This is a genomic window from Serratia entomophila, assembly GCF_021462285.1.
Classification (GTDB): Bacteria; Pseudomonadota; Gammaproteobacteria; order Enterobacterales; family Enterobacteriaceae; genus Serratia; species Serratia entomophila.
The window spans coordinates 4,143,252-4,373,937 of sequence record NZ_CP082787.1; the positions used below are offsets into that span (position 1 = coordinate 4,143,252).

192 protein-coding genes, 2 tRNA genes, 1 other RNA gene, 2 pseudogenes and 1 riboswitch (2 of these 198 only partly in view) are annotated in these 230,686 nt (G+C 59.3%); of the genes and pseudogenes, 102 read left to right on the forward strand and 95 right to left on the reverse strand.

All coding sequences use genetic code 11. The features are described 5' to 3' along the window. Window positions 1-70, reverse strand: partial view of an ATP-dependent helicase HrpB gene (gene hrpB, locus KHA73_RS20005; protein ID WP_234586230.1) — the beginning only. The gene continues 2,393 nt to the left of window position 1, outside the view; only the first 70 of its 2,463 coding nucleotides appear in the window; the start codon lies at window positions 68-70; its stop codon lies beyond the left edge, outside the window. Window positions 71-126: 56 nt separating this feature from the next. Here hrpB and thpR point away from each other — a divergent pair, with 56 nt between their 5' ends. The 6 genes from thpR (at window position 127) to folK (ending at window position 5,211) form a co-directional block, all read left to right on the forward strand. Beyond that, window positions 127-669, forward strand: coding sequence for an RNA 2',3'-cyclic phosphodiesterase (gene thpR, locus KHA73_RS20010; protein WP_234586231.1), 543 nt, complete (start codon window positions 127-129; stop codon window positions 667-669). Next, window positions 666-1,373 (forward strand): DNA/RNA nuclease SfsA, encoded by a 708-nt coding sequence (gene sfsA / locus KHA73_RS20015; RefSeq protein ID WP_234586232.1) that lies wholly within the window; start codon window positions 666-668, stop codon window positions 1,371-1,373. The genes thpR and sfsA overlap by 4 nt, the downstream gene beginning before the upstream one ends. A gap of 172 nt (window positions 1,374-1,545) precedes the next feature. Next, window positions 1,546-2,001, forward strand: a complete 456-nt coding sequence (gene dksA, locus KHA73_RS20020; RefSeq protein WP_061798640.1) for an RNA polymerase-binding protein DksA — start codon at window positions 1,546-1,548, stop codon at window positions 1,999-2,001. 195 nt (window positions 2,002-2,196) lie between these two features. Further along, window positions 2,197-3,108, forward strand: a complete 912-nt coding sequence (gluQRS, locus tag KHA73_RS20025; protein WP_234586233.1) for a tRNA glutamyl-Q(34) synthetase GluQRS — start codon at window positions 2,197-2,199, stop codon at window positions 3,106-3,108. A gap of 61 nt (window positions 3,109-3,169) precedes the next feature. Continuing rightward, window positions 3,170-4,717 (forward strand): polynucleotide adenylyltransferase PcnB, encoded by a 1,548-nt coding sequence (gene pcnB / locus KHA73_RS20030; RefSeq protein WP_380740407.1) that lies wholly within the window; start codon window positions 3,170-3,172, stop codon window positions 4,715-4,717. Beyond that, window positions 4,717-5,211 carry a 2-amino-4-hydroxy-6-hydroxymethyldihydropteridine diphosphokinase gene (gene folK / locus KHA73_RS20035; protein WP_234586235.1) on the forward strand — a complete coding sequence of 165 codons (495 nt, stop codon included), beginning with the start codon at window positions 4,717-4,719 and terminating at the stop codon, window positions 5,209-5,211. The genes pcnB and folK overlap by 1 nt, the downstream gene beginning before the upstream one ends. A 3-nt stretch (window positions 5,212-5,214) precedes the next feature. Here the strand turns inward: folK and qseC are convergent, their stop codons facing one another. Beyond that, window positions 5,215-6,573: a quorum sensing histidine kinase QseC gene (gene qseC, locus KHA73_RS20040; protein ID WP_234586236.1), complete on the reverse strand. Its 1,359-nt coding sequence runs from the start codon at window positions 6,571-6,573 to the stop codon at window positions 5,215-5,217. Beyond that, a complete protein-coding gene (gene qseB, locus KHA73_RS20045; protein ID WP_234586237.1) occupies window positions 6,570-7,232 on the reverse strand; it encodes a quorum sensing response regulator transcription factor QseB in 663 nt (220 codons plus the stop codon). The genes qseC and qseB overlap by 4 nt, the downstream gene beginning before the upstream one ends. Before the next feature lie 169 nt (window positions 7,233-7,401). On the opposite strand from qseB, the gene panB reads away from it, so the two are divergent. From panB to panD, 3 genes are all read left to right on the forward strand, one after another. Further along, complete coding sequence (panB, locus tag KHA73_RS20050; RefSeq protein WP_234586238.1) at window positions 7,402-8,196, forward strand: 3-methyl-2-oxobutanoate hydroxymethyltransferase; 795 nt, start codon at window positions 7,402-7,404, stop codon at window positions 8,194-8,196. A gap of 23 nt (window positions 8,197-8,219) precedes the next feature. Beyond that, window positions 8,220-9,074, forward strand: a complete 855-nt coding sequence (panC, locus tag KHA73_RS20055; protein ID WP_234586239.1) for a pantoate--beta-alanine ligase — start codon at window positions 8,220-8,222, stop codon at window positions 9,072-9,074. A 255-nt stretch (window positions 9,075-9,329) separates the two neighbouring features. After that, window positions 9,330-9,710, forward strand: a complete 381-nt coding sequence (gene panD, locus KHA73_RS20060; protein ID WP_004937544.1) for an aspartate 1-decarboxylase — start codon at window positions 9,330-9,332, stop codon at window positions 9,708-9,710. Window positions 9,711-9,871: 161 nt separating this feature from the next. Here the strand turns inward: panD and KHA73_RS20065 are convergent, their stop codons facing one another. The 3 genes from KHA73_RS20065 to KHA73_RS20075 form a co-directional block, all read right to left on the reverse strand. Beyond that, entirely contained in the window at window positions 9,872-11,152 is a 1,281-nt protein-coding gene (locus KHA73_RS20065; protein ID WP_234586240.1) for a polysaccharide deacetylase family protein, read from the reverse strand. A gap of 153 nt (window positions 11,153-11,305) precedes the next feature. Next, window positions 11,306-12,076, reverse strand: a complete 771-nt coding sequence (locus KHA73_RS20070; protein WP_061798622.1) for an ABC transporter permease — start codon at window positions 12,074-12,076, stop codon at window positions 11,306-11,308. Further along, window positions 12,073-12,996 (reverse strand): ABC transporter ATP-binding protein, encoded by a 924-nt coding sequence (locus KHA73_RS20075; RefSeq protein ID WP_234586241.1) that lies wholly within the window; start codon window positions 12,994-12,996, stop codon window positions 12,073-12,075. Before KHA73_RS20075 ends, KHA73_RS20070 begins: the two co-directional genes overlap by 4 nt. A gap of 211 nt (window positions 12,997-13,207) precedes the next feature. Here KHA73_RS20075 and can point away from each other — a divergent pair, with 211 nt between their 5' ends. Next, window positions 13,208-13,864, forward strand: a complete 657-nt coding sequence (gene can, locus KHA73_RS20080; RefSeq protein WP_234586243.1) for a carbonate dehydratase — start codon at window positions 13,208-13,210, stop codon at window positions 13,862-13,864. A gap of 37 nt (window positions 13,865-13,901) precedes the next feature. Here the strand turns inward: can and hpt are convergent, their stop codons facing one another. Together hpt and cueO are read right to left on the reverse strand one after the other, a co-directional pair. Beyond that, a complete protein-coding gene (gene hpt, locus KHA73_RS20085; protein WP_234586244.1) occupies window positions 13,902-14,438 on the reverse strand; it encodes a hypoxanthine phosphoribosyltransferase in 537 nt (178 codons plus the stop codon). A gap of 99 nt (window positions 14,439-14,537) precedes the next feature. Next, window positions 14,538-16,169 (reverse strand): multicopper oxidase CueO, encoded by a 1,632-nt coding sequence (gene cueO, locus KHA73_RS20090; RefSeq protein WP_234586250.1) that lies wholly within the window; start codon window positions 16,167-16,169, stop codon window positions 14,538-14,540. Between the two features lie 171 nt (window positions 16,170-16,340). Here cueO and KHA73_RS20095 point away from each other — a divergent pair, with 171 nt between their 5' ends. From KHA73_RS20095 to speD, 3 genes are all read left to right on the forward strand, one after another. Continuing rightward, on the forward strand, window positions 16,341-16,688 hold the full coding sequence (locus KHA73_RS20095; protein ID WP_234591337.1) for a YacC family pilotin-like protein: 348 nt from the start codon (window positions 16,341-16,343) through the stop codon (window positions 16,686-16,688). A 125-nt stretch (window positions 16,689-16,813) separates the two neighbouring features. Further along, on the forward strand, window positions 16,814-17,674 hold the full coding sequence (speE, locus tag KHA73_RS20100; RefSeq protein ID WP_234586251.1) for a polyamine aminopropyltransferase: 861 nt from the start codon (window positions 16,814-16,816) through the stop codon (window positions 17,672-17,674). Between the two features lie 120 nt (window positions 17,675-17,794). Further along, a complete protein-coding gene (speD, locus tag KHA73_RS20105; protein ID WP_234586252.1) occupies window positions 17,795-18,589 on the forward strand; it encodes an adenosylmethionine decarboxylase in 795 nt (264 codons plus the stop codon). A 34-nt stretch (window positions 18,590-18,623) separates the two neighbouring features. Here speD and yacL read toward each other — a convergent pair whose 3' ends face one another. From yacL to pdhR, 6 genes are all read right to left on the reverse strand, one after another. Beyond that, entirely contained in the window at window positions 18,624-18,986 is a 363-nt protein-coding gene (gene yacL, locus KHA73_RS20110; protein WP_234586253.1) for a protein YacL, read from the reverse strand. Between the two features lie 206 nt (window positions 18,987-19,192). Continuing rightward, on the reverse strand, window positions 19,193-21,790 hold the full coding sequence (gene acnB / locus KHA73_RS20115) for a bifunctional aconitate hydratase 2/2-methylisocitrate dehydratase (protein WP_234586254.1): 2,598 nt from the start codon (window positions 21,788-21,790) through the stop codon (window positions 19,193-19,195). Between the two features lie 462 nt (window positions 21,791-22,252). Further along, on the reverse strand, window positions 22,253-23,677 hold the full coding sequence (lpdA, locus tag KHA73_RS20120; RefSeq protein ID WP_234586255.1) for a dihydrolipoyl dehydrogenase: 1,425 nt from the start codon (window positions 23,675-23,677) through the stop codon (window positions 22,253-22,255). A gap of 234 nt (window positions 23,678-23,911) precedes the next feature. Continuing rightward, window positions 23,912-25,777 carry a pyruvate dehydrogenase complex dihydrolipoyllysine-residue acetyltransferase gene (gene aceF / locus KHA73_RS20125; RefSeq protein WP_234586256.1) on the reverse strand — a complete coding sequence of 622 codons (1,866 nt, stop codon included), beginning with the start codon at window positions 25,775-25,777 and terminating at the stop codon, window positions 23,912-23,914. 13 nt (window positions 25,778-25,790) lie between these two features. Next, entirely contained in the window at window positions 25,791-28,454 is a 2,664-nt protein-coding gene (aceE, locus tag KHA73_RS20130; protein WP_234586258.1) for a pyruvate dehydrogenase (acetyl-transferring), homodimeric type, read from the reverse strand. A gap of 165 nt (window positions 28,455-28,619) precedes the next feature. Further along, complete coding sequence (pdhR, locus tag KHA73_RS20135) at window positions 28,620-29,384, reverse strand: pyruvate dehydrogenase complex transcriptional repressor PdhR (RefSeq protein ID WP_004937490.1); 765 nt, start codon at window positions 29,382-29,384, stop codon at window positions 28,620-28,622. A 631-nt stretch (window positions 29,385-30,015) separates the two neighbouring features. Between pdhR and KHA73_RS20140 the strand changes: the two genes are divergently transcribed. After that, window positions 30,016-31,392, forward strand: a complete 1,377-nt coding sequence (locus KHA73_RS20140; RefSeq protein WP_234586260.1) for an amino acid permease — start codon at window positions 30,016-30,018, stop codon at window positions 31,390-31,392. Between the two features lie 62 nt (window positions 31,393-31,454). Here the strand turns inward: KHA73_RS20140 and KHA73_RS20145 are convergent, their stop codons facing one another. From KHA73_RS20145 to KHA73_RS20155, 3 genes are read right to left on the reverse strand one after another with little or no spacing between them, the layout of a single operon-like run. After that, window positions 31,455-32,690 (reverse strand): cytochrome c, encoded by a 1,236-nt coding sequence (locus tag KHA73_RS20145; RefSeq protein WP_234586261.1) that lies wholly within the window; start codon window positions 32,688-32,690, stop codon window positions 31,455-31,457. Beyond that, window positions 32,687-33,238 (reverse strand): (2Fe-2S)-binding protein, encoded by a 552-nt coding sequence (locus KHA73_RS20150; RefSeq protein ID WP_234586263.1) that lies wholly within the window; start codon window positions 33,236-33,238, stop codon window positions 32,687-32,689. The genes KHA73_RS20145 and KHA73_RS20150 overlap by 4 nt, the downstream gene beginning before the upstream one ends. Beyond that, entirely contained in the window at window positions 33,235-36,024 is a 2,790-nt protein-coding gene (locus tag KHA73_RS20155; RefSeq protein WP_234586264.1) for a xanthine dehydrogenase family protein molybdopterin-binding subunit, read from the reverse strand. Before KHA73_RS20155 ends, KHA73_RS20150 begins: the two co-directional genes overlap by 4 nt. 205 nt (window positions 36,025-36,229) lie before the next feature. Between KHA73_RS20155 and KHA73_RS20160 the strand changes: the two genes are divergently transcribed. Both KHA73_RS20160 and KHA73_RS20165 read left to right on the forward strand, forming a co-directional pair. Then, window positions 36,230-36,814: a nucleotidyltransferase family protein gene (locus KHA73_RS20160; RefSeq protein ID WP_234586266.1), complete on the forward strand. Its 585-nt coding sequence runs from the start codon at window positions 36,230-36,232 to the stop codon at window positions 36,812-36,814. An 8-nt stretch (window positions 36,815-36,822) separates the two neighbouring features. Then, window positions 36,823-37,875 carry an XdhC family protein gene (locus KHA73_RS20165; protein WP_234586268.1) on the forward strand — a complete coding sequence of 351 codons (1,053 nt, stop codon included), beginning with the start codon at window positions 36,823-36,825 and terminating at the stop codon, window positions 37,873-37,875. On the opposite strand, the gene KHA73_RS20170 is transcribed toward KHA73_RS20165, so the two are convergent. After that, window positions 37,799-38,632 (reverse strand): helix-turn-helix domain-containing protein, encoded by an 834-nt coding sequence (locus KHA73_RS20170; RefSeq protein ID WP_234586270.1) that lies wholly within the window; start codon window positions 38,630-38,632, stop codon window positions 37,799-37,801. The two genes, KHA73_RS20165 and KHA73_RS20170, sit on opposite strands and share 77 nt — an antisense overlap. Before the next feature lie 191 nt (window positions 38,633-38,823). Then, window positions 38,824-40,470, reverse strand: a complete 1,647-nt coding sequence (fumA, locus tag KHA73_RS20175) for a class I fumarate hydratase FumA (protein WP_234586272.1) — start codon at window positions 40,468-40,470, stop codon at window positions 38,824-38,826. A 361-nt stretch (window positions 40,471-40,831) separates the two neighbouring features. Between fumA and KHA73_RS20180 the strand changes: the two genes are divergently transcribed. The 6 genes from KHA73_RS20180 to ruvX all read left to right on the forward strand — a co-directional run bounded on the left by KHA73_RS20180 (window position 40,832) and on the right by ruvX (window position 45,159). Beyond that, window positions 40,832-41,344, forward strand: a complete 513-nt coding sequence (locus tag KHA73_RS20180) for a SprT family zinc-dependent metalloprotease (protein ID WP_234586273.1) — start codon at window positions 40,832-40,834, stop codon at window positions 41,342-41,344. A gap of 101 nt (window positions 41,345-41,445) precedes the next feature. Further along, entirely contained in the window at window positions 41,446-42,141 is a 696-nt protein-coding gene (gene endA, locus KHA73_RS20185) for a deoxyribonuclease I (RefSeq protein ID WP_234586275.1), read from the forward strand. A 183-nt stretch (window positions 42,142-42,324) separates the two neighbouring features. After that, complete coding sequence (rsmE, locus tag KHA73_RS20190; RefSeq protein WP_234586277.1) at window positions 42,325-43,056, forward strand: 16S rRNA (uracil(1498)-N(3))-methyltransferase; 732 nt, start codon at window positions 42,325-42,327, stop codon at window positions 43,054-43,056. Between the two features lie 10 nt (window positions 43,057-43,066). Next, window positions 43,067-44,017, forward strand: a complete 951-nt coding sequence (gshB, locus tag KHA73_RS20195; RefSeq protein WP_234586278.1) for a glutathione synthase — start codon at window positions 43,067-43,069, stop codon at window positions 44,015-44,017. Between the two features lie 156 nt (window positions 44,018-44,173). Next, entirely contained in the window at window positions 44,174-44,737 is a 564-nt protein-coding gene (locus tag KHA73_RS20200; protein WP_234586280.1) for a YqgE/AlgH family protein, read from the forward strand. Next, window positions 44,737-45,159 (forward strand): Holliday junction resolvase RuvX, encoded by a 423-nt coding sequence (gene ruvX / locus KHA73_RS20205; protein ID WP_234586281.1) that lies wholly within the window; start codon window positions 44,737-44,739, stop codon window positions 45,157-45,159. Before KHA73_RS20200 ends, ruvX begins: the two co-directional genes overlap by 1 nt. Here the strand turns inward: ruvX and KHA73_RS20210 are convergent. Next, window positions 45,156-46,166 (reverse strand): type IV pilus twitching motility protein PilT, encoded by a 1,011-nt coding sequence (locus KHA73_RS20210; RefSeq protein WP_234586282.1) that lies wholly within the window; start codon window positions 46,164-46,166, stop codon window positions 45,156-45,158. The two genes, ruvX and KHA73_RS20210, sit on opposite strands and share 4 nt — an antisense overlap. 20 nt (window positions 46,167-46,186) lie before the next feature. On the opposite strand from KHA73_RS20210, the gene KHA73_RS20215 reads away from it, so the two are divergent. From KHA73_RS20215 to hemW, 6 genes are read left to right on the forward strand one after another with little or no spacing between them, the layout of a single operon-like run. Continuing rightward, window positions 46,187-46,894, forward strand: a complete 708-nt coding sequence (locus KHA73_RS20215) for a YggS family pyridoxal phosphate-dependent enzyme (RefSeq protein ID WP_234586283.1) — start codon at window positions 46,187-46,189, stop codon at window positions 46,892-46,894. A gap of 17 nt (window positions 46,895-46,911) precedes the next feature. Then, window positions 46,912-47,733, forward strand: coding sequence for a pyrroline-5-carboxylate reductase (gene proC, locus KHA73_RS20220; RefSeq protein WP_234586284.1), 822 nt, complete (start codon window positions 46,912-46,914; stop codon window positions 47,731-47,733). Window positions 47,734-47,764: 31 nt separating this feature from the next. Then, window positions 47,765-48,319 carry a YggT family protein gene (locus KHA73_RS20225; protein ID WP_047729850.1) on the forward strand — a complete coding sequence of 185 codons (555 nt, stop codon included), beginning with the start codon at window positions 47,765-47,767 and terminating at the stop codon, window positions 48,317-48,319. After that, window positions 48,316-48,606 carry a DUF167 family protein YggU gene (gene yggU, locus KHA73_RS20230; protein WP_061798572.1) on the forward strand — a complete coding sequence of 97 codons (291 nt, stop codon included), beginning with the start codon at window positions 48,316-48,318 and terminating at the stop codon, window positions 48,604-48,606. The genes KHA73_RS20225 and yggU overlap by 4 nt, the downstream gene beginning before the upstream one ends. Window positions 48,607-48,623: 17 nt before the next feature. Beyond that, complete coding sequence (locus KHA73_RS20235) at window positions 48,624-49,217, forward strand: XTP/dITP diphosphatase (protein WP_234586285.1); 594 nt, start codon at window positions 48,624-48,626, stop codon at window positions 49,215-49,217. Further along, window positions 49,210-50,349, forward strand: coding sequence for a radical SAM family heme chaperone HemW (gene hemW, locus KHA73_RS20240; RefSeq protein ID WP_234586286.1), 1,140 nt, complete (start codon window positions 49,210-49,212; stop codon window positions 50,347-50,349). Before KHA73_RS20235 ends, hemW begins: the two co-directional genes overlap by 8 nt. 36 nt (window positions 50,350-50,385) lie before the next feature. Here hemW and KHA73_RS20245 read toward each other — a convergent pair whose 3' ends face one another. From KHA73_RS20245 to trmB, 5 genes are all read right to left on the reverse strand, one after another. Next, window positions 50,386-50,820 carry a DUF29 domain-containing protein gene (locus tag KHA73_RS20245; RefSeq protein ID WP_234586287.1) on the reverse strand — a complete coding sequence of 145 codons (435 nt, stop codon included), beginning with the start codon at window positions 50,818-50,820 and terminating at the stop codon, window positions 50,386-50,388. Window positions 50,821-50,919: 99 nt separating this feature from the next. Next, entirely contained in the window at window positions 50,920-51,636 is a 717-nt protein-coding gene (locus KHA73_RS20250) for a YggN family protein (RefSeq protein ID WP_234586288.1), read from the reverse strand. A 30-nt stretch (window positions 51,637-51,666) separates the two neighbouring features. Beyond that, window positions 51,667-52,590 carry a glutaminase B gene (glsB, locus tag KHA73_RS20255; RefSeq protein ID WP_234591338.1) on the reverse strand — a complete coding sequence of 308 codons (924 nt, stop codon included), beginning with the start codon at window positions 52,588-52,590 and terminating at the stop codon, window positions 51,667-51,669. 219 nt (window positions 52,591-52,809) lie between these two features. Further along, a complete protein-coding gene (locus KHA73_RS20260; RefSeq protein ID WP_234586289.1) occupies window positions 52,810-53,136 on the reverse strand; it encodes a YggL family protein in 327 nt (108 codons plus the stop codon). Further along, window positions 53,136-53,855, reverse strand: coding sequence for a tRNA (guanosine(46)-N7)-methyltransferase TrmB (trmB, locus tag KHA73_RS20265; protein ID WP_234586291.1), 720 nt, complete (start codon window positions 53,853-53,855; stop codon window positions 53,136-53,138). Before trmB ends, KHA73_RS20260 begins: the two co-directional genes overlap by 1 nt. Window positions 53,856-53,986: 131 nt before the next feature. Between trmB and mutY the strand changes: the two genes are divergently transcribed. The 3 genes from mutY to mltC all read left to right on the forward strand — a co-directional run bounded on the left by mutY (window position 53,987) and on the right by mltC (window position 56,541). Further along, entirely contained in the window at window positions 53,987-55,129 is a 1,143-nt protein-coding gene (gene mutY, locus KHA73_RS20270) for an A/G-specific adenine glycosylase (RefSeq protein ID WP_234586292.1), read from the forward strand. Beyond that, window positions 55,126-55,398, forward strand: a complete 273-nt coding sequence (locus KHA73_RS20275) for an oxidative damage protection protein (RefSeq protein WP_234586293.1) — start codon at window positions 55,126-55,128, stop codon at window positions 55,396-55,398. Before mutY ends, KHA73_RS20275 begins: the two co-directional genes overlap by 4 nt. A gap of 66 nt (window positions 55,399-55,464) precedes the next feature. After that, window positions 55,465-56,541 (forward strand): membrane-bound lytic murein transglycosylase MltC, encoded by a 1,077-nt coding sequence (mltC, locus tag KHA73_RS20280; protein ID WP_234586294.1) that lies wholly within the window; start codon window positions 55,465-55,467, stop codon window positions 56,539-56,541. Window positions 56,542-56,618: 77 nt separating this feature from the next. On the opposite strand, the gene KHA73_RS20285 is transcribed toward mltC, so the two are convergent. From KHA73_RS20285 to prpB, 3 genes are read right to left on the reverse strand one after another with little or no spacing between them, the layout of a single operon-like run. Then, window positions 56,619-58,070 (reverse strand): bifunctional 2-methylcitrate dehydratase/aconitate hydratase, encoded by a 1,452-nt coding sequence (locus tag KHA73_RS20285; RefSeq protein ID WP_234586295.1) that lies wholly within the window; start codon window positions 58,068-58,070, stop codon window positions 56,619-56,621. A gap of 57 nt (window positions 58,071-58,127) precedes the next feature. Further along, a complete protein-coding gene (gene prpC, locus KHA73_RS20290) occupies window positions 58,128-59,294 on the reverse strand; it encodes a bifunctional 2-methylcitrate synthase/citrate synthase (protein ID WP_234586296.1) in 1,167 nt (388 codons plus the stop codon). Window positions 59,295-59,327: 33 nt separating this feature from the next. After that, a complete protein-coding gene (gene prpB, locus KHA73_RS20295; protein ID WP_234586297.1) occupies window positions 59,328-60,218 on the reverse strand; it encodes a methylisocitrate lyase in 891 nt (296 codons plus the stop codon). Window positions 60,219-60,478: 260 nt separating this feature from the next. Between prpB and prpR the strand changes: the two genes are divergently transcribed. Beyond that, window positions 60,479-62,083: a propionate catabolism operon regulatory protein PrpR gene (gene prpR / locus KHA73_RS20300; RefSeq protein ID WP_234591339.1), complete on the forward strand. Its 1,605-nt coding sequence runs from the start codon at window positions 60,479-60,481 to the stop codon at window positions 62,081-62,083. 26 nt (window positions 62,084-62,109) lie between these two features. On the opposite strand, the gene speF is transcribed toward prpR, so the two are convergent. Continuing rightward, the gene (gene speF / locus KHA73_RS20305; protein ID WP_234586298.1) at window positions 62,110-64,275 is read right to left on the reverse strand and encodes an ornithine decarboxylase SpeF; all 2,166 of its coding nucleotides are present in this window, start codon (window positions 64,273-64,275) and stop codon (window positions 62,110-62,112) included. A 701-nt stretch (window positions 64,276-64,976) separates the two neighbouring features. Between speF and KHA73_RS20310 the strand changes: the two genes are divergently transcribed. Then, a tRNA-Phe gene (locus KHA73_RS20310) sits at window positions 64,977-65,052 on the forward strand. Between the two features lie 319 nt (window positions 65,053-65,371). Here the strand turns inward: KHA73_RS20310 and KHA73_RS20315 are convergent. The 7 genes and pseudogenes from KHA73_RS20315 to KHA73_RS24675 all read right to left on the reverse strand — a co-directional run. Further along, entirely contained in the window at window positions 65,372-65,584 is a 213-nt protein-coding gene (locus tag KHA73_RS20315; RefSeq protein WP_234586299.1) for a hypothetical protein, read from the reverse strand. A gap of 61 nt (window positions 65,585-65,645) precedes the next feature. Beyond that, on the reverse strand, window positions 65,646-65,987 hold the full coding sequence (locus KHA73_RS20320; RefSeq protein ID WP_234586300.1) for a hypothetical protein: 342 nt from the start codon (window positions 65,985-65,987) through the stop codon (window positions 65,646-65,648). A gap of 575 nt (window positions 65,988-66,562) precedes the next feature. After that, window positions 66,563-67,132 (reverse strand): MepB family protein, encoded by a 570-nt coding sequence (locus KHA73_RS20325; protein ID WP_234586301.1) that lies wholly within the window; start codon window positions 67,130-67,132, stop codon window positions 66,563-66,565. A gap of 165 nt (window positions 67,133-67,297) precedes the next feature. Next, window positions 67,298-68,083, reverse strand: coding sequence for a metallophosphoesterase (locus KHA73_RS20330; RefSeq protein WP_234586302.1), 786 nt, complete (start codon window positions 68,081-68,083; stop codon window positions 67,298-67,300). 62 nt (window positions 68,084-68,145) lie between these two features. Beyond that, entirely contained in the window at window positions 68,146-71,985 is a 3,840-nt protein-coding gene (locus KHA73_RS20335; RefSeq protein WP_234586303.1) for an SDR family NAD(P)-dependent oxidoreductase, read from the reverse strand. 15 nt (window positions 71,986-72,000) lie between these two features. Then, entirely contained in the window at window positions 72,001-88,077 is a 16,077-nt protein-coding gene (locus KHA73_RS20340) for a polyketide synthase (protein WP_234586304.1), read from the reverse strand. A gap of 45 nt (window positions 88,078-88,122) precedes the next feature. Beyond that, window positions 88,123-89,637 (reverse strand): annotated as a pseudogene (locus tag KHA73_RS24675) (condensation domain-containing protein); the annotation flags it as partial. A 374-nt stretch (window positions 89,638-90,011) separates the two neighbouring features. Between KHA73_RS24675 and dinB the strand changes: the two are divergent. Further along, window positions 90,012-91,145 (forward strand): DNA polymerase IV, encoded by a 1,134-nt coding sequence (dinB, locus tag KHA73_RS20345; protein WP_234586305.1) that lies wholly within the window; start codon window positions 90,012-90,014, stop codon window positions 91,143-91,145. A 33-nt stretch (window positions 91,146-91,178) separates the two neighbouring features. Further along, a complete protein-coding gene (locus KHA73_RS20350) occupies window positions 91,179-92,033 on the forward strand; it encodes an alpha/beta fold hydrolase (protein WP_234586306.1) in 855 nt (284 codons plus the stop codon). A gap of 223 nt (window positions 92,034-92,256) precedes the next feature. On the opposite strand, the gene KHA73_RS20355 is transcribed toward KHA73_RS20350, so the two are convergent. Next, complete coding sequence (locus KHA73_RS20355; RefSeq protein WP_234586307.1) at window positions 92,257-92,880, reverse strand: TetR/AcrR family transcriptional regulator; 624 nt, start codon at window positions 92,878-92,880, stop codon at window positions 92,257-92,259. Between the two features lie 232 nt (window positions 92,881-93,112). On the opposite strand from KHA73_RS20355, the gene KHA73_RS20360 reads away from it, so the two are divergent. Continuing rightward, a complete protein-coding gene (locus KHA73_RS20360) occupies window positions 93,113-93,778 on the forward strand; it encodes a DUF3313 domain-containing protein (protein WP_234586308.1) in 666 nt (221 codons plus the stop codon). Window positions 93,779-94,177: 399 nt separating this feature from the next. Next, window positions 94,178-95,674 (forward strand): aldehyde dehydrogenase family protein, encoded by a 1,497-nt coding sequence (locus KHA73_RS20365; RefSeq protein ID WP_234586309.1) that lies wholly within the window; start codon window positions 94,178-94,180, stop codon window positions 95,672-95,674. A 97-nt stretch (window positions 95,675-95,771) separates the two neighbouring features. On the opposite strand, the pseudogene KHA73_RS20370 reads toward KHA73_RS20365, so the two are convergent. The 8 genes and pseudogenes from KHA73_RS20370 to KHA73_RS20405 form a co-directional block, all read right to left on the reverse strand. After that, window positions 95,772-95,961, reverse strand: a pseudogene (locus KHA73_RS20370) (IS3 family transposase); the annotation flags it as partial. 1 nt (window position 95,962) lies between these two features. Continuing rightward, entirely contained in the window at window positions 95,963-97,234 is a 1,272-nt protein-coding gene (locus KHA73_RS20375; protein ID WP_234586310.1) for a glycoside hydrolase family 10 protein, read from the reverse strand. An 80-nt stretch (window positions 97,235-97,314) separates the two neighbouring features. Continuing rightward, window positions 97,315-99,108, reverse strand: a complete 1,794-nt coding sequence (locus KHA73_RS20380; RefSeq protein WP_234586311.1) for a glycoside hydrolase family 3 protein — start codon at window positions 99,106-99,108, stop codon at window positions 97,315-97,317. Window positions 99,109-99,822: 714 nt separating this feature from the next. Further along, window positions 99,823-100,488, reverse strand: a complete 666-nt coding sequence (locus KHA73_RS20385) for a LuxR C-terminal-related transcriptional regulator (protein WP_234586313.1) — start codon at window positions 100,486-100,488, stop codon at window positions 99,823-99,825. Between the two features lie 74 nt (window positions 100,489-100,562). Then, on the reverse strand, window positions 100,563-101,942 hold the full coding sequence (locus KHA73_RS20390) for a TolC family outer membrane protein (RefSeq protein ID WP_234586314.1): 1,380 nt from the start codon (window positions 101,940-101,942) through the stop codon (window positions 100,563-100,565). A 2-nt stretch (window positions 101,943-101,944) separates the two neighbouring features. Further along, window positions 101,945-103,276, reverse strand: coding sequence for an HlyD family type I secretion periplasmic adaptor subunit (locus KHA73_RS20395; protein WP_234586315.1), 1,332 nt, complete (start codon window positions 103,274-103,276; stop codon window positions 101,945-101,947). A gap of 48 nt (window positions 103,277-103,324) precedes the next feature. Then, a complete protein-coding gene (locus KHA73_RS20400) occupies window positions 103,325-105,091 on the reverse strand; it encodes a type I secretion system permease/ATPase (RefSeq protein ID WP_390899983.1) in 1,767 nt (588 codons plus the stop codon). Window positions 105,092-105,211: 120 nt separating this feature from the next. After that, complete coding sequence (locus tag KHA73_RS20405; protein ID WP_314725583.1) at window positions 105,212-108,064, reverse strand: beta strand repeat-containing protein; 2,853 nt, start codon at window positions 108,062-108,064, stop codon at window positions 105,212-105,214. 2,060 nt (window positions 108,065-110,124) lie between these two features. Here KHA73_RS20405 and KHA73_RS20410 point away from each other — a divergent pair. The 8 genes from KHA73_RS20410 to KHA73_RS20445 all read left to right on the forward strand — a co-directional run bounded on the left by KHA73_RS20410 (window position 110,125) and on the right by KHA73_RS20445 (window position 118,961). Continuing rightward, the gene (locus KHA73_RS20410; protein WP_234586317.1) at window positions 110,125-110,535 is read left to right on the forward strand and encodes a GNAT family N-acetyltransferase; all 411 of its coding nucleotides are present in this window, start codon (window positions 110,125-110,127) and stop codon (window positions 110,533-110,535) included. A 27-nt stretch (window positions 110,536-110,562) separates the two neighbouring features. Next, window positions 110,563-111,252, forward strand: a complete 690-nt coding sequence (locus tag KHA73_RS20415) for a helix-turn-helix transcriptional regulator (RefSeq protein ID WP_234586318.1) — start codon at window positions 110,563-110,565, stop codon at window positions 111,250-111,252. A gap of 18 nt (window positions 111,253-111,270) precedes the next feature. Continuing rightward, on the forward strand, window positions 111,271-112,572 hold the full coding sequence (locus KHA73_RS20420; RefSeq protein ID WP_234586319.1) for a cytosine permease: 1,302 nt from the start codon (window positions 111,271-111,273) through the stop codon (window positions 112,570-112,572). Between the two features lie 495 nt (window positions 112,573-113,067). After that, complete coding sequence (locus tag KHA73_RS20425; protein WP_234586320.1) at window positions 113,068-113,682, forward strand: helix-turn-helix domain-containing protein; 615 nt, start codon at window positions 113,068-113,070, stop codon at window positions 113,680-113,682. Continuing rightward, complete coding sequence (locus KHA73_RS20430) at window positions 113,683-114,579, forward strand: queuosine precursor transporter (RefSeq protein WP_234586321.1); 897 nt, start codon at window positions 113,683-113,685, stop codon at window positions 114,577-114,579. Further along, on the forward strand, window positions 114,557-115,399 hold the full coding sequence (gene queF, locus KHA73_RS20435; RefSeq protein ID WP_234586322.1) for an NADPH-dependent 7-cyano-7-deazaguanine reductase QueF: 843 nt from the start codon (window positions 114,557-114,559) through the stop codon (window positions 115,397-115,399). Before KHA73_RS20430 ends, queF begins: the two co-directional genes overlap by 23 nt. A gap of 136 nt (window positions 115,400-115,535) precedes the next feature. Next, window positions 115,536-116,672 carry an ABC transporter substrate-binding protein gene (locus tag KHA73_RS20440; protein ID WP_234586323.1) on the forward strand — a complete coding sequence of 379 codons (1,137 nt, stop codon included), beginning with the start codon at window positions 115,536-115,538 and terminating at the stop codon, window positions 116,670-116,672. Between the two features lie 159 nt (window positions 116,673-116,831). Continuing rightward, on the forward strand, window positions 116,832-118,961 hold the full coding sequence (locus tag KHA73_RS20445; protein WP_234586324.1) for a TonB-dependent receptor family protein: 2,130 nt from the start codon (window positions 116,832-116,834) through the stop codon (window positions 118,959-118,961). 29 nt (window positions 118,962-118,990) lie between these two features. Here KHA73_RS20445 and KHA73_RS20450 read toward each other — a convergent pair whose 3' ends face one another. Then, window positions 118,991-119,887, reverse strand: coding sequence for a LysR family transcriptional regulator (locus tag KHA73_RS20450; RefSeq protein ID WP_234586326.1), 897 nt, complete (start codon window positions 119,885-119,887; stop codon window positions 118,991-118,993). Window positions 119,888-120,159: 272 nt separating this feature from the next. On the opposite strand from KHA73_RS20450, the gene KHA73_RS20455 reads away from it, so the two are divergent. The 8 genes from KHA73_RS20455 (at window position 120,160) to KHA73_RS20490 (ending at window position 131,146) form a co-directional block, all read left to right on the forward strand. After that, the gene (locus tag KHA73_RS20455) at window positions 120,160-121,476 is read left to right on the forward strand and encodes a M20 family metallo-hydrolase (protein WP_234586328.1); all 1,317 of its coding nucleotides are present in this window, start codon (window positions 120,160-120,162) and stop codon (window positions 121,474-121,476) included. After that, entirely contained in the window at window positions 121,473-122,924 is a 1,452-nt protein-coding gene (locus tag KHA73_RS20460; RefSeq protein ID WP_234586329.1) for a M20 family metallopeptidase, read from the forward strand. The genes KHA73_RS20455 and KHA73_RS20460 overlap by 4 nt, the downstream gene beginning before the upstream one ends. A 93-nt stretch (window positions 122,925-123,017) precedes the next feature. Beyond that, window positions 123,018-124,544 carry a p-aminobenzoyl-glutamate transporter gene (abgT, locus tag KHA73_RS20465; RefSeq protein WP_234586330.1) on the forward strand — a complete coding sequence of 509 codons (1,527 nt, stop codon included), beginning with the start codon at window positions 123,018-123,020 and terminating at the stop codon, window positions 124,542-124,544. A gap of 177 nt (window positions 124,545-124,721) precedes the next feature. Beyond that, window positions 124,722-125,648 carry an aminoimidazole riboside kinase gene (locus KHA73_RS20470; RefSeq protein ID WP_234586331.1) on the forward strand — a complete coding sequence of 309 codons (927 nt, stop codon included), beginning with the start codon at window positions 124,722-124,724 and terminating at the stop codon, window positions 125,646-125,648. Between the two features lie 180 nt (window positions 125,649-125,828). Continuing rightward, a complete protein-coding gene (locus tag KHA73_RS20475; RefSeq protein ID WP_234586332.1) occupies window positions 125,829-127,238 on the forward strand; it encodes a carbohydrate porin in 1,410 nt (469 codons plus the stop codon). A gap of 63 nt (window positions 127,239-127,301) precedes the next feature. Then, window positions 127,302-128,672 carry a sucrose-specific PTS transporter subunit IIBC gene (locus tag KHA73_RS20480; RefSeq protein ID WP_234586333.1) on the forward strand — a complete coding sequence of 457 codons (1,371 nt, stop codon included), beginning with the start codon at window positions 127,302-127,304 and terminating at the stop codon, window positions 128,670-128,672. Further along, window positions 128,672-130,081, forward strand: a complete 1,410-nt coding sequence (locus KHA73_RS20485) for a sucrose-6-phosphate hydrolase (protein WP_234586334.1) — start codon at window positions 128,672-128,674, stop codon at window positions 130,079-130,081. Before KHA73_RS20480 ends, KHA73_RS20485 begins: the two co-directional genes overlap by 1 nt. Window positions 130,082-130,102: 21 nt before the next feature. Continuing rightward, entirely contained in the window at window positions 130,103-131,146 is a 1,044-nt protein-coding gene (locus tag KHA73_RS20490; protein WP_234586335.1) for a substrate-binding domain-containing protein, read from the forward strand. 52 nt (window positions 131,147-131,198) lie between these two features. On the opposite strand, the gene exbD is transcribed toward KHA73_RS20490, so the two are convergent. Together exbD and exbB are read right to left on the reverse strand one after the other, a co-directional pair. After that, on the reverse strand, window positions 131,199-131,621 hold the full coding sequence (exbD, locus tag KHA73_RS20495; RefSeq protein ID WP_004937307.1) for a TonB system transport protein ExbD: 423 nt from the start codon (window positions 131,619-131,621) through the stop codon (window positions 131,199-131,201). Window positions 131,622-131,624: 3 nt separating this feature from the next. Next, window positions 131,625-132,596, reverse strand: a complete 972-nt coding sequence (gene exbB / locus KHA73_RS20500) for a tol-pal system-associated acyl-CoA thioesterase (RefSeq protein ID WP_234586336.1) — start codon at window positions 132,594-132,596, stop codon at window positions 131,625-131,627. 457 nt (window positions 132,597-133,053) lie between these two features. Between exbB and metC the strand changes: the two genes are divergently transcribed. Both metC and KHA73_RS20510 read left to right on the forward strand, forming a co-directional pair. Next, window positions 133,054-134,250, forward strand: a complete 1,197-nt coding sequence (gene metC, locus KHA73_RS20505; protein WP_234586337.1) for a cystathionine beta-lyase — start codon at window positions 133,054-133,056, stop codon at window positions 134,248-134,250. Between the two features lie 138 nt (window positions 134,251-134,388). After that, window positions 134,389-135,051 carry a DedA family protein gene (locus KHA73_RS20510; RefSeq protein ID WP_234586338.1) on the forward strand — a complete coding sequence of 221 codons (663 nt, stop codon included), beginning with the start codon at window positions 134,389-134,391 and terminating at the stop codon, window positions 135,049-135,051. Window positions 135,052-135,062: 11 nt separating this feature from the next. On the opposite strand, the gene KHA73_RS20515 is transcribed toward KHA73_RS20510, so the two are convergent. After that, window positions 135,063-135,983 carry a LysR family transcriptional regulator gene (locus tag KHA73_RS20515; protein WP_234586339.1) on the reverse strand — a complete coding sequence of 307 codons (921 nt, stop codon included), beginning with the start codon at window positions 135,981-135,983 and terminating at the stop codon, window positions 135,063-135,065. Between the two features lie 108 nt (window positions 135,984-136,091). Between KHA73_RS20515 and KHA73_RS20520 the strand changes: the two genes are divergently transcribed. Next, on the forward strand, window positions 136,092-137,120 hold the full coding sequence (locus tag KHA73_RS20520; protein ID WP_234586341.1) for a zinc-dependent alcohol dehydrogenase family protein: 1,029 nt from the start codon (window positions 136,092-136,094) through the stop codon (window positions 137,118-137,120). Between the two features lie 4 nt (window positions 137,121-137,124). Here the strand turns inward: KHA73_RS20520 and KHA73_RS20525 are convergent, their stop codons facing one another. Further along, window positions 137,125-137,997, reverse strand: coding sequence for an AraC family transcriptional regulator (locus KHA73_RS20525; protein WP_234591342.1), 873 nt, complete (start codon window positions 137,995-137,997; stop codon window positions 137,125-137,127). A gap of 240 nt (window positions 137,998-138,237) precedes the next feature. Between KHA73_RS20525 and yqhD the strand changes: the two genes are divergently transcribed. Further along, complete coding sequence (gene yqhD, locus KHA73_RS20530) at window positions 138,238-139,401, forward strand: alcohol dehydrogenase (protein WP_234586342.1); 1,164 nt, start codon at window positions 138,238-138,240, stop codon at window positions 139,399-139,401. 286 nt (window positions 139,402-139,687) lie between these two features. Then, the gene (gene dkgA / locus KHA73_RS20535) at window positions 139,688-140,512 is read left to right on the forward strand and encodes a 2,5-didehydrogluconate reductase DkgA (protein ID WP_234586344.1); all 825 of its coding nucleotides are present in this window, start codon (window positions 139,688-139,690) and stop codon (window positions 140,510-140,512) included. A gap of 45 nt (window positions 140,513-140,557) precedes the next feature. Here the strand turns inward: dkgA and KHA73_RS20540 are convergent, their stop codons facing one another. The 4 genes from KHA73_RS20540 to KHA73_RS20555 form a co-directional block, all read right to left on the reverse strand. Continuing rightward, window positions 140,558-141,961: a GH1 family beta-glucosidase gene (locus KHA73_RS20540; protein ID WP_234586345.1), complete on the reverse strand. Its 1,404-nt coding sequence runs from the start codon at window positions 141,959-141,961 to the stop codon at window positions 140,558-140,560. Continuing rightward, window positions 141,958-142,287, reverse strand: a complete 330-nt coding sequence (locus tag KHA73_RS20545; RefSeq protein ID WP_234586347.1) for a PTS lactose/cellobiose transporter subunit IIA — start codon at window positions 142,285-142,287, stop codon at window positions 141,958-141,960. Before KHA73_RS20545 ends, KHA73_RS20540 begins: the two co-directional genes overlap by 4 nt. After that, window positions 142,284-143,603 carry a PTS sugar transporter subunit IIC gene (locus KHA73_RS20550; protein WP_234586348.1) on the reverse strand — a complete coding sequence of 440 codons (1,320 nt, stop codon included), beginning with the start codon at window positions 143,601-143,603 and terminating at the stop codon, window positions 142,284-142,286. The genes KHA73_RS20545 and KHA73_RS20550 overlap by 4 nt, the downstream gene beginning before the upstream one ends. Before the next feature lie 85 nt (window positions 143,604-143,688). Beyond that, a complete protein-coding gene (locus tag KHA73_RS20555) occupies window positions 143,689-144,000 on the reverse strand; it encodes a PTS sugar transporter subunit IIB (protein ID WP_234586350.1) in 312 nt (103 codons plus the stop codon). Between the two features lie 279 nt (window positions 144,001-144,279). Between KHA73_RS20555 and KHA73_RS20560 the strand changes: the two genes are divergently transcribed. Then, a complete protein-coding gene (locus tag KHA73_RS20560) occupies window positions 144,280-144,885 on the forward strand; it encodes a transglycosylase SLT domain-containing protein (RefSeq protein ID WP_234586351.1) in 606 nt (201 codons plus the stop codon). Window positions 144,886-144,947: 62 nt separating this feature from the next. On the opposite strand, the gene KHA73_RS20565 is transcribed toward KHA73_RS20560, so the two are convergent. Both KHA73_RS20565 and KHA73_RS20570 read right to left on the reverse strand, forming a co-directional pair. Continuing rightward, window positions 144,948-147,113, reverse strand: coding sequence for a YgiQ family radical SAM protein (locus KHA73_RS20565; RefSeq protein ID WP_234586352.1), 2,166 nt, complete (start codon window positions 147,111-147,113; stop codon window positions 144,948-144,950). 80 nt (window positions 147,114-147,193) lie between these two features. Then, window positions 147,194-147,928, reverse strand: a complete 735-nt coding sequence (locus tag KHA73_RS20570) for a GntR family transcriptional regulator (RefSeq protein WP_234586353.1) — start codon at window positions 147,926-147,928, stop codon at window positions 147,194-147,196. A 264-nt stretch (window positions 147,929-148,192) separates the two neighbouring features. Here KHA73_RS20570 and KHA73_RS20575 point away from each other — a divergent pair, with 264 nt between their 5' ends. Beyond that, window positions 148,193-148,978 (forward strand): PfkB family carbohydrate kinase, encoded by a 786-nt coding sequence (locus KHA73_RS20575; protein WP_234586354.1) that lies wholly within the window; start codon window positions 148,193-148,195, stop codon window positions 148,976-148,978. On the opposite strand, the gene ftsP is transcribed toward KHA73_RS20575, so the two are convergent. The 3 genes from ftsP to parC form a co-directional block, all read right to left on the reverse strand. Continuing rightward, window positions 148,956-150,371, reverse strand: coding sequence for a cell division protein FtsP (gene ftsP / locus KHA73_RS20580; protein ID WP_234586355.1), 1,416 nt, complete (start codon window positions 150,369-150,371; stop codon window positions 148,956-148,958). The genes KHA73_RS20575 and ftsP overlap by 23 nt on opposite strands. Before the next feature lie 134 nt (window positions 150,372-150,505). Continuing rightward, window positions 150,506-151,240: a 1-acylglycerol-3-phosphate O-acyltransferase gene (locus KHA73_RS20585; protein ID WP_234586356.1), complete on the reverse strand. Its 735-nt coding sequence runs from the start codon at window positions 151,238-151,240 to the stop codon at window positions 150,506-150,508. A gap of 245 nt (window positions 151,241-151,485) precedes the next feature. Further along, on the reverse strand, window positions 151,486-153,762 hold the full coding sequence (gene parC, locus KHA73_RS20590; RefSeq protein WP_234586357.1) for a DNA topoisomerase IV subunit A: 2,277 nt from the start codon (window positions 153,760-153,762) through the stop codon (window positions 151,486-151,488). A 325-nt stretch (window positions 153,763-154,087) separates the two neighbouring features. Between parC and KHA73_RS20595 the strand changes: the two genes are divergently transcribed. Both KHA73_RS20595 and KHA73_RS20600 read left to right on the forward strand, forming a co-directional pair. Further along, window positions 154,088-154,669 (forward strand): NAD(P)H-dependent oxidoreductase, encoded by a 582-nt coding sequence (locus tag KHA73_RS20595; protein WP_234586358.1) that lies wholly within the window; start codon window positions 154,088-154,090, stop codon window positions 154,667-154,669. A 34-nt stretch (window positions 154,670-154,703) separates the two neighbouring features. Then, window positions 154,704-155,012 carry a putative quinol monooxygenase gene (locus KHA73_RS20600; RefSeq protein ID WP_234586359.1) on the forward strand — a complete coding sequence of 103 codons (309 nt, stop codon included), beginning with the start codon at window positions 154,704-154,706 and terminating at the stop codon, window positions 155,010-155,012. Between the two features lie 9 nt (window positions 155,013-155,021). Here the strand turns inward: KHA73_RS20600 and KHA73_RS20605 are convergent, their stop codons facing one another. The 6 genes from KHA73_RS20605 to nudF all read right to left on the reverse strand — a co-directional run bounded on the left by KHA73_RS20605 (window position 155,022) and on the right by nudF (window position 160,440). Then, window positions 155,022-155,918, reverse strand: a complete 897-nt coding sequence (locus KHA73_RS20605) for a LysR substrate-binding domain-containing protein (protein WP_234586360.1) — start codon at window positions 155,916-155,918, stop codon at window positions 155,022-155,024. 82 nt (window positions 155,919-156,000) lie between these two features. After that, window positions 156,001-157,896, reverse strand: coding sequence for a DNA topoisomerase IV subunit B (gene parE, locus KHA73_RS20610; protein ID WP_234586361.1), 1,896 nt, complete (start codon window positions 157,894-157,896; stop codon window positions 156,001-156,003). A 47-nt stretch (window positions 157,897-157,943) separates the two neighbouring features. Next, the gene (gene yqiA, locus KHA73_RS20615) at window positions 157,944-158,528 is read right to left on the reverse strand and encodes an esterase YqiA (protein WP_234586362.1); all 585 of its coding nucleotides are present in this window, start codon (window positions 158,526-158,528) and stop codon (window positions 157,944-157,946) included. After that, window positions 158,528-159,355: a 3',5'-cyclic-AMP phosphodiesterase gene (gene cpdA, locus KHA73_RS20620; protein WP_234586363.1), complete on the reverse strand. Its 828-nt coding sequence runs from the start codon at window positions 159,353-159,355 to the stop codon at window positions 158,528-158,530. Before cpdA ends, yqiA begins: the two co-directional genes overlap by 1 nt. Before the next feature lie 27 nt (window positions 159,356-159,382). After that, window positions 159,383-159,808, reverse strand: coding sequence for a DUF1249 family protein (locus KHA73_RS20625; protein WP_234586364.1), 426 nt, complete (start codon window positions 159,806-159,808; stop codon window positions 159,383-159,385). Continuing rightward, a complete protein-coding gene (gene nudF / locus KHA73_RS20630) occupies window positions 159,808-160,440 on the reverse strand; it encodes an ADP-ribose diphosphatase (RefSeq protein WP_234586366.1) in 633 nt (210 codons plus the stop codon). The genes KHA73_RS20625 and nudF overlap by 1 nt, the downstream gene beginning before the upstream one ends. Before the next feature lie 284 nt (window positions 160,441-160,724). Here nudF and tolC point away from each other — a divergent pair, with 284 nt between their 5' ends. Next, window positions 160,725-162,218 carry an outer membrane channel protein TolC gene (gene tolC, locus KHA73_RS20635; protein WP_234586367.1) on the forward strand — a complete coding sequence of 498 codons (1,494 nt, stop codon included), beginning with the start codon at window positions 160,725-160,727 and terminating at the stop codon, window positions 162,216-162,218. Between the two features lie 152 nt (window positions 162,219-162,370). Then, a complete protein-coding gene (gene dhaR / locus KHA73_RS20640) occupies window positions 162,371-164,320 on the forward strand; it encodes a dihydroxyacetone kinase operon transcriptional regulator DhaR (protein ID WP_234586368.1) in 1,950 nt (649 codons plus the stop codon). A 4-nt stretch (window positions 164,321-164,324) separates the two neighbouring features. On the opposite strand, the gene dhaM is transcribed toward dhaR, so the two are convergent. Genes dhaM through dhaK form a run of 3 tightly spaced genes read right to left on the reverse strand, consistent with a single transcriptional unit; the run spans window position 164,325 to window position 167,480 of the window. Further along, the gene (dhaM, locus tag KHA73_RS20645; protein WP_234586369.1) at window positions 164,325-165,755 is read right to left on the reverse strand and encodes a dihydroxyacetone kinase phosphoryl donor subunit DhaM; all 1,431 of its coding nucleotides are present in this window, start codon (window positions 165,753-165,755) and stop codon (window positions 164,325-164,327) included. Window positions 165,756-165,767: 12 nt separating this feature from the next. Then, on the reverse strand, window positions 165,768-166,400 hold the full coding sequence (dhaL, locus tag KHA73_RS20650) for a dihydroxyacetone kinase subunit DhaL (RefSeq protein WP_234586370.1): 633 nt from the start codon (window positions 166,398-166,400) through the stop codon (window positions 165,768-165,770). A 9-nt stretch (window positions 166,401-166,409) separates the two neighbouring features. Further along, on the reverse strand, window positions 166,410-167,480 hold the full coding sequence (gene dhaK, locus KHA73_RS20655; RefSeq protein WP_234586371.1) for a dihydroxyacetone kinase subunit DhaK: 1,071 nt from the start codon (window positions 167,478-167,480) through the stop codon (window positions 166,410-166,412). A gap of 325 nt (window positions 167,481-167,805) precedes the next feature. Between dhaK and KHA73_RS20660 the strand changes: the two genes are divergently transcribed. Together KHA73_RS20660 and KHA73_RS20665 are read left to right on the forward strand one after the other, a co-directional pair. Further along, entirely contained in the window at window positions 167,806-168,474 is a 669-nt protein-coding gene (locus KHA73_RS20660) for a DUF1190 family protein (protein WP_234586372.1), read from the forward strand. A 3-nt stretch (window positions 168,475-168,477) separates the two neighbouring features. Then, window positions 168,478-169,638 (forward strand): glutathionylspermidine synthase family protein, encoded by a 1,161-nt coding sequence (locus KHA73_RS20665; protein ID WP_234586373.1) that lies wholly within the window; start codon window positions 168,478-168,480, stop codon window positions 169,636-169,638. A gap of 48 nt (window positions 169,639-169,686) precedes the next feature. On the opposite strand, the gene ygiD is transcribed toward KHA73_RS20665, so the two are convergent. Then, a complete protein-coding gene (gene ygiD, locus KHA73_RS20670; protein WP_234586374.1) occupies window positions 169,687-170,469 on the reverse strand; it encodes a 4,5-DOPA-extradiol-dioxygenase in 783 nt (260 codons plus the stop codon). A 302-nt stretch (window positions 170,470-170,771) separates the two neighbouring features. Between ygiD and KHA73_RS20675 the strand changes: the two genes are divergently transcribed. Continuing rightward, window positions 170,772-172,292 (forward strand): alkaline phosphatase, encoded by a 1,521-nt coding sequence (locus KHA73_RS20675; RefSeq protein WP_234586375.1) that lies wholly within the window; start codon window positions 170,772-170,774, stop codon window positions 172,290-172,292. A 71-nt stretch (window positions 172,293-172,363) separates the two neighbouring features. On the opposite strand, the gene ribB is transcribed toward KHA73_RS20675, so the two are convergent. After that, a complete protein-coding gene (ribB, locus tag KHA73_RS20680) occupies window positions 172,364-173,017 on the reverse strand; it encodes a 3,4-dihydroxy-2-butanone-4-phosphate synthase (protein WP_234586376.1) in 654 nt (217 codons plus the stop codon). A gap of 110 nt (window positions 173,018-173,127) precedes the next feature. Continuing rightward, window positions 173,128-173,288, reverse strand: a riboswitch (FMN riboswitch). Between the two features lie 147 nt (window positions 173,289-173,435). Here ribB and ubiK point away from each other — a divergent pair. Next, window positions 173,436-173,711 carry a ubiquinone biosynthesis accessory factor UbiK gene (gene ubiK / locus KHA73_RS20685; RefSeq protein WP_234586378.1) on the forward strand — a complete coding sequence of 92 codons (276 nt, stop codon included), beginning with the start codon at window positions 173,436-173,438 and terminating at the stop codon, window positions 173,709-173,711. Window positions 173,712-173,756: 45 nt separating this feature from the next. On the opposite strand, the gene hldE is transcribed toward ubiK, so the two are convergent. The 3 genes from hldE to KHA73_RS20700 form a co-directional block, all read right to left on the reverse strand. Continuing rightward, a complete protein-coding gene (hldE, locus tag KHA73_RS20690) occupies window positions 173,757-175,187 on the reverse strand; it encodes a bifunctional D-glycero-beta-D-manno-heptose-7-phosphate kinase/D-glycero-beta-D-manno-heptose 1-phosphate adenylyltransferase HldE (protein WP_234586379.1) in 1,431 nt (476 codons plus the stop codon). A 76-nt stretch (window positions 175,188-175,263) separates the two neighbouring features. Continuing rightward, the gene (gene glnE / locus KHA73_RS20695; RefSeq protein WP_234586381.1) at window positions 175,264-178,101 is read right to left on the reverse strand and encodes a bifunctional [glutamate--ammonia ligase]-adenylyl-L-tyrosine phosphorylase/[glutamate--ammonia-ligase] adenylyltransferase; all 2,838 of its coding nucleotides are present in this window, start codon (window positions 178,099-178,101) and stop codon (window positions 175,264-175,266) included. A 39-nt stretch (window positions 178,102-178,140) separates the two neighbouring features. Then, a complete protein-coding gene (locus KHA73_RS20700; RefSeq protein ID WP_234586383.1) occupies window positions 178,141-179,448 on the reverse strand; it encodes a CYTH domain-containing protein in 1,308 nt (435 codons plus the stop codon). A gap of 278 nt (window positions 179,449-179,726) precedes the next feature. Here KHA73_RS20700 and KHA73_RS20705 point away from each other — a divergent pair, with 278 nt between their 5' ends. Both KHA73_RS20705 and KHA73_RS20710 read left to right on the forward strand, forming a co-directional pair. After that, complete coding sequence (locus tag KHA73_RS20705; RefSeq protein WP_234586384.1) at window positions 179,727-180,347, forward strand: TIGR04211 family SH3 domain-containing protein; 621 nt, start codon at window positions 179,727-179,729, stop codon at window positions 180,345-180,347. Between the two features lie 121 nt (window positions 180,348-180,468). Then, window positions 180,469-181,713, forward strand: a complete 1,245-nt coding sequence (locus KHA73_RS20710) for a multifunctional CCA addition/repair protein (protein WP_234586385.1) — start codon at window positions 180,469-180,471, stop codon at window positions 181,711-181,713. Between the two features lie 40 nt (window positions 181,714-181,753). On the opposite strand, the gene bacA is transcribed toward KHA73_RS20710, so the two are convergent. Both bacA and folB read right to left on the reverse strand, forming a co-directional pair. After that, on the reverse strand, window positions 181,754-182,578 hold the full coding sequence (gene bacA, locus KHA73_RS20715; protein WP_234586386.1) for an undecaprenyl-diphosphate phosphatase: 825 nt from the start codon (window positions 182,576-182,578) through the stop codon (window positions 181,754-181,756). Between the two features lie 132 nt (window positions 182,579-182,710). After that, the gene (gene folB / locus KHA73_RS20720; RefSeq protein ID WP_234586387.1) at window positions 182,711-183,070 is read right to left on the reverse strand and encodes a bifunctional dihydroneopterin aldolase/7,8-dihydroneopterin epimerase; all 360 of its coding nucleotides are present in this window, start codon (window positions 183,068-183,070) and stop codon (window positions 182,711-182,713) included. Window positions 183,071-183,177: 107 nt separating this feature from the next. Here folB and plsY point away from each other — a divergent pair, with 107 nt between their 5' ends. After that, window positions 183,178-183,819: a glycerol-3-phosphate 1-O-acyltransferase PlsY gene (plsY, locus tag KHA73_RS20725; RefSeq protein WP_234586388.1), complete on the forward strand. Its 642-nt coding sequence runs from the start codon at window positions 183,178-183,180 to the stop codon at window positions 183,817-183,819. 66 nt (window positions 183,820-183,885) lie between these two features. Here plsY and tsaD read toward each other — a convergent pair whose 3' ends face one another. Beyond that, window positions 183,886-184,899, reverse strand: coding sequence for a tRNA (adenosine(37)-N6)-threonylcarbamoyltransferase complex transferase subunit TsaD (gene tsaD / locus KHA73_RS20730; RefSeq protein WP_234586389.1), 1,014 nt, complete (start codon window positions 184,897-184,899; stop codon window positions 183,886-183,888). A 325-nt stretch (window positions 184,900-185,224) separates the two neighbouring features. Between tsaD and rpsU the strand changes: the two genes are divergently transcribed. The 3 genes from rpsU to rpoD all read left to right on the forward strand — a co-directional run bounded on the left by rpsU (window position 185,225) and on the right by rpoD (window position 189,380). Next, entirely contained in the window at window positions 185,225-185,440 is a 216-nt protein-coding gene (gene rpsU / locus KHA73_RS20735) for a 30S ribosomal protein S21 (RefSeq protein WP_001144069.1), read from the forward strand. 136 nt (window positions 185,441-185,576) lie between these two features. Beyond that, complete coding sequence (gene dnaG, locus KHA73_RS20740; protein WP_234586390.1) at window positions 185,577-187,325, forward strand: DNA primase; 1,749 nt, start codon at window positions 185,577-185,579, stop codon at window positions 187,323-187,325. A gap of 216 nt (window positions 187,326-187,541) precedes the next feature. Beyond that, on the forward strand, window positions 187,542-189,380 hold the full coding sequence (gene rpoD / locus KHA73_RS20745) for an RNA polymerase sigma factor RpoD (protein WP_234586391.1): 1,839 nt from the start codon (window positions 187,542-187,544) through the stop codon (window positions 189,378-189,380). Between the two features lie 71 nt (window positions 189,381-189,451). On the opposite strand, the gene mug is transcribed toward rpoD, so the two are convergent. Then, the gene (gene mug / locus KHA73_RS20750) at window positions 189,452-189,940 is read right to left on the reverse strand and encodes a G/U mismatch-specific DNA glycosylase (RefSeq protein WP_234586392.1); all 489 of its coding nucleotides are present in this window, start codon (window positions 189,938-189,940) and stop codon (window positions 189,452-189,454) included. Window positions 189,941-190,087: 147 nt separating this feature from the next. Here mug and KHA73_RS20755 point away from each other — a divergent pair. Then, a tRNA-Ile gene (locus KHA73_RS20755) sits at window positions 190,088-190,163 on the forward strand. 66 nt (window positions 190,164-190,229) lie between these two features. After that, a complete protein-coding gene (locus KHA73_RS20760; protein WP_234586393.1) occupies window positions 190,230-190,571 on the forward strand; it encodes a hypothetical protein in 342 nt (113 codons plus the stop codon). A gap of 151 nt (window positions 190,572-190,722) precedes the next feature. Here the strand turns inward: KHA73_RS20760 and KHA73_RS20765 are convergent, their stop codons facing one another. The 5 genes from KHA73_RS20765 to KHA73_RS20785 all read right to left on the reverse strand — a co-directional run bounded on the left by KHA73_RS20765 (window position 190,723) and on the right by KHA73_RS20785 (window position 193,439). After that, window positions 190,723-190,932: a hypothetical protein gene (locus tag KHA73_RS20765; protein ID WP_234586394.1), complete on the reverse strand. Its 210-nt coding sequence runs from the start codon at window positions 190,930-190,932 to the stop codon at window positions 190,723-190,725. Beyond that, window positions 190,904-191,236 (reverse strand): hypothetical protein, encoded by a 333-nt coding sequence (locus tag KHA73_RS20770; protein ID WP_234586395.1) that lies wholly within the window; start codon window positions 191,234-191,236, stop codon window positions 190,904-190,906. The genes KHA73_RS20765 and KHA73_RS20770 overlap by 29 nt, the downstream gene beginning before the upstream one ends. 19 nt (window positions 191,237-191,255) lie before the next feature. Beyond that, a complete protein-coding gene (locus tag KHA73_RS20775) occupies window positions 191,256-191,540 on the reverse strand; it encodes a hypothetical protein (protein WP_234586396.1) in 285 nt (94 codons plus the stop codon). A 177-nt stretch (window positions 191,541-191,717) separates the two neighbouring features. Next, a complete protein-coding gene (locus tag KHA73_RS20780) occupies window positions 191,718-192,611 on the reverse strand; it encodes an aminoglycoside phosphotransferase family protein (RefSeq protein ID WP_234586398.1) in 894 nt (297 codons plus the stop codon). Window positions 192,612-192,722: 111 nt separating this feature from the next. Further along, window positions 192,723-193,439, reverse strand: coding sequence for an HPP family protein (locus KHA73_RS20785; RefSeq protein ID WP_234586399.1), 717 nt, complete (start codon window positions 193,437-193,439; stop codon window positions 192,723-192,725). 172 nt (window positions 193,440-193,611) lie between these two features. Here KHA73_RS20785 and yfcF point away from each other — a divergent pair, with 172 nt between their 5' ends. Next, window positions 193,612-194,247: a glutathione transferase gene (yfcF, locus tag KHA73_RS20790; protein WP_234586400.1), complete on the forward strand. Its 636-nt coding sequence runs from the start codon at window positions 193,612-193,614 to the stop codon at window positions 194,245-194,247. A 70-nt stretch (window positions 194,248-194,317) separates the two neighbouring features. Here the strand turns inward: yfcF and KHA73_RS20795 are convergent, their stop codons facing one another. The 3 genes from KHA73_RS20795 to KHA73_RS20805 are packed head-to-tail and all read right to left on the reverse strand — an operon-like array spanning window position 194,318 to window position 198,354. Continuing rightward, the gene (locus KHA73_RS20795) at window positions 194,318-195,562 is read right to left on the reverse strand and encodes an aromatic amino acid transport family protein (protein ID WP_234586401.1); all 1,245 of its coding nucleotides are present in this window, start codon (window positions 195,560-195,562) and stop codon (window positions 194,318-194,320) included. Window positions 195,563-195,620: 58 nt separating this feature from the next. Then, window positions 195,621-197,075 carry an NAD-dependent succinate-semialdehyde dehydrogenase gene (locus KHA73_RS20800; RefSeq protein ID WP_234586402.1) on the reverse strand — a complete coding sequence of 485 codons (1,455 nt, stop codon included), beginning with the start codon at window positions 197,073-197,075 and terminating at the stop codon, window positions 195,621-195,623. Between the two features lie 13 nt (window positions 197,076-197,088). After that, complete coding sequence (locus KHA73_RS20805; protein ID WP_234586403.1) at window positions 197,089-198,354, reverse strand: 4-aminobutyrate--2-oxoglutarate transaminase; 1,266 nt, start codon at window positions 198,352-198,354, stop codon at window positions 197,089-197,091. A gap of 121 nt (window positions 198,355-198,475) precedes the next feature. Between KHA73_RS20805 and pdxR the strand changes: the two genes are divergently transcribed. After that, window positions 198,476-199,954: a MocR-like pyridoxine biosynthesis transcription factor PdxR gene (gene pdxR, locus KHA73_RS20810; protein ID WP_234586404.1), complete on the forward strand. Its 1,479-nt coding sequence runs from the start codon at window positions 198,476-198,478 to the stop codon at window positions 199,952-199,954. On the opposite strand, the gene KHA73_RS20815 is transcribed toward pdxR, so the two are convergent. Continuing rightward, window positions 199,942-201,561, reverse strand: coding sequence for an ABC-F family ATP-binding cassette domain-containing protein (locus KHA73_RS20815; RefSeq protein WP_234586405.1), 1,620 nt, complete (start codon window positions 201,559-201,561; stop codon window positions 199,942-199,944). The two genes, pdxR and KHA73_RS20815, sit on opposite strands and share 13 nt — an antisense overlap. A gap of 307 nt (window positions 201,562-201,868) precedes the next feature. Here KHA73_RS20815 and KHA73_RS20820 point away from each other — a divergent pair, with 307 nt between their 5' ends. Continuing rightward, window positions 201,869-203,890 carry an oxidoreductase gene (locus KHA73_RS20820; protein ID WP_234586406.1) on the forward strand — a complete coding sequence of 674 codons (2,022 nt, stop codon included), beginning with the start codon at window positions 201,869-201,871 and terminating at the stop codon, window positions 203,888-203,890. 29 nt (window positions 203,891-203,919) lie between these two features. Here the strand turns inward: KHA73_RS20820 and rlmG are convergent, their stop codons facing one another. Next, the gene (rlmG, locus tag KHA73_RS20825; protein ID WP_234586407.1) at window positions 203,920-205,059 is read right to left on the reverse strand and encodes a 23S rRNA (guanine(1835)-N(2))-methyltransferase RlmG; all 1,140 of its coding nucleotides are present in this window, start codon (window positions 205,057-205,059) and stop codon (window positions 203,920-203,922) included. A gap of 231 nt (window positions 205,060-205,290) precedes the next feature. On the opposite strand from rlmG, the gene KHA73_RS20830 reads away from it, so the two are divergent. The 7 genes from KHA73_RS20830 to sstT all read left to right on the forward strand — a co-directional run bounded on the left by KHA73_RS20830 (window position 205,291) and on the right by sstT (window position 211,050). After that, window positions 205,291-205,581, forward strand: coding sequence for a type II toxin-antitoxin system RelE/ParE family toxin (locus KHA73_RS20830; protein WP_234586408.1), 291 nt, complete (start codon window positions 205,291-205,293; stop codon window positions 205,579-205,581). Window positions 205,582-205,595: 14 nt separating this feature from the next. After that, window positions 205,596-205,919, forward strand: a complete 324-nt coding sequence (locus KHA73_RS20835; RefSeq protein WP_234586409.1) for a HigA family addiction module antitoxin — start codon at window positions 205,596-205,598, stop codon at window positions 205,917-205,919. Continuing rightward, window positions 205,912-206,424 (forward strand): M48 metallopeptidase family protein, encoded by a 513-nt coding sequence (locus tag KHA73_RS20840; protein ID WP_234586410.1) that lies wholly within the window; start codon window positions 205,912-205,914, stop codon window positions 206,422-206,424. Before KHA73_RS20835 ends, KHA73_RS20840 begins: the two co-directional genes overlap by 8 nt. 53 nt (window positions 206,425-206,477) lie before the next feature. Beyond that, entirely contained in the window at window positions 206,478-207,458 is a 981-nt protein-coding gene (locus KHA73_RS20845; protein WP_234586411.1) for a Gfo/Idh/MocA family protein, read from the forward strand. Between the two features lies 1 nt (window position 207,459). Then, on the forward strand, window positions 207,460-208,191 hold the full coding sequence (locus KHA73_RS20850) for a glutamine amidotransferase (protein WP_234586412.1): 732 nt from the start codon (window positions 207,460-207,462) through the stop codon (window positions 208,189-208,191). 380 nt (window positions 208,192-208,571) lie between these two features. Next, a complete protein-coding gene (locus tag KHA73_RS20855; protein ID WP_272496160.1) occupies window positions 208,572-209,546 on the forward strand; it encodes a TerC family protein in 975 nt (324 codons plus the stop codon). 268 nt (window positions 209,547-209,814) lie between these two features. Further along, entirely contained in the window at window positions 209,815-211,050 is a 1,236-nt protein-coding gene (sstT, locus tag KHA73_RS20860) for a serine/threonine transporter SstT (RefSeq protein WP_234586413.1), read from the forward strand. Between the two features lie 40 nt (window positions 211,051-211,090). Here the strand turns inward: sstT and KHA73_RS20865 are convergent, their stop codons facing one another. Both KHA73_RS20865 and uxaC read right to left on the reverse strand, forming a co-directional pair. Then, complete coding sequence (locus KHA73_RS20865; protein WP_234586414.1) at window positions 211,091-212,581, reverse strand: UxaA family hydrolase; 1,491 nt, start codon at window positions 212,579-212,581, stop codon at window positions 211,091-211,093. Window positions 212,582-212,601: 20 nt separating this feature from the next. Beyond that, window positions 212,602-214,014: a glucuronate isomerase gene (gene uxaC / locus KHA73_RS20870; RefSeq protein ID WP_234586415.1), complete on the reverse strand. Its 1,413-nt coding sequence runs from the start codon at window positions 214,012-214,014 to the stop codon at window positions 212,602-212,604. 386 nt (window positions 214,015-214,400) lie between these two features. Here uxaC and KHA73_RS20875 point away from each other — a divergent pair, with 386 nt between their 5' ends. The 11 genes from KHA73_RS20875 to KHA73_RS20925 all read left to right on the forward strand — a co-directional run bounded on the left by KHA73_RS20875 (window position 214,401) and on the right by KHA73_RS20925 (window position 221,931). Continuing rightward, on the forward strand, window positions 214,401-215,699 hold the full coding sequence (locus KHA73_RS20875) for an MFS transporter (protein ID WP_234586416.1): 1,299 nt from the start codon (window positions 214,401-214,403) through the stop codon (window positions 215,697-215,699). Between the two features lie 117 nt (window positions 215,700-215,816). Further along, complete coding sequence (gene exuR / locus KHA73_RS20880; protein ID WP_234586417.1) at window positions 215,817-216,593, forward strand: transcriptional regulator ExuR; 777 nt, start codon at window positions 215,817-215,819, stop codon at window positions 216,591-216,593. 185 nt (window positions 216,594-216,778) lie between these two features. Then, on the forward strand, window positions 216,779-217,225 hold the full coding sequence (locus tag KHA73_RS20885; RefSeq protein WP_234586418.1) for a hypothetical protein: 447 nt from the start codon (window positions 216,779-216,781) through the stop codon (window positions 217,223-217,225). A 143-nt stretch (window positions 217,226-217,368) separates the two neighbouring features. After that, window positions 217,369-218,049, forward strand: a complete 681-nt coding sequence (locus tag KHA73_RS20890; protein ID WP_234586419.1) for a DedA family protein — start codon at window positions 217,369-217,371, stop codon at window positions 218,047-218,049. Continuing rightward, complete coding sequence (gene mzrA / locus KHA73_RS20895; RefSeq protein WP_234586420.1) at window positions 218,049-218,420, forward strand: EnvZ/OmpR regulon moderator MzrA; 372 nt, start codon at window positions 218,049-218,051, stop codon at window positions 218,418-218,420. Before KHA73_RS20890 ends, mzrA begins: the two co-directional genes overlap by 1 nt. A 222-nt stretch (window positions 218,421-218,642) precedes the next feature. After that, complete coding sequence (locus tag KHA73_RS20900) at window positions 218,643-219,014, forward strand: DUF1090 domain-containing protein (RefSeq protein WP_234586421.1); 372 nt, start codon at window positions 218,643-218,645, stop codon at window positions 219,012-219,014. A gap of 163 nt (window positions 219,015-219,177) precedes the next feature. Further along, window positions 219,178-219,483, forward strand: a complete 306-nt coding sequence (locus KHA73_RS20905; protein WP_234586422.1) for a DUF883 family protein — start codon at window positions 219,178-219,180, stop codon at window positions 219,481-219,483. A gap of 2 nt (window positions 219,484-219,485) precedes the next feature. Further along, window positions 219,486-219,887, forward strand: coding sequence for a phage holin family protein (locus KHA73_RS20910; protein WP_234586423.1), 402 nt, complete (start codon window positions 219,486-219,488; stop codon window positions 219,885-219,887). Further along, window positions 219,884-220,171 carry a YqjK-like family protein gene (locus KHA73_RS20915; RefSeq protein WP_234586424.1) on the forward strand — a complete coding sequence of 96 codons (288 nt, stop codon included), beginning with the start codon at window positions 219,884-219,886 and terminating at the stop codon, window positions 220,169-220,171. The genes KHA73_RS20910 and KHA73_RS20915 overlap by 4 nt, the downstream gene beginning before the upstream one ends. Before the next feature lie 294 nt (window positions 220,172-220,465). Further along, window positions 220,466-220,861 (forward strand): DoxX family protein, encoded by a 396-nt coding sequence (locus KHA73_RS20920; RefSeq protein WP_234586425.1) that lies wholly within the window; start codon window positions 220,466-220,468, stop codon window positions 220,859-220,861. An 83-nt stretch (window positions 220,862-220,944) separates the two neighbouring features. After that, entirely contained in the window at window positions 220,945-221,931 is a 987-nt protein-coding gene (locus KHA73_RS20925) for a glutathione S-transferase family protein (protein WP_234586426.1), read from the forward strand. 52 nt (window positions 221,932-221,983) lie between these two features. Here the strand turns inward: KHA73_RS20925 and KHA73_RS20930 are convergent, their stop codons facing one another. Further along, a complete protein-coding gene (locus KHA73_RS20930) occupies window positions 221,984-222,889 on the reverse strand; it encodes a LysR family transcriptional regulator (protein WP_234586427.1) in 906 nt (301 codons plus the stop codon). A 165-nt stretch (window positions 222,890-223,054) separates the two neighbouring features. On the opposite strand from KHA73_RS20930, the gene KHA73_RS20935 reads away from it, so the two are divergent. Beyond that, complete coding sequence (locus KHA73_RS20935; RefSeq protein ID WP_234586428.1) at window positions 223,055-223,756, forward strand: pirin family protein; 702 nt, start codon at window positions 223,055-223,057, stop codon at window positions 223,754-223,756. Between the two features lie 56 nt (window positions 223,757-223,812). Here KHA73_RS20935 and rnpB read toward each other — a convergent pair. Both rnpB and rsmI read right to left on the reverse strand, forming a co-directional pair. Further along, an RNA gene (gene rnpB / locus KHA73_RS20940) (RNase P RNA component class A) lies at window positions 223,813-224,190 on the reverse strand. A 41-nt stretch (window positions 224,191-224,231) separates the two neighbouring features. After that, the gene (gene rsmI / locus KHA73_RS20945) at window positions 224,232-225,095 is read right to left on the reverse strand and encodes a 16S rRNA (cytidine(1402)-2'-O)-methyltransferase (protein WP_234586429.1); all 864 of its coding nucleotides are present in this window, start codon (window positions 225,093-225,095) and stop codon (window positions 224,232-224,234) included. A 62-nt stretch (window positions 225,096-225,157) separates the two neighbouring features. On the opposite strand from rsmI, the gene KHA73_RS20950 reads away from it, so the two are divergent. The 4 genes from KHA73_RS20950 to dolP are packed head-to-tail and all read left to right on the forward strand — an operon-like array spanning window position 225,158 to window position 228,777. Then, a complete protein-coding gene (locus KHA73_RS20950; protein ID WP_234586430.1) occupies window positions 225,158-227,200 on the forward strand; it encodes a penicillin-binding protein activator in 2,043 nt (680 codons plus the stop codon). After that, window positions 227,197-227,550, forward strand: coding sequence for a YraN family protein (locus tag KHA73_RS20955; RefSeq protein WP_234586431.1), 354 nt, complete (start codon window positions 227,197-227,199; stop codon window positions 227,548-227,550). The genes KHA73_RS20950 and KHA73_RS20955 overlap by 4 nt, the downstream gene beginning before the upstream one ends. A 51-nt stretch (window positions 227,551-227,601) precedes the next feature. Continuing rightward, window positions 227,602-228,192, forward strand: coding sequence for a DnaA initiator-associating protein DiaA (gene diaA, locus KHA73_RS20960; protein WP_061797139.1), 591 nt, complete (start codon window positions 227,602-227,604; stop codon window positions 228,190-228,192). A gap of 9 nt (window positions 228,193-228,201) precedes the next feature. Beyond that, window positions 228,202-228,777, forward strand: a complete 576-nt coding sequence (gene dolP / locus KHA73_RS20965) for a division/outer membrane stress-associated lipid-binding lipoprotein (protein ID WP_234586432.1) — start codon at window positions 228,202-228,204, stop codon at window positions 228,775-228,777. A 33-nt stretch (window positions 228,778-228,810) separates the two neighbouring features. Here the strand turns inward: dolP and mtgA are convergent, their stop codons facing one another. The 3 genes from mtgA to arcB form a co-directional block, all read right to left on the reverse strand. Then, window positions 228,811-229,542 (reverse strand): monofunctional biosynthetic peptidoglycan transglycosylase, encoded by a 732-nt coding sequence (gene mtgA, locus KHA73_RS20970; RefSeq protein ID WP_234586433.1) that lies wholly within the window; start codon window positions 229,540-229,542, stop codon window positions 228,811-228,813. Then, window positions 229,539-230,192 carry an isoprenoid biosynthesis glyoxalase ElbB gene (gene elbB / locus KHA73_RS20975; protein ID WP_234586434.1) on the reverse strand — a complete coding sequence of 218 codons (654 nt, stop codon included), beginning with the start codon at window positions 230,190-230,192 and terminating at the stop codon, window positions 229,539-229,541. Before elbB ends, mtgA begins: the two co-directional genes overlap by 4 nt. Before the next feature lie 237 nt (window positions 230,193-230,429). Continuing rightward, window positions 230,430-230,686, reverse strand: the 3' end of a protein-coding gene (gene arcB, locus KHA73_RS20980) for an aerobic respiration two-component sensor histidine kinase ArcB (RefSeq protein WP_234586435.1). 2,083 nt of this gene lie beyond the right edge of the window; the window shows 257 of its 2,340 coding nt (coding positions 2,084-2,340); its start codon lies beyond the right edge, outside the window — the gene reads right to left on this strand; it ends in the stop codon at window positions 230,430-230,432.

Genomic DNA, 230,686 nt, shown 5'->3' on the forward strand with positions numbered 1-230,686 from the left:
CAGTGAGCAACTCATCAAGTACCGCGCTGACGGGCAGTGAAGACACAGAACTCTCCGTGGTGGTTAACATTAAACGGCGTACATTGTAGCATTAGACTCTGCGTTTCATTCACTTGCCGGGTATCCATGTCCAGTTCGCGCCGCCTGTTTTTCGCTTTGCCCTTGCCTGATGCGCTGCAGCAGCAGGTGATCCGCTGGCGCGCCGACGCCTTTTCACCGGAGGCGGGGCGGCCGGTGGCGGCGGCCAACCTGCACCTGACGCTGGCGTTCCTCGGTGAGGTCAGCGCCCAGAAAGAGCAGGCGCTGGCCCGGCTGGCTGACCGCATCGCCCAACCCGGGTTCAGCCTGCGGCTTGACGATCTCGGCCACTGGCCGCGCCCCGGCGTGGTGTGGCTCGGCACCCGCCGCGCACCGCGCGGGCTGCTGCAGCTGGCCGAGCTGCTGCGCTCGCAGGCCGCCCGCAGCGGTTGCTACCAAAGCCCCATGCCGTTTCACCCGCACATCACGTTGCTGCGCGCCGCCACCCAACCGGTGGCGATCCCGCCGACAACGCCGGGTTGGGCCTTCAATGCCGAGACCTTCGCCTTATATCAGTCGGTATTTGAAAACGGCCGCACCCGTTACCATCAGCTCGAACAATGGCCCCTGGCCCCTCAGGAAAACCGATGATCTTCACCCCGCCGCTGCGCTCCGCCACGCTGATTAAACGTTACAAACGCTTTCTGGCGGACGTGATCACCCCGGAAGGGGAAACTTTCACTCTGCACTGCGCCAACACCGGCGCCATGACCGGTTGCGCCACGCCCGGCGATACCGTCTGGTATTCCACCTCGGACAACCCCAAGCGCAAATACGCCCACAGCTGGGAACTGACCCATACCCAGCAGGGCGACTGGATCTGCGTCAATACGCTGCGCGCCAACACCCTGGTGCGCGAGGCGATCGAACGGGATCTCGTCAATGAATTATCCGGTTACAGTAAAATTGCCGGCGAGGTGAAATACGGCAGTGAAAACAGTCGTATCGATTTGTTATTACAGGCAGAAAATCGGGTTAACTGCTATATTGAAGTTAAGTCAGTCACATTACTGCAACAACAACGTGGTTACTTTCCTGATGCGGTAACGCTCAGAGGACAAAAGCACCTGCGTGAGTTGCTCAGCGTGGTTGAAAGCGGGCAGCGGGCGGTGTTGTTCTTTGCCGTGTTGCACAGCGGTATTGAACAGGTCGCACCGGCACATCATATAGATGCGCGTTATGCGGCACTGTTAGCGCAGGTCCGGCAGTTGGGAGTAGAAGTGGTTTGTTATGGGGCTAAATTATCACCTGACGGTATATCTCTCTGCGATAAGTTACCGTTTTTTATCGATTAGCGGAATCGGGCAGTAATAAGGTTAGCGCATCGCCAAATACGCCTCCCTTCACAGCATTGTCAAGCGGGCGACAGGAATAATTGCCAACCTACCTTCCTTCTGTTATTTATAGCGGCCTGTTTTTCCCCCGCATTGGGGATTCGATAGTGCGTGTGTATGTAGGAGAAGCAACATGCAAGAAGGGCAAAACCGTAAAACCTCGTCCTTGAGCATTCTCGCCATCGCTGGGGTGGAGCCGTACCAAGAGAAGCCGGGCGAAGAGTACATGAACGACGCCCAGTTGTCGCATTTCAAGCGCATTCTTGAAGCGTGGCGCAACCAGCTCAGGGACGAAGTGGACCGTACTGTATCGCATATGCAAGACGAAGCTGCCAACTTCCCGGATCCGGTCGACCGTGCCGCGCAGGAAGAAGAATTCAGCCTTGAACTGCGTAACCGTGACCGTGAACGCAAACTGATCAAAAAGATCGAGAAAACGCTGAAGAAAGTGGAAGACGAAGATTTCGGCTACTGCGAATCCTGCGGCGTGGAGATTGGCATTCGTCGCCTCGAAGCGCGTCCGACCGCCGATTTGTGTATCGACTGCAAGACCCTGGCGGAAATCCGCGAAAAGCAGATGGCCGGCTAATACCGCTACTCTACATGATTGGAGCTGCATCACGGCGGCAAGAATGCGCATTCCGAAGCGCTTACTCCGGTAAGCGATTCGGGTAAGCAAGCGCAGCCAACGCAGATGCAGTTTCAGGCATAACGAGTATGTTACCGCTGCGGTGTGCGTTCATGCGCACACCGCACAGAGTAAAGGGAACCTTTCCCCTCTGATATGCAAGAAAGTCATTATGTGGGGCGCTTTGCCCCATCGCCTTCCGGGGATCTGCATTTCGGTTCGCTGATTGCCGCTCTGGGAAGCTACCTCCAGGCTCGCGCCCAGCGCGGGCAATGGTTGGTTCGCATTGAAGATATCGATCCCCCGCGCGAAGTCGCCGGCGCCGCCGATCGTATCTTATCCGCTCTGGAACATTATGGTCTCCTCTGGGACGGCCAGGTCATCTATCAGTCTCAACGCCACGACGCCTACCGCGCCGCCTTGGATCTGCTGCAACAGCGGGGGCTCAGCTATTACTGCACCTGCACCCGCAGCCGCATTCAGCACATCGGCGGCCTGTATGACGGCCACTGCCGCGATTTGCATCTCGGCCCGCAGGGCGCCGCCATCCGCTTGCGCCAGTCCGCTCCCGTCTATGCGTTTCACGATCGCCTGCAGGGCGAACTGCGTGCCGATCCGGCGCTGGCCGGCGAAGACTTTATCATTCGCCGCCGCGACGGGCTGTTCGCCTACAATCTGGCGGTGGTGATCGACGACCATTTTCAGGGCGTGACCGAAATCGTACGCGGCGCCGACCTGATCGAACCCACGGTGCGCCAGATTGCGCTGTATCATCAGCTGCAGGCGCCGGCGCCTTCTTACGTGCATCTGCCGCTGGCGTTGGGCGCCAACGGCATCAAGCTGTCGAAGCAAAACCACGCGCCCGCGCTGCCCGGCGGCGATCCGCGCCCGGTGCTGGTCGCCGCATTGAAATTTCTGCGCCAACCGCTGCCGGAAAGCTGGCAAGATCTTGACCTGCCGTTATTATTGAGCTGGGCGGTCGCGCACTGGCAGCTGGAAAACGTGCCGCGCCAGGAGGCGATCCCCCTGGACGAAAACACGTCGGCATTCTCAAAGGGGCCATGGTGAGCTATGATTAGCCGCTATTTTTTGTTAGCTCCATTTTTATCAGTCACTATCGAGGTGTACCATTTTTACCCGAGTAGCCAATTTCTGCCGTAAGGTACTAATCCGCGATGACAAGCTGCCCCGCGATGAAGCGCCGGTCAGCGATAAAAACGTAGTCCGCGAAGAAACCGTGGCTGCAGAAACGCGCCCCGCGCCGTCGCAACGTTCCGCCGATCGCGGAACAGACGCCCCTGCCCGCCGCTCTGCGCCGCGTAAACGCGCGCCGTTTCCCGCCGCGGAAGGAACCGGTTCTATGACCGTGATCCCACGCGAACAGCACGCGATCTCACGCAAAGACATCAGCGAGAATGCGCTGAAGGTGCTTTACCGCCTGAACAAGTCCGGTTATGAAGCCTACCTGGTCGGCGGCGGCGTACGCGATCTGCTGCTGGGCAAGAAACCGAAAGATTTCGACATCACCACCAACGCCACGCCGGAACAGGTGCGCAAACTGTTCCGCAACTGCCGCCTGGTCGGCCGCCGCTTCCGCCTGGCGCACGTGATGTTCGGCCCGGAAATCATCGAGGTGGCCACCTTCCGCGGTCATCACGAGCAGAACCCGGAATCGGATAAAAACTCTTCCCAGCAGGCGCAAAACGGCATGCTGCTGCGCGACAACATCTTCGGTTCGATCGAAGAAGACGCCCAGCGCCGCGATTTCACCATCAACAGCCTGTACTACGGCGTGGCGGACTTTACGCTGCGTGACTACGTCGACGGCCTGCGCGATCTGCAACAGGGCGTGATCCGCCTGATTGGCGATCCCGAAACCCGCTACCGTGAAGACCCGGTGCGCATGCTGCGTGCGGTGCGCTTCGCCGCCAAGTTGGACATGACCATCAGCGACGAAACCGCCGAGCCGATCCCGCGCCTGGCCTCGCTGCTGCATGAGATCCCGCCGGCGCGTCTGTTCGAAGAATCCCTCAAGCTGCTGCAGGCGGGCTACGGTTACCCCACCTACCTGAAGCTGTGTGAATACCAGCTGTTCCAACCGCTGTTCCCGCTGATTGCGCGCAACTTCACGCCGAACCACGACACGCCGATGGAACGCATCCTGGCGCAGGTGCTGAAAAACACCGACCACCGCCTGCAGAACGACATGCGCGTCAATCCGGCGTTCCTGTTCGCCGCCATGCTGTGGTACCCGCTGCTGGAACACGCGCAGAAGCTGGCGCAGGAAAGCGGCCTGGCCTACTACGACGCCTTCGCGCTGGCGATGAACGATGTGCTGGACGAACAGTGCCGTTCACTGGCGATTCCGAAACGCATCACCACGCTGGTGCGCGATATCTGGCAGCTGCAGCTGCGCCTGTCTCGCCGTCAGGGCAAACGCGCGCACAAGCTGATGGAGCACCCGAAATTCCGCGCCGCTTACGATTTGCTGGCGCTGCGCGCCGAAGTGGAAGACAATCAGGAAATGCTGCGCCTGACCGAATGGTGGGGCGAGTTCCAGGAGGCCACGCCGGCGCGTCAGAAGGCCATGTTGACCACCCTGGGCGACGATCCGGCGCCGCGCCGCGCGCGTCAACGCCGTCCGCGCCGCCGGGCACCGCGTAAAGAAGGGGCATAATGATCCGCGTTTATATCGCGCTGGGCAGCAACCTGGCGCAGCCGCTGCAACAGGTTAAAGCCGCACTGGAGGCGCTGGAGCATCTCCCGCGCACCCGGCTGATCGCCTGTTCGTCGTTTTACCGCACCAGGCCGCTGGGGCCGCAAAACCAGCCGGATTTCCTCAATGCGGTGGTGGCGCTGGATACCCTGTTGCCGCCCGAACAGCTGCTCGACCACACCCAGGCGATAGAACGCAATCAGGGCCGCGTGCGCAAGGATGAACGCTGGGGGCCGCGCACCCTCGATCTCGACATCATGCTGTACGGCGATCGGGTGATCCACACCGACCGCCTGACGGTACCGCATTACGGCCTGAAAGAGCGCGAATTCATGCTCTACCCGCTGGCGGAGATCGCCCCCGATCTGGTGTTCCCCGATGGCGAATCACTCGCCAGCTGCCTGAAACGCGTGCCGGAAAACGGCATGGCGTTATGGCATAAGCCCAAGCCCTAAGCCCTACAGCAGCATCTGAGCAACAAACCCACCCTCCGGCCGGTTGGCGAAAGTCACCCGCAGCCCGTGCAACCCGGCGATGCGCTGTACGATGGACAGCCCCAACCCACTGCCGGTCTGCTCCTGGCCCGGCGGGCGGTAGAAGCGCTCCCCCAGCCGCGCCAAATGCTCCGCCGTCACCCCCGGTCCGTTATCCTCAACCGTCAGCAGGCGCTCCGTCAGCCGGAGGGTGACCGTGCCGCCCGCTGGGGTATAGCGCACGGCGTTATCCACCAGGTTGCGCACCAGCAGCGACAGCAGCAGCGCCTGGCCCTGCCGCGGTCTGGGAGCCCCCTGCTGCTCATAGCGCAGCGTCACGCCCGCCGCATGGGCCTGACGGTCCTGCTCCGCCAAGGCCATTGGCACCAGCGTACTCCAGTCGACCGGCTCCAACTCGGCCAAGTCCGACAGCGAATCCAGCCGCGACAGCGTCAGCAGCTGATCCACCAACCGGGTAGCGCGATCGATGCCGAGCGTCAGATTGTCCAACGCATGCTCGCGCATCTGCGCATCGTCGCCCGCCAGCTGCACCACTTCGGTTTGCACCCGCAGCGCCGCCAGCGGACTGCGCAGCTCATGGGCGGCATCTGAGGTAAAGCGCCGCTCGCGCACCAACAGCGCATTGATGCGGCTGAACAACGCGTTGAGCGCATCCACCAGCGGCCGCACTTCGGTCGGCACCTGCCGCGCGTCCAGCGGCGTTGCATCGTCCGGCGCGCGCCGGCGCAACCCGGCCGCCACCGTGCGCAGCGGCCGCAGCTCGCGCCCGACCATCAGCGCAATCAGCAGCATCAGCACCGGCAACATCGCCAGCCAGGGCGCCAATTGGCCGGTCACCATGCCCAACGCCATATCGCGCCGGTAATCCCACTCCTGCCCGACCACGATGCGATAGCGGCCATCCGGGCTGGTCAGCCACAGCAGGCGCCAGCTGTCGTCATCCCCTTTGCGTTCACCGTCGGTAAAGCCTTCGCGCTCTCCGTCAAAGCGGAAATCGGCGCCGTTCTCCCCGTCGTTGAGCAGCATCTTGCCGTCGCGAGCGAAGATGGCGAAAGCCAGCGCGTCGTCGTCCTGATCGCCGCGCTTGCCATGGCGCAACAGCTTTTTGGTTTTCGGCAGGCTGCGCGCGCTTTCATCGGCCAGCAGGTCCCCGAGGTTGGCGGTCGCCAGCCGCTTGGCGAACAGCATCTGCTGGGTATCGAACACTTCGTTGATGTTGTCGCGCGTCATCGTCCAGGCGACCAGGCTGGCGGCCCCCCAGGTCAGCAGCGCCAGCAGGCTGAAGAGCAGGATCAGGCGCAGACGCAGGCTGAGACGCTTCACGGCGCGTCCCCCAGCGTATAGCCCACGCCATGGACGGTGCGGATAAAACCGTTGCCCAGCTTGCGCCGCAGGTGGTGGATGTGCACCTCGACCGCGTTGCTGCTCACCTCGTCGTCCCAGTTGTACAGTTTCTCCTGGATCAGCGGCCGCGCCAGCACCCGCCCCTTGTTGTGCAGGAACAGCTCCAGCACCGCCAGCTCTTTCGGCGTAAGCATGACGGGTTCGCCGTTGCAGCTCAGGCTGCGGGTGGCGACGTCAAACACCACGCCGCCGTGCACCAGCTGCGGCTGCAGTTGGCCATGGCGACGGCGGATCAGCGCCTGCAGGCGCGCCGCGACCTCAGCCAAAGCGAACGGCTTGCAGAGATAGTCGTCGGCGCCGCTCTGCAGGCCGCTGACCCGCTGCTCGAGCGCGTCGCGGGCGGTGAGGATCAGGACCGGCACGTCGTGCCCGGCCTGCCGCCACTGGCGCAACAATGCCAGGCCGTCGAGGCCCGGCAGGCTAAGGTCGAGGATCACCGCATCATAGGGCGCGCTTTCCAGCGCATTTTTGCCGACCAGCCCGTCGGTGAACCAGTCCAGATTGAAGCCGAGCTTGGTCAGCCCAGCCTTGATGCCGTCGCCTATTAACTTGTCATCTTCTATCAGCAGAATTCGCATAAGCGTCCTTTTTTAGCCATTGCCGTCTATTACAGCATAAGGTTCTTAAGAACCTCTTAAGCATGATGATCTGCGCTACCCACCCCGATAGGGTTACAGTAGAATGACAGCACTTTTTTGCAGCCTGAGCCCCGCGTGTGCCGCAGGGTTCGATTCAGGAGACGAAGTGATGAAACCCACCACCGTGACCCATTTGCGCCAGTGGAAACAGGAGCAACGCAAGTTTGCTACCCTTACCGCCTACGATGCCAGCTTTGCCAAACTGTTTGAAGAGCAAGGCATCAAAGTCCTGTTGGTGGGCGATTCGCTGGGCATGACGCTGCAGGGCCACGACTCCACGCTGCCGGTCACCGTCGCCGACGTGGCCTACCATACCCGCGCCGTGCGCCGCGGCGCGCCGGCCTGCCTGCTGCTGGCCGACCTGCCGTTCATGAGTTACGCCACCCCGGAACAAACCTTCACCAACGCCGCCGAACTGATGCGCGCCGGCGCCAACATGGTGAAGCTGGAAGGCGGCAGCTGGCTGTGCGAGACGGTGAAAATGCTCGCCGAACGCGCCGTGCCGGTATGCGGTCATCTGGGCCTGACGCCACAGTCGGTCAACGTGTTTGGCGGCTACAAGGTGCAGGGCCGCGATGAGCTGGCCGCCAAGCAGCTGCTGGAAGACGCGCAGAACCTCGAGCTGGCCGGCATCCAACTGCTGGTGCTGGAGTGCGTGCCGACCGAACTGGCGCGCCAAATCACCGCCGCCTTGTCTATCCCGGTGATCGGCATCGGCGCCGGCAACGCGACCGACGGCCAGATCCTGGTGATGCACGACGCCTTCGGCATTACCGGCGGCCATACGCCGAAATTCGCGAAAAACTTCCTGGCGCAGAGCGGCGATATCCGCACGGCGGTGCGGCAGTACATCCAGGACGTGGAGCAAGGCGTCTATCCCGCAGAAGAACACTCTTTTAATTAAGCGATGGTTCCAGGAGTTAGCCAATGATTATTATCGAGACCCTACCGCTGCTGCGCCAACAGATCCGCCGCTGGCGCCAGGACGGTAAACGCGTCGCGCTGGTGCCAACCATGGGCAACCTGCATGACGGGCACATGACGCTGGTCGACGAGGCGCGCGCGCGTGCCGATATCGTGGTGGTGAGCATCTTCGTCAACCCGATGCAGTTCGAACGCCCGGACGACCTGGCGCGCTACCCGCGCACGCTGCAGGAAGACAGCGAGAAGCTGACCCGCCGCGGCGTGGATCTGGTGTTTGCGCCGGCGCCGGCCGACGTTTATCCGCAGGGCCTGGAACAGCAAACCTCTGTCGATGTGCCGGGCATTTCCTCCATGCTGGAGGGCGCCAGCCGCCCTGGCCATTTCCGCGGCGTCGCCACCATCGTCAGCAAATTGTTCAACCTGGTGCAGCCCGATCTGGCCTGCTTCGGCGAGAAGGATTACCAGCAGCTGGCGCTGATCCGCAAAATGGTGGCGGACATGGGCTACGACATTGACATCGTCGGCGTCCCGACCGTGCGCGCCAAAGACGGCCTGGCGCTCAGTTCGCGCAACGGCTACCTGACCGCCGAGGAGCGTAAAATCGCCCCGCAGCTCAGCGCGATCATGAACGCGCTGGCGCAGCGGTTGGCCGATGGCGAACGCCACGTCGACGAACTGCTGGAGCGCAGCGCCGAGCAGCTGCGCGCCGCCGGCTTTACCCCGGACGAACTGTTTATCCGCGACGCAGACAGCCTGCAGCCGCTGTCGACCGAAAGCCGCCGTGCGGTGGTGTTGATGGCCGCCTGGCTGGGCAAAGCGCGCCTGATCGACAATCAGCAGGTCGATCTGACGCTGTAGTTTTTTGCATATTTGGTATCCTTATTACCGGGAAAGTAATAAAAATTCTACCCAATGGATTTCGAGTTGCAGCCAGGCGGCAAGCGCTGGCCCGAAGGGCTAGCCTCATGGCCGAGGCTCGTAAATCCCCAGGAGCTTACTCAAGTAAGTGGCTGGGGTGAGCGTAAGCAGCCAACAACGCTACGGCTTGAAAGACGAAGGGGATAAACGCCACCCCAATCGCCTGCGAAGGCCGATATTCAGTTAGGTAAAGCTATGATACGTACTATGCTGCAAGGCAAGCTGCATCGGGTCAAAGTCACTCAGGCAGACTTGCACTATGAAGGGTCCTGCGCCATCGACCAGGATTTTCTGGAGGCCGCCGGCATTCTGGAATATGAAGCTATCGACATTTATAACGTTGATAACGGCCAGCGTTTTTCCACCTACGCCATCGCCGCCGAGCGCGGTTCGCGCATCATCTCGGTCAACGGTGCGGCTGCGCGCTGCGCCTGCGTGGGCGACAAACTGATCATCTGCTCTTACGTGCAGATGACCGACGCCGACGCCCGCCAACACCATCCTAAAGTCGCCTATTTCGAAGGTGACAACAACCTGCAGCGCAAGGCGAAAGCCGTGCCGGTTCAGGTAGCCTGAGAGTAAAAACGGGCGCATTCGGCGCCCGTTTCACTCGATACGCTAAATAGTTCGAGTTGCATCGCGGCGGCAAGGGAGCGAGGCCCGATGAGCTTACTGAAGTAAGTGATTCGGGTGAGCAAGCGTAGCCAACAAAGATGCAGCTTGAAATATGACGAGTATTATTGCACCACCACCGTTCCCGGCTTGTTGGCTATTCGGTCCGCCATGGTCTGGATGGAATCGGTGCGCAAAATATACAGCCGCTTCAGCGTATAGGGATTATCCCCCGGCTTCACCTTGCCCTGCACCGTAGTCACCGCCAGATGGAAACCGGCGTCTTTCCCCGCCTGGATCGCGCGCTGGTTGTAGCCGCCGAACGGATAGGACACGTACAGCACGTGCGGGTTGAACTGCGACAGCGCGCGGCGTGAACGCTCGAAATCAAACTCGATATTGTGCAGCGACCGGCTCAGCAGGATCGGCTGGCGGTTGCCGTCCGTGCGGTGCAGGAAATGGGTGTGCGACTGCACGTCGAACACGTCCTGGATCTGCTTAAGCTCCGAAACGCTCATAAACTGCAGCGAATCCGGGTTCCACTTCTGCGGATGGCGCTTGATGCGCGAAGAAATGATAAACGCCGTGGCGCGGAAGCCGTACTCTTTCAGCACCGGATAAGCATAGCGATATACCGACTTCAGCCCGTCGTCGAAGGTCAGCACCACCGCCTTGCCCGGCAGGTTGATTTGGTTCTTCAGGTAGGCTTCCAGCTGATACAGCGAGATGGTGTCGTAGCCCGCCTGCTTCAGGTAGGTCATCTGGTTGCTGAACGCCACGTCCGAAGTGGTGGTCGAGGTATGGCGAAAACGCTTGTTCTCTTCGTTCTTCAACAGATGGTGATAGGTCAGGACCGGGATGCCGTTGTCTATCTCGCAGTCCAGATCGCTGACGTAGCCCAGCCGATCGCCGATGTTGATCTCATACCAGGTGTTGTTCAACCGATCCTTCAGCTTGCCGATAATCGGATAGCGCAGATTTTCCTCGAGCGTGCCGAACACCTCGCTCTCGTTATCCGCGGCGGTATAGACGTTGATCGCTTTTTGGGTGATCAGATTCTGGTTGGTCAGCGGTTTGTTCAGTTCGCCGAGGGCGTCTTCCACCTTGCGCGATTTCTTCAGCCCGCGCACGTCGTCTTTATCGATAAAGCCGGTGCCGTGGCCAAACTTGAATTCGTAATATTCCGCATCCGCCGGGAACACCTGGATCAGTTGCCCGCGCTTCACTTCCCCTACCGGGATCACATGCTCGCCAATCAGCGAATAAACTTCGCTGTCGCGCTGCGCTTCCATGTATTCAGATTGAACCGCGCTGTCTTCCGACAGCAGATTCGCCAGGCTCGCCGGAGACGTCAGCGCTATCAGAACGCCGAGTAGCCCAGCCGCTATCTTGTGTTGAGGCCGCATGATTATGTTCTGCTTACGAGTGCGTAATAACAAAAATGGAGAAAATGTGGAGCGCCAGCATAGCACGATTTGAACAGCGGGGAGAAAGGGGTTATTTGAGCAATTTTATTGGGTTAAAAGCGCCTCCGCAGCCGATGCGGAGGCGCGCTACGATCAGCTGCGCAGGCCGCGGCCGCGCTCGATCAGGTACCAGGACAGCAGATAGAACACCGCGATAAACGCCACCAGCACCGCCATGGTGAACGCCAGCGGCACGTCGCTGATGCCGAGGAAGCCATAGCGGAAGCCGCTGATCATATAAACGATCGGGTTCAGCTTGGACACCGCCTGCCAGAACGGCGGCAGCAGCGTCAGCGAGTAGAACACCCCGCCCAGATAGGTCAGCGGCGTCAGCACGAAGGTCGGGATCAGGCTGATGTCGTCGAAGGTGGTGGCGAACACCGCGTTGATCAGCCCCGCCAGCGAGAACAGGATCGCCGTCAGCAGCAGCGTCAGCGCAATCACCCACCAGGCATGCACCTGCAGCGGTACGAAGAACAGCGAGATAACGGTCACCAGCACCCCGACGCAGATGCCGCGCGCCACGCCGCCGCCGACATAGCCGGCAATCACCACGTGGGTCGGTACCGGCGCCACCAGCAACTCTTCGATATTGCGCTGGAATTTGGCGCTGAAGAACGACGAAGCGACGTTGGCGTACGAGTTGGTGATCACCGCCATCATAATCAGGCCGGGAACGATAAACTGCATATAGCTGAAACCGTGCATATCACCGATGCGCGAACCGATCAGGTTGCCGAAGATGATGAAATACAGCGTCATGGTGATAACCGGCGGCACCAGGGTCTGGATCCAGATACGTGCGAAGCGGTTGACCTCTTTAGCCCAGATGCTCTGCAAGGCGACCCAATACAAACGCGTCATGCTTTTTCTCCATTGCCGTTAACCAGGGTGACGAACAGCTCTTCCAGCCGGTTGGCCTTGTTGCGCATGCTCAGCACCTGCACGCCCTGCGCGCTCAGCTGGGCGAACAGGCCGTTCAGCCCCTGTTCGCGCATCACTTCCACCTCCAGGGTGGAAGTGTCGGTCAGGCGGCTGTGGTAGCCGTCCAGCTTCGGCAACGGGCTTTTTGCCGCCAGATCGAGGATAAAGGTTTCCGATTTCAGCTTGGACAGCAGCCCTTTCATCGAGGTGTTTTCCACCAGCTCGCCGTTCTGGATGATGCCGATATTGCGGCACAGCATTTCCGCCTCTTCCAGATAGTGCGTGGTGAGAATGATGGTGGTGCCCTGCGCGTTCAGCTCCTTCAGGAAGCCCCACATCGAACGGCGCAGTTCGATATCCACCCCGGCGGTCGGTTCGTCGAGGATCAGCAGCTTCGGCTGATGCATCAGCGCGCGAGCGATCATCAGGCGGCGCTTCATGCCGCCGGACAGCATGCGCGCGCGCTCGTTGCGTTTGCCCCACAGATCCAGCTGGGTGAGGTATTTTTCCGCGCGCGCCAGCGCTTCGCGCCGCGTGACGCCGTAGTAGCCCGCCTGGTTGACCACAATCTGCAACACGGTTTCAAACGGGTTGAAGTTGAACTCCTGCGGCACCAGCCCGAGCTGGCGCTTGGCGTTAACGATGTCTTTGTCGATGTCGTAGCCGAACACCCGTACCGTACCGCCGGTTTTATTGACCAGCGAACTGATAATGCCGATGGTGGTGGACTTCCCGGCGCCGTTTGGCCCCAACAGGGCATAAAAATCCCCCGCTTCGACGCTCAGGTCGATTCCGCGCAATGCCTTTACGCCCCCGGCGTAAGTCTTGGTTAATTGCGCTAATTCCAGTGCATAATTCATATGTAGAAGAGTACCTTATGACGATGAGTATGCCGCCGTGCCTCTGCGTGCCCTGACGTGAAACAATAAAGATAATCCTAGCATCGGCGGCGTTTTCACTGAGTCGAATCCGTGCGGAAAACGAGGCAACACCACTGTTCCGATTTCCAAATTGTGATGCTTGCCCTATATTACCCCAACGCAATCTGTTCGTTACAGGCCAATAACCTCCATGAAAGAAATCGAAAAACTTATCGCCAATAACCAGGCATGGTCGGCCAATATCAGCCAGGAAGACCCGGACTTTTTTGAACGCTTATCACAGGCGCAAAAGCCTCGCTTCTTATGGATAGGGTGTTCCGACAGCCGCGTCCCTGCAGAACGTTTGACCGGCCTGGAGCCAGGCGAACTCTTTGTTCACCGCAACGTGGCGAACCTGGTGATCCATACCGATCTTAACTGCCTGTCCGTGGTGCAGTATGCGGTGGATGTGCTGGAAGTTGAACATATCATCATCTGCGGCCACCTGGGCTGCGGCGGCGTAGAGGCCGCGGTGGAAAACCCGGAGCTGGGCCTGATCAACAACTGGCTGCTGCACATTCGCGATCTGTGGTACAAGCACAGCTCGCTGCTGGGCGAGCTGGAACCGGAACAGCGCCTCGACGTGCTGTGCGAGATCAACGTCATCGAGCAGGTGTACAACCTGGGCCATTCCACCATCATGCAGTCCGCCTGGAAGCGCGGGCAGAAAGTGATGATCCACGGTTGGGTATACGGCATTCAAGACGGCCGCCTGCGCGACCTGGATGTGACCGCCACCAGCCGCGAGAGCCTGGAGATGGGCTACCGCAAAGCGATAGCCACGCTGCAGCAGGATAAAGGCTTATAATCCCGTGACGGGCGCGGCCTGCCGCGCCCTCAGCAGATTACTCGTCCAGCAGCACCACTTTGCCGACGTACGGCAGGTGACGATAGCGCTGGGCGTAGTCGATACCATACCCCACCACGAATTCGTCCGGGATCGAGAAGCCGACATACTCAACCGGCACTTCCACTTCGCGGCGCTCGGGCTTGTCCAGCAGGGTGCAGATCGCCAGTGATTTCGGCCCGCGCAGCGCCAGGATCTCGCGCACTTTATTCAGCGTGTTGCCGGAATCAATGATGTCTTCGACGATCAGCACGTCTTTACCGCGGATGTCTTCGTCCAGATCTTTCAGGATCTTCACATCACGGGTGGTGGACATGCCGCTGCCGTAGCTGGAGGCGGTCATAAAGTCGACCTCGTGCGGCACGTCGATGGCGCGGCACAGATCGGCCATGAACATGAAGGAGCCGCGCAGCAGCCCGACCAGCACCATATCACTGCCGCTGTCGCGGTAATGTTCGGTGATCTGGCGGCCAAGTTCGGCGATACGGGTCTTAACTTCCTGCTCGGAAATCATTACGTCTACAGTGTGTTTCATAGTTTTCAGGTCAGTTGCCGGAAGAAGGGCGCAGAGTTTAGCATAGCCAGCCGCCGGTGGCGACGCGAGTGCGCCGCCACTTTTCACTTTGCAGCGCGATCAATCGTTGACGGTAAAGCCCAGCATCATGCCGGTATCCTCATGCTCCAGCAGGTGGCAGTGCGCCATATAGGCGTGCTCGGCGCTGGCAAGATGATCGAAACGCACCAGCACTTCGCTCCGCCATCCCTCGACGCGCACCGTGTCCTTCCAGCCGCTGCGGTGAGCGGCCGGCGGCTTGCCGTTTTCCGACAGAATGCGGAACTGGGTGCCGTGAATATGGAACGGATGCAGCATCATGTCGCCTTCACCGGAAATGGTCCATTTCTCGTACTGGCCGCGTTTGGCGGCGAACACCGGCTTGGCCATATCGAACGCCTTGCCGTTAATCATATTGCCGTGGCTGAAGTCGAACGGCTTCGCACCGTGATCCATGCCTTTCATGCTGCCGTGGTCCATGCCCTTCATACTGCCGTGATCCATGCCTTTCATGCTGCCATGGTCCATGCCTTTCATCGCGTCGCCGCTGCCCGTTGCGCCGTGATCCATGCTCATGCCGGCCATCGCCTGGTGGCCATAGCGGTCCATCAACGCCTGCATGCCCAGTTTGTCCAACTGCGGATCCATCATCAATTGCAGCCAGCGTTCCTGAATACCGGCGACTGGCGGTAGCGCAGGCAGCTTCACCAGGCTGTCCGGCATGGTCTTAACGCCCTGCGCCAGCGAAGGCTGTATGCGCAGCACCGGCAGCGGCTGGTCGAAAGGCGCCAACGTCATGCCCATTTGCTTCACCGGCAAGGTGACGATATCGAACGGTTTACCGTCAGAGGCGTCTACCAGCACTTCGAAACGCTCGCCCATCAGCATCGGCAACGCTGTCAGCTTCACCGGCTCGGCCAGGAAACCGCCGTCGCTGGCGATAACGTATAATGGCCGATTATCGCTGGCGGCCAGTGTCAGTGAACGGGCGTTGCAGCCGTTGAGGAAGCGCAAACGCAGCCAGCCGCGCGGCGCCGGATGCTGCGGATACTGCGCGCCGTTGGTGAACATTCGGTCGCCAAACCAACCTACCGCCGCGCTCATCACGTCTAGCTGGTACTCGATTTGCGCGTCTTTACCCAACCGCTTGTCCTGCAGGATCACCGGAATATCGTCCTGCCCCCAGGTTTTCGGCAGCGGCAGCTTGCCGCTCTCTTCATCCTCCAGCAGCACCAAACCCGCCAGACCCATCATGACCTGGTGGCCGGTTTTGCCGTGGGTATGCGGATGGAACCAGCAGGTGGCCGCCGGCTGGTTAATGGTGAAGTTAACGCTGCGCGAGGCGCCGGGCTGGATCAACGCCTGCGGGCCGCCGTCGACGTCGCCGGGGATTTCCAGCCCGTGCCAGTGAACGGTGCTGGCCTCCGGCAGGCTGTTTTTAATATCCACCCTGACCGCCTGGCCGCGCTGCAAACGCACCGCCGGCCCAAGCAGCGCGCCGTTGACGCCCCAGGTGTTGGTCGAGGCGGACGGCAGCCAGCGGGTTTCACCGGCCTGCAGCGCCAGCGCTATCTTTCCCTGCGCATCCGGCGCCAGCAGCGGCGGGATCGGTAAAGCCGGCCGATCGGCCGCCCAGGCGGCGCGGCTCCATAGCGGCAAGGCGCTCGCCGCACCCAGCGCGGCGGTTAATTTAATAAAATCACGGCGTAACATCGCTGACTCCCTTTTCTCAGTGACATAACTCAACGCCGCCAGCCTAAACCCTCCCCTTAGCGGAAGGTCAAGCGTTAACTGCCCGTTCTGCCAGCCAGGCGCAATAAAATTTGGTGCCTTTACAGACAAGTGTGATAACGTCTGCTGACGATAAACAGGTCTATTTTCATGATGAAAAAAACAACATTATTGATGCTGCTGCTGGGTACTCTGGGTTTTTCTAACGCCAGTCTGGCGCTGAATGAATCCGAAGCGGAAGATCTGGCCGATCTGACGGCGGTATTTATTTATCTGAAAAATGATTGCGGCTACAACGATTTACCCAACGCGCAAATCAAACGCGCCATCGTTTATTTTGCCCAGCAAAACCGCATGGATCTGACCAACTATAATAGCTACAACATGAAGGCGCTGGGCGAAGACAGCTATCGCGATCTCAGCGGTATCGCCATTCCAACCCCGACCAAATGCAAAGCGCTGGCGCGCGATTCACTGAGCCTGCTGGCCTACGCCAATTAATCGGGCCGTTACCTTCCCCCCGCCTGCCGCTACCTCTGTTTGAAATTCAGCCGTGCATCACCAGGCAGAGTTAGCTATGATGTTGCGCCAATTTTTCATGGCTGTTATTACGGAGTTTCCCGCACATGACCCAGAAAGAAATTTGGTATGAAACGCTGCATGCCAACTTCGGCCAGTACTTCTCGGTGGAGAAGGTGCTGTTTCGTGAGAAGACCGAGCATCAGGATTTGGTGATTTTTGAAAACCCGGTGCTGGGGCGCGTGATGGCGCTCGACGGCGTGGTGCAAACCACCGAACGCGACGAATTCATCTACCACGAGATGATGACCCATGTGCCGTTGCTGGCGCACGGCCAGGCGAAAAATGTGCTGATCATCGGCGGCGGCGACGGCGGCATGCTGCGCGAAGTGAGCCGCCATCAAAACGTCGAACAGATCACCATGGTTGAGATTGACGCCGGGGTGGTGGAATTCTGCCGCCAGTACCTGCCCAACCACAACGCCGGTTCTTATGACGATCCGCGCTTCAGGCTGGTGATCGACGACGGCGTCAACTTCGTTAATCAGACCACCGAAAAGTTCGATGTGATCATCTCCGACTGCACCGACCCAATCGGCCCAGGCGAAAGCCTGTTCACCTCGGCATTCTATGAAGGCTGCGCACGTTGCCTGAACGAAGGCGGCATCTTTGTGGCGCAGAACGGCGTCTGCTTCCTGCAGCAGGACGAAGCGGTCAACAGCCACATCAAACTGAGCCAATACTTTAGCGACGTCAGCTTCTATCAGGCGGCCATCCCGACCTACTACGGCGGCATCATGACCTTCGCCTGGGCGAGCCAGAACCCGGCCCTGCGCCGGCTCGATTTGGCCCAGCTGCAACAGCGTTTTAATCAAAGCGGTTTAAACTGCCGTTATTACAACCCGGCAATTCATGCGGGCAGCTTTGCTCTGCCGCAGTATTTGCTCAATGCCCTATATCCCAAATAATTAACAAAACCCGCGGTTTTGTTGAACAGCGCCTGCTCTGCCCCCCACGCGGAGGCAGCTTCAGGCAGGACGGAAATGAACGTTTCACGTTAAGCGAGAAGATAAAGGAGGTGAACCAAATTGCATAAGCTAAAACTGCACGGCTTCAACAACCTGACCAAAAGCCTGAGTTTTTGTATTTACGATATTTGTTACGCCAAAAACGCGGACGACCGCGACGGCTATATCGCCTACATTGACGAACAATACAACGCCAATCGCCTGACCGAGATCCTGAGCGAAACCTGCTCGATCATTGGCGCCAACATTTTGAACATCGCACGTCAGGACTATGAGCCGCAGGGCGCCAGCGTCACTATCCTGGTCAGCGAAGAACCGGTCGATCCGAAAGACGTCGATACCTCGGAGCACCCCGGCCCGCTGCCCAACACCGTGGTCGCGCACCTGGACAAGAGCCACATCTGCGTTCACACCTATCCAGAGAGCCACCCGGAAGGCGGATTATGCACCTTCCGCGCCGATATCGAAGTTTCGACCTGCGGCGTGATTTCCCCGCTCAAAGCGCTGAATTATCTGATCCACCAGCTGGAATCCGACATCGTTACCATGGATTACCGCGTGCGCGGCTTTACCCGTGACGTGAACGGCGTGAAGCATTACATCGATCATGAGATCAATTCGATCCAGAACTTTATGTCTGACGACATCAAATCGCTGTACCACATGATGGACGTGAATGTTTATCAGGAAAACATCTTCCATACCAAGATGTTATTGAAGGACTTCGATCTGCAGCATTACCTGTTCAACGCCAAACCGGAAGCGCTGAGCGCCACCGAGCGTCAGGAGATTACCGATCTGCTGTGGAAAGAGATGCAGGAAATCTATTACGGCCGTAATATTCCGCATCTTTGATGAGTGACGGGCGCGGTACGCCGCGCCCTTACGCTCAGTACTTCAGCATGAAAGAACGATAGGCCTTCAGCACCAGCAGGAAATCCTCGACGCCGCAGAACGAGAGGCTTTCTTCGTCATAGTAATTCATCCCCTCCTCCATCTCGTCGCCCTCGAACTCCAGCTGATTGGCGCGGATCATTACCTCTTCTCCATCCATCAACAGGGTATATTCATGGCCCTCCAGCTGCCACTGGCGCTCGCTGCCCTTCACCTCCGCCGCGCCCGCCTCGATGCGATCCAGCAGGTTGAAGTCGCCCTTGAGTTCCTCGTTGATCCAGTGGCCGATCGCTTCATGCCCCATCGAAAATCTGACGATCACCTGACCGGTAACGTCACGCAGAAATTCGTAATCCATAGCGTGCCCTCCTGAGCCCTTTTTCTTAGTGTAAACATTAATGGGTGACTAACTCAGTGAGCGCTCGCAAAGTTGGCAACTGAGCAAAATAAAACGGGAGGCCGAGGCCTCCCGTTAAACAGTTGCGCAATATTACCCATCATTCTTCGAATTGCAACGGCGTTGGCCGCCTTTGCCGCAGTCCGAATGATTTTGGCCGATGCGGCTTAAACGGCGGTTTGGAAGATCACGCCGTCGGCTTTTTCAGTGTACTGGCCCAACTGGTCGAAGTTCAGGTAGCGGTAGGTATCCGCCGCCGTCTTGTCGACCTGCGCCATATAGGTCTGATACTCGTCCGGCGTCGGCAGACGGCCCAGCAGCGAAGCCACTGCCGCCAGTTCAGCGGAAGCCAGATAGACGTTGGCGCCGGTGCCCAGACGGTTCGGGAAGTTACGGGTGGAGGTGGAAACCACCGTCGCGCCGTCCGCTACCCGCGCCTGGTTCCCCATGCACAGTGAACAGCCAGGGATCTCGATGCGCGCACCGCTCTTGCCGAATACGCTGTAATAGCCTTCTTCGGTCAGCTGAGCCGCATCCATCTTGGTTGGCGGCGCCACCCACAGACGGGTCGGCAGCTGGCCCTTGTGCTGATCCAGCAGCTTGCCGGCGGCGCGGAAGTGGCCAATGTTGGTCATGCAAGAACCGATGAACACCTCATCAATTTTGCTGTTGGCCACGTCGGACAGCAAACGCGCATCGTCCGGATCGTTTGGCGCGCACAGGATAGGCTGAGTGATTTCCGCCAGATCGATGTCGATCACCGCAGCGTATTCCGCATCCGCGTCGCCTTCCAGCAGCTGCGGATCCGCCAGCCATTTTTCCATGCCCTGAATACGGCGCTCCAGCGTGCGGCGATCGCCGTAGCCTTCGGAGATCATCCACTTCAACAGCACGATGTTGGAGTTCAGGTATTCTTCGATCGGCGCCTTGTCCAGCTTGATGGTGCAACCGGCGGCGGAGCGCTCGGCGGAGGCGTCGGTCAGCTCAAACGCCTGCTCGACCTTCAGCTCAGGCAGACCTTCGATCTCCAGAATGCGGCCGGAGAAGATGTTTTTCTTGCCCTTCTTCTCGACGGTCAACAGGCCCTGCTTGATCGCGTAGTAAGGGATGGCGTGCACCAGATCGCGCAGGGTGATGCCCGGCTGCATTTTGCCTTTGAAGCGCACCAGCACCGACTCAGGCATATCCAACGGCATGACGCCGGTCGCCGCGGCGAACGCCACCAGGCCGGAACCTGCCGGGAAGGAGATGCCGATCGGGAAGCGGGTGTGGGAGTCGCCGCCGGTGCCGACGGTATCCGGCAGCAGCATGCGGTTCAGCCACGAGTGGATAACGCCGTCGCCCGGGCGCAGCGAAACGCCGCCGCGGTTCATGATAAAGTCAGGCAGCGTGTGGTGGGTCGTCACGTCGACCGGTTTCGGGTAGGCGGCAGTATGGCAGAACGACTGCATTACCAGATCGGCGGAGAAGCCCAGACAGGCCAGATCTTTCAGCTCGTCGCGAGTCATCGGGCCGGTGGTGTCCTGGGAGCCCACGGAGGTCATCTTCGGTTCGCAGTATTCGCCCGGGCGAACGCCGGCAACGCCGCAGGCGCGGCCAACCATTTTTTGCGCCAGCGAGAAGCCTTTGCTGCTGGCGGCGACCGGCTTGGCGATGCGGAACACTTCGCTGTGCGGCAGGCCCAGCGCTTCACGCGCCTTGGTGGTCAGGCCACGGCCGATAATCAGCGGAATACGGCCGCCGGCGCGCACTTCGTCCAGCAGCACGTCGGTTTTCAGTTCGAAGTTAGCGATCAGCGCGCCGGTTTCGTGGTTGCGCACTTCGCCTTTGTACGGGTAAACGTCGATCACGTCGCCCATATTCAGCTCGGAAACGTCCACTTCGATCGGCAGCGCACCGGCATCTTCCATGGTGTTGAAGAAGATAGGCGCAATTTTGCCGCCCAGCACCACACCGCCGCCGCGTTTGTTAGGCACGTGCGGGATGTCGTCGCCCATAAACCACAGCACGGAGTTGGTGGCGGATTTACGGGAAGAACCGGTGCCGACCACGTCGCCGACGTAGGCCAGCGGGAAGCCTTTCTTGTTCAGCAGTTCAATCTGCTTGATCGGGCCAACGCTGCCCGGTTGATCCGGCACGATGCCTTCGCGTTCGTTCTTCAGCATCGCCAGGGCGTGCAGCGGAATATCCGGGCGCGACCAGGCGTCCGGCGCCGGCGACAGGTCATCGGTGTTGGTTTCGCCGGTGACTTTAAATACCGTGACGGTGATTTTTTCCGCCAGCTGCGGGCGCGACAGATACCATTCGGCGTCTGCCCAGGACTGCATAATCTGTTTGGCGTGCGGGTTGCCCGCCTTGGCTTTCTCTTCCACGTCGTAGAAGTTATCGAACATCAGCAGGGTATGAGACAGCGCTTTGGCGGCGATCGGCGCCAGCTTTTCGTTATCCAGCGCGTCGATCAGCGGATGAATGTTGTAACCGCCCTGCATGGTGCCTAACAGTTCGATGGCTTTCTCGGGGGTAACCAGGGGGGATGTCGCTTCACCTTTGGCGATGGCCGCCAGGAAACCTGCTTTGACATAGGCGGCTTCGTCGACGCCTGGTGGAACACGGTTAATCAGCAGGTCTAACAGGAATTCTTCTTCGCCTTTTGGCGGATTCTTCAATAATTCGACCAGCGCTGCCATTTGGGTGGCGTCTAGCGGCTTAGGGGCAATGCCCTCAGCAGCGCGCTCGGCTACGTGCTTACGGTATTCTTCTAGCACGACGTTCTCCTCGCTCTCATTGTCATTTATTGTGCCTGGCGTTTTATATGCAAACCGGGTTTAGCGCACGGTGATATTGATGCCATCTATCCTGACGGGGCACTGCTGTCGATGTCCTGGCCTGTAAGGTACAGTGCCCGGTTCCGCTCAGCCAGCATATCAGGATTTGAAACGGTTGTTAATTCGTTCACATAAAAGCAACATTAAATCTTTGCTGAATCGTTGAGTGCAGTGTAATCGGCTGTAAATCAGGCAGCCCTGGGCCTGATGCCGACGGCGGGAAGCGCCAAAATCCCGCCCCAGGAGCACAACATAATAACCATTCATTTGCAATGGTTATGAGGGCGAAGATCAAAATTTGAGAGGAAAGGACACCCCATTGAGCGGCCTTTTACTGCCCTCGGCGCATAAAAAAACGGCCCCTTTTCAGGAGCCGCTTGTTAACCGGTCAAACCAGCAGAATTACTTCTTCTTGGCTTTCGGGTTAGGCAGGTCAGTGATGCTGCCTTCGTAGATCTCTGCCGCCAGGCCCACGGATTCGTGCAGGGTCGGGTGAGCGTGGATGGTCAGCGCGATGTCTTCCGCGTCGCAGCCCATCTCGATGGCCAGACCGATTTCACCCAGCAGCTCGCCGCCGTTGGTGCCGACAATCGCGCCACCGATGATGCGGTGAGTTTCTTTGTCGAAGATCAGTTTGGTCATGCCGTCTGCACAATCGGAAGCGATAGCACGGCCTGAAGCCGCCCACGGGAAGGTGGAGGTCTCGTAGCTGATGCCTTTCTCTTTCGCTTCTTTCTCGGTCAGACCCACCCAGGCAACTTCCGGCTCGGTGTAAGCGATCGATGGGATCACTTTCGGGTCGAAGTAGTGCTTCATGCCGGCGATCACTTCCGCGGCAACGTGGCCTTCGTGCACGCCTTTGTGCGCCAGCATCGGCTGACCGACGATGTCGCCGATAGCGAAGATGTGCGGCACGTTGGTGCGCAGCTGTTTGTCGACGTTGATGAAGCCGCGCTCGTCAACTTCAACACCGGCTTTGCCGGCATCCAGCAGTTTGCCGTTCGGCACGCGGCCGATAGCCACCAGCACAGCATCGTAACGCTGTGGTTCGGCAGGGGCTTTTTTGCCTTCCATCGTGACGTAGATGCCGTCTTCTTTGGCTTCTACCGCAGTCACTTTGGTTTCCAGCATCAGGTTGAACTGCTTGCTGATGCGTTTGGTGAAGACTTTCACCACGTCTTTATCTGCAGCCGGGATAACCTGATCGAACATTTCGACCACGTCGATCTGTGAACCCAGCGCATGGTATACGGTGCCCATTTCCAGGCCGATGATGCCGCCGCCCATGACCAGCAGACGCTCTGGGACGGTTTTCAGCTCCAGCGCATCGGTAGAGTCCCACACGCGTGGATCTTCATGAGGAATGAATGGCAGTTGGATCGGACGAGAACCTGCAGCGATGATGGCGTTATCGAAGTTGATGGTGGTTGGACCATTTTCGCCTTCAACAACCAGGGTGTTAGCGCCGGTGAACTTGCCCAGGCCGTTGACCACTTTCACTTTACGGCCTTTAGCCATGCCAGCCAGACCGCCGGTCAGCTGATTGATGACTTTTTCTTTCCACACGCGCACTTTGTCGATGTCGGTTTTCGGCTCGCCGAAAACGATGCCGTGTTCGGCCAGCGCTTTGGCTTCTTCGATCACTTTGGCAACGTGCAGCAGTGCTTTGGAAGGGATACATCCCACGTTCAGGCAAACCCCGCCCAGAGTGGAATAACGTTCAACCAGAACGGTTTCAAGACCTAAGTCAGCGCAACGAAAGGCAGCAGAGTAACCTGCCGGGCCCGCCCCAAGTACCACGACCTGAGTTTTAATTTCAGTACTCATCATGACCTCTTAATTAGTTGTCCGGCGGGTCAGACGTCATTTTTATTGCTAATCGATCTCATAACGCCCTTCATCCACCGGGACGCTTACACCGCGAGCAGTTTACAGAATTGTTAATAATCTGCAAAGCGTGTTCGAGTGACCCGTGTCTCAACAATTTTGTCGAGTCATGCAAAACCCGACAAAACTGCTACTGAAGCGATAAGGGCGCAGCATAACTGCGCCCTTGATTCATTACATCACCAGACGGCGGATGTCAGACAGCATATTGTTGATGATGGTGATGAAACGCGCACCGTCTGCACCGTCGATAACGCGGTGGTCGAAGGAGAGCGACATCGGCATCATCAGGCGCGGCACGAACTCTTTGCCGTTCCACACCGGCTCCATCGCAGACTTGGAGACGCCCAGGATAGCCACTTCCGGCGCGTTGACGATCGGCGCGAAGTGAGTCGTCCCGATACCGCCAAGGCTAGAGATGGTGAAGCAACCGCCCTGCATTTCGCCGGCGGTCAGCTTACCGTCGCGCGCTTTCTTGGAGATAGCCATCAGCTCGCGAGACAGTTCGGTGATGCTCTTCTTGTTCACATCCTTGAATACCGGAACCACCAGGCCGTTTGGCGTATCAACCGCCACGCCGATGTTGATGTATTTTTTCAGCGTCAGCTTCTGGCCGTCTTCGGACAGCGAGCTGTTGAAACGCGGCATCTGCTCCAGCGCGGCGGCGACGGCTTTCATGATGAACACCACCGGGGTGAACTTCACGTCCAGCTTGCGCTTGGCGGCTTCTTCGTTCTGCTGCTTGCGGAAAGCTTCCAGATCGGTGATGTCGGTTTTGTCGAAGTGAGTCACGTGCGGGATCATCACCCAGTTGCGGCTCAGGTTGGCGCCAGAAATTTTCTGGATGCGGCCCATTTCGACTTCTTCGATCTCGCCGAACTTGCTGAAGTCCACTTTCGGCCATGGCAGCATGCCTGGCAGACCGCCGCCGGCAGCGGCCGGAGCGGCTTCGGCGCGTTTCACCGCGTCTTTCACGTAGGCCTGAACGTCTTCGCGCAGGATGCGGCCTTTACGACCGGTGCCCTTCACTTTCGCCAGGTTTACGCCGAACTCGCGCGCCAGACGGCGGATAACCGGGGTCGCGTGCACGTAGGCGGCGTTTTCGGTGAACTCGCCTTTGCTCTCGGCTTTGGCGGCCGGTGCAGGGGCTGCGGCTTCCTGCTTGGCCGGTGCCGGTGCGGCTTGCGCAGCAGGGGCAGCGGCCGGCGCAGCGCCTTCCACTTCGAACACCATGATCAGAGAACCGGTTTTCACTTTGTCGCCGGTATTGATCTTGATCTCTTTCACGGTACCCGCGAACGGCGCCGGCACTTCCATCGAAGCCTTGTCACCTTCAACGGTGATCAGCGACTGCTCGGCGGCAACTTTGTCGCCGACCTTCACCATCACTTCGGTCACTTCAACTTCGTCGCCGCCGATATCCGGCACCGCCACGTCTTTCGCAGCGCTTGCCGCTGCAGCCGGCGCTGGCTCAGCAGCCGGGGCCGCAGCGGAAGCTGCGCCGGCCACTTCGAATACCATGATCGGGGAGCCGGTTTTCACTTTGTCGCCGGTGTTGATCTTGATCTCTTTCACGATGCCGGCGAACGGCGCAGGCACTTCCATCGAAGCCTTGTCGCCTTCCACGGTGATCAGGGACTGCTCGGCTTCCACCTTGTCGCCCACTTTCACCAGGATCTCGGTCACTTCGACTTCGTCGGCGCCGATGTCCGGCACTGCGACGTCTTTGGCTGCAGCGGCAGCCGGCGCGGCAGGAGCCGCCGCCGGTTTTTCTTCCGCTTTGGCCGCCGGAGCAGCCTGAGCCGCACCTTCAGCTTCGAAGATCATGATCAGTTTGCCGGTTTCGGTTTTATCGCCGACCGCCACTTTGATCTCTTTCACCACGCCCGCCTGCGGGGATGGCACTTCCATGGAAGCCTTGTCGCCTTCCACGGTGATCAGCGATTGTTCAACTTCAACCTTATCGCCAACCTTCACCAGAATTTCAGTGATTTCTACTTCGTCTGCACCGATGTCCGGTACATTGATTTCGATAGACATTATTCAGTACCTCTTAGGCCAGACGCGGGTTAACTTTTTCTGGGTTGATGTCGAATTTCTTAATCGCATCAGCTACCACAGAAGCTTCGATTTCACCGCGTTTCGCCAATTCACCCAGCGCTGCAACCACGACGTAAGACGCATCGACTTCGAAGTGGTGACGCAGGTTTTCGCGGCTGTCTGAACGACCGAAGCCGTCAGTGCCCAGTACGCGATAATCGCTGGCTGGAACATAAGTACGAACCTGCTCTGCGAACAGCTTCATGTAGTCGGTAGAAGCTACCGCCGGCGCGTCGTTCATCACCTGAGCGATGTAAGGCACGCGTGGCGCTTCGGTTGGGTGCAGCATGTTCCAACGTTCGCAGTCCTGGCCGTCGCGCGCCAGTTCGGTGAAGGAAGTCACGCTGTAGGTGTCGGAACCCACGCCGTAGTCTTTCGCCAGGATCTGCGCGGCTTCGCGCACGTGACGCAGGATAGCGCCGGAGCCCAGCAGCTGTACCTTGCCTTTGCTGCCTTCCAGGGTTTCCAGCTTGTAGATACCCTTGCGGATACCTTCTTCTGCGCCCTGCGGCATCGCCGGCATGTGGTAGTTTTCGTTCAGCGTGGTCAGGTAGTAGTACACGTTTTCCGGGTTGTCGCCGTACATGCGCACCAGACCGTCGTGCATGATCACCGCCACTTCGTATGCGTAAGCCGGATCGTAAGAGATACAGTTAGGGATAGTCAGAGACTGGATGTGGCTGTGGCCGTCTTCGTGCTGCAGACCTTCACCGTTCAGGGTGGTACGGCCTGAAGTACCGCCGATCAGGAAGCCGCGCGCCTGTTGGTCGCCCGCCGCCCAGCACAGGTCGCCGATACGCTGGAAACCGAACATCGAGTAGTAGATGTAGAACGGGATCATCGGCAGATCGTTGGTGCTGTAGGACGTCGCTGCGGCCAGCCATGAAGAGGCTGCGCCCAGTTCGTTGATGCCTTCCTGCAGGATCTGGCCTTTCTCGTCTTCTTTGTAGTAGGCAACCTGCTCACGGTCCTGCGGGGTGTACTGCTGGCCGTTAGGGCTGTAGATGCCGATCTGACGGAACAGACCTTCCATACCGAAGGTACGCGCTTCGTCGGCGATGATTGGCACCAGGCGATCTTTGATCGACTTGTTCTTCAGCATCACGTTCAGGGCACGCACGAAGGCGATAGTGGTGGAGATCTCTTTGTTCTGCTCTTCCAGCAGTGAGCTGAAGTCTTCCAGCGCCGGCATTTCCAGCTTCTGGGTGAACTCCGGCAGGCGGGTAGGCACGTAGCCTTTCAGCGCCTGACGACGTTCGTGCAGGTATTTGTACTCTTCGGAGTCTTTCTCGAAGGTGATGTACGGCAGTTTTTCGATGTCGGCATCGGCAACCGGCACGTTGAAACGATCGCGGAAGTGGTGAACCCCTTCCATGTTCATTTTCTTCACCTGGTGAGCGATGTTTTTACCTTCCGCAGTTTCACCCATGCCGTAACCTTTGATGGTGTGGGCCAGGATTACGGTTGGTTTGCCTTTGGTGTCCTGCGCTTTTTTCAGTGCGGCAAAGACTTTCTTCGGATCGTGACCGCCACGGTTCAGCGCCCAGATTTCGTCGTCGGTCATGTCTTTGACCAGCGCCGCGGTTTCCGGGTAACGGCCGAAGAAGTGCTCGCGCACGTAAGCGCCGTCTTTGGATTTGAAGGTCTGGTAGTCGCCGTCCAGGGTCTCGTTCATCAGCTGAACCAGTTTACCGCTGGTGTCTTTGCGCAGCAGCTCATCCCAACGGCCGCCCCAGATCACTTTCAGCACCTGCCAGCCTGCGCCGGAGAAGATGCCTTCCAGTTCGTTGATGATCTTGCCGTTGCCGGTGACCGGGCCGTCCAGGCGCTGCAGGTTGCAGTTGATGACGAACACCAGGTTGTCCAGCTTCTCGCGGGTCGCGATGGTGATGGCGCCTTTGGATTCAGGCTCATCCATCTCGCCGTCGCCCAGGAAGGCGTAAACGGTTTGCTCAGAGGTGTTCTTCAGACCGCGGTGTTCCAGGTACTTCAGGAACTTGGCCTGGTAGATGGCGCTGATTGGGCCCAGGCCCATGGAGACGGTCGGGAACTGCCAGAATTCCGGCATCAGTTTTGGATGCGGGTAAGAGGACAGGCCTTTGCCGTGAACTTCCTGACGGAAGTTGTTCATTTGTTCTTCGGTCAGGCGGCCTTCAAGGAAGGCACGCGCGTAAACGCCCGGAGAGATGTGGCCCTGGAAGTAAACCAGGTCGCCGCCGTCTTGCTCGTTGCGTGCGCGGAAGAAGTGGTTAAAGCAGACTTCATAGAAGGTCGCGGAAGACTGGAAGGAAGCCATGTGGCCGCCCAGCTCCAGGTCTTTCTTGGAAGCACGCAGAACGGTCATGATCGCGTTCCAGCGGATAGCTGAGCGAATGCGACGTTCCAGATCCAGATTACCCGGGTAAGCAGGTTCATCTTCCACCGCGATGGTGTTGACGTAGTTGTGAGCCGCAGCGCCGGCCGCAACGTTAACGCCGCCTTTGCGAGCTTCACCCAATACCTGATCAATCAGAAACTGAGCTCGTTCAACACCCTCTTCACGGATGACCGATTCGATCGCCTGCAGCCAGTCGCGGGTTTCGATCGGATCCACGTCATTGTTTAAACGTTCTGACATGGTGGTATTCCTTATCTGTCTAATGGTTTGTTTGGAGCCTGTCTTCCTGTGCTCTATGAAAAAACACACGAAGACAGGCCCATCAGTTTAGTTGCCGCTTAGGTACTTAACTAAGTACCTCGAACCAAAACTCCACAGGCTGGTGTGCCCTGAAGAGCCAGGCTCTTAATCCTTGCGTTGCTGGAGACGCCGTAGCGATCTCTCGCGCCGGGTATGCTCCCGGCTGAGATCCAGCAAGATTTCCTCGATAAACGCCAAGTGGCGGTGCGAGGCTTCACGGGCCTTTTCCGGCTCGCGTGCCACAATCGCCTCAAAAATCCCGGCGCGGTGGCTGCTCACTTTTGCCAACATCTCACGGCGCGAGTAGAGCAATTCAAAGTTCTGACGCACGTTCTGTTCCAGCATCGGCCCCATGCAGCGTAGCAGGTGCAGCAACACAACGTTGTGGGCGGCTTCGGTCACGGCGATTTGGTACTGCATGACCGCGTCGGCTTCGGCGTCGAGATCGCCGCTGTCCTGGGCCTGCTGAATCACAATGTGGCAATCGCGGATGCGCGCCAGATCTTCATCGGTGCCGCGCAGCGCCGCGTAATAGGCGGCAATGCCTTCCAGCGCGTGACGGGTTTCCAGCAGATCGAATTGTGATTCGGGATGGTCGGCCAGCAGTTCAGCCAGCGGATCGCTGAAGCTCTGCCACAGATTAGTTTGCACAAAGGTGCCGCCGCCCTGACGGCGCAGGAGCAGCCCTTTGGCTTCCAGGCGCTGAATGGCCTCTCTCAGAGAAGGGCGGGAAACATCAAATTGTTTCGCCAGCTCGCGCTCCGGAGGCAGCTTTTCGCCTGGACGCAGCGTTCCCTCGAGGATCAGGTATTCGAGCTGCTGCTCGATAACGTCTGACAACTTGGGTTGGCGGATTTTGCTGTAGGCCATGGGTGAATTCATCTCTGCGAATGGCGCGGAGTCAATTGGTAATACCAATTTCAAAAACGTGACGGTAAAGTAACAAAGTATTCACCTCCTGTCCATATGGGCCTTGATCGAAATCAGCTTACCCGCACATTTTAACACCCTGACTAAACGCCCGCCGCAAGCCGGTAACGCCGGGCTAGTAATACCCTTTACGCGCCGGGCTTTTGATTTAACTTTTACCAAACCTTACATCAGGCAGAGTGCAAACTTTTTGCCTGCGTTTTATTGCATGATTATTAAGCTTTTATGAATGGCTATTTCGCGAACGACGATGGAACGAGCTGTTTACTATTTAAGCGCGGGAAAAAGGTCTTATCTACGTTATTTTTGCGCATTATGTGATTTGTTGCTTATTTCATGCACTGAATCCCCTTTGCCGTCACACAACCCGCATTTTGTTTCCTAAACTGCTGAAATCTTAATCACTCACACGACAAAGCAGGTGCAAACTGACGCGCATAACATTATTCTTTGCCGAACGGTAGCGGCTCCGTGGAATTAATAGCTACAACGCCGTAAATAAAACAAAACACACATCGTAACCACTGCTTTACAGCATGTGAGTCATTCGCAACGACAGAGGGTTTCATTGATGGATGGTCAACAGCATGGCGACCAGCTGAAACGCGGCCTGAAAAACCGGCATATTCAGCTTATTGCCTTAGGTGGCGCAATAGGTACCGGGCTATTCCTCGGTATCGCTCAAACAATAAAAATGGCCGGCCCGTCGGTCATTCTCGGCTATGCCATTGGCGGTTTCATCGCGTTTTTGATCATGCGCCAGCTGGGCGAAATGGTGGTGGAAGAGCCGGTCGCCGGTTCCTTCAGCCACTTCGCCTACAAATATTGGGGCAACTTCGCCGGCTTCGCTTCCGGCTGGAACTACTGGGTGCTGTACGTGCTGGTGGCGATGGCGGAACTGACCGCGGTCGGCATTTACGTGCAGTACTGGTGGCCGGAGATCCCGACCTGGGTCTCCGCCGCGGTGTTCTTCCTGGCGATCAACGCCATCAACCTGGCCAACGTGAAGGTCTACGGTGAGATGGAGTTCTGGTTCGCCATCATCAAGGTGGTGGCGATCATCGGTATGATTGTCTTCGGCGCCTACCTGTTGTTCAGCGGCCTGGGCGGCCCGGAAGCCACCGTCACCAACCTGTGGGCGCAGGGCGGGTTCTTCCCGAACGGCATCATGGGCCTGGTGATGGCGATGGCGGTGATCATGTTCTCGTTTGGCGGCCTCGAACTGGTGGGCATCACCGCCGCAGAAGCCGACAACCCGCAAAAAAGCATCCCCAAAGCCACCAACCAGGTTATCTACCGCATCCTGCTGTTCTATATCGGCTCGCTGACTATCCTGCTGTCGCTGTATCCGTGGGGCAAAGTGGTCGAAGGCGGCAGCCCGTTCGTGCTGATCTTCCATGCGCTGAACAGCAACCTGGTGGCGACCGTGCTGAATATCGTGGTGCTGACCGCCGCGCTGTCGGTGTATAACAGCTGCGTTTACTGCAACAGCCGCATGCTGTACGGCCTGGCGAAGCAGGGCAACGGGCCGAAAAGCCTGCTGAAGGTCGACGGCCGCGGCGTGCCGGTCATCGCCATCGGCGTCTCCGCCCTCGCCACCGCATTCTGCGTGCTGATCAACTACCTGATCCCGGGCCGCGCCTTCGAACTGCTGATGGCGCTGGTGGTATCGGCGCTGGTGATTAACTGGGCGATGATCAGCCTGGCGCATCTGAAGTTCCGCGCCGCCAAGAACCGCGAGGGCGTAGAGCCGAAGTTCAAGGCCTTCTGGTACCCGTTCAGCAACTACCTGTGCCTGCTGTTTATGGCCGGCATCCTGGTGATCATGTACCTGACGCCGGGGATTCAAATCTCGGTGCTGCTGATCCCGGTATGGGTGGCGGTGCTGGCCATCGGCTACGCCGTCAAGCAGCGCAGCCAACGCATCGCCGGCGCCACCAGCCGCTGATGCCGTAACGCCAAAATAAAATGGCCCGCATTTGCGGGCCATTTTTTTCGCCTGAACGCAGCTTATTTGCGCAGCGCTTTTACCTGCTCAGCGGTGATGTCCGCCGGCAGGCCGCCCCAGGTAACCCGCAGATAGTTCACCAGCTCCGCCACCTGCGCATCGTCCAGCCGCTCGCCGAAGGCCGGCATGCTCTGCATGCTTTCGCCGTTGGGGAACTGCTGGGCCGGCAACCCGTCCAGTACCGAGACGATCAGGTTCTTGCCGTCCGGCTGGCGCAGCGTCGCGTTATCGCGCATCGCCACCGCCACGTGCGGTTTGCCCTCGCCTTCTCGCGCATGGCAGCCGGAACACTGGTCCAGATAGCTCATGCGGCCGGCGTCGCTACCCTGCCCCGCTTTCACCGGCACTGCAGCCGGCGGTTCGTCACCCATCAGATAGGTGGCCAGCGCCTGGCTGTCTTCCGGCGTCAGGTTACGGGTGCTGAGATCCACCACCATGTGCATTTCGCTGAAGGCGGAGCCCTGCGGCGCGATGCCGGTGCTGAGGAAACGGCCGACGTCCTGCGGCGTCCAGCCGCGCTGCGCCAGGCCGTGCGGCGTGATGTCCGGCGCCATAAAGCGCCCGAGATCCCCCCCCTGCATCGGCTTGCCGAGATCCATTTGCCCCAGCATGCCGCGCGGCGTATGGCATTCGCCGCAGTGCCCCAGCGTATCCGCCAGATAACGGCCACGTTGCCACTGTGCCGAAGCCCCCTGCGAACTGGCCGGCAAAGGCTCCTGATTGCGGAACAACAGGTTCCAGCCAATCAGCGCCATACGCTGGTTGAACGGGAACGGCATGGCGTTTTCCGGCACGGCAACGTCGACCGCCGGGCGCGTCATCAGATAGGCGTAGATATCATCAGCGTCCTGGCGGGATATCCCCTTATACGAGGTGTAAGGCATCGCCGGGTACAGATGGCGGCCGCCCGGCGCCACGCCCTGGGTCAGGGCCAGGAAGAAATCGTCTTTGGTCCAGCGGCCAATGCCGTGGTCGGCCGAAGGCGTCAGGTTGCTGCCGTAAATGGTGCCGAACGGCGTATCCAGCGGATAGCCCCCCGCCAAAGGCGCGCCGCCGCTGGCGGTGTGGCAGGCGGCGCAGTCGGCGGCCTGCGCCAGATAGCGGCCGCGGGCTATCTGTTCGGCGCCGGCGGTCACCTGCTGCACCGGGCCGTCATAGCGGCGGTTTTCCCGCCACCACAGCAGCGCAATGACCACTATCGCCACCAGCAGGATCAACAGTGCGAGACGTTTTTTCATTGCGTCGTCTCCTTCAGCAGGCCCGGCGTCTTCAACACCACGTCGCGCACCGCTTCGTAGTAGCGCACATAGCCGGTACAGCGGCAAATATGGCTGTCCAGCGCCCGTTCGATGGCGCTTTCCAGCTGCTCACGGGCAATCGGCTCCCGCTTGAGCTTCTCGACGAAAATGGTGGCGGCGTTGACGAAGCCCGGCGTGCAGTAACCGCACTGGAAGCTGTAGTGCTCCAGAAAAGCCTGCTGAATGGGTGAAAGCACCACCTCGCCCTGCTCATCCACCTTCGCATGCCCTTCAACGGTGCGCACCTGCTTGCCGCTGAAGAAGTGGGCGCCGGTAATGCAGGTGCGCACCTCTTCGCTGGTGCCGCTCGGGTGATCGACAATCGCCACGCAGGCGTGACAGATACCCTGCCCGCAACCGAGCCGCGAACCGGTCAGGTCGAGATATTCGTGCAGGAAATCGATCATCATCAGCCCTTCCGGCACCTCGATAGGGCCATACTGCTTATCGTTGACGGTCAGGGAAATCGGCTGGGTTTTAATGCTCATTGCAATACCTCACGAATATTTTCTGCACGAACGGGCAAATCACGGAAACGGTGGCCGGTGGCGTCGGCGATGGCGTTGACCAGCGCGGCCACTACCGGGATCATCACCACCTCGGCCATGCCTTTCGGCGGATCGGTTTCCGACAGCGCAGGCAGGATGTCACCGGTCTGTTTCCACACCGCCACGTCGCTGGCGCGCGGCAGGTGGTAACGGTTGAAGTTCCAGGTGCCGTTGCCCGGCCCGTCTTCGTACAGCGGTAAATATTCGTGCAGCGCATGGCCAATGCCCATCGCCAGGCCGCCCTGCAGTTGGCCGGAGACCAGCTCCGGCACGATCATATTGCCGCATTCCATAATCGAGTGGTGGTTCAGCAATTCTACCTGGCCGGTGGCGATATCCACCGCCACTTCCGCCAGCGTGCCGACGGCGCTGTAGTAGGTCACCGCCGCGTTGTTACGCTGGGTCGGCGGATAATAAACCTGCGCGCGCGCCTGGGTGGTGAACTCGCCGCCGGCGTTGCGCAGCGCCAACCCGTCGATCGGCAGGCGCTCCGCCTGACCGTTGAGGGTGAAATCGGCCTCCGCCCACTGCCAGCGGTTAAATACGTGTACCGCCGCACCGGTGACGCCGCCCATCTGATAGGCCTTTTTCGCCAACAGTTCCAGGCTGAGCACCGACATGCCCGCCGCCGTCAGCCCACCTTCCACCCAGCGCGCATCTTCGCGCCGCACCACCAGCGGCGCCGCCTGGCCACCGCCGATACCGGCCTGCCACAGCGCCATCGCCGCCGGCCACAGACCGCGATCGAAGATCAGGCGCGCCGCTTCGCGGGTGCTGTGCGAGAAGTAATAGGCCGAGTTGCTGGCGCTGGACGGCGAGCAATAGCTCGGCGTCCAGTTGGGGTCGGTTTGCAGCCTGTCCTGTTCGGCCTGCGACATCAGGTAGGGATCGCCGCTGGTGACCATCGGCAACACCGACCAGTCGGTCACCGAGAAATGCGCCTCGTCCGCCGGTTTGCCCAGCCACTGCGCGCACAGCACCGACTGCGAGGTCGACATGCCGGTGCCCATTTCCGCGCCGCTGTGGTGCAACACGATGCGCCCCTCTTCGCTCAGCTCGACGCGGGCGAAGGAGGTCTCTGCGCCGGTGCCGAAGTCTTTCTGCACGCAGCCGAAGCCGACGCCGTAGCGTTTGCCCGGGTGCCGGCTTTCAAACTCGGCCTTGCGTTCGGCGCGCTTAAGCCACATTTCATGCTGCGCCGCCTTCTCCAGCACCTCGTCGGCGCGAATGGCACCAGCCGGGATCGCTCCCTGGGTGTTTTTCATGCCCGATTTCAGCACGTTGCGCAGGCGGAACGCGATCGGGTCAATCTTCAGCTCGGCGGCCAGTTCGTCCACCATCATCTCGGTGGCGGCCATGCTCTGCAGCGTGCCGTAGCCGCGCGCCGAACCGGCGTCGATCGCCCGCGAGGCCAGCCCCACCGAAGAAAGATCGCTTTTCGGGAAGTAATAAATCGACTGGGCGGCGGTAGCGCCGACCATCACCACCGAAGGGGTAAAATTGCTGCGGCCGCCGCCGTCGGCGGTCATCTCGCCGTGGAACGACTGCAGCACGCCAGTCTGGCGGTTGACCGCAATGCGGTAGCTCATGTCGAAAGCATGGCGTTTCAACGCGGTCTGGAACTGCTCGAAGCGGTCATTGGCCAACCGCACCGGATGGCCGTCGCCGTACATCGCCGCCACCGCGCCGTAATACGGGAAGTTGTAGTGATCTTTCGAACCGTAGCCGACGGTGTAGCACGGGTGCAGGATCAATTGTTTCACCGGCGGATTGCGCTTGGCCAGCATGCGCGGCATCTCGTCGGCCACCTCCTGCGGCGACTGGGTCGGCACCACCAGATGCAGCGTTTGCGTCGCGGCGTCGAACCAGCCGTTGGCGTTATCCGGCTCCAGCGCCGAGGTGTCGATGGACTGCGTGGTGTAGCGCCGCGACATCACCAGCCAGTCGGCCGGCGGCGTCTCCAGTTCGGCGGCGATCATGCCGGCATAATGCATGCCTTCCTGATCCAACTTGCCCCCCTCGCGGCCCTCCGGCCATACCGGCAGGTGCTTTTTCATCGACACCGGGAAAATCGGAGTATCTTTCAGGCTGGAGAAGCGATCTTCGTCGAACGGCTGCTCGCCGCCCACCCGCACATAGCGGAAGCTGCCCCAGGGGTCGCGCTCCAGCGGGCCGGTGACGGCGCCGTATTTGACAGTTTCTTCACGAAACTTCAGCCGGTCTTTGGCGAAACGGAAACGGGCGAAATCATGGTAAATCAGGATCGCCACCGCCTGGCCGAGATAGGCCGGGGTTTTGCCGCTGGGCAGCAGCATGTCGTCGCCGTAAAACGCCGGGAAGGCCAGCCCGTCGCGCGCCAGATCCTCTGCCGTCACCAATCGGTCCGGCTGCAGATCATCCCCCAGCAGCGACAGATCGACGCCCTCAAACAGCCGATCGGCCTTGGTGACGCGCAGGATAAAGGCATGCGCCTGTTTTTGCGGCCAGTGCGGCATATCCACCGCGCGAATATCGCGGGCGAAGACCTTTTGCCCCATCACCTTGGCGCGGCCGTCGATGCGAAAACGCACCCGTTTGGCGTGCGGATCCCAATTCGGCGACTGGAGGATCTTTTCTTCGAACAGCGCGGCGTAGGCGCGGCTGTATAACGGAGCGAGGTAGACGGATACCCCCGCTATCACGGCGCTTTTAATAAAGCGGCGCCGCGATGGGTTGAAATTGCTCATAAAAAGTCCTTCACATCTTTATTGTAGTTTTATGTGCAGCGGTGTTGTTGCGCAAACGCTGACGACCTTGCCGTAGACGCTATAAGCATATGCTTATAACCAAAATTATGTGATGATTAACACTTCGTTTTCAACAAAAAAACATATCAAAAACACATATAATTTGTATGCTAATAAAGAGTTTGCGCAAACGCGGATCTGAGAGATGACTACAGGCATTCTTATCGCCGCCGCCGGGCGCAGTGAGCGCTTCATACGGGCCGGCGGCCAGGGCAACAAATTAAACGCCAAATTTGCCGATGCGGCGGGCCGGCAACGCCCGCTGTTTGAGCATACGCTGCGCCAGGCGCTGGCATCCGGCCTGCCGGTGCATGTCGTCACCCGGCCCGACAACCTGCAGGTACAGAAAATCTGCGCCGCCAACCAAACCCCGGTGACGCTGCTGGCCAGCGCCGGGCTGGGCGACTCCATCGCCGCCGGGGTTGCCGCCACGCCGCAGTGGCAAGGCTGGTTGATTCACCTGGCCGATATGCCGTTCGTTACGCCGGATGTGTTCCTGCAGGTCGCCGAGGCGCTGAAAAGTCACCCGATAGTCCGCCCCGGTTTCGATCAACAGCCGGGCCACCCGGTCGGCTTTTCAGCTCTATTGCGCAACGAACTTTGCCGGCTGCTCGGCGATAATGGCGCACGCGAACTGTTGCAGCGGGGGGCAGTGCATTTGCTGCCGCTTGATCGGGCAACCGTCGTGCAGGATATTGATCTTCCGTCTCAACTACCGGCCAGCGAGTAAATTCAGCCATGCAACATCTCGACGTTACCGTGGTCAGCCAGGCGATAAGCTGGCTGCAGCAGCAGCCGGTATGGCTGTGCACCGTGCTCAACACCTACGGCTCCTCGCCGCGCTCGCCCGGCGCGCTGATGGCCGCCACCCGCGACGGCCGCTATAGCGGTTCGCTGTCGGGGGGATGCGTTGAGGAGGATTTTCTGCGCCGGGTGGCGGCTGGGGAATACCAGGCCGCCAGCCAGGTGATCCGCTACGGGGAAGGCGGCATGGAGCCGAACGGGGCGCTGCCCTGCGGCGGCGTGCTGGACGTGCTGATTGAGTACCTGCCGGCCGGAGACGCCAGCATTGCTTACCTGAGCCGCATCGCCGCCGCTCTGGACGGGCATCACGCCTTGGTCAAACGCCTGACGCTGCCGCAGGCCTGCAGCAGCCTGGAACCGAGCGGCTTCGCCAGCGCCACTCAGGTTGAACGCGACCACCAGCAGATCACCCTGCATATCGCCGCCGCTCCGCGCCTGCTGATCGCCGGGCTGTCCAGCGTGGCGCTGTATTGCGCCGATTTCGCCACCGCATTGGGGTTTGAAGTGCTGGTATGTGAAAACCGCCCGGAGGCGCTGGATAATTTCGCCGGCCAACTCAAACCCGACGTGACGCTGCTGCGGCAGTTCCCGGCCAAGTTTATCGAAAACGGCGGTTGCCACGCCAACACCGCCGTAGTGGCGCTGACCCACGATCCGCGCATGGATGACCTGACGCTGATGGAGGCTATCCATACGCCGGCGTTTTACATCGGCGCCATGGGATCGTTAAGAAACAGTACGCGGCGGCGCCAGCGGCTGCAGCAAATTGCCGAATTCACCCCGCAAGATCTGGAACGCATTCACGCGCCAATAGGCCTGCCGCTGGGCAGTAAAACGCCGGCCGAGATCGCTTTGGCGGTAATGGCGGCCATCGTGCTGCAGAAAAACCGCCTCCCCCACCCCGAACCTGTCACCCCAGAGGCGTCACCGGCACCAGGTGCTGAAGCTCAATATGCAGCTCCTCCCGCTCATTCAGCCGATAGCTGAACATCGTCAGGTCCGGCCCTTCCCTGCGGGCCAGGCCGAGCTCCGGCAGTGTCTGAGTGTAGATATGCAAGAGGTGATCGTTCAGCGCCACCGGCTTGCCGGAATAGCAGAAGCGGCAGAACTCGCCGTCAATGTCCGGCAGCGGCTCGAGATTTATCCCGTTATCTGAAGGCCAATCCGCCGCCACGCCGAGCGAATAATCGATCCGTACCCGTTCCCCGTCCGGCATCAGGTGGGTAAGCGCGTAGGTTAACTCCGGGCGGCCGCCAATATGCGCATAGAATTCTTCTCTGAACGCGCTGCGGATAGGCATATGGGACTTTCCCAAATTCGCCACATCCAGATGGTAGGAATAGCACTTTCCCTTCAACACATACTGCCCGGGGGCGATGCTGACGCGATCGACCTGGATGTCGCCGGGCTGGTTGGCCGACAGCGAACGTACCAGATGGCTGAAGTCCTGTTTACGCGCATGGCGATACACGCTGGGAGATTCGGCGAAGTGTTTTTTGAAGCAGCGGGAAAAGGTTTGCTGGTTATCGAACTGATATTGAATGGAGATATCGAGAATGCTTTTTTGGGTAAAGCGCAGAGCGAAGGCGGCGAGGCACAAACGGCGAGCGCGAATATAGGAAGCCAGCGACAAGCCCGTTTGCTTCTTGAACATACGCTGCAGATACCATTTCGTGTAGCCGGATTTGGCCGAGACGATATCCAATGACAGCGGCTTGGTCAGGTTATCTTCAATCCAGACCAACAGTTCCCTTATATGACTTTCCTGCGTTCCCATGTGCTTGCCGAGCCTTATTTTCCCAATATGCCTTTTCGCGCGTTTTACTGCTTTCCACGTAGGGTATACAGGTTAAAACTTGGCGTCCAGCAGGCTACAGGACTTTACACAGGGCTTAACGTTGCCACCCGCCGATGGGCGGCAACGTTTTCAGACGATTATTTCAGGCAGCTGGAGCACTGGCCGGCCTGGATCTTCTGGAAGAAGTCATTGCCTTTGTCGTCCACCAGGATGAACGCCGGGAAGTCTTCCACTTCGATTTTCCAGATCGCTTCCATCCCCAGTTCAGGGTATTCCACGCATTCCAGGCTCTTGATGCTCTGCTGCGCCAGCACCGCCGCCGGGCCGCCGATGCTGCCGAGGTAGAACCCGCCGTGCTTGTTGCAGGCGTCGGTCACCTGTTGGCTGCGGTTGCCCTTCGCCAGCATGATCATGCTGCCGCCGTGCGACTGCAGCAGATCGACATAGGAGTCCATGCGCCCCGCGGTAGTCGGGCCCAGCGAGCCGGAAGCATAGCCTTCCGGGGTCTTGGCCGGGCCGGCGTAGTAGATCGGGTGATCCTTGACGTACTGCGGCAGCCCTTCGCCGCGATCCAGACGCTCTTTCAGCTTGGCGTGCGCGATATCGCGGCCGACGATAATGATGCCGCTCAGCGACAGACGGGTGGATACCGGATACTGCGACAGTTGCTTGAGGATATCGCTCATCGGACGGTTGAGGTCGATCTTGATCGCCTCGCCCTCCCCGGCCTGGCGCAGCTCCTGGGGAATGAATTTGCCCGGGTTGTGTTCCAGTTTCTCCAGCCAGATGCCTTCGCGGTTGATCTTGCCTTTGATATTGCGGTCGGCCGAACAGGAGACCCCCATGCCCACCGGGCAAGAGGCGCCGTGACGCGGCAGGCGCACGACGCGAATGTCATGCGCGAAGTATTTGCCGCCGAACTGCGCGCCCAGCCCCAGGTTCTGCGCTTCTTTCAGCAGCTCGGCTTCCAGCGCCACATCGCGGAACGCCTGACCGTGCTCGTTGCCTTCGGTCGGCAGGCCGTCGTAATACTTGGTGGAGGCCAGCTTGACGGTTTTCAGCGTCGATTCGGCCGAGGTGCCGCCAATGACAAAGGCCACGTGATACGGCGGACAGGCCGCGGTGCCCAGGGTGCGCATTTTGTCGACCAGATAGTCCTTCAGCTTGCCCGGCGAAAGCAACGCCTTGGTTTCCTGATACAGGTAGGTCTTGTTGGCCGAGCCGCCACCCTTGGCGATGCACAGGAATTTATATTCTTCGCCATCCACGCTGTAGAGGTCGATCTGCGCCGGCAGGTTGCTGCCGGTATTCACCTCTTTGTACATGTCCAGCGCGGCGTTTTGCGAATAGCGCAGGTTGTCTTCGATATAGGTGTTGTACACCCCGCGCGACAGCGCCGCTTCATCACCGCCGCCGGTCCAGACCCGCTGGCCCTTCTTGCCGACGATGATCGCCGTGCCGGTGTCCTGGCAGGTCGGTAAAATACCCTTGGCAGCGATTTCTGAGTTACGCAGAAATTGCAGCGCAACGTACTTGTCGTTTTCGCTGGCGTCCGGATCCTTAAGAATATCGGCCACCTGCTGTTGGTGCGCCGGGCGCAGCATAAATGAGGCGTCATGGAAAGCGTGCTGGGCGAGCAGGGTCAGCGCCTGCGGGGCGACCTTCAGGATTTCCTGGCCTTCAAACTCGCTCACGGAAACGTGATCGCGGCTCAGCAGGTAGTATTCGGTATCGTCTTTCTTCAGTGGGAACGGATCTTGATAATGGAACGGTTTATTCGACATTGATCTCTCACTTGCAACATCAGCTGCGTTAAATTCACACTTGCGGCGCACTGCTCAGGCGCGCTCTGTCAAACAACTGCCCCACCTTACGGTTTTTTAATCAGTCAGTTATTGCGCCAAATCGCAAAATAACCGCTCTTTTCGTAAGGGAAAACGGGGCGACGTTTCAAACTTGTCCGGTGAGAACTGCGGGTACAGGCTCATCATGCACGCTTTATTATCCCGCAGTTAACACATTGATTACAATCCATCGACGACGATCGGCTTATCAATGCGCGAAAAAACCTGTCCGCACGTACCCCGCATCATTTGCGTCGGCGGCTTATTGCCAGCCGCTGCGTCATTGCTTAAGCTAGCCGCAATGAACAAACCAAGAATCCCCATTGCGCTGCAACAGGCGGTGATGCGTTGCCTGCGGGACAAGCTGCAGCTGGCCCGCCGGCATTTCTCCGTCGAATTCCCCGAGCCGAAAATCCTTTATCAGCAACGCGGCACCAGCGCGGGCACCGCCTGGCTGCAGGCCTGGGAAATTCACCTGAACCCAGTGTTGCTGATGGAAAACCAGCAGCCGTTTATCGACGAAGTGGTGCCGCATGAGCTGGCGCACCTGCTGGTGTTCCGCCAGTTTGGCCGGGTGCCGCCCCATGGCCGCGAATGGCGCTGGGTGATGGAAAGCGTGCTGCAGGTGCCCGCCAGCCGTACCCACCAGTTTGAAATCGCCTCGGTGCAGAGCAAAACCTTCCCCTATCGCTGCGGCTGCCAGCAGCACCAGCTCACCGTACGCCGCCATAACCGCATATTGCGCGGCGAGAGCGAGTACCGCTGCCGTCAGTGTGGCGAAAAGCTAAAATTTCTCGCTAACGAAAGCCTTTAACTTAACGATTTATCTGTTAAAACAAGCCAATATCGCCGTTTGCCACTGCCGATAACTTCCGTTACCCTGCCTGCTTTTCCAATTTCGAGCCGTTTTGGAATATGCTTCGCAAAATTTTGTTTATGGCGGTTTTCGCCGCAGGCGCCGTACAGGCGCACGGCATCAATAACTTCTCTCAGGCCAAGGCCGCGGCGGCCAAAATCAACCGGGACGCCCCCGGCAGCTTTTACTGCGGTTGCCGCATCGACTGGCAGGGTAAAAAGGGCGTCCCGGACCTCGCCGGCTGCGGCTACCAGCCGCGTAAAAACGCCCAGCGCGCGCAACGCATCGAATGGGAGCACGTGGTGCCGGCCTGGCAGTTCGGCCACCAGTTGCAATGCTGGCAACAGGGCGGCCGCAAGAACTGCAATAAAGACGCCGACTACCGCCGTATAGAGACCGATCTGCATAACCTGCAGCCGGCGATCGGCGAAGTGAACGGCGACCGCAACAACTTTATGTACGGCCAGTGGCGAGGCGGCGAAGGCCAGTATGGCCAATGCCCGATGAAGGTAGATTTCAAGAACAAGCAAGCGGAACCGCCGGCCCGCGCACGCGGCGCCATTGCCCGCACCTATTTCTACATGCGCGACCGCTATCAGCTGCGCCTTTCGCGCCAGCAGACCCAGCTGTTCGAGGTGTGGAACCGCCAGTATCCGGCCAGCCAGTGGGAATGTCAGCGCGAAGCACGTATCGCCAAGGTTCAGGGCAGCCATAACCCCTATATTCAACGGGCTTGCCAGCAACGAAAAGGCTAACCTACTATATACCCGTCGCCTTTCAAGCCGCAGCGTTGTTACCTGCACTCGCTCACCCCAGGAGCTTACTTAAGTAAGCTCCTGGGGTGAGCGAGCTGGGCGCCTTGCTGCAACTCGAAATTCATAGGGTATAGCCTCTCTCTATCAAGCTGCCTACCCCTTTAGTCAGGATCGAATATTCACATGCGCATACCCCGCATTTACCACCCGCAACCGCTGACCGACCATGCGGAAATCGCCCTGAGCGAAGACGCCGCCAACCACGTTGGGCGCGTGCTGCGCATGAGCGCCGGCCAGGCGTTGGAGCTGTTCGACGGCAGCAATCAGGCGTTTGACGCCGAGATAGTCCGGGTGGACAAGAAAAACGTTCAGGTGCGCCTCGGCGCCGGCCGGGTGGAGAACCAGGAATCTCCGCTTAACCTGCACCTGGGCCAGGTGATTTCACGCGGTGAAAAGATGGAGTTCACCATCCAGAAATCCATCGAACTGGGCGTCAACGTCATCACGCCGCTGTTTTCCGAACGCTGCGGCGTAAAACTGGACGGCGAGCGCCTGGCGAAAAAAATTCAACAGTGGCAGAAAATTGCCATCGCCGCTTGCGAACAGTGCGGCCGCAACCGCATCCCGGAAATCCGCGAGGCGATGCAGCTGGAGGCCTGGTGCGCCGAACAGGACGGCAGCCTGAAGCTCAATTTGCACCCGCGCGCCAGCCACAGCATCAACACCCTGCCACTGCCGGTGGAAAGCGTGCGCCTGCTGATCGGCCCTGAAGGCGGTTTATCCGCCGACGAAATTGCGATGACCACAGGCTACGGATTTACTGATATCCTGCTGGGGCCACGCGTTCTGCGTACAGAAACCACAGCGCTCACCGCAATTACCGCTCTGCAGGTACGTTTCGGCGATCTGGGTTAAAGGAGAAAAGATGATTAAGCTCGGCATCGTGATGGACCCTATCTCTTCCATCAACATCAAGAAAGACACCAGCTTCGCCATGCTGCTCGAAGCGCAGCGCCGTGGCTGGGAATTGCACTATATGGAGATGAACGATCTCTATCTGCACGCCGGTGACGGCCGCGCCCGCACCCGCCTGCTGAGCGTCAAAGAAGACAAGGAAAGCTGGTTCAGCTTCGGCGCCGAGCAAGATCTGGCGCTGCAGGATCTGGACGTGATCCTGATGCGCAAGGATCCGCCGTTCGATACCGAATACATCTACGCGACCTATATTTTGGAACGCGCAGAGGTCAAGGGCACGCTGGTGGTCAACAAGCCGCAGAGCCTGCGCGACTGCAACGAGAAGCTGTTCACCGCCTGGTTCCCTGAACTGACGCCGGATACCCTGGTCAGCCGCAGCGCCGCACATATCCGTAAGTTTCATCAGCAGCACGGCGATATCATTCTCAAGCCGCTGGACGGCATGGGCGGTGCGTCGATCTTCCGCGTGAAGCAAGACGATCCCAACCTGTCGGTTATCATCGAAACCCTGACCGAACACGGCAGCCGCTTCTGCATGGCGCAAAACTTCCTGCCGGCGATCAAGGAAGGCGACAAACGCATCCTGGTGGTCGATGGCGAACCTGTGCCTTACTGCCTGGCGCGCATCCCCGCTCAGGGCGAAACCCGCGGTAACCTGGCGGCCGGCGGCCGCGGCGAAGCGCGCCCGCTGAGTGAAAGCGATTGGAAAATCGCCCGCGCGGTGGCCCCGACGCTGAAAGAGAAAGGGCTGATCTTCGTCGGCCTGGACGTGATCGGCGATCGCCTGACCGAGATCAACGTCACCAGCCCAACCTGTGCGCGCGAGATCGAAGCGGCCTTCCCGGTATCCATCACCGGCATGCTGATGGACGCGATCGAAAAGCGTCTGGCCGCGAAGTAATCCGCACTGCGGGCGGGCGCTACCGCCCGCAAACCCGGCCTTTTGCGCGGCGGTTGTTGACTCGCGTCAAGCCAACCGCAGCTTGAAAGGTTACGGGTATGGCCGCATACTGGCGGCTGTTTAACTTTTCACCCATTGACTACCTTAAATAACGCCATGAATTTACAGCACCATTTTCTGATTGCCATGCCATCACTTCAGGACCCTCGCTTTAAGCGCTCGGTGATTTACGTCTGCGAGCACAATGAAGAAGGCGCCATGGGGCTGGTGATCAATAAACCGGTGGAGCAGTTCACGGTGGCGACGGTGCTGAGCAAACTGAAGATCATGCCGCCGGCGCGCGATCCGGCCATTAGCCTGGATAAACCGGTATTTGCCGGCGGGCCGCTGGCAGACGACCGCGGTTTTATCCTGCATACCCCGCGCAAGGGGTTCGGTTCCAGCATTCAGATTTCGCCGCACACCATGATCACCACCTCGAAAGACGTGCTGGAAACGCTGGGCACCCCGGAGCAGCCGGACGACGTGCTGGTGGCGCTGGGTTACGCCGGTTGGGAAAAAGGCCAGCTGGAGCAAGAGGTGCTGGAAAATGCCTGGCTGACCATCGAGGCCGACACCGACATTCTGTTTCATACGCCTATCGCCAGCCGCTGGCGCGAGGCGGCTAACCGCCTGGGCATCGATATCTGCAGCATCGCCAACCACGCAGGACACGCCTGATGAGCAACCGCACCATTATCGCCTTCGACTTCGGCACCAAAAGCATCGGCGCCGCTATCGGCCAGGAATTGACCGGCAGCGCCCGCGCGCTGGCAGCTTTCAAGGCGCAGGACGGTTCACCAGACTGGCAGAAAATCGAGAAGCTGCTGAAAGAGTGGCAGCCGGACCTGGTGGTGGTCGGCCTGCCGCTGAATATGGACGGCACCGAGCAGCCGGTTACCGGGCAGGCGCGCAAATTCGCCAACCGCCTGCATGGCCGCTTTGGCGTGCAGATTGCCTTGCATGACGAACGCCTGAGCACCGTAGAGGCCCGCGCCAACCTGTTCGACCGCGGCGGCTTCCGCGCACTGGACAAAGGCAGCGTAGACTCCGCTTCAGCGGTGGTGATCCTGGAAAGCTGGTTCGAAAAACAGCTCGGTTAATCCCCCCCTTCTCTCCCCAGCAAACCGGCGTCGATCCGCTGCTGCAACCCCTGTTCAAAGGTTTGCATGCCCGACTGCCCACCGGTTTGCAGCACGCTGGCGAGCTGGTGCGTTTTGCCTTCGCGGATCATGCTGCTGACCGCCGCCGTGGCCGTCAGCACTTCAAAAATCGCCAATCGGCCGCCCCCCGGGCGCCCCATCAGCCTTTGGGCTATCACCGCCTGCAGGCTGCCGGCCAGCTGGGCGCGCACATAGGGTTTATCTTCCGCCGGAAACACGTCCACCAGCCGCTCGATCGCCTGCGGCGCACTGCGGGTGTGCAGCGTCGCCAGCACCAGATGGCCGGTTTCCGCCGCGGTAAGCGCCAGGCGGATGGTCGCAGTATCGCGCAGCTCACCCAGCAGGATCACGTCCGGATCCTCCCGCAGGGCGGCGCGCAGCGCGCCATCAAAGCTGTGGCTGTCGCGGCCGATTTCACGCTGCTGGATCAGCGAGCGCCGGCTGTGATGAATAAACTCGATCGGATCTTCCAGCGTGAGAATATGCCGCCGCTGGTGCCGGTTGATCTCGTCGATCATCGCCGCCAGGGTGGTGGATTTGCCGCTGCCGGTAGCGCCGGTCACCAGGAGCAAGCCGTCTTCGCGCCGCAGCAGCGCCGGAACAATAGCCGGCGTTGCCAATGCCGCCAGCGTCGGGCAATCGCCGGCAATCCGCCGCAGCGCCAGAGATATGCCCCTGTTTTGCAGAAAAGCGTTTACGCGCAGCCGAACGCCGCCCGGCCGCTGCAGCGCTAAATCTGTCTGCCCCTGCCGCTGCAGCTCCCGGCGCTGAGCTGGCGTCAACAACGCATCACACAGCGCCAGCATGCGCTCCGGGGTCAGGTTTTCCGCCCCTTCCGCCGGCCGCAGTTCACCGTCAATGCGCAACATCGGCTGATGACCGGCACAAAGGTGCAGATCGGAAGCATTATGCTTTACACTAAGGGCCACGAATTCATCGATATCCATATCAATCTCCTGGGTCAATAATGAGCACTATCCAACAGAACCTGCAGGATGTCAGAAAGCGCATCGCGTCGGCCGCTCAAGACTGCGGGCGTGCGCCAGAAAAAGTTGCCCTGCTTGCCGTCAGCAAGACCAAACCTGTGGCGGCGATCGCAGAAGCCATTGCCGCCGGGCAACGCGCGTTTGGTGAAAACTACGTGCAGGAAGGGGTAGACAAAATTCAGCATTTCGCCGCGTTGCCGCAGGGTGCCGCACTGGAATGGCACTTTATCGGCCCGCTGCAATCCAATAAGAGCCGCCTGGTGGCCGAGCATTTCGCCTGGTGCCACACGGTAGATCGGCTGCGCATCGCCCAACGGCTGAGCGATCGGCGCCCGGCAGAGATGGCGCCGCTTAACGTGCTGATCCAGATAAATATCAGTGACGAACAGAGCAAATCCGGCATTGCGCTGGATGAGCTGCCGGCGCTGGCCGAGGCGGTCGCCGCGTTGCCGCACCTGCGGCTGCGCGGGCTGATGGCCATTCCCGCGCCGGAAGAAGACTATCAGCGGCAGTTGGCGGTGTTCGGCCGCATGAACGACGCCTTCCTGGCGCTGCAACGGCGTTACCCGCACATCGATACGCTGTCGATGGGCATGACCGACGATATGGCGGCGGCTATCGCCGCAGGCAGCACCCTGGTGCGCATCGGCACCGCAATTTTTGGCGCCCGTGATTACTCACAGGCCTGATACAGACGAGGGATTTGATGCAACATCGCAAGATTACCTTTATTGGCGCCGGCAACATGGCGCGCGCTATCATCGCCGGCCTGGTGGCGGGCGGTTATCCGGCCGGCTCCATCAGCGTTTGCGCGCCTTCGCCTAAAAACCGGGACGCGCTGGCGGCGGACTACGGCATCGTCAGCAGCGGCGACAACGTCGCCTGCGCGCGCGAAGCCGAGGTAGTGGTGCTGGCGGTAAAACCGCAGATGATGGCGGACGTCTGCCAGCCGCTGCGCGAGCAGGTCGATTTCAGCGGCAAGCTGGTGTTGTCGATCGCCGCCGGTATTCAGGTGAGCCGTTTTTATCAGCTGCTGGGCGACAGGCTGAACCTGGTGCGCATCATGCCCAATACCCCGTCGCTGGTCGGCAAAGGCATGAGCGGCCTGTATGCGCCGCCGCAGGTCAGCCAGCAGGATCGCGACTATACCGGCGATCTGATGAGCTCGGTCGGCAAAGTCTGCTGGGTGAATGACGAAGGCGGCATCAACGGCGTAATCGCGGCGGCGGGCAGCGCGCCGGCCTATTTCTTCTTGTTTATGGAAGCGATGCAAAAAGAAGCCGAACGTATGGGCTTCGACAGCCAAACGGCGCGCAGTCTGGTGCAGCAGGCCGCCTCCGGCGCCGCCGCGCTGGTCGAAGCCAACCCGGACACGCCATTGTCCACCCTGCGCGAGCAGGTGACCTCCAAAGGCGGCACCACCGCCGAAGCGCTGCGGGTATTTAACGAGCAGCAGCTGCCGCAGACCGTAGCCAACGCCATGCAGGCGGCGGTTTCCCGCGCGCAGGAAATGGAAAAATCATTTTAAATAACCGAGAGTTAAGGAGAAGGACGACTTCATGCTAACGCTGACTTTTTTGGTCAAGACCGTTATTGATCTGTACGTGATGGTGCTGTTGCTACGCATTTGGATGCAGTGGACCCGTACCGACTTTTACAACCCGTTCTCACAGTTCGTGGTGAAGATCACCCAGCCGGTGGTCGGCCCGCTGCGTCGCATCATTCCGTCGTTGGGGCCGATCGACAGCGCCTCGCTGCTGCTGGCGTTCCTGCTGATGACCATCAAGTACCCGCTGCTGCTGCTGATCCAAGGCGGCGCGATGTCACTTAGCCCGTATAATCTGCTGTTCGGCCTGATCTCGCTGGTCAAGTCCGCCGGTTACCTGATCTTCTGGGTGATGATTATCCGCGCACTGATGAGCTGGATCAGCCAGGGCCGCAGCCCGATCGATTACGTGATGTATCAGCTGACCGAACCCTTGATGGCGCCGATCCGCCGCATTCTGCCGGCGATGGGCGGCATCGATTTTTCCGCCATGGTGGTGATCCTGATCCTCTATCTGATCAACTACCTGGGCATGGATCTGTTCGGCGAGATCTGGTTCCTGCTGTGAGTGCCGTCACCCCCGTGCTGGACGGGCTGGCGATCAGGCTATATATTCAGCCGAAAGCCAGCCGCGACCAGATTGTCGGTTTGCATGGCGACGAACTTAAAGTCGCCATTACCGCCCCGCCGGTCGACGGCCAGGCCAACGCTCATCTGATCAAGTTTATCGCCAAGCAGTTCAGGGTGGCGAAAAGCAATGTCACCATCGAGAAAGGCGAACTGGGGCGGCATAAACAGTTACGCATCGTTAATCCGCAACAGATCCCCGCCGTGGTCGCGGCGCTTATAGAATAAAATTCAAGGTAGTCACTATGCAAAAAGTCGTTCTTGCCACCGGTAACCCGGGTAAAGTGCGCGAGCTCGCCGACCTGCTGGCCGATTTCGGCCTGGACGTGGTCGCACAAACCGAACTGGGCGTGGATTCCGCCGAAGAAACCGGCCTGACCTTTATCGAAAACGCTATCCTCAAGGCCCGCCACGCGGCGCACATCACCGGCCTGCCGGCGATCGCCGACGACTCCGGCCTGGCGGTGGACGCGCTGGGCGGCGCACCGGGCATTTACTCCGCGCGCTACGCCGGCGTCGACGCGTCGGACCAGCAGAACCTCGATAAACTGCTGGTGGCGCTGAAAGACGTGCCGCAGGGCAGCCGCGGCGCGCAGTTCCACTGCGTGCTGGTGTATATGCGCCACGCGGAAGACCCGACGCCGCTGGTATTCCACGGCAGCTGGGCCGGCGAAATAGCCTTCCGATCCGCCGGCGAAGGCGGCTTCGGTTATGATCCTATCTTCTACGTGCCGGAACTGGGCCGCAGCGCCGCCGAGCTGAGCCGCGACGAGAAAAGCGCGGTGTCGCACCGCGGCAAGGCGCTGAAGCTGATGCTGGAAGCCATGCGCAATGCTTAAGCTGCCTCCGCTGAGTTTGTACATCCATATCCCGTGGTGCGTGCAAAAATGCCCGTACTGCGACTTCAACTCGCATGCGTTGAAGGGCGAGGTGCCGCATCAGGAGTACGTCGATCACCTGTTGGCCGATCTGGATGCCGATCTGCCGCTGGCCGGCGGCCGGGAAATCAGCACGATCTTTATCGGCGGCGGTACCCCCAGCCTGCTGAGCGCCGAAGCGATGCAGGCGTTGCTGGACGGCGTGCGTGCGCGCATCCGCGTCGCCGACGACGCCGAAATCACCATGGAAGCCAACCCCGGCACCGTGGAGGCCGATCGCTTCAGCGGCTACCAGCGGGCCGGTGTGAACCGCATTTCAATCGGGGTGCAAAGCTTCAGCGCCGAGAAGTTAACCCGCCTGGGGCGCATTCACGGCCCGGAAGAGGCCAAACGTGCGGCGCTGCTGGCCACCGGCCTGGGCCTGCGCAGCTTTAACCTCGATCTGATGCACGGGCTGCCGGACCAGTCTTTGGAAGAGGCGCTGGACGATCTGCGCCAGGCAATCGCCCTCAACCCACCGCATTTGTCATGGTACCAGCTGACCATCGAGCCGAACACCCTGTTCAGTTCGCGCCCGCCGGTGCTGCCGGACGACGACGCCCTGTGGGACATCTTCGAACGCGGCCACCAGCTGTTGAGCGCCGCCGGCTACCAGCAGTATGAGACGTCGGCCTACGCCAAGCCGGGTTATCAGTGCCAACACAACCTCAACTACTGGCGCTTCGGCGACTACCTGGGGATTGGCTGCGGCGCGCACGGCAAGCTGACCTTCAGCGACGGCCGCATCCTGCGCACGGCGAAAACCAAGCATCCGCGCGGCTTTATGCAAGGCAAGTATCTGGACAAGCAGCATGAGGTGACTAACGCAGATCGGCCGTTCGAGTTCTTCATGAACCGCTTCCGCCTGCTGGAGGCCGCACCGCGCGCCGACTTCGTCAACTACACCGGGCTGGCGGAAAGCGACATCCGCGCCCAATTGGACGAAGCGCTGGAAAAAGGTTATCTGGCAGAGACGCCGGAACACTGGCAAATAACCGAGAAAGGCAAACTGTTCCTTAACTCGCTGCTGGAGCTGTTCCTGGCGGACGAATAAAAAAAAGCGCTGAATAATCAGCGCTTTTTTATTGGTTTAATCCGGGTAAAACGCCTGAGAAAGTACCTGCTGGGTATCCCAAATACCATTTTCCGGGTAAACATCCAGTCCAGTCTCCGATGTAGCAAGCGCAACCGCTTTTGACCAAACCACATCGAGCCAATCCGCATCACCGAGTTTACCTTTTAAGCTGGGTGATTCTTTTAAGCTGTAAAGCACCTCTTTACGTTGCGCCTTTATCGTTCTTTCCCAGCTTGTGCCACGCCGAGCCGGCTGATATTTCCATTTCAACAGATGTGCTATCAGCACTGTCATACGGCTAGCAAGTTCCCTTTGCTCGCTCTTTCCCACGTCCTCAATCTCCTCGGCGATCTTTTCAACATCGATCTCAGACAATTTTCCGGAGCGCAAAAGAGCTGCCTGTTCATTTGCCCAGGCGACAACATCAGTTTCGTAGCGAGTATGGCTCATAGCGTTCTCCGTAAACACCCATGAATCTGTACGTAGTTTAACCAGTTTGTCAGATTGCCGTCAGCAGGTCAAAAAACACGCTGCCGGCAAGGCTTCACGTTACTTCAACGCGTTAAGCAGATCTTTACGCTGGGTTTCCAGCCCGGTGACGCGGTTGCACACGTCGCGGCCGAAGTTCTGGAAATCCTGCTCCTGGTTATTCCATTCGTTCTGGATCGCCTTCTGCAGGCCGCCGAGGTTGCCCATAATCGCCTGCAGCGGATTGCCGCCGCTGTTAACCGCCTGCTTGACGCCCATCTCGTTCAGGCTGTCCTGCAGCACGCCGCCCATGCTCTGCTGCACGATGTTGCGGCCGTCCTGCTCAACCTGATCGATAGCCTTGTGGTGGAAGGTCAGGCCGTCGCTGCGGTGTTCGATAATGCGGTTCATCTGCTGCTTGAGCTGGCCGTTCAGGGTCGTCAGGCGATTGCGCACGTTGCTGTCGCTGCCCAGCTCCTTGACGATCACCTTGTCCAGCGCCACCCGGGCTTTCTCCAGGTGTTGCTGGGCGCCGTTGTCGATCCACGGCAGCTCTTTGCGCAGCGCGCTTTGGTAGCCGAAGGCTTTCTGGCGCTGGCCGTCGGTCAGGCTCAACGCCTGGCCGTTGCGGGTCACGTCGCCGTCCGGCGAAATTTGCAGGTTGCCGCTGGCGCCCGTCACCTGAACGCTCTGCGGGCTGATAATCACGTCGTCCTGGGGTTTAACGCTGCACTGGTACTCGGCGTGGGCCTGCGAAGCAGTCAACAGCAGTAAGGCTAACCCGGTTTTCTTTAACATATCTTCTCCTGGCTCCCATCCATGTTGGGATTAAAAAATCGAACGGCTGATACGTTGAGACAACAGTTCCAGCGCCGCAGTTCCCGCCAGCGAGTTGCCGGAGGCATCCAGCTCCGGCGACCAGACGGCGATCGATAGCTCATCCGGCACGATGGCGACGATGCCGCCGCCCACCCCGGACTTGCCCGGCATCCCCACCCGATAGGCGAACTCCCCCGCGCCGTCGTACATGCCGCTGGTCATCATCAGCGCGTTGATCTGGCGGGCCTGCAGCGGGCTGATCACTTCCCGGCCGCCGAGGTCACGGCCGTGATTGGCCAGATAAACGAAGCCGCGCGCCAGTTCCACGCAGCTCATGCGCAGCGCGCAGTAGTGGAAATAGGTTTTCAGCACCGTGAGCACGTCGTTTTCGAAGTTGCCGAACGACTTCATCAGATAGGCGATGGCCGCATTGCGGTCGGAGTGTTCGAACTCGGAGCGCGCCACCCGCGCGTCGTAAGCCAAATCCTCTTCGCCGGTCAGCTGGCGCACCACTTCCAGCATCCGCTGTTTGGGGGCACTGAGCCGGGTTTGCAGCATGTCGCATACCACCAGCGCACCGGGGTTGATAAACGGGTTACGCGGCTTGCCCTGCTCCATTTCCAGCTGCAGCAGTGAGTTGAACGGCAGGCCGGAAGGCTCTTTGCCGACGCGCCGCCAAATTTCGTGCTCCTGATAGCGCGTCAGCGCCAGCGTCAGGCTCAGCACCTTGGAAATAGACTGGATGGAGAAGCGCTCCGCGGCATCGCCGGCCTGGAACATCTCGCCGTCCACGGTGCAAACGGCGATCGCCAGCCGATCGGCCGCCACTTCCGCCAGCGCCGGTATATAGTCCGCTACCTTGCCCTGGCCAATCAGCGGGCGCACCTGTTGCAGGATGTCATCCAGCAACGCGTTATCCAATGTTGTTACCACCGCGGTCACACTCCGGCTTTCCCTTCATCTTTCAAGCCGCAGCGTCGTTGGCTGCGCTTGCGCATCCCGGTCGCTTACCTGAGCAAGCTTCCGGGGACTCGCATACTTGCCGCCTGGCCGCCACTTGAAATCTATCGGGCATAAAACAAAGGTGCCGTAAAGGCACCTTGAATCAATAGATTCGGCGCGATACCTGCCCGCGCCTATCAGGCAGGAAAATCAGTCCCACCAGATATCGAACAGGTCGCTGACCTTCACTTCGGTCAGTTTGCGCGCTTCCAGCCAGTTTTTCACCAGCTCGCGGTGCGCGTCTGTGCAGTGGCCGATCTTCTGCAGGCAGATCAATCCTTCCCACTGCAGGTAGCCGCTGCCGTCAAACGCCAGGCCGTTCGGTTCGATCACTTCGTCGATAAACGCGTCCAGCGTGCTGTCGATATCCTCAACCGCGGTGCCTTCGGCAAAGCGCCAGGCGACGGAGAAACCCAGTTCCTGAAACTCTTCAATGTGTAACTTCTTGCGTAGACGACGACTGCGGTTCTTAGCCATTATTCTTTCCTCTCAAACATCAAGTCCCAAACGCCATGTCCCAGGCGCTGGCCGCGTAATTCAAATTTTGTCAATGGGCGTGAATCCGGGCGCGGCACATAATCATTATCGCTGGAAAGATTACGGTAACCTGCGACCCCGTTCATAACCTCTAACATGTGTTCTGCATAAGGTTGCCAGTCGGTGGCCATATGGAACACGCCCCCCGCCTTCAGCTTGCGCAGCACCAGCTCAACGAACGGCGTCTGAACGATGCGGCGTTTGTTGTGGCGCGCTTTGTGCCAGGGATCGGGGAAGAACAGCTGCACCATATCCAGCGAGCCGTCCGGGATCATATTCTCCAGCACCTCGACCGCGTCGTGACACATCACGCGCAGGTTACTCAGCTTGGCTTCGTTGGCGTCGGCCAGGCAGGCGCCAACGCCCGGCGAATGCACTTCTATCCCCAAAAAATTCTGCTGCGGGTTATTGCCCGCCATGGTCACCAGCGAGGCGCCCATGCCAAAACCGATCTCCAGCACCGTTGGCGCTTCGCGCCCGAACAGTGCGGCGATGTCGACAGGTTCAGCCTGATACTCCACGCCCATCACCGGCCAATAGTTGTCCAGCGCGTGCTGCTGGCCTTTGGTCAGCCGCCCCTGGCGGCGAACAAAACTGCGGATACGGCGCATCGCGCGGCCGTTCTCATCAAATTCCGGGGAGATGACGTCATTAATCATAGTGCTTTCTGTCTGTTTGGCTGCCAATTAGGGAAACGCGCATTATGCAAAGATACATTGCTTTAGCAAGTGTTCATCTTAATACCTGCCGTGCGGCGTAGGAAAGTTCCGGTTTACAGCATCATGACTCTATGCTGCAATCTCGCTTCATTTTCTGCCGGATATCGAATCTGCTTATGCAAGCACAACAGTTCGCACAGGTGGTGCTTGACTGGTACCAGCGTTACGGCCGCAAAACCCTGCCGTGGCAGCTTGATAAAACCGCTTATCAAGTATGGCTCTCCGAGGTGATGTTGCAACAAACCCAGGTTGCCACCGTAATTCCTTATTTTCAGCGATTTATGGCACGTTTTCCCAACGTGCGCGCGCTGGCGGAGGCCCCGCTGGACGAAGTGCTGCATCTGTGGACCGGCCTGGGCTATTACGCCCGCGCCCGCAACCTGCACAAGGCGGCGCAGACCATTGTCGCACAGCACGGCGGCGAGTTCCCGACAACCTTTGAAGAAATCGCCGCCCTGCCCGGCATCGGCCGCTCCACCGCCGGCGCGGTGCTGTCGCTGGCGCTCGGCCAGCATTACCCGATCCTCGACGGCAACGTGAAGCGCGTGCTGGCCCGCTGCTACGCGGTGGAAGGCTGGCCGGGCAAAAAAGACGTCGAGAACCGGCTGTGGAAGATCAGCGAAGACGTCACCCCGGCGCAGGGCGTCGGCCCGTTCAACCAGGCGATGATGGATCTGGGCGCCATGGTATGCACCCGCTCCAAACCCAAGTGCGAGCTCTGCCCGCTCAACGTCGGCTGCATCGCCTACGCCAACCACAGCTGGGCCAAATACCCCGGCAAGAAGCCGAAGCAAACCCTGCCGGAAAAAACCGCCTACTTCTTGCTGCTGCAGCATGGCGATCGCGCGTGGCTGGAACAGCGGCCGGCGGTAGGCCTATGGGGCGGCCTGTTCTGCTTCCCGCAGTTCAGCGAACGCGAGGGTTTGGAACTCTGGCTGCAACAACGCGGTCTGAAAGGCCAGCACCTGGAACAGCTGACCGCATTTCGCCATACATTCAGCCATTTCCATCTCGACATCGTGCCGATGTGGCTGGAAATCAGCGCGGCGGGCGGCGCCATGGATGAGGGCGCCGGTCTCTGGTATAACTTAGCGCAGCCGCCGTCGGTCGGGCTGGCAGCGCCGGTTGATCGCCTGTTGCAACAGTTGGCGAAGCAGTCTCCACGCCAACAAAATTTATATGGCGATAACGCCATTGATGAGGAATTAGCATGAGCCGCACCATTTTTTGTACCTTCCTGCAGCGCGACGCCGAAGGGCAGGATTTCCAGCTTTATCCGGGCGACGTCGGCAAACGCATCTACAACGAAATCTCCAAAGAGGCCTGGAGTGAGTGGATGAAAAAGCAGACCATGCTGATCAACGAGAAAAAGTTGAACATGATGAACGTTGATGACCGCAAACTGCTGGAACAAGAGATGATCAAATTCCTGTTCGAAGGGCACGACGTGCACATCGAAGGCTATACGCCGCCCAGCGAATAACGTGGTTGGGGCCAGGCGCTGGCCCTCTTCAATACTCTTATAATTCTTCTCGTATACGGCTTTAAGATGAAGAAAATTTTAGCTTTGCTCGTGATTGCGCCTTTGCTGATTTCCTGTTCCGGCAAAAAAAGTGATGAAGTCAACGAAGCCTGGGTCAAAGACACCAACGGCTTCGACATTCTGATGGGCCAATTCGCCCACAACATCGAGAATATCTGGGGTCTGAACGAAGTTCTGATCGCCGGGCCGAAAGATTACGTCAAATATACCGACCAATATCAGACCCGCAGCCACATCAACTTTGATTCCGGCGCCATTACCATCGAGACCATAGCCACCACCGATCCGGCCGCGCACCTGCGCCAGGCGATCATCAGCACCTTGCTGATGGGTGACGATCCGGGCTCTATCGACCTCTACTCCGACGTCAACGACATCCAGATCAGTAAAGAGCCGTTCCTCTATGGCCAGGTGCTGGATAACAAGGGTGCGCCAATCCGCTGGGAATGGCGTGCGGCGCACTTCGCCGATTATCTGCTGCAAACCAGGCTGCAGAAGCGCACCTCCGGCCTGCATGTGATCTACTCGGTCACCATCCAGCTGGTGCCGAACCACCTGGACAAGCGTGCGCATAAATACCTGCCGATGGTGCGCAAAGCCTCGGAGAAATACGGCATAGAAGAGTCGTTGATCCTGGCTATCATGCAGACCGAATCCAGCTTCAACCCGTATGCGGTAAGCGGTTCCGACGCCTTGGGCCTGATGCAGGTGGTGCAGCACACCGCCGGCAAGGACGTGTTCCAGATGCGCGGCAAATGGGGCAAACCGAGCCGCAGCTACCTGTTCGATCCGGAAAACAACATCGACACCGGCACCGCCTATCTGGCTATTCTGCAGAACAACTACCTGGGCGGCATTCAGAACCCAACCTCGCGGCGCTATGCGGTGATCACCGCCTACAACGGCGGCGCCGGCAGCGTGCTGCGGGTGTTCTCCAGCGATCGGACGCGCGCGGTAACCATCATCAACGGCATGCAGCCGGGCGATGTCTACCAAACGCTGACCACCAAGCACCCGGCCGCCGAATCGCGCCGTTATCTGGTGAAGGTGAACAACGCGCAGAAGAGCTACCGCAGAAGGTAATGCGCTCCAGGCGGGAAATAATCAGGGCCGGCATAAAAACCGGCCCTTTTTTCGGCTTATCACTACGGATGCGGTATTTAAATCACGTACAGATCGAGATACTCATGCACCGGCATCTGCTCTAACTGCTGCCGATCCAAAGAGATGGCCAAAATCCGCTGCTGCTGCCGCAGCGGGAACTGGCGCCCCAGGTTAGTGGTGAATTTTTCAATCAGCAGCGGGATACCGTCCTGGCGGCGGCGGGCGTGCCCAATCGGGTATTGCACCTCGACTTCATCGAAGCGGCTGCCGTCGCTAAATTCCAACGTAATGGCGTTAGCGATAGAACGCTTCTCGGGATCGTGGTACGCGGCGGTGAAAGCGGGATCTTCCACGCAACCGATCCTGGCGCGCAGGCTGTCGATACGTTGGTCCTGTGCCACATTGTCTTCGTAATCGGCGGCGGTCAGGCGCCCGAACAGCAGCGCGATGGCCACCATATACTGAATGCAGTGATCGCGATCCGCCGGGTTATCCAGCGGCCCCTGCTTATCGATAATGCGGATGCAGGCTTCATGAGTGCGAATGCTCACTTTGCTGATATCCGCTGCGCTTTTGCCTGCCGCCAACATCCGTTGATGCAGCGTCATTGCGGCCTCCACCGCCGTCTGGGCATGGAACTCCGCCGGGAAGGCTATCTTGAACAGCACGTTTTCCATCACGTAAGAGCCATAGGGGCGCTGAAAACGCAGCGGTTCGCCGTTGAACAGCACGTCGTAAAATCCCCAGGTCTTGGCGCTGAGCGCCGAGGGATAGCCCATCTCACCCGTTTGCGCCATCAGCGCCAGCCGCACCGCGCGCGCGGTGGCGTCGCCGGCGGCCCAGGACTTGCGCGTGCCGGTATTGGGGGAATGGCGATAGGTGCGCAGCGCCTGGCCATCCACCCAGGCCAGCGAGACGGCGTTGAGGATTTCGTCGCGGGACAGCCCCAGCATCTCTGCCACCACCGCCGTGGAGGCAACCTTCACCAGCAAAACGTGATCCAGGCCAACGCGGTTAAAGGAGTTTTCCAGCGCAATGCAGCCCTGAATTTCATGAGCCTTGATCATGCCGCCAAGCACCTGCCCGATCGTCAGAGGCTCTTTCCCACCGGCCACCGCATTGCGCGACAGCCAGTCCGCCACCGCTAGGATCCCGCCCAGGTTATCCGAAGGGTGCCCCCACTCGGCCGCCAGCCAGGTATCGTTAAAATCGAGCCAGCGGATCATGGTGCCAATATTGAAGGCCGCCTGCACCGGATCGAGCTGAAACTGCGTTCCCGGCACGCGTGCGCCGTGGGGCACCTGGGTGCCCGGCACTATTGGCCCGAGCAGCTTCCGGCAGGCCGGATATTGCAGCGCTTCCAGGCCGCACCCCAGCGTATCGAGAAAGCAATAGTGCGCGGTTTCATACGCCAGCGTGGATGAAATCTCGAAATGCATAACATAATCAACAATATCGACCATTTCACGGTCGAAGTCCGGACGGATATTGAGCACGGAGGCGGACATAGGGCTATCTTCCTGTTTTATGATTATTGGCAAATGCGGCGCCATGCGGCCACCGGTTCATTGACGCCGATCGACGGGCATAAAAGCGCGCTCCTGCGGGCCGATATAGGCCGCCGCCGGCCGGATAATCTTGTTGTCGAGGCGCTGCTCAATAATATGCGCCGACCAACCGGTAACGCGGGCGATGACAAACAGCGGCGTGAACATTTCAGCGGGCACGCCCATCATGTTGTAAGAAACCGCCGAGAACCAATCGAGGTTAGGGAACATTTTTTTGGTTTCCCACAGCACGCTTTCCAATCGGTCGGCGATATTGAACAGCTTCGGCTGCCCGGCTTCTTGCGCCAGCTGATGTGCAATGCGTTTGATGACCTGATGGCGGGGATCGGCGATGGTATACACCGGGTGGCCAAAACCGATGATCACCTCTTTGTTTTCGATGCGTTTGCGGATGTCGGTCTCCGCCTCTTCCGGCGTTTCATAACGCTGCTGGATTTCCAGAGAGACTTCATTGGCGCCGCCGTGTTTAGGGCCGCGCAGCGCGCCGATGGCGCCGGCAATCGCCGAATAAATGTCCGAACCGGTGCCGGCGATAACCCGGCCGGTAAAGGTCGAAGCGTTGAACTCATGTTCGGCGTAGAGCACCAGCGAGGCGTGCATCGCCTTTTCCCAGCTTTCCGTGGGCTTGCCGCCATGCAGCAAATGGAGGAAATGGCCGCCGATGGAGTCGTCATCCGTTTCCGTCTCAATGCGTTTGCCGTTGTGGCTATAGTGATACCAGTACAGCAGCATCGAGCCGAGCGAGGCCAGAAGTTTGTCGGCAATATCGCGGGCGCCCGGGGCGCCATGGGCGTCTTTCTCCGGCAAAACGCAGCCCAGTGCGGATACGCCGGTACGCATGACGTCCATGGGGTGCGAGGCGGCGGGCAGCGCTTCCAACACCGTTTTGACGTTCATCGGCACGTCGCGCAGCGCTTTGAGTTTGACCTTGTAAGCGTCCAGCTCCTGGCGGGTGGGCAGTTTGCCGTGGATCAGCAAATAGGCCACCTCTTCAAATTCACAATACTGCGCCAGCTCGAGAATGTCATAGCCGCGGTAGTGCAAATCGTTGCCGTTTCTGCCCACGGTACAGAGCGCGGTATTGCCCGCGACCACGCCAGATAGGGCAACGGATTTTTTCGGCTTATTGCCTGACGGTGTCTGTTGGGGCGTCGTATCTGTCATGTCAGCCTCTCTGTGATATTGGCGAAGAAGACCTTATTCGCCGCGTTCGCGGGCAAATAAGGCATCCAATTTCTCTTCGAACTGGTAGTAACCAATGCTCTCGTAAAGCTCGTGGCGAGTTTGCATTTGGTCGATGACGTTTTTTTGCGTGCCTTCCCGGCGCAGAACCTGATAAACATTTTCCGCCGCACGATTCATGGCGCGGAAGGCAGATAAAGGATAGAGCGCCATCGCCACCTGCGCGCTTTTCAATTCTTCAGTCGTAAACAGCGGCGTCGCGCCGAACTCGGTGATATTGGCCAAAATGGGCACCTCCACCGCGCCGGCGAATCGACGATAAATATCCAGCTCGGTCACCGCCTCGGGGAACAGCATATCCGCCCCGGCCTCGATGTAGGCACGGGCGCGATCGAGCGCCGCCTCAATCCCTTCCACGGCCAGCGCATCGGTGCGCGCCATGATGGCAAAATTGGCATCGGTGCGGGCATCCACCGCCGCCTTGATGCGATCGACCATCTCCGCCGTAGACACAATGGCCTTATTTGGCCGGTGCCCGCAGCGCTTGGCGCCGACCTGATCTTCGATATGCAGCGCCGCCGCGCCGGCTTTGCCGATAGCCTTCACGGTGCGCGCCACGTTAAAGGCCGAAGCGCCGAATCCAATGTCCGCGTCCACCAGCAGCGGCAGCGGGCAAACGTCGGTGATCCGCCGCACGTCGGTCAGCACATCATCAAGCGTGGAGATGCCTAAATCGGGCAACCCCAGGGAACCGGCCGCCACGCCGCCGCCGGAAAGATAGATGGCTTGAAAACCGGCGCGTTGCGCCAGCAGCGCATGGTTTGCATTGATGGTGCCGACAATTTGCAACGGGCTTTCTTTACTTAATGCGGCACGAAAGGCCTGGCCCGGAGAGGGGGATGACATAGGCTTATCCTCTTGCAGACAGCTGTTATTTTCAGGTATCGGCAATAAGGCAAGGGGCGTGCCAACCCTGGCCTAAAATCGATGCCGAATAAAAATCAATATTAATCAATTGGATAATAAAATTTCATCGCTGAACCGGGCCGCCTTCTCAAAAAATGCGCGCCGGTTAACGTTTCATGAAACGTTTCACGCCCTTGGCTTGAAACATGCGTGAAACGCGCCTACAACCATAGGTATGTTTCCACATGCGTACTGATCCTATGGCTTACTCTTCCGCTCTGCCGGACGGCGCCGGCGACAAGCCCGCCATCTGGATCGTCTCCGTCACGCGCCTGTTTGACCTGCTGCGGGACATCAGCCTGGAATTCGACAGCCTGGCGAGCATCACCCCCATTCAGCTGGGCTTTGAAAAAGCCGTGCAGCATATCCGCCAAAAATTGCTCAGCGAGCGCTGCGACGTCATCATTGCCGCCGGCTCCAACGGCGCTTATTTGAAAAGCCGCCTTTCGGTGCCGGTGGTGCTGATCAAACCGGGCGGCTTTGACATCGTTCAAGCCTTGGCCAAGGCGCGTCGCATGGCTTCGTCAATCGGCATCATTACCTATAAAAAAACGCTGCCGGAGCTGCTGGAATTTCAGCACGCATTTGATTTGCAGCTGGAACAGCGCTGCTACGTCACCAAAGAGGAAGCGCGTGAACAGCTCAATGAATTAAAAGCGAAAGGCGTTCAGGCGGTGGTCGGCGCCGGGCTGATTACCGATCTGGCTCAGGAAGCGGCGCTTGCCGGCGTGCTCATCTATTCGACCTCCACGGTGCGCCAGGCCTTTCACGAAGCGCTGGGCAGGACGCGTTCCCTGCAAGGCGCCGCCCAAGCGCGCAAGCCCCCCTCCGGCCGCGAAACCCTGCGCGCGCGTTATGGGATAAACCATCTGCGTGGCGATTCGCCGATGATGGAGAAGCTTCGCCGCACGATTGCGCTTTATGGCCGCTCATCCGCCGCAGTGCTCATCCAGGGGGAAACCGGCACCGGTAAAGAGTTGGCCGCACAGGCCATTCACCAGGAATTCTTTTCCCGCCATGCGGCGGCTCCGTTCGTCGCTATCAACTGCGGCGCCATCGCCGAATCGCTGCTGGAAGCGGAGCTATTCGGTTATGAAGAGGGGGCGTTTACCGGCTCCCGTCGCGGAGGGCGCGCCGGCCTGTTTGAAACCGCCGACGGGGGGACGCTGTTTCTCGATGAGATCGGTGAAATGCCGCTGCCCCTGCAGAGCCGCTTGCTGCGCGTGCTGGAAGAAAAAGAAATCACCCGGGTTGGCGGACAGCGCCCTATTCCGGTGAAGGTGCGCATTATCAGCGCCACCCACTGCAGCCTGGAAAGCGCCGTGAACCGCAGCGAGTTTCGCCCCGATCTGTTTTATCGGCTCAATACGTTGCGCCTGAGCCTGCCCGCGCTGCGTGAGCGAGAGCAGGATGTGATGGAGCTGGCCCAGTGGTATCTGAAACAGGCGCTGGCGGAGCTGAACGTGCCATTTACCGCCGCCTGGATGCAGGGCATTTTTTCCTGCCGGCAACGGTTGCAGGGCTACAGCTGGCCCGGGAATATTCGCGAATTGCGCAATATGATGCAGCGGCTGGCGCTGTTTTTAAGCGCCGAACCCTCAGAGGCATTAAGTGAACAGAAGCTCTGCGGCTGGCTGCCGGAGCTGGTTTGCGCCGGGCTGGCGCCCGAGCCGCCTGCGCCCGTGGTATCAGACGTTCAGGCTGCCCTGGCGCAATTTAATGGCGATCGCGCCGCGACCGCGCGGTACCTCGGCATCAGCCGCACCACGCTGTGGCGGCGCCTGCGGGAAACGGGCCGCTCTTAGTTGCGGCAGAGCGGCCCGAGGCGCGGTTATTGCTTGATCATATAGCCGAAGATGCGCTTCCAGCCGTGATCCTTTTTCTCGATGTACACCCCCTGCAGCTCCGGCGAGAAGCCCGGCAGGCGGTTGATGCCCTCTTCCAGCGCCAGGAAGTAGCGCTGCACCGCCCCGCCCCACACTTCGCCCGGCACCACGCACAGCACGCCCGGCGGGTACGGCAGCGCGCCCTCCGCCGCAATGCGCCCTTCCGCCTGGCCGATCGGTACCAGCTCCACGTTGTCGCGAATAAACTCGACGTTGGCGTCCTGCGGGTTCATCACCACCGGCGGGAAGTGATCCTGACGGAACATCTCTTTCTGCAGCTGCTTGACGTCGAAGCTGACGTACAGGTCGTGCATCTCCTGACACAGCCGGCGGATGCTGTAGCCGCGGTAACGCTGCTCGTTTTTGCGGTACACCGTCGGCAACACCTGGCTCAGCGGCGCGTCTTCTGCCACATAGCGTTCGAACTGCACCAGCATCTCCACCAGCTGTTCCATCTTGGCCGGGTTCTCCGCCGGGGTCAGCAGGAACAGGATCGAGTTCAGGTCGCACTTCTCCGGCACGATGCCGTTCTCGCGCAGGAAGTTGGCCAGAATGGTGGCCGGCACGCCGAACTCGGTATATTGGCCGGTAGCGGCGTCAATACCCGGCGTAGTCAGCAGCAGCTTGCACGGGTCGACCAGATACTGATCCTGCGCATAGCCTTCAAAGCCGTGCCATTTTTCACCCGGCACAAAGTTGAAGAAGCGGGCGTCGTTGGCGATGACGTCGGTCTCGTAGTCCTGCCAGTCTTTGCCCGCCACCTGCAGCGGGATAAAGGGCTTCAGCTGCGAGCAGCGCATCAGCAGCTGCTTGCGCGTTTCTATGCCGAGCTTCACGCAGTCCATCCACATGCGGCGGCCGGCGGCGCCGGCGTGCATCTTGGCGTTGACGTCCAGCGCGGCGAACAGCGGATAGAACGGGCTGGTAGATGCGTGCAGCATAAAGGCGTTGTTCAGGTGCTTATGGTTGCAGTGGCGCTTCTGCCCCTTGATGTGGTCGTCTTTCTTGTGGATCTGCGAGGTCTGCGAGAAACCGGCCTGCTGTTTGTGCACCGACTGGGTAACGAAGATGCCCGGATCGTGTTCGTCCAGCTCCAGCAACAGCGGCGAGCACTCTTTCAGCATCGGGATAAAGCCTTCGTAACCCACCCAGGCGGAGTCGAACAGGATGTAATCGCACAGGTGGCCAATGGTGTCGATCACCTGACGCGCATTGTAAATGGTGCCGTCATAGGTGCCGAGCTGGATGATCGCCAACCGGAACGGCCGCTGGGCGTTGGCCTTCTCCGGCGCCACTGCGCGGATCTGCTCGCGCAGGTAAGCTTCGTCAAAGCAGCGCGAATCCACGCCGCCGATAAAGCCGAACGGGTTGCGCGCGGTTTCCAGATAGACCGGCGTCGCCCCGGCCTGGATCAGCGCGCCGTGGTGGTTGGACTTATGGTTGTTGCGATCGAACAGCACCAGATCGCCGCGGGTCAGCAGCGCGTTGGTCACCACCTTGTTGGAGGCGGAGGTGCCGTTGAGCACGAAATAGGTTTTATCGGCATTGAACACCCGCGCCGCATGCTTTTGCGCATCCTTGGCCGAACCTTCGTGGATCAACAGATCGCCCAGCTTGACGTCGGCGTTGCACATGTCGGAACGGAAAATGGTTTCGCCGTAAAATTCGAAGAACTTCCGGCCCGCCGGGTGTTTGCGGAAAAACTCGCCGCCCTGATGCCCCGGACAGGCAAAGGTGGAATTCTCCATCTCCACGTAGGTCTTCAGCGTTTTGAAGAACGGCGGCAGCAGCGCCTGCTCGTAGGCTTCGGCGGCGGCTTCCAGCTGCGCCATGTAAAACGGCTTGCTGGCGCCGGCCAACAGCGCAAATACGCCGCTGATAAACGGCAGATAATCCGGGGAAAGATGCTCATCCCCTTCAACAGCAACAAAGGTCGGGATGCCGAAACCGGTGGCCTTCAGCTGCGCCAGAATGCCGGCGTTCACATCGGCCACCGACACCACCGCCGCCGCCACGTCGGTATAGTCAGTCTGCTCTATCCGCACGATCTGACGCAGGGTTTCAATGGTGGCGACCAGGCTGGCGCTTGTTGCTATTTTCAATTCTTTCATAGTGCTAACTCTCAAACTGTGAAGGATGAGGCTGTGCCACTGGCACGGTGATGAGATAACAAAGGTTATCCCGGCAAAGTGATGTCCGGCGGGGCAGCATAAAATGCCTGCGTGACCGGCTTATGATCGCAAGGCAATCAGGCAACTATCGGGACTGGTATCGGCAGCGTCCAATAGACATCAGTAAAATCAGAGCCGCAGCTCTATTTTTAATAATGCCTAACGGCGAGCATCGGGTAGCCTTACCGCATGGTAAGCAAGGGGCTTCGGGTGTACTGCGTTCGGCAGAGGCAACGGTGAAAGAATGGCATCATCAGATGTCTGGTGCGCGACGGCGCTTGTACAACAAAACCAGTCATGCCGGTAACCCTCTGACATAAAGGAGCGGAAACACCGTTCAGGGAGGCGGGTGCTAAAAATTTGCGCAATGATTGCACGTTTTTTTATGAGGTTCAAGTAACAATCATGCCGCTTAAAATCATCGCCAATGACACATAACCCATTGTTATTTATATGATAAAAATTAAAGTCAATGAAATCAAAATGGTATAAATAAACAGCTTTTATGCATATCTATTACCCGCGGCCGCCGCGCCCCCTACCGCCGGCCGACGCCATTGACTGAAAATAGAGCAACCGATCGGCTTTGTGACAGAAAGCGATTGACGCCATCCGGCCAATACGGTTTAATGCGCCCCGTTGCCCGGATAGCTCAGTCGGTAGAGCAGGGGATTGAAAATCCCCGTGTCCTTGGTTCGATTCCGAGTCCGGGCACCATATTTAGAAGAACCCGCCTATGGCGGGTTTTTTGCTTTCTGAGGTATGGACTCTCCATCGAACGAGTTCGATTATTCGATCTTACGGCCTCACCCTACCGGCACTTGAACGCAGACGTTTTGGCTGCCAGTACGCCAGATAAGAAGGGTGAAGAAGTGGTGAATCAGGCAATCAATATCACAAGGGTAATCATAGCGCGCCGTGAAACAACGATTGCTTCTGTCGATAGGTTAATTCGATTAATCTAGTTATCCTCATCCATATTCATCAGCAAATATGGATGAGGAAGATAATTACCATGAAAACAATACGCTAAGCGTTATTTCTTTTTTGATGCATCAGGAAAGCAAAACTTGATAGCCATATCAAAAAGTTTCACAATCGCAAGTACAAAGATAATTGTTATTACAAAAACAGAAAGATTTTTAGGCGCCGCATAAAATGTCGTAAATGCTACTCCCGCGCCGCTAAGCAACGATGCAGCAACAATAATACCTGCCATCGTGCTAAAAGAACGAAAGATAATGTTCATATTTATCACCGTAATCACCAAGCATAGGCAAGGTCTTGCCTATGCTTGAAATTATCTCCAATTACCAGCTACAACCGCCAGATCCATGTTTCCCGCTGCAGCTTCCGGCATCGCTTTTATTGCCTCCCTTACCCATGCCAACGTTACCGCCGCCACTTTTGCTGTCTTTGAAGCAGCCGCCGGCGAGAGCACCTATCGCTAGTCCTGCAGGGCCTTTCAGGCTGCCAGCGATTATGCCATTAACGCAGTCAGGCGAGGTATATTTCCCATAGAATCCGCCGGATTTACTTCCATCGTTTTTTGAACTGCTATTCGTTCTTCCACCATTATCAACACGATCGCCGCCATTATTGCCCTGGCCACCAGAGACGAAATCCAACATGGAAGGATCTAGAACTTTCATATGCAACTCCTTTTGAGGATGCAACGGACTAGTGTAAACTTATGTAAAGCCCAAAACCATTAACCCATAGATGTCGATTTATCAATAGTCTTGATTAGAAAATTTGTCGTTATTGGGAAGGTGCTCATGTTTTTCTAAATGCCATGTATTCCACCAATTTCAATATTATATTAAATAAAAATACTATGATTAAAAATCATAACATTAACCAATATTCACTCGATTACTCGAACGACGAAATCAATTCACCACATAACGCCGGCATGTCTTACCGGATGATGACGCCGTAGTTGGAAACCTATTCGGGGGTTGATGAACAATTGGGAAAGAACGTACGATAAGAAAATAATTCATTGTTTATTATTAAACTTAATGTCATCAAAATTCATACCCGGCGAGTTTGTTCATCTATCCCCCTCTACTTTGTGTTTGACACAGGGGGCATTCACCCATGCTCATAAGTTTACCCTCAACCAGGCAAAGGAAGTGAAACGCATCAGGCACGGTTTTCGGGTCAAATACGTTGGATAAGTGGGTATACATCGATAATCCGCATGCCTTACCCACAAATAGAACTAGAAAAGGCTATCTATTGTTAACAGCGCCTTGATTTTGTTGACATTCACCTCGCCATCAGTTGCAGAAACAAAGTGCTGCAATTGCCATTTTTGAGTTGTAATAGCCTGTTTCACAATGGGTTTAACCCAAGGAGCATAAACACGGATAGCTCTTTTCCCCTCCTTTCCCTTAACCGACATGACCCCTTTTTTCGCCAGTGCATGTCTGTTGAATATAAAAAGCCCTCTATGGGTATGATCAAAAACGCTCACCAATACGAACTCAATGCCATCGTCAAAATCGATGGGCATAATCTCGTCTTGCACATGCGGTCTTTTCCACATAGTAACAAATTGCCCGAGTTTAGTTGGGGTCGTATTGGCGACGCGGAATAATGCTCGCTTGCCTTCCACCTCAAACTGACAGGCGCCATATTCGCTGCTCTCAGCTTCTCGTCGGGGTTCCGATATGCGAATTCCAGCAGGCAATAATACGTCGTTTATTATATCAGAAAGTTGAACCGGTATTTTCCCTTTCGCCGGATCGGCAAACCAAGCGCCCTCAACGTCTTTACTACTTCCCAACATACTTCATTTCCTTCTTTAGTATCGGAGACTCTCTCGCCAACCATATCATAATGCTCTGCTTGCTCAGGAAGATGCGCGCAGAATATAAACCTGTTCGTAACACTACCACAATAGCATGCAATCTCACTGTCCTTTTCAAACCACTCCCTGCATTCTCCCCCGACATCAGCTGGCTTCCCTACGGCCAACAGCTTCCGAATTATATAGACAATACAAACCATTACATCCAAGACCCCTTTCTTTTGGATACCCTAACGCATTGTTCACATAGTCAATATCATCGACTCTGAGGCTACGGGAAATATGACTGTGGCCGTAAACATGGGTATCGGGCTGAAGAATAGAGATCTGCTCCGCCAGTTTTTCAGATCCTAATACCGGGAAGATATATTTGAACGCCTCAGGAACAAAGTTCGGTAACAGTTTTGATGTTGGTAGAAAATGCGAAAAAGAAATGACAACATCATTTCTTGTATTGAGTCGCGAGATGTTTTTATCAAGAAAAAAATTCGTCACGTGCTGCAAATCCCAATTATCAGGCCACTTGCATGCATGAAAATCCATCCAACTGCCGAGCAATTTCTCAGTAGGTGAAGAAAAGGAAAAATCATACCAACTGAGCAAAGGCACGATTGATACGCTGCCATGGTGATAGACATCCATGGAAACGCCGCACCGCTCAGTAAGCTGGCAAATCTGCTCAAACTTTCTGATCGATGTGGGCATGCTATCGCGAATAACCCAAAGCTCATGATTGCCCGGCACGAAGAGCACCTTTTTGAAACGGCGGGCAAGAAAGGTAAAACACTGCTCAAGCCTGTTCAACTCGTCACTTACATCGCCCGCCACAAGCAACACATCGTCAGTATAATCGGCATCAAATGCATTAAAGAACCACTTGGCATTGCCATCAAAGTCGATATGGAGATCGGAGATTGCGTAAACTTTCATATACCCCCCTTTTAAAAGACCCCCTCCAAATGTACCGCATCCTGGAGAGGGCCATTTCACGGCTACTGCTCGCTTTGCATAATCAACTGATTCAACTTTTGCGCCAATGCCGTAGTCAACGGCGGATACACATGCTGTCCTGTATGCCGATATTCCATCGCGCCTTCATAGGCACGTTTGAAATGCGGCGCTTCAGCAAGAAATACCGGCATATCGTTATCGCCGACAATCTGTAGCATCGGCAGCGGCAATCCGCCCACCTTGTCGAATACCCCCTCGCGCTCATGAATCGGCGAGCGCCAAGGCGACATCGCAATAAAGAACTTAATGTCCTGCAAGCCCAGCTCTTCGCCCAGATGCTGGAGGTGGAGCGCAACGGACGCCACGGCGGCCCCTTCGCAGAATCCGGCAATGCCTTCAAAAGGACCGTAATGCTGCGCCAGCTCTTTGACGTAAGTCAGCGTTGAACGCCATATGTCACGTTCTTGCGCGGATATCGCCTGGGGCTCACTACCATGGAACTCTTCCCACAGTCGCTCGAACCCCGCTTTCCACTCTTTGTATTTCCCCTGCGTGTCATACACCCCGCTCTCGACAAGCTGCGTTAAGCCAATTTGCTGCAGCTGAATTTCGTTGGTAAATGCCGGCATTTCATAAGGCGCATCCGGTATGACGAATTCAAGATCCGTGCGGGCGCTCCAGCCCGTGCGCTCAAGCAACGATTTCGCTAACCGGGCATTCGTTCCCTGACCGGACAAGAACAGCACCCGACGGCGGCGCGGCACATATACGGACATCGCTCCGAATCGCTCATGGGTGTAACGTTTCTCTACCGGCGCTGCGGGATTCCGGCGGTGCAAGAGCGACATGGCGGGCTCCAGCAATTGCCAAAGCGCCGTCATATTCTCTTCTGTCGCGCCCAGCAGTTGGGCATAGTTTCGCCATTCATTTTCACGTTCAACCAGGAAGCGATCGAAGGGATAAAGCTCGGCGGTACGCGCCGCCACCGTTTTCTTAGCCGGTTCAATGAAGTCCCACAGCTCCATAAAAATGCGTTCGGCATTGGTTGTTTTTTGGGACTCCGTCATGATGCGCGATAAAGAATTGTCGAATGCCGACGGATTTTGTCGGAAATGAACATAGGCGCTTGCAAACGCCTGTACGAAGAACGCATAGCTGGAACAAAGCAAAGTGCGCACTTTCCTCGGCACCTGCGCCCCGTCATTGTAAGTGAAGAGGTTGGGATCGCCGTTTATCCAAAGGCCTTTCACCGTCATGTCCTGGCCAAATATGCCCGGCAATAAGGATGTGTCGGTATCCGATCCCAAACACTTCAGGAACACATCCGCCTCAATCTCTTTCCCCTTCCGAGTAATGAGGCCATGGCCGGTCATCCTGTCGACTTCATCCTCGACGATGGTGAGTTTTCCAAGCATTTGGGCGAGGAAGAACAGATCGGAGCCCGGCGGAACCGTGGTTTGATCAAGCAACAAATCGCCGTTTTTGTCGCGGCTAATGGACGGTAACGTTTCTATATCGATGCCGCATGCCTGGTAAAAGGGACGCATGATCTCGACGACGTCGGCAACCGGCATCACGCCGTTGCTGGAATTGAGCAGCCAATTGCAAAACGTCGACAGGACGAGATTGCGACGACGGCATAACAATGTGACGTGCTTCGCGCCATTTTCCAGGGCCGTGCGCATATTTTCTATAGCGAATGCCCCGTGTCCAACAATCACCACAGAAGCCCCGTTAAAGGCCGTGACCGCCGTATCGTTGCCGATCCCCTGCCCGATGTGTCCGCTAAAACGCTCTTCGTCAGGGAAACGATGCTGCACCGGGCGGTGCAACCCTCCCGTCATCGCCGCAACCCCAGACACCAGTACATCGTGCGATTGCCCGTCTTTCAGATAAGTGGCGAGGTATTCGTTATCGCCTTTCTTTTCTACGCGCTGCACTTCGCAGCCGAAGAGAACGTCCCCTTTTAATGTTTTTGCGACCGTCCCCGCCCCTTCAAGGATCTCGGCCCGGCCAGGAAATCCTTTATTCCACCGATGATCGCCGATTAATGGCAAATGGTTGCTGTCGAAGTCATACGCAGGGGAGTCTATTTGCAGCTTCGAATCATCATTCGCCAGGTTTTTCCAGACGCCGCCCGCCCAGTCGTTCTTCTCGAGCACCAAAACGGAGAGGCCATTTTTCTCCAGCTGCCGCGCAAAGCCCAATCCGCCGACGCCGGCCCCGATGACCAGCACCGGCAACGATGAGACGGCGCGCTCTGGTTGCGCCTTGGACAAAGCGGCGCCAATTACCGGTTTTTGCGCCATGACATAGCGCACCATGGCGTTGATATCTGGGTTTTCAAGCGCGAAAGTCGCCGGCAGCCCCATTTTCAAAGAGGACGCGATCCGATTGCGCAAAGACATGCTCCCCAGCGAGTCCAGACCATTCTCCAGTAAAGCGACATCGTCATCGACCGATTCCCCGACCGTTTCCCAAACGGCCTCGCGTATCATCTGGCGAATGTCCTGGACCTCCTCCATCGGGGAGGCGCTCGGGCGCGGTTTCAACGTGTCGAACAATGGGCTTGCTAGTTTGACACGCGCCCACTCTATCGGCGAAACCAGGAAGGTGCCGGCGCTGCCTGACGACAAAAGCTTGCCGAGCATTTCACAACCCAGCGCATTGCTGATGGCACCAAAGCCGGCGCTTTCCGCGCGGCGCACCGCATCATGTCGCACCGCCATGCCGTTTTCAGACCAGGCTCCCCACTGAATGGAAAGGGCTTTTTCGCCGGCCTGCGACCAATGCTCCGCTAAAGCGTCGAGGCCGCTATTGGCCGCCGCATAGCTCGCCTGCCCAACGGAGCCGAACGCTGCGGCGGCGGAGGAATACAGCACCATAAAATCGTTTGGCGCCAGAATGTCATGCAGATATTTCGCGCCGTTCACTTTCACAGCCCGCGCGTGAGCCAGCATCGACGGCGTCTGCTTAAGCAATGTGCCATCGGTTAACAGGCCCGCGATATGAATCACGCCTGCGACTGCCGGCCACCCCTGCGCCTGCAGCCAGGCGGGGATCGTCTCCACCTGCTGACGGTCCGCCACGTCACACGTCAGGCTGGCAACCGCAACATTGCCCCCCAGCGTCGGTAAATCTGCCGGAGAATAAGCGGTTCGCGACAACAGCAGCACATGCGTCGCCCCCTGTGTCGCCAGATAGCCGGCGACGACTTGTCCCAGCGCTCCCATACCACCGCTGAGGACATAGGTTGCGCCCGCACGAATTCCCGTGCTGTCGCTATTCTGCGCTTGATAACGCTGTAGCCGCGGCGACTGTACGCCGCCTGAATCGCTCAGGCGGCATTCTTCCTCGCTATCCCCGCGAAGACACAATGACAGCGCCTGCGCCAATTGTTCCGGCAAGCACTCGATATATCGCAACACTCGCTCCGGTTGCTCTTGCCGTGCAGTGCGAACCAACCCGCTTAAGCCCGCATCACCCAGTGCGCCGGTTCGTTTCAACAGGACTAAACGCGGTACCGGTTTTGCCTGCAACACGGCCAAGGCCTGCGCGACATCCTCCTCTTCCCCTTCGCTCAATACCGCCACCGTTTGCCAGGCTTGTTCATCGAGCACGGCGCCTACCCCCTCCGCCCCAACGGCAACCATACCGACCCATCCCGCCGGCAGATTCGCCGGCACCGCATGCCGTGACAGCAGCAAGTGGGGGCCTGGGTTAGCCTCTCCCTTTTCTGGCAGTGCCTGGTCAACCCAGACCATCGTGTAAAGCGGGTCCGACACCTTCCCCGCCGGCGTATCGGTGTGCGTCGCAGGTTTTACTTCTGACTTAGCCCAAGCCAATGGCTTATGTTTAAATAAAGGCGATCGTTTACTCACAAATAACTCCCTGTATTAATTGAAATAAGATTCATCTTTAGAGGTAACCCACTGCGTTCGCACATCAGGCACGATACGCTTCGCCATGTTGATCAACGTCGCGCCCGGCCCGATTTCAAACACGCCGTCCGGCGCACCGCCTTCCCCCAACAGGGTTTGCACCGCCTGCAAGAAACGCACCGGCTGGGTGATTTGCTCGCACCAGTATTCCGCCGTCTGCAATGCCTCAGCCGCAGCGGCACCCGTCAGCGTGGAGATAAACCGCACCTCCTCCGCCGGTGCGCGCAACGGCACCGCGCCCACCACCGCGCCAAACGCCACCGCCGCCGCCGCCATCATCGGCGAGTGGAAGGCGTGCGAAACCGCCAGCAGCGTGTGCTCATGCGCATACCGCTGCTGCACGAACGCCGCCAGCGCCTCATGCGGCCCCGCCACCACCGTCATGCCTTCGCCATTCTCCGCCGCGATGACCACCTCCGCCGGCAGCGCGCGGCGGACGTTATCCGCCGAGTCGCGTATCGCCGCCATGCCGCCCGGTTCGCAGTCGGCCATCAGCTGGCCGCGTCGCGCCGCCAGCATCAGCGCATCCCCGCTCTCCATAACCCCGGCGACCACCGCCGCCGCAAATTCGCCTATCGAATGCCCCAGCACCTGCGACGGCGCCAAACCGCGCGCCTGCCACATCGCCGCCTGCGCCAGCTGCAACGCGACCAGCGCCGGTTGTTGGTACTGCGTCTCCTGCAGGCATGCCGAATGTTCCGGGCTCGCCTCCAACAGCCATTGCAGCAGCGGCGCGTCCACCCACGCGGTCAGTTGTTCGGTGTAGCGTTCCAGCGCATCGCGGAACACCGGGTTCGCCGCATGCAGCGCGGCGCCGGCGCCGGATTGCAACGCCCCCTGGCCGGTAAACAGCCAGGCGTCCTGGCGCGCGCGCGTCTTGCCTGAAGGCCGATCGTAGGATTCCAGCACCACGTGCGCGTTGGTGCCGCCAAAGCCGAACGAGGAAACCCCGGCAACCAGCGGGCCTTTGTCGGCGAACTGAACCGGCGCGGTTGGTATGATGGCGTCAAAACCGTCCAGATCGATTTTCGGGTTCAGCGTGCGGAAGTGCACGTTGCCCGGCGCCTGACGGTGACGCAATACCTCCACCGCCTTGATCAGGCCGATGACCCCGGCGGCCCCTTCCAGGTGACCGATGTTGGTTTTCACCGCCCCCAGTACCACCGGTTTGCTGCGATGGCGACCCAGCACGTTCTTCAGGGCGCCCACCTCGATCGGGTCGCCCAGCGGCGTGCCGGTGCCGTGGCATTCGATATAGTCCACATCCTGGCCGCGCAACCCTGCCGCCTTCAGCGCCTGCTCGATAACCGCTTCCTGCGCGCCGCCATTCGGCGCGGTGAGTGAAGCGCTGCGCCCGTCCTGGTTCACCGCCGTGCCACGGATCACCGCCAGAATGGCGTCGCCGTCGGCCTCCGCGTCGCTGAGGCGCTTCAGCACCACTGCGCCAACGCCCTCGCCGCGGCAATAGCCATCCGCGCCCTCATCAAAGGTGGCGCAACGGCCTTTCTGCGACAGCATTTTTGACGCGCTGCAGCCGACAAACGAACGGTGGCTCAGCATGACATTCACGCCGCCGACCAGCGCGGCGGAACAGACGCCGTTGCGCAGCTTCTCAACCGCCAGATCTACCGCCACCAGGGAGGACGAGCAGGCGGTATCCAGCGTCATGCTTGGCCCGGTCAGACCCAACAGATAGGACATGCGGTTGGAGGTGATAGAAGACGAAGAGCCCGCGCCAAAATAGGGATCCGTCAGGAAGTTATCGCCGTGCATGTGCGCCCAGTCGTGGTTCATCTGGCCAACGAAAACGCCAATCGATTGAGAACGCAGCGTATCGAGGTCGTATCCCGAGTGGTAAAACGCCTCATAAGCCACCTCCAGCAAGAGGCGCTGTTGAGGATCCATCACGCGCGCTTCGGCAAGCGGCACGTTGAAGAACTCATAGTCGAAGCTTTCCACTTCACTCATAAAGGCGCCCCGGCGCGTGTAGCTGCGCCCGACGGCATTCGGGTCCGGATCGTAAACCTCGTCGATGTCAAAGCGGGACGCCGGGATATCGCTGACGCAGTTCGTACCGGCCAGCAGCATCTGCCAGAATTCCTCCGGAGAATACACCTCGCCCGGCAACCGGCAGGCGCTGCCGATAATGGCGATCGGCTCTTCCGTTCTCTGCCGTACGGCCGTCGCCGGCGTCGCCGCCTGCGCCGGTTTCCCGTCGTCATCCCCGGCGGCGACCTGCGCCGCCAGCGCCTCGGCCATCTCCGCGATGCTCGGATGGTTGAGCGCGAACACGCTGCCCAGCGACACGCCCAGCGCCTTGCCAAGCGTCTGAGATAGAATGACGGCATTCAGTGAATCCAGGCCGCTGGCCATCAGCGGCTCATCATCCGCCACCGGCCTGCCGACCGCCTCGGCCGCCGCCCGGCGCACCAGCGCCAGCAGATCCTGAGCCGGACGGACCGCCGTCCGCTCAACGGCCGCTCGCTCCCGCCGTTGCAGTCTGAAGCGCGACACCAGCGGCATATCCAGCACCGTGCGCGCCCAGTCGATCGGCGACACGCACAGCGTGCCCGCCTGCCCCGACGCCAGCAGCCGGTCAAGCACCGCCCGGCCCAGCGCATTGCCGATCACCCCGAAGCCGGCCGCTTCGGCACGGCGCACCGCATCATGCCGCACCGCCATGCCCTCTTCCGACCATGCGCCCCACTGAACGGACAGCACCCGCTCGCCGGCCTGCGACCAGCGCTGCGCCAGCGCATCCAGCCCCGCGTTGGCCGCCGCATAGCTCGCCTGCCCCGCCGACCCGAAGGTGGCGGCCGCCGAGGAGTACAGCACCATGAAGTCGCTCGGCGCCAGGCTGTCATGCAGGTGCTCCGCACCCCGCACTTTCACCGCCCACGCCTGCGCCAGCTTCTCGGCCGACTGGTTGGCCAGCGTGCCGTCCGTCAGGACGCCCGCGGTGTGGATCACCCCGGCCACCGCCGGCCATCCCTGCGCCGCCAGCCAGGCGCCGGCCGCCGCCACGTCGGCGGCATCCGCCACGTCGCAGGCCAGGCTCTGCACCTGCACCCCGTCCCACTGCGGCAGCGCCGCCGCCCCGCCGCTGCGCGACAGCAGCAGCAGATGCGTCGCCCCCTGTTCCGCCAGATAGCCCGCGGCCACCCGGCCCAGCGCGCCGTTGCCGCCGCTGATCACATAGGTCGCGTCGGCGCGGATCCCCGCCCGCTCGCCGGCCGGCAGGTGACAGCGCTGCAGACGCTGCACCTGCAGCTGCCCCGCCTCGTCAAGACGCACGACCTCCTCAAGCTCTCCGGCCGCGCACAGCGTCAGCGCACGCGCCAGCTGGGCCGACGGCAGCTCCATATAGGTCAGCGCCCGTTCCGGCTGCTCCAGCCGCGCCGTGCGCGCCAGCCCCGACAGCCCGGCGTCGCCCTCGCGATCCGTGCGCTTCAGCAGTACCCGGCGCGCCGTCGTCTCCGCCTGCAGCAGCGCCAGCGCCAGCGCCATATCCTCTTCTTTGCCTTCGCTCAGCAGCGCCACGGTCTGCCAGGGCAGTTCGTTCAGCGCGGCCGCCAATGATGCCGCCCCGCTGACCGTCATGCTGCGCCAGCCTTCCGGCAGCGGCGCATCCACCACACGCCGTGACAGCAACAGGTGCGCGCCCGCCGCCGGAGACAGCGCCTCCGGCGCGGCAACGCCGATCCACTCCGCTTCGAACAGGCATTCATTCAACCGGGACTCCACGCCCGCCTGGCGGCAGGACACCCCTTCCAGCACGGCGTACAGCTCGCCGCCGTCGCCGAACAGCATCACCGTGCCCGCCACGCTTTTCGCGCTGACCGCATCGATCTGCGCGCTGGCCCACAGCGCCGTCGGCTGGCTCTCCAGCGCAAACAGGCGCGCCGAACTCACGCTGAACGGAATGCAGACCCCGCAGCTTTTCATGCCGCACAGCCCCAGCAATTGGATCCCCGCGTCCAGCGTCGCGGGATGCAGCAGGCTCAGCGCGCGCTCGCCCGGCGAAGCCAGCTCGACCGCCACCCGCGCCAGCGCCTCGTGCTCGTTCAGATACAGGTCATGCAGATTGCGGTAACCGTCGCCGAAGCCCACGCCGTGCTGCGCCAGCGTGTCATATAACACATCGATGTCCGCCGCCGCGCTGCGCAGGCGGAACGCCGCCACGTCCGGCGGGCTGAACCCCGCGTCGTCCACGGTCAGCACCTGGCTGCAGCGGCTGCCGGCATACTGTTCGCCATCGCCGTTTTCGATCACCCACTGCTCGCCGTCGGCGAGGCAACGCACCACCTCGCCCTCGCGAACCACCAGCGGCTGGGTCATGGTGATATCGCGCACCTCCACGCCGGTCGCCGGCAGGGTACCCCGGTACTGCAGCAAGGCGGCGCCGGCGATCATCGTGATGTGGCTGGCAGCCGGCACCAACACCTGGCCGCCGATCCGGTGATCCCGCCACAGGGCGGCCAGCTCGTCGTTCAGCGTGGCGGCAAAGCCGCCCGCGTCGCTGCGGCCGAGCAGCGGGTTGGGCAGACGGCGCCACGGCAGGAAGTGAGGGGTATAGCGGGCTCGCGGGTAGGTATCGCCCGACGGCCGTTCGTAGGACTCCAGCACCACGTGCGCGTTGGTGCCACCGAAGCCGAACGAGGAGACCCCGGCGACCAGCGGACCTTTACCGCCGAGCGGCACCGGTTCGGCGGAGATGATGGCGTCGAAGCCGTCCAGATCGATTTTCGGGTTCAGCGTGCGGAAGTGCACGTTGCCCGGCGCCTGACGGTGACGCAATACCTCCACCGCCTTGATCAGGCCGATGACCCCGGCGGCCCCTTCCAGGTGACCGATGTTGGTTTTCACCGCCCCCAGCACCACCGGTTTGCTGCGATGGCGGCCCAGCACGTTCTTCAGGGCGCCCACCTCGATCGGGTCGCCCAGCGGCGTGCCGGTGCCGTGGCATTCGATATAGTCCACGTCCTGGCCGCGCAGCCCGGCTTCCGCCAGCGCCCGCGTGATGACCGCTTCCTGCGCGCCGCCATTCGGCGCCGTCATCGTCGCGCTGCGTCCGTCCTGGTTCACCGCCGTCCCGCGGATCACCGCCAGAATGGCGTCGCCGTCGGCCTCCGCGTCGCTGAGGCGCTTCAGCACCACCGCGCCGACGCCCTCGCCGCGGCAATAGCCGTCCGCAGCCTCATCAAAGGCCGCGCTTCGGCCTGACAGGGATAACATGTTGGCGGCGCAGCATCCGACAAAGGTGCGGTGATGCATCATGACATTCACCCCGCCCGCGACGGCAACGACGCAATCGCCGCTTCGCAGCTTCTCGACCGCCAGATCAACCGCCACCAGGGAGGACGAGCAGGCGGTATCCAGCGTCATGCTTGGCCCGGTCAGACCCAGCAGATAGGACATGCGGTTAGAAATAATCGAGGATGAAACGCCCGCGCCGAAGAACGGGTTGTGCGCCTCTTTTTCGCCGGTGACAATCATCCAATCCTGATTCGCCACGCCGACAAAGACGCCGATCGCCGCACCGCGCAGCCGCGGTTTTTCATAGCCGGCGGAAGAAAACGCTTCATAGGTGACCTCCAGCAGCAAACGTTGATGGGGATCCATCACGCGCGCCTCGCCTTTAGAGATGCCAAAGAACTCATAATCGAAGCTTTCCGCCTCTCCCATAAAGGCGCCCCGGCGCGTGTAGCTGCGCCCGACAGCATTCGGGTCCGGATCGTAAACCTCGTCGATGTCAAAGCGGGACGCCGGGATATCGCTGACGCAGTTCGTACCGGCCAGCAGCATCTGCCAGAATTCCTCCGGAGAATACACCTCGCCCGGCAACCGGCAGGCGCTGCCGATAATGGCGATCGGCTCTTCCGTTCTCTGCCGTACGGCCGTCGCCGGCGTCGCCGCCTGCGCCGGTTTCCCGTCGTCATCCCCGGCGGCGACCTGCGCCGCCAGCGCCTCGGCCATCTCCGCGATGCTCGGATGGTTGAGCGCGAACACGCTGCCCAGCGACACGCCCAGCGCCTTGCCAAGCGTCTGAGATAGAATGACGGCATTCAGTGAATCCAGGCCGCTGGCCATCAGCGGCTCATCATCCGCCACCGGCCTGCCGACCGCCTCGGCCGCCGCCCGGCGCACCAGCGCCAGCAGATCCTGAGCCGGACGGACCGCCGTCCGCTCAACGGCCGCTCGCTCCCGCCGTTGCAGTCTGAAGCGCGACACCAGCGGCATATCCAGCACCGTGCGCGCCCAGTCGATCGGCGACACGCACAGCGTGCCCGCCTGCCCCGACGCCAGCAGCCGGTCAAGCACCGCCCGGCCCAGCGCATTGCCGATCACCCCGAAGCCGGCCGCTTCGGCACGGCGCACCGCATCATGCCGCACCGCCATGCCCTCTTCCGACCATGCGCCCCACTGAACGGACAGCACCCGCTCGCCGGCCTGCGACCAGCGCTGCGCCAGCGCATCCAGCCCCGCGTTGGCCGCCGCATAGCTCGCCTGCCCCGCCGACCCGAAGGTGGCGGCCGCCGAGGAGTACAGCACCATGAAGTCGCTCGGCGCCAGGCTGTCATGCAGGTGCTCCGCACCCCGCACTTTCACCGCCCACGCCTGCGCCAGCTTCTCGGCCGACTGGTTGGCCAGCGTGCCGTCCGTCAGGACGCCCGCGGTGTGGATCACCCCGGCCACCGCCGGCCATCCCTGCGCCGCCAGCCAGGCGCCGGCCGCCGCCACGTCGGCGGCATCCGCCACGTCGCAGGCCAGGCTCTGCACCTGCACCCCGTCCCACTGCGGCAGCGCCGCCGCCCCGCCGCTGCGCGACAGCAGCAGCAGATGCGTCGCCCCCTGTTCCGCCAGATAGCCCGCGGCCACCCGGCCCAGCGCGCCGTTGCCGCCGCTGATCACATAGGTCGCGTCGGCGCGGATCCCCGCCCGCTCGCCGGCCGGCAGGTGACAGCGCTGCAGACGCTGCACCTGCAGCTGCCCCGCCTCGTCAAGACGCACGACCTCCTCAAGCTCTCCGGCCGCGCACAGCGTCAGCGCACGCGCCAGCTGGGCCGCCGGCAGCTCCATATAGGTCAGCGCCCGTTCCGGCTGCTCCAGCCGCGCCGTGCGCGCCAGCCCCGACAGCCCGGCGTCGCCCTCGCGATCCGTGCGCTTCAGCAGTACCCGGCGCGCCGTCGTCTCCGCCTGCAGCAGCGCCAGCGCCAGCGCCATATCCTCTTCTTCGCCTTCGCTCAGCAGCGCCACGGTCTGCCAGGGCAGTTCGTTCAGCGCGGCCGCCAATGATGCCGCCCCGCTGACCGTCATGCTGCGCCAGCCTTCCGGCAGCGGCGCATCCACCACACGCCGTGACAGCAACAGGTGCGCGCCCGCCGCCGGAGACAGCGCCTCCGGCGCGGCGACGCCGATCCACTCCGCTTCGAACAGGCATTCATTCAACCGGGACTCCACGCCCGCCTGGCGGCAGGACACCCCTTCCAGCACGGCGTACAGCTCGCCGCCGTCGCCGAACAGCATCACCGTGCCCGCCACGCTTTTCGCGCTGACCGCATCGATCTGCGCGCTGGCCCACAGCGCCGTCGGCTGGCTCTCCAGCGCAAACAGGCGCGCCGAACTCACGCTGAACGGAATGCAGACCCCGCAGCTTTTCATGCCGCACAGCCCCAGCAATTGGATCCCCGCGTCCAGCGTCGCGGGATGCAGCAGGCTCAGCGCGCGCTCGCCCGGCGAAGCCAGCTCGACCGCCACCCGCGCCAGCGCCTCGTGCTCGTTCAGATACAGGTCATGCAGATTGCGGTAACCGTCGCCGAAGCCCACGCCGTGCTGCGCCAGCGTGTCATATAACATATCGATGTCCGCCGCCGCGCTGCGCAGGCGGAACGCCGCCACGTCCGGCGGGCTGAACCCCGCGTCGTCCACGGTCAGCACCTGGCTGCAGCGGCTGCCGGCATACTGTTCGCCGTCGCCGTTTTCGATCACCCACTGCTCGCCGTCGGCGAGGCAACGCACCACCTCGCCCTCGCGAACCACCAGCGGCTGGGTCATGGTGATATCGCGCACCTCCACGCCGGTCGCCGGCAGGGTACCCCGGTACTGCAGCAAGGCGGCGCCGGCGATCATCGTGATGTGGCTGGCAGCCGGCACCAACACCTGGCCGCCGATCCGGTGATCCCGCCACAGGGCGGCCAGCTCGTCGTTCAGCGTGGCGGCAAAGCCGCCCGCGTCGCTGCGGCCGAGCAGCGGGTTGGGCAGACGGCGCCACGGCAGGAAGTGAGGGGTATAGCGGGCTCGCGGGTAGGTATCGCCCGACGGCCGTTCGTAGGACTCCAGCACCACGTGCGCGTTGGTGCCACCGAAGCCGAACGAGGAGACCCCGGCGACCAGCGGACCTTTACCGCCGAGCGGCACCGGTTCGGCGGAGATGATGGCGTTAAAGCTGTTAAGATTAATGTTCGGGTTCAGCGTGCGGAAGTGCACGTTGCCCGGCGCCTGACGGTGACGCAATACCTCCACCGCCTTGATCAGGCCGATGACCCCAGCGGCCCCTTCCAGGTGACCGATGTTGGTTTTCACCGCCCCCAGCACCACCGGTTTGCTGCGATGGCGGCCCAGCACGTTCTTCAGGGCGCCCACCTCGATCGGGTCGCCCAGCGGCGTGCCGGTGCCGTGGCATTCGATATAGTCCACGTCCTGGCCGCGCAGCCCGGCTTCCGCCAGCGCCCGCGTGATGACGGCCTCTTGCGCCAACCCATTAGGCGCCGTCATGGAGACGCTGCGCCCGTCCTGGTTCACCGCCGTCCCGCGGATCACCGCCAGAATGGCGTCGCCGTCGGCCTCCGCGTCGCTGAGGCGCTTCAGCACCACCGCACCTGCGCCTTCGCCGCGGCAATAGCCGTCCGCAGCTTCATCGAACGTGGCGCATCGCCCCTGCGGAGACAATGCTTTGGTCGCGCAGGCGCTGACGAACATCCGGTGGTGCAGCATCACGTTCACGCCGCCCACCAGCGCCATCGAGCAAATGCCCTGACGCAATTTGTCGACCGCCAGATCTATAGCCACCAGGGAAGAAGAGCAGGCGGTATCAATAGTGACGCTGGGCCCTGTCAGTCCCAACAGATAAGAGATGCGGTTGGAGGATATAGAGCCGGAGACTCCCGCGCCAAAGTATGGGTTATGGGCCTCCTCGTCGCGCCCCATACTGCTCCAGTCATCGTTAGCCAGACCGATGTGAACGCTGGTCGATGAGCCTTTTAAACTCGCTTTGTTTAATCCGGCGCTCTGGAAAGCATCGTAGGCCACTTCCAGCAATACCCGCTGTTGAGGATCCATCACTTTGGCTTCCGCCAGCGAAATGCCGAAAAAGGCGTAGTCGAAGTCTTCGGCATGGCTGATAAACGCGCCCTGACGAGTGTAGCTGCAGCCGGCGGCATCACGATTGGGATCGTAGACTTCGTCAATATCAAACCGCGAAGCGGGAATGCTGCCGACACAATCGGTGCCGTCCATCATCATCCGCCAGAAGTCTTCCGGCGAGGATACATTCCCCGGTAAGCGGCAAGAGGTACCGATGATGGCGATCGCTTCTTCCTCGCCATCCCCCCTTTCAGGGAAGGTTTGCATCATTTCCTCTTCAATCTTTCTGACCAACGGCGGGTAGTGTTTGTACAGCAGGTTGAAGTGATGCCCATCGCAAGGGATCACCTCGAGCGTGGACGCCAGCTCATGACAGCGCTTTATCACGTCGGCATCGTTCTGGAAGGAACGGCTGGCCTCACGCATCATCTCGGATTGCGTCTCAATGGGTGGAATGGTGCTTTGAAACAGCAGCACGGGCGCGAACAGCTGCCGTGGCGCAACATAGTTTTCCAAGAGAATTTCGAAAGGCGCGGGTTTTGGCGGCGCGATAAACGGCGCCAGATGGCGAGGATCAAACATGATCACCCGCGACAAACACTGTTGCGCCTCCAAATGCAGCCCCACTTCGAGCGCAAGCGCCGCGCCAAAGGAAAGCCCGCCCACGCTGTATGACGGGCTGGGCACCTCGCGCAGCATGGCTTCACGCAACGCTGCGGCGACTGATTCCAGAGTCACTTGCTGCGCCAACGGATCCGCCGGGATCGCCGGCATCGCGGCGTATACCGGCACAGAAAGCGCCTGCGCCAGCGTGCCGAAGGTTTTCTCCGCGTTCCCCATGACGCCGCCGATCAGGAACAGCGGTTCTCCATCCGTTTTATCATTCAGACGTTGCCACACAACGCTTGATACCGGAGATGCCTTGATCCCCAACTGCTCGACCAGATGCGCGCTGACATCGCGGGCGGTCGGATAGTTGAAAACGAAATGCGCGGGCAATTCCAGCGATGCCGGCAATGATTTCAACAGCGCTTGTCTGATCTGCACCAGGTCGAGAGAAGACAGGCCCGCCTCCATAAAGGGCAGGTCTTCATCAAAGCGTTTTTCCAACAAGAAAGGTTCAATGCTCTCTCTGACCAATCGCCGCACGTCGTCGACGGACCACTCAGCCTCCGCGCCAGCGCCCGATGGAGATCGCGCCGTCATCGGCGTCGCCATAGCCGTCATAGTCATAAAGGAAGAAAAACGCGGGGAGAAATGTGAGAGCTTTCGCCACACAATCGGGGAAGCGCAGATGACGCCACGGCTGCGCGTTTGCAACAACCGCGCCAACAGCGACATCCCGGTTTCGTTATCAAGCAGACCATAGCCTGATTGTTCAATGCGCGAGACAGCCTGGCTGCGCGCCGCCATCCCGACATCCGACCACGCTCCCCATTGGATGGACAACGCACGTTCGCCGGCCAGAGCCCATCGCTCCGCCAACGCATCCAGAGCGCTATTGGCCGCCGCATAGCTCGCTTGCCCCGCCGACCCCAATATTGCGGCCACCGAGGAATACATCACCATAAAATCAGTCGGCGAAAGAATATCGTGCAGATGCCTTGCGCCGAGCACTTTCACCGCCTGAGCCTGCATGAACATCTCGGCCGATTGGTTGACCAGCACGCCATCCGTCAATACCCCGGCAGTATGAATCACCCCGGCGATGTCCGGCCATCCCTGCACCGCCAATTGGCGGAGAACCGCTTTAACCTGATCCGCCTCGGCCACATCGCACGCTAAACTCACCAGCTGAATGCTTTTACCCCACTGCGGCGAAGGCGCTATCGGCTGCCCGCTGCGCGAAAGCAGTACGAGATGCGTGGCGCCCTGTTCCGCCAGGTATTGAGCCGCCAGCCGGCCAAGCGCTCCGCTCCCGCCGCTGATCACGTAAGTAGCCCCGGAGCGAATGCCATCCCCTTCGGCCGATTGCGGTTGGTATCGCTGCAAGCGCGGCACCTGCAACTCGCCCATGTCGCTCAGGCGACACTCGTCCTCCATATCCTCACAGACACACAGCGACAGCGCCTGCATCAGCTGGCCACGATGTAAAGCCAGACAACTTAACCGCAGTGCCGGGTTCTCTAATCTGGCTGTACGCGCCAGGCCCCACAGCCCGGCATCTCCTGCCGAATCGGCGCGCTTCAACAGCACCACTCGCGCTGCCATGCCGCACTTCAAGACATTCAGCGCCTGTACAACATCCTCCTCTTCACCCTCGCTGAAGAGCGCAACGGTCTGCCAGTCTTTCTCCGCCAGAACGGCGGCTATCGCCGACGGATCGTTCGCGGCCATCGAAGTCCAATCTTTTGGCAACGCCACAGGCACCTTATGCCGCGAGATCAGCAGATAAGGGCCCGAGCCGTTGATCTCTGCAGGCGGTTCAGCCGGCATCCATTGAGTCTGATAGAGCATCTCGGCGGCACTTACCCTAGGTTCGACGCTTACTGACCTGCGCAACGCTTGCTTCGGCACCGGTTTTTCCCACTGCAACGGCACATAGTTGAACGGATTTAAAGCCGGCGTCCCGCGTAGCGTATCCGCGGAGGCAATCCACTGCGCCCGCACATCAGGCACGATACGCTTCGCCATGTTGATCAACGTCGCGCCCGGCCCGATTTCAAACACGCCGTCCGGCGCACCGCCTTCCCCCAACAGGGTTTGCACCGCCTGCAAGAAACGCACCGGCTGGGTGATTTGCTCGCACCAGTATTCCGCCGTCTGCAATGCCTCAGCCGCAGCGGCACCCGTCAGCGTGGAGATAAACCGCACCTCCTCCGCCGGTGCGCGCAACGGCACCGCGCCCACCACCGCGCCAAACGCCACCGCCGCCGCCGCCATCATCGGCGAGTGGAAGGCGTGCGAAACCGCCAGCAGCGTGTGCTCATGCGCATACCGCTGCTGCACGAACGCCGCCAGCGCCTCATGCGGCCCCGCCACCACCGTCATGCCTTCGCCATTCTCCGCCGCGATGACCACCTCCGCCGGCAGCGCGCGGCGGACGTTATCCGCCGAGTCGCGTATCGCCGCCATGCCGCCCGGTTCGCAGTCGGCCATCAGCTGGCCGCGTCGCGCCGCCAGCATCAGCGCATCCCCGCTCTCCATAACCCCGGCGACCACCGCCGCCGCAAATTCGCCTATCGAATGCCCCAGCACCTGCGACGGCGCCAAACCGCGCGCCTGCCACATCGCCGCCTGCGCCAGCTGCAACGCGACCAGCGCCGGTTGTTGGTACTGCGTCTCCTGCAGGCATGCCGAATGTTCCGGGCTCGCCTCCAACAGCCATTGCAGCAGCGGCGCGTCCACCCACGCGGTCAGTTGTTCGGTGTAGCGTTCCAGCGCATCGCGGAACACCGGGTTCGCCGCATGCAGCGCGGCGCCGGCGCCGGATTGCAACGCCCCCTGGCCGGTAAACAGCCAGGCGTCCTGGCGCGCGCGCGTCTTGCCTGAAGGCCGATCGTAGGATTCCAGCACCACGTGCGCGTTGGTGCCGCCATAACCGAATGAAGAAACCCCCACCCGGACGGTGCCTTCCCGCTCATGGCTGCCGATGCGGGTAGGCTTGACCGGAACCACGGCCGCAAAACCGCTCAAATTAATTTTTGGGTTAAGAGTTTGGAAATGAAGGTTTGCCGGCGCTTCGCGATGGCGCAAAACCTCCAGGGCCTTAATCAACCCGGTAATGCCGGCCGCGCCTTCCAGGTGACCGATATTGGTCTTCACCGATCCCAGCACCACCGGCTTTTTGCGATCGACAGCCAGCACATTCTTCAGTGCTTCAATCTCGATCGGATCGCCCAGCGGCGTGCCGGTGCCGTGGCACTCGACATAGTCCAAATCTGCGCCCTGCCATCCCGCTTCTTGCAGCGCCTGACGGAGCACCGCCTCTTGTGCCAAGCCGTTTGGCGCGGTCAACGACGCGCTGCGGCCATCCTGGTTCACGGCACAGCCTTTAATGACGCCCAGGATCGGATCGCCGTCGGCCTCCGCATCGCTGAGGCGCTTCAGCACTACCGCGCCGACGCCTTCGCCACGGGCAATGCCGTTAGCCCGAGCATCGAAAGTCGCGCACCGGCCATCGGCGCTCAGCATCTTCGCCTGGCAGGTGAAGACGTAAGGCTCAGGAGAAAGGATCAGGTTAACGCCGCCGGCGATCGCCATCCTGCAGGTACCGCTGCGCAGCTTGGCCACCGCGGCGTCGACCGCCACCAAAGAAGAGGAGCAGGCCGAGTCAATGGTCATGCTGGGGCCGGCCAGATCGAGCAGATAAGAAATGCGGTTGGAGGTGATTGACGGCGCGGCGCCCGTCCCCGCGTACTCTTTCGTATGGCCGAAATCCATCATCCAGTCATAGTTCATTTGGCCGATTAGCACGCCCGTTGAAGAGCCTGCCAGTTTTTCCTTGTCATAACCGGCCGCCAGACACGCCTCGTATGCCACCTCCAGCATAATGCGCTGTTGAGGATCCATCGTTCTTGCTTCCGCCTGAGGCAAGTCAAACCAGGCGTAGTCGAAACTCTCGGCACGCTCAATGAAAGCGCCGCGACGCGTATAGGTCGCTCCTAAGGTGTCGGGATTGGTGTCATAAATTGGGCTGATATCAAAACGAGAAGCGGGGATGTCGGACATGCAGTCGGTCGCGGACGACAGCATATGCCAGAATTCATCGGGAGAGCCGACGTTGCCTGGCAGGCGGCACGCACGCGCGATGATCGCAATGGGCTCTGCGTGATAATTGGCCGCCGGGCGCGTGGCCGCAAGCGCGGCATGATGCGGATTGCCCAGCTGGCCGCGATGGAATGCCGCCAGCTTCGCCGCACTCGGGTAATTAAAGATCAGGGTATAAGAGAGCGGCGTATTCCAGGCTTTTTTCAACAAGTTAATCAGTTGAACCGCGTACAGCGAGGTCAGCCCCTGTTCGATCAAGCTGCGGTTCGCCGAAAGCGTGTCAACCGGCACATCCAACACCTGCGCGGCCAGTTGCAGAACCAGAGCGGCCTCACTGGACGCTTCCACGCCGGCATCGCTTTCCTCTCCGTCCGCCGGCTGGGTTTGCGCGATGCTGCGCAGCTTTTTCATATCCACTTTATTGTTAGCCGTGAGCGGAATCGCGTCCAACACGATCCAAACCTGAGGCGCCATATAGTCAGGCAACAGCTGTTCAACATGGATGCGGAGTTTTTCTTCCAGCCCCGCATTCGCCTCATCGGTATGGGCGGTTACAAAGCCGACCACCCGGGCGCCGGCGCCGGGAATATGCACCGCCACGGCACGTTGAACCTCACTGAGCTGTTGCGCGCAATTTTCAATTTCCGCCAGTTCGACACGGTGCCCCCCCACTTTCACCTGCGAATCTTTACGCCCGACGATTTCTATTTCGCCATTCGGCAGATATCGGCCCAGATCGCCGGTTTCATACAGCCGCCCATAGCGCTCGGTGTGAATAAATTTCTCACCGGTTAATGTCGGATCGCGGAAATACCCTTCCGCCACGCCTTTACCGCCGATGTAAATATCGCCGACCACCCCCGTCGGCCGATACTGCTTGTTCGCATCAAGCACATGCATCGTTTGGTTGGATAAAGGTCGCCCGTACGGCACCAGCTCTGTGCCAAGCAAGTGGGAATCGGCAGTGACGACATGATAGTTAGACCATATCGACGCTTCGGTCGCACCGCCGAGGGCAATAATTTGAAGTTCAGGATAACGCGCCATCGCATGGTCAGCCATGGCCATGCTGATGGCATCGCCGCTGAGCATGACCCTTTTCAACGGCATGACATAGTCCGGCTGGCTGGCCGCGATCAGCATTTCGAAAGAGGTCGGCACGGTATTCCAGACCGTCACATGATGCTGTTGGATCTGCTGCCACCAGTAGTCCGGATCGCGCGTGCCATCCGGCTTGCATACAACCAGCGTGCCGCCGGCGGCCAATGTGCCGAAGATGTCCCATACGGACAGATCAAAACTAAGGGAGGAAATGCCAAATGTCACCGTATCCTGGCCTAAACCAAACCGTTGGTTTATATCCAGGCAAGTGTTCAATGCCGCGTGGTGCGCGATCTCGACGCCTTTGGGCACGCCGGTCGAACCGGAAGTGAAAATGATATAGGCCAAGGAATGAGGATCGATGGCAACCGGCGCCGCGGCTCTGTTGCCAATCTCCTGCGCCAAATCGACATTTACGTTGATTGTCGCCAATGATTGCCCGTCATCGCCGATATACCAATCACGCTCGGCGGACAGGGTCTTGTCATGCACTAAAGCGACCTGACAACCGGCCAGTTGCATGATGCTCCGGAGGCGATCGTCGGGATTGCTGGGGTTTAGCGGCAGGTAACACGCCCCCGCCATCAATATCCCTAACGTGCCCGCAACTTGCTCCCACCCTTTCTCGAGCACGACCGCAACAGAATGCCCTGGCCCGATGCCGATATCCTGGAGTTTTACCGCTATCGCGTTCGCCACCGACATTAATGAGCGATAGGTTAGCGTCACCGTCTGATCGATAACCGCAATTTTATCCGGGAAAGCTTTCGCCGCATTTATTACCGGCTGATGCAGCAATCCCTTTTTCAATTCATCAAATTCGCAATCCGTGTCATTCATCGCCTCACGCAATTGCATGAGTTCCGGTGGCAATACAACGGACTGCGGTCGGTCAAGCGCGACATTTTCCAATACGCAATGGAAACAACGGAGCATTTCGGCAATCTGCTCGCCCTGATGCACCCGCCCATCATAATCCCAATTAATTTGCAGGCCATTATCCGTTTCATAAACCTGATGATCCAAAGAGATCTGCGGCGTTTGCGTCTGCTGGTAATGAAGTTGTGTTTTACAGCCCGTTAATTCTAATCCGGGTTTAATAATTCCGATAAATGAAGTAAAGACCACCGGGAAAGTCAGATGCGGGTCATTGTGATGCTTACGCAGCATTCGAATAACATCAAGCCCATTAATATCGCTGTGCTCCAGCCCTGCCGACAGCGAGTGATGGAAGCTTGCCGCCTGTTCAACAATCCCTTGGCCGGCCTCGGACGAGACCGGGCACAACAAGACGTTGGTAAACTCCCCGACAACGCCGGAATAATCGTTATTTATCGCAACCGGGCGCTCTGACATCGTTACGGTAATCGTGAACTCAGGATTCTCCGAATACAGTCGAAGCACTTCAGCGAACGCCGATAATAAAATCGAATTTGGCGTAATCTGAAAATGGCTGGCGATATCTTTTATTTTTTCCCAGTTGTCGCAGTCCAACGTAGCGGCGCATCGCTCAAATTTTGCCTGCTGACTGACTTCATATTTAATTCGCGGTATTTGCGGCGGCCCGGGAATAGTTTCAACCTTTCTCTCCCAATATGCCAACGAGTCCTGTGATACGCTCCCGTTAGCTCCCGCGTTGCAATAATCAAAGAATCTTAATGGTGGAAGCTCTTTCGCGGTAAATTCAACGCCATCAATCGATGAGTTATATCTTTCAATTACTCGCTGGCATAATATCATCGCGCTGGTTGCATCAATAAACAACATATCCAGCATAATGTGAATGCGAGTCACCTTGGCGCTGATTTGCGTTAATTGAATGCCCCAGAACACCTCTTCGGTATATTTCACCGCGTTAATGCATTCTGAGCGGCGCAAATCCAAGTCAGTGACATTATCGACAGGCAGTGAGAACTCATGGCGCTTTGCATGGCGGTCAACCAATTTTTGCTGATTACCGTTTACAATAACCGCATGCAACATCGGTTCATCATCAATAACAGACGTTACGGCGCTTTTAAAAGCGTCCACATCAAGATTTTCGACATCAAATTCGCTATATACCTGGCATGAGCAATCTTGTTCTGCCCCCAGAATATAGGACTCCTGCATTGGGGTCAGCGGCGCTATCTCATCAGAAAAATTCCGTTCCCGGTGCCAGGCCGCCGCACCGTTATCAGCCTCATAAAACGACGCCCCCATCTTTTCAATAACTTGTCCAACGGTTAAGCCATATAGCTCCTGGTATGAGGGCATCGGGTTGAGCATGCCGCGCACCCGCGTAGCCGTTAACGAGTCAACGCCAAGCACGCCAAACAGGGTTGATGTCGTTCTGGTTAACTCGGAGAGAGGGATGTCTAAAACCTGGGCAAGCATGTCGATAGGTGAGATTTTGCTGACTTTTTCCATCGTCTTCATGGGGCTTCCTGGAGGTACGTTAACAATTTAGAGTTACTTATCCTTTTTTAGGATTACACTCCGCTAATGTAAATTTAAAGTAAAATCTCATAAAATATTCCAAAACGTAATAATGCCTGCAAATCGTTGAAAACAATCCCACTCAGCTTAAAAATCGCCAATCCCGTGACAAAAAATCCCTAATTAAATGATTTTTATAATTTTTTTTGTTGGCGTGTTTTTTTTAGGATAATCCTCAACCTCATGTAACCACTTAGTTTAAAAGGAAAAACCCATAACCAAGTCTTAACATATGTAGACAGATAGATTCACATCTCTTATATTGGAGTGGGAATTTTCATAAGAGCAATTAATGCTAGCTAAAGCGATTCAGGATGATGCTTAACTTCAAACAGCGCAGGTTCAAAATCATTCACATCGATATGGATTGTTTTTATGCTCAGGTGGAGATGAGGGATAATCCGGCGCTAAGAGAGCTTCCCATCGCCATCGGTGGCCCAACGAAAACCCAAGGCATTCTCTGCACCAGTAACTACAAAGCCAGAGAGTTCGGTGTTCGGGCCGCACAATCAACGTATGAAGCTTTTAAGCTCTGCCCTGAACTTGTGCTGATTCACCCGGACTTCGCTAAATACAAATTGATATCCAATCAGCTCAGTTCTATTTATCGTAAGTATTCAGAAAAAATACAGCTCATTTCACTTGATGAAGCATATATTGATGTTACCGATAGCAAATTGCACAATGGTTCGGCAACGCTGATTGCACAAAGCATAAAAAACGATATTTTTGAAACATTAAAATTAACGGCCAGCGCCGGCGTATCGTTTAATAAGATGCTCGCAAAAATAGCCAGTGACTGGAATAAACCAAACGGGCTTTTCGTTATTACGCCGGGCATGCGGGATGATTTTATGAAACCCCTACCATTGATTAAAATACCCGGTGTGGGCAAAGTCGGTTATGAGAAACTCAAAAAAATCGGGTTATCAACCTGCGGCGATGTTGTTGAGCGGGACATCACCGAGCTCATTAATCTCTTTGGCAAACGCACTGCATTAAAACTTTTAGAAGCGTGCCATGGCGTATCCAATGCCGTCGTTAAGGAAAAAAGCCAACGGAAATCGTTTGGAATAGAAAAGACCTTCTATGATCCCATTTCAGACAATGCAGAAATAACCAGAGAAATCGATGGATTAGTATCAAACTACAATCTAAGGCTGACTGAGCTGGATGACTTTCATTTTTGGCATCGCCGAATATCACATGTATCGGTAAAAATAAGATTTAACGATTTTGAGACACTCACCCGAGCCATTGGAATTCCCTCACATGAATCCGACACGCTTATAACCAATAGAATCATTAATAAAGAAACTGCTGAAACACTCAAGGCTCAACTGCTCTCCATGTATCATGATGTTAAAAAGCCGATACGGCTCATCGGCATTGGAATAAAATTTGATGAAAGCATTGACAGTCAATTAGAACTTTTCTCAACGCAATAAAAAACACATTAACTGACCACAGATAGGATCGTTATGATTAGGGAAACGCAACATCATGAAAAAATTAAACTCTCCTGTGGGACATGTATCAACGTGACCTCTTGGGGGAAACATGCGGCACCGGCTTGCCTGCTTATCCATGGATTAGATAATAACACGCATATCTGGGATACTATCGCAACAGAATTGAGTGAAAGCTTTCGTGTTTACGCCATTGATATCAGAGGGCATGGAGAGTCTGATTGGGCCAACAGCAATAGCTATACGTTAAGCACCCTCATCAACGATATAGAACAAGTTAGAGCTTACCTGTCACTCTCTGACTTTATCATGATCGGCCACTCTCTGGGGGGAAGGATCGCCACTTACTACACAGCCGAATATCCGAAATACGTCAAAAAGTTAGTTCTCATAGACATGGCTCCCGAGATTGGAAAAAATATCATCGAAAAACTGCAATCAGACAGCCGAAGCCAGCCAGAAAACTTCCCAAACATCCAAAGCTGTTATACCTATATGCAGAGCATCTATCCCCTGTCTCATCAATCTTTATTATATAATTTTTGCCAGCATAGCTTCACGCAAAAGAATGGCTATTACACCAATAAAACAGACCCCGCATTTAAGCATAAAATGTTTCAGCTGTCAGATCAGGAAGGATACATCAATCCTTTGCAGGACGAAAAAATATGGGACGCTCTGCCGCAGATCAGCATACCTACGTTAATCATCCGCGGTGGATTTTCGGCTGTATTATCCAGTCAAATTGCAAATAAGATGGCGAGAGATTTGCCGAATGCCAATATAAGCATTATAGAGCGAGCAGGGCATGCGGTCATGCTCGATAATCCACAACAGACGGCACATGCGATCTTAAACTTTATCTAATCGATAATGACCAATGCCAATACAATGGTCATTGGTCCCCTCAAAAGACAAAGAATGCTCTCCACAGAGAATGATCATTAGGTAAGACTCAGCATACAGCCTTTTACAGGTTTGGACTGCCCCTCCCCCCCGTAGGCATTTCCTGCCCTCACGACCAGGCCTGCCAAAATGCTTCCGGACTGACGCCGCCGAGATAACTGTGGCGTCAGTCCAACCCCGTTTTTCAACCCTTGTTTCTGAATGCAGCACCATCCAAAAACATTTGAACCGCCTGGCAAACCATTTCCTGGACTCGCGGCAAACTTATCGGATTTAATTGACGTTGGAACACGCGCATATCGATCTCTGCGGTTAATAGCGACAAAAACTGCAAGGCTCTAAGGCGCGGATCGGCCAGGTGCAGTTCCTTACGCTCCATCGCTGCCGCCATCAGCTCCGATAATTTTTCTACGCTTTCTCGTATTCCCGCATCATAAAACAGAGTACCGATATCAGAATTACCGGCCTCAGCAACCACCATCCGATAAACAGCGATTGCACTGTTATCATTGGCAACAACCTGCAGCTTTCGCTCGGCAAAACGCATCAAAGTCTGCTCCAGCGTGAAGGTTTGTCCATCAATCATTAGCCCTTCGGCGGCCTCAGTGAGGTGCCGAGTCGCATGTTCACGAACAACAGCAACAAATAGCGCTTCCTTAGAAGGAAAATAACGATAAAGCGTCGCTTTCGATCCTCCAACCCGTTTGACCAGTTCATTCATTGACGCTCGTTCATAACCCATTTCTTGAAAAAGCAATGCAGCCTCTTCGACGATAGCGTCGCGGCGTGCTTTAGTGCGTACTTTCATCAACTTACCTTACCGTTAAAGCAATCATTGCATGAAAAGACGCTTTCTCTTGACATGCGGTAAAATTGCAGCGAATAATGGTACCACCTGGTACTGTTTTGGGTGATTTATGACCACACCGTAATGTGTGCGCCATCATCCAACTAAAGCAAAACCTTGTTAAGCAGATCATCAAGACTACTTTTATTTCAATTAAAACAAATGATTAAGTTGAATATCTCGGGAGTCTTAAATGTCTAATTACGCCAACGCTCTTCTCTTGGTTGTAGTGGTACCTGCCATTATTCTGGCCGGTTGTGCTGAAACGCCACCGGTACGGTATGCTAACATTGATTCATCATCGCGGCTCACTCCCAACACTGATGATAAATCCAATCGCATTCCCTACCGCTATGCCCCGCCAGTAGACTGGAGCAAATACACCAATATCATTATCGAACCCGTTGTTATCTATCAAGGATTCGATCACCAGTTTGGCGATCTCTCACCGGAAGAGCGCAAGTTACTGGCGGCTTATATGTATAACAAGTTCAGCGAAAGTTTGCGTCCACACTTCCGAGAGGTCAGTACACCGATAGCCGGCACTATCCGGTTAAAACTGACGCTGACAGGCGCTGATACGACGACGTCTTTTATCGGGACTATCACTAAGTTAGATCCTCTGGTTGGGGGGCCTTACAATATTGTGCAATCCATCCGTGGTGAGGAAGGACTATTCAACGGCTCCGTCGATTACGTTGTGGAACTCTATGACGCTTCTAACCACAGCCTGCTTAACGCCTACGTGGCCAAACAGTATCCGAATGCCATGAATATCGGTGCAAGTATCGGCTCACTCAATGCGGCTGAAGTGGGAATTGACAAAGGTGCGGAAGAGCTGGTCGATATGTTGAAATAATTCTGCTCAATGTGCCATGGTGAAACTGAATTACTCCCTTATTGCCAGATGAGATTTTATCAGAGCCGGCCAATAGATCACTTAGTGAGCCAAGCATTTTACACGACTCTATAACGGAAGCGGTTGAATATCATACCTTAGCGCTCAGCAAACATGTGGTTGAACGCAATGGAAAGGAGGCATGATGAAAATGGGGCAATTTATAGCAATATTTGCAATCGTAGATATTTCATTTCTTGTGTTTGTTATCCTATTGATTTTGTAAAAACAGAAAATATTTTCAGCGCACATGAAAAATAAAACCCACGTAAAATAACCTATGCGGGCATGCAATAAGCATCCAATGTAACGGTACGGTCTTATTGTTGCCGCATAAGGGTTACATAGGAATAATTTATTATGACAGATGAATATAATATGCAATCGGCAGCGACCGCTTGGCAGGACGTGTTGCCCCGTTTCCGTACTCTATATTATGGCGGAAATTGGCATGCTCCCATCGGCGGTGAATTCAGAGCAGTGAATAGTCCAGGCACTGGAACTGAGTTGTGCAAGGTTGCAGAAGCTGACGAACGCGATGTCCCCTTGGTTGTTGACGTCGCCAGAGATGGATTCCAGCAGTGGCGTCAAGTCAAGCCGCTCGAAAGAGCAAAAGTACTTCGAAAAATGGCTTCTATCATCCGCAGCAATTTACACGAGTTGGCGTTGCTTGATGCTATTGACTGTGGGAATCCGGTGCGGATGCTATATGGGGATGTGGCCGCAGCGGCAGAACTGCTGGACTTTTTCGCGGGCCTGGTAACCGAGATGAAGGGAAGTTCAATCCCAATGGGGCCAGGGGCCGTTAATTTTTCGATACGGGAACCCTATGGGGTTGTCGCGCGAATAATTCCCTTCAACCACCCACTCCTGACTTGTGCGGGAAAAATAGCTGCACCGTTGGCGGCGGGAAATGCCGTTATCATTAAACCATCTGAACAAAGCCCGCTCTCGGCGCTGAGACTGGCTGAGCTCTTCGACGAGCTGCTGCCACCAGGGGTCTTCAATGTGGTGACGGGAGGGAAAGCCGTTGGCGCCGCACTCTCACAACATCCAGGCGTCTCAATGATCACCTTAGTCGGAAGCATACCGACGGGGCGGGCGGTAATGCGCGCCGCCGCGGAAACGATAAAGCCGGTGCTCCTTGAGTTAGGCGGGAAAAATGCCCTCATAGCCTTACCTGACACTAATCCGGATCACGTTGCCGATGCCGTGATACGTGGCATGAATTTCGAGTGGTGCGGGCAATCATGTGGTTCAACAAGCCGGGCATACATTCATAGTGATATATATGAGGATGTTATTGAGAAGGTTGCATCACGAATTACTCGATTTAAACCCGGTATACCCTCAGATCCTGAAACCACTATGGGGGCATTGATTTCTCAGGCCCAGCTAAGCCGCGTAGAATCTTATGTTGCGCAGGCAAAGCTCGCTGGAGCGCGGCTTATTGCGGGAGGCTTAAGGCCCGCAAATGAATCGTTAAAGAACGGCTATTTTTTTGAGGCGACTGTATTTGCTGATGTAACTATGGATATGGAGATTGCTCGTGAAGAAATTTTTGGCCCCGTGTTGTCCATCATAAAATGGGATGATAAGAGCAAACTTATTCAACAAGTGAACCAGCTGGATCTTGGGCTAACTTGCTCAATATGGACTGACAGCCTGCAAGACGCCAATCAATTGGCTCAGGATGTTGAAGCAGGATTTGTGTGGGTAAATGATGTGGCCAAGCATTTTCTTGGTGCGCCTTTTGGTGGCGTGAAACAGTCTGGAATTGGCCGAGAAGAATGTTTAGGTGAGCTTTTGGCCTTTACCAGGGAAAAAAACATACACATCAATTTTGCACTGACATAAGTTGATGTGATGCGGCTTCGATTTAACCGGAAGGTGCACTGGCAGTATCGAAAGCGGATAGCGTTCTGCCAGTTCAGTCAGAGATGGGTCACCTGAAATCCGGGCGATAAAAACACACCATCCGGCTCAACGATAACGTCCCGCAAACCTGGCGGAGGCTCATGGCAAACTGTGCCGTCAGATAGCTGAGGAGCCTCCGTTTTATCGCTGGTTTTAACGCTTTTTTCGATGACGTCTTTCAGTGCCCGGTTTTCAAGCCTCCGGTCGGCAGACATCTGTTTGAGACGGCTACTCGCGCCAGCGGCTTTTCAAATACTGCACCGCCTGTTGCGTCTGCGGCCGATCGAGAAACGCCTCGCGGAACAGAATGGTTCCGCCGATTTCCGGCAGCACGTCGTTCATGTCCAGCTGCCTCTTGATTTCGGGCACCCCGCCTTCCCGCGCCCAGTCCGGCTCCGCCGCCGCAGCCACGCCCACTTTGTACCAGGCCATGCCAATGTACAGATGGGTAGGGGTTTCCCGTACCGTTTCCGCCCACCATTTCGCCAGTACATCGTAGCGAGCGACCTCACGGGCAAACGGCCAGTACAGCTGGGGCGCGATGTAATCCAGCAGCCCCAATTGCACCCACTGCCGGGTATCGGCATACGCCGTATCATAAGAAGGCGCGCCGGCCCGGGTGGCGGACCCTTGCGGATCGTCCGCCGCATTGCGCCACACCCCGGCCGGGCTGACGCCAAATGCGACCCCCGGCTTCAGCGACCTGACGGCGGCCGAGACCTGTTGTATCAACAGCAGGGTATTGTTTCTGCGCCAGTCGCCTTTGTTCGGGAAACCCCGCCCGTATCGGCGATAGGTCGCGTCATCGTCAAGCCGCGAGGCCGCCGTTTCATAATAGAAGTAGTCATCAAACTGCACGCCATCAAGGGAATAGTTGCGCACCAGTTCGCTCACCACGCCGGCAATCCAATTGCGCGCTTCCGGCACGCCCGGATCGAGCACGAAGCGATCGCTGGCGGTGCGTATCCAGTCATGGTGCACCACATACACGCTGGCCGGCGCAGCCTCGATAGTGGCGTTGAGCTGCTCTACCGTCGTTGGCCGGGTATCCATGGAGACGCGATATGGATTCAGCCACGCATGCAGCTTAAGCCCCCTTTTATGCGCCTCGGCAATGGCAAACGCCAGCGGGTCGTACCCCGGATCCTTGCCGATTTTGCCGGACAACAGCGCCGACCATGGCAGAATGGCGGAACGATAAAAGGCGGTGCCGTCAGGTTTAACCTGAAAAAACACCGTATTGGCGCCAATTTTCACCAGGTTGTCCAGCTTGTCCGTCAACGCTTTTTTTTGCAGACGGACCCTTTCCTCATCGGTCTCTGCCGCCAAAGCGGTGCGCGGAGGCCAATCCAGCCCCAGCACCGTGGTCAGCCACACGCCGCGCATCGGCGCTTCCGTGATTTCCGGCGCCGGCGTTTTCTCGGCGAGGCGTTCATGCTCACAGCCCGCCAACAGCCACGCAGCGCATATCAACAGCAAAATCCGCCGGTATCCCGACATCCCTTTCTCCTTAGCCCAGGCAATCCTGTCGGCTCATAGGGTAACCGCGGGGGGTCTTTTATCCCCCTCCCCGCGTCACCTTACCAGCTCAGCCCGAATCCGCGAGGAAAAGCGACGGTGCCGCTGTTGGTATTCACATCGTAGTCATGCCAAATATTGACCGGCAGCTTGCCGTGCGGCGCCCGTTGGCCCATCAGCACTTCAGCCAGAGAAATCATCGAGTGCCCACGCCAGACGCCGTTGTCATAACCGTAGTAGGCATAGACGGCAACGGCGGCGTCAACCTTGCCAAGATAGCTGACGATGTCATAAGGCGCGCGCAGCGACAGATGCACCCGCTTTTTCCCCAGGCCGGCGGCATAATCCAATCGGCCGAGATACGGGTTGTCGCCGGCGCTCTCGCTCGCCGCGCCGCCGGCGACGCCATCCGTTTCCGCCGGGGTAAAGCTGGTGGACAGCGTGCCGAACAGGAACACGTCGCAGTTGGCGATATTGGCCCTGATTTCAGCCTCGCTCAGATCCGTTTCCTTCGCCGCTACCAGGTGACGGTAGCCCGCCTGCGCCATCGCGGCGGCGATGCCTTTGGCTTGCTCACCCCACGGCGTCAGGATGAAATAGCGCTGCGTTTTGTCCCTCAACGGCAGCGTGGCCTGCTGATTGGCGACCAGCGTAATCGAACGGTCCGCAATCTGTTTTTCCGGCTGCAGGCAGCCGGACGCCGGAACCGGCGGCCTCATCTTGCCATCGCCCAACAGGTGATAACGCTGCTTCAGCCGCAAAATCCGCTCCACGGAGCTGTCGATATCCGCTTCACGAATCGCCCCGGCCCTCACTTTACCCGCAATGGCGGAGATCAACTCAGCCAGGCGCCCCTGTTGCGCGGGGGCGGAAAGGCTAATGGGCATCAGCGCGATATCCACCCCGGCGCCGAACACCCGCTCAAGCGCTTCACCCTGGCTGAAATGCTCGGCGATGGCGCCCATATCCAATGCGTCGGAAATAGTCACGCCGGAGAAATTCAGCTGTTCCCGCAAGAGCCTGGTCTGGATCTGCCGGGACATGGTCGCAGGCACCGTGATCTCTTCACCGCTGAGGGTACCAACCAGACTGTCATCGAGTGCAGGATACTGAATGTGCGCCGTCATGATCATATCCGGCGCGCGGTGGCTGTCTATGGCGTGCTTGTAAGGGGCGATATCGATGGCGAACGCCTCTTCCCGGGAGCGATCGACGCGCGGCAAGGCGCTGTGCGAATCCGTCGCGGTGCTGCCGTGGCCCGGGAAGTGTTTATAGGCGGTAATCACCCCCTGATGGTGCATGCCGGCGGTGACCTGCTCCGCCAGCCTGGCCACCGTTCCTGCGTCGTCGCTGAACCCGCGCACGTTGATCACCGGGTTGAACGGGTTGCTGTTGACATCGACCACCGGCGCAAAGTTGGTGTTGATGTGCAACGCAAGCAGGTCATGCGCCATTTGGCGCCCCTGCTCAGCGGCGAGCTGCAGATCGGCGCCGCCTTCAACGGCCGCAGCCAGGGCCATATTGCCCGGGAAAGAGGCGTAATCCTCACGCGGCAGGCGGAAAACGTTTCCGCCTTCATTGTCCGTGCCAATAAATAAGCGGATATTTCCGCAGGTTTCCATCGAAGCATACCAGGCGGTCAGCGCCTTTATCTGCGCCTTATCCTTCAGGTTATTGGCGAACAGGATCACGCCGCCGATGTGGTTATCACCGATAATTTTGCCGATCTCGTCATCGGGCTTCACCATGTCCAGATTGCTCTGCCCTGCAGGATCCCAGTAGCGAAAATCCAGCATGATCTTCTGGCCGATCTTCTCTTCTAACGTCATGGCGCTGAGCTTATGTTTAATATCCATTGCGACTCTCCTTTCCGGTTGCAGACAGGCAACCAAACTATCCCGAAAACCACCGCCGTCATCGTCATTTTGACCGTGCCATGTTTCAGACAACGCGGAATGCCCTTCGGCACAGAAATTTTCCCTTGCGCAGGGCCGTTCATGAGAGGCTAACATCTTCTCTTTTCAGGTGACTGAATTCGCATGCCATTGTCTTACCGCCCTTTTATCACCGCCGCTGTCGTGCTCGCCGGCGATTCAGGCTGAGGAGAAACAGCCTGAAAGCGGAGGCGCAGACGCATTTTTGCCGTTGATAGAGCCGCAGATTAAACCGGCAGTTGCCGCACAGGCCGCGGTGGATACGCAACAATTGGCCATCAGTCGGCAACGCTCCCCGCCCTGCAGGTCAGCTACCGCGAATGGCCTGCCCTGGGCACGGCGCCCAGATGGCAGGCCGCACAACGAAAAAGCCCCGTAATAACGGGGCAATTGCTTGTCAGACAAAGCGTTAAATTATCGGCGTCTTCTTTCTAGCGACCCTCTCCCTTTGAAGTGTCGAAAAAGCGCGAAAACGGAGACAACAATCAGACCGCAGGCGGCGATCAATAAAACTTTTTCCATTACTTCCTCTCATTACATTTTACCGGCTCCGCCCTTACGGGCAGCAGCGGAAACAACTTGAAAATTTATGCAAAAAATGACTCTTCTCTATTTTTATTAAATGTTAAAACCTTTCTATTGCCCCTCAGAGAATCTGATGGCGCGAATAACCTTATGCAGGTTAAACAGCCCTTTCACGCCTAACTTGTTCATAATGTTACTCTTATGAGTATGTGCCGTTTTATAGGATATCCCCATAATTTCTGATATTTCACTCATGCTTTTCCCGTGGCACAAAAAATAAATTATCGCCGACTCACTGCGGGTAAAATTCATGTTATTGACGTCGCCATAGAAAGCCCATTCTTTTGGGTAATAGAATGAACGTCTGGAAAATATCGTTTTTATCTTATCGACGATCCTTTCCATGCCATCTCGCTTAGACAAAATGGCAACGGCGCCAACCTTTCTGGCAAACTCCAGAATGTAAGCATTAGTGATTGATGTAAACACCACCAAATCAACGCTTTGCCACAGCAACGCGTTTTTGGTAATGAAAGACAGCCCGGCGATAGGATCGTTATCGATATCGACAAGATCCATAAAAACCATATTTATGGCCTTTCTATCCACCACCTCTTGTAATGTTTCTATTTTTTGCGTATCGAAAATAGCCGTTACCTCAGGGATCCCTAAAAACATATCAACCAATACGTTAGATACGTAGGGAAAAGGTTCCAGCACGGCTATGCTCTCTACAGTTTTGTTTTTTAAAACAAGACTACGATAGACTCTATTCATATACCGATCCCTTTGTAGTATTTCCCTTGGGATTTCTTGCCCTTTACTCATCCCTGCAAATTCCCACGATAACTTTAGAAATATTTTGCTATTTGTTGGATATGTTCCCGATCCAATGTGCCCGCATCGTTCAGCAAACTGACCCACGCCTTGATGTAGGTATATTTTGCCGACGCGAGGTCGCGCTTCGCGCTGTAGAGCTGCTGCTCCGCATTCAGCACGTCGACGTTGACGCGTTGCCCGGCGAGCACGCTTTTGCGCGTCGCTTCCACCTGCGTCGTCGCCGACTTCACCGCCAGTTCGTAGGCGGCAAGCTTGGCGCGGCTGCTGAGGCACAGATTGAACTGCTTGCGCAAATCATTCAGCGTGGTGCCGACCTGCGCGTCCATCTCATACATCGCCTGGCCATAGCTGGCCGCGGCCTGCCGGGTCGAAGCGGCAACGCCGCCGCCGGCATAAATCGGCACGCTGACCTGAATGCCGATACTGTTGGTCCGGTACTTCTGGTTGACCGTGTTATCGCTGCTGGAATCGTTTTCAGAGTGAGACGCATAAAGCTGCACCTGCGGGAAAAAACCGCCCCGGTTGCGCTCCACCTCATACTTCGCCACGTCCACGCCCTGGCGGGCCGCCGCCAGCGTCGGGTTGCTCGCAATGGCCATTTTCCGCCACTCTTCAAAGCTGGCGGGCAGCAGCGGCGCCACTTCAAACTTGCCCGGGCGCAATACCCGCAGTGTTTCCAGCTGCTCCAACGGCAGGCCGATCATCACCTCCAGCTCGCGCTGGGCGGCGTCCAGCGCGTCCCGCGCCTCTATCGCCTGCGCCTCCGCCAGGCTGAAACGCGCCTGGGTTTCAGACACGTCGGTCACCGTGCCTTCCCCGGCGTTCAGCAAACGATCGTTCAGCGCCAGCTGCTCCTGGTAGGCGGTTTTTTGCGCTTCGGCCAGGGCAATCTGATCCCTGGCGTAGGCGACGTCCACGTAAGCGCTCACTACCCGTACCGCCAGATCCATAAACTTGCCGCGAAAACGCTCATCGGACATCAGCGTCTGCGCCACGCCGGAGCGGTAGCGCGCATAGGCCGCGTAGTCAATTAATGGCTGGGTCAGCGTGACCGAGCCGGAATAGCTGCGGTATTGCTGCCGGGTGGTGACGTCGATGGTCTCATTGCTGAAAATATTCACCGCCTGCGGGCTGGTCACTTTTTGCCAGTTTTTCGGCGAATTTTGGTAACTCAGCGACACCTTCGGCAGCAACCCCGCCAGGCCGATATTTTTGTTTTCATCCCCGGCCTCTTTCTCCTTTAAGGCTGCCAGGAAAGTCGGATCCTTTTGCAATGCCAGCGAGTAAGCGTCCAGTACGCCGATCGCCAGCGCCGAAGCCGGTGCGAACAGCACCGACAACGCCACCCCACCCAGGGCTATACCGGCTATTTTTCCTTTGAATCGGCTCACAATCACTCCTCAGACAACGACGTGCGGGCGCGGTCCATAATCGGCTTGAACAGATAGCTCAGCATCGAACGCGAACCCGTTTTAACGAACACCTCAACCGGCATACCGGGTTTGATATCCAGCCCGGACAACATTTTCATTCCCTGCGGCGTCACCGTCGCCTGCATCTGGTAATAGGGTTCGCCGGTCGCCTTATCCACCAGGCGGTCGGCCGAAATCAGCGTGACCTCGCCCGGAATTTTCGGCGTTTTGTTTTGGTTGAACGCCGTGAACATCAGATCCACCGGCAACCCTTGCCCAACCTTGTCGACCAGCTCCACCTTCAGCCGGGCGTCAACCACCAGCGAAGCCTCGCTCGGCACCACATCCATCAGGTGGTCGCCGGCGCCGACCACGCCGCCCAGGGTAAAGATGTTCAGCCCCACCACGGTGCCGTCCACCGGAGACGTGATCGAGGTATTGCCCAGATCAAAGGTGGCGGTGTCCAGACGGTTGCGGTATTCGCTGGCGTCCATCTGGGTTTGCGCCAGCTGGGTGCGCACTTCGCGCTGGTAGTCGGCGTTGCGCTGATCGATGCGCTGCTGCGATTCCTGCAGCTGTTTTTGCAACTGACCGATTTGCCCCAGGGTTTCATCGATGCTGCTGTTCACTTCGGCAAACTGCCGCTGAATTTCCAAATAGCGGTTGCGCGGCAAATAACCATCGCTGGCCAGCTGCTTCATGCTGTTCATCTGCTCGCGCAGGCTGGCCTGCTGGATTGCTTTGTTCGCCCGCGAGTCCTGCAGCCCTTTTAACTGATAACGCATGCCTTCGATCGACTGCCGGTAGCCGTCAATTTCGCTTTTCAGCCCCTGGCGGCGGGAGGTGAACAGCTGCTGCTGCAGCGTCAATATTTCGGCGACCCGCGGCTGGTTGCGCAGTTTTTCCAGCACCGGAGAGAATGTGATGGCGTTCAGGCCGTCCCGTTCGGCGATCAGGCGCGCCTCGCTGGCCAGCGTGGTGTAATACTGATCGCTCAACGAATCCACCTGCGCCTGCGCCTGGATCTGGCTGAGCTGAACCAGCACTTCACCGGCCTTGACCTTGTCGCCTTCTTTAACCTTGATGCTTTTGATAATGCCGCCGGCCGGGGCCTGCACCGTTTTACGGTTGCCGGAAACAATCACCGAACCGGCGGAAACCACGCCTTTGTCCAGCGGCGCAAAAGCCGCCCAAATGAAAGAGCCAAGCAGGCCAATGGCCAGCACCAGCCAACCCAAACGGGTGTATTTCCGCTCATCCTGGGGAAGCGTTTCCTCCAAAGACGTTGTTGGCGCGCTAAGTGGCGTAGACATAGGGGTACCTCTGGCATCAGGCGGTCTGACCGCCTGATTAGCCTGCAATTAATGAGTTTGAGTTTTTACGAAGTCGCCTTCGTTTTTCACCGGTGCGCTGACCGCCGCTGCGGCTTGCTGCTGTTTTTGCGCATTAGCCAGCGCCGTCAGCACCTGCTGAGTCGGACCAAACGCATTCACCACGCCGTTGGTCAGCAGCAACAGCTTGTTGGTCATCGACAGCAGGTTGGTGCGGTGGGTGATCAGGATCACCGTTTTGTTGCGCTGCTGCAGGAACTGGATCGCCTGGTTGAGCGCCCTCTCGCCGGCATCGTCGAGGTTGGAGTTGGGCTCATCCAACACCACCAGAGCAGGATCGCCGTACAGCGCCCGCGCCAGGCCAATGCGTTGTTTCTGCCCGCCGGACAACCCGGCGCCGCCGTTGCCGATCAGCGAGTCGTAGCCCTGCGGAAAACGCAGGATCAGCTCATGCACCCCGGCCAGCTTGGCCGCCTCGATCACTTTTTCCGCGTCGATGTCGTTGAAACGCGCAATGTTCTCGGCGATGCTGCCGGCAAACAGCTCAATGTCCTGCGGCAGGTAGCCGATGTGCGGCCCCAGCTCGTCCTTGTTCCACTGGTAAATGTCCGCCGTATCCAGGCGTACTATGCCTTCCGATACCGGCCAGATGCCGACCAGCAGGCGCGCCAGCGTGGATTTCCCCGAGGCGCTCGGCCCGATGATGCCCAGCACGTCGCCCGGCTGCACGGCAAAGCTGACGTTATGCAACACCGCTTCCCCCTTCGAGCCCGGCGGCGTGGCGGTAATGCCTTCAACCGACAGCGCGCCGGCCGGACGCGGCAGAGACATGCCGGTGCCGCGTTCAGGGTGCTGTTCCAGCAGCTTGACCAGCCGGTTGTACGACAGCTTGGCCGCGCTCCAGCTTTTCCAGACGTTGATCACCTGTTCGATCGGCGCCAGGGTGCGCCCCATCAGGATCGAACCGGCGATCATCATGCCGGGGGTGATGTGGCCGTCGATGGCCAACCAGCCGCCCAGCCCCAGCACCAGAGACTGCAGGGAAAGGCGCACGAACTTGGTGATCGAGGTGACGGTCGCGGCGCGCTCGCTGGCGACCCGCTGGCTGTTCAGGAAACGGCTGTGCAGTGAAAACCAGCGGCGTTTCAGGTTCGGCAGCATGCCCAACGCTTCGATCACTTCGGCGTTGCGCAGGTTGGCACTGGCCAGCCCGCCGGACATGATCGACAGTTTGCTGGCTTCGCCCAGTGGTTTTTTGGAAACCATCTCATTGGCGACAGCCAGGGCTATCAGGATCAAAGAACCCACCAGGGCGAACAACCCAAGCCAGGGGTTGAACAAAAAGATCACCAGCAGATAAATCGGGAACCAGGGCGCGTCAAAAAACGCGAACAGCGCATTGCCGGTCAGGAACTGGCGCACCGTAGTGAGATCGCCCAGCATTTGCCCGGCGTCTGACGAGCCGTTTTTTAAATTGGCCTCAAAGGCTGCGGTATATACGCGAGTGTTCAGGCGCATATCCAGTTGGCTGCCGATGCGAATGACCACCATGCTGCGCACGTATTCCAGCAGCGCCATCATGGCGTACATTCCCAACATGATGAGGGTCAGCATCAGGAGCGTTATCTCGTTCCGGGAAGGTAACACCCGGTCGTAGACTTGCAGCATATAGACAGAAGGGACCAGCATTAATAAGTTGATAAATGCGGTAAAGATACCGACGGTCCAGAAGACTTTACTGCGTGTCCGTATGACGTCCGCAATTTCGTTGCTGCCAATATATTGATGCAAATTCATTACTACCTTTCTCAATATCTACAACAGAAAAGGAAAACTTATCGAAGAAATTTGCCTGTGTATGAACCAAAAACAGGTGGGAGGTATCCCCCCCACCTTTTACTTAACCGCTAACGTCGATTACGCGTGTGCGATATCAGTCACGTGAGACTGAACGCCGTTAGTGGTGATGCTGCCGTTGTAGTACATATTGGCCGCATCCTGGTGGCTCACGCCCTGCAGGAACGCCAGGGTGTCATGGTTATCCAGCTTGCCGTCACCGTTGTTATCAACAATCACATAGCTGCCTGCGCTTGAACCGACGATGCCGACGTGCGACAGCGGTTGGTCTTTAATGCCCAGAATCGCGTTGAAGAAATTGATGGTTGAAGTAATGCCGCCGGTGATGATGCCACCCAGAATGCTCTGGAGAGCGTCGTTGGAGCTGTAACCGTAATCCGCCACCTGGGTGCCGTTGTTACCGTTGATCGCGCCATTGTTGGTCAGCGCCAGGCCAGACTGCTGATCCACCAGGGTATCCTGATGCGTGTTGAAGTCCTTGATGGTCACGCCTGCATCTACGGTGCTGCTTTGCAGTTTGAAGGTATCCGCGCCGGCGCCGCCGGTAACGATGCTGTTGCCCATCGCGCTGATCACGTCGTCCTGAGCGGTGCCGGTGATGTGCACGTCATCGCTCTTGAAGCCGAACAGGGCTGCAATCGCTTTGGTGATGCCGTTGAACGGGAACAGATCCAGGAAGTTCAGAATGATGCCCTGGCCGCTGCCCGCCACGTTGGAAGTGATGTCAACGCCGGCAGTGTTGGAGGATGCATCGATATTGCGCACGCTGGAGTAACCGGAACCGATGTTCAGATCCAGGTAGTGGTCGCCAGAGATGTTCACATTGCTCACCTGGCTGTTGCTGCCCGCCAGATTAAGCACGTTGCTGAAATCGCCGGTACCGCTGGAGTTGATGTTCACGTTAGACAGCGCAGTACCGAAGATCGCGCTGCTGCTGCTGTTCAACGAGATGGACCCGGCATTCACATCGCTGTCGCTGACTGCATCGAAGTTGATGTTGAATTTATTGGTCGCATCCTTCAGGAAGGTGAAGTCGATGCTGCTGTTGGCCGTTGCGTCGCCGGTCACTTCCAGCTGAGCGACGTTGTCGCCGGAAACGTTAATCACGTGTACCTTGTCCGCGAAGCTGGACAGGACGAAGCCCTGGGTGCCCAGCGTCGAAGAGGCGGAAACGTTGGTTACCGAGCCGGCGTTGGCGATTTCGTCAGTGGTCGCTTTACCGTTGATCACGCCGAAATCGAACTGGTGGCCGCTAGACACGTTCACGCCGCTGCCGTTCAGGGTCGCGCCGGTGCCGCCGATGTAGCCGCCCAGATCGATCTTCTCGAAGCTGCTGAACTGACCGGCGTTGGTGCCGACAGTCGTTTTGTAAGACGTACCCAACCAGCCGGAGGTGGACGTGGTGGTCAACTGCTTGGTGATGAAGTTAGCGGAAATGGTGTCTACACCGTTGCCGCCGTTGGCACGCACGTTGGTGCTGACCACGTTAACGCCGTTGGTCGCGTTGCCGGCCCATTGCAGATTGTCGTTGCCGTTGCCCAGATTGAACTGCGCGGTGCCTGCGGCGATGTTGGCGGCGGAAGTCACCTGCACGTCATCGTCGCCGGAGCTGGCGTTGAGGATCACGTTGCCGTTGTTCACGGTTACGTCAACACCGGTGTTTACGCCGTTGTCAGACAGGTTAACGGTGGTCGCGCTGCCGCCGTTGATGGTCAGATTGGCCAAGTGATCGGCGAACTTCAGGTTAACGGTAGTGGCCGCGTTGGCGTCCAGCACGGCATTAACCAGTACGGCGGTTTCCGCATTGGTCAGCACGTGGCTGCTGCCGGTGTTGACGGTGCCGGTCGCATTGCCGCCCGCTGCGGAAGCAGACAGGGTAGCCGCGGTTTTGTAGGTCAGGCTGGTGCCGATGTCATACTCGAAAGCATGCTGCTGCGTCACGGTTGCGGCATCAGTAGCCGTGGAAGTGCGCAGATCGTTGATGATCGCAGTGGTAATCAGCGATTTATCAGAACCCAGCTTGGCGTACTGCGCCAGCTGTGCGGCGGTTGCCGGCACGCCGTGTACCGCAGTGAACACGTGCTGGATATAGTCGTTGCCGCTCAGCGCTGCGCCTTTCTTCTGGAATTCTGCAGAAGTGATCAGCTTGGCCGTCAGCGAGTTCAGCGAGTGGCCATCCTTGTTCAGGTAGCTGCTCCAGTCATCCAGGCCCTGCGCGTCAACGTTACGCTCAGGGATCGCCAGGAAGATTGAGGCAACCTGCTCTTGTGACGCCAGATCGGCAATCACACCCGGTGCGTGTGGGGTGGTGTCATGCTGGAATTGCTGCTGAGCCGCCTGATCGTTGGCGCCGACGGTGCCGCGCAGATCGTTGGTCACATTCACCAGCATCTGGCCGCGGTCGCCGCCATTAGCCAGGAATGAAGTGTAGCTGTTCAGTTCGGTGCTGGTTGGCGCGCGGCCGTAAGCTTCGGTGAACACCAGTTTAACGAAAGCGTCGTTGGTCAGCGATTTCAGCGCCGGACGATCGTTAACGAATTTGGAGGCGGCCTGCTCAAACGTCAGTGAACCGGCGTTGATTTGGCTGCCCAGTGAATTCACGGTGCCTGAAACCGGATCGATGCCGACCAGATAATACAGCGCCAGAACGTCAGACACGCCTTGCGCGCCGCCGGCAACATCATAAGACGGATACATGATGGTATTCAGCTGGCTATCGTAGTTGCTTTGAGAAGCCAGAGTGCCTGCATCAAAACCGTTATAGTTCAGCAGATCGTTAACCACGGTAGTGATGGAGCTTTCTAAAGACCCGTGCGCCAGCAGATCGGCCAGGTAACCGTCAGGCGCAGTTTTGCCATAGGTAGACGTGTAGATGCTGTTTAACACTTCCAGGTCGCTTTTGCCGCCATACAAGCTGACGCCAGCCGCAGAACTCAGCAAAGAATCAACATAGCTTTCTGCTGAAAGTTGGCCCTTTTCAATGCTGTTACCAACGGAGTCAAAAGTAGCAGCATCAGCTTTCACACCAAGAACGGAGAATAAAAGTGCCGCAGCCTCTTTCTGATAATTTAAAGATGCCATACGTTTTCTTTCCTTTATACAGTTTATGACAGGTGCCAATCGCCGCTAAGCTTGTAAGTGGCAACTCAAGTTCGTAATTAACAAAAACTCTGGGGCCATGGTGTCGTTGAATCCGCGATTCAAGCGAGATGGGGAAAACATAAGAAATATACCTACCACTCCATGATAACCCAATGAAAGAGAGGCAAATAAATCCCTACGCCAAATAATAAAAATAAATTTTATATTAGCGCGCAGGTACTCACTTTCATGGCAGCCAATATATCCGAAAAGAAAAATCCGATCAAAATGACCACCCCATAAGAACAAAAACCCAATAAAAAACAACTTAAAAGAATTAAAAACCATGATTTAATAAAAAGATAAAATAAATAACCAAAAATCTAATAAAAATTAGAGTATTTGTTTGAATTTTAGTTAAAAAAGGCAAGAAAAGCCTCATTCGACAATCACGAATTTGTTTGATCATTCTCATTCAAGTTAATTGCCACAAACAACAAAAAACCCTTTATAACCATTGATATAATTTGTACAACAAATAAAACCGACACAATAATTTTATTATTCCTATTAATTGATCAAGTTAAAAACAACGCTTTTTAGCGCCAAAGGGCGTCAGAATTAAGATTTATCTCAATGAAGAACTGAGAGCTTATATTTCGAAATATATATGAGAGCGATTACATCGCGGAAATTTGATAAGAACATTCTTACCGATTAGGAATCTTACCAACGGAAAAAACCCAAACAGCCAATAGGAGTGTTGGAGGGGGAGGTTAAATATAGCATTGATTGCCATTACCTTCATATAAGTTGCATTTGATAGAGACAACCGTAAGATCAATTCAACCAACTGTTTTAAAAGAATTTTTTAATGAAAACAGTCATAGTTGAATGAGAATGAAAATCGAGTTTGCGGCGCAGCCTGCAAAATTCCAGGATTAATATTTAGTTACATGTCTTGACAAATAAAGGCATTAACATTCAAGTCAAGAGTAAACACAGCCGGTGGGTGCGCTATTTTATTCCGGTAGGATTTTATTGGCAGGATCTATCGCCACTCAGCTCTGATAACTCATTCCGTAACGGCAGAACCACCTTATTTACGGCAATGCGTTGTTAATCCGAGCTTAACATCTGACGGCAGAGGAACATTAGCGCACGGCGGCGCCTCCAAGGCAATGGCGTTTTTGATACCCGGCGAGAAATTGAAACGGCGAGACATCAACAGATTAGCGCAACAGCCATGATCGCCCCGCCGCGTGGATGGCATGCATGGCCTTAGCCCGAACCGCCGCCGCTTATTCCTCTAAACGACCTTGTCCTGGAAAAGACGGCTTGCGCATACCGGTTTTTTGCCACTGAAGGCTATTTCTATCATTGATAAAACATATTGTATTACTGGTGACACGCCAATTTATTAAGATATATCTGGGGAGATATAAAACAAGATAACCAGGCTGACTGGCGGACGGAAAGATTAATCAAGGTTAACGGAGAGGAAAAAACAAAAACGCAGATGGCCAATTACGGCGCAGGCGACAATGCCTGAAGCCTGTGGGAATACTGGGGGAGTCGCTAAATAATAAATAACGGCTCCCTCTCGGCAAGGTATCTTGCTCTTATGAGGGAGCCGCAACTGGCAAGCATCTTCCTGATAATGCCCTGGTGAGGCGCAAGTAGGAAAAGATTCTTTGAACAGGACCGCTACTGTTATTACCGCGTATTACGCTATTTCTCGTCCTGTTGCAGAGACTATAAACGCTTGCCCGCGCCGGCGGAAAGGGTGAAAACCACCCTTGTAATACATTAAGAAAAATGATAGTAAACGCCATAGAGATATAACGATTTTGTTCGAATTTTAATTGTTTAATCAGGGTATTATATTAAAAATGAATATCAACGTGACCGACCAGCCAAACCCGCAAGACGAAGAGTTCATTATCGACAGCCTGTGGGCCCACAACGATAAAACCCAGCCCGTCGACATTCACCCGCTATTCCTGACCGTTACCGACGACGACGGCCAGATTGTCGCCGGCCTGGTCGCCCGCACCTGGTGGGGCGGTCTTGAGGTGCAATATCTCTGGGTCGGCGATCAATACCGCAGCAGCGGCTATGGCCGCCAGCTAATGCTGCAGGCCGAAGAAGAAGCCCGCAAACGCGGCTGCCACATGGCCTATGTGGATACCTTCGATTTCCAGGCCCGGGGTTTTTACGAGAAGCTGGGTTACCGGGTCTATGGCGATTTGTCCGGCTATGCGCATCGGCATACCCGCCACTACCTGGCTAAAGACCTTTAAATCAGCCTGAACAGATCTGAGGTAGGCATGGATTCCTCCCATAAAAATAATGAATATTATTTTAAGGGCCTCATTACCATGATGGAGCACCTGAGCGACCCCTGGGGCATCAAAGACCAGCAGTCTCGCCACCTCTACATGAACAAGGCTGCCTACCTCTATACCAACACGCCGCTGAATTTTGACGTTGCCGGCAAATATGATCACGAGTTCCCCGCCGTCTGGGCCGAATGCGCTGCCGATTTCATCGAGCACGACAAAATGACCGAGGCGTCGCGCGATCGCGTCTCGGTGATAGAAACCCACTATTGGTACGGGAAAGACAGCCTGACGCCGTTTATCAGTGAGAAACTGCCGGTATACAACGATGATAAGCAGGTGATCGGCGTGATGTGGAACGCCAAGCCGATGAACAGCCTGTCACCGTTAAAATACATTAACCAGCAAAAACCCAGCGTGTTGACGACCGAGGTGAATAATGACCTGTTCACCCGTGCCGAACTCGACGTAATATTTTTGATGCTTCAGCGGTTCACCGTTAAAGAGATCGCAAAAATATACAACGTCAGTAATAAAACGATAGAAAATCGAATATATAACATTTATCAAAAGGCCAACGTCCATACGCAGCAACAGTTTGAAGAGTTTTGCAAATACGCCAGCCTGGATAACTATATTCCCGATCGCCTGATAGCCAAAGGCATCCAGTTCATTTGAGCCGCAAGGATCCCCACCGTGATTAAGATTGAAGATTATCCGCTCAGCCGAGTGCCGCAGGATAAAAGAGTCTCGTTTTTAAGCGTGGCCATCGTGCATATGGGCATGCTGACCGCCCTCGATCAATTTATGCTCGGCGCAGTGCTTGGCAACGCCATGACCCTGGCCGACGCCTTCAGCGCCATTTTCATCGGCAGCCTGATCTTCGGCGTAGTGACTTACGGCCTGGGCCTGGCCGGCATGCGCGAAGGCATTTCCGGCAGCCTGTTGGCGCGCTGGTGCGGGTTCGGCCGCCTGGGTTCGGTACTGATCGGCGTGGTGGTGGCCGTCAGCCTGCTGGGTTGGTTCGGCATCCAGAACGCCATCTTCGCCAAATCGCTCGATTTCGCCCTGGGCAACAAGCTGGGGTTTGGCCTGGCCGCCGGGTTGTCCGGCAGCCTGCTGACTATTTTGGTCGCCTTCGGTTTCAAGGCGCTGCGCATTGCCGCGCGCATTGCGGTGCCGATGTTCATCATGCTAGTGGCCTTTATCTCCGTCACCGCCCTGTCCGGGCATAATCTGCAGGAAATCATTCAGCTGGCGCCGCCGGGCGAACCTCTGACCATCAGCGCCGGCATCACCATCGTCGTCGGCGGTGCCATTGTCGCCAGCCTGATGACGCCCGACCTGACCCGTTACTCCAAAAATGGCAAACACGTACTGGGCGTGACGATTTTCACCATCGTCGCCGGCGAGTTTGTGGTCAACGGCCTGGCTATCCTGATAGCCAAAACGCTGGGCACGGCGGACGTGGTGACCATTATGTCCCAGGCGGCGGGCGGCGCAGGCTTACTGGTGGTGGTGTTCTCCACCCTGCGCGTCAACGATCTCAACCTGTACTCTTCCTCGCTCGGCATCGTCAACGCGGTCGAAGGCATTACCGGCAAGAAGCTGAAATACACCTATACCACGCTGGTTATCGGCATTTTGGGCACCACGCTGTCGGTGCTGGGCATTTTGGACCGCTTCGTGGATTTCCTGACCGTGCTCGGCGTGGTGTTCCCACCGATTATCGGCATTATGCTGGTGGATTATTATCTGCTGCGCAGCAGCCGCAAGATCCTGGATGACAGCCGCCGCGCCGGCAAACTGCCGGATGAAACCCCCACTATCGGCTGGGCGGCGATCGGCGCCAGCATCCTGGGCGGCATCGTCGGGTTGGCCACCGAGTGGGGCGTGCCGACCATCAACTCACTGCTGGCGGCCAGCCTGCTCTACTGGGCGTTCAAGCTGGCATTCAGCCGCACGCAAAAACCGGCCGCCACCTCAGATACCCCGTAATCGTTCAGCCGCCCCTTCGCCTGGCCGCAACAAAAAAGGCCGTTCGCATAAGCGAATGGCCTTTAAAGATGGGATTCCCTGGTGTCAGTGCAGAATAACCTTGATGCTCAGAGTATGGGCAGCTCCCTCTCTGGGCTTTATTATGGAAGCCAGCCTGTGCTCGCTTGTTAGTGTTTTGATCATCAAGAAAAACTTCAGTATGGGGGAACATTAGCTCACAAAATCCGCCCCGGTCAACATAAAAGTGAACACAAATCTTACTTTTATGTTCACTTTTAAACGGATGATAGCTAATCAATTGATTTACACGGTTTTATCATTATGATTTTGCATACCCTGCGAGTCACCCGGCCATCACCGCGAAAAAACCGATGGCAAGAGAAGACAATTTAAACCGCTAATCAGGTAGTTACACGTAATGGCGCGCGTTTTGGCCTGGACAATACCCCCCCGTAAGATATAGTGGCAGCTGCGTAATTATTGTAAGGACTGCTAATGAAGACCACCAACGCACAGCGCAAAATCAACATCATTAAAAATATTGAATATCTGATGCGCACCCGGGGTGAGACCAAGGCTTCCTTTTCTAACCGCAGCGGGCTGACGCGCACCACCATTTATAAAATCCTCGATGGCCGGGTCAATAACGTTCAACAGGCCACCGTAAACCGAATTTCAGATTTCTTCGGCGTTTCCTGCGAAGAGATCGAAGACTACGATCTGGAAAAGCTGGAGCAGCTCAACGAAACGCTGTCGACGGAAGGCAACAAGAACCCCTCCGCGATCCCGGTTATTCCGCAATCGCAGTTTTTAACCGTTTCCCAGCGCAAGATAGGCCAGCTGGTCACGGAGTTCCCTTTGACTTATTTCTTTGGAGATGAGTCAAATATGTTGGCAATGAAAATAGAAACCGAAATCAAAGGTTCATTTATCCCTGGCGAGATCCTCATTATCAAACGGCCGCCGGTACTGGTTTGCGATTCTCCATTATTGTATCACTCGGGAAAAAACGGCTTCTTTGTGGTTAACGACAAAGAATACAGCGGCATGGATAAATTCCCTCAGGACTCCGTGCAATTCCTGGGTTATATCGTTGGAGAAAGGCTATAAATGGAACCGAATCAAAAGTTCAAACTGTTGGGTTTTACCCGGCATGGCACCATCGCTGCCAATGTCATGGTATTGGCCACCGGCAAGACCATCACCATGGGGCTGAACGAACTGGCCGACAGTGAAATATCGGAAGATCTGAGCCGGCATGAACTGCAGGCGCTGTATCGCAAACTCTACGGCAACAATCAGCAGCAAACCGCCTACGAGCTCAGCGACCGCCACGAACGCTCCTGGTATGCCTACCTGATCATTACCGTGGCGCTCAGCGTGATCTATATCTTCTCAACGCTGTGCGGCGTTAAACCGATTCAAATCCCCGTCCTGAACCTTATTACGCCCCCGGCTATTTTTATTTACCCCCTCACCTTTATCCTGGTGGATATCCTGAACGAGTTTTACGGGCTGCGGCTGGCCAGGCGAACCATCATCATCTCGTTTATGGCCAACCTGATCTTCGTGCTGGGCGTCTGGGTCACCACGCTGGTGCCGGCCATTCCGCAGTGGGAATACAGCGAAACCTATAACGGCATCGTGCACAGCATCATGGCGGTGCTGGTGGCGTCATCCGCCGCCTATCTGATCTCCGAGAACGTCAATTCCTACCTACTGTGCAAGATCAAAGAGCTGACTAACTCCCGCTACCTGTTCGTGCGCGTCATCACCAGCACCGTGGTGGCTTCGGCCATCGACAGCGTGGTGTTCTGCACCCTGGCGTTTTACAACGTTCTGAGCTGGGACATCATCAAAACCATGATCCTGTCGCAGTTTATGATCAAAGTGGTCTACGCCCTGGTGGGCGTGGGGCCGATTTACGCCGCCCGCAGCCTGTTTAACCGCTATATCAATACCGATCTTGCCAGGAGCAATGAATATGCATATCAAAAAACAAGATAAAATCACCCATCTTGGCGCGAACTCCGATTATCCGGACCAATATGCTCCCGAGTTGCTCGAAGCCTTGCCGCGCGCCCGCGGCCGGGATCTGATCGGCGTGGATGAAAATGACCTGCCGTTTGGCGGCTTCGATCTGTGGACCGCCTTCGAACTTTCCTGGCTCAATGCCAAAGGCAAACCGGTGGTAGGCATTGGCGAATTCACCCTGCCCCACACCTCCACCAACCTGATCGAATCCAAGTCCTTTAAGCTGTACCTCAACAGCTTTAACCAGACGCGCTTCGACAGCGTGGAGCAGGTCAGCGCCGCGATGCAAAAAGACTTGTCACAAGCGGCCAACGGCCAGGTCGGGGTTAAGCTCTACCCTGGGCTAGACGGCTACCCAGCGCAGATCGACCGCCTGCCGGGCGTCAATATCGACAGTCTGGATATCGCCGTGGATGATTTTGACTTCAAGCCGGAGTATCTGCACGGCGCAGCCGGCGAACAGGCGGAATTCGTGTCTGAAACGCTCTCTTCCAACCTGTTGAAATCCAACTGCCTGGTCACCAACCAGCCGGACTGGGGCAGCGTTGTGATTCACTATGAAGGCCGGAAAATCGATCGCGAGCGCCTGCTGCGCTACCTGATCTCCTTCCGCCAGCATAACGAGTTCCACGAGCAGTGCGTCGAACGCATCTTCAACGACATCAAGCAAAGCTGCCGGCCGGAAAAGCTCAGCGTCTTCGCGCGCTACACCCGCCGCGGCGGCCTGGACATCAACCCGTTCCGCAGCGACTTCGAAGCCACGCCTAACCTCGGCCGCCTGGTCAGGCAGTAACTCACAGCGCCAAATGCTCCCGCAGGGGAGCATTATTTCCTCACTCTTAAGATATCGGCATCGGGGTGTTCAAAAAGCGAAAGGATATGGATTATCATTAGCCTCTTTATTCAACGCCCCGTATCCAAGGATCTCCATGCCCGCCGTTCTCATTACCCAAGCCCGCCGCTGGCTGGCCGCCTGCGCCCTGCTGGTGGCCTGCGCCGCCCAGGCCGCGCCGATCGTCGTCACCGACGTCGCCGGCCGCCAGGTCACTCTGCCGCAACCGGCCAAACGGGTGATCCTGGCCGACGCCCGCGCGCTGCTGGCGCTTAACATTCTGCATCCGCAGGAGCCGCTGAAAAACATCATCGCCTGGGATAACTCGCTGAAGGTGAAAGCGCCGGACCTGGTGGAGGCCTACGCGAAGAAGGTGCCGCAGGTCATGCAGATCCCGACCTTCGACAACCCCTACACCAGCGATTTCAGCGTAGAAAGCGCCGTGGTGCGCAAGCCGGATCTGATCATTTTTGACATTGGCTTGCTGACCAAGCTGAAGGACAGCGGCGTCTTGCGCCAGTTGGAAAAAATCGGCATCCCGGTGTTGATTATCGACTTCCGCCAGCAGCCGCTGACCAACACCGTCGCCAGCATGCGGCTGCTGGGCCAGGTGTTTGACGAGCAGCCAAACGCCGACGCCTTTATCCAGCTTTATCAGCAGCGCCTCGATCTGGTGCGCCAGCGGGTGGCCACGCTGAAGCCGGAACAACGCCCCAGCGTGTTTATCGAGCGCAGTGCGGGCATTAAAGGCGAGCAGTGCTGCAACACCTTCGGCAAGGGCAGCTTCGGGCAATTTATCGATACCGCCGGCGGCAACAATATCGGCAGCACGCTGTTCCCGGACATGGGCGGCGAAGTGAACGTCGAGCAGATGATCAGCAGCAACCCGGACTTCTACCTGATGACCGGCGCCGACTGGAGCCGCGGCCATCGCGGTACCTTGGCGGTGCCGCTGGGCTACTCCACCGATCTGGCCACCAGCCACAAAAAGCTGGCGGTGCTGATGAACCGCACCGGCCTTAACGTATTGAAAGCGGTAAAAGAGAAGCGCGTGATGGCGATTTATCATCAGTTTTATGACACGCCGCTGAATTTTATTGCGGTAGAGGCGATCGCCAAATTCCTGCACCCGGACTTATTTAAAGACGTTGATCCGCAAGCGGATATTGAAATGGTGCACCAGAAATTCACCGCCCTGGATTACAGCGGCGTATTTTGGGTCAGCCCGCAGTAAACCTCTCAGGGCCCGCCAGCCGGGCCCTGTGCCGCGCCAACCCCATTTAGTAATCCGGCGAATTATCCCGCAACAAATCTATTTACTTGCCAATAATTATCATTAAGATTGTCGTTTCTAAAAAAACACACCTGAGTCTGAAACTTTTAAGGCATTATTATGTCAATTCTTTTTCGGTTTTCGCTGCTGGCGGCTTCCGTTGCCGTAGCGCTGCCCGTCCTTGCTGCTGATAATAAATCTCAAAACGATGCGCCCGCCGATACCCTCACCGTGGTCGGCAACTGGCTGGACAACCCGGATACCGGCTCAGTGCTGCTCAACCACCCCGGCGCGCGTTCCATCGTCACCCAACAACAGATGCACGAACAGGGCGACCAGACCATCGCCGACAGCCTGCGCGGCGTGCCCGGCGTTCAGGTGCGCGACAGCAACGGCACCGGCGGCAGCGACATTTCGCTCAACGTCGGCGTGCGCGGCCTGACTTCGCGCCTGTCGCCGCGCTCCACCATCCTGATGGACGGCGTGCCGCTGGCGGTAGCGCCTTACGGCCAGCCGCAGCTGTCGATGGCGCCGCTGTCGATAGGCAACCTGCAGTCGGTTGACGTGGTGCGCGGCGGCGGCGCGGTGCGCTACGGGCCGCAAAACGTCGGCGGCGTGATCAACTTCGTCACCCGCGACATTCCGCAAGCATTCGGCGGCACCGCCAGCGTTCAGACCCAGGGCGCCAGCCACGGCGGCCTGAAGACCCTCACCAGCACCTCGCTGGGCGGCACCGCAGACAACGGCTTCGGTGCCGAGCTGCTTTACTCCGGCCTGCACGGCCAGGGCTACCGCGACAATAACGACAACACCGACATCGACGACTTCATGCTGAAAACGCGCTACGCGTTTAACGATCGCGATGAGCTGCAGGCCAACTTCCACTATTACGACGCCAAATCCGGCATGCCGGGCGGGCTGAGCAGCGCGCAATACGCGCAAAACCCGTTCCAGTCCACCCGCCCCTGGGATCAGTTCGAAGGCCGCCGCAAGGACATGTCGTTCAAGTACAAGCATCAGGAAGACGACAAACAGTTTGAAGTGCTGACCTACTTCACCGACAGCTACCGCGGCAGCAACATCGAGTCGGAAGGCAGCGGTAAAACCGCCGGCATGAAACGCATGGTTTCCTACCCGCGCCACTACTCCACCTGGGCGATCGAGCCGAGCTATTCGCAGCTGTTCCGCTTTTGGGATATGGCGCACGAGGTTACCCTCGGCTATCGCTACCTGAACGAAACCATGGATGAGAAGGCCTCGCGCTCCGCCTGGTACAACCCGGCGGACATAGGTTCGACACCGGACACGCCGGATTATTACCAGCACACCTCGGGCGGCACCGCGGCCAACGCCTTCTATATCGACGACGCCATTAACGTCGGCAACTGGACGGTGACCCCTGGCCTGCGCTATGAAAGCATCCGCACCCACGTCGACGATTCGTTCAACAACATCAGCCGCGAAAAGAGCTACAGCGAGCCGCTGCCGTCACTGAACGTCATGTACCACCTGTCCGACGCCTGGAAACTGTTCGCCAACGCCAACACCTCGTTCGGCAGCATGCAGTACTTCCAGCTGACCAAGGGCGGCAACGGCAACCAGCCGGCGCCGGGCCTGACGGCGGAAAAAGCCCATACCTATGAGTTCGGCACCCGTTACGACGACACCGTCGTCAAAGCCGAAGCCACGTTGTTCTATATCGACTTCGATAACCAACTGCAGTACATCAGCAACGACGTGGGCTGGACCAACATGGGCGCCACCAGGCACAAGGGCATCGAGCTGGCGCTCAGTTACGATCTCAGCGAACTGAACCGCGCGCTGGACGGCGCCAGCGTCTACACCAGCTACACCTACACCAAGGCCAGCACCGACAAGGGCGACTTCTCCGGTAAAGACCTGCCGTTCTACTCGCGCCAGGTGTACACCGTCGGCACCCGCTACGCCACCGGCAGCTGGGTGTGGAATCTGGACGGTTATGCGCAGTCCAGGCAGCATTCGCCGGGCACCGGGCCGGAATACGTCACCCAGGAAAGCGCCGACGGCCAGTTCGGCGACATCGCCGGCTATATGGTGTGGAATATGCGCGGGGAGTATAACTTCGGGCCACAGCTGTCTAACCTTGCGTTGGGCGCCGGGGTGAAAAACCTGTTCGATCAGCGCTACTTCACCCGTTCCAACGACAACAACTTCGGCAAATACGTCGGCGAGCCGCGCACCTTCTTTGTGCAGGCCTCCGTGGCGTTCTGACGCCAATGCCCCCGCAGGGGGCATTGGTTTTACCGACAGTAAAGGCGGAACAGGCGCGCCAGGTGCGCGCCCATCGGCGTCAGCCTGGTATCCTTGCGCTGGATCAGATAAAACGTCGCCTGCGGCAGGCGCTCTTCCAGCTCGAGCGGCACCAGATGCTTGCCCAGAATCGGATCGGAGATCACGTCCACCGACAGAATGCTGACAAAATCGCTCTGCGCCACCAGGCTGGTGCAGGCCATGAAGGTTTCGCAGGTCACGCTGATCGACGGCGCCATGCCCAGATCGCCGAACAGGTCGTGCAATAGCCGGTAGTAGCTGCCCTTGGGCGTCGGCATGGTCCAGTCGCAGTGCTGCAGCTGTTTCAGCGATGTCGCCCCCTCCATCGGATGCCCTTTGCGCACCACCACCCGGTACTCTTTTTCCATCAGCCGTTCGTACTGCAGCTCGTTATCCAGGCTGCTGGGATAGTAAGTATTGACGGTAAAATCCAGCTCGCCCTGGCGCAGCTCGGGGATCATCGACACCAGTTGCCCTTCGACGATGCGCACCTTCACGTTGGGATATTCGCGGTGAAACTGGGTGATCACCTGCGGCATCACGGTGCGCGCGATGCTGCCGCCAACGCCGATATTCACCGTGCCGCCCGCCAACCCCAGCCGCTGCTGGATATCTTCCTGCGCCACCCGCAGCTCTTCGAGGATCAGGCTGGCATGCTGGAAAAAGTTATCACCGCAGTCGGTCAGCACCACGCCCTGGCTGCGGCGAATAAACAGCTTGGCGCCCAGCACCTCCTCCAGCTCCTGAATGGCCTTGGTCAGCGCAGGCTGGGAAAGGCGCGAGGTACGGCTGGCGGCGCGGATGCTGCCCTGGCGGCTAACGTCCACAAACGCACGCAATTGGTGCAATTTTATCGAGGCTGGCATAGGCGAAAGGCGATAACCGTTATTTATCAATAGCAAGATATTGGCATCTTATTTAGCCAGATTCCATTGTGTACATTCGAAAAAAACATAATAAATAACCAAATTCTTATTTCGCTTAATTAAGCGCATTTTCTGCGCCAATAAGCGCCATTCACGGCAGTTAGTAACCAAATACGTCTTTTTCTTGGCAATGGCTTCACCGTCTGATTTCAGTTCAGAGCATAACTGCTGCCTGGAGCGATCCAGCGCGCGATAACCGATGAGATATCACAATGACAACGACGCTTTCAATGTTGGTGACCGACTTGTACCCGCAGCTGCAGGCCTGGCGCCGCGACTTCCACCGCCATGCCGAGTCCGGCTGGTTTGAGTTCCGCACCGCCACCCTGGTGGCGGAAGAGCTGGACCGGCTGGGCTATCGCCTGCAACTGGGCCGCGAGGTGATCAAGGCCGAGGCGCGCATGGGGTTGCCCTCCGCCGCAGCGCTCGCAGCGCAGGAGCAGCGCGCTCGCGAACAGGGGGCGTTGGAAAAATGGCTGCCGCACTTTTCCGGCGGCTTCGCCGGTATCGTCGCCACGCTGGATACCGGCCGCCCCGGCCCCACTATCGCTTACCGCGTGGATATGGACGCGCTCGATCTCAACGAGTTGCTGGAACCCGAACACCTGCCATTTCGCGAAGGCTTCGCCTCTTGCAACAGCGGCATGATGCATGCATGCGGTCATGACGGCCATACCACCATCGGCCTGGGGCTGGCGCACGTATTCAAAAGTCTGGAGTCCCGGCTTAGCGGCACCGTCAAACTGATCTTCCAGCCGGCGGAAGAAGGCACCCGCGGCGCGAAATCGATGGTGGAGGCCGGCGTGGTGGACGACGTCGATTTCTTTACCGCGGTGCATATCGGCACCGGCGTGCCGGCCGGTGAGCTGGTCTGCGGCAGCGACAGCTTTATGGCCACCAGCAAGCTGGACGTCACCTTGCGCGGCGTCGCCTCCCATGCCGGCGCCAAACCGGAAGACGGCCGTAACGCCCTGCTGGCGGCGGCGCAGGCCACGCTGGGGCTGTACGCCATCCCGCGCCACAGCGAGGGCAGCTCGCGCATCAACGTCGGGGTGCTGCAGGCCGGCACCGGCCGCAACGTGATCGCCGATCGGGCGTTTATGAAAGTGGAAACGCGCGGCGCCACCAATGAGATCAACGCGTTCGTTTATCAGCAGGCGCTGAACGCCATCGAGGGCGCGGCCAAGATGCACGGCGTCGCCTGCGACATCGCGCTGATGGGCGCGGCGCAGAGCAGCAAACCGACCCAGCCGTGGGTGGATTACATCCGCCGCCAGGCGCGGGGCATTGCCGAACTGACCTCGGTGGTCGATCGCCGCGAACAGGCCGCCGGTTCGGAAGACGCCACCTACATGATGGAACGGGTGAAATCCCGCGGCGGCCAGGCTTCATACGTCATTTTCGGCACCGAGCTGAGCGCCGGGCACCATAACGAGAAGTTCGACTTTAACGAGCAGGTGATGGCGGTGGCGGTGAAAACGCTGGCGTCGCTGGCGCTGAACCTGCCGACATTCGGGAGCGAAGCATGAGCAACCCAGAACTGCAGGCGTTTATCGGCGGCTACATTGATCAACGCCAACCCCGCTTCAGCGCGCTGAGCGACGCCATTTGGGACCACCCGGAGACGCGCTTCAACGAGACCTATTCCGCCACCTTGCTGGCCGATGCGCTGGAACAGGAAGGCTTCGCGGTTGAACGCGGCGTGGGCGACATCGACACGGCGTTTATCGCCAGCTACGGCAGCGGCCATCCGGTGATCGCGCTGCTGGGCGAGTACGACGCGCTGGCCGGGCTGAGCCAGCAGGCGGGCTGCGCCACGCCGCAGCCGCTGATGGAAAACGGCAACGGCCATGGCTGCGGCCACAACCTGCTGGGCACCGCCGCGCTGGCGGCCGCCTTCGCCGCCAAGGCCTGGATGCAGCGGAACCGGCTGAGCGGCACCCTGCGCTTCTACGGCTGCCCGGGCGAAGAAGGCGGCTCCGGCAAGACCTTTATGGTGCGCGAAGGCCTGTTCGACGACGTCAACGCCGCCCTCACCTGGCACCCGGAGGGCTTCAGCGGCATGTTCAATACCAGCACGCTGGCCAACATTCAGGCGGCGTTTCACTTCAAGGGCGTCGCCGCCCACGCCGCCAATTCGCCGCACCTCGGGCGCAGCGCGCTGGACGCGGTGACGCTGATGAATACCGGCGCCAACTTCCTGCGCGAGCATATCGTGCAGGAAGCGCGGCTGCACTACGCGGTCACCAACACCGGCGGCAGCTCCCCCAACGTGGTGCAGGCCGACGCCGAGGTGCTGTACCTGATCCGCGCGCCGCAGCTCGACCAGGCGCAGGACATTTACCAACGGGTGATCAACATCGCCAAAGGCGCAGCGCTGATGACCGACACCCAGATGGAGGTGCGCTTCGACAAAGCCTGCTCCAACTATGTGCCGAACCGCAGCCTGGAACGGGCGATGTATCAAAACCTGTGCGATTTCGGTCTGCCTGAGTACAGCGACGCCGAGCGCCGCTTCGCCGGGGAAATCCGCCAGACGCTGAACCGCGACGATCTGCGCAACGCCAAGCTGAATATCGCCCGCACCGGCGGCGCGGCCGGGCGTGAATGGGTGCAGCAGTTGGGGGATAAGGTGCTGATGGACGAGGTCGCGCCCTATGTAGAATCCGAGGATCTGCTGTACGGCTCCACCGACGTCGGCGACGTCAGCTGGGTGGCGCCGACCGCCCAATGCTTCAGCCCCTGTTTCGCCCTCGGCACCCCATTGCACACCTGGCAGCTGGTGGCGCAGGGCCGCACCGGCATCGCCCACAAGGGTATGTGCCTGGCGGGCAAGGTGATGGCGGCGACCGCCATCGATCTGCTGAGCGACAGCGCCCTGTTGGCGCGCTGCCGCAGCGAATTCGAACGCCAGCGCGCCGAACAGCCCTACAGCTGCCCGATCCCGCAGGGGGTGAAACCCTCTCCGTTGAAATGAAGTCCAGGCCCGGGCAACCGGGCCGCTAAATATAACGATAAATAAATCAAATAATAATAATCACACGACAGAACAAACACAGAGGGTAAAATCATGAGTGAGGCCACAACGCCAATCAATAAAAGCCCCGGACGCCTTTTTTACTGGGTCGAACGCATCGGCAATAAAATTCCCAACCCGTTTTTGCTGTTCGTCTATTTAATCCTGGTGCTCATGCTGGCCACCGCGCTGTTTTCCTGGCTCGGCGTGGCGGTGAAAAACCCGGCCACCGGCGAACTGATCAAGGTGAACAACCTGATGAGCGTAGCGGGCATCCAGTGGATATTCCCCAATATCATCCATAACTTCAGCAGCTTTGCCCCGCTGGGCGCTATCCTGGCGCTGGTGATCGGCGCCGGTTTGGCGGAAAAGGTCGGGCTGCTGCAGGCGCTGATGTACAAAATGGCCTCACGCGTCAGCGCCCGCTACGCCAGCTATATGGTGCTGTTTATTGCCTTCTTCAGCCATATCTCGTCGGACGCCGCGCTGGTGGTGATGCCGCCGCTCGGCGCGCTGATGTTTGTGGCGGTGGGCCGCCACCCGATCGCCGGGCTGCTGGCGGCCATCGCCGGCGTCGCCTCCGGCTTTACCGCTAACCTGCTGATCGTCACCACCGACGTATTGCTTTCCGGCATCAGCACCGAAGCCACCAAGGCGGTGGACGGCGCGATCCACGTCAGCGTGATCGACAACTGGTACTTTATGGCCACCTCAGTGATCGTGCTGACCATCGCCGGCGCGCTGCTGACCGACAAGTTCATCGAACCGCGGCTGCCGAAATGGCAAGGCGGCGCCGAGGATAAGATCGAAGCGCTGACCCCGCTGCAGAACCGCGGGCTGATGATGAGCGGCATCGCCGCGCTGGCGTTTATCGCCATTATCGCCGCCCTGGTGGTGCCGGAGGCCGCGCCGCTGCGCGATCCGAAAACCGGCTCGGTGATCCCTTCGCCGTTCATCAAGGGCATTGTGCCGATCATCATCCTGTTCTTCTTCACCGTCGCCATTACCTATGGCGTAGTCACCAAACAGATCCGTCGGCCGGACGATATTCCCCGCCACCTGATCGATCCGATGAAAAACATGGCGGGCTTTATCGTGATGGTGTTTCCGCTGTCGCAGTTCGTGGCGTTTTTCAACTGGAGCAACATGGGCAAGTTTATGGCCGTCGGCCTGACCGACATGCTGGAAGCCGCCGGCATGAGCGGCGCGCCGGCGTTTCTCGGCCTGATGTTCCTCTCCGCCTTCCTGTGCATGTTCATCGCCAGCGGCTCGGCGATCTGGTCGATTCTGGCGCCGATCTTCGTGCCGATGTTTATGCTGCTCGGTTTCCACCCGGCGTTCGCCCAGATGATCTTCCGCATCGCCGACTCCGCGGTGCTGCCGCTGGCGCCGATGTCGCCGTTCCTGCCGCTGTTCCTCGGCTTCCTGCAACGCTACCGTAAAGATGCGCAGCTCGGTACCTACTACGTGCTGATCCTGCCCTACCCGCTGGTGTTCTTCAGCGTATGGATTTTACTGCTGTTGGCGTGGTATGCGCTTGGCCTGCCGATCGGCCCGGGCGTGTACCCGAAACTGGGCTAAGTCCCCGTTATCTCGCCCCGCGCCGATCGCGGGGCGGGCTTCCTTCCCCGCCGTACCCGGCAGAAAGATTGACCTTCCTCACTCCCCAAACGCCTCAATGCATTATTTCATTGCTTTGCTAAACCGGTTCTTCTATTTTAGCCACCCATCAGACATCGGTGAAAAAAGGGATTAAGCATGGTTAATCGCGTATGGGTACTGGGCGACGCAGTGGTCGACCTGGTTCCAGAAAATTCAAACAGTTACCTTAAATGCCCCGGCGGCGCGCCGGCTAACGTGGCGGTCGGCGTCGCCCGGTTGGGCGGTGACAGCGCCTTTATCGGCCGGGTGGGCCGGGACAGCTTCGGCGCCTTTCTGCAGCAGGTGCTGAGCGAAGAACGGGTCGACATCCGCCATATGACTCAGGACCCCGATCACCACACCTCCACCGTGGTGGTGGATCTCGATCGGCAGGGCGAGCGCTCGTTCACCTTCATGGTCACGCCCAGCGCCGATCTGTTCCTGCAGCCGGAGGATTTACCGGCCTTCCAAAGCGGCGAGTGGCTGCACCTTTGCTCCATCGCCCTGTCACAAGAGCCCAGCCGCAGCGCCGCCTTCGCGGCAATGGAGAATATCAGGGCGGCCGGCGGCTGGGTCAGCTTCGATCCGAACATTCGCGAAGACGTATGGCGCCAGCCGGACGCGCTGCGCCCCTGCCTGCAAAAAGCGCTGCTGCTGGCAGACGTAGTGAAAATCTCGCGCGAAGAATTGAGCTTTATCAGCAATAGCGAGCAACTGGAGAGCGGCATCCGCTGGATGATGCGGAACTACCCGCTGCGCCTGCTGCTGGTCACCCTGGGCGGCGACGGCGTTTGCGTACACGATGGCCGACAGCTTCGCCATTTCAGCGCGCCGGCGATCGTGCCGGTAGACACCACCGGCGCCGGCGACGCCTTTGTCGCCGGGCTGCTGGCGGCGCTTTCTCGCCTCGGCGGCCTGCCGCAGGAGGCGCAGTGGCCGGCGGTGATCGCCCAGGCGCAGGCCTGCGGCGCGCTGGCTACCACCGCCAAAGGCGCCATGACCGCCCTGCCCCATGCGGCGGAATTGGCCGCATTCATACCGTAATCTCCTCGCGGTGGGCTGCAGGTTCACCGCCACCAATTTGCGCGCCCGATCACAATAGCTGAATCGGGTTAGCAAACTTGATTGCCAGCCACCGATCAACTCTATTATCTTTCGCCATGAAAAACCGGTTTAGCAATTTAGCAAACAATAATAACAACCCTTCCCGGATGATAGATAATCATGAAAAAACTGAGCTATTTGGCTGTAACAACAGGGCTTCTCATCTCCGCCTCCGCCTCAGCGAGCGCCGGCGGCAGCGACCTCGAAGCGCGCCTCAACGCGCTGGAGCAGCGCCTGGCGCAGGCCGAACGGCGGGCAGCGCAGGCAGAGACGCGCGCCACCGCCGCGGAGCGCCGGGCGCAACAGCTGGAACAGCGCACGGCGAATACTGAACGCCAAACCGCGCAGGTGGCGCAGCGTGCCGCGACGCTGGAAACCCAGGCCGCGCCGGCCGGCAGCCTGAAACTCAGCGGCTTCAACGATCTTAAGCTGTACGGCGACGTCGAGTTCAACCTGGATGGCGCCAGCCGCAGCGGCCAGCTGACGTCGCTGAAAGGCAGCGACCACAAGGACTGGAAACCCGGCAACAAAGAGCGCTGGGACATCAACGGCCGCATTCTGGTGGGCGTAGACGGCTACCGCCGCAATCAGGACGGCAATTTCTCCGGCTTCAGCGTGCAGCCGCTGGCGGACATGACCGGCAAAATGAATCTCGATGACGCCGCCTTCTTCTTCGGCAACGAAAAAAACTGGCAGACCAAGATCGGCCGGTTTGAAGCCTATGACATGTTCCCGCTCAATCAGGACACCTTCATTCAATACTCCGGCAATACCGCCAACGATTTGTACGCCGACGGCTTCGGCTACATCTACATGATGAAAGAGGGACGCGGCCGCAGCAGCAGCGGCGGCAACCTGATGCTGAGCAAATACGCCGGCGATTTCTACTTCGAATTGAATACGCTGGTGGAGGACGGCACCTCGCTGTTCCAGGACAACAACTACCACGGCAACAGCCTGGACAATAAGAAAAATGTCGCCTATCTGCGCCCGGTGATCGCCTGGAAGAAAAACCAGCTCGGCGCCGCCGTGGCGATGGAGAGCAACCTGGTCAACAACGCTTACGGCTACCAGGACAGCCAGGGGCAGTTTGTCGATCAGTCCAAGCGCAACGGCTATGGCATGACGCTGAGTTGGAACAACACCGCCGCCAACCCGGATAATGGCGTGGCCGCCAACCTGAGCACCGCCTATCTGGACGCCGCCGGCGAGCAGGATTTCACCGCCGGCATCAACCTGCTGTGGCGGCGCTTCGAACTGGGCTATATCTATGCCCACAACAACATCAAAGAGTTCAATACCGCCGGGATCGCCGCCGACATCAACAATCCGCTCAGCGAGCCGGGCAAATACGACATCCATACCGTTCATACGTCGTATCAGATACCTAACATTATGAATATGAAGAACTTCAACCTGTATCTGGGCGCCTACGTCTCGATGCTGGAAGCCAACGCGGGGAACAAAATCGCCAACGGCGACAACGACCAGCGCTACGGCGTGCGCGCCAGATTCAAATATTTCTTCTGACGCCCGTTTACGCATTACCGCCGCACAACGGCGCGGCGGCATTTTTATTTATGAGGGGACAAGATGGACATAACCGCAACCGCCAACGCGTTGCTGTCGCTGCTCGGCGGCAAAGAGAACATCGCCAGCGCCGCCCACTGCGCCACGCGCCTGCGTCTGGTGCTGATGGATGACGGCAAAATGGACAAGGCGGCGATCGACAAGCTGGAGGGGGTCAAGGGCTGCTTCAGCAATGCCGGCCAGATCCAGGTGATCTTCGGCACCGGGCTGGTCAACAAGGTGCATGCGGAATTCATCAAGGCGGCGGGCATCAGCGAATCCAGCAAGTCCGAAGCCGCCGACATCGCGGCGAAAAAGCTTAACCCGCTGCAGCGCATCGCCCGCCTGTTGTCGAATATCTTTGTGCCAATCATCCCGGCCATCGTCGCCTCCGGCCTGTTGATGGGCCTGCTCGGCATGGTGAAGACCTACGGCTGGGCGGACGCCAACAGCGCGCTGTTCGTGATGCTGGATATGTTCAGCTCGGCGGCGTTCATTATCCTGCCTATCCTGATAGGCTTCACCGCCGCGCGGGAGTTCGGCGGCAATCCTTATCTCGGCGCCACGCTCGGCGGCATCCTGACCCACCCCGCGCTGACCAACGCCTGGGGCGTCGCCGGCGGCTTCCACACCATGGATTTCTTTGGCCTGGAAATCGCCATGATCGGCTATCAGGGCACGGTGTTCCCGGTGCTGCTGACCGTGTGGTTTATGAGCCTGCTGGAGAAACGGCTGCGCAAGCTGATCCCCAATGCGCTGGACCTGATCCTGACGCCGTTCCTGACGGTCGTGATCTCCGGTTTTGTCGCCATGCTGTTTATCGGCCCTGCCGGCCGCGCGCTGGGCGATGGCATCTCGTTGGTGCTCAGCACCCTGATCGCCCACGCAGGCTGGTTCGCCGGGCTGCTGTTCGGCGGCCTGTACTCCGCCATCGTCATTACCGGCGTCCACCACAGCTTCCACGCCGTTGAAGCCGGTCTGCTCGGCAATCCGAACATCGGCGTCAACTTCCTGTTGCCGATCTGGTCGATGGCCAACATCGCCCAGGGCGGCGCCTGCCTGGCGGTGTACTTCAAAACCCGCGATGCCAAAATCAAGGCCATCGCCGTACCTTCGGCTTTCTCGGCCATGCTCGGCATTACCGAAGCGGCGCTGTTCGGCATCAACCTGCGCTTCGTCAAACCCTTCCTGGCGGCGCTGGCGGGCGGTGCCCTCGGTGGCGCCTGGGTGGTCGCCAATCACGTCGGCATGAACGCCGTCGGATTAACGGCGATCCCCGGCATGGCGATCGTGCAGGCCGGCTCGCTGTTAAGCTATATCATTGGATTGGTTATCGCCTTCGGCAGCGCCTTTGTTCTCTCTCTGCTGCTGAAATACAAAACCGAGGCGGCATGATGGAAGAACTGAGCTTGGTCAAACAAAGCGTCAGGGCGTTGATGAGCGGCATGCCGCTGGCGCTGCGCGATCCGCACCGCCCGGCCTGGCACCTGGCGCCGAGCGTCGGTCTGTTGAACGACCCCAACGGGTTTATTCACCATGACGGCGTCTATCACCTGTTCTATCAGTGGAACCCGCTGGGTTGCGATCACCGCAACAAATGCTGGGGCCACTGGCGGTCGACCGATCTGGTGCACTGGGAGCATCAGCCTATCGCGCTGGCGCCCGGCGCCTGCTACGACAGCCATGGCTGCTACTCCGGTTCGGCGGTGGTGGCGGACGGCAAGCTAACGCTGGTGTATACCGGCAACGTGAAATATCCCGACGGTTCGCGCACCGCTTATCAGTGCCTGGCGCAGGACAGCGGCCAGGGCGAGTTCGCCAAGCTCGGCCCGGTGCTGCCGCTGCCGCCCGGTTACAGCGGGCACGTGCGCGATCCGAAAGTCTGGCGCCACCGGGATAGCTGGTACATGGTGCTCGGCGCCCGCGATTTGCAGGATCGCGGCAAAGTATTGCTTCTGAGCTCCGCCGACCTGCGCAGCTGGCGGTTGCTGGGCGAGATCGCCGGCTCCGGGCTGAACGGCATCGGTGAATTTGGCTACATGTGGGAATGCCCGGACCTGTTCGCGCTGGACGGTGCGGAGGTCCTGATCTGCTGCCCGCAGGGGCTGGCGAAACAGGCCGAACGTTACCTCAATGTCTATCAGGCCGGCTATCTGATCGGCGAACTGGATTACCGTCAGGCCGCCTTCAGCCACGGCGCGTTCCGGGAGCTGGACGCCGGGTTCGAATTCTATGCGCCGCAAACCACGCTGGCGGAAGACGGCCGCCGCCTGCTGTTCGGCTGGATGGGGGTGCCGGAGCAAGATGAGGATGCGCACCCAACGCGGCAATATGGCTGGATCCACTGCATGACCTGCCCGCGTGAGCTGTCGTTGCGCGACGGCAAACTCTGCCAGCTGCCGGCGCGTGAACTGCAGCAGCTGCGCGGCGAGCACAGCCTGTGGCTGGGCGCGGCCGGCAACGCGCCAGAGCGGCCGCTGGGCTGCGCAGAGCTGCAGCTGACGCCACAGGGCGCCTTCAGCGCGGCCTTTGGTGAAGCGATGACGCTGCATTGGGACGGCGAGCTGCTGCGCCTGACGCGCCGCAATCTGCGCAGCGGGCAGCCGGAACACCGCTACTGGCGCGGCGAAGTCACGCATCTGCAGCTGTTGTTCGATCGCTCCAGCGTAGAGATTTTCATCAATCGCGGTGAGGCGGTCATGAGCGCGCGCTATTTCCCAGGGCCAGAGCCGCTGTTGCGCATGAGCGGTGACGGCGCTCTGGCGCTGGAACACTGGCCGCTGACGCCATGCATGCTAGAATGACGCATCCTCCGATGAACTCAGATGCCGTCAGTGAAAAAAAATAAACGCATAACCATCAGTGATATCGCCGCGCTGGCTGGGGTATCGAAATCGACCGCCAGCCTGGTGCTCAACGGCCGCAGCAAGGAGTACCGGGTGTCTGACGACACCCGCGATCGCATTCTGGCGCTGGCCAATGAGCACCATTATCAGCCCAGCTTTCACGCCCGTTCGTTGCGCTCCAACCGCAGCCACACCCTGGGGCTGGTGGTGCCGGAAGTCACCAACTACGGGTTTGCGGTGATTTCACGCGAGCTGGAAACCCTGTGCCGCGAGGCCGGGCTGCAGCTGCTGATCGCCTGCACCGACGAGAATCCGGCGCAGGAGATGATGGCGGTGAACAGCCTGGTGCAGCGCCAGGTCGACGGCCTGATCGTCGCCTCCAGCCAGCTCAACGATGCGGAATATCAAAAGATCAACGCCGGGCTGCCGGTGGTGCAGATGGACCGCCTGATCGCCGGTTCGCAGCTGCCGCTGGTGATCACCGACTCGCTGAGCTCCACCGCCGCGCTGGTGGAGAACGTGGCGCGTCAGCACCCGGATGAGTTCTATTTCCTTGGCGGCCAGCCGCGCATTTCTCCCACCCGCGATCGCCTGGCCGGTTTTCAGCTTGGCCTGGAGCGTGCGGGAGTAAGCTGCCGGCCGGAATGGATCATCAACGGCAACTACCATCCCAGCTCGGGTTACGAGATGTTCGCCCAGCTGTGCGCTCAGCTGGGGCGGCCGCCAAAGGCACTGTTCACCGCCGCCTGCGGCCTGCTGGAAGGGGTGCTGCGCTACCTTAACCAGCATCAGCTGATGGACAGCGACATTCACCTGTGCAGTTTCGACGATCACTACCTGTTCGACTGCATGACGCTCAAGATCGACACGGTGGCGCAGGACTGTCGTGCGCTGGCTCAGCACAGCTTCGACATGGTCAGCGCCCTGATCGACGAACGGCCGCTGGAGCAGAACGCGCTCTATCTGCCCGGCAACATTCACTGGCGCCATGCCGGTTCGAAGGCGCAGCTGAGCAGCCGCTGATTCCAGGCCATAAAAAAGGGCGCCGGAGCGCCCTTTTCAATGCAACCAGCCGCTACTTGGCGGCGCCTTCCATACCCACCAGCCCCACTTTCAGGTAGCCGGCCTTGCGCAAGGTGTCCATCACGCTCATCAGCGTTTCATAGTCCACGCTCTTGTCGGCCTGGAAGAAGATGGTGGTCTCTTTATTCGCCTGAGTGCGTTGATCCAGCACCGACGTCAGCTGATCGGCATTAACCGGCTGATCGCCGACATACAGCTGCTTGTCGGCTTTCACCGACAGGAATACCGGTTTCTCCGGCCGCGGCTGCGGTTTGGCGGAAGAAGCCGGCAGATCGACGCGAATATCTACCGTTGCCAGCGGCGCGGCCACCATAAAGATGATCAACAGCACCAGCATGACGTCGATAAACGGCGTCACGTTGATTTCATGCAGTTCGCCGCTGTCGTCCAGATCTTCATTTAAGCGCATCGCCATAAATCACCCCACCCGCAGTTGGTGTGCGTGCTGTGAGCGTTTGGCTTCCGCCGTCGCCGCCAGATCCAGATCGCGGCCCTGCAGCAGCATCACCTGCGCCGCCACGTCGCCAACCTGGGCGCGGTGGCCGCCGATAAGGCGAGCGAAGATGTTGTAGATCACTACCGCCGGGATTGCGGCAACCAGGCCCAGCGCGGTCGCCAGCAGCGCCTCCGCGATGCCGGGAGCCACGACGGCCAGGTTGGTGGTCTGCGAGTGGGCGATGCCGATAAAGCTGTTCATGATGCCCCAGACGGTGCCGAACAGGCCGACGAACGGCGAGATGGCGCCGATGGTGGCCAGGAAACCGTTGCCGCGGCCCATGTTGCGGCTGTAGGCCGCCACGCGGCGCTCGAGGCGGAAACCGGTACGTTCCTTGATGCCGTTGTTGTCGTTGGATCCCGCCGACAGCTCCAGCTCGTTTTGCGCGTCGTTCAGCAACACCGCGCTAATGCTCTCTTCGGAGAAGTTCTGCGCCAGTTCGGACGCCTCATCCAGCGAACGCGCGTCGGCCAGCGCCAGCTGTTCGCGGCGCAGACGGCGCCTGGCGCGGAACAGCTCGCTGCCTTTGGCGAACAGGATGGTCCAGGTAACGATAGACGCCAGCACCAGGCCAATCATCACCGCTTTCACCACGATGTCGGCGTGTTGGTACATGCCCCAGACGGACAGGTCCATGCCACGGGTTTCCGGCGGCTGGATAGTCGGCGCCGGATTCAACGGAGTCACGCTCTCTGGCGCCGCAACGGCAGGCGCGGAGCCTGGAGCAACGCTTTCGGTAACGGCGGGGGCGGTCGCCGGCGCAGCCTGTGCGCTACCCGCCAGCCCAACCACCAATACCATCGAAGCCATCAGGCCGCGGCCGAAAGCCTTGCCCCATTGCGCCCGGCCCTGGCCGAACGATCCTTGATTTAAATTCTTGCCAGCCGTTTTCACGCTGTGCCTCCACCCGTTACCGATCAAAATTAAGGAATAATTCAGCGTGCGATCATATCAAACCAATCAGGGATTGATAGTAGTTCTCATTATTATTTACCAAATAATCGGCAAAATTTCGCCATCCTGGCCTTCACCTCCCTCCAATCGGTGTACTTGGCGTCTGTTCGGCCCTATAGGCACCTTTTATAGGGCTATTTCGTTACTTTTCTCCCACAGGGGCATAACAATAAGCCCGCTTCCCGGCATTTTATCTATGTCCGGCGCGGTTACCGATAAACTCACTTGTTTATCGGCATGCGGCAGTAGGATGGCGTGCGCCAAGCGTCTGGGGCAGAAGATTATAGCCGTTTCCGCATCTGGATGTTAAAACGTCTGGATGGCTATAATGAGTCGTGGTAACGTAAGGACCATCGCAAACGGGCAGTGCAGAGCAACCAAAGGTGAGCCAGGCAACATGACGTCAAAACATATCGAAACCACGCTGATCGGCGCCGGCCGCGGCAAACGCTACACCCAAGGCTCCGTTAACCCCGTTACCCAGCGCGCTTCCTCGCTGGTGTTTGAATCCGTCGCCGCCAAAAAGCACGCCACCGCCAAACGCGCTCACGGCGAGCTGTTCTATGGCCGCCGCGGCACCCTGACCCATTTCGCCCTGCAGGACGCGATGGTGGAACTGGAAGGCGGCGCCGGCTGCGTGCTCTACCCCTGCGGCGCGGCGGCGGTGGCCAACGCCATTCTGTCGTTCGTCGGCGCCGGCGACCACCTGCTGGTAACCGGCTCGGTCTACGAACCCACCCAGGATTTCTGCACGCATATTCTCGGCCGCATGAACGTCGCCACTACCTATTTCGATCCGCTGATCGGCGCCGGCATCGCTGACCTGATCCAACCGAATACCCGCGTAGTATTTCTTGAATCCCCCGGCTCCATCACCATGGAAATCCAGGACATTCCCGCCATGGTGCGGGCCATCCGCGCCGTGGCGCCGGAGGTGGTTATCATGATCGACAACACCTGGGCGGCGGGGGTGCTGTTCAAGGCGCTGGACTTCGACATCGACATTTCCATCCAGGCCGGCACCAAATACATTATCGGCCACTCCGATTACATGCTCGGCACCGCCGTCGCCAACGCGCGCTGCTGGGACCAACTGCGCGAATACTCCTACCTGATGGGCCAGATGGTCGATGCGGATACCGCCTATATGGCGAGCCGCGGCCTGCGCACGCTGGGCGTGCGGCTGAAGCAGCACGAGCGCGGCAGCATCGAAGTCGCCAGCTGGCTGGCCGGCCGGCCGGAGGTCGCCAGGGTCAATCACCCGGCGCTGCCCGGCTGTAAAGGCCACGAGTTCTACCGCCGCGATTTCAGCGGCTGCAACGGCCTGTTCTCCTTCGTGCTGAAAGAACGCCTGAACGACGCGCAGCTGGCCGACTACCTCGACAACTTCCGCCACTTCAGCATGGCCTACTCCTGGGGCGGCTTTGAGTCGCTGATCCTGGCCAATCAGCCGGAAGAACTCGAGGCTATCCGCCCGGCGGGCGGCGTCGACTTCACCGGCACGCTGGTGCGCCTGCATATCGGCCTGGAAAACGTCGACGATCTGATCGCCGATCTGGCGGCCGGTTTCGAACGCATCGCCAGTGCGCGCTGACTCGCAGTGCGGCAATTTTCTTCGTCTCGTTTAATGTCGGCTTAAGCTATTAGCGGTACACTAACCGGATAGATACGGTAACCGCCGCATCCTGGAGAACGTGACCCCGGGCGCAACCGGCATGCAACAGGACATAAAATGGATGTATTACGAGAGATAGTTCACGCGCTTTGGCACCAGGACTTTGTCGCCCTTGCCGACCCGAGCGTGATTTGGGTGGTTTACGCGGTGCTTTTCACCACCCTGTTTTTAGAAAACGGATTACTGCCAGCTTCCTTCCTGCCCGGCGACAGCCTGTTGCTGCTTTCCGGTGCCCTGATCGCCAAAGGCGTGATGGGTTTTGTCCCCACCCTGTTCATTCTGACCCTCGCCGCGGGCCTCGGCTGCTGGCTGAGCTACCTGCAGGGCCGCTGGCTGGGCCATACCGGCCTGGTGAAGGGCTGGCTGCTGCAGTTGCCCGCCCAGTACCACCAGCGGGCGCACAACCTGTTCAACCGCCACGGGCTGATGGCGCTGGTGATCGGCCGCTTTCTCGGCTTTGTCCGCACCCTGCTGCCGACCATGGCGGGTATCTCCGGCCTGAACAGCGCGCGCTTTCAACTGTTCAACTGGCTGAGCGCGGTAGTGTGGGTCAGCGCGCTGGTTGGCCTGGGCTATGCCTTCAGCCAGATCCCTCTGGTGAAACGCTATGAAAGCCAGGTGATGACCGGGTTGATGCTCTTACCGCTACTGCTGCTGTTTATCGGCCTGTTGGGCGCCATGCTGGTTATCTGGCGTAAAAAGCGCGCCGCCTCTTCCTGAGGGCCGGTTCCCTACAACGCCTTCTCGACCAGCGCCAGGCTGGGGGGCAACTTGCTCACCAGCCTGTCCACCGCCAGCCGCACCTTCAGCGGCAGGTGAGGCGTCTGCGGCCACAGCGCATGCACCTCAAAAGACGCGCCGGGACGATCGCGCAGCAACCGCACCAGTTCCCCTTTCAGCAATTGCTCGCGCACCAGCCAGCACGGTAGCCAGGTGATACCGAAACCCGCCGTGGCGGCGTCGGCTATCGCCTGCAGATCGTCCATCTGCAGCCGCCGGCTCGGCATCACCTCCCGCAGCGTGCCATCGGGCTCAAGGAGCTGCCAGCTGCGCACCACACCGGCGCGCGAGTAGGTTACCGCCGCGTGCTGCGCCAGCTGTTCGATACTGTAAGGCTCGCCGCAGCGCTGCAAATAATCCGGCGCGGCGCACAGCGTCATGCGGTGGTCGCCGATACGCCGCGCCACCAGATCGCCGCTGTCGGCCAGGGCGCCGTTGCGGACGACCAGATCGAAACCATCCTCAATCAAATCCACAACGCGATCGTTGAACGACAGATCCAGCTCCAGCCCCGGATGTTCGCGCATCAACTCGGTCAGCAGCGGCGCGATGCACATGCGGCCAAACAACACCGGCATCGATACCCGCAAGCGCCCGCTCACCTGCCGCTTGCCCGATTCCAGCAGCGTCTCTGCGGTGCGGATCTCCTCCAGCGCCCGCAAACAGCGTTCGTAAAACAGCGCGCCGTCGTCGGTCAGGCTTTGGCTGCGGGTAGTGCGGTGAAACAGCCGCACGCCCAGCCGCTGCTCCAACCGGGCTACGGTTTTTCCCACTGCCGAGCGAGAAAGGTGCAGCCGGCTAGCCGCCAGCGCAAAGCTGCCCGCCTCCACCGCGGTGACGAACACCGTAATGCCGTTCAACCGGTCAGTCATGTTTTGTCGCCCTGAGAGAAACAATGAAAGGAAATCTTATCGCCACTGGCGATCTGCTATCAACGATAATATCAGCAGGTCTGTTTATCGCTGAATTTGGAGCCAATCATGAGTGAAACCATGCAACGCTGGACCATGAGCGCCCTGGGGCGTCAACATCTGCAGCTGACCGAAAGCGCCATTCCGCAGCCGGGGCCGCACGAGATCAGAGTGAAAGTGAAGGCGGTATCGCTGAACTACCGCGACAAGATGGTGATAGAAACCGGCATGGGGCTGACGCTGCCGCAGCCTTTTATCCCGGCTTCCGACATGGCCGGCGAGGTGGACGCCATCGGCCCCGGCGTCAGCCGCTTCCAGCCCGGGGAACGGGTCATTTCCACCTTCAGCCCCGGTTGGATCGACGGCCGACAAAAACCGCACGGCGATGCGCGCACGCCGCCCTACCGCACCCTTGGCGGTTTTTATCAGGGCATGCTGGCGGAATACGTCGTGCTGCATGAAGACTGGCTGGCGGCGGCGCCGCAGTCGCTGGACGACGTGCAGGCCAGCACCCTGCCGTGCGCCGGGCTGACCGCCTGGTTCGCGCTGGTGGAACAGGGCCGGCTGAGCGCCGGCGACTCGGTGCTGGTGCAGGGCACCGGCGGCGTGGCGCTGTTCGCGCTGCAGATCGCCAAAGCGCAAGGCGCCGAGGTATACGTCACCTCCGGCAGCGAAGAAAAACTGGCGCGCGCCAGGGCGCTGGGCGCCGATCACGGCATCAATCGCCAGCAGGGCGACTGGGTAGAGGAAATTTATGCGCTTACGCAGGATCGCGGGATTGACCACGTGGTGGATACCGTCGGCGGCCCTAACCTCGGCAACTCGCTGCGCGCCGTGGCGGTGGGGGGACGCATCTCGGTGATCGGCGCGCTGGAAGGTTTCGAGGTTTCGGCCCCCGTCGTCCCGCTGCTGCTGAAATCGCCGGTGATCCAGGGGATCGGCGTCGGCCACCGCCGCGCGCTGGAAGATCTGGTACGCGCGGTGGACGTCAACCGGCTGCAGCCGGTCATCGATCACGTTTACCGTTTCGACCAGCTGCAGCAGGCGCTCGATCACCTCGATCGCGGGGCATTCGGCAAGATTGTCCTGACCCCCTGAGGGATTAGCCCTCCAGCAACAGCGGGTTGGTCTCGCGCAGCCGGGCAATCTCGTCGCTGGGCGTCACGCCGAAGAAACGTTTGAATTCGCGGCTGAACTGCGACGCGCTCTCGTAGCCGACGCGGATCGCCGCTGTGCTGGCCTTGAGCCCGTCATGCACCATCAGCAGCCGCGCTTTGTGCAGGCGATAGGATTTCACGTACTGCAGCGGCGAGGTGTTGGTCACCGCCTTGAAGTTATGATGGAACGCCGACACGCTCATGTTGACCTCGTTGGCCAGCTGTTCGACGTTGAGGCTGTCGGCATATTGGTTCTCTATCCGCCGCAGCGCCTTGGCTATCTGGCTGAAGTGGGTGTGGCGGTTCACCAACTCCTGCAACGATGCGCCACAGCTGCCGCGCAGCACGTGATACAGCATTTCACGGACGATCTGCGGCCCCAGCACCCGCGCATCCAGCGGCTTGGCCATCACGTCCAGCAGGCGTTCGGTGGCGCACATCAGCTCCTCCGACAGTTCGGCCAGGTTCACCCCGCTGCTTTCCGCCCGCGGTTTCATCAGATAATCGTCATCGCCGATGTCGATCAGCAGATCCTGCAGCATCTGGGTATCGATATTCACCGCCAACCCTACCAGCGGCTGTTCCGGGCTGGCGAAGGTTTCGCATTCAAACGGCAGCGGCACCGTCATCAGCAGGTAATGGCGCGGATCGTACTGAAAAACCCGATCGCCGCAGTAACCGACCTTATGGCCCTGGAAAATGATCACGATCCCCGGTTCATACATCACCGGCTGCCGTTGGCTGTGATGGTCAACGTACAGGATCTTCACCCGCGGCACCGGCGAAGGGGTATAGCCGTTGCCGCCGGCAAAGCGCATCGCCTGGCGCGCCAGGCGGCGGCGCGGTTCATCGATTTCAATCACGGAAACACCCTCTTACAGTCAGAACGATTCGGCATAAATAATAATTCAAACACATCAATTTCTACAGCAGCCTGTAGGAATAGGCAAGACATCGACAGGAATGAGCATTGTGCGGCTGGCCTAAGTTACTGACAATACACCCCAGTTATTTTTTGCGCCCAGGGCGCCAGCCTGACACCGAGAGAGAAACCGCTCATGCAAAACTTTATTCTGCATACCCCAACCAAAATCCTGTTCGGCAAGGATCAGATCGCCGAAGTGGCCAAACAGATCCCGGCGGACGCGCGCATTCTGATCACCTACGGCGGCGGCAGCGTGAAGAAAAACGGCGTGCTGGACCAGGTGTACAGCGCGCTGGCCGGGCGCAACGTGCAGGAATTCTCCGGCATCGAGCCGAACCCGACTTACGAAACGCTGATGAAGGCGGTCGACGTAGTGCGCGCGGAAAACATTGATTTTCTGCTGGCGGTCGGCGGTGGCTCAGTGGTGGACGGCACCAAGTTTATCGCCGCCGCAGCGCGCTACACCGCAGACAGCGATGCCTGGCATATCCTGAAAACCGTCGGCAGCCAGATAGCCGACGCGGTGCCGATGGGCTGCGTGCTGACGCTGCCGGCCACCGGTTCCGAATCCAACAGCGGCGCGGTGATCACCCGCAAGAGCAGCGGCGACAAGCAGCACTTCTTCTCCCCGCACGTGCAGCCGCTGTTTGCGGTGCTGGATCCGGTGGTGACCTACTCGCTGCCGCCGCGCCAGATAGCCAACGGCGTCGTCGACGCCTTTGTCCATACCCTTGAGCAGTACCTGACCTACCCGGTCGACGCCAAAGTGCAGGACCGCTTTGCCGAAGGCCTGCTGCTGACCCTGCTGGAAGACGGCCCGCGCGCGCTGGCCGAGCCGGAAAACTACGGGGTGCGCGCCAACGTGATGTGGAGCGCCACCATGGCGCTGAACGGCCTGATCGGCGCCGGCGTGCCGCAGGACTGGGCGACCCACATGCTGGGCCACGAACTGACCGCCATGCACGATCTGGATCATGCGCAGACGCTGGCTATCGTGCTGCCGGCCCTGCTGCATGAGAAAAAAGCGCAGAAGCGTGAAAAACTGCTGCAGTACGCCGAGCGCGTCTGGGGCCTGCGCGACGGCAGCGAAGATGACCGCATCGACGGCGCCATCGCCGCCACCCGCGCGTTCTTCGAGCAGATGGGCGTGCCGACCCGCATGGCCGACTATCAGCTCGACGGCGGCAGCATTCCGGCGCTGATCGACAAGCTGCATCAGCACGGCATGACCGCGCTGGGCGAGCACCAGGACATCACGCTGGACGTGAGCCGACGCATATATGAAGCGGCGCGTTAATCGCAAACCGCCAGTTTCCTGCTAGGCTATAGTTTCTGCTTACCCTTTCTGCCTCCTGCGCCCGGCCGATCACCGGGCGCAGTTAAGCGCTTCATCTGCGCTGCCGATCGAACCGAAAAATGTCATTGGGTTAAACAAGTCACGGGGGCTCGGCGACCAGGCTCTCCCTCGCGACCGCTGAAATCGGGTGGGCAAACTCGGCAACCGCGCCGTTTGCCAACTAGAATTTACCTATAGCCGTTCCGATGCGCGCAAGCATCGGCAATCAGTTCACAAGGAGATGCGCATGACAACGCAACAACCCATCATCAAACTCCACGATGGTAATCTGATGCCGCAGTTGGGTCTCGGCGTTTGGCAGGCGAGTATTGAAGAGACCACCAACGCGGTGACCAAAGCGCTGGAAGTGGGGTATCGCTCCATCGACACCGCCGCGATCTACAAGAACGAGGCAGGGGTCGGCGCCGCGCTGCAATCTACCGCGATCCCGCGCGACGAACTGTTCATCACCACCAAGCTGTGGAACGACGACCAGGGCGACCCGCAGGCCGCGCTGGAAGCCAGCCTGGAAAAGCTCAAACTGGACTATGTCGATCTGTACCTGATCCACTGGCCGAAGCCGCAGCAGGACCAGTATGTCGATGCCTGGCGCGGGTTGATCAAACTGCGCGAGCAGGGGCTGGCCAAGAGCATCGGGGTGTGTAATTTCCATACGCCGCACCTGCAGCGCTTGCTGGATGAAACCAGCGTCGCGCCGGTCATCAACCAAATAGAGCTGCACCCGCTGCTGCAACAGCGCCAGCTGCGGGCCTGGAACGCCACCCACCACATCGCCACCGAATCCTGGAGCCCCTTGGCGCAGGGCGGCGAAGGGGTCTTCGATCAGGAAGTGATCAAGAAACTGGCTGAAAAATACGAGAAAACCCCGGCGCAAATCGTGGTGCGCTGGCACCTGGACAGCGGGCTGATCGTGATCCCGAAGTCGGTCACGCCGTCGCGCATCCGTGAAAACTTCGAGGTGTTTGATTTCAAACTGGATAAGGACGAACTGAGCGAGATTGCCCAGCTGGATATCGGCAACCGCCTGGGGCCGGACCCAGACTCCCTGTAATGCCGCGCGCCCTCTCCCGCCGGGAGAGGGCCATTTCATTCTTCGCTACAGACGCTCGCCGTTGCTGGCGATCACCCGCTGATACCAGCCGAAGCTCTGCTTTTTCCTGCGCGCCAGGTTATTGGCGTGATCGACATACACAAAGCCGTATTGCTTCTGATAGCCGTTAAGCCAGGAAAGCAGATCGATAAACGACCAGGGATAATAACCGCGCACGTCGGCGCCCTGCTCGATCGCCGCGCCGATCGCCTGAATATGATCGCGCAGATAGTCGATGCGCGGTTGATCGCGCACCTCCCCCTCGACGATCGGATCCTTGGCGCCCAGCCCGTTCTCGGTGATGTAAATGGGGATATTGCCGTAGCGTTTGACGATACGGCCAATGGCGTCGGTCAGCCCCTGCGGATAAATCTCCCAATCCCAGTCGGTGTAAACGCCGTTCGGGTTGCGCACCAGTTTGAACAGCCCCTTGAAGCCCAGCTCCCGCCCGCTGCCCTTCTGGCCGCTGGTGTTGATGGCGTAACCCTCTACGTCCTCGTTATGCGCCACCATCTCGCGCTTGTAGTAGTTCAGGCCGATAAAATCGACGATATTGTCCTTCAGCAACGCCTCATCCCCCGGCGCAAACTGCGGCACGCCGAACGCCTGCTGCGCCATCGCCAGCAATTCCGCCGGGTATTCGCCCTTCAGCACCGGATCGTACAACCAATGGGTGAAGATCCCCTCGGCTATCTCGCAGGCGCGGCGATCCTGCGGTGAATCGCTGATCGGATCGTGCGGCTGCATCACGTTAACGAAGCCGATCTGTCCGTTGATCCCCAGTTCGCGGAAGCTTTTCACCGCGCGGGCGTTGGCCAGAAACACGTGATGGCAGGCCTGAATGCCCTTTTTCGGATCCTTCAGGCTGGGCGGGTGCGCGCCGGTAACGTAGCCCATGCCGATAAACACCACGGTTTCATTGAAGGTCGACCAGAGATCGACCCGATCGCCGAAGCGCCGGTAGCACAGGCGGGCATACTCGTCGAAGGCCTCGACTATCTCACGCGACTCCCAGCCGCCGAACGCCTCCTGCAGCGCCTGCGGCAGATCCCAATGATAAAGCGTGATCATCGGCCTGATGTTGTGCTTCAGCAGTTCGTCGATCAGGTTGCTGTAGAAGGCGATCCCGGCTTCGTTCACCTGCCCGCGCCCCTGCGGCAATATTCGCGGCCAGGAGATCGAGAAGCGATAAGTCTGCATGCCCAGCTCCGCCATCAGCGCCACGTCTTCTTTGAAGCGATGATAGTGATCGACCGCCACGTCGCCGTTGGTGCCCTGATAGGTGGTGCCGGGCAGGTGCGAGAACAGGTCCCAGTTGGACGCCCCCTTGCCGTCGGCCTCGAAGCCGCCCTCAACCTGATAAGCCGCGGTCGCCGCTCCCCAGAGGAAATCTTTTGGAAATACGCTCATTGGCTCTGCACCCCATTTTGCTCCAGTAATCGATAAATTCGCACCAGCTCCTCCACCAGATCGCGCGCCAGCATGGCGTTCATGATGTGGTCCTGCGCGTGCACCATAATCAGGTTGACCGGCAGCTTGCCTTCGCCTTCGTCAAAGCCAATCAGTTCCGTCTGGGTGGCGTGTGCGCGCTTCGACGCCAGCTGCGACTCCGCCAGCAGGATATCCACCTGATCCCACTGATATTTTCGTGCCGCATACAGCGCCTGCATGGCGCAGCTGCGCGCCTCGCCGGCGTTGATGATCAGCTCCATTACCGCCGATTCCATATCCATCATTCGGTGACTCCTTCGGTTTGTTCAACCTCGCCCGTTTCGGCCATTTCCTGCTCCAGCAGCTGCCGCTCGTAAACCTTGAAGAACGGGTAGTAGATCAGCGCCGATACCGCCGCCAACAGCAGCACCAGGATCGCCGCGCGAAAGTCCCAGCCGGTGGCCCAGGCGGCGCCGATCGGCGCCGGTGCGGTCCAGGGCACCACCGAGATCACCTTGCCGATCAGATCCAGCTTCACCGCCGCATAGGCGATGATCGAATTGACGAGCGGCGCGGTGATAAAGGGAATGAAGAAGGTTGGGTTCATCACGATCGGCGTGCCGAAAATCACCGGTTCATTGATGTTGAAGCAGCTGGGCACCAGGCTCAGCTTGCCTATCGAACGCAGGTGCGCCGAGCGGCTGCGCAGGTACAGCAACACCAGCCCAAAGGTGGCACCGGAGCCGCCGATGACGATAAAGAAGGTCCAGAACGCCTCCATAAAGATGTGCGGCAGCGTTTGCCCGGCGGCCAGCGCATCCTGGTTGATGCCCAGATTGGTGAGCCAGAACGCCTGCAGCATGCCGGAGACGATTACCGCCCCGTGGATGCCGGCAAACCACAGCAAATGGCCGATCAATACCGCCAGCAGGATCGCCGGCAGTGAATCGGCGGCGGCGATCAGCGGCTGGAACAGCGCCATGATCGCCTGCGGCAACAACAGCCCAAACTGCTGCTGCACCAGCAGGCTGAGCGGATACAGGGTGATCACCACCGTCAGGATCGGGATCAGCAGATCGAACGACTGTTTGATCTTGGCCGGCACCTGTTCCGGCAGCGAGATCCCGATATTGCGCACCTTGAGGAAACGGATCAGTTCGGTGGTGTAGACGGCCACCAAAATGGCGGTGAAGATCCCCACTCCGCCAAGCGCGGCGGTCGGCAGCACTTTTTCGCTCTGCGGTGCGGCGACCAGCAGAAACGACATCAGCGCCAGCATCGCCGCCATAAAGGGATCGAGCTTATAACTCTGCGCCAGGTTATAAGCGATGGCGGCGGTAATATAAATCGACATAATCCCCATGGTCATATTAAACGGGGTAAGAATGGCGACCTGGTGTTTTTCCGCAGCGCCCAGCCACCATTGGGCTATTCTCCAGCCGCTGTCGGCGGAAAAAGGCGGATAGGCGAAGACCAGTAAAAATGAACCGACAATCATAAACGGCATGGCGGAAATAAAACCGTCGCGGATCGCCATAATATGCCGTTGGGCGGATAACCGGCCGGCGATCGGGCTGATGCGATTTTCAATAAAGCTGAATGCGGCCTGGCTGATACTCATGGTTCAACCCCCGGGACGTTCTGAGTAAACGGGTGCTAAGCAGTTCGCCCTGGCCTGCAGCCAGGCGCGGCGGCTGCGAAAGGGATTAATGCCGGGCGATCATCGCCAGAGCTTCGGCGAGAATTTTATCGCCGCGCATCATGCCGTAATCCATACTGTTAATAACCGCGATCGGTTTATTTTCCCGGTCGGCGATGGCTTTAAAGTCCGCCAGTTTATATTTAATCTGTGGCCCCAGCAGGCAGCATTGGTAATTCGCCAGCGTGGTTTCAAATTCTTCGATGCCAACGGCGATAATATCCACCTCAATTCCCTGCTGTTCGGCAGACTTTTTCATTTTATTCACCACCATGCTGGTCGACATGCCGGCGGCGCAGCAAAGAAATATCTTTTTCATCCGATCTCCTGTGGCTAATAGCTGCAAACGATTCAGTTGAGAAATGAGTATGGTGGCAAAAATGAAAAAACAGCAACCGGTTTCAGTAACCGGTTACAGAGTTTGAATAGGTTCTGTGAGGAAGATCCAGAATCGTTATTGGCGGCGAATTCATTCTGCGAACAGGGCCGACACCTCTGCTTTTTTTACTAAAGACCTTTGCGCCCGCTGCCGCTATGATGATGGCATTCAAGAGCCTAACGCCGGTTAACCCAGACCAAAATATACGCACGGAGCACGATGAAATTCTCCCTATCACAATGGCCGCGCCTCGGCATACTTTGCGCCATGCTGGTGCTGGCCGGGTGCGCCGGCAAGAAGCAGCGCGTCAGCTACGATCGCCATGCCTACGACAGCGCCATCCAGGACGCCGCGGATGAATACGACGTTGACGCCAAGCTCATCACCGCGATGATCAACGTGGAATCCGGTTTTAACCCGGCAGCGGTGAGCAAATCCAACGCTATAGGTTTAATGCAGCTGAAAGCCGATACCGCCGGCTGCGATGCCTATCGCTACAAAGGGAAACGCGGCTGCCCGGACGATGACGACCTGCTGGATCCTGACACCAATATCGATCTCGGCGCCGCCTATCTGGCCGTATTGCAAAAACAGCAGCTTAAGGGGATCGACAATCCCGTCACTCTGCGTTACGCCACCATCATCGCCTACGTAAACGGCACCGGCGCGCTGCTGCGGACCTTCTCCAGCAACCGCCAGCAGGCCATCGCGATGATTAACAATCTGTCGCCGGAAGCCTTTAACTGGCATGTGCGCAAATATCACCCCGCCCCGCAGGCGCCGCGCCATTTAATGAAAGTAGAAACGGCCTACGAGCGATTGTGACTCGCAAAGTAAAAAGGAGAACCCTGGGGTTCTCCTTTTGCTTTAAGCGCGCCGCATAGCCGTTACGGCTTGCCGTTGCGGATAGGCTTGCGCGGCGGCCGGTTAGACGGCGTGCGCTGCCGGGTGATGTCGGTATGCTTGGTCAACGCCGGGCGCGTATGGCGCTGCAGGCGTTTCGCTTCGCGCTGCTCGTCGATACTCGGCGCCGGCACCAGGCACTCGCGCCGGCTGCCGATCAGGTGCTTCATACCCATCTCTTCCAGCGCGGTGCGGATCATCGCCCAGTTGGCCGGATCGTGATAGCGCAGCAGCGCCTTGTGCAGGCGGCGCTGGCGATCGCCGCGCGGCACCACCACGTCTTCGCTCTTATAGCCCACCCTGCTCAACGGGTTCTTGCCGCTGTAATACATGGTGGTGGAGTTGGCCATCGGCGACGGGTAGAAGTTCTGCACCTGATCCAAGCGGAAGCGGTTCTTCTTCAGCCACAGCGCCAGGTTAACCATGTCCTCGTCGCGAGTGCCCGGGTGCGACGAAATGAAATACGGGATCAGGTACTGCTCTTTACCCGCCAGCTTCGAATAGTGGTCAAACAGCTGTTTGAAGCGATCGTAACTGCCCATACCCGGCTTCATCATCTTCGACAGCGGGCCTTCTTCGGTGTGCTCCGGCGCAATCTTCAGGTAGCCGCCGACGTGGTGGGTGGCCAGCTCCTTGATATAACGCGGATCTTCCACCGCCAGATCGTAACGCACCCCGGAAGCGATCAGGATCTTCTTGATGCCTTCCAGAGAACGCGCCCGGCGATACAGCTTGATGGTCGGCTCGTGGTTGGTGTCCATGTAGGTACAGATTTCCGGGTAGACGCACGAGGCGCGGCGGCAGGTCTGCTCGGCGCGCGGATTGGTGCAGCGCAGCATGTACATGTTGGCGGTCGGGCCGCCCAGATCGGAGATAACCCCGGTGAAGCCCGGCACCTTGTCGCGGATTTCTTCGATTTCACGAATGATCGAATCTTCCGAACGGCTCTGGATGATGCGGCCTTCGTGCTCGGTGATCGAACAGAACGAACAGCCGCCGTAGCAGCCGCGCATGATGTTCACCGAGAAACGGATCATGTCGTAGGCCGGGATGGTTTCCTTGCCGTAGGACGGGTGCGGAATGCGCTGGTACGGCAGCGCGAACACGCTGTCCATTTCCGGCGTGGTCAGCGGGATCGCCGGCGGGTTGATCCACACGTAACGGTCGCCATGCTTTTGCATCAGCGCACGCGCGCAGCCCGGGTTGGTTTCATGGTGCAGAATGCGCGAGGTGTGCGCGTACAGCACCTTGTCGCCCTTCACCTTTTCGAACGACGGCAGCAGCACGTAGGTTTTTTCCCACGGCTTCGGCTTGGCGGCGCGCACGGTCACCGGCTTGGCCTCCGGCTCCGGTTTCGCGCCGTCGGCGCACGGCAAATCGTCGCCATACGGGTTCGGAATAGGTTCGATGCGGCCCGGCTTGTCCAGGCGGGTAGAGTCCACGCCGCTCCAGCCCGGCAGCGCCTCTTTGCGCATGACGGCGGTGTTGCGGATGTTGTGGATCTCGCTGATTTTCTCACCGGCGGCCAGGCGATGCGCCACTTCCACCAGCGGGCGCTCGCCGTTGCCGTAGATCAGCATATCGGCTTTGGAATCCACCAGCACCGAGCGGCGCACGGTATCCGACCAGTAGTCGTAGTGGGCGATGCGGCGCAGGCTGGCCTCGATGCCGCCCAGCACGATCGGCACGTCTTTGTAGGCTTCCTTGCAGCGCTGGCTGTACACCAGGGTGGCGCGGTCCGGGCGTTTGCCGCCGACGTTGCCGGCGGTGTAGGCGTCGTCATGGCGCAGCTTGCGGTCGGCGGTATAGCGGTTGATCATCGAATCCATATTGCCGGCGGTGATGCCGAAGAACAGGTTCGGTTTGCCCAAACGCATAAAATCGTCTTTGTTGCTCCAGTCCGGCTGCGCGATGATACCGACGCGGAAGCCCTGAGCTTCCAGCATGCGGCCGATGATCGCCATACCGAAGCTCGGGTGATCGACATAGGCGTCACCGCTGATAATGATCACATCGCAGCTGTCCCAACCCAGTTGGTCCATTTCTTCGCGCGACATCGGCAAGAATGGCGCGGGGCCAAAACATTCGGCCCAATAGGGCTTATAGGAAAACAGTTCACGCTCAGGTTGGATCAGACTGGTGGTGCTCATGCTGGTGCTCTTTTCACAGGTTAATTAATCGCCGGGCGGCGATTATACGCACTAGTTGCAAAAAGAGCATGGTTATTTAACTAACTGTTCACTTCAAATTCGTAAACGTCGCTGCGGCACAGGGTTTCACTGAACGCCAGCACCTCCCCTTGCGCATTGCGGCTGGTCTGGATGATGCGCAGCAGCGGCGTGCCGCGGTTCACGTTGAGCAAGTTGGCGATTTCATGATTGCAGGCCACCGCCTTCAGCAGAAAATGCTTACCCTCCGGCACGATGCCGCGCGTTTGCCACAAAGCATGCAGCGAATGCTCGAGCCGATCCGGATCGGGCAAAAAGCGCGGCGGTATATAGGTGGTCTCCAGCGACACCGGGTTGCCGTCCATCAGCCGCAGGCGGCGCAGCTTCACCACCCTGGCGCTGCTGTCCAACGCCAGGGCTTTCGCCACGTGGGCCGGTGCCGCCATATGGGTGCGCAGCAGCCACTGGTTGCTGACGCTGCTGCCGTTGCGCAGCATCTGGGTGGTAAAGCTGCTGTCCTGATTGCACGAATAACCGATATGCAGCGCCACCCGGGTGCCGACGCCTTGCTGACGCACAATCAGCGACTTTTCCTCCAGCAGCTTCATCGCCTTGCTGACGGTCACCCTGGACAGCATCAGCCCCTCCGCCAGCAGCCGTTCCGGCGGCAAGAAATCCCCCGCCACCAACGCCCGCTGCTTGATGGCCAACTCGAGCGCCGCCGCCAGCTGCATGTAGCGCGGCGCCGCCGCCTCCTGCGCCAGCTGTTGGCACAGCCAGGCTATAAAGTCGTGCATGAACTCCCACCCCCTTATCGGTCGCTTTCCGCCGCCAGCCTTGCTTTTATCCTATTTGCCTGGCGGCGATAGCGACGCCCGCCTCATTTTTACAACGCCGGTTCTCCCAAAGCACCCGATCATTTTGGTTGGTTCGACCAGTTTCCGCCAGGCAAAGCCGGGGGATTATTTGCTGTTTTATTCAGCGGGCGGTGCGGCCGCGGCGTCGCCCCCCTCGACTCTGCGCGGCTGCGCCTTCATCATGGCGGCTAGCGGAGGATATCGATGAATGAGTTAGTCGCAGTAAAACCGATTTTGGCGCTGGGTAGCGCCATAGGTGAAATAACGCCAACGCAGCAGCGACGCATTGGCGGCAGTGCGTTCAACGTGGCGCGAACGCTGCGGCGCCTGCATGCGCCAGTGATCAACGGCATGCCGGTCGGCAACGGTGAGTGGGGTGTTGCTATCGAAGCCGAAATGGATCTGCTGGGCATCCCGGTGCTGCTGCGCCATGGCCTGATGGACAACGGCTGGCGCCGGCCGAACGGCGAATACGTCGCCGGCTGCGAAACACAGTGGAATAAGGCGCAGCTGGCCATGCTGCCGCTGACGGAAGACACGCTGATTTACATCAACGGCGAACAGCTGGCGGGAGAGAACGGCGAGGCATTGCGCGAATGGTTGACACGGCTGCCGTTCGATCAGCCGCGGCTGATCGACATCGGCTCGCACATGGGCCTGCTCGACGAAGACTTCTTCGCCATGCTCAGCGACAGCCATACCCTGCTGACTCTGAGCCGCGATGCGCTGGCCACGCTGTGCGGTGCAGACGACCCGCTCGCCGGCGCCCAACGCTTTGCCGCCGCGCATAATCTGGCGCTGATTTGCCGCCTCGGGCGCGATGGCGTGTGGATTTGCGACGGCGACAGCCCACCGCTGCGGGCGGGCGAGTACCCGGCCGCAGCCGCCGGCGACACCCACAGCGCAGGCCTATTGGCCGGGCTGTCCGCCGGCCTGCCGCTGGCGCAAGCGGTCGAGCTGGCCAACCTTAGGGCGCCGGCTGCACCATAAACTGGCCGGCGGTGCCGCGATCCGCCATCTCCAGCGTCTGGCTGTAGTAGAGGAACGGGAAATGTTCTGAGGTCGGCTGGTTAAAGTAAACCAGCAGCTCGACGTCGCCGTCGATCCAAACGGTATCCTTCCAGCCGCGATCTTCCGCCATCGGCTGTGCGCCGTTAACCCGCTTAATCAGGAACTGCACGCCCTGTATATGGAACGCCTGCGGCGTATCCGCGTGGATATTCCAGCGTTCCCAGGTGCCCTGCTGGGTTTGCACGTCGATGCGGTTCATATCCCAGATGGCGCCGTTGATGCCCGCCACGCTGTCGCCCAGGCGAAAATCGCGGGTGCGGCTGGCGCTGCCGTCCAACAGCTGATCCGCCAGCAGGCGCATCGGCAGGTTATCGGTCACCAGCGGCAGCAGCCCGGTCGGCCGCAGGGTCAGCACCTGGGTAGACACCAGAATGCTCGAAGGTTCGAACAGGCCGCGCAGGCGGTCCATGATGCCGGCTGCCTCTCCGGCGGTGATGGTCACCTCGTCGCCTTTCGACATGTCGATCAGCACTTCGCGGCGCTCGCCCGGGGCCAGAGACAGCTGCTGCACCGCCACCGGCGCCGGCAGGAAGCCCTGATCGCTGGCGATCACGTTCAGCGGCCGGCCATCGCTGAGCTGCAGCATGTAGCGGCGCGAGTTGGAGGCATTGAGCAGGCGCAGGCGCACCCAGCCGCGCGACACTTCCACATAAGGGTTTTGCACGCCGTTGACCAACAGCGTATCGCCGACGAAGCCGCCCTGCGAAGGCGGGTCGTACTGCGGGGTGCCGAAGTTGTCGAAGCGTTTGTCCTGGATAATCAGCGGGAAGTCGTCGACGCCGTAGTGGTTGGGCAGCGGCAGCGCCTTGCTGACGTCGTCCTCCACCAGCCACAGCCCGGCCAGGCCGTTGTAGATATGCGGCGCCATACGGTTCGGCGTGTTAGCGTGATACCAGCAGGTGGCGGCGCCCTGGCGGATCGGCAATACCGGCGACCAGTCGACGTTCGGCGACATCATGCGCGGCGCGCCGCCCATCAGGGTGCCCGGCAGCTGCAGGCCGCTGATGGTCATCGCCACCGGCTCCGGCAGGCGGTTGCTGTAGATCAGTTTGACGTCGTCGCCGTTGTAAACCCGCACCGTCGGCCCCAGGTACATGCCGTTGATGCCCCATACCGACGCCTTGCGGGTATCCATGAATGCCCAGTGGGCGCGCTGCAAGGTTAAAAACAGCGGCTGACCGCGACGGGATTCCAGCAGCGGCGGAATAGGTAAAGGGGTCTGCGCTCCGCTCGCCTCAGCCCTCAGCGGCACGGCTCCTGCGCACAGCGCCAGGCCCGATGCCTGTATAAACTGACGTCGACTGAGTGACATATCTTCTCCATGAAAAACAATGACTATACCCTGTGCAAAGCCCGGGCTCCTGATAATAAAGATTAGCAGGAGCCCGGGCGCTAACGGCGTTTGGCGCCGTTTAATACTTCATTCTTTGAAGCCGGTGGGAAATATTATTTTCCGGCCGCGTTGCGCTGGGCGACTTCTTCGTCCAACTGGGCGATTTTCGCCAACATCAGCGTATGGCAATGGGCCGCCAGTTCACGCACATTTTCTTTACCGTATTGGCTGATGTCGACCGGCTCCAGCATTTCCACGATCGCATGGCCGTTATTCCAGCGGTTAAGATTAATTTTACCGCTGGTGGTGGAAACGCAGATCGGCACAATAGGCACGCCGGCGGCAATTGCCGCATGGAAGGCGCCGGTTTTAAACGGCATCAGCCCACGGCCGCGGCTGCGGGTGCCTTCCGGGAACATCCAAATCGAAATATCGCGTTTTTTAAACTGCTCCGCCACTTGGGCGATGGTGCCGTGCGCCTTGGCGCGATTATCGCGATCAATCAGCAGATTACCGGTCAGCCAATACAGCGGGCCGAAAAAGGGAACCCACAGCAGGCTTTTTTTACCCACGGTCACGGTGCGCGGCTGCACAATTTTGGCGGCCGTCACCATGTCATAGTTATTTTGGTGGTTGGCGATATAAATGCAGTTGCCATTTTTGGCCGCATCGGCCGGAACCCGCGTTTCCACTTTCAAACCGAATAAGCCGGACAAGCGGCCAAACAGGTGACCGAAGGTTGCCACATGGCGGGGATCGCGCGGGCTGAACAAGCAGTACACAGAGCCGAAAATACACACCAGAATACAATAGAGAGTGGCGAGAACGGCACGTAAAATCAATAACATAACAACCTCATTAGCACACTGCCGACGCAGACTGACTCGCTGCGCAGATTCCTTTACTCATTATTCGATTGCAGTACGCGGAAAGCGAAAATGGCGCCTGCATTTTTTGCTATTTTCCCGCCAGCCGGCGATGCGCACAATAATTTTATGCGGGGAAATGTTAATTATTTGAAAATAACCGCCGACGGTGAGAAATAAAGCGGGCGCAGCATGCTGCGCCCCGCCCGTTAATCGCCCGCGTTCGCTTACTCTTCGCTGTCGCCGGCGGCCGCTGCGCGCGGCGGCGCATCCACTTCGACGCGATCGATACGCTGCAGGCCGCGCGGCAACTGGGTGCCTTTGCGGCCGCGCTCTGCGCGGAACTTCTGCAGATCTTCCGGCCGCAGCGTCAGCTTGCGTTTACCCACGTGCAGGGTAACGGAGGTCTGCGGCGGCAGTACGAACAGCCAGGCCAGTTTGTCTTCCCCAGCCGCAGCCTGCGCCGCCGGAATGGAGACAATCTTGTTGCCCTTGCCCTTCGACAGCTGCGGCAAGTCGGCGACCGGGAACATCAGCATGCGCCCGGCGGCGGTGATCGACAGCAGCATATCGTCTTCGCCGTGGATCTCCATCGGCGGCAGCGCCCTGGCGTTATCCGGCAGGGTAATCATCACCTTGCCGGCGCGGTTGCGCGCCACCAGATCGTTGAAGGTGCAAACGAAGCCGTAGCCGGCATCGGAAGCCATCAGCAGTTTTTGATCGTCCGCCGCCATCAGCACCTGCTCAATGGTGGCGCCCGGCGGCGGCGTCAGCTTGCCGGTCAGCGGTTCGCCCTGGCCGCGCGCCGAAGGCAGCGTCAGCGGATCCAGCGCATAGCTGCGCCCGGTGGAGTCAATAAACACCACCGGCTGGTTGCTCTTGCCGCGCGCCGCGCTGCGGAAGCTGTCGCCGGCCTTGTAGCTCAGGCCGCTCGGATCGATATCGTGGCCTTTGGCGCTGCGCACCCAGCCCATTTCTGACAGCACTATGGTCACCGGCTCGGACGGCACGAAGTCGTGTTCGCTCATCGCCTTGGCTTCTGCACGCTCGGTAATCGGCGAGCGGCGATCGTCGCCGTAGGCCTGCGCATCGGCCTGGATCTCTTTTTTGATCAGGGTGCTCAGCTTGCGCTCAGACGCCAGCAGCGCCTGCAGATGATCGCGCTCTTTGGCCAGCTCATCCTGCTCGCCGCGGATCTTGAACTCTTCCAACTTGGCCAAATGGCGCAGCTTCAGCTCGAGGATGGCTTCGGCCTGGGTATCGGAGATGCCGAAACGCTGCATCAGCACCGGCTTGGGTTCGTCCTCGCTGCGGATGATGTGGATCACTTCATCGATGTTGAGGAACGCCACCAGCAAACCTTCGAGGATGTGCAGGCGCTTCAGCACTTTCTCAAGGCGGTAGTTAAGGCGGCGGCGCACCGTATCGCGGCGGTAGGCCAGCCATTCGGTGAGGATTTCCACCAGGCCTTTCACCTGCGGGCGGTTATCCAGACCGATCATGTTCATGTTGATGCGGTAACTGCGTTCCAGATCGGTGGTGGCGAACAGGTGGTTCATCACCTGCTCCAGATCGATGCGGTTGGAACGCGGTACGATCACCAGGCGCGTCGGGTTCTCGTGATCGGATTCGTCACGCAGATCCTCGACCATCGGCAGCTTTTTGGCGCGCATCTGGCTGGCGATCTGTTCCAGCACCTTGGCGCCGGAAACCTGGTGCGGCAAGGCGGTGATCACCGCGCTGCCGTCTTCTTTTTTCCACACGGCGCGCATGCGCACCGAGCCGCGGCCATTCTGGTAAATTTTGCGGATTTCGTCGCGCGGGGTGATGATCTCGGCTTCGGTCGGGAAGTCCGGGCCCTGCACGAATTCGAGCAGATCGTCCAGCGAACTGCCCGGTTTGTCGAGCAATGCGACGGCGGCGGCGGCGACTTCGCGCACGTTGTGCGGCGGAATATCGGTGGCCATGCCGACGGCGATGCCGGTGGTGCCGTTGAGCAGAATGTTCGGCAGGCGCGCCGGCAACATTTTCGGCTCCTGCAGGGTGCCGTCAAAGTTCGGCACCCAGTCGACGGTGCCCTGGCCCAGCTCGGCCAGCAGCACTTCGGCGTATTTGGACAGGCGCGATTCGGTATAACGCATGGCGGCGAAGGACTTGGGATCGTCCGGCGCACCCCAGTTCCCCTGGCCGTCCACCAGCGGATAACGGTATGAGAATGGCTGCGCCATCAGCACCATGGCTTCATAGCAGGCGCTGTCGCCGTGCGGATGATATTTACCCAGCACGTCACCCACGGTACGGGCGGACTTTTTGAATTTGGCGCTGTTGCTCAGCCCCAGCTCAGACATGGCGTAGATGATGCGGCGTTGTACCGGCTTCAAACCGTCGCCAATGTACGGCAACGCCCGATCCATGATGACGTACATGGAATAGTTCAGATAGGCGTTTTCAGTGAATGTGTGCAGCGGTAAACGCTCTACACCGTCATGAGTCAGATCACTCATTACTCAATTATCCTCAGACCGTGGCTTGGCAATCCCTGGACGACAAGGGGCATCGCTTGTCGATTCTGCCCGCGATAGTAACCCATCTGCGGGGTGGCTGTCACAGTTGGCGCAAGGATCGCTGACGCAAGCCGCTTCAGCCAACGAGTTTATGCAAAATTTCAGCATCCATCGGCTTTTTTGTTGACTCTGAGTCAACACTGTTGTGCTGTCGATCACATTTTTACCTGCATTGCTAAAGATTATACTCCCCGTCAGCGAAATGTTTTCCGCCCCTTGGCGCGGAGAACACGACATATCTTAACTCTGACAGGAGCCGCGAAAGATGAGCAATATCCTGATTATCAATGCTAAAAAACAATTCGGCCATTCCAACGGCGAACTGAACCAGACCCTGAGCGACGTGGCGGAAAGCTTCCTGAGCGACGTGCCGCATAATGTACAGGTCACCGTGGTCGACGACGGCTATGACATCGAGGCCGAAGTGCAGAAATACCTGTGGGCCGACGTGGTGATTTACCAGATGCCGGGCTGGTGGATGGGCGAACCCTGGATCCTGAAAAAATACATCGATGAAGTGTTCACCGCCGGGCACGGCAGCCTGTACGCCAGCGACGGCCGCACCCGTTCCGACGCCGGCAAGAAATACGGTTCCGGCGGCCTGATCCAGGGCAAAAAATATATGCTGAGCCTGACCTGGAATGCGCCATTGGAGGCCTTTACCGATCCCGGCCAGTTCTTCCACGGCGTCGGCGTCGACGGCGTGTACCTGCACTTCCATAAAGCCAACCAGTTCCTGGGGATGGAAGCACTGCCGACCTTTATCTGCAATGATGTGATTAAACAACCGGATATCGACAGCGATATCGCACGTTATCGCGCGCACCTGACGGAAGTTTTTGCTTAAGCGAATCACTCAACATTAAACCAACGAGGTAAAGATGATCACTGTAATCGCAGAAATCAAAACCAAGCCGGGCCACCGTGACACCGTGCTGAAAGCGATTGGAAAACTGGTGCCGCTGGTGCTGGCGGAAGACGGCTGCAGCGAATACACGCCAATGACCGATAGCCACACGCAGGCGCCGTGGCAGAAGCGGTCGCCGGATTCGATCTTCATGCTGGAAAAATGGCAAAGCCAGGCGCACCTGGAAAAACACCTGGAGATCGATCACATGCTCAAGCACCGTGAAACCATCCAGGACAGCGTGCTGGACACCACCATTTACATCCTGGACAACGCCCTGTAAGCCCCAGCCCTATAGCGTCTGCGCGTCGATGTGCGCGCTGACGTAGTCCAGAAAGCAGGTTATGCGCGCCGCCAGCTGAGTATTGCGGTAATACACCGCGTTAATCGGCTGGCGCACGTCCAGCGTATCCTGCTCCAGCAAGCGCACCAGCCGCCCGCTGCGCTGATCGCCCCGCGTCATGAAATCCGCCAACTGCACGATGCCTTCGCCGCGCAGCGCCAGCTGCCGCAGCGTCTCGCCGCTGGAAGCCGAAATGGTCGGCTCGATGGTGAAATGCTGCGCCTGCCGATTGCGCAGCGGCCACTGATTCAACGACTCCGGTTGGGTAAAGCCCAACAGGCAATGCTGGTGCAGCGAGTCTACGCTGTGCGGGGTGCCGTGCCGCGCCAGGTAATCCGGGCTGGCGAGGATGCGCAAGCGGCTGGATCCCAGCAGGCGCGCGTGAATGGTCGAATCGCGCAGCACGCCGATGCGGATGGCGATATCGGTACGCTTCTCCAGCAGATCGATAATCAGGTTGTCGGTATTCAGCTCAAGCTCAATTTGCGGAAAACGCTGCCGAAACCCCGCCACCAGCGGCACGATAACGTGTTCCATAAAGGGCGCGGCGGCGTTGACCCGCAGCCGCCCGGCCGGCATCAGCCGGCGCAGCGCCATCTGTTCTTCGGCATTCTCCACTGAACGCACGATCTCACGCGCATGGTTGAGGAAGCTTTGCCCCTCTTCGGTCAGCTCAAGCCGGCGTGTGGTGCGGCGCATCAGGGTGGTGTCGAGTTTCTTTTCCAGGCGGCTCAGCGCGCGGCTGATGCCGGAGGTGGTCTGGCTGAGCTGATCGGCGGCGGCGGTGATCGAGCCGCTGTCGACCACGGAAGTGAACGCCAGCAATTCTTCGAGGGTGATCTTCATGCGTCCGCCCTGCGCTATCGGGCGCGGCAAACGGCGCCCCCAACGAAAATAAGGCCCGGCGGGAGCCGGGCCTGAGAACGGGTCAGACCGACAGTTCGGCCATATCGCCCTTGTCCTGCAGCCAGTTGCGGCGATCTTCCGAACGCTTCTTGGCCAGCAGCATATCCATCACCGCCAGCGTTTGGTCCACATCGTCCTCGTTCACCGTCAGCTGCACCAGGCGGCGAGTGTTCGGATCCAGCGTGGTTTCGCGCAGCTGCAACGGGTTCATCTCACCCAACCCTTTAAAGCGCTGGACGTTAGGCTTGCCCTTTTTGCGCTTCAGCTGTTCCAGCACGCCGGCTTTCTCTTCTTCGTCGAGCGCGTAGAACACCTCTTTGCCGAGGTCGATACGGTACAGCGGCGGCATCGCCACATAGACGTGGCCGCCCTTCACCAGCGAGCGGAAGTGGCGCACGAACAGCGCGCACAGCAGCGTGGCGATGTGCAGGCCGTCGGAGTCCGCATCCGCCAGGATGCAAATTTTGCCGTAGCGCAGCTGGCTGAGATCTTCGCTGTCCGGATCGATGCCGATCGCCACGGAAATGTCGTGCACTTCCTGCGAGGCCAGCACTTCGTCCGAGGACACTTCCCAGGTGTTCAGGATCTTGCCTTTCAGCGGCATGATCGCCTGATATTCACGGTCGCGCGCCTGCTTGGCAGAGCCGCCCGCGGAGTCCCCCTCAACCAGGAACAGCTCGGTCATGTTCAGGTCTTGCGAGGTGCAGTCCGCCAGCTTGCCCGGCAGCGCCGGCCCGCTGGTCAGCTTCTTGCGCACCACTTTCTTGGCGGCGCGCAGGCGGCGCTGGGCGCTGGAAATCGCCAGCTCGGCCAGCTGTTCCGCCGCCTGGACGTTCTGGTTCAACCACAGGCTGAAAGCGTCTTTCACCACGCCGGAAACGAAGGCCGCGCACTGGCGCGACGACAGGCGTTCTTTGGTTTGCCCGGCAAACTGCGGATCCTGCATCTTCACCGACAGCACGTAGGCACAGCGATCCCAGATATCTTCCGCCGACAGCTTCACCCCGCGCGGCAGAATATTGCGGAATTCGCAAAACTCGCGCATCGCGTCCAGCAGGCCCTGGCGCAGGCCGTTGACATGCGTGCCGCCCTGCATGGTCGGGATCAGGTTGACGTAGCTTTCGGTCAACAGTTCGCCGCCTTCAGGCAGCCACAGCAGCGCCCAGTCCACCGCTTCGGTGTCACCGGCGAAGTTGCCGACGAAGGCCGCTTCCGGCAGGGTAATCAAGCCGTTGACCGCTTCCATCAGGTAGTCGGTCAGGCCGTCCTGATAGCACCAGCGCTGTTCGGTGTTGTTCACCTTGTCGATGAAGTAGATCTCGACGCCGGGGCACAGCACCGCTTTGGCTTTCAACAGGTGGGTCAGGCGCGAAACCGAGAAGCGCGGGCTGTCGAAAAACTGCTCGTCAGGCCAGAAATGCACGCTGGTGCCGGTATTGCGCTTGCCGCAGGTGCCGGTCACCGTCAGGTCCTGCACCTTGTCGCCGTTTTCGAAGGCGATGCCGTAGACGTTGCCGTCGCGCTTGACGTTGACTTCCACCCGCTTCGACAGGGCGTTGACCACCGAAATCCCCACGCCGTGCAGGCCGCCGGAGAACTGGTAGTTTTTATTCGAGAACTTGCCGCCGGCGTGCAGGCGGCACAGGATCAGCTCAACCGCAGGCACGCCCTCTTCCGGGTGGATGTCCACCGGCATGCCGCGGCCGTCGTCAATCACCTCCAGCGACTGATCGGCGTGCAGAATCACGTCGATGCGCTTGGCGTGGCCGGCGAGCGCTTCGTCGACGCTGTTATCGATCACCTCTTGGCCGAGGTGGTTTGGACGCGTCGTGTCGGTATACATGCCGGGACGACGGCGCACTGGTTCTAGACCGCTGAGTACTTCAATGGCATCAGCGTTATAGCTGGATTGAGTCATCGTTGATTATTTTTTCGTGGTTAAAGGAAGGTGCCGGAACCGTCTGCTCAGACAGCGTTTAGCCCTAAAAAATCCACAATCTGGGGGAAGTAGTGCTCGAAACCGACGAAGGCGTGGTTTCCACCCGACTCCACCGTTTGCCGGCAGGCGGTGTAATAGGCCACCGCCTGCCCGTAATCGAGAATTTCATCGCCCGTTTGTTGCAGCAACCAGATTAAATCCGGTGACTCCAAGGGATCGATCTGCATCACTTTCAGATCGTAAACGTGACGAGACTCTAACACATATTGCTGGCCGGTGTAGGGGTTCTCGTTTTCGCCAAGGTAGTCGATCAACAGCTCAAACGGCTTCACTGCGGGGTTAACCACCACCGCAGGCAGCGAAAAACACTGCGAAAGCCAGGTGGCATAATAGCCGCCCAGCGAAGAACCCACCACGCCCAGCGTTTGCCCGGCGCGCGCCATCACCAGGTTTTCCAGCATCTCGGCGGCTTCCGCCGGGAATGCCGGCAGCTGCGGCACCAGCATCTCGATGCTCGGGTGGTGTTCAGCCAGCCAGGCCTTGAACGCCGTCGCCTTGGCCGACTGCGGCGAACTGTTGAAACCGTGGAGATAGAGCAGTGTAGAAGGCATCAGTACCCGTCCGAATCCATGTCAGGGCGGAAATCATCGTTTTCCAGGCGGAACACCTGCGTTTCGACGCGGCCATCCGGCAGCAGATCGAGGTAACGCCAACCGGGAGAAACGTCGTCAATGGTGAAATTCGTGCAGTGCGGTTTGAACTGCACGCAGGTGGACGGCGTCGCCAGCAGGCGGCGGCCTTGCCACTCGAGATCCAGATCCTGGTGAATATGCCCGCACACCACGGTGTTCACCTTCGGATAGCGCAGCAGGATCGCCCCCAGCATGTGCGGGTTGCGCAGGCTATGCTGATCGAGCCAGGTGCAGCCGGACGGCAACGGATGGTGGTGCAGCAGCAACAGGGTGTAACGCTCGGGATAAGCCTGCAGGCAGCGCTCCATCCACTCTAGCTGGTACTCGCTCAGTTCGCCGTGCGCCACGCCGAAGACCTGGCTGTCGAGCATCAGCACCTGCCAGTTGTCGCCCAGCAGCACCTGCTTTGACGGCGCGATGCCGGCGGCGGCCAGCGCGTCGACCATCGCCGGCTGGAAATCATGATTGCCCGGCAGCCAGACGCAAGGCGCCGGCAACCGAGCGATACCGTCGGCAAAGCGCCGGTACGCGGCCAGGGAATGATCCTGCGCCAAATCGCCGGTGGCGACGATAAGGTCGACCTCGCGCCCCTGCGCCTGGATGGCGTCCAGCACCGCATGGTAGCTGCGATAGGTATTGATGCCGAGCAGGGTCTCGTTTTCGCCGGCAAAAAGGTGGGTATCTGTTATTTGTAGGATCCTGACCGTGTTCCCACTTTCCACGGGCAGTTTAAACAGGCTTTCCAAATGGTGTCCTTTGTTATTTCAGTCTGTCTAACAAACCGGAACCGCCATCGCTCCATGCGCTAAACAGTAGCGCAACCAATCAGCAAGAAACTGGTTAATTTGATGCTTTTCGTCGCGTTGATGCAACTTTTTGTTCGGATAATCATAACGCGCTTTAAAGCGATAGATCTGCTGACTGGAACACACTTCCGCAACCATGGCGTCATGATACAGCCGCACCGTCATGGCGGGCAGGCTCCAGTAGCTGACGGCGGGAAAGGTCTGCACAATCTCCACCAGCGAGGTATAGCGCGTAGACTCAACAATGGTCAGACGATAGTGAGCGCCGTTCACCTGATAAGTCACCGTTTCACCCACTTCGTCATTGCGCGGCAGCAAGCGGCGCAATTGCGCGAAGTTGGTTTCGCACAATCTCATCATTTCGGGGAAATCGGGGGTATAGCGCTGTTTCATTAGTTGGCCCACTCTTTTCTTAGCGATTCATGGTGCAACGCCAGCCACTGCAATGCAATCACCGATGCGGCGTTATCGATCGCGCCCTCTTCAACCCAGCGATAAGCCTGCTCGCGGCTGACCACATGGACGCGGATGTCTTCGTTTTCTTCCTCCAGTCCATGGATGCCCTCCGCCGTGGCGGCGTCCACCTCGCCGACCATAATCGACAGACGCTCGCTGGTGCCACCGGGGCTGGCCAGGTAGCTCAGCACCGGCTTGCAGCGCCCGACCACCACGCCGGCTTCTTCCTGCGCCTCGCGGCGGCACACGTCCTCGACGCTTTCGCCGGTTTCAATCATGCCCGCCACCATTTCCAGCAGCCAGGGCGAATGGCTGCTGTCGACCGCGGCAATGCGCAGTTGTTCTATCAACACCACTTCGTCGCGCACCGGATCATAGGGTAACAGCACCGCCGCATGCCCGCGCTCGAAAATCTCGCGTTTAATCTCGGGGCTCATTTCGCCATTGAACAGGCGGTGGCGAAACCGGTATAAATTGAGTGAAAAAAAACCACGATACAGCGTCTCACGTGCAATAATTTCTACATCTTTTTTATCGAAAGTAACCGGCGAAGGCTGCGAACGGCTCATAAGCGGATTCTCCTGCGTGAGTATGCCGATAAAATAAACAGTTTTGATGACAGAAACGGCGCGATAATCTGCCGCGGCTTTATGATAGATTGTCAGCCATGATATCAGGTGTGACGTATGCGGCCAGTTGAACTATGGTAAACACGGCGGCCTGAAAGGTAAAAGTTACGCCAGATGGCACATTCAGCCACCTGATGCGTACGGCAGACTCTGTTAGAATCGGCAACTATTTCGTCTATCGTCAGCGCTAACTTAGCAATATTGCTGCACAACAAGGAATGCAAATGAAGAAACTGCTCCCCCTTCTTATCGGACTGAGCCTGAGTGGCTTCAGTGCAATGAGCCAGGCAGAGAACCTGCTGCAGGTCTACAAACAGGCTAGGGAAAGTAACCCGGATCTGCGCAAAACCGCCGCTGACCGTGACGCCGCATTTGAGAAAATCAACGAAGCGCGCAGCCCGCTGTTGCCGCAGCTTGGTTTGAGCGCTGGGTATACTTATACCAACGGCTATCGCGATTCTCGCGACACCAACAGCAACGCCACCAGCGGCTCGCTGGCGCTGACCCAGACCATTTTCGACATGTCGAAATGGCGCCAGCTGACGCTGCAGGAAAAGACCGCCGGCATCTCCGACGTCACCTTCCAGACCGCAGAGCAGACGCTGATCCTCAACACCGCCACCGCCTATTTCAACGTGCTGAAGGCGATTGACACGTTGTCCTATACCCAGGCGCAGAAAGACGCGGTGTACCGCACGCTGGATCAAACCACCCAGCGCTTCAACGTGGGCCTGGTGGCGATAACCGACGTGCAGAACGCCCGCTCCAATTACGACACCGTGCTGGCGGCCGAAGTTTCCGCCCGCAACGATCTGGACAACGCCCTGGAAACGCTGCGCCAGGTGACCGGCGCGTTCTATCCGGAACTGGCCTCGCTGAATACCGATCGCTTCACCACCCAGCGGCCGGAGGCGGTGAACAACCTGCTGAAGGAAGCGGAAGCGCGCAACCTGAGCCTGCTGTCCGCTCGCCTGAGCCAGGATCTGGCGCGCGAGCAGATCCGCTCGGCGCAGACCGGCTATATGCCAACGGTGGATTTCAACGCCTCCACGGCAATCTCCAATACCAAGAACAGCGGTTCGCGCAACACATTGTCAGATGCCGACATCGGTCAGAACAAAGTGGGCCTGAGCTTCAACCTGCCGCTGTACAGCGGCGGCGCGACCAATTCGCAGGTAAAACAGGCGCAGTACAACTTCGTCGGCGCCAGCGAACAGCTTGAAAGCTCGCACCGCAGCGTAGTGCAGACCGTGCGTTCGTCGTTCAACAACGTCAACGCCTCGATCAGCAGCATCAACGCCTACAAACAGGCGGTGGTTTCCGCGCAAAGCTCGCTGGACGCCATGGAAGCCGGTTATCAGGTCGGTACCCGCACCATCGTCGACGTGCTGGACGCTACCACCACGCTGTATAACGCCAAACGTCAGCTGTCTGACGCGCGTTACACCTACCTGATCAATCAGCTGAACATCAAATCCGCGCTCGGCACGCTGAACCAGAACGATCTGCTGATGCTGAACGGCGCGCTGGGCAAACCGACTTCCACTTCACCGGATGCCGTAGCGCCGCAGAACCGCACGCAAGATGCCTATGCTGACGGTTATCAGGACAATGCGCCGATGGAGCAAACCGCAGCGCCGGCCGCCACCCGCGCCTCCGTGCCGGCGGCCGCTGCCACTCAGCCAACGCGCAACAGCGGCAACCCATTCCGCAACTGATGCGCGCAATGGAATAAACACGGGGTTCGGCATCTGCCGCGCCCCGTTTTTTTTGCCTTCGTCACCGGTTCTGCCCGCCGCCTCACAGCCAGCCGCCCTGCCTGAGGTGATATCATCTTGCTCATTGTTTTTCTCAGCGTGAGTGAGATCCGATGGACAATGTTTCGAGCTGGCGGCGGCTGATCGCCGATGGCGCCTTGCCGCCGCCGGAGCGCCCGTCGCCGGCGATTTACGCCTCCTGGCTGCGCTGCCGCAGCCTGATGCAGCCCGGCGTCTGGTCGCCCCCGCACCGCGCGCTGGGCGCCACCTTCGACTCCATCTGCCAGCGCAAGAACGATCTGCTGACGCTCGGCCAGGCGGCGCTGGAAGACGCCTGCGAATATATGGAGCCACGCCGCTGCCTGCTGATGATCCTGGACGAAAGCGGCTGCATGCTGTGGCTGTGCGGCGACGCGCAAACGCGAGAACGCCTGCTGCAGCTGGGTTTTGCCCCCGGCGCCTACTGGTCGGAGGGGCGCATCGGCACCAACGCGCCCGCACTGGCGGCGGCGGAGGGCCACCCGGTGCGGGTCAGCGGTGGCGAACATGTGCGCCAGGCGCTGCATGGCTGGTCATTCTCCGCCACCCCGGTGTACGACAACAGCGGCCGCCAACGCGGTTCTATCGCGCTGGGTTGCCTGCTGGCCGACGGCGCCGCCGGTGATTTGTCATTGACGCTGGCCATCGCCCGCGAGATTGGCAACTCGCTCAACGCCGACGGCCTGCTGGCGGAGTCCAACCGCCACCTCAATCAGCTTTACGGCCTGCTGGACGGAGTAGACGACGGCGTGGTGGCCTGGGACCACCGCGGCCACCTGCAATACATCAATCGGCGCGCCGCCGGGCTGCTGAAGCTGGATGAACAACAGTGCCAGGGCAAACCGCTGACCCAGCTGCTGACGCTGCCCGCCCTGTTGAAGCGGGCCATCGCCCTGCGCCAGCCGCTGCAGCACGTAGAAGTCACCTTCGAAAGCCAGCGGCAGTTTATCGCCACGCTGCTGACCCTAAAGCCCATCTTCGACGGCGAACGCTGCAGCTTTATCGCCCTGCTGCACCCGCTGGAGCGTTTGCAACGATACGTCAGCAGCCAGCTGGGGCGCGTCAGCCACAGCTTCGAGCAGATGCCCTCCGCCTCGCTGGAAATGCGCCGGCTGATCCGCTACGGCCAACAGGCGGCGAAGGGGCAGCATCCGATCCTGCTGTGCGGTGAAGAAGGGGTAGGCAAAGAGCTGCTCAGCCAGGCGATCCACAACGCCAGCGAACGCGCCGCCGGGCCCTATATCGCCCTTAACTGCCAACTGCTGCCGGAAGATCGGGGGCTGCGCGAACTGCTGGGCAGCGACGCCAGCGAGGAAGAGTCGGGCCAGCTCAGCAAGTTTGAGCTGGCCAACGGCGGCACGCTGTATCTTGAACAGATCGAATACCTGCCGGCGGAAATGCAGTCGGTGCTGCTGCAGGTACTGAAAACCGGCGTGGTGATGCGCCTCAATTCCAGCCGGGTGATCCCGGTGGACGTACGGGTGATCGCCGGCAGCGCCGCCAACCTGCCGTTGCTGGTGCAGCAGAACCGTTTTCGCCGCCAGCTGTTTTACAGCCTGCAGGCATTCGAGATCCAGATCCCGCCGCTGCGCCAGCGGCTGAGCGATATTCCGCTGTTGGTCAAACACCACCTGCGCGCGCTGGAACAGCACTTCCAGTGCCGCTTCCGCGTGGACGATGAAGCGCTGACCCAGCTCTCGCTCTACCTATGGCCGGGCAACGATCTGGAGCTGAAAGGCGTGGTGGAGCGCGCGGCGATGATGTGCCACGGCCACCATATCCAGCTGGCGGACCTGCCGGAACATCTGCTCGGCCAACAGCCGCTGCTGGAAAGCGAGCAGCAGCCCGGCATGCCGCTGCTGACCCTGAGTGAAATGGAACGCCAGGCGATTCTGCGCGCCGCCGCCGTCAGCCGCGGCCAGCTGAATGAAATGGCGCAGCTGCTGGGCATCGGCCGCACCACCCTGTGGCGAAAAATCAAACAGCAGCAGATTGATATCCGCCAATTCAAGCTGCGCGCCTGAAACCTCAGTGACTGAGCTGCAGCACCCCGCGTGCGGCGTCCAGCATCGCTTTTTGGCCGCTGCGGGTTTTGCTCATGCAGTCTTTCATGCCGACCACCATCGGAATGCCCATCGCCTTCGCCAGAATGGCGCTGTGCGACAGCGCATTGCCGCCGCTGAGGCAGATGCCGAGCACCAGGCGGCGATCGAGCATCACCACGTCGGAAGGCATCAGTTCGTCCATGACCAGAATCGACGGCGCCTTGAGCGCAATCGGCGGCAGCGGCTGGCGCTGCAGGTGGCTCAGGGTGCGCCGCAGCATGTCGCGCACGTCCAGCTCGCGGGCCCGCATATAGTCGTCGTCCAGCGCGCGGTACTCTTCGGCGATCGCCTCCAGCTCCTGCCGCCAGGCCTGCTCGGCGCAGCACTGCCGCTGGGCGATGCGGGTATAGGCCGCCTGCTGCAGATCCGGATCGTCCAACAGCATGCTGTGCGCGCCGAAGATAGCCGCCTGCGGTTTGCCGATCAGCGTGCCGGTGCGCTCCGCCAGCCGGTTCAAATCGCTCAGGGTGTGTTGCAACGCCTCGCGCAGCCGCTGCTGTTCGTTCAGCACTTCGTCTGCGCCAATGTTCCGTTCGGTGAACGTCGGCCAGAAGCTGTGCGCCTGAAACACCGGGCCGCTGGTAACGCTTTCCGCCACCGGAATGCCGTGCAATGAAGGTTGCTGCGCTGCGGATACCGTTTCACCAAAGTGCTGTTCCGCCAGCGCCTTGAACGCCGCCAGCGCCTGATCCTCCTGCGCGCCGGCGGCGATCAGGCGAATGGTGTCGCCGTGGCGCACCTGCAGCAACGCCAGCTGGTTAAGGCTGCGCGGGTTGACGCACTGCCCCTGCTTTTCCAGCACCAGTTCAGCCTCGAACGGTGCCAGCGCCTCCGCCAACCGCGCCGCCGGGCGCGCGTGCAGCCCGTGCGGATTTTGCACCGTCCAACTGAGGCTTTTGCCCTGTTTCAACGGCAGAGACAGGCTTTTCGCCGCCGGCGACGCCTCGCCCAGCTGCGCCTGTTTGGCCTGCAGCGCGCCCTGCGCCTCCGCCGCCACCTGCTCCAGCGAAGCGCCGGAATTGGCGGCCACCACCGCCGCCAGGGTGCCTTCCACCAGCGGCGCGGCGCACAGCCGCACCCGGGCGGCCAGCTGAGGATCCAGCAGATCGATCGCCGTTTCCGCGCTCAGCAGCGCGCTGCCCAGATCCATCAGCACCAGAACGCCGGCGCCGTCGGCCACCGACTCAATCGCTTCCATCACTTTGACAGCATCGGTGCCTATCGGGTGTTGTTCGTCGTCTACGCCCGCCGCCAGCGCCAGGCGGCAGCCGTCGCCGCGCATCATCTGCTGCGCCAGCTGTTCAACCCCGCGCGCCAGCAGCGCGCTGTGTGAAACCACTACGATATTGATCATCCTCGCCTCCTGCTATTGGCCGGCGACCTCTGCCAGCGTTTTCATCATCAGCATCACCGAGGTGGCGCCCGGATCCTGGTGGCCGATGCTGCGTTCACCCAGGTAACTGGCGCGCCCTTTGCGCGCCTGCAGGGTGATGGTGCTTTCCACCGCCTGTTCGGCGCGCTCTGCGGCCCGCTGCAGCGCTTCCGGCACGCTGAGCCGCTGCTGGGCGGACTGGCCGAGGCTTTCCACCACCGGCCACCAGACGTCGCACATGGTCTTGTCGCCCGGCTCGGCCTTGCCGCGCATCACCACGCCTTCGACGCCCTCCTGCATCATCTGATGCAGCTCCGCCAGATCCAGGCTCTGCTTGGCGTTCGCCGCCTGCGCTGCGCGGATAAAAAAGGTGCCGAACAGCGGGCCGCTGGCGCCGCCCACGCTGGACAACAGCGTCATGCCGGTGTTTTTCAGGATAAAACCGATATCCTTGTCGGCGACCGACGGCAGCTTCTCCACCACTTTGTTGAAGCCACGATTCATGTTCAAGCCGTGATCGGCGTCGCCGATTTCGGTGTCCAGCCGAGTCAGGAAATCACGCTGCCGGGTAAACACTTCGCCGCAGCGCTGCAGCCAGTCGACCACCTGTTGTTTGGTTAACGCCATAACGCCTCCTCAGCAACCCCAACGCAGCGCGGGCGTTTTCACCGGCGCATCCCACAAAGACAACAGCTCGTCATCCACTTTCAGCAGCGTGATGGACACGCCCTGCATGTCCAGCGAGGTGCAGTAAGACCCCACCAGCTTGCGTTCGACGAGAATGCCCGCCTCGGCGCAGCGCTCCGCCAAACGGTGGTACACGCCGTACAGCTCGGACAGCGGCGTGGCCCCCAGGTTGTTCACCAGCGCGATAACCCGGTCGCCACGCGTCAGCGGCTGCTTGGTCTGGGCTTCATCACGCCATTCGCCCTGTTGGCGATCCCAGACGCGAATGGTGCGCTGGTAGTGGCCGTGGTCGATCAGAGTATGGAACATGTCGTCCACCGCCGCGTTGAGGGTGGTGAACGGGCGCCGCGCAATGCCCGGCTCGCCGTGAATGCCGACGCCGAATTCCATCTCGTTCTCCGCCAGGGTAAACGACGGCTTGCCGGCCGCCGGCACCGTGCAGGCGCCCAGCGCAATGCCAATCGAATGGCCGTGATTGTTGATGCTGTGGCCCAGCGTCACCAGGCTGTCCAGATCGTCGCCGCGCACGGCGGCGGCACCCAGCAGCTTTTCCATCAGCACGGTATTCGCCACCCCGCGCCGCCCGGCGGTGAACAGGCTGTCCTTGACCGCCACATCGTCGTCCACCAGCACCGTGGCCACCTGCACCCCGCTGTCGTGCAAGAGTTCGGTGGCGGTTTCAAAGTTCAGTACGTCGCCGGTGTAGTTTTTGATCAGCAACAGCACCCCGGCGCCGCCGTCGATCGCCTGGCCGCACTCATACATTTTGTCCGGCGTCGGCGAGGTGAAAATCTCCCCCGGGCAGGCGCCGTCGAGCATGCCTTCGCCAACGAACCCGCAGTGCATCGGTTCATGGCCGCTGCCGCCACCGGACAGGAGTGCCACCTTGCCCGCCACCGGCGCATCGGCGCGGGTGACAAACACCGGCTCCTGATGCACCAGCAGCTCGGGGTGCGCCTCGGCCAGCCCCTGCAGCTGCTCATCCAGCACCGACTCAACCTGATTGATCAGTTTCTTCACGGTTAGTTCCTCGTTAGGCCAAGGGGCGCAACGCGCCGGGCCGTGGCCGGGTTGTATCAGATTTGACTATAAGCCCTGAAGGCGGCCTGGCGAGCCGTGCCGTTTTCGTTCCATTATGGAACCTGATTATGCTGCGAACGTTTCATAATGAAACTGCGGCGGCGGTTTTTTCGCCGTGAAAGCGAACTGGCGCACAACCTAACGTATAGCTGCGTAAAGAGTGGATTCTACGGGTGTTTCAGCTTTAATTTTGACCATGTTTCCCCTATCCTTAGCGCCACTACTGGGAAAGGGCGAAAACAGCCCGCAGATGGGATTGATAACGATGAAACGGACAAAAAACATCAACCAAGAGACGTTCCGCAAATCCTGGCGCAGCTATCGCGTAGCGCCCGTGGCCTTGGCGATCGGCGCCGCCTTTATGCTGGCCGGCTGCGAGAAGAGCGACGAAACCGTCTCCATGTATCAGAATGCCGACGACTGCTCGCGTTCGAATCCTTCGATGAGCGAACAGTGCACCACCGCCTACAACAACGCGCTGAAAGAAGCCGAAAAAACCGCGCCTAAATACGCCACCCGCGAAGACTGCGTCGCCGAGTTCGGCGAAGCGCAGTGCACCCAAACGCCTGCCCCGGCGCAGGCGGGCATGGCGGCGGAATCGCAAAGCAGCGGCAGCTTCTGGATGCCGCTGATGGCCGGCTACATGATGGGCCGCATGATGGGCGGCTCCGGCTTTGCCCAGCAGCCGCTGTTCACCTCCAAAAACGCCGCCAGCCCGGCTAACGGCAAGTTCGTCGACGCCAGCGGTAAAAGCTACGGCCCGGCCACCGCCGGCGGCCGCACCATGACGGTACCGAAAACCGCCATGGCGCCAAAGCCTGCGGTCACCAACACCGTAACCCGCGGCGGCTTCGGTGAAACCGTAGCCAAGCAGACCAGCATGCAGCGCAGCAGCGCCACCTCCAACTCCAGCTCTCGCAGCATGGGCGGTTGATGCATGAAACGCGTTGCAATTGCCGAGCGCCCGGACTGGCGCGAAAAAGCCACTGAATTCGGCTTCAAATTCCACACCATGTACGGCGAACCCTACTGGTGTGAAGACGCCTATTACCAGTTCACGCTGGCGCAGATTGAAGAGATCGAAAGCGTTACCGCCGAACTGCACCAGATGTGTCTGCAGGTGGTGGAGAAAGTGGTCGCCAGCGACGAGCTGATGGCCAAGTTCTGCATCCCGAAACACACCTGGGAGTTCGTGCGCAGCTCCTGGCGCACCAACCAGCCTTCGCTGTATTCGCGCCTCGATCTGGCCTACGACGGCGTCAACCCGCCGAAGCTGCTGGAGAACAACGCCGATACGCCAACCTCACTGTACGAAGCGGCCTTTTTCCAATGGCTGTGGCTGGAAGACCAGATCAACGCCGGCAAGCTGGATCCGGAATCGGACCAGTACAACAGCCTGCAGGAGAAGCTGATCGAGCGCTTCGCCGAGCTAAAAGCGCAGCACGGCTTTGGCCTGCTGCACCTGGCCTGCTGCCAGGACAGCGAGGAAGATCGCGGCACCGTGCAATATCTGCAGGACTGCGCGCTGGAGGCCGGCCTGCCGACCGAGTTCCTGTTTATGGAAGAGATTGGCCTCGGCGAAAAAGGCCAGTTCACCGATTTGCAGGATCAGGTGATCGGCAACCTGTTCAAGCTGTATCCGTGGGAGTTTATGCTGCGCGAGATGTTCTCGACCAAGCTGGAAGACGCCGGCGTGCGCTGGCTGGAGCCGGCCTGGAAAAGCATCATCTCCAACAAGGCGCTGCTGCCGCTGCTGTGGGAGATGTTCCCGAACCATCCGAACCTGTTGCCGGCCTACTTCGCGCAAGACGATCACCCGCAGCTGGATCATTACGTCACCAAACCGCTGTTCTCGCGCGAAGGTGCCAATATCCAGATTGTCGAAAACGGTCAGGAAGTGGCGCGCGTCGATGGCCCTTACGGTGAAGAAGGCATGATTGTGCAGCAGTTCCACGCGCTGCCGCAGTTTGAAGGCAGCTATACGCTGATCGGCAGCTGGCTTGTCAACGATCGGCCGTGCGGCATTGGCCTGCGTGAAGATCGTGAACTGATCACTCAGGATCTTTCGCGCTTCTATCCGCATACCATACTTGGCTAACTGCGGCTCTGAAAGTGAAAACGCCAGTCAAAGACTGGCGTTTTTTATTTAGCCTACCTGCACCGAGAGCATGCTTAACGCCCCCATTTCAATGCCGTCTATCGGCACGCTAATCGCTTCCCGGCCGTCCCAGCTACCGAGCACGTACAGCAGTGGCAGATAGTGTTCCGGCGTCGGGTTCGACAACCCCGCCCCGTCATGTTGCATAAAATTCACCAGCGGGTGTTGGTCACCCTGGTAAGTCAGGTTATCACGCACAAAACGGTTGAAAGACTCCGCCCAGGGATAGGGGCTGGTATCGCCCTGCCACTTCACCATGCGCAGGTTGTGCACCACATTGCCGCTGGCGACTATCATCACCCCCTGCTCGCGCAGCGCGGCCAGCTTACGGCCCAGCTCATAGTGGTAAGCCGCCGGTTGGGTGCCGTCGATGCTCAACTGCACCACCGGAATATCCGCGTCGGGATACATTTTGATCAACACCCCCCAGGTGCCGTGATCCAGACCCCACTCGCTGAGATCCGCAGTCACCTTCGCCGGCGTCAATAGCTGCTGCAGCTGCGCCGCCAGTGCCGGCGAACCCGGCGCCGGGTATTGCGTGTCAAACAGCGCCTGCGGGAAACCGCCGAAATCGTGGATCGTCTTCGGTTTCTCCATCGCCGTCACTGCGGTGCCGCGGGTGTACCAGTGGGCGGAAACCGCCACTATCGCCTTCGGACGCGGCAATGACTCACCCAACGCACGCCATGCCTGGGTGTAGCGATTTTCTTCCAGCACGTTCATCGGGCTGCCGTGGCCGAGAAAAAGTGCAGGCATACGAGAGGTGTTCATAGCGTTTCCTTGGTTAATCATCTGCGTTATGGCGATTAGATTACGCCCTTTGCCACGCCGACACAGCCGGATAACGGTGATGATGATATTCAATAAATTTGAATGGTTAACATCAGGCGAGCGCTGGGTGGGAAATACTTCGAACACATTCCATAACCTTTATGAATATCAAAGTATTACTGCCACCCAAGTCTGATTTATGAACAATTTGCGTATTCTTTTTGAACGCAAAACATACAATGGACGTCGCTGCCGGCGGCATTCGGCAACATGGGAAATACAGCATAACCAAGGAGGAATATATGTTCAGATCCACTCTGGCTCTCTCAATCTCCCTGCTTATCGCCTGGACGGCAACCGCAAACGCAGAGGAAGAAGCCCAGCTGGTGCAGCGGGACGATCCTTATTTCACCCAGGCGCAGGAACAGCTGCAGCGCATACTGGCGCAGCAAATAAATACCCGTCAGGCAAAAAACGTCATCCTGGTGGTCGGTGACGGCATGGGTTTTTCAACCGTTACCGCCGCACGCATTTTTGAAGGGCAGCAGCGCGGCGTTGACGGCGAATCCAACGTGCTGGCGTGGGAGGCCTTCCCCTATCTGGCGGCCGCCAAAACCTACTCCGCCAACGCCCAGATCACCGACTCCGCGCCAAGCGCGGTGGCGATGACCACCGGCGTTAAAACCATCAATGACCTGATGGGGCTGGACCATACCGCAACCCTCAACAGCTGCGAGGACCAAAAAACCAAAGCGGTGACCACCCTGTGGGAAATGGCCGCTACGCTGGGGATGTCTACCGGTGCGATCACCACCGCCACCGTCACCCATGCCACCCCGGGCGCCACCTACGCGCATATCGCCAACCGCGACTGGGAATCCGATGCCAAAATGCCTGCAGACGCCCTGGCGGCCGGCTGCCGCGATATCGCCAGCCAACTGGTGGAAATGAAATATGGCAACGGCCTCAACGTCGCTATGGGCGGCGGACGCGCCAACTTCCTCCCCGACAGCGCAATCGACCCTGAATATCCCGACAAACGCGGGGCCAGAAAGGATGGCCGGGATCTGACGCAGGCCTGGCTTAAACGCTATGGCGCACGCGGCAGCTATGTGTGGAATCTGGCGCAGTTCGATAAGCTCGATCCCGCCAATGTCGATCATGTGCTGGCGCTGTTTGAACCTTCGCACATGAATTTCGAGCACGACCGGCGACAGGATGCGGCGGGTGAGCCCTCGCTGGCGGAAATGGCCGGCAAGGCCATCGATATACTGAGCAAGAACCCCGAGGGCTACCTGCTGCTGGTTGAAGGCGGGCGCATCGATCACGGCAGCCACAACGGCAACGCCTACCGCACCCTGACGGACGCCGTCGCGCTTAACGAGGCGGTGAAGACCATCATCAGCAAGGTCAACGTGGACGATACGCTGGTCATTGTGACCGGCGATCACAGCCATACGCTGACCATTGCCGGCTACGCCAAACGCGGCAATCCGATCCTCGGCATTTCGCTGGGCGTTGACGGTAAACCCATGCTGGGCAGCGACGGCAAACCTTACACCACCCTCGGCTTCGCCAACGGCCCCGGCGGCGCCATCCCGCTGACGGAACGCCCGATGCTTACCATGGAGCAGGCCACCGCGCCCGACTTTATCCAGCCGGCGCTGGTGCCGATGAAAAGCGAAACCCACGGCGGTGAAGATCTCGGCATCTATGCCATCGGCCCCTGGGCGCATCTGTTCCAGGGCACGGTCGAAGAAAACTACAGCTTCCACGTGATGAATTACGCCAGCCGCATCGGCGAGCGGCTGTCAAAACGGTAATACCCTCTGCTCTGACGCATAAAAAAAGCCGCATAACGCGGCTTTTTTTATCGTCGAAAGCTCAGGCTGGATCAGCTGGCTTTCTGCTCATGGGCCTGACGGTAGGCCACCAGATCCTCGATGGTCAGCACCACCATGTCGTGCTGTTTGGCGAATGCGATCACTTCCGGCGCATGCGCCATGCTGCCGTCATCGTTGGTCAGTTCGCACAGCACGCCGGCAGGTTTGAAACCGGCCATCGCCACCAGATCGATAGTCGCTTCGGTATGGCCGCGGCGGCTCAGCACGCCGCCCGGCTGCGCACGCAGCGGGAACACGTGGCCAGGGCGGTTCAAATCGCTCGGCTTGGCGTTGTCGGCCACCGCCGCGCGGATGGTGGTCAGGCGGTCGGAAGCGGAAACCCCGGTAGTCACGCCCTGCGCCGCTTCGATGGTGACGGTGAAGGCGGTCTGGAACTGGCTGGAGTTGTTGGTCACCATCATCGGCAGCTCGAGCTGCTGACGGCGTTCTTCGGTGATACACAGGCACACGATACCGCTGCCGTGGCGAATGGTCAGCGCCATTTGCTCTACGGTCATGGTTTCTGCGGCGAAGATCATATCACCTTCGTTTTCACGGTTTTCGTCATCGAGCACCATTACGCCGCGCCCGTTGCGCAGTGCATCAAGAGCGCGTTCAACGCGTTCCGTCGGCGTGCCGAAATCTGAAAGTAGCGTCTGATTCATGGTAAAAAACCTCATTAGAAAATTATGGATTACCAGAACCAGGGCGATCTTGAGGAGTAGCTAGCAATAGCTAAAAAAATAACGCAAGCGGGCGCAAACCCGGCAGATACCGTTACTCTCTCCCATCCGGACTATAACCGTCGGCCCCGGAATTACACCGGATCTGCTGACCTCTAACCGGCCTTAACAGGCTGGCTGAGCGCTCGCGGGCTTTCACCGTAGAAGGTGATTTACCGCCGGTGGGGACTTGCACCCCGCCCTGAGAATAAGCAGATTGACTATAACGCTAATGGTTAAACAGGGCAATTGGCAAAAGCACAATTCAGCCACAGGCGGCGAATGCGGTTAATAGTTTATCCGGCGGGCAACTCGCATTACACTAAGCGACAGCTATTAAAAACTCTGAAAGGGATACGCCATGATTGACCCGAAAAAAATTGAACAGATCGCGCGCCAGGTTCATGAATCCATGCCTAAAGGCGTCCGTGAATTCGGGGAAGACGTTGAGAAAAAAATCCGTCAGGTGCTGCAATCGCAGCTGACCCGTCTGGACTTGGTCAACCGCGAAGAGTTCGACGTGCAGACTCAGGTGCTGTTGCGCACCCGCGAGAAGCTGGCGTTGCTGGAGCAGCGCATGGCCGAGCTGGAAGACAAGCTGAATACGGCGCCGGCCGCCAGGCAGGAAGACGAATAATTTTTACCAAGGGCGCGGCAACGCGCCCTTGTTGATAGGCCGGAGTTAACCGCGCCCGTCTTTGATGGCCTTGATGATGTTGGTGGTCGACAGGCCGTCTTCAAAGTTCAGTACTTTGACCTCGCCGCCGTTAGCCCACACCTCGGCGCTGCCGGCGATGTCTTCCGGCTTGTAATCACCGCCCTTCACCAGCAGATCCGGCAGGATATCGGCAATCAGGCGCTGCGGCGTATCTTCCTCGAACGGCACCACCCAATCGACCGCTTCCAGCGCGCCCAATACTATCATGCGGTTTTCCAGCGCGTTGACCGGGCGGGTTTCGCCCTTCAGACGCTTGGTGGAAGCGTCGCTGTTGACCGCCACGATCAGCCGATCGCCCAGCTTACGCGCATTGGCCAGATAGGAAACGTGGCCGGCATGCAGAATGTCGAAGATGCCGTTGGTCATCACCACCTTTTCACCGCGCTGGCGCGCCTGCGCCACGGCGGTTTTCAACTGGGCTTCGGTCATCACGCCAAAGCCGGTTTCGGCGCGGCCGCGCACCGCGTTCTCCAGTTCGATCGGCGAAACGGTCGACGTCCCCAGTTTACCGACCACCACGCCGGCAGCGGCGTTGGCCAGGAAGCAGGACTCTTCCAGGGTATTGCCTGCGGCCAGAGCGGCGGCCAGCACGCCTATCACGGTATCGCCGGCGCCGGTCACGTCGAACACTTCCTGCGCCTGAGTCGGCAGGTGCAGCGGCGCAATGCCCGGCTGCAGCAGCGTCATGCCGTGCTCGGAACGGGTCACCAGCAGCGCGGACAGCTCAAAATCCGCCACCAGCTTCATGCCGCGTTCCACCAGCTCGGCTTCATCCTTGCAGTGGCCTACCACCGCCTCGAATTCGGACAGGTTCGGCGTCAGCAGCGTAGCGCCGCGATAACGTTCAAAATCAGAGCCTTTCGGATCGATCAGCACCGGCACCTTGGCGGCACGCGCCAGCTGGATCATGCCCTGTACCTGGCTCAGCGCGCCCTTGGCGTAGTCGGAGAGCACCAGCGCGCCAATCTGCGGCAGCGCCTGCTGGATGCGCTCAAACATCGGCTGCGGATCGACATTGGAGAAACCTTCTTCGAAGTCGAGGCGGATCAGCTGCTGGTTGCGCGACAGCACGCGCAGCTTGGTGATGGTCGGATGGGTCGGCACCGAAACAAAGTCGCAGCGCACGTTAACTTCGTTCAGTTTGGCGCTCAGCGCCCGCGCCGCATCGTCGATGCCGGTCAGGCCCACCAGGCGGGAATTGGCGCCCAGCGCAGCAATGTTCATCGCCACGTTAGCCGCGCCGCCGGGACGCTCTTCGATGGTATCGACCTTGACTACCGGCACCGGGGCTTCCGGTGAAATACGGCTGGTCGGCCCATACCAATAGCGATCCAACATGACGTCGCCTACCACCAGTACACCGGCGCGGCGAAAATCAGGCAGCGTAACTTTCATCCGATAACTCCAAAAAAGAACAAAATTTTAGTGGCGCAGATATTACCACAGACCTCCGGAATACCTGCAAAACGTATTAGCCCAGCCATTTGCTCCAGCTGGCGCGCACCTGCTCGCGTTCGGCGGCGAACAGCCCGCCGCCAACCTTGCCGGAATGCTCCTGCAGCGCCAGATGATGGATCTCATCGCGCATGGTGACGTAGGCCTGGGTCAGCGCGCGCGCTTCTTCTTCCGGCATGATGTCGTAGTTGGCCATCAGCTCGAAGATGCGCACGTTATCCGACCAGCGCGTCAGGCGCGGTTCGGCGTTCGCATAGCCTAAGACCAGATATTGGGCGATAAATTCGATATCGGTGATACCGCCTTCATCGGCTTTGATATCAAACAGATCGCGCTGCTTGCTGCCCAGATGGTTGCGCATTTTCTCGCGCATCTCGCGCACTTCGCGCCGCAGCGTTTCCGGCTCGCGCGCTTTGCACAGGATTTCGCGGCGAATGGCGGCAAACTGCTGATGCAACGCCGGGTCGCCGTGCACGATGCGCGCGCGCACCAGAGCCTGATGTTCCCAGGTCCAGGCTTCGTTCTGCTGGTAATCGGCAAACGCCTCAACGGTGCTGACCAGCATGCCGGCGGCGCCGGAAGGCCGCAGGCGGGCATCCACTTCGTACAGAATGCCGGACGAAGTGCGAGTGCTGAACAGGTGCATCACCCGCTGGGCCAGGCGCAGATAGAACTGGCGGCCGTCGATGCTGCGTTCGCCGTCGGTCATCACCTCCGGCGGGCAATCCAGCAGAAACACCAGATCGAGGTCAGAACTGTAACCCAGCTCCCAGCCGCCCAGCTTGCCGTAGCCGATCACCGCAAAACCGCGCCCTTCGCGCTCCTGCAGGTGGGCAGGCTGGCCGTAGCGCGCTACCATGTCGCCCCAGGCCTGTTGCACCACCGCGTCGATGATCGCCTCCGCCAGATAAGTGAGGTGATCGCTTACTTTCATCACCGGCAGCGCCTCGGCGATATCCGCCGCGGCGATACGCAACTGCTGCGCCTGCTTGAACTGGCGCAGCGCCTCCAGCTTTTGCTCTTCGTCGTCTTCCGGCACCCGCAGCAGATACTGACGCAACTCGCTGCGATAGGCGTCCGGCGCCACCGGCTGGTACAGAGTGGCGGTATCCAACAGCTCGTCCAGCAGCAGCGGATAGCGCGACAGCTGGTTGGCGACCATCGGCGAGGCGGCGCACAGGCGAATCAAATGGCTGAGCGCCGCATGGTATTCCACCAGCAGTTCGAGGTAGGTGGTGCGGGTGACGATGCTCAACAACAACAGGGTCAGCCGCGACAGCGCCGTCGGCGCATCCTGGCGCGGGCACACCTCCGCCAGCAGGCGCGGCATCAGTTGATCCAGCACGTCGCGGCCGCGCGGGCCGATGGTGCGCTTGTCGACGTCGTGACGAAACTCGGCGATGCTGCGCAGCATCTGCCGCCGCGCCGCTTCGTCCAGGTGCGGCGTCAACGGTGCCAGTTCGTTTTCCTCCAGCGCATCCTGCCACAGGCTGTGATAGTGCTGGTAATCGGGATCTTCGCCTACATCGGGGGTATCGTCACCGATCAGGTCGTCAAATACCGCCCTCACCGCCTGCATATGCACCTCCAGCGCCGCCAGCAGCGCCGGCCAATCCGCCAGCCCCATGCCCTGAGCCAGACGCGCCTGATCGAGCGCATCCTGCGGCAGCGTCTGGGTTTGCTGATCGGCGATCGCCTGCAACAGGTTTTCCAATCGCCGCAGGAACAGATAGCTGGCGCTCAGCGCCTGCACCTGCCCGGCTTCCAGCAGCCCCAGCTTGCCCACCGCCTGTAGCGTCGGCAACAGCGAACGCCCCTGCAGCGCCGGTTCGCGCCCGCCGCGGATCAGCTGGAAGACCTGGGTGATGAACTCGATTTCCCGAATGCCGCCGGCGCCCAGCTTGATGTTGTCTTTCAGCCCGCGCCGCCGCACTTCACGCGCGATCATGCCCTTCATGTTGCGCAGCGACTGGATCACGCTGAAGTCGATATAGCGGCGGAACACGAATGGCCGCAGGGTCTTGCGCAGCTCCTGGCTGTAGGCGTCTTCCGAACCGCCCATCAGCCGCGCCTTCACCATGGCGTAGCGCTCCCAGTCGCGCCCCTGCTCCTGATAATAATCCTCCAGCGCGGCGAAGCTCATCACCAGCGGCCCGCTGTCGCCGAACGGGCGCAGGCGCATATCAACCCGGTAAACGAAACCGTCGATGGTCTGCTGATCCAGCGCCTTGATCAGCCGCTGGCCAAGCCGGGTAAAGAACTGCGCGTTGTCCAACTGGCGCCGGCCGCCCTGGGTTTGGCCGTTTTCCGGGTAAGCGAAGATCAGATCGATATCCGAGGAGAAATTCAGTTCGCCGCCGCCCAGCTTGCCCATGCCGAGGATCAGCAGCGGCTGCGGTTCACCCTGCGCGTTGCACGGCGTGCCCCATTCTCGGCAGCAAGTCTGATACAGCCAGTCGCGCGCGCTGACGATCAGCGTTTCCGCCAACCCGCTCAGCTGCAGCAGCGTTTCTTCGGTGGTGCACTGGCCCAGCGCCTGCGACCAGGCGATTCGCACCAGCGTCTCGCGGCGGAACAGCCGCAGCGCGCGCATCAACCCGGCTTCGTCGCGCACCTCTTCCAAATCGTCCTGCAGCCAGGCGGCGTAATGCTGCCACTCGCCGGGTGCGGGCGGCTGCTCGCGCAGCGTCGCCAGCCACGCCGGCTGGCCGAGCAGCATGTCGCAGACGAAATCGCTCGACGCCAGCACCCACTGTTCCTGCTCGCTGAACGCGCAGTCTGCGCCATGAGCATCCCGAAAACGCTGCACAACCTGCTGTGCCTGAGCCTGTAACGCTGCTGAGAGTGGCAACATAGTGTATGACCCGTTCTGCGGCCTGGCAGGCCGGCTTGATTAACGAAGCGCGCCGTTTAACCAGAATGGCGCATGGGATAAGGCCTGCTTGCGGCTGGCTTCATACCAGCCCTGGCGGCGTTCGGCCAGCGCCAGCTGCAGCTCGCGCCAGCTGTCGATGTAAGGCCCGGTCTGCTCGTCGGGATAGGCTCCGGAGAGCAGGATAAACGCCGACACCTGGCGCGTCAGGCGCGGCAGCTGTTCCTGGTATTCATCTTCATTCAGCGTGCGGTTGAAGGCCTCTTTCAGCTCGGCGGCGCTGCGCCCCAGCATGATGTCGCAAAAACGTTTGAAGGAACCGTCCAGCTTGGCCTGCGCCTTGGCGTCGACGAACGGGCGCCAAGCGCCGGTCACCAGCCAAGATGTGAGCGCCAACTTACACTGCAGGTACTCTGCGCTGTAGCACAGCACCTGCGGCTGGGTGGTTTTGTCCACCAGCAGCGGCTCCAGCGCAGTGAGACGCGTGCGCAAATCGGCGCTGGCCTTGCGCGGCACCAGGCCGCCGAAAATGACCAACGCCTGGCGGATCAGCGCAATCGCCTCCATCACCGAGCGACGGGCCTGAGCGTCGCCGCGCAGCCACAGTTCTTCATGGTATTGCCAGTGGCTGAGCGCCAGTTCAAAGCTGGCGATCATGCCCTGCTCAACGCTGGACTTGGCCGCCGGCTTCAGTACGCCCAGCTGACGGCGCTCGCGCGCAACGTCGCCCTGCGCCAAATGATAGCCGCGCGCCGCCTTGCTCAGGCTGCCCTGGCGCAATCCGCCGTGCTCCGCCAACGCGTTGGCCAGCGCCAGCAGATCCTCAGTGTTGCCCTGCTTAAGCTCCAGTTCCACCTCGCACAGCGCCTCGCTCAACTCACCAGCGCGGACCTCGCCCTGATCGAGGCCAATCTCAATCTCGCTTTTACCGTAAGTGACCACCCACTTCTCACGCACGAAATCGGTGCGGAACAGCGGCTGCAGCGCCTGTTGCAGCGCGTTGAGATCGCACCCCTGCGGCCAGATATCCGCCGGGAACTGTTCCAGCGCCAATTCCGGCGCAGCGATGGCGACGTTGTACTCCGGCCGCTGATGCAGACCGCCCACCACTTTGCCGGCGGTTTTGATGGTCATTTCATAACTGTCGTCGAACCCGCGGATGCGCAGGCCCATATCCTGGCCACGCAGGAAATTGTCGGCGGTTTCGAAATAAATATTGGTCAGCTTCTGCGGTGCGGAATGCTGATTGGGCCAGGCCGCCAGCTGCTGCGGCAATGCGGCGACCGCTTCGGGAGTGGCGATAAATTTCAGTTCTATTTCAACGGTCATAAGTCTTTTACACCAATAGGTTACGCATTCACGTCTGGCTGCGCGGCACAGCCTTGGCCTGCCGCATGCCGCCCGATGACGCACGGTTGCCGTTATCTTACCGCGATTCCCGGCCCCTTAACCCTGCTAACTGCAGAAAAAACCTGTTACGTTATAAAACGCTGCGCAACTCACAGAATCTGCCACAGTAAGATAGTTCTCATTCCGGTTTTAGCGTTGCGTCGTCAGACTGAACGCTCTACTATCGTTCCATAAATTCACACAGAAACGATGAACTAATGCAGAAATTACGCCTAATTTGCCTTGCCGTGCTGAGCTTCAGCATCACTTGGGGCGCACATGCCGAAGATAAACGTTATATCTCCGATGAATTGAGCACTTACGTCCATAGCGGCCCAGGCAACCAGTACCGCATTGTCGGTACCCTGAACGCCGGTGAAGAAGTCACCCTGTTGAGCGTAAATGACGCGACCAATTACGGCCAGATCCGTGATCCTAAAGGCCGCACCACCTGGATCCCGCTCGATCAGCTGAGCCAAACGCCGAGCCTGCGCACCCGCGTGCCCGAGCTGGAACAGCAGGTGAAAACCCTGACTGACAAGCTGGCCAACATCGACAACAGCTGGAACCAGCGCACTGCGGAAATGCAGCAAAAAGTGGCGGGCAGCGACGGCACCATCAGCGGTCTGCAGCAGGAAAACCAGGATCTGAAAAACCAGCTGGTGGTCGCGCAGAAGAAGGTTAGCGCGGTCAATTTGCAGCTCGACGACAAGCAGCGCACCATTATCCTGCAGTGGTTCATGTACGGCGGTGGCGTGGCCGGCGTCGGCCTGCTGCTGGGGCTGTTGCTGCCGCACCTGATCCCGCGCCGCAAAAACAACAACCGCTGGATGAACTGATTGCCGTTTCGTTCAGTTTGAATTTGGGCGCCTGCGGGCGCCCTTTTTATTGGCGCCGACATCCCGCCGCCAATTGATGTAATCTGATAAGCAGAGCCCCAAGACAAATTCGGAGTTAACAGTGAAGATTTACCTGGTCGGCGGCGCCGTCCGCGACGGCCTGCTCGATATCCCGGTGTTCGACCGCGACTGGGTGGTGGTAGGCGCCACGCCGGCTGAGCTGCTGGCGATGGGTTATCAGCAGGTCGGTAAAGACTTCCCGGTCTTCCTCAATCCTGAAACCCACGAGGAATACGCGCTGGCCCGCACCGAGCGCAAATCCGGCCAAGGCTATACCGGTTTCACCTGCTACGCCGCGCCGGACGTTACCCTTGAAGAAGACCTGATGCGCCGCGATCTGACCATCAACGCTATTGCCCGCTCCGCCGACGGCGAGCTGATTGATCCCTACCATGGCGTGGCGGACCTGCAGGCACGCGTGCTGCGCCACGTTTCCGACGCCTTTGGCGAAGATCCGCTGCGTGTGCTGCGCGTGGCGCGTTTCGCCGCCCGCTTCGCCCATCTTGGATTCCGCATCGCGGAGGAAACCCTGGCGCTGATGCGCAATATGGCACACGGCGGCGAGCTGGCGGCGCTGACCGCCGAGCGGGTGTGGAAAGAAACCGAGAAGGCGCTGCAGAGCCAGAGCCCGCAGGTGTATTTCCAGGCGCTGCGCGACTGCGACGCCCTGGCGGTGCTGTTTCCGGAGATCGACGCCCTGTTCGGCGTGCCTGCGCCGGCCAAGTGGCACCCAGAGATCGACACCGGCGTCCACACGCTGATGACGCTGGCGATCGCGGCGCAGCTCAGCCCGGAGGTGGACGTGCGCTTCTCCGCGCTGTGTCACGATCTCGGCAAGGGGCTGACGCCGAAAGAGTTCTGGCCGCACCATCACGGCCACGGCCCGGCCGGGGTTCGGCTGGTCGAGGCATTGTGCCAGCGCCTGCGGGTGCCCAACCCGGTGCGCGATCTGGCCAGGCTGGTGGCTGAATATCATGACCTGATCCATACGGTAAACAAGCTGCGGCCGGAAACCCTGCTGAAGCTGTTCGATGCCGTGGACGTATGGCGTAAGCCACAGCGGCTGGAGCAAATGATCCTGACCAGCGAAGCGGACGCGCGCGGCCGCACCGGCTTCGAGAATAATCCGTATCCGCAGGGCGACTATTTACGCCAGGCCTACCAGGTGGCCAATGCGGTGTCGATTAAAGAGGTGGTGGCCAGCGGGCTGCAGGGCCTGGCGATCCGCGACGAGCTCAAACGCCGTCGCCAACAGGCGCTGGCCGACTGGAAGCTCACTCAGGATATTCTGCCGGAACAGGCATAAAAAAACCCCGCAATGCGGGGTTTTTTATTAGCATCGCCGCTTACATGAAGACCATATAAACCACGGCGGCAACGATAAAGCGGTAGATGGCGAAGGGCACAAACGAGATGCGTTTGATCAGCGACAAGAAGGTCTTGATCGCAATCAGCGCCACCACGAAGGCGGTGACGAAACCGACGGCGAACATCGGCAAGTCACCCATCGTCAGGAAATGCAGGCTCTTGTACAAATCCAGGCCGCTGGCGCCGATCATCATCGGCACCGCCAGAATGAAGGAAAACTCAGAGGCCGCGTAACGGTTCACGCCCACCAGCATGCCGCCGGCGATGGTGGAGCCAGAACGGGAGAAGCCCGGCCACAGCGCCAGACACTGGAAGCAGCCAATCATGAACGCCTGGCGGTAGGTAATGTCATCCAGCCCTTCCGCGCTCGGCTTTTTCGGCTTCAGCCATTCCGCCGCCAGCAGCAGCAGGCCGCCAACCACCAATGCGTACATCACGTTTTTCGGCGCGAACAGCGATTTGATGAAATCGTGGAACGCCAGCCCCAACACTACCGCCGGGATCATCGCCAGCAGAATGTGGCCCAGCTTCAGTTGGCCTGAAGTTTTACCTTCGTGCTCAACAGGTTTACCGCCAAAATGAATGCCGATCAGGCCGAACAGGCGGCGCCAGAACATCACCACCACCGCCAGAATCGACCCCAGCTGAATGATAACCTCAAAGGTTTTGGCCTTGTCGCCGGTAAAGCCCAGCCACTCGCCCACAATGATCATGTGCCCGGTGGAAGACACCGGCAAAAACTCCGTTAACCCTTCAACCACCCCAAGAACAAACGCGATAAACAGTGAATGCATGTCCGCCATGTGCTTCGATCACCCCATAAATTTACGGCTATAAACATAAAAAAGCGGCAGTGCTCAATACAATGCCGCTAAAACAACTCTCAGGTTAAGACCAGGTTAACGGCCTTTCGTTGCATGCAGATGACATAAAAATCACGCAGGACGGGTGCCGCGTTCAATGATGACGCCGACCCGATTGGCATGTGCTACAGCGCCCGGTTTGCTGACCTTAATACGGACCCAGGGGGAATTGAAGCGCTGGAGCAAAATTTCGGATATTTCCTCCGCCACGCGCTCCACCAGCGCGAAGCGGTTTGGTTCGACGTGCTGGATGATGGCTTCACTGATGTCGGCGTAGCTCAGGCAGTCGTTGACGTCGTCGCTGGCGGCGGCTTTGCGGTTATCCCAGCCCATTTCGATATCGAACACCAGCTTCTGACGAATGCTTTGTTCCCAATCATAAACGCCAATGGTGGTAATTACGGTAAGCTCTTCAATAAATACGATATCCATCACGTCATTCTCTGTTTTTGGCCTTGCCGGATACCACTTCCAGCGGAATATGCGTATTATCCATAGATGTTGCAAGTAAAACGACCATTATTAAACGGAACCGCGTTATGAGTGCTACCGCGCTTGGCATGATTATCTTCGCGTATCTGTGTGGCTCAATTTCCAGCGCGATCCTGGTTTGCCGGATCGCCAGGCTGCCCGATCCGCGTGAACATGGCTCAGGGAATCCAGGAGCGACCAACGTCCTGCGCATCGGCGGCCGCCTGGCGGCGGCGGCGGTGCTGGTATTCGATATCCTGAAAGGAATGCTGCCGGTCTGGCTGGCCTATAAGCTGGAGGTGCCGCCGCTGTATCTGGGCCTGACGGCGATCGCCGCCTGCCTGGGGCATATCTACCCGGTGTTCTTCCACTTCCGCGGCGGCAAGGGCGTGGCGACGGCCTTCGGCGCCATCGCGCCTATCGGCTGGGATCTGACCGGCCTGATGACCGGCACCTGGCTGCTGACGGTGCTGCTCAGCGGTTATTCTTCACTGGGCGCCATCGTCAGCGCGCTGATCGCCCCGTTCTACGTTTGGTGGTTCAAACCGCAGTTCACCTTCCCGGTAGCGATGCTCTCCTGCCTGATCCTGATGCGGCATCACGATAATATCCAGCGCCTGTGGCGCGGCCAGGAAGGAAAAATCTGGGGCAAGTTCCGCAAGAAGAAAGCCGACGCGGCCGAAGCGGAAGAAGAGAAGAAAGAACCCTGAAAGAAAGGCCGGAAATCCCCGGCCTTTTCTTTATCTGCTATCTGTGAATACGCACAGCCATTCCGCTTATACCGCAGGCAGCTCCGCCAACGGCCAGCGCGGCCGCACCGAAACGCTCAGCTCGGGGTTGGCGCCGCTTTGCAGCCGCACCAGGCCGGCATAGGCAATCATCGCGCCGTTGTCGGTACAGAATTCCGGGCGGGCATAGAACACTTCCCCGCCGCGCTTATGCATCATCTCCGCCAGCTTGGCGCGCAGCGTGCGGTTGGCGCTGACGCCGCCCGCCATTACCAGCCGTTTGAAGCCGGTTTGCTCCAGTGCGCGCTTGCACTTGATCGCCAGCGTATCCACCACCGCATCTTCAAATGCGCGGGCGATGTCGGCGCGGGTTTGATCGTCGTCGCCGTTGGAACGAATGGTGTTGGCCGCGAAGGTTTTCAGGCCGGAGAAGCTGAAATCCAGCCCCGGGCGATCGGTCATCGGCCGCGGGAAGGTAAAGCGCCCCGCCATTCCTTGCTGCGCCATCTTCGACAGCATCGGCCCGCCGGGGTAATCCAGCCCGAGCAGCTTGGCGGTTTTATCGAAGGCTTCGCCGGCGGCGTCGTCGATCGATTCGCCCAGCAGTTCGTACTCACCGATGCCGGTGACGCTGATCAACTGGGTATGGCCGCCGGAAACCAGCAGCGCGACAAACGGGAACGCCGGCGGGTTGTCTTCCAGCATCGGCGCCAGCAGGTGGCCTTCCATATGGTGCACCGGCACCGCCGGCACGTTCCAGGCGAACGCCAGCGCGCGGCCGACGGTAGCGCCGACCAGCAGTGCCCCCACCAGACCCGGCCCGGCGGTATAGGCCACGCCGTCGATATCGGCTGCGGTCAGGTTGGCTTCTTTTAACGCGGCCTGGATCAGCGGCACGGTTTTGCGCACGTGATCGCGGGAGGCCAGTTCCGGCACCACGCCGCCGTAGTCGGCATGCAGCTTCACCTGGCTGTATAATTGGTTGGCCAATAAACCGGCTTGATCGTCATACACTGCAATTCCGGTTTCATCGCAGGAAGTTTCTATACCCAGTACTCGCATTACATTTCCCATCATTCACGTGCGGCCGCCAGTTTATCACAATCGGCGCCATTTACCGCCAGCGCCGCGCACCTTGTCGCCACCTCGCCGCTATGTCGATGATTCCTGCGGTAAATGCCGGTTTGATTAAAAACGAGCATTTTTTTCTGATTAGTCTATAATCAGCGCCCGATGCAAAATTGCGCACGTTTTACCAGGGCGGCGCAGGTTTCAATTTGCTGTGGTGCTTTACAAAGCAGCATCCGTTGAAGTAAAATTCCGCACCATTTTGAAAAGGCTGGCGCTTGGCCAGCAGCAAACCGAATTTTATTGAGGTGAGAGGCACATGCCGGTAATTAAAGTACGTGAAAACGAGCCATTTGACGTTGCTCTGCGTCGTTTCAAACGCTCTTGCGAGAAAGCAGGCGTTTTAGCTGAAGTTCGTCGTCGTGAGTTCTATGAAAAACCGACTACCGAACGTAAACGCGCTAAAGCTTCCGCTGTGAAACGTCACGCGAAGAAACTGGCTCGCGAAAACGCACGCCGCACTCGTCTGTATTAATTCTTCGGGGGCAACCCCACCGCGTGAATTTCTGATTTTAAAAATCGCGCAGACTGAGTAGTTGCATACGAAGGCCGTGCTTTCCGAAAGGAATGCGCGGCTTGTTCTCGTTTATAGGCTAATGAAGTAAGGGCTTATGGCTGGACGAATTCCGCGCGTATTTATCAATGACTTGCTGGCTCGCACCGACATCGTCGATTTGATCGACGCCCGCGTGAAGCTCAAGAAGCAGGGCAAGAACTACCACGCGTGCTGTCCGTTCCACCACGAAAAGACGCCTTCATTTACCGTTAATGGCGACAAGCAGTTTTACCACTGTTTTGGTTGTGGCGCGCACGGCAACGCCGTCGACTTTTTGATGAATTACGACAGGCTCGAGTTTGTCGAAACCATCGAAGAGCTGGCGACCATGCACGGGCTGGAAGTGCCTTACGAGGCAGGCACCGGGCCGACCCAGATCGAACGTCATCAGCGCCAAAGCCTGTACCAACTGATGGAACAGCTCAGCGCGTTCTATCAACAGTCACTGCATCAATCTTCCGGCACGCCGGCGCGCAATTATTTGCAACAGCGCGGGTTGAGTGACGACGTTATCCGCCATTTCGCCATCGGCTTCGCGCCGGCGGGGTGGGATAACGCGCTGAAGCGTTTTGGGCGCGACGCCGACTCACGCCAGGCATTGAACGATGCCGGCATGCTGGTGACTAACGATCAAGGACGCACGTACGATCGTTTCCGTGAACGCGTGATGTTCCCTATCCGCGACAAACGCGGGCGAGTGATCGCCTTTGGCGGGCGCGTGCTGGGTGACGGCATGCCGAAATACCTGAACTCGCCGGAAACCGAAGTATTCCACAAGGGCCGTCAATTGTACGGCCTGTATGAAGCACAACAGAACCACCCTACCCCGCAGCGGTTGCTGGTAGTGGAAGGTTATATGGACGTGGTGGCGCTGGCGCAATACGGTATCGATTATGCCGTCGCCTCGCTCGGAACCTCAACGACGGCTGAACATATTCAGCTGCTGTTCCGCGCCACCGACAACGTGGTCTGTTGTTATGACGGCGACCGGGCCGGCCGTGAAGCCGCCTGGCGCGCGCTGGAAACTGCGCTGCCCTACCTGAACGACGGGCGCCAGCTGCGGTTCATGTTTTTGCCCGATGGCGAAGACCCGGACACGCTGGTGCGCAAAGAAGGCAAAGAGGCGTTCGAACAACGAATGGAGCAGGCGCAGCCGCTTTCCACTTTCCTGTTCGAAACCCTGATGCCGCAGGTGGATCTGAGCAGCCCGGACGGGCGCGCCAAGCTGAGCACGCTGGCGCTGCCGCTGATTACTCAGGTGCCGGGCGAAACGTTGCGCTTGTATCTGCGCCAACAGCTCGGCAGCAAGCTGGGGTTGCTGGACGACAGCCAGCTCGACAAGCTGATGCCCAAGCAGGCTGAAAATGCGAATACCTATCAGGCGCCCCAGCTAAAACGCACAACCATGCGTATACTGATAGGGTTACTGGTGCAAAATCCGCAATTGGCTACACTTATCCCTTCGCTGGAGGGATTGGAGCAAACCAAGCAGGCGGGGTTGCCGCTGTTCGTCGAACTGGTGCAGACCTGTCTGGCGCAGCCGGGGTTGAGCACCGGGCAGTTGCTGGAGCTGTATCGCGACGACAAATTCAGCCAGCAGCTTGAAACCCTGGCGTCATGGAACCATATGATCGTTGAGGACATGGTCGAACAGACCTTTTTGGATACGTTGGCCAGCCTGTATGACTCGGTGCTCGAGCAGCGGCTGGAAACGCTGATCGCGCAGGCCAGGACGCACGGCCTAAGCCCGGAAGAACGTGAAGAAGTCCGTTCGCTCAACCAGGTTTTAGCGAAGAAAAACTGAATTTAGCCAGCATGGCTCAGGTTGCGGGCAGCCAACGCGCCTGAGGCATGAAGAATAAAGAATACAACGGCTTAAGTGCCGATAAATGCGAGGGCAGAGCCCTGCAATATGCCGCCACAGTGGGCCGCGGCAACAACAAAAACGCCCCAAATGCTATTGTTGGCGGTTTCGCCGACCGACACCAACCCAAATACTCTGAAGTGTGGATACCGTCTTATGGAGCAAAACCCGCAGTCACAGCTTAAACTTCTTGTCCAACGTGGTAAGGAGCAAGGCTATCTGACCTATGCTGAGGTCAATGACCATCTGCCGGAAGATATCGTCGACTCCGATCAGATCGAAGACATCATCCAGATGATTAACGACATGGGCATCCAGGTGATGGAAGAAGCACCGGATGCCGATGACCTGCTGCTTGCTGAAAACTCAAACAGCACCGACGAAGATGCGGAAGAAGCCGCCGCTCAGGTGCTGTCCAGCGTGGAATCTGAAATCGGGCGCACCACTGACCCGGTGCGCATGTACATGCGCGAAATGGGTACCGTTGAGCTGCTGACGCGCGAAGGCGAAATCGACATCGCCAAACGCATCGAAGACGGCATCAACCAGGTGCAGTGCTCCGTCGCAGAATACCCGGAAGCCATTACCTACCTGCTGGAACAGTACGATCGCGTCGAAGCGGGCGAAGCGCGCCTGTCTGACCTGATCACCGGCTTCGTCGATCCGAACGCGGAAGAGGACATCGCCCCAACCGCCACGCACGTCGGTTCTGAACTGTCGACCGAAGAACAGGACGACGACGAAGAAGACGAAGATGAAGACGACGACGCTGAAGACGACAACAGCATCGATCCGGAACTGGCGCGCCAGAAATTTACCGATCTGCGCGATCAGTACGAAGCGACCCGTCTGGTGATCAAAAAGAACGGCCGCAGCCACGCCAGCGCAGCAGAAGAGATCCTGAAGCTGTCTGAAGTGTTCAAGCAGTTCCGCCTGGTGCCTAAGCAGTTCGACTTCCTGGTCAACAGCATGCGCGTCATGATGGACCGCGTCCGTACTCAGGAACGCATCATCATGAAGCTGTGCGTTGAACAGTGCAAAATGCCGAAGAAAAACTTCGTCACCCTGTTCGCCGGCAACGAAACCAGCGATTCCTGGTTCGAAGCGGCGCTGGCAATGGCCAAGCCATGGTCAGAGAAGCTGAAAGACGTTGCGGAAGACGTGCAGCGCAGCCTGCAGAAGCTGCGCCAGATCGAAGAAGAAACCGGCCTGACCATCGAGCAGGTCAAAGACATCAACCGCCGCATGTCGATCGGTGAAGCGAAAGCCCGCCGCGCGAAGAAAGAGATGGTTGAGGCTAACCTGCGTCTGGTTATTTCCATCGCCAAGAAATACACCAACCGCGGCCTGCAGTTCCTGGATCTGATCCAGGAAGGCAACATCGGCTTGATGAAAGCGGTAGACAAGTTTGAATACCGCCGTGGTTACAAGTTCTCGACTTACGCCACCTGGTGGATCCGTCAGGCCATCACCCGCTCCATCGCCGACCAGGCGCGTACCATCCGTATTCCGGTGCACATGATTGAGACCATCAACAAGCTCAATCGTATCTCGCGCCAGATGCTGCAAGAGATGGGCCGTGAACCGACGCCGGAAGAGCTGGCTGAGCGCATGCTGATGCCGGAAGACAAGATCCGCAAAGTGCTGAAGATCGCCAAAGAGCCGATCTCCATGGAAACGCCGATCGGCGATGATGAAGATTCACATCTGGGCGATTTCATCGAGGACACCACCCTCGAGCTGCCGCTGGATTCCGCGACCTCGGAAAGCCTGCGTTCCGCCACGCACGACGTGCTGGCCGGGCTGACCGCGCGTGAGGCTAAAGTGCTGCGCATGCGTTTCGGCATCGACATGAACACCGATCATACGCTGGAAGAAGTGGGCAAACAGTTCGACGTTACCCGCGAGCGTATTCGCCAGATCGAAGCCAAGGCGTTGCGCAAGCTGCGCCACCCAAGCCGTTCCGAAGTGCTGCGCAGCTTCCTGGACGACTAAGGCCCGCTGTCGGCAACAAACAAAACCCCGGCTCGCCGGGGTTTTTTATTGCCTGCTATTTATCGCGCTGCTCACCCCAGAGCCAGGAACAGCTCTCGGTAGCTGGCGGTAAGCTGCTCCAGCGTGGCGCGGTTCAATCCGCTGGGGTTAGGCAACACCCACACCTCGGTTGCGCCCAGCATCATCTCCTGCCTGCCCCAGGGCGCATTTTTTATCCCGAAGGCGGTGCTGAACGCCTGCTTGCCAAGGATCGCCAGGGCGCGCGGCTGATAACGCATAATTTTGTCTCTCAACGCCTCGCCGCCGCCGCGCAGTTCGTCGCGCGTCAGCTCGCTGGCCGCTACCGTCGGGCGCGCCACCAGCGCGGTGATGCCGCAGCCATTATCCTGCAGCTGGCGCCACTGCTCCGGCGCCAGCTGGCTGCGGGTAAAGCCGGCCTGGTGCAGCACCTTCCAGAAGCGGTTGCTGCCGTTGGCGAAGGGGTAGCCCTGATGGGCGGAGGAAAGGCCGGGATTGATGCCGCAAAACACCACCCGCAGATCGGGCGCCAGGAGTTCCATGAGTATCGCGAGTCCATTAAAGGGATTTACAGCGGTTATCGCAAAATCCGCCAACAATTACAACAGGCTAGAACTGCACAGAAAAGCAACATACGGGCGGGTAACAGTAGACCTGCGCCGAAGGATTACCGTATAATCTCGCCGCTTGGCCCCTTAGCTCAGTGGTTAGAGCAGGCGACTCATAATCGCTTGGTCGCTGGTTCAAACCCAGCAGGGGCCACCAAATTCTAGCTTTAAATTCATATAATTAAGCCATCCTATGAGGTGGCTTTTTTGTTTTCTGGGGCCAGTGGCAGCAAAATGGCAGCAGTCTGCCGCCATTTTCTTTCATTTCTCACCTCGTAACCACCCAATCGCTAAGCTCACCAGGAAGCCGACAAAGAAGATCGCGATAGCCATAGAGATTGATTTCCACCACTCGTCAAACCAGAACAATGCAACAAATGCCGCTATAGAGAACAGGCCAATGGCTATGGACTCAGCCAGGTCAGCAGTTTACCGGCCAAAAAATTTAACTAACTTCACAAGAAAGGATTTTAGCCAGCTCATGGTTAACACCTGCGCAAAACTGATTAGAAGAACTATTGATGTAAATTTCCTGATCCAAATTGCGCAGGCGGGTGCGGTGTAGTGCCGTTTTCGTGGCAGAGACGTTGATTTAGTGGCATCCTGCCGCGCTGACGGCTCGCTGCCGCGGTGATCGGATTTACTCACGCGCGGGAATTGCTGACGGACTGATGGAGCGCTTAGAACGGCGCACAGGCGCACCAAATGGCAGAATACTACCTTTCGCCTCGAAAAAGACCGCACAAAGCAATAGTTGCAAACACCAGTAACAGGAAGATGGCGGCGCTTAAAATTCGCTGCCACCACTCATCAAACCAGAACAGCGCCCCAAAAGCCGCAACAGAAAATATTCCGCTGAAAATCGCCTCTACAACATGAGACAATCCTTTGCCGAGCTTACTGCCCCAAGACTTTAGATAGCTCATTATTCACACCTTCACAGAACATTTTCGATTTGCTGGAGTAGGCAACGAAGGGTTCAAGATATTCCTCCGTCAGAAAATACAGCATGTCCAAATTTCGCGGGGTTAGCTTGTGGTACGTTGAGGGGTATTTTTCGCGTAATCGGCGCGAAGCTACAGCAGCTTGTTCGATAATCCCTTGCAAAAGAATGATGTTCAGACCTGCAACGGTGATGCCTTTAAATGCCCATTTGAAAAGAGTGCTGCCGATAGCTTTTTTTAAAATGTGATGCGTGATCTGCTGTACCAGAATGAACTGAGTCCCCATACGCCCCGTAGCATAACCTTCAGCAAGGCTTAATTTTTTGTCCTAATGCGGTTTGAGTTTGTGCATTCATCCGTTGATAACAGTCACGAATGATGATGGTGATCAGCTCACGTAAAGGAGCTTCGAGGCCATAACCCGCACGAATAACTCTAATGAATCTTTCCGTTTCAAGTTCATTCCGGCGCTTGAACTCCCCGCCCGCTAACCCTGCGCCTTGCCATGTACGGCGAACGCTATAACCTATGCCTTTGGGTAAGGACTCAATCCCTTCGAGAATTCCCTGCGCTACTGCTTTAGCATCCATAACAGTCCCTTTTCTGTTCCAAGGCCGTACCTTATACTAGGCTTGTCCAAAAACTCAACGCTGCAGCACATCCCCCCGAGAGCGCCGCTGTCACATCAAATCCGAAAACCTGCCGTTGTATGGTCGCGGCGATTCTGAAAGAGGTTCAACATCGCTTGCGCGGATGCTGTCCCCACCTCACCTGCCCGCTTCGCGCGTCGCCTTCCACTCAGCAATAATCTGCTCAATAGTCCGCCAGGCCTGCCTGGCTTCAACGGCATTGGTATTATCGGGTTTCACAGCCACAATCAACGCCTTCCATAACGCCCAGGCCCGGCCGCGCGCCCACGTATTGGCATCAATCGACAAAGCCTCACGGAATGCTGGTCTGCTGTATGCATCAAGGTAGGTCCAGGCGATAACAACATCACATGCGGGATCACCCACGCCCAGTTGGCCAAAATCAATCACCGCGCTGAGTCGATGATTTTTAACCAAAAGGTTGCCTGCGCTTATGTCGCCATGCACCCACACCGGCGCCTTTGTCCAGATCGTGGCGCATCCGGCATCCCAAATCTCGGTAAGCAAACTCACGTTAATCCTGGCGGCCAAATCCGAGATTGCTTGCCGCGTTTCGGCGTCATAGACACTGAGTGAACCGCCCCGGTGGAAGTTCTGTTTTCCCGCCGCAGGCCCGCCCGCAGAGTCGATGCTATGTAAGGCCAGCAGGAACCGGGCGAGATCGCCGGCAAACTCGCCAAGATTTGCGACTGGAGAAGATGCTGCGGTTTCGCCCTCAATCCAGCGATAGATAGACCATTTCCAGGGGTAATTCTCGGCCGGTTTACCCAGCGCCAAAGGCGTGGAAATGGGGATCGGCAGCAAGGGAGCCAGCTTTGGCAACCAGAACTGCTCTTTTTCCACTTGAGAAGCATAACATTCAGCGCTTGGCATCCTTACCAGCATCTGATTACCCAAATGAAAAACCCTATTATCCCAGCCCCCGGCATCAACTGGCCGTAGGGGTAAATTCGCCCAATGTGGGAACTGGGTGGCAATAAGTTGAGAGACAAGCTTCTCGTCAATGTTCATCGGCTCAATACGCTATTTATCAACAGCTCAAGTTTGAGCCTAGCTTAGCAAAACATCGGGGCATAAACCCGCACACCGATACCGCCCGCCAGCGCAACGCTCAGAGGCGTTTCACCCTCCCGGATTTTGCCGCCGGTGGGCCAGCTGCTCGGCGCGCAGCAGGATTTCCTGCAGATCGTCCTCGTCGATATCGAACAGCTCACCCTGCATCAGCGCTTGGTGCAGGTCGGCGCGGGTGATAGACACCGCATCGATCGGCAGGTTGGCCGGTTTGGCCTCCGCCGGCGCCAGGGTGTGCGGATAACGCCGCCCGGCCAGGTTATTGAACAGTATCGCCAGCGCCGCCAGCAGCAGCGAATTGAGCAGCACCGGGTAAAGCACGAAATGGTAGCCCATCTGGTGGACACCCGGGCCACCGAGGATGGCGGTCAGCGCCACCGCCCCGCCCGGCGGGTGCAGGCAGCGCAGCCTGAACATCAGGCCGATCGCCAGGCAGGCCGCCAGCCCGCAGGCTAAACCGGGGTCGGCAATCAGCAAACCGCAGCTGACGCCCACCGCCGCCGCCAGCGTATTGCCGCCAACGATCGACCAGGGCTGCGCCAGCGGGCTGTTAGGCACGCCAAACAGCAATACCGCCGAGGCCCCCATCGGCGCGATAAACCACAGGTTCACCTCACCCAGAATAAAATGGCTGACCCAGCTGGCGATCGTTAACCCCAGCCCCGCTCCCAGGCTGGAAAGCAAAATCTCTTTCTTGCCCACCGCCAGCGGATGCGGCCACAGGCGCGCACATCCTACCTTCACACTTTCAATCCACTGCGTCTTCATGTTACCCGATACGGCTTGATTCACTTGTTGGCAACAAAGATATCACATCATCAACGCTGAATAACGGCGGCGCGAGCCGCCGCCGGCAACAACTTTTGCCCTAACAGATTGATTTTTAGCCACCCCTCGGCAATTATCAATATTCTTACTCCCTTAGCCAGAGGAACCGCTGATGTCGCAACCGATTGTCGAACTCTATACCGACAGCCAATTCTTCAGCCCTTACGCCCTGTCGGCGTTTGTTGCGCTGACGGAAAAAGCTATCCCGTTCAACGTGAAGCCGGTTGATTTGGCTAAGGAAGAGCACCAGCAGGCCGCCTATGTCTCGCTGTCGCTGACGCGCCGGGTGCCGACCCTGGTCATCGGGGAGTTTCAGCTGTCCGAGTCTTCGGCGATTGCCGAATATCTGGAGGACATCCACCCGGCCCATGCCATCTACCCGCGCGACGTCAAACAGCGCGCCAAAGCGCGTGAGATCCAGGCCTGGTTGCGCAGCGACTTTATGCCGATCCGCGCCGAGCGTTCTACCGAAGTGATCTTCAGCGATGGCAAGTTCCCGCCGCTGTCCGCCGCGGCACAGGGCGCAGCGCACAAGCTGATCGCCGCCGTCGAGAAGCTGCTGAGCCACGGGCAGGATAATCTGTTCAGGGAGTGGTGCATCGCCGATACCGATCTGGCGCTGATGCTCAACCGGCTGGTGATGCACGGCGACGCGGTGCCGGAAAGCCTTCGCCACTATGCGCATAAACAGTGGCAACGCCCTTCGGTGCAGGCCTGGCTGGCGCTGCCGGCGAAAATGCGCGGCTAAAAAAATCGGCGGCCACGACGCCGCCGTTCTCAATGCCGAGAAACAACATCACTACTTGAGGGAAGGCAAGTCACCATCCAGAGGGCAGATAGCCTAACAGTGAAGCGATGGCGTATACCGCGCTGCCCAGATACAGCAGCACGATGCTGTTCTGCAACAGCGGATGGGTGATCCAGCCGCACTGCCAGCGCGGGGTTTGATCGCCATGTTTGCGCGCGCCGCGCAGGATCAGCATCGGCATGATCGACAGGATCACCCCGCTGAACACCCCGGCGAAATACAGCGCGTTAACGAACGACACCAGGCCGCTGTAGGCCAGCGCGAACGGCGGCACTACCACCAGCAGCAGCACGCCGAAGCGGCGCAACGGCAGCTCGTCGTTGCCCAGCCGGAACTTGTCGAAAATATTGGTCAGGAAGCTGCCGCCCAGCCCCCAGTACGAGGTCAGCATTGCGCACAGCGCAAAGACGTTGGCGGAGAAGAACGCCCACTGCCCCAGCGCCTGGCCCCAGGAGATGGTCGCCACGTCTGAGATATCGTCCAGCCCGCTGAGCGCAATCACCGACATCGGCACCGCCGCCAGCAGCACGAAGGTCACCACCATGCCGACGATAATCGCCTTCGGCAGCTGCTCGGGCTTATCGGAGAAGCCGCGCGCCATTTCCGGCACGATGTACTGCGCCGAGAAGCAGAACACCACCACGTTGAACACCGGCACCATAAAGCGCCAGTCGCCGTCCAGCAGGTTGCGCATCTGGGTGGTGTCTTTCAGCAGCGTCGCCGCCACCAGCGCGGTCAGCATCACTACCATGCCGATGCTGATAAACTTCTCGCCGCGGCCAATCGCCTTCAGCCCGAGATACAACACTCCCGCCGCCGGTACGAAGAACAGCAGGCTGCCGAGCGCCGGCGAGATGCCGAACAGCGACTGCAGCAGCTTGCCGCTGCCGGTCATATAGGCGGTGAGCGCGCCGACGCTGTTAACGCACACCGAAGCGAACATCAGCCAGGCGCCGGCGCCGCCGACGTAGCGCTTCGCCAGCCCGCTCAGCTGCAGGTGCGCGCGGGTGCGCAGCGTGGATTCGGCGACATACAGCATGGTGATGGTGGTCAACCCGCCGACCAGCATCAGCCAGAACAGCAGCGGCAAAAAGCCGGCCTTGCTGGAGGCGTAGGCGATGGACAACACGCCGGCGCCGATGTTGGTGCCGACAATCATCGCCACCCCTTCGAGGAAACTCAGTGATTTGGCGGGTGCAGGTGCTCGCACCCCGGCGGCAAGCGCCGGAGAAACATAGGTGTTATCAGAAGACATGCATCATCCTTTATCGCCCGGCGGCTCCGGCCACCGGGACGGGTTAATTTCCCGGTGGTTAACAGCTCACATCGATACACAGGTATTTCAGCTCCAGATATTCTTCTATCCCGTAGCGCGATCCTTCACGCCCGAGCCCTGACTGTTTCACGCCGCCAAACGGCGCGACTTCGTTGGAAATCAGTCCGGTATTGATGCCAACCATGCCGTATTCCAACGCTTCCGGCACCCGCCACTGGCGCGAGGCGTTCTGCGTGAACAGGTAGGCCGCCAGGCCGAATTCGGTGTCGTTGGCCATGGCGATGGCTTCCGCTTCGTCATGAAAACGGAACAGCGGCGCTACCGGGCCGAAGGTCTCCTCTTTGGCGAAGCGCATCTTCTGGGTAACGCCGGTCACCACCGTCGGCTGGAAGAAGGTGCCGCCCAACGCGTGCGGTTGCCCGCCGGTGGCGATCTGCGCGCCCTTGATCAACGCATCGTCGATATGGCTCTGCACTTTCTCTACCGCGTCGCTGTCGATAAGCGGCCCCTGAGTGGTGCCCTCGTGGCTGCCGTCGCCGACCTTCAGCTGTTCGACCGCCGCTACCAGCTTCTCCGCCAGACGGTCATAGATGCCGTCCTGCACATAGATACGGTTGGCGCAGACGCAGGTCTGGCCGCTGTTGCGGAATTTGGAGGCCATGATGCCCGCCACCGCCGCGTCCAGGTTGGCGTCGTCGAACACGATCACCGGCGCGTTGCCGCCCAGTTCCAGCGACAGCTTCTTGATGCTCGGCGCGCATTGCGCCATCAGGATGCGGCCAACTTCGGTCGAGCCGGTAAAACTCAGCTTGCGCACCACCGGGCTGTCGCACAGCACCTTGCCCACCTGCGCCGCTTCGCCGGTCACCACCTGCAGCACGCCCGGCGGAATGCCGGCGTCCTGCGCCAGCTTGGCCAACGCCAGCGCGGTCAGCGGGGTTTGCTCGGCCGGTTTGACGATAATGGCGCAGCCTGCCGCCAGCGCCGGCGCCACCTTGCGGGTGATCATCGCCGCCGGGAAGTTCCACGGGGTAATGGCCGCGCACACGCCAATCGGCTGCTTCACCACCACCAGCCGCTGCGTGGCCTGCGGCGCCTGCAACACCGCGCCGTCGACCCGCTTGGCTTCTTCGGCGAACCAGGTGATAAACGAAGCCGCGTAGGCTACTTCGCCGCGCGCTTCCGCCAGCGATTTACCCTGCTCGGCGGTCATCAGCTGCGCCAGATCTTCCTGGGCGGCCAGCACCCTGTCGGCCCAGGCCAGCAGCAAGGCGGAGCGTTGTTTGGCGGTCAGCTGCTTCCAGCTGTGCTGCGCCAGCTGCGCCGCGTTGATCGCCTGCTGAGTTTCTTCTTCGCTCACCAGCGGAATGCTGGCCAGCTCTGCGCCGGTGGCCGGGTTGATCACGGCCTCGCGCTTGCCGCTCAGCGCGTCGCACCACTCGCCGTTGATCAGGCACTGGCTGCGCAGCAGCTCGGGGTTATTCAGTTTCATCGCCGCGCTCTCCTTACAGGGCCAGCGCGCGGGACAGGATGCCCAGCGCCTTGGTGAACTGATCTTCAGGAATGGTCAGCGGATACAGGAAGCGGATCACGTTGCCGTTCACGCCGCAGCTCAGCAGCAACAGCCCTTCTTCCAGCGCCTTCTGCTGCACCTGGCGGGTGATCTCCGCCGAAGGTTTGCCGGTGGCCGGATCGTTGAACTCCACCGCCACCATCGAACCCTGGGCGCGGATATCGGCGATCGCCGGGCTGGTTTTGCGCGCCTGCTGCAGCACTTCCACCAGATGTTGGCCCAGACGCTGCGCACGCTGGCACAGCTGCTCTTCTTCAATCACGTCCAGCACCGCGTGCGCCGCCACCACCGCCAACGGGTTACCGGCGTAGGTGCCGCCCAGCCCGCCCGGCGCCGGCGCGTCCATCACTTCCGCCCGGCCCGCCACCGCCGACAGCGGCATGCCGCCCGCCAGGCTTTTCGCCATGGTGATCAGATCCGGTTTGACGCTGTAATGTTCCATGGCGAACAGCTTGCCGGTACGGGCGAAACCGGTCTGCACTTCGTCGGCAATCAGCAGAATGCCGTGCTGGTCGCACAGCGTGCGCAACGCCTGCATGAAATCGGCCGGCGCCACGTTGAAGCCGCCTTCGCCCTGTACCGGCTCCAGCACAATCGCCGCCACCTGTTTGGGATCGATATCCGCTTTAAAGATGCGTTCCAGGCTGTTCATCGCGTCTTCAGTGCTCACGCCGTACAGCGCATTCGGGTACTGGCCGTGGAACACCGAGCCGGGGAACGGCCCGAAGCCCAGTTTGTAAGGGGCCACTTTGCCGGTCAGCGCCATGGTCATGTAGGTGCGGCCGTGGAAGCCGCCGCCGAAGGTGATCAGGCCCGGCCGGCCGGTATGGGCGCGGGCGATTTTCACCGCGTTCTCCACCGCTTCCGCGCCGGTGGTGAAGAACGCGGTTTTACATGGCCCGGCGATCGGCGCGCGCTGGTTGATGCGCTCCGCCAGCGCGACATAGCTTTCGTAAGGAACAATCTGGTAAGCGGTATGAGTGAAGGCCTGCAGCTGTTTTTCAATCGCCGCGATCACCTTTGGATGACGGTGCCCGGTATTCAGCACCGCAATGCCCGAGGCAAAATCGATAACTTCATTGCCTTCCACATCCCACAGCGTGGCGTTCTCTGCGCGCTCGGCGTAAAAACCACACATCACGCCCACCCCGCGCGGGGTGGCGTCCTGACGGCGTTGGTTCAATTCTGCGTTTTTCATGCTGTTCTCTCCGGTCGGTGCCTGTTATACGTTTCGTTCACATTCGTGAAACAATGACGTTTATTTACACAGGATGTGGCCCTATAATCGAGTGCCAGTTACGAATAATTGAGGGATCCAATTGCGCTCACTGAGTGGTGACCTGCTGCTGCAGCGCCTCGGCGAACAGCCCTATGATAAGCTGCATAAGCGCCTGTATAACGCGATCCGCACCAGCATTCTGGACGGCAGCCTGCCGCCTTCCAGCCGCCTGCCCGCCTCGCGCGATCTGGCGCAGGAGCTCAGCCTGTCTCGTAACACGGTTTTAACCGTTTATGAACAACTGTTGGCGGAAGGCTATGTTTTGGCGCGCGCCGGCAGCGGAACATTCGTCGCCGAAACCGTGCCGGACAGCTGTTTATCCACCAGCAGCGTGCCCGCCGGCGGCAACGGCCAGCAGAGGGGCATAGAGCTGTCGGATCGCGGCGCCGCGCTGCTGCACCACGCCAGCGCCAGCCCCAAACAGTGGGGGGCATTCATTCCCGGCGTGCCGGACGTCAATGCCTTTCCGCACCAGCTGTTCAGCAAGATCCAGGCGCGCATCAGCCGCCGCCCGGCCCCGCAACGGCTGACCTACAGCAACCAGGGCGGCAGCCCCGAGCTGCAGCACGCTCTGGTGGACTACCTGCGGGTGGCGCGTTCGGTGCGCTGCTCGCCGGAGCAAATATTAATTACCGAGGGCATTCATCAGGCGATAGATCTGGTGACACGCATGCTGTGCAATCCTGGGGACGACGCCTGGATCGAAGAGCCCGGCTATTGGGGCATCCGCAATATACTGCGGATGAATGCGCTGAACATCTGCCCGCTGGCGGTGGATGAGGCCGGCCTGGTGCCGCCGGAGCACCCCACCTCGCCGCCGCGGCTGATTTTCGTCACCCCGTCGCACCAGTATCCGCTGGGTTCGGTGATGAGCCTGGCGCGCCGTCAGCGCTTGCTGGCGCTGGCGCGCAACGCCGGCAGTTGGATCGTCGAAGACGACTACGACAGCGAGTTCCGTTTCTCCGGCCAGCCGATCCCGGCGCTACAGGGGCTGGAAGCCGATGCGCCGGTGATCTACATCGGCACCTTCAGCAAAACGCTGTACCCGGCGCTGCGGCTCGGCTACGTGGTGCTGCCGCCGCAGCTGGCGCAGGCGCTGAAAACCGCCCACGCCGAGCTGTACCGCGGCGGCCACCTGCTGATCCAGACCGCGCTGGCGGAGTTCATTCAGGAGGGCCACTACAGCGCGCATATCCGCCGCATGCGGTTGCTGTACGCGCGGCGGCGCGCCTTCCTCACCCATCTTATCGAACAGCACCTGGGCAAACAGGCGCTGAGCGAATTCAACAGCAACGCCGGGCTGCATCTGATCCTCAACCTGCCGGACGAGGCCGACGACGTGGCGATCGCCGCCGCCGCCGGCGCGCGCGGGGTGCTGGTGCGGCCGCTGTCGCGCTATTACATGCTGCCCAACCGCCGGCGCGGCCTGCTGATGGGCTTCGCCTGCGTGCCGGAAGAGCAGATGGCCGCCGCCTTTATCCAGCTGTTGGCCTGCATCAACGCGCCTTACCAGGCCTGAAGCCGCCAACCGTTCGCCTGCCGGTGCAGACGGTGCGTCAGCTTCAGCCCCTGCAGGAAGTCTTCGTCGTGCGATACCACCAGCATCGCGCCGGGGAAATCCGCCAATGCGCTTTCGATTGCCAGCGACGAGGCCAGATCCAGATGGTTGGTCGGTTCATCCAGCAACAGCAGCTGCGCCGGTTGGCGCCGCCACAGCGCGCAGGCCAGCGCCGCCTTCAGGCGTTCGCCGCCGCTCAGCGATCCCAGCGGCAAAGCGATGCGATCCGCGCCGAGCTGCAGCTGCGCCAGCCGGGTGCGTAGCGCGCCCTCCGCCAACGGCGAGTCCTGCAGCCCCAAATGCTCCACCATCGAAAGGCGCGCGTCGAGCTGCGAGAGGGTTTGATCGAGATAGGCCAGCGGCAGCGGGCAGCGGCACCGCCCGGCGAGCGGCGCCAGCTGGCCGAGGATCACCTTCAGCAGCGTGGATTTACCGCAGCCGTTCGGGCCGGTCAGCGCCACGCGCATCGGCCCGTCGATGCGCAGATCCAGCGGCGGCGCGGCGACGAAGGGCAACCGCAGTTGCTCGAGCACCAGCACCTGTTTACCGGCGGCAACCTCAGTGCCCGGCAGGGCTAGCATCACCGGGCTGTCCTCTTCCAGCCGTTGGTAAGCCTCATACACCGCGGCGTCGAGCGCGCCCCTTTGCTCCTGATGCTGTTTACGCAGCGTGCCGAGGCTCTCCTTGGCCGCCGCCTTGTAGGCAACGCGTTCAAACGAGGCGATATTCAGCGTATCGACGCTTCTCAGCGTTTGCGCCGAGCGCCGTTGGCTCATGTCATGTTCTTTCTGTTGCCGGGCGCGGGTGCGCCGGCGTTCCTGCCGCGCATGTTCCAACGCGCCGCGCGCCGCCTGCTGTTCCAGCTCGCGCTGGCGGCGGTAGTCATGGTAGTTGCCGCCGTAGCTGTGCAGCGCACCGGGCGTCAGTTCGACGATGCGCTCCATGCGCGCCAGCAATTGCCGGTCGTGGCTGGCGATCAGCAGCCCGCCACGCCACTGATCCAACTGCCGGTACAGCCAGTCGCGGCCATTGGCGTCCAGATGGTTGGTCGGTTCGTCCAGCAGCAGGAAATCCGCCGCGCTCAGCATGGCGGCGCACAGCGACGCGCGCATCCGCTCGCCGCCGCTCAAACAGCTTGCGGGCCGCTGCGGATCGAACGCCGGCAGCCCGGCGGCGGCAAAGGCGGTTCGCAGACGATCGGCCAGATCCCACTGCCCTTCCAGGCGATCGATATCGTCCGCCTGCGGCCGCCCCTGATCGACGCGGGCCAACGCGGCAAAGAGCTCACCGTAGCCCAACAGCTGCGCCAGCGTGGCATGGGGCGCAATTTCCGGCTGCTGCGCCACATAGGCCAGCGAAGCATCGGATTCCACATGCCCATTGCCCGGCAGATCCAACCCGGCTATCAGGCGCAGCAGCCGGGTTTTCCCCACGCCATTGCGCCCGACCAGGCCGCAGCGTTGTTGGTCGAAAGTGAGATCCAGCGGGCCGAACAGCGTCTCGCCGTCAGCAAATTGGCAGGTCAGTTGGTGTAAAACAAAATGAGGGGGCTGCGCGAAATGAGCCATAAGCACTCCTGAATGAGATCAAAACATCCCCACAAGGCACCGGAGTGCTCAGCGTGGGACAAGATATCAGCAGGCGTGGGTGTTCATTTTCGGTAGTGGCTCCGCAGAGAGAAGGAATTTGCAACGCGCAAATGCTAACCGATCTTTTGTTCATTATGCAAACACGGTCAGAGATTCATGATGTCTATCACATTCAGCGCAACGCAGATTCCCAAGCGGTACGACAACGGCTAGATTTATCTCATCCGACCACTTGTGTTCACATAATTATAACAACGGGCCCCGATTTCACCCGATGGAGAGTGCAATGAGCAATTACCCGCACCTGCTGGCGCCGCTGGATCTCGGCTTCACCACCCTGAAAAACCGGGTGCTGATGGGATCGATGCATACCGGCCTGGAAGAACTGCCCGATGGCCCCGAGCGCATGGCGGCTTTCTACGCCGAACGCGCGGCCGCCGGCGTAGCCCTGATCGTCACCGGCGGCATCGCCCCCAATGAAAAAGGCGTGGTGTATCGCGGCGGTTCAACCCTCAGCAACGAGGAGCAGGTGGCCCATCACCGCATAGTGACCGATGCCGTTCACCAGGCCGGCGGCAAGATTGCGCTGCAGATCCTGCACGCCGGGCGCTACAGCTACCAACCGCAGCCGGTGGCGCCTTCGGCGCTGCAGGCGCCGATCAACCCCTTCCCCCCGGCGGCGCTGAGCGAAGCGGAGATTGAGCGGACCATCGCCGACTTCGCCCGCTGTGCGGCGCTGGCGCAGCAGGCCGGTTACGACGGTGTCGAAGTGATGGGCTCCGAAGGCTATTTGATCAACCAATTCCTGGTGGCGCACACCAACCAACGCAACGACCAGTGGGGCGGCAGCTTCAGCAACCGCATGCGTTTCGCCGTCGAGATAGTTCGGGCGGTGCGCCAGGCGGTCGGCCGCGAATTTATTCTGATCTACCGCTTGTCGATGCTCGATCTGGTGGAAGACGGCTCCAGCTGGCAGGAGATAGAACAGCTGGCGCTGGCTATCGAGCAGGCCGGCGCCACCATTATCAACACCGGTATCGGCTGGCATGAGGCGCGTATCCCTACCATCGCCACCATGGTGCCGCGCGCCGGTTTCAGCTGGGTCACCCGCAAGCTGATGGGCAAGGTCGGCATCCCGCTGATCACCACCAACCGCATCAACGATCCGGCGGTAGCCGAGCAGGTGCTGGCGGACGGCTGCGCCGATATGGTGTCGATGGCGCGCCCGTTCCTCGCCGACGCCGCCTTCGTGCAAAAAGCCGCCGAAGGGCGTGCCGATGAGATCAACACCTGCATCGGCTGCAATCAGGCCTGCCTCGACCAGATATTTGAAGGCAAGCTCACCTCCTGCCTGGTGAACCCGCGCGCCTGCCGCGAAACCGAAATGCCGCTGACGATGGCGGAACGGCCGAAAAAGCTGGCGGTGATCGGCGCCGGGCCGGCCGGGCTGGCCTTCGCCACCACCGCCGCCAGCCGCGGCCATCAGGTAACGCTGTTCGACGCCGCCGATCAGATCGGCGGCCAGTTCAATATCGCCAAGCAGATCCCCGGCAAGGAAGAATTTCACGAAACCCTGCGTTATTTCCGCCGCCAGCTGGCGCTGCGCGAAGTCACGCTCAGGCTGGGCGCGCACGTGGAAGCGGCGGATCTGGCCGAGTATGACGAGGTGATCCTGGCCTGCGGCATAGTGCCGCGCACCCCGGATATTCCCGGCATCGATAACGCCAAGGTGCTGACCTACCTCGACGTACTGCGTGATAAGAAGCCGGTCGGCCAGCGGGTGGCGATCATCGGCGCCGGCGGCATCGGCTTCGACACCGCCGAATACCTCAGCCAGCACGGCGCCTCCAGCAGCCTGGATCAGGCGGAGTTCAACCGCGAATGGGGCATCGATGGCCGCCTCGAACAGCGCGGCGGCTTGGCGGCCCAGGGGCCGCAGGCACCACGCGCGGCGCGCCAGATCTATCTGCTGCAGCGCAAAGCCAGCAAGGTGGGCGAAGGTCTGGGGAAAACCACCGGTTGGATCCACCGCACCAGCCTGGCGATGCGCGGCGTCAAGATGCTCAACGCCGTAAGCTATCAACGTATCGACGAGGAAGGCCTGCATATCTCCCGCGCCGATCAGGAGAGCTGCCTGCCGGTGGATACGGTGATTATCTGCGCCGGGCAGGAGCCGCGCCGCGAGCTGCAGCAGCCGCTGCTGGCGATGGGGAAAACCGTGCATCTGATCGGCGGCGCCGACGTGGCCGCCGAGCTGGACGCCCGACGCGCCATCGATCAGGGCACGCGGTTGGCGATGGCGCTATAAAAAAGGGGCGCGTTGCGCCCCTCGTTCACTCAGCGCCGCGCGCCGGATTTCACCGCTTTCAGTATCACGAACTTTTTGTTGGACGCCACCAGGGTGCAGTTGCCGAACAAACGCTTCAGCTTCTGGTGGTAGTCCAGATGGCGGTTGCCGACGATGCGCAGCTCGCCGCCCACCTGCAGGCAACGCTTGGCGTCGCAGAACATCTGCCAGGCGGTATGGTCGGTGATCGCATGCTGCTGGTGGAATGGCGGGTTGCACAGCACCGCCTGCACGCTTTCACGCTCGATGCCCGCCAGCGAGTTGTTCACCTCAAACTGGCAGCGATCCAGCTCCTGCGGCAGGTTGTGCTCCACGTTCAGCTCGCTGGAGGCCACCGCCATGTAGGATTCATCGACGAAGGTCACCTGCGCCTCCGGGTTCTGCTGCAGCGCGATCATGCCGATCACGCCGTTGCCGCAGCCCAGATCGACAATATGGCCATTCAGGCCGTGCGGCAGATGCTCCATAAACAACCGCGCGCCGATATCCAGGCTGCCGCGCGAAAACACGTTGGCGTGGTTATGAATAAGCCAATCGGTGCCGTCCAGCGCCCAGTTGGTGGTTTCCGGCGCCGCCGGCGGCACGATGTCCGCCGCCTGGCAATAGATCAGGCGCGCCTTTTTCCACGCCAGGCTGGTGCGGGTCGGGCCCAGCACCTTTTCAAACAGCTGCAGGGTGGAGGTATGCACGTCGCGCGCCTTGGCGCCGGCGACGATCAGCGTGTCTTCGCTCACCACCGCGCGCAGCGCACGCAGCTGCTGTTCCAGCAAGGCCAACGCCTTGGGGATGCGGATCAGCACCACCGCCGGCGCCGCAGGCAGCGCGGCCAGGCTGTCCAGCAGATGAACCTGCTCGGGATCCAGTTCGTTGAGCTTCAGGTTGTGGCGCGTCGCCAGCTGGCTCATGTAGGAATCGCTGATGCTGTACGGCCGATGGGCGTGCAATGCGCAGGCCAGGGTGCCGAAGTTATCGTTGAAAATCAGCACCGGGCGGCCGCCGATATCTACGTTTTCAAGCTGTTGCAGCAGATACTCATCCGCCGCTTCCCACGCCTGCAGCTGGGTGGATTCTTCCTGTTGGGGATAACGTTCCAGCTCAAGTTGCTGTGTTCCCAGATCGAGTTGGCTCATCGCCCCTCCTGACTGATAAAAATTTGGGCTGTTTATCCCCTAAAAACGTCCGTCAGTAAAATGTTTTTTCGGATAAATTGCGTATTGCGCCGCGTATCTGAAAACCCGCCCCCCTTTTCCCCTTTAACAACATTAACCTTCCCTTCCCGAACGCCAAATTCGGCTATTTTTCAACCTGGCTGGATGTAACTTTAAATGTTACACTGCCTGTCCCACGGAATGGGGGAAAGCATGATCAAATCTTTCCGCGATCGATATTTGCAGCAGTTTTACCTGGAAGGCAGGCGCAGCCGCCTGATTCCCGGCGTGCTCGAACGGCAGTTGGCCCGAAAGCTCGATATGCTGGCCGCCGCGCAGCAAGAGCGCGACTTGCACCACCCCACGGGCAACTATTACAAACGGCTGTCCGGGCCATTTCAGGGATGGTCAAGCCTGCGCGTCAATATGCACTGGCGGCTGATGTTCCAGTGGCGGCACGATGCTGCGGACAGAGTTTACCTCGATCCGCATCAAGACACCTGAACCAGGGAGAACCTATGTTGGAAACCACAACCCGCGAACCCACTACGGTGGGAGAAGTGCTGCAGGAAGAGTATTTAACCCCCTTGGGCATCGGCCAGGAGGAGCTGGCGAAGGTGTTGGGCGTCACCCGTGCCACGGTTAACCGTCTGTGTAACGGACATCGGCGCATGAGCGTCGCCGAAGCCAACCTGTTTGCCGATCTGTTCGAAACCACCGCCGACTTTTGGCTGAATCTGCAGGCGGCGCACGATCGCTGGGAGGCCAGACAAGCCAATGCGCAACGTGTACGTCTGCGGCCAATCAAAGAAATACTGGGACGCAATATCACTCATGCATGAAATCGAACTCGCCTACCTGCAGGGCTACCCTGAACATCTGCAAAGCCAGGTGCAGCAGCTGATCCAGCAAAATCGGCTGGGCGACGTCCTGCTGCAGCGCTACCCGCAGGTGCATGATTGCACCACCGACAAATCGCTCTATCAGTTTACCGTCGATCTGAAAAACCAGTACCTGCGCAACGCGCAGCCGCTGAGCAAGGTGGCCTACGACGGCAAGATCCAGGTGATGAAGCACGCGCTCGGCATGCATACCGCCATTTCGCGCGTGCAGGGCGGCAAGCTGAAGGCCAAGGCGGAGATCCGCGTAGCGACGGTGTTTAAACTCGCGCCCGAACCCTTTCTGCGCATGATCGTGGTGCACGAGCTGGCGCACCTGAAGGAAAAAGACCACAACAAGGCGTTCTACAGCCTGTGCTGCCATATGGAACCCAACTACCACCAGTTGGAGTTCGACACCCGGCTGTATCTGACCCACCTGGCGCTGTTCGGCGAGCTGTATGCGTGACAATAATCCCTGTGATAATCTGAATTTTTAGGGTCTGGGAACCGGAGCTCGTCATGATTCGCTTTGCCGTCGTCGGCACCAACTGGATTACCGAACGTTTTATCGATGCCGCTCATGAAAGCGGCAAGCTGAAGCTGAGCGCGGTCTACTCGCGTAAGCTGGAGCAGGCGCAGGCGTTTGGCGCCAACTATCACGTCGGCCTGTTTTTTGATTCCCTGGAGGCGCTGGCCCAGTCCGACGCCATAGACGCGGTGTATATCGCCAGCCCCAATTCCCTGCACTGCCCGCAATCGCTGCTGTTCCTGCAGCATAAAAAGCACGTGATTTGCGAAAAGCCGCTGGCCTCCAACCAGCGCGAGGCCGAGCAGCTTGCCGCCTGCGCGCGTGAAAATCAGGTGGTGTTGTTTGAGGCGTTTAAAAGCGCCTACTTGCCGAATTTCCTGGTCCTGCAGCAGGCGCTGCCGAAAATCGGCCGGCTGCGCAAAGCCTTTATCAACTACTGCCAATACTCCTCGCGCTATCCGCGCTATCTGGCCGGTGAAAATCCCAATACCTTCAACCCGCAGTTCTCCAACGGGTCGATCATGGATATCGGCTACTACTGCCTGGCCGGCGCCGTGGCGTTGTTCGGCGCACCGCGTTCGGTGGTGGCCAGCGCGACGCTGCTCGATACCGGCGTGGACGCCCACGGCACGGTTTGCCTGAACTACGGCGATTTTGACGTGACCCTTTCCCACTCCAAGGTCAGCGACTCGGCGATCCCGAGCGAGATCCAGGGCGAGGAAGGCACGCTGGTGATCGATAAAATTTCAGAATGCCAGGGCGTGGCGCTGACCCCGCGCGGCGGCAACCGCCAGGATCTGAGCCAGCCGCAACACATCAACACCATGCTGTATGAGGCGGAAGCCTTCGCCGCGTTGGTGGAAAAAAATCAGGTGGAACACCCGGGGCTGGAAAACTCGCTGATTGTCGCCCGCCTGCTGACCGAAATCCGCCGCCAAACCGGCGTGACGTTTCCCGCCGACGGAGACTGAGATGAAGCCGCTATTACTGATGCAAACCGGCGATGCACCGGACATTATTCGCCAGGAACAGGCCAATTTTGCAGGCATGTTCCTGCAACAGGGGAATATCGACGCCGAACGCGTGCACATCGTGCACCTGCCCTCCGGCGAGCAGCCGCTGCCGCCGGTGGAGTATTGCGGTGTGGTGATCACCGGTTCGCCGGCGATGGTGACCGAGCAACTGCCGTGGAGCGAGCAGGCCGCCGCCTGGCTGCGGCAGGCGATGCTGATCAGGCTGCCGCTGTTCGGCGTGTGCTATGGCCACCAGCTGCTGGCCTACGCGCTCGGCGGCGAGGTGGGCTACCACCCGCAGGGCATGGAGGTCGGCACGCTGGACGTTGAGCTGCTGCCCGCCGCCGCCGAGGACCGGCGGCTGGCGCTGTTGCCGCCGCGCTTCAAGGCCAACCTGATCCACGCGCAGAGCGTGCTGACGCCGCCCGCCGGCGCGCAGGCGTTGGCGCGCTCGCAGCAGGACGCCTATCAGATCCTGCGCTATGGCGATCATGCGCTCACCACCCAGTTCCATCCCGAATTCAACGGCGCGGTGATGCACCAGTATCTGAACTGGCTCGGCGAGCTGCATCCCGAGCAACGGGAGCAGTATCAGCAGAAGCAACAACAGGTTAGCGATACCCCGTTCAGCCGGCTGCTGCTGCAGGGCTTCGTCGTCAGCCTGGGGGCGCAAAAAGCCCTCGCCGGCTAGCCTGATAAACGTTGACCGCCGACACATTTTGCATTAGTTTCTGCTCTGCAAAGGGGAGTAACTTTTATACCCAATGGATTTCAAGGTGCGGCAAGGCGGCAACCGAAGGAGTCCCCGGGCGCTTAGGCTGACTAAGTGACTGGGGCGACAGAGGCAGCCAACGCGGCGGCGGTTTGAAAAACGAAGGGTATCTTGCCGGTCAATCGTCATTACGATGCGTAAGCATCCGGTTACCGGGCAACCTGATGTCATAGGTTTAACCAAACCTTCATCAACGTTGTAAGTGAGACCTTGCCGGAAGGCGAGGTTTGCTTGCAGCGTTCATAGAGCGGCTAGCGTCTTCCGACGTTGGCCGTTTTTGTTTTTGAAGGATACCTCTGATGATGAATACCGTTGGCACACCTTGGCTATGGGGCAGCTTCGCCGCCGTGATAGTCGTGATGCTCGCAATCGACTTACTGCTGCAGGGCCGCAAGGGCGCGCACACCATGACGCTGAAGCAGGCCGCCAGTTGGTCGGTGGTGTGGATCAGCCTTTCCCTGCTGTTTAACCTGGGTTTTTGGTATTACCTGAACGAAACCGCCGGGCGGGCGGTCGCCGACACCCAGGCATTGGCATTCCTGACCGGCTACCTGATCGAAAAAGCGCTGGCGGTAGATAACGTGTTCGTCTGGCTGATGTTGTTCAGCTACTTCGCCGTACCGGCCAACCTGCAGCGTCGGGTGCTTATTTTCGGCGTACTGGGCGCGATCGTGCTGCGTACCCTGATGATCTTCGCCGGCAGCTGGCTGGTGTCGCAATTCCAGTGGCTGCTGTATCTGTTCGGCGCTTTCCTGCTGTTCACCGGCATCAAGATGGCGCTGGCGAAAGAAGATGATTCGGCGATCGGCGACAAGCCGCTGGTGAAATGGCTGCGCAGCCGCCTGCGTATGACCGATAACCTGGAAGGCGAGCGTTTCTTCGTGCGCCGTAACGGCATTCTGTTCGCCACCCCGCTGTTGCTGGTGCTGATCCTGGTGGAACTGAGCGACGTGATCTTCGCGGTCGACAGCATTCCGGCAATCTTCGCCGTCACCACCGACCCGTTCATCGTACTCACCTCTAACCTGTTCGCCATCATGGGCCTGCGCGCCATGTACTTCCTGTTGGCCAGCGTGGCGGAGCGATTCTCGATGCTGAAGTACGGCCTGTCGGTGATCCTGGTGTTCATCGGCATCAAGATGCTGATTATCGATCTGTTCCATATCCCGATCGGCGTATCGCTCGGCGTCGTGGGGGGGATTTTGACGCTGACGCTGCTGATCAATGCCTGGGTTAACCACCGTAACGATCGCCTGACGAAGAAAGCGCCATAATCTGTTATCCGGGGCGCTAGCCGCCCCGTGATTGTTTGGCAATTGACGCAAAACGCCAAATGTTATTGCGATCACACAAATGTAACCAGTATGTTATCAAGAATTGATCCGCGCTCAGAAATTCCCCATATCCCCTTTCCAACCCCACGGCTTTACTGAATACTGTTTTGGCAAACACACTTGGTTACAGATTCACATAAAGTTGTCCGGCGACGTTCCCGCCGAGGTGACAAAGTCTGTACGCAACGCCATCAGGAAGAAAAGCACTATGCAAAAATTACTACAAAGGATCACACAGGGCAGCCTGGTCAAACAAATCATGGTCGGCCTGGCGGCCGGCATTCTGGTCGCGCTGGTTTCACCGGCCGCGGCCGTCGCGGTGGGCCTGCTCGGCACGCTGTTCGTCGGCGCGCTGAAAGCCGTGGCGCCGCTGTTGGTGCTGGTGCTGGTCATGGCCTCCATCGCCAACCACAAGCACGGGCAGAAGACCAACATCCGCCCTATCCTGTTCCTGTATCTGCTGGGCACCTTCGCGGCGGCGCTGGTGGCGGTGGCGGTCAGCTTCGTTTTCCCTTCCACGCTGGCGCTGACCACAGGTACAACGGATATCACCCCGCCGGGCGGCATCGTGGACGTGATGAAAGGGCTGCTGTTGAGCGTGGTAGCCAACCCGTTCCACGCGCTGATTAACGCCAACTACATCGGCATTCTGGCCTGGGCTGTCGGCCTGGGCCTGGCGTTGCGCCATGCTTCGGAGAACACCAAAGGGCTGATCAACGATATGTCGCATGCGGTGACCCTGCTGGTGCGCGCGGTGATCCGCTGCGCGCCGCTCGGCATCTTCGGCCTGGTGGCCTCGACGCTGGCGGAAACCGGCTTCGGCGCGCTCTGGGGCTATGCCCAGTTGCTGATGGTGTTGATCGGCTGCATGCTGCTGGTGGCGCTGGTGCTGAATCCGTTGATCGTCTATTGGAAGATCCGCCGCAATCCTTATCCGCTGGTGTTCACCTGCCTGCGTGAAAGCGGCGTAACCGCCTTCTTCACCCGCAGCTCGGCCGCCAATATTCCGGTGAACATGGAGCTGAGCAAGAAACTGAATCTGAACGAAGACACTTACTCTGTCTCCATTCCGCTGGGCGCGACCATCAATATGGCCGGCGCGGCCATCACCATCACCGTGCTGACGCTGGCGGCGGTGAATACGCTGGGGATCGCGGTCGATGTGCCGACCGCGCTGCTGCTGAGCGTGGTGGCCGCACTCTGTGCCTGCGGCGCCTCCGGCGTGGCCGGCGGTTCGCTGCTGCTGATCCCGCTGGCGTGCAACATGTTCGGTATTCCGAACGACGTGGCGATGCAGGTGGTGGCGGTCGGCTTTATCATCGGCGTGCTGCAGGACTCGGCTGAAACCGCCCTCAACTCCTCCACCGACGTGCTGTTTACCGCGGCGGCCTGCCAGGCGGAAGATCAGCGCCTGGCGAATGAAGACCCGCTGAAGGTTCGCTAATCTCCAACAGGCGCCCGCTGGGCGCCTTTTTTGGCAGCTTTTACAATGTCACCCCGCTTTTAAAAATCGCCAGCTCGCGAAAATCGTTCACTTCATTGCGCGCCGGCTGCCCATTGGCGATGGCGACGATCAGATCGACGAACTGCGCCAGCAGGCTGTCCATCGGCGTGTCGTGGATTAAGCGGCCGGCGTCGAAATCGATCCAATGCGGTTTTTTCGCCGCCAGCTCGCTGTTGGTGGCCAGTTTGACCGTTGGCACAAAGCCGCCGTAAGGCGTACCGCGCCCGGTACTGAACAGCACCATATGGCAGCCGGCGCCGGCCAGCGCGCTGGTCGCCACCGCGTCGTTGCCCGGCGCGCTGAGCAAGTTTAGCCCCGGTTCACGCAGCCGTTCGCCGTATTTCAGTACGTCCACCACCTGGCTCTGTCCCGCCTTCTGGGTACAGCCGAGCGATTTCTCCTCCAGCGTGGTGATGCCGCCGGCCTTGTTGCCCGGCGAAGGGTTCTCGTAAATAGGTTGCTGGTGATCGATAAAGTACTGTTTAAAATCGTTCACCATGCTGACGGTTTTGTCGAAGGTCGCCCGATCGCGGCAGCGGCTCATCAGGATGCGTTCGGCACCGAACATCTCCGGCACCTCGGTCAGCACCGTCGTGCCGCCGTTGGCGATCACATAGTCGGAAAAACGCCCCAGCAGCGGGTTGGCGGTGATGCCGGACAGCCCGTCCGAGCCGCCGCACTCCAGGCCGAACCTCAGCTCGCTCAGCGTGCCCGGTTCGCGCCGATCGTCGCGCATCGCCCGGTATAAGCCGTGCAGCAGCGCCAGCCCGGCCTCTACTTCGTCGTCCTGCTGCTGGCATACCATAAAGCGCACCCGCTGCTCGTCCTCCATTCCCAGCGTTGCGCGGAAGGTGTCCACCTGGTTGTTCTCACAACCCAGGCCGATCACCAGCACCGCGCCGGCATTGGGATGGCGCACCATATTTTGCAGCATGGTGCGGGTATTTTCATGATCCTGGCCCAGCTGCGAACAGCCAAACGGATGGCTGAACAGATGTACGCCGTCGATCCCCGCCGCTTCCTGGGTTGCCTGCAAGAAACGCCGCTGGATCTGGCGGGCGATGCCGTTGACGCAGCCGACGGTCGGCACAATCCACAGTTCGTTGCGGATGCCCACTTCGCCGTTGGCGCGCCGGTACAGCAGCACCTCGCGATCCGCTGCCTGCGGCGGCAGCGCCGGCAACTGCGGCTGATACTGGTAGCTGTCCAGATCGCTCAGGTTGGTTTTGGCGTTCTGCGAATGAATGTGTTCACCCGGTGCAATCGCCGCCAGCGCATGGCCGATCGGCAGACCATACTTGATGATGTCTTCCCCCGCAGCAATCGGCCGCAGCGCAAACTTGTGCCCACGCGCCAGCGGCTGGGCCAGCCGGAAACGCAGCCCGCCCAGCGTCAGCGCTTCGTCGGCCGCCAGATCGCGCAGCGCCACCGCCACATTATCCTGCGAATGAATTTTTACGATGCTTTGCATAGACCAACCTTGAGCAACGGCTACGCCAGTTCGATGGCGAAATAGTTTTTGGCATTGTCGAAACAGATGTTTTTCACCATCTCGCCGAGCAGCGCGATATCCGCCGGCGCTTCGCCGTCTTCCACCCAACCGCCGATCATCTGGCACAGAATGCGGCGGAAATACTCATGGCGCGTATAGGACAAGAAACTGCGGCTGTCGGTCAGCATGCCGACGAAGCGGCTCAGCAGGCCGAGCTGCGCCAGCTGCGTCATCTGGCGCTGCATGCCGTCTTTCTGATCGTTGAACCACCAGCCGGAGCCGAACTGCATCTTGCCGGGCGTGCCTTCCCCCTGGAAGTTGCCGACCATGGTGCCGATCACTTCGTTATCGCGCGGGTTGAGGCAGTAGAGGATGGTTTTCGGCAGGCCGCCCTGCCGCGCCTGAGCGTCCAGCAGCCGTGACAGCGGTTCCGCCAGCGGGCGGTCGTTGATCGAATCGAAGCCGATATCCGGCCCGACGCTGGCCAGCATGCGGCTGTTGTTATTGCGCAGCGCACCGATGTGATACTGCTGTACCCATTCGCGGCGCTGATATTCACCGGCCAGAAACAGCAACACCGCGCTTTTGAACTGCGCGCTCTGTTGCGGCGTCGGCAGCTCGCCGCCCAGGCGCCTGCCGAGAATGGCGTCCAGCGCCGCTTCGTCGGCTTCGCCGTACACCACCACGTCCAGCGCATGATCGGCTACCTTGCAGCCGTGGGCGGCAAAGTGGTCCATGCGTTTCTTCAATGCGTCGCATAGCGCGCTGAAGCGGCCGATGCTGACGTCCGCCGCCGCCTCCAGCCGCTGCAGATAATCGTTGAAGCCCGGCGCGTCGATATTGAACGCCTTGTCCGGCCGCCAGCTTGGCAGCACCTTGATGTCGAAGCTGCTGTCCTCGGCAATGGTCCGGTGGTGGCGCAGAGAGTCGATCGGATCGTCGGTGGTGCCGACCATTTTCACCTTCATCTGCTGCATGATGCCGCGCGCCCGGAAGTTGTCCTGCGCCAGCAGGGCGTTGCCGCGCTGCCAAATGTCGTTCGCCGTCGCCGGGGAGAGCAGCGTGCCGGTAATGCCGAACGGCCGGCGCAGCTCCAGATGCGTCCAGTGGTACAGCGGGTTGCCGATGGTGTGCGGCACGGTGGCGGCCCAGGCGTCGAACTTCTCGCGATCGCTTGCATCGCCGGTGCACAACCGCTCGGCTACGCCGTTGGTGCGCATCGCGCGCCACTTATAGTGATCGCCCTTCAGCCAAATCTCATACAGGTTGCTGAAACGGGTATTTTCGGCGATCTGCTCCGGCGGCAAATGGCAGTGGTAATCAAAGATCGGCTGGTCCGCCGCATAGTCATGATACAAACGCCGGGCAAATTCATTGCCCAGCAGAAAGTCTTCGCTTAAAAACGTCGCCATGTCAGGTTCCTCAGCTTGCTTGCCGTGCGGCACAGGGTCAATGCGCCAAAGTTATCACACCAATTTCACCGAGCGTCCAGCAAAATTTACCGGTTGAATCGGCCTTCAACCTCGCCTGCAACCACAACAACGCTCAATTTTACGGCAAAATCACTCTGATAACGCGATATTGCACCGCCAATAGTATCGCCCAAGTGAATAATGGCTTTTGTGATATCACTCAACTTTTAAATCTGTATGACAAGTTATTGTCTCGCCACCCCGCCATTCATGCGCCGGGAAAACGCCGGTGACGGAAAGGTCGGCGCACCTCAACGAAAAGGAATCACACCCAACGCCGTTGCCGCACCGCCGGCGACGCACTTTCAAACTGGGAGATATCTCGGATGCGTAAAATTAAAGGATTACGCTGGTACATGATTGGGTTGGTAACCATCGGCACCGTACTAGGCTACCTGACCCGCAACGCCATCGCCGTTGCGGCGCCGACGCTGGAAGGCACGCTGCACATCACCACCCAGCAGTATTCCTATATCGTCGCCGCCTATTCCGCCTGCTATACGGTGATGCAGCCGGTCGCCGGCTACGTGCTGGACGTGCTCGGCACTAAGATAGGCTACGCAATGTTCGCCATCCTGTGGGCTATATTCTGCATGGGCACCGCGCTGGCCAACAGCTGGGGCGGGCTGGCGCTGGCGCGGGGCGCGGTGGGCATGGCCGAAGCGGCGATGATCCCCGCCGGGCTGAAGGCCAGCAGCGAATGGTTCCCGGCCAAAGAGCGTTCCATCGCCGTAGGGTACTTCAACGTCGGCTCGTCGATCGGCGGGATGATCGCCCCGCCGCTGGTGGTGTGGGCCATCGTCGCGCACAGCTGGGAGATGGCATTTATCATCACCGGCGTGCTGAGCTTGATCTGGGCCATTTGCTGGCTGATTTTCTACAAGCACCCGAAAGATCAACAGAAGCTGAGCCATGAAGAACGCGATTACATCCTGGAAGGGCAGGAAGCGCAGCACCAGACCAGCAACGCCAAAAAGATGTCGGCCTGGCAAATAGTGCGCAACCGCCAGTTTTGGGGCATTGCGCTGCCGCGCTTTTTGGCCGAGCCGGCCTGGGGTACCTTTAACGCCTGGATCCCGCTGTTCATGTTCAAAGCCTACGGCTTTAACCTGAAAGAGATCGCCATGTTCGCCTGGATGCCGATGCTGTTCGCCGATCTCGGCTGCATCGTCGGCGGCTATCTGCCGCCGCTGTTCCAGAAATACTTCAAGGTTAACCTGATCGTTTCGCGCAAACTGGTGGTCACCCTGGGCGCAGTGTTGATGATTGGCCCCGGCATGATTGGCCTGTTCACCAGCCCTTACGCCGCCATTGCGCTGCTGTGCGTGGGCGGCTTCGCCCACCAGGCGCTTTCCGGCGCGCTGATCACCCTGTCTTCAGACGTGTTCGGCCGCAACGAAGTGGCGACCGCCAACGGCCTGACCGGCATGGCGGCCTGGACGGCGAGCACCCTGTTCGCCCTGGTGGTCGGCGCGCTGGCGGATACCCTCGGCTTCAGCCCGCTGTTCGCCGCGCTGTCGGTGTTCGACATTCTTGGCGCCATCGTCATCTGGACAGTGTTGCAAAACCGCCCGGCTTCCCAGCCGGCGGAAGAACCGCTGCAGCAAGCCCCGGCGCGCGGTTAACCCCATGCCCGGCCCTGCGCCGGGCGTCCTTCCGCCACTGGCAGCTGTGCCGAATAAGTGGTATAACAAATCCGTTGGCCACGCGCCCTTCCCATCCCAGCCTATAGAGCATTCACTATGGAATTCACTGAAACCAGACGCCTGTATCAGCAACTGGCCGCCGAGCTTAAGCAACGCATCGAGAGCGGCCGCTACCCGGTGGGCGACAAGCTGCCGGCCGAGCGATACATCGCCGAAGAGATGAGCGTCAGCCGCACCGTGGTGCGTGAGGCCATCATCATGCTGGAAGTGGAAGGCTATGTTGACGTGCGCAAAGGGTCCGGGATCCATGTGGTGTCCAACCAGCAAAAGCACCTGGTAGTACCGGGCGATAGTATTGAATTCGCCACCGCCGGCCCGTTCGAACTGCTGCAGGCGCGCCAGCTTATCGAGAGCAACATCGCCGAATTCGCCGCCACTCAGGTGACCAAGCAGGACATTGTCCAGTTGATGGAGATCCAGGAACACGCCCGCAAGGAAGACCGCTTCCGCGATTCGCAATGGGACCTGAAGTTCCACGTGCAGGTGGCGCTGGCCACCCAGAACACCGCCATGGCCACCATCGTGGAAAAAATGTGGGTGCAGAGGGTGAACAACCCTTACTGGATCAAACTGCACGAGCATATCGACGATCGCTCAATCGCCAGCTGGTGCGACGATCACGATCAGATCCTCAAGGCGCTGATGCGCAAAGATCCTTACGCCGCCAAGCTGGCGATGTGGCAGCACCTGGAAAACACCAAGCAGATGCTGTTCAACGCCACCAGCAACGATTTCGAATACAACGCCGATCGCTACCTGTTCGCCGACAATCCGGTGGTTCATCTGGACGGAGCCGGCGGCGAAGGCAAATAACCCCGGCGGTCAAAAACCGTTGTGTTATGTCAGGTAATGTAAAATCCGCTGAATCGATGCCGGAATCGCCGTTTGCCGTGTAATATTTCACCGTCGGCAACGTAGATTTCCCTGTTGCCAATCGTGCTATTTTGGTAGAGTTAGGCCACTTTTTTACCCATTGATACGGGGCGGGACGCGGATACATGCGCTGGTTGTTTGCCATGCTTATTGCTCTTTTTTGCTGGACCGGCTCGGTCTCCGGCCAAAAGCTATGCGCGGCGCCACCCAAGGCCACTCCCACCGCACTGAGCAGCCAACCGTCGCTGGCGGACGCGGCGCTTTCCCCCTATGAAAGCGTGTATCGCGCGCCGGCAGAAGCGCGCCGCAAGGCACCGGGCAAATTGCCGCAACTGCTGCCCAGGAGCCACTCCTTTTCCGGCTCGCCGCTTGCTTCCGCTCAGCGAGTGCCGGCCTATACCCTGGCCGCCGAGCTGGGCCACCGCGTACGCACTCCCCGCCAGGACGCCCCCGTGGCAAACCGGCTTGTCCAGGTCGACTGGACGCTGCACTCCTCGCAGCAGCAAAGCAGGTTAGGCGGTTGGAAAGAAAGTAATATGCTGTACCGTGGCACGCTGACTTATCACTCATGACCCGGTGTCGCACCGATAAGAACCAACTAAAAAGCTACGCCGTTTCATCGTTATCAGCCTCAGGATCCGGATCGCCGCGCGCTTGATCCATTCCCGATCCGCCGCTGAAACCAAGATAAACAATGACGTTTTAGGAACACCGGATGGATATCATTAAAGAACTGTTACACGCCTTGTGGCAGCAGGATTTTGAAACGCTGGCGAACCCTTCGCTGGTGTGGACCCTCTACGTGCTGCTGTTTATGATCCTGTTTTTGGAAAACGGCCTGCTGCCGGCCGCCTTCCTGCCGGGCGACAGCCTGCTGATCCTGGTGGGCGTGCTGATCGCCAAAGGCACCATGAATTTCCCGCTGACCATCCTGATCCTGACCGTCGCCGCCAGCCTGGGGTGCTGGGTCAGTTACATACAGGGCAAGTGGCTCGGCAACACGCGAACGGTGCAAGGCTGGCTATCGCATCTGCCGGCCCACTATCACCAGCGCGCGCATCAGCTGTTTCACCGCCACGGGCTTTCCGCCCTGCTGGTTGGCCGCTTCCTGGCGTTTGTCCGCACCCTGTTGCCGACCATCGCCGGCCTTTCCGGCCTGAGCAACGCGCGTTTCCAATTCTTTAACTGGATGAGCGGCCTGCTGTGGGTGCTGATCCTCACCTCGCTGGGTTTTGCGCTGGGTAAAACCCCGGTATTCCGCAAATATGAAGACCAGCTGATGTTCTGCCTGATGATGCTGCCGCTGGTGCTGTTGGTGGTCGGGTTGGTCGGCTCGCTGATAGTACTGTGGCGCAAAAAGCGCGCAGACGGCCAGAATTCGGGGAAAGGGGCGTGATGGCAAAGCGTCCGCGCTGGCAATACGTTCTGTTGATCGCGTTCGCCCTGTTGGCGCTGGCGACGCTGTTGGTGCCCTGCATGGTGCGCACCGAGAGCGAGCTGCGCATTCGCGCCAACCAGCAAGGCCTGTCGCTGCCGGACGGTTTTTACGTCTATCAGCGGTTGGATGAGCGCGGCATCCGCATCAAAAGCATTACACCGGAAGGCGATGGCCTGGTTATCCGCCTGGATTCGCCGGAGCAGCAACTGCTGGCGCGCGAAGCGCTGCAGACGATTTTACCCCCGGGCTACAGCATCGCGCTGAGTGAAGCCCCCGTTCCCTCTCACTGGGTGCGCGAATTTGCACGCTCCCCGCTCAATCTGGGATAATACCCCTTCATATGAAGGGGCTTTCTTTCACCTGCCCCATTCCGCTCAATAATTCATCAATCAGCCCCCGTTCACGGCTGATTCTTTGGGTATCTGCGCGTTTCATGACTATGCTGAAGATTAACAGCCTCAGTCAGCCGCGTAAGTCTCCTGTCGCACTGCTACGGCAGTCAGGAAAGGCGGGTGCGCATCAACGCATCCCATTAACAAGGAACCGATAGCATGAAATTACGCCATTCACTTTTACTGGCCCTCCCCTTGTTCGCATTGCCGGCTCTGTCGTTCGCGGCGGAAGGCGGCTGCGCCACCAAGGCGCAGAACATCCAGCAACAGATCGATTACGCCACCCAGCACGGCAACACCCATAGGGTCGACGGGCTGAAAAAGGCGCTGAGCGAAGTGCAAAACAACTGCACCGAAGCCGGCCTGCAGGCCGAACGCCAGAAAAAAATCGATGAGAAACAAACCAAGGTCGCAGAGCGTCAGCAGGAGCTAAAAACCGCCCAGCAGACCGGCAACCTGGACAAGGTCGCCAAAAAACAGCAAAAGCTGGCGCAAGCGCAAGCCGAGCTGAAACAGGCCCAGGCGGAATAATTTTTTACACCAGCGGATTTATCGCTGAGGGCCGGGGTATACGGGATTTTTACGGCATATAGAGTGGATGTCTGGTGTTATCAACCTACCCTCCCCCCTTTGCTCCGGCGAAAAAATCCGCTATGTTGAAAGTCTGTCGAAATTAACGTTAAGGAATAATCACATGGCACATGATTCAAATGCAGAGAACTTACGCGCTGAACTGAAGTCCTTAGCCGACACGCTGGAAGAAGTGCTGAACTCTTCCACCGATAAGCCGAAAGCCGAGCTGGAAAAACTGCGTTCGAAGGCGCAAGACGCGCTGCAAGGCACCCGCGCGCGCCTGAGCGACGCCGGGGACAAACTCGCTTCGCAGACCAAGCAAATTGCCGGACAGGCGGACGATTACGTGCGTGACAACCCGTGGACCGGCATCGGTATCGGCGCCGCAGTGGGCGTGGTGTTGGGCGTTCTGCTCGCGCGTCGCTAACTATGGCTGAACAACCGCAAGTTCGCGCACAGGGCCCCGCTAAAGGGGTCCTGGATATCGGCCAGCGCATCATCACCCTGCTGGTCGGCATGGTGGAAACCCGGGTTCGCCTGGCGGTGGTCGAGCTTGAAGAGGAGAAAGCCAACCTCATTCAGCTGCTGATCATGGCCGGCATGACCCTGCTGTTTACCGCTTTTGGCCTGATGAGCCTGTTGATCCTGATCTTCTGGGCCATCGATCCGGTCTACCGCCTGGTGGCGTTGGGCGCTACCACCGGGGTACTGCTGTTCCTGGCGGTCGTCGGCACCATCTGGACGCTGGTCAAGGCCCGTCGCACCACGCTCCTGGGCGCCACGCGCAAACAGCTGGAGATGGACCGTGCCGAGCTGGAGGGCGATCGATGAGCCGCCGCCGCTATCTTGAATGGAAGAAAGCCAGGCTGATTCGGCAGATCCAGCAGCAACGGCTGGATCTGGCCGATAACAAAGGCCAATGGTTGGAAAAGACCGAACGCATCGACCGCGGCTGGCAAACGGTGTTTGGCCTGCGCCGTTATCTGGTGCTCGGCTCCAGCGTCATGGCGCTGTACGGCATCCGCCACCCCAGCAAGATGATTCGCTGGTCGCGCCGCGCCTTTGGCGCCTGGAGTGCTATTCGTTTGTTTAAGAAGACTTTTTCCGCCAAGTAGCCTTTCCTGCGTTCCTTCAATTCTCTCGTTGCTATCCCCTCTCTTTTGCAAAAATTCCCGCTCGCTGCCGCACAGTAGCGGGCAACCTTCTGATTACCGTCAATTTGTTAGCAGGCTAAAGATTCAGATTTTTTGAAAAAATACGACAGTTTTACTTGCTAACAAACGGAGCACTTAACGCTTAACATTCACTCCATCAATACGATATGGGCAGGACAGGGTGAGATGCCCGGTATACCGCCCACCGACATGACAAACGCCGGACAGGCACAAAAAACAACTTTGGAGTAGATGATGAAAAAATTAGAAGATACAGGTTTGCTGGTTGCTCGTATTCTGATGCCAATCCTGTTTATCGTGGCAGGCTACGGCAAAATGGGCGATGCCTACGCCGGCACCCAACAGTACATGCAATCGATGGGCGTGCCTGGCTTCTTGCTGCCGCTGACCATCCTGCTGGAGTTTGGCGGCGGTCTGGCGATCCTGTTCGGCTTCCTGACCCGCACCGTCGCGCTGTTCACCGCGGGCTTCACCATCCTGACCGCGCTGCTGTTCCACACCGACTTTACGGTTGCAGTGAACCAGCTGATGTTCATGAAAAACCTGACCATCGCCGGCGGCTTCATCGTTCTGGCGGTAGCCGGCCCGGGCGGTTTCAGCATCGACCGCATCCTGAACAAGAAGTGGTAATCTAAACTGTACTCAGGTTTAGCTCTCGGGGTCCGGCTTGCCGGACCCCGTTGTTTTTTAACCCGCACACCAAGGAGATCCCCATGGGACAACTCGTCGATGGCGTTTGGCAAGACATCTGGTATGACACGAAATCTACCGGAGGCCGTTTCAAGCGCTCAACCTCCCAGTTCCGCAATTGGGTGACCGCCGATGGCCAGCCGGGCGAGCACGGCGTTGGGGGGTTTAACGCGCAGCAAGACCGTTACCACCTGTACGTTTCCCTCGCCTGCCCTTGGGCGCACCGCACCCTGCTGATGCGTAAGCTGAAGGGGCTGGAACACATCATCCCGGTTTCCGTCGTGCACCCCTTGATGCTGGAAAACGGTTGGACCTTCGGCAAAGACTTCCCCGAGGCCACCGGCGATCGGTTGTATAACGCCGACTTCCTCTACCAGCTCTACCTGCGCGCCGACCGGCAGTACACCGGGCGCGTTACCGTGCCGGTACTGTGGGACAAACAGCAGCAGACCATCGTCAGCAATGAATCCGCCGACATCATCCGCATGTTCAACAGCGCCTTCGACGGCGTGGGCGCGCGCGCCGGCGATTACTACCCGGCGGAACTGCGCGGCAAGATTGATGAGCTGAACGGCTGGATATACGATCGGGTGAACAACGGGGTCTACAAGGCCGGCTTCGCCACCAGCCAGGCAGCTTACGACGAAGCGGTAACCGAGTTATTCGCCGCGCTGGAGCGGCTGGAACAGATCCTGGGGCAGCATCGCTACCTGACCGGCGACCGCCTGACCGAGGCCGACCTGCGCCTGTGGACCACGCTGGTGCGCTTCGATCCGGTGTATGTCACCCACTTCAAGTGCGATAAGTACCGTATCAGCGACTACCTCAACCTGTACGGCTTCCTGCGCGACATCTACCAGATGCCGGGCATCGCCGAGACGGTGAGCCTGCCGCATATCCGCAATCACTACTACCGCAGCCACGCCACCATCAATCCGCACGGCATCATTTCCATCGGGCCGGCACAGAGTCTGGATGAGCCGCACGGCCGCGACCTGCGCTTCCGCTAAGGCGGCACCATAAGGAGAACCCCTTGCCGCAACGGCAAGGGGATTGCGGCGATTACTGGCGTTCCTGTTGGGCGAACAGCCGTGGGATCTCGCGCAGGAACCAGGCTTTCGCCTCCCCCATGCTGTCGCGCCGCCACGCCATGATGATATCGGCCTCGCGGCTGTATTCCGGCCCCACCACCCGCAGCCGCCCGGCTTCGATGTCTTTTTCCACCATCGGGTACGGCATGGTCGCCACCCCCAAGCCGGCCAGCAGCGCCAGGCGCTTGTCTTCGATGGTGCTGACCGTCAGACGCTGCTGCTTGTCCAGCAGCTGCACGGTCAACACCGGGCGCTCACGGGCGGTATCGGCCACCGCGATGCCGCGGTACTTCACGCGCGTCACTTCAGACAGCGGCTCCGGCTCCAGATGGATCGGGTGGTCCGGCGCAGCGACATAAACGCTCATCACTTTGTACAGCTTGCGGGTGTTGATCTCCGAGGAGGCGCGAAAGTGCATGTCAGGGGCGATCACGATGTCGGCCCGCCCCTGCTCCAGCCGCTCCCAGGCGCCGGCCAGCACTTCGGTGAAGATCGACACCTGGGTGTTGGCCTTCAGCGCCAGTTTGTCGATCAGCGGGAAGAGTTTACTCGGCGGCGACAGCGCTTCGCTGACGATGGTCAGGTGAGTTTCCCAGCCGCGCGCCAGCGCCTCGGCGTCGGTGGTCAGCTTGTCCGCCGCCTCCAGCAGCACCCGGCCGCGCTCCAGCAGCATACGCCCCACGTTGGTGAACTTGGTGCGGTGGCCGGAACGGTCGAACAGCACCACGTCCAATTCTTCTTCCAATTTTTGCATGGTGTAGCTGAGCGCCGAAGGCACGCGGCCCAGCTCATCGGCTGCCGCAGCAAAGCTGCCGCGTCGGTCGATCGCATCCATAACCCTTAACGCCTCAAGCGTTAACGCCCGATCTCTGGCCATCGAATCCCTCTGTCAGGAAATTTGAATATGCCGACCAGATTAACTGGCTAACAATCCGGCGTCCAGATGCTTACCATCTTAATATACCCAATAGATTTCTGGCGGCGGCCGAGACCGACCCAACCAGAAGATGAAGGGAAGAATAAATTTAGAGAGCCGATTGCCATGATTACATGCAGAACAGCAAAACAATGCGGGCAAGCTGACTTTGGTTGGCTGCAGGCTCGCTACACCTTTTCCTTTGGCCACTACTTCGATCCCAAGCTGATGGGCTACGCCTCGCTGCGGGTGCTGAATCAGGAGGTGCTGGCGCCAGGCGCGTCGTTCCAGCCGCGCACCTACCCTAACGTGGATATCCTGAACCTGATCCTGCAGGGGGAAGCCGAATACCGCGACAGCGACGGCAACCGCGTGCTTGCCAAGGCCGGCGAAGCGCTGCTGTTGGCGACCCAGCAAGGGCTGAGTTACAGCGAGCAGAACATCAGCGGCGATACGCCGCTGACCCGCCTGCAGCTGTGGCTGGACGCCTGCCCGGAACGCAACAACGAGCGCGTACAGCGCCTGAGGTTGCCGGCGGAAGGCAGCCTGCTGCTGGCTTCGCCGGACGGCGAGCGGGGCAGCCTGCAGCTGCGCCAGCAGGTGTGGATCCACCATCTGGATCTGCAGCCGGGTGAGCAGCAGACCTTTACGCTGAACGGGCCGCGCGCCTACCTGCAGTCGATTCACGGCACCGTCGCCGCCAATGGCGAACGCCACGACGAACAGCGCCTGACCTGCGGCGACGGCGCTTTTATCCATGAAGAAAACCGCCTGACGGTGCGCGCCGAAACCCCGCTGCGCGCGCTGCTGATCGATCTGCCGGTGTAAGCGCGGCCTAAAACGAAAAACCCCGCGCAACATATGTTACGCGGGGTTTTCTTTATAGAGGGAGTTGACCGGTAAGCCGGGTTCTGTCGTGGACAGTCATTCCTCTAGGCCAGCAATCGCTCACTGGCTCAAGCAGCCTACCCGGGTTCAGTACGGGCCGTACCATGTGAACCCCTATTTGGCCTTGCTCCGGGTGGAGTTTACCGTGCCACGAACTGTTGCCAGCCGCGCGGTGCGCTCTTACCGCACCCTTTCACCCTTACCTGATCCCGCTTGCGCGGGCCATCGGCGGTTTGCTCTCTGTTGCACTAGTCGTAGGCTTGCGCCTCCCAGGCGTTACCTGGCACCCTGCCCTATGGAGCCCGGACTTTCCTCCCCTCCATCTGTCTCCCCGAAGAGGACGGCAATGAAGCGGCGACTGTCTGGTCAACTCCGGCGCGGATAGTAGCGTTGCCTTCGCGGCAGGTCAACCGCTTTACTGCTGTTGTTGCTCTAACGCGTGCTTGTACAGCGCATTTTTCTTCACGCCGTGGATCTCCGCCGCCAGCGCCGCCGCCTTTTTCAGCGGCAGCTCTTTTTGCAGCAGCGCCAGGGTGCGCAGCGCCTCGAGCGGCAGTTCATCCTCTTGCGCTTTGTGGCCTTCGACGATCAGTACCATTTCGCCACGGCGCCGCACTTCGTCTTCCTGCACCCAGGCCAGCAGCTCGCCCACCGGCGCGCCGTGGATAGACTCCCAGGTTTTGGTCAGCTCGCGCGCCAGCACCACGTAGCGTTGCGGCCCCCAGACGGTGACCATGTCCTGCAAACTTTCCAGCAGGCGGTGGGTTGATTCGTAGAAAATCAGCGTGCGCGGTTCCTCTGCCAGCGCCATCAGCGTATCCTTGCGCCCCTTGGTTTTCGCCGGCAGGAACCCTTCATAACAGAAGCGGTCTGAGGCTACCCCGGCGGCGCAAAGCGCGGTGGTCGCCGCACAGGCGCCCGGCAGCGGCACCACGCGGATGCCGGCTTCCCGACAGCGGCGCACCAGGTGGTAACCGGGATCGTTGATCAGCGGTGTGCCGGCGTCGGAAACCAGCGCGATGCTCTGGCCTTCCTGCAGCTTCGCCAGCAGTTGATCGGCCTTTTGTTGTTCGTTATGGTCATGCAGCGCAAACAATCGCGCGCTAATCGCAAAATGTTGCAGCAGCAAACCGGTATGGCGCGTGTCTTCCGCCGCAATCAGATCAACGCTTTTCAGTACCTCTAACGCGCGGTGGGTAATATCGCCCAGGTTGCCGATTGGAGTGGGCACCACATACAGCGTTGATGCAGAAATGACTGATTGTTGGTGTTGATTCATTGTTTCATCCGGGTTGCCGATTTAATATTGAGCATCTTGAAAAAAACATCACTGGATACAGTATGCTTTCCTCAACATTCGTTCGTACCAAAGCAGGACGTTCCAAGCCTGTCCGACTTACCGCTGTCATCGCGGCCGCCCTTTTCCTGGCAGGCTGTCCAAGTCGGGCCCCGCAAACGCCGCCCGCCAATATACAGGACGAAGCGAGCGCCAGCTCCGACTACTATCTGCAGCAGCTGCAGCAAAGCAGCGATGATAACAAGGCTGACTGGCAATTACTTGCTATTCGCGCACTGTTGCGCGAAGGGAAGCTGCCGCAGGCCGGTGAGCAGTTGAAGCAGCTGCCGAAAAACCTCAACGGCGCGCAGCAGGCGGAAAGCCAGTTGCTGACCGCCGAACTGCAGGTGGCCAACAAGAGCTACGTCAGCGCCCGCAGCACCCTGAGCCATCTCGACAGCGGCTCGCTGTCGGCCAACCAGCGGGTGCGTTATTACCAGGCGCAAATCAGCGCCAACGAAGGCAAAGCCTCCCTGCCGCTGATCCGCGCCTATATCGCGCAGGAACCGCTGCTGACCGGCAAGGCGCACCAGGCCAATCTGGACCAGACCTGGCAGGCGCTGCTGCAGCTGACGCCGCAGGACATGAGCAGCCTGGTTATCAACGCCAACGAGAATGTGCTGCAAGGCTGGCTGGATCTGCTGCGCGTCTATCAGGAGAACAAGCAGGATCCGGATCTGCTGAAAGCCGGCATCAAGGACTGGCAGAATCGCTATCCGCAAAACCCGGCGGCCAAAACGCTGCCCGCCCGACTGAATCAGGTGCTGAACTTCACCCAGGCCTCCACCTCGAAAATCGCCCTGCTGTTGCCGCTTAACGGCCAGGCGAAGGTGTTCGCCGACGCTATCCAGCAAGGTTTCGAGGCCGCGAAGAATGGCGGCGCCGTACCCGCACCGGCTCCGCAGCAACCCACCAATAATCCGGATCAAACCGCGCCGGCGAACCAGCCGGCTGCCGTTTCAGCGGACCCTAACGCCAACGGCGCGGTAAGCACCTCGGCGCCGCCGGCAGATCAGGCCGCCGTCACCGCAGCGCAGCCCGCCACGCAGCCTGGCGCGCCAATCACGCCGCCGCAGGCAGCCAACGCGCAAATCAAGGTATACGACACCACCAGCCAGCCGCTGGCCGCGCTGCTGACTCAGGCTCAGCAGGACGGCGCCACCCTGGTGGTCGGCCCGTTGTTGAAAGAAAACGTCGACCAACTGGCCGGCAGCACCACCACGCTGAACGTGCTGGCGCTCAACCAGCCGGAAACGCCGAAAGATAGCCCGAACATCTGTTACTTCGCCCTGTCGCCGGAAGATGAAGCGCGCGACGCCGCTCGCCATATCTGGGATCAACAGCAGCGCCAGCCGCTGCTGTTGGCGCCGCGCGGCGCCCTCGGCGATCGCGTAGCCAGAGCCTTCAATCAGGAATGGCAGAAGCTGGGCGGCCAGACCGTGCTGCGTCAGGACATCGGCTCCGCCGGTGAACTGCGCCAGATGGTGAACAGCGGCGGCATTCGCATGACCGGCACGCCGATCTCCGCAGCGCCAGCGCCGCAGAGCGTAACCATCGCCGGGCTGACCATTCCAGCGCCGCCGAGCGATGTGCCTGCCGCCGCCGGCGGCAGCGTCGACGCGGTGTATATCGTCGCCACCCAATCCCAGCTGACGCTGATCAAGCCGATGATCGACATGGCCACCAACTCGCGCGGCAAGCCGGCGATGTACGCCAGCTCGCGCAGCTACCAGGCCGGCGCCGGCCCGGACTTCCGCCTGGAAATGGAAGGCCTGCAGTTCAGCGATATCCCGCTGCTGGCCGGCGCCAATCCGCAGCTGTTGCAGCAGGCCAGCTCCCGTTTCCGCAGCGACTACTCGCTGGTGCGCCTGTACGCCATGGGGATGGACGCCTGGACATTGGCCAATCACTTTGCTGAAATGCGCCAGCTGCCCGGCTTCCAGGTCTCCGGCACCACCGGCCTGCTCACCGCGTCTCCAAGCTGCGTGATCAACCGCAAGCTGCCTTGGCTGCAGTACCGTCAGGGCCGGGTTGTTCCCGTCTCTTGAATCGACGCGCCACGGGGGCGGGCTATGAGTTATTGGCCCGCCGCCATCTGGAACGCGCCGGGCTTACCTTTTGCGCGGCCAACGTCGCGCTGTATGGCGGCGAGCTCGATCTGATCATGCGCGATGGCCGCACCTGGGTGTTCGTCGAAGTGCGTTACCGCCGCAACGACGCCTTCGGCGGCGCGGCCGCCAGCGTCACCCACCGCAAACAACAGCGGCTGCTGCACGCCGCCGCCGTCTGGCTGGCCGGCCGTGGCGCCAGCTTCGACACATCGCCTTGCCGTTTTGATGTTTTGGCCATTACCGGTAGCCGGTTAGAATGGATACCCAACGCCTTCAATGCGGATTAACCCTGGTTTACCGGTGCAGACCGGCCCTTTGACTTAGTGGATTAATACAACGTGCTGGATAGAATTAAAGCCTGTTTTACCGAAAGCATCCAAACCCAGATCGCGGCGGCGGAGGCACTGCCGGACGCCATCTCACGCGCGGCGATGACGCTGGTTCAATCCTTACTCAACGGTAACAAGATCCTGTGCTGCGGCAACGGCACGTCGGCGGCCAACGCGCAGCATTTCGCCGCCAGCATGATCAATCGCTTTGAAACCGAACGCCCCAGCCTGCCGGCCATTGCCCTTAACGCCGACAACGTGGTGCTGACCGCCATCAGCAACGATCGGCTGCACGATGAGGTTTACGCCAAGCAGGTGCGCGCGCTCGGCCACACCGGCGACGTTTTGCTGGCGATTTCCACTCGCGGCAACAGCCGTGATATTGTGAAAGCGGTCGAAGCGGCGGTCACACGCGATATGACGATTGTGGCGCTCACCGGCTACGACGGCGGGGAGCTGGCCGGTTTGCTCGGCCAACAGGATGTCGAGATCCGTATTCCCTCGCACCGCAGCGCACGCATTCAGGAAATGCACATGTTGACCGTAAACTGCCTGTGCGACTTGATAGATAACACATTGTTTCCCCACCAGGACGATTAAGGAACTGAGATGAAGCTAAAAGCCACATTTGCAGTGCTGTTCAGCGCCCTGCTGTTACAAGGCTGTATCGCCGGCGTGGTGGTCGGCAGCGCGGCCGTCGCCACCAAAACCGCCACCGACCCGCGCAGCGTAGGCACTCAGGTGGACGACGGCACGCTGGAAGCCCGGGTTGAAAACGCCATGAGCAAAGATCAGCAGTTGAAAAAAGACGCCCGGGTGGTCGCAACCGCCTATCAGGGTAAAGTGTTGCTGACCGGCCAGTCGCCGAACGCCGATCTGACCAGCCGCGCCAAACAGATCGCCATGGGCGTGGAAGGCACCACGGAAGTGTATAACGAGATCCGCCAGGGGACGCCGGTCAGCCTGGGCACCGCCTCTTCCGATACCTGGATCACCACCAAGGTGCGTTCGCAGCTGCTTACCAGCGATACGGTGAAATCGTCCAACGTGAAGGTGACTACCGAGAATGGCGAAGTGTTCCTGCTGGGTCTGGTAACGCAACAGGAAGGCCAATCTGCCGCGCAGATAGCCAGCCAGGTCAGCGGCGTGAAACACGTCACTACCGCCTTTACCTACGTGAAGTAAGCGCCGGGCCGGGGCGCATGCCGCCCCGGCCGGTTAATTCAGTTTGTTCGCACGCAGAAAATCTTCCCCGCCCAGCTGGCGCATCTGGCGCATGATCCATTGCTGACGCTGAATCACGTAACCGGATGGCGCGTTGGCTTTGAAACGGTGCGGGTTCGGCAGCACCGCCGCCAGCAACGCCGCCTCGGAGGCGGTGAGGCGTTTGGCCGGCTTGTTGAAGAATCGCCGTGAAGCCTCTTCCACGCCGAATACCCCGTCACCAAACTCCACGATGTTCAGATATACCGTGAGAATGCGCCGCTTGGTCCACGCCAGCTCGATGCCCGACGTCAGCCCGGCCTCCAGCCCTTTGCGCAGCCAGCTGCGCCCGTCCCACAAAAACAGGTTCTTGGCGGTTTGCTGCGACAGCGTGGAAGCGCCGCGGATGCGCGTCGGGCGTTTTTCGTTGTGGCTGAGCGCCTTTTCGATCGCCGCCACGTCAAACCCCCAGTGCTCGGGGAATTTTTGGTCTTCCGCCGCCATCACCGCCAGCGCCATCTGCGGCGAGATGTCGTCCATCGCCACCCAGTCGGAATGGGCGACGTAAGCGAAATCCCCGCTCAGCCAGGCGCTGAGCTGGCGCTCGACCATCACGGCGGAAAACGGCACCGGCAAAAATGCGAAGGCCAGAATACCCAACAGCCACAGACCAACCAGCGCAACGACGCCGCGCTTCAGCCAAAACCACGGTCGGCCAAGCAGCGATTTGCCGCCAGATTTGCTCATTCGGCCAGATCCAGCACCCGCGCGACCAGCTTGTCGATGCCGCCAGCGGCTTCGGCGATCGACTGCGCCAGCATATAGGCCGGGGTTGTCACCAGGTTATGCTCGCTATCCACCACGATATCGTCCACCGGGCAAATCACCGGCTCACCGCCCATGGCGTCAATCACCTCCCCCAGATCCGGATCGTTGCCGATGGTCAGCCGCACCCGTTGGTCCAGCAGCCTCGGCAACAGCGCCGGTGCGATGCACATCAGGCCAATTGGTTTATTCGCCTTATACATTTGTCGCGTTAGCTTAACCAAATCTTCATCCACCTGACATTCAGCGCCGGCGGCGGCAAAGTTGCTGAGGTTCTTGGCCGCGCCAAAGCCGCCGGGAACGATCAGCGCGTCCAACTGAGCGGCATCCGCCAGTGCCAGCGGCTGAATATTCCCTCTGGCAATGCGTGCAGACTCCAGTAAAATGTTGCGCCGCTCCGGCATTTCGTCGCCAGATAAGTGATTAATAACATGAAGTTGAGGTTTATCAGGGGCAAAGCACACCGCCTGTGCGCCGGCGCGGTCCAGCGCCAGCAGCGTCAACACCGCTTCATGGATCTCCGTACCGTCGTAAACCCCGCAGCCGCTGAGCACGACACCTACCTTTTTCATCGACCTTACTCCTATCGCTACTGTCAACTGGTTCGTGCTCGGAGTTGACAAACACTAATCTACATCACACATTTTAATGAATCTTCTAACAAGAGCGCTTACATTTGCTATGTTGTTGGCTGTATGATGTTTAGGAATTCACGACAACCTGCTCGACCAGAACACTGAAACCAATACGCAGGTTCACAATTTCCCTGGTGTTGGCGCAATATTCGCGCACCCCGGCTTAGGTCGGGGTCATTTTTTTTCAGCGTTCTCCACCCACGCACGCAGTACCTGCACGTCGTTCCGCCATTCCTGTTTCAGCTCATCCACCCAGTCCTGCACGTTATCCCACCACGCCGGCAGCGTCGGGGTCTGAATTTGCTGTGCGAGCTGCTGCAGATGGCGCAGGCCGACCGAGCCGGCGGCGCCCTTGATCTTGTGCCCTTCCTCGGTGATGCCTTGCTGATCGCGCGCCGTCATGTTGGAATCCAGCACCGCCAGATAGCCCG

Excerpts from the sequence above, each read along its gene's own strand:
- tsaD (WP_234586389.1), bottom strand. The coding sequence starts at position 184,899 with ATGCGAGTACTGGGTATAGAAACTTCCTGCGATGAAACCGGAATTGCA.
- KHA73_RS20900 (WP_234586421.1), top strand. The coding sequence starts at position 218,643 with ATGAAATTACGCCATTCACTTTTACTGGCCCTCCCCTTGTTCGCATTG.
- KHA73_RS20925 (WP_234586426.1), top strand. The coding sequence starts at position 220,945 with ATGGGACAACTCGTCGATGGCGTTTGGCAAGACATCTGGTATGACACG.
- rlmG (WP_234586407.1), bottom strand. The coding sequence starts at position 205,059 with ATGAGCCAACTCGATCTGGGAACACAGCAACTTGAGCTGGAACGTTAT.
- exuR (WP_234586417.1), top strand. The coding sequence starts at position 215,817 with ATGGAATTCACTGAAACCAGACGCCTGTATCAGCAACTGGCCGCCGAG.
- plsY (WP_234586388.1), top strand. The coding sequence starts at position 183,178 with ATGAGTGCTACCGCGCTTGGCATGATTATCTTCGCGTATCTGTGTGGC.
- KHA73_RS20510 (WP_234586338.1), top strand. The coding sequence starts at position 134,389 with ATGGATGTATTACGAGAGATAGTTCACGCGCTTTGGCACCAGGACTTT.
- KHA73_RS20795 (WP_234586401.1), bottom strand. The coding sequence starts at position 195,562 with ATGTCTTCTGATAACACCTATGTTTCTCCGGCGCTTGCCGCCGGGGTG.
- bacA (WP_234586386.1), bottom strand. The coding sequence starts at position 182,578 with ATGGCGGACATGCATTCACTGTTTATCGCGTTTGTTCTTGGGGTGGTT.
- KHA73_RS20520 (WP_234586341.1), top strand. The coding sequence starts at position 136,092 with ATGAGTGAAACCATGCAACGCTGGACCATGAGCGCCCTGGGGCGTCAA.
- KHA73_RS20155 (WP_234586264.1), bottom strand. The coding sequence starts at position 36,024 with ATGAGCAATTTCAACCCATCGCGGCGCCGCTTTATTAAAAGCGCCGTG.
- rpoD (WP_234586391.1), top strand. The coding sequence starts at position 187,542 with ATGGAGCAAAACCCGCAGTCACAGCTTAAACTTCTTGTCCAACGTGGT.
- ubiK (WP_234586378.1), top strand. The coding sequence starts at position 173,436 with ATGATTGACCCGAAAAAAATTGAACAGATCGCGCGCCAGGTTCATGAA.
- KHA73_RS20475 (WP_234586332.1), top strand. The coding sequence starts at position 125,829 with ATGAAAAAACTGAGCTATTTGGCTGTAACAACAGGGCTTCTCATCTCC.
- KHA73_RS20375 (WP_234586310.1), bottom strand. The coding sequence starts at position 97,234 with ATGTCGGGATACCGGCGGATTTTGCTGTTGATATGCGCTGCGTGGCTG.
- KHA73_RS20605 (WP_234586360.1), bottom strand. The coding sequence starts at position 155,918 with ATGAAGATCACCCTCGAAGAATTGCTGGCGTTCACTTCCGTGGTCGAC.
- mtgA (WP_234586433.1), bottom strand. The coding sequence starts at position 229,542 with ATGAGCAAATCTGGCGGCAAATCGCTGCTTGGCCGACCGTGGTTTTGG.
- ruvX (WP_234586281.1), top strand. The coding sequence starts at position 44,737 with ATGAGCAACCGCACCATTATCGCCTTCGACTTCGGCACCAAAAGCATC.
- hpt (WP_234586244.1), bottom strand. The coding sequence starts at position 14,438 with ATGAAACACACTGTAGACGTAATGATTTCCGAGCAGGAAGTTAAGACC.
- KHA73_RS20885 (WP_234586418.1), top strand. The coding sequence starts at position 216,779 with ATGCGCTGGTTGTTTGCCATGCTTATTGCTCTTTTTTGCTGGACCGGC.
- KHA73_RS20950 (WP_234586430.1), top strand. The coding sequence starts at position 225,158 with ATGCTTTCCTCAACATTCGTTCGTACCAAAGCAGGACGTTCCAAGCCT.
- KHA73_RS20315 (WP_234586299.1), bottom strand. The coding sequence starts at position 65,584 with ATGAACATTATCTTTCGTTCTTTTAGCACGATGGCAGGTATTATTGTT.
- KHA73_RS20565 (WP_234586352.1), bottom strand. The coding sequence starts at position 147,113 with ATGAGCACCACCAGTCTGATCCAACCTGAGCGTGAACTGTTTTCCTAT.
- KHA73_RS20410 (WP_234586317.1), top strand. The coding sequence starts at position 110,125 with ATGAATATCAACGTGACCGACCAGCCAAACCCGCAAGACGAAGAGTTC.
- KHA73_RS20350 (WP_234586306.1), top strand. The coding sequence starts at position 91,179 with ATGATTAGGGAAACGCAACATCATGAAAAAATTAAACTCTCCTGTGGG.
- KHA73_RS20665 (WP_234586373.1), top strand. The coding sequence starts at position 168,478 with ATGAAACGCGTTGCAATTGCCGAGCGCCCGGACTGGCGCGAAAAAGCC.
- KHA73_RS20660 (WP_234586372.1), top strand. The coding sequence starts at position 167,806 with ATGAAACGGACAAAAAACATCAACCAAGAGACGTTCCGCAAATCCTGG.
- KHA73_RS20915 (WP_234586424.1), top strand. The coding sequence starts at position 219,884 with ATGAGCCGCCGCCGCTATCTTGAATGGAAGAAAGCCAGGCTGATTCGG.
- speF (WP_234586298.1), bottom strand. The coding sequence starts at position 64,275 with ATGAAAGAATTGAAAATAGCAACAAGCGCCAGCCTGGTCGCCACCATT.
- dnaG (WP_234586390.1), top strand. The coding sequence starts at position 185,577 with ATGGCTGGACGAATTCCGCGCGTATTTATCAATGACTTGCTGGCTCGC.
- KHA73_RS20445 (WP_234586324.1), top strand. The coding sequence starts at position 116,832 with ATGTCAATTCTTTTTCGGTTTTCGCTGCTGGCGGCTTCCGTTGCCGTA.
- prpR (WP_234591339.1), top strand. The coding sequence starts at position 60,479 with ATGGCTTACTCTTCCGCTCTGCCGGACGGCGCCGGCGACAAGCCCGCC.
- KHA73_RS20210 (WP_234586282.1), bottom strand. The coding sequence starts at position 46,166 with ATGGATATCGATGAATTCGTGGCCCTTAGTGTAAAGCATAATGCTTCC.
- dksA (WP_061798640.1), top strand. The coding sequence starts at position 1,546 with ATGCAAGAAGGGCAAAACCGTAAAACCTCGTCCTTGAGCATTCTCGCC.
- KHA73_RS20385 (WP_234586313.1), bottom strand. The coding sequence starts at position 100,488 with ATGAATAGAGTCTATCGTAGTCTTGTTTTAAAAAACAAAACTGTAGAG.
- dkgA (WP_234586344.1), top strand. The coding sequence starts at position 139,688 with ATGACAACGCAACAACCCATCATCAAACTCCACGATGGTAATCTGATG.
- KHA73_RS20905 (WP_234586422.1), top strand. The coding sequence starts at position 219,178 with ATGGCACATGATTCAAATGCAGAGAACTTACGCGCTGAACTGAAGTCC.
- parC (WP_234586357.1), bottom strand. The coding sequence starts at position 153,762 with ATGAGTGATCTGACTCATGACGGTGTAGAGCGTTTACCGCTGCACACA.
- KHA73_RS20770 (WP_234586395.1), bottom strand. The coding sequence starts at position 191,236 with ATGGGGACTCAGTTCATTCTGGTACAGCAGATCACGCATCACATTTTA.
- KHA73_RS20065 (WP_234586240.1), bottom strand. The coding sequence starts at position 11,152 with ATGCGGCCTCAACACAAGATAGCGGCTGGGCTACTCGGCGTTCTGATA.
- KHA73_RS20225 (WP_047729850.1), top strand. The coding sequence starts at position 47,765 with ATGCTAACGCTGACTTTTTTGGTCAAGACCGTTATTGATCTGTACGTG.
- speE (WP_234586251.1), top strand. The coding sequence starts at position 16,814 with ATGACCCAGAAAGAAATTTGGTATGAAACGCTGCATGCCAACTTCGGC.
- KHA73_RS20415 (WP_234586318.1), top strand. The coding sequence starts at position 110,563 with ATGGATTCCTCCCATAAAAATAATGAATATTATTTTAAGGGCCTCATT.
- cueO (WP_234586250.1), bottom strand. The coding sequence starts at position 16,169 with ATGTTACGCCGTGATTTTATTAAATTAACCGCCGCGCTGGGTGCGGCG.
- mug (WP_234586392.1), bottom strand. The coding sequence starts at position 189,940 with ATGGAACTCCTGGCGCCCGATCTGCGGGTGGTGTTTTGCGGCATCAAT.
- KHA73_RS20820 (WP_234586406.1), top strand. The coding sequence starts at position 201,869 with ATGAGCAATTACCCGCACCTGCTGGCGCCGCTGGATCTCGGCTTCACC.
- KHA73_RS20325 (WP_234586301.1), bottom strand. The coding sequence starts at position 67,132 with ATGTTGGGAAGTAGTAAAGACGTTGAGGGCGCTTGGTTTGCCGATCCG.
- KHA73_RS20180 (WP_234586273.1), top strand. The coding sequence starts at position 40,832 with ATGAACAAACCAAGAATCCCCATTGCGCTGCAACAGGCGGTGATGCGT.
- KHA73_RS20930 (WP_234586427.1), bottom strand. The coding sequence starts at position 222,889 with ATGGCCAGAGATCGGGCGTTAACGCTTGAGGCGTTAAGGGTTATGGAT.
- KHA73_RS20245 (WP_234586287.1), bottom strand. The coding sequence starts at position 50,820 with ATGAGCCATACTCGCTACGAAACTGATGTTGTCGCCTGGGCAAATGAA.
- folB (WP_234586387.1), bottom strand. The coding sequence starts at position 183,070 with ATGGATATCGTATTTATTGAAGAGCTTACCGTAATTACCACCATTGGC.
- KHA73_RS20440 (WP_234586323.1), top strand. The coding sequence starts at position 115,536 with ATGCCCGCCGTTCTCATTACCCAAGCCCGCCGCTGGCTGGCCGCCTGC.
- KHA73_RS20320 (WP_234586300.1), bottom strand. The coding sequence starts at position 65,987 with ATGAAAGTTCTAGATCCTTCCATGTTGGATTTCGTCTCTGGTGGCCAG.
- ftsP (WP_234586355.1), bottom strand. The coding sequence starts at position 150,371 with ATGTCACTCAGTCGACGTCAGTTTATACAGGCATCGGGCCTGGCGCTG.
- fumA (WP_234586272.1), bottom strand. The coding sequence starts at position 40,470 with ATGTCGAATAAACCGTTCCATTATCAAGATCCGTTCCCACTGAAGAAA.
- KHA73_RS20200 (WP_234586280.1), top strand. The coding sequence starts at position 44,174 with ATGAATTTACAGCACCATTTTCTGATTGCCATGCCATCACTTCAGGAC.
- yqhD (WP_234586342.1), top strand. The coding sequence starts at position 138,238 with ATGCAAAACTTTATTCTGCATACCCCAACCAAAATCCTGTTCGGCAAG.
- yqiA (WP_234586362.1), bottom strand. The coding sequence starts at position 158,528 with ATGCCTTCTACACTGCTCTATCTCCACGGTTTCAACAGTTCGCCGCAG.
- KHA73_RS20910 (WP_234586423.1), top strand. The coding sequence starts at position 219,486 with ATGGCTGAACAACCGCAAGTTCGCGCACAGGGCCCCGCTAAAGGGGTC.
- dhaL (WP_234586370.1), bottom strand. The coding sequence starts at position 166,400 with ATGGCGTTAACCAAACAACAGGTGGTCGACTGGCTGCAGCGCTGCGGC.
- sfsA (WP_234586232.1), top strand. The coding sequence starts at position 666 with ATGATCTTCACCCCGCCGCTGCGCTCCGCCACGCTGATTAAACGTTAC.
- KHA73_RS20550 (WP_234586348.1), bottom strand. The coding sequence starts at position 143,603 with ATGAGTATCAGCCAGGCCGCATTCAGCTTTATTGAAAATCGCATCAGC.
- panB (WP_234586238.1), top strand. The coding sequence starts at position 7,402 with ATGAAACCCACCACCGTGACCCATTTGCGCCAGTGGAAACAGGAGCAA.
- KHA73_RS20425 (WP_234586320.1), top strand. The coding sequence starts at position 113,068 with ATGAAGACCACCAACGCACAGCGCAAAATCAACATCATTAAAAATATT.
- glnE (WP_234586381.1), bottom strand. The coding sequence starts at position 178,101 with ATGTTGCCACTCTCAGCAGCGTTACAGGCTCAGGCACAGCAGGTTGTG.
- KHA73_RS20145 (WP_234586261.1), bottom strand. The coding sequence starts at position 32,690 with ATGAAAAAACGTCTCGCACTGTTGATCCTGCTGGTGGCGATAGTGGTC.
- KHA73_RS20700 (WP_234586383.1), bottom strand. The coding sequence starts at position 179,448 with ATGACCGTTGAAATAGAACTGAAATTTATCGCCACTCCCGAAGCGGTC.
- folK (WP_234586235.1), top strand. The coding sequence starts at position 4,717 with ATGATCCGCGTTTATATCGCGCTGGGCAGCAACCTGGCGCAGCCGCTG.
- KHA73_RS20845 (WP_234586411.1), top strand. The coding sequence starts at position 206,478 with ATGATTCGCTTTGCCGTCGTCGGCACCAACTGGATTACCGAACGTTTT.
- ygiD (WP_234586374.1), bottom strand. The coding sequence starts at position 170,469 with ATGAACACCTCTCGTATGCCTGCACTTTTTCTCGGCCACGGCAGCCCG.
- hemW (WP_234586286.1), top strand. The coding sequence starts at position 49,210 with ATGCTTAAGCTGCCTCCGCTGAGTTTGTACATCCATATCCCGTGGTGC.
- KHA73_RS20400 (WP_390899983.1), bottom strand. The coding sequence starts at position 105,091 with ATGAATTTGCATCAATATATTGGCAGCAACGAAATTGCGGACGTCATA.
- KHA73_RS20575 (WP_234586354.1), top strand. The coding sequence starts at position 148,193 with ATGAATGAGTTAGTCGCAGTAAAACCGATTTTGGCGCTGGGTAGCGCC.
- KHA73_RS20850 (WP_234586412.1), top strand. The coding sequence starts at position 207,460 with ATGAAGCCGCTATTACTGATGCAAACCGGCGATGCACCGGACATTATT.
- yfcF (WP_234586400.1), top strand. The coding sequence starts at position 193,612 with ATGTCGCAACCGATTGTCGAACTCTATACCGACAGCCAATTCTTCAGC.
- KHA73_RS20260 (WP_234586289.1), bottom strand. The coding sequence starts at position 53,136 with ATGGCTAAGAACCGCAGTCGTCGTCTACGCAAGAAGTTACACATTGAA.
- KHA73_RS20525 (WP_234591342.1), bottom strand. The coding sequence starts at position 137,997 with ATGCGCTTTGCCGGCGGCAACGGCTATACCCCTTCGCCGGTGCCGCGG.
- gshB (WP_234586278.1), top strand. The coding sequence starts at position 43,067 with ATGATTAAGCTCGGCATCGTGATGGACCCTATCTCTTCCATCAACATC.
- panC (WP_234586239.1), top strand. The coding sequence starts at position 8,220 with ATGATTATTATCGAGACCCTACCGCTGCTGCGCCAACAGATCCGCCGC.
- KHA73_RS20075 (WP_234586241.1), bottom strand. The coding sequence starts at position 12,996 with ATGAATTATGCACTGGAATTAGCGCAATTAACCAAGACTTACGCCGGG.
- KHA73_RS20150 (WP_234586263.1), bottom strand. The coding sequence starts at position 33,238 with ATGAGCATTAAAACCCAGCCGATTTCCCTGACCGTCAACGATAAGCAG.
- KHA73_RS20365 (WP_234586309.1), top strand. The coding sequence starts at position 94,178 with ATGACAGATGAATATAATATGCAATCGGCAGCGACCGCTTGGCAGGAC.
- rsmE (WP_234586277.1), top strand. The coding sequence starts at position 42,325 with ATGCGCATACCCCGCATTTACCACCCGCAACCGCTGACCGACCATGCG.
- KHA73_RS20855 (WP_272496160.1), top strand. The coding sequence starts at position 208,572 with ATGATGAATACCGTTGGCACACCTTGGCTATGGGGCAGCTTCGCCGCC.
- thpR (WP_234586231.1), top strand. The coding sequence starts at position 127 with ATGTCCAGTTCGCGCCGCCTGTTTTTCGCTTTGCCCTTGCCTGATGCG.
- KHA73_RS20785 (WP_234586399.1), bottom strand. The coding sequence starts at position 193,439 with ATGAAGACGCAGTGGATTGAAAGTGTGAAGGTAGGATGTGCGCGCCTG.
- KHA73_RS20470 (WP_234586331.1), top strand. The coding sequence starts at position 124,722 with ATGGTTAATCGCGTATGGGTACTGGGCGACGCAGTGGTCGACCTGGTT.
- KHA73_RS20380 (WP_234586311.1), bottom strand. The coding sequence starts at position 99,108 with ATGGATATTAAACATAAGCTCAGCGCCATGACGTTAGAAGAGAAGATC.
- KHA73_RS20340 (WP_234586304.1), bottom strand. The coding sequence starts at position 88,077 with ATGCAATTGCGTGAGGCGATGAATGACACGGATTGCGAATTTGATGAA.
- KHA73_RS20585 (WP_234586356.1), bottom strand. The coding sequence starts at position 151,240 with ATGTTATTGATTTTACGTGCCGTTCTCGCCACTCTCTATTGTATTCTG.
- KHA73_RS20140 (WP_234586260.1), top strand. The coding sequence starts at position 30,016 with ATGGATGGTCAACAGCATGGCGACCAGCTGAAACGCGGCCTGAAAAAC.
- KHA73_RS20095 (WP_234591337.1), top strand. The coding sequence starts at position 16,341 with ATGAAAAAAACAACATTATTGATGCTGCTGCTGGGTACTCTGGGTTTT.
- KHA73_RS20800 (WP_234586402.1), bottom strand. The coding sequence starts at position 197,075 with ATGAAACTGAATAACCCCGAGCTGCTGCGCAGCCAGTGCCTGATCAAC.
- KHA73_RS20570 (WP_234586353.1), bottom strand. The coding sequence starts at position 147,928 with ATGCACGACTTTATAGCCTGGCTGTGCCAACAGCTGGCGCAGGAGGCG.
- tolC (WP_234586367.1), top strand. The coding sequence starts at position 160,725 with ATGAAGAAACTGCTCCCCCTTCTTATCGGACTGAGCCTGAGTGGCTTC.
- KHA73_RS20840 (WP_234586410.1), top strand. The coding sequence starts at position 205,912 with ATGCATGAAATCGAACTCGCCTACCTGCAGGGCTACCCTGAACATCTG.
- KHA73_RS20830 (WP_234586408.1), top strand. The coding sequence starts at position 205,291 with ATGATCAAATCTTTCCGCGATCGATATTTGCAGCAGTTTTACCTGGAA.
- metC (WP_234586337.1), top strand. The coding sequence starts at position 133,054 with ATGACGTCAAAACATATCGAAACCACGCTGATCGGCGCCGGCCGCGGC.
- KHA73_RS20450 (WP_234586326.1), bottom strand. The coding sequence starts at position 119,887 with ATGCCAGCCTCGATAAAATTGCACCAATTGCGTGCGTTTGTGGACGTT.
- abgT (WP_234586330.1), top strand. The coding sequence starts at position 123,018 with ATGAGTGAGGCCACAACGCCAATCAATAAAAGCCCCGGACGCCTTTTT.
- KHA73_RS20355 (WP_234586307.1), bottom strand. The coding sequence starts at position 92,880 with ATGAAAGTACGCACTAAAGCACGCCGCGACGCTATCGTCGAAGAGGCT.
- dolP (WP_234586432.1), top strand. The coding sequence starts at position 228,202 with ATGAAGCTAAAAGCCACATTTGCAGTGCTGTTCAGCGCCCTGCTGTTA.
- KHA73_RS20560 (WP_234586351.1), top strand. The coding sequence starts at position 144,280 with ATGAAATTCTCCCTATCACAATGGCCGCGCCTCGGCATACTTTGCGCC.
- KHA73_RS20890 (WP_234586419.1), top strand. The coding sequence starts at position 217,369 with ATGGATATCATTAAAGAACTGTTACACGCCTTGTGGCAGCAGGATTTT.
- KHA73_RS20555 (WP_234586350.1), bottom strand. The coding sequence starts at position 144,000 with ATGAAAAAGATATTTCTTTGCTGCGCCGCCGGCATGTCGACCAGCATG.
- prpC (WP_234586296.1), bottom strand. The coding sequence starts at position 59,294 with ATGACAGATACGACGCCCCAACAGACACCGTCAGGCAATAAGCCGAAA.
- elbB (WP_234586434.1), bottom strand. The coding sequence starts at position 230,192 with ATGAAAAAGGTAGGTGTCGTGCTCAGCGGCTGCGGGGTTTACGACGGT.
- KHA73_RS20160 (WP_234586266.1), top strand. The coding sequence starts at position 36,230 with ATGACTACAGGCATTCTTATCGCCGCCGCCGGGCGCAGTGAGCGCTTC.
- mutY (WP_234586292.1), top strand. The coding sequence starts at position 53,987 with ATGCTGCAATCTCGCTTCATTTTCTGCCGGATATCGAATCTGCTTATG.
- mzrA (WP_234586420.1), top strand. The coding sequence starts at position 218,049 with ATGGCAAAGCGTCCGCGCTGGCAATACGTTCTGTTGATCGCGTTCGCC.
- KHA73_RS20675 (WP_234586375.1), top strand. The coding sequence starts at position 170,772 with ATGTTCAGATCCACTCTGGCTCTCTCAATCTCCCTGCTTATCGCCTGG.
- KHA73_RS20865 (WP_234586414.1), bottom strand. The coding sequence starts at position 212,581 with ATGCAAAGCATCGTAAAAATTCATTCGCAGGATAATGTGGCGGTGGCG.
- KHA73_RS20920 (WP_234586425.1), top strand. The coding sequence starts at position 220,466 with ATGAAAAAATTAGAAGATACAGGTTTGCTGGTTGCTCGTATTCTGATG.
- KHA73_RS20430 (WP_234586321.1), top strand. The coding sequence starts at position 113,683 with ATGGAACCGAATCAAAAGTTCAAACTGTTGGGTTTTACCCGGCATGGC.
- can (WP_234586243.1), top strand. The coding sequence starts at position 13,208 with ATGAAAGAAATCGAAAAACTTATCGCCAATAACCAGGCATGGTCGGCC.
- KHA73_RS20460 (WP_234586329.1), top strand. The coding sequence starts at position 121,473 with ATGAGCAACCCAGAACTGCAGGCGTTTATCGGCGGCTACATTGATCAA.
- parE (WP_234586361.1), bottom strand. The coding sequence starts at position 157,896 with ATGACTCAATCCAGCTATAACGCTGATGCCATTGAAGTACTCAGCGGT.
- KHA73_RS20705 (WP_234586384.1), top strand. The coding sequence starts at position 179,727 with ATGCAGAAATTACGCCTAATTTGCCTTGCCGTGCTGAGCTTCAGCATC.
- KHA73_RS20485 (WP_234586334.1), top strand. The coding sequence starts at position 128,672 with ATGGAAGAACTGAGCTTGGTCAAACAAAGCGTCAGGGCGTTGATGAGC.
- dhaR (WP_234586368.1), top strand. The coding sequence starts at position 162,371 with ATGGACAATGTTTCGAGCTGGCGGCGGCTGATCGCCGATGGCGCCTTG.
- dinB (WP_234586305.1), top strand. The coding sequence starts at position 90,012 with ATGATGCTTAACTTCAAACAGCGCAGGTTCAAAATCATTCACATCGAT.
- hldE (WP_234586379.1), bottom strand. The coding sequence starts at position 175,187 with ATGAAAGTTACGCTGCCTGATTTTCGCCGCGCCGGTGTACTGGTGGTA.
- yacL (WP_234586253.1), bottom strand. The coding sequence starts at position 18,986 with ATGGATTACGAATTTCTGCGTGACGTTACCGGTCAGGTGATCGTCAGA.
- KHA73_RS20285 (WP_234586295.1), bottom strand. The coding sequence starts at position 58,070 with ATGTCCGCCTCCGTGCTCAATATCCGTCCGGACTTCGACCGTGAAATG.
- gluQRS (WP_234586233.1), top strand. The coding sequence starts at position 2,197 with ATGCAAGAAAGTCATTATGTGGGGCGCTTTGCCCCATCGCCTTCCGGG.
- KHA73_RS20515 (WP_234586339.1), bottom strand. The coding sequence starts at position 135,983 with ATGACTGACCGGTTGAACGGCATTACGGTGTTCGTCACCGCGGTGGAG.
- KHA73_RS20775 (WP_234586396.1), bottom strand. The coding sequence starts at position 191,540 with ATGGATGCTAAAGCAGTAGCGCAGGGAATTCTCGAAGGGATTGAGTCC.
- KHA73_RS20875 (WP_234586416.1), top strand. The coding sequence starts at position 214,401 with ATGCGTAAAATTAAAGGATTACGCTGGTACATGATTGGGTTGGTAACC.
- rsmI (WP_234586429.1), bottom strand. The coding sequence starts at position 225,095 with ATGAATCAACACCAACAATCAGTCATTTCTGCATCAACGCTGTATGTG.
- KHA73_RS20780 (WP_234586398.1), bottom strand. The coding sequence starts at position 192,611 with ATGAACATTGACGAGAAGCTTGTCTCTCAACTTATTGCCACCCAGTTC.
- KHA73_RS20935 (WP_234586428.1), top strand. The coding sequence starts at position 223,055 with ATGATTACATGCAGAACAGCAAAACAATGCGGGCAAGCTGACTTTGGT.
- sstT (WP_234586413.1), top strand. The coding sequence starts at position 209,815 with ATGCAAAAATTACTACAAAGGATCACACAGGGCAGCCTGGTCAAACAA.
- KHA73_RS20765 (WP_234586394.1), bottom strand. The coding sequence starts at position 190,932 with ATGAGCTATCTAAAGTCTTGGGGCAGTAAGCTCGGCAAAGGATTGTCT.
- KHA73_RS20805 (WP_234586403.1), bottom strand. The coding sequence starts at position 198,354 with ATGAAAAACGCAGAATTGAACCAACGCCGTCAGGACGCCACCCCGCGC.
- nudF (WP_234586366.1), bottom strand. The coding sequence starts at position 160,440 with ATGAGCCGTTCGCAGCCTTCGCCGGTTACTTTCGATAAAAAAGATGTA.
- uxaC (WP_234586415.1), bottom strand. The coding sequence starts at position 214,014 with ATGGCGACGTTTTTAAGCGAAGACTTTCTGCTGGGCAATGAATTTGCC.
- dhaM (WP_234586369.1), bottom strand. The coding sequence starts at position 165,755 with ATGATCAATATCGTAGTGGTTTCACACAGCGCGCTGCTGGCGCGCGGG.
- KHA73_RS20545 (WP_234586347.1), bottom strand. The coding sequence starts at position 142,287 with ATGATGGATATGGAATCGGCGGTAATGGAGCTGATCATCAACGCCGGC.
- rpsU (WP_001144069.1), top strand. The coding sequence starts at position 185,225 with ATGCCGGTAATTAAAGTACGTGAAAACGAGCCATTTGACGTTGCTCTG.
- KHA73_RS20275 (WP_234586293.1), top strand. The coding sequence starts at position 55,126 with ATGAGCCGCACCATTTTTTGTACCTTCCTGCAGCGCGACGCCGAAGGG.
- KHA73_RS20455 (WP_234586328.1), top strand. The coding sequence starts at position 120,160 with ATGACAACGACGCTTTCAATGTTGGTGACCGACTTGTACCCGCAGCTG.
- KHA73_RS20165 (WP_234586268.1), top strand. The coding sequence starts at position 36,823 with ATGCAACATCTCGACGTTACCGTGGTCAGCCAGGCGATAAGCTGGCTG.
- lpdA (WP_234586255.1), bottom strand. The coding sequence starts at position 23,677 with ATGAGTACTGAAATTAAAACTCAGGTCGTGGTACTTGGGGCGGGCCCG.
- KHA73_RS20330 (WP_234586302.1), bottom strand. The coding sequence starts at position 68,083 with ATGAAAGTTTACGCAATCTCCGATCTCCATATCGACTTTGATGGCAAT.
- KHA73_RS20600 (WP_234586359.1), top strand. The coding sequence starts at position 154,704 with ATGATCACTGTAATCGCAGAAATCAAAACCAAGCCGGGCCACCGTGAC.
- mltC (WP_234586294.1), top strand. The coding sequence starts at position 55,465 with ATGAAGAAAATTTTAGCTTTGCTCGTGATTGCGCCTTTGCTGATTTCC.
- KHA73_RS20070 (WP_061798622.1), bottom strand. The coding sequence starts at position 12,076 with ATGACGCGTTTGTATTGGGTCGCCTTGCAGAGCATCTGGGCTAAAGAG.
- trmB (WP_234586291.1), bottom strand. The coding sequence starts at position 53,855 with ATGATTAATGACGTCATCTCCCCGGAATTTGATGAGAACGGCCGCGCG.
- queF (WP_234586322.1), top strand. The coding sequence starts at position 114,557 with ATGCATATCAAAAAACAAGATAAAATCACCCATCTTGGCGCGAACTCC.
- KHA73_RS20595 (WP_234586358.1), top strand. The coding sequence starts at position 154,088 with ATGAGCAATATCCTGATTATCAATGCTAAAAAACAATTCGGCCATTCC.
- exbD (WP_004937307.1), bottom strand. The coding sequence starts at position 131,621 with ATGGCGATGCGCTTAAATGAAGATCTGGACGACAGCGGCGAACTGCAT.
- proC (WP_234586284.1), top strand. The coding sequence starts at position 46,912 with ATGCAACATCGCAAGATTACCTTTATTGGCGCCGGCAACATGGCGCGC.
- KHA73_RS20395 (WP_234586315.1), bottom strand. The coding sequence starts at position 103,276 with ATGTCTACGCCACTTAGCGCGCCAACAACGTCTTTGGAGGAAACGCTT.
- panD (WP_004937544.1), top strand. The coding sequence starts at position 9,330 with ATGATACGTACTATGCTGCAAGGCAAGCTGCATCGGGTCAAAGTCACT.
- qseB (WP_234586237.1), bottom strand. The coding sequence starts at position 7,232 with ATGCGAATTCTGCTGATAGAAGATGACAAGTTAATAGGCGACGGCATC.
- KHA73_RS20235 (WP_234586285.1), top strand. The coding sequence starts at position 48,624 with ATGCAAAAAGTCGTTCTTGCCACCGGTAACCCGGGTAAAGTGCGCGAG.
- endA (WP_234586275.1), top strand. The coding sequence starts at position 41,446 with ATGCTTCGCAAAATTTTGTTTATGGCGGTTTTCGCCGCAGGCGCCGTA.
- ribB (WP_234586376.1), bottom strand. The coding sequence starts at position 173,017 with ATGAATCAGACGCTACTTTCAGATTTCGGCACGCCGACGGAACGCGTT.
- KHA73_RS20360 (WP_234586308.1), top strand. The coding sequence starts at position 93,113 with ATGTCTAATTACGCCAACGCTCTTCTCTTGGTTGTAGTGGTACCTGCC.
- KHA73_RS20250 (WP_234586288.1), bottom strand. The coding sequence starts at position 51,636 with ATGTTAAAGAAAACCGGGTTAGCCTTACTGCTGTTGACTGCTTCGCAG.
- aceE (WP_234586258.1), bottom strand. The coding sequence starts at position 28,454 with ATGTCAGAACGTTTAAACAATGACGTGGATCCGATCGAAACCCGCGAC.
- KHA73_RS20480 (WP_234586333.1), top strand. The coding sequence starts at position 127,302 with ATGGACATAACCGCAACCGCCAACGCGTTGCTGTCGCTGCTCGGCGGC.
- KHA73_RS20215 (WP_234586283.1), top strand. The coding sequence starts at position 46,187 with ATGAGCACTATCCAACAGAACCTGCAGGATGTCAGAAAGCGCATCGCG.
- KHA73_RS20815 (WP_234586405.1), bottom strand. The coding sequence starts at position 201,561 with ATGGCTCATTTCGCGCAGCCCCCTCATTTTGTTTTACACCAACTGACC.
- KHA73_RS20625 (WP_234586364.1), bottom strand. The coding sequence starts at position 159,808 with ATGAAACAGCGCTATACCCCCGATTTCCCCGAAATGATGAGATTGTGC.
- KHA73_RS20835 (WP_234586409.1), top strand. The coding sequence starts at position 205,596 with ATGTTGGAAACCACAACCCGCGAACCCACTACGGTGGGAGAAGTGCTG.
- prpB (WP_234586297.1), bottom strand. The coding sequence starts at position 60,218 with ATGTCATCCCCCTCTCCGGGCCAGGCCTTTCGTGCCGCATTAAGTAAA.
- KHA73_RS20540 (WP_234586345.1), bottom strand. The coding sequence starts at position 141,961 with ATGAGCGTATTTCCAAAAGATTTCCTCTGGGGAGCGGCGACCGCGGCT.
- aceF (WP_234586256.1), bottom strand. The coding sequence starts at position 25,777 with ATGTCTATCGAAATCAATGTACCGGACATCGGTGCAGACGAAGTAGAA.
- pdhR (WP_004937490.1), bottom strand. The coding sequence starts at position 29,384 with ATGGCCTACAGCAAAATCCGCCAACCCAAGTTGTCAGACGTTATCGAG.
- KHA73_RS20490 (WP_234586335.1), top strand. The coding sequence starts at position 130,103 with ATGCCGTCAGTGAAAAAAAATAAACGCATAACCATCAGTGATATCGCC.